At 71.8% G+C, this 162,394-nt stretch carries 156 protein-coding genes; 45 read left to right on the forward strand and 111 right to left on the reverse strand.

All coding sequences use genetic code 11. From position 1 onward, the window contains the following. Nucleotides 1-628: 628 nt before the first annotated feature. Complete coding sequence (gene tyrS / locus ACFVAJ_RS00005) at nt 629-1,930, reverse strand: tyrosine--tRNA ligase (RefSeq protein WP_376940716.1); 1,302 nt, start codon at nt 1,928-1,930, stop codon at nt 629-631. A 112-nt stretch (nt 1,931-2,042) separates the two neighbouring features. Between tyrS and ACFVAJ_RS00010 the strand changes: the two genes are divergently transcribed. Together ACFVAJ_RS00010 and ACFVAJ_RS00015 are read left to right on the forward strand one after the other, a co-directional pair. Further along, complete coding sequence (locus ACFVAJ_RS00010; RefSeq protein ID WP_376940717.1) at nt 2,043-2,663, forward strand: DNA-binding protein; 621 nt, start codon at nt 2,043-2,045, stop codon at nt 2,661-2,663. Next, entirely contained in the window at nt 2,660-3,265 is a 606-nt protein-coding gene (locus ACFVAJ_RS00015) for a hypothetical protein (protein ID WP_376940719.1), read from the forward strand. Before ACFVAJ_RS00010 ends, ACFVAJ_RS00015 begins: the two co-directional genes overlap by 4 nt. A 94-nt stretch (nt 3,266-3,359) precedes the next feature. On the opposite strand, the gene ACFVAJ_RS00020 is transcribed toward ACFVAJ_RS00015, so the two are convergent. The 17 genes from ACFVAJ_RS00020 to infC form a co-directional block, all read right to left on the reverse strand. Then, nucleotides 3,360-3,968 (reverse strand): DNA-3-methyladenine glycosylase, encoded by a 609-nt coding sequence (locus tag ACFVAJ_RS00020; protein WP_376942424.1) that lies wholly within the window; start codon nt 3,966-3,968, stop codon nt 3,360-3,362. 5 nt (nt 3,969-3,973) lie between these two features. Next, nucleotides 3,974-5,404, reverse strand: a complete 1,431-nt coding sequence (gene argH / locus ACFVAJ_RS00025; RefSeq protein WP_376940721.1) for an argininosuccinate lyase — start codon at nt 5,402-5,404, stop codon at nt 3,974-3,976. After that, nucleotides 5,404-6,333: an ornithine carbamoyltransferase gene (gene argF / locus ACFVAJ_RS00030; protein ID WP_376940723.1), complete on the reverse strand. Its 930-nt coding sequence runs from the start codon at nt 6,331-6,333 to the stop codon at nt 5,404-5,406. The genes argH and argF overlap by 1 nt, the downstream gene beginning before the upstream one ends. 24 nt (nt 6,334-6,357) lie before the next feature. Further along, nucleotides 6,358-7,509: an acetylornithine transaminase gene (locus ACFVAJ_RS00035; protein WP_376942426.1), complete on the reverse strand. Its 1,152-nt coding sequence runs from the start codon at nt 7,507-7,509 to the stop codon at nt 6,358-6,360. Nucleotides 7,510-7,541: 32 nt separating this feature from the next. Next, nucleotides 7,542-8,471, reverse strand: a complete 930-nt coding sequence (gene argB, locus ACFVAJ_RS00040; protein ID WP_376940726.1) for an acetylglutamate kinase — start codon at nt 8,469-8,471, stop codon at nt 7,542-7,544. 2 nt (nt 8,472-8,473) lie between these two features. Beyond that, nucleotides 8,474-9,631 carry a bifunctional glutamate N-acetyltransferase/amino-acid acetyltransferase ArgJ gene (argJ, locus tag ACFVAJ_RS00045; RefSeq protein WP_376940727.1) on the reverse strand — a complete coding sequence of 386 codons (1,158 nt, stop codon included), beginning with the start codon at nt 9,629-9,631 and terminating at the stop codon, nt 8,474-8,476. Then, on the reverse strand, nt 9,628-10,671 hold the full coding sequence (argC, locus tag ACFVAJ_RS00050) for an N-acetyl-gamma-glutamyl-phosphate reductase (RefSeq protein ID WP_376940729.1): 1,044 nt from the start codon (nt 10,669-10,671) through the stop codon (nt 9,628-9,630). Before argC ends, argJ begins: the two co-directional genes overlap by 4 nt. Before the next feature lie 300 nt (nt 10,672-10,971). Further along, nucleotides 10,972-13,497, reverse strand: a complete 2,526-nt coding sequence (gene pheT, locus ACFVAJ_RS00055) for a phenylalanine--tRNA ligase subunit beta (RefSeq protein WP_376940731.1) — start codon at nt 13,495-13,497, stop codon at nt 10,972-10,974. A 3-nt stretch (nt 13,498-13,500) separates the two neighbouring features. Further along, a complete protein-coding gene (gene pheS, locus ACFVAJ_RS00060; RefSeq protein ID WP_376940733.1) occupies nt 13,501-14,541 on the reverse strand; it encodes a phenylalanine--tRNA ligase subunit alpha in 1,041 nt (346 codons plus the stop codon). Nucleotides 14,542-14,589: 48 nt separating this feature from the next. After that, complete coding sequence (locus ACFVAJ_RS00065) at nt 14,590-15,519, reverse strand: amino acid ABC transporter permease (protein WP_376940735.1); 930 nt, start codon at nt 15,517-15,519, stop codon at nt 14,590-14,592. Next, a complete protein-coding gene (locus ACFVAJ_RS00070; RefSeq protein WP_376940737.1) occupies nt 15,516-16,166 on the reverse strand; it encodes an amino acid ABC transporter permease in 651 nt (216 codons plus the stop codon). The genes ACFVAJ_RS00065 and ACFVAJ_RS00070 overlap by 4 nt, the downstream gene beginning before the upstream one ends. A gap of 69 nt (nt 16,167-16,235) precedes the next feature. Beyond that, nucleotides 16,236-17,099, reverse strand: coding sequence for a glutamate ABC transporter substrate-binding protein (locus tag ACFVAJ_RS00075; RefSeq protein ID WP_376940739.1), 864 nt, complete (start codon nt 17,097-17,099; stop codon nt 16,236-16,238). 64 nt (nt 17,100-17,163) lie between these two features. Continuing rightward, nucleotides 17,164-17,952, reverse strand: coding sequence for an amino acid ABC transporter ATP-binding protein (locus tag ACFVAJ_RS00080; protein WP_376940741.1), 789 nt, complete (start codon nt 17,950-17,952; stop codon nt 17,164-17,166). A 91-nt stretch (nt 17,953-18,043) separates the two neighbouring features. Then, nucleotides 18,044-18,844 (reverse strand): TrmH family RNA methyltransferase, encoded by an 801-nt coding sequence (locus ACFVAJ_RS00085; RefSeq protein WP_376940743.1) that lies wholly within the window; start codon nt 18,842-18,844, stop codon nt 18,044-18,046. Nucleotides 18,845-19,025: 181 nt separating this feature from the next. Then, entirely contained in the window at nt 19,026-19,412 is a 387-nt protein-coding gene (gene rplT, locus ACFVAJ_RS00090; protein ID WP_157422736.1) for a 50S ribosomal protein L20, read from the reverse strand. A gap of 33 nt (nt 19,413-19,445) precedes the next feature. Further along, a complete protein-coding gene (gene rpmI, locus ACFVAJ_RS00095) occupies nt 19,446-19,640 on the reverse strand; it encodes a 50S ribosomal protein L35 (protein ID WP_376940746.1) in 195 nt (64 codons plus the stop codon). 54 nt (nt 19,641-19,694) lie between these two features. Continuing rightward, nucleotides 19,695-20,315 carry a translation initiation factor IF-3 gene (gene infC / locus ACFVAJ_RS00100; RefSeq protein ID WP_376942428.1) on the reverse strand — a complete coding sequence of 207 codons (621 nt, stop codon included), beginning with the start codon at nt 20,313-20,315 and terminating at the stop codon, nt 19,695-19,697. A 249-nt stretch (nt 20,316-20,564) separates the two neighbouring features. On the opposite strand from infC, the gene ACFVAJ_RS00105 reads away from it, so the two are divergent. Then, nucleotides 20,565-20,963 carry a DUF1844 domain-containing protein gene (locus tag ACFVAJ_RS00105; protein ID WP_376940748.1) on the forward strand — a complete coding sequence of 133 codons (399 nt, stop codon included), beginning with the start codon at nt 20,565-20,567 and terminating at the stop codon, nt 20,961-20,963. Between the two features lie 30 nt (nt 20,964-20,993). Here ACFVAJ_RS00105 and ACFVAJ_RS00110 read toward each other — a convergent pair whose 3' ends face one another. From ACFVAJ_RS00110 to ACFVAJ_RS00150, 9 genes are all read right to left on the reverse strand, one after another. Beyond that, complete coding sequence (locus tag ACFVAJ_RS00110) at nt 20,994-21,788, reverse strand: DNA-formamidopyrimidine glycosylase family protein (RefSeq protein WP_376940750.1); 795 nt, start codon at nt 21,786-21,788, stop codon at nt 20,994-20,996. Continuing rightward, nucleotides 21,775-26,406 carry an ATP-dependent helicase gene (locus ACFVAJ_RS00115; protein ID WP_376940753.1) on the reverse strand — a complete coding sequence of 1,544 codons (4,632 nt, stop codon included), beginning with the start codon at nt 26,404-26,406 and terminating at the stop codon, nt 21,775-21,777. The genes ACFVAJ_RS00110 and ACFVAJ_RS00115 overlap by 14 nt, the downstream gene beginning before the upstream one ends. 67 nt (nt 26,407-26,473) lie before the next feature. Beyond that, complete coding sequence (locus ACFVAJ_RS00120) at nt 26,474-27,889, reverse strand: pyridoxal phosphate-dependent decarboxylase family protein (protein ID WP_376940755.1); 1,416 nt, start codon at nt 27,887-27,889, stop codon at nt 26,474-26,476. Between the two features lie 109 nt (nt 27,890-27,998). Then, a complete protein-coding gene (locus tag ACFVAJ_RS00125; RefSeq protein ID WP_376940757.1) occupies nt 27,999-28,826 on the reverse strand; it encodes an SseB family protein in 828 nt (275 codons plus the stop codon). Then, nucleotides 28,810-29,556 (reverse strand): bifunctional 1-(5-phosphoribosyl)-5-((5-phosphoribosylamino)methylideneamino)imidazole-4-carboxamide isomerase/phosphoribosylanthranilate isomerase PriA, encoded by a 747-nt coding sequence (gene priA / locus ACFVAJ_RS00130; protein WP_376940760.1) that lies wholly within the window; start codon nt 29,554-29,556, stop codon nt 28,810-28,812. The genes ACFVAJ_RS00125 and priA overlap by 17 nt, the downstream gene beginning before the upstream one ends. 114 nt (nt 29,557-29,670) lie before the next feature. Beyond that, nucleotides 29,671-30,309: an imidazole glycerol phosphate synthase subunit HisH gene (gene hisH, locus ACFVAJ_RS00135; protein ID WP_376940761.1), complete on the reverse strand. Its 639-nt coding sequence runs from the start codon at nt 30,307-30,309 to the stop codon at nt 29,671-29,673. Beyond that, nucleotides 30,306-30,920: an imidazoleglycerol-phosphate dehydratase HisB gene (hisB, locus tag ACFVAJ_RS00140; RefSeq protein WP_376940763.1), complete on the reverse strand. Its 615-nt coding sequence runs from the start codon at nt 30,918-30,920 to the stop codon at nt 30,306-30,308. Before hisB ends, hisH begins: the two co-directional genes overlap by 4 nt. Beyond that, nucleotides 30,917-32,029 (reverse strand): histidinol-phosphate transaminase, encoded by a 1,113-nt coding sequence (locus tag ACFVAJ_RS00145; protein ID WP_376940764.1) that lies wholly within the window; start codon nt 32,027-32,029, stop codon nt 30,917-30,919. Before ACFVAJ_RS00145 ends, hisB begins: the two co-directional genes overlap by 4 nt. A gap of 67 nt (nt 32,030-32,096) precedes the next feature. Continuing rightward, on the reverse strand, nt 32,097-32,519 hold the full coding sequence (locus ACFVAJ_RS00150; RefSeq protein ID WP_376940765.1) for a LysM peptidoglycan-binding domain-containing protein: 423 nt from the start codon (nt 32,517-32,519) through the stop codon (nt 32,097-32,099). A 256-nt stretch (nt 32,520-32,775) separates the two neighbouring features. Here ACFVAJ_RS00150 and lexA point away from each other — a divergent pair, with 256 nt between their 5' ends. Beyond that, nucleotides 32,776-33,459 carry a transcriptional repressor LexA gene (lexA, locus tag ACFVAJ_RS00155; RefSeq protein ID WP_376940766.1) on the forward strand — a complete coding sequence of 228 codons (684 nt, stop codon included), beginning with the start codon at nt 32,776-32,778 and terminating at the stop codon, nt 33,457-33,459. A gap of 111 nt (nt 33,460-33,570) precedes the next feature. On the opposite strand, the gene metE is transcribed toward lexA, so the two are convergent. The 3 genes from metE to hflX all read right to left on the reverse strand — a co-directional run bounded on the left by metE (nt 33,571) and on the right by hflX (nt 38,679). Next, nucleotides 33,571-35,925, reverse strand: a complete 2,355-nt coding sequence (gene metE, locus ACFVAJ_RS00160; protein WP_376940767.1) for a 5-methyltetrahydropteroyltriglutamate--homocysteine S-methyltransferase — start codon at nt 35,923-35,925, stop codon at nt 33,571-33,573. Next, nucleotides 35,922-36,911 carry a methylenetetrahydrofolate reductase gene (locus ACFVAJ_RS00165; RefSeq protein ID WP_376940768.1) on the reverse strand — a complete coding sequence of 330 codons (990 nt, stop codon included), beginning with the start codon at nt 36,909-36,911 and terminating at the stop codon, nt 35,922-35,924. Before ACFVAJ_RS00165 ends, metE begins: the two co-directional genes overlap by 4 nt. A 241-nt stretch (nt 36,912-37,152) precedes the next feature. Continuing rightward, nucleotides 37,153-38,679 (reverse strand): GTPase HflX, encoded by a 1,527-nt coding sequence (gene hflX / locus ACFVAJ_RS00170; protein ID WP_376940769.1) that lies wholly within the window; start codon nt 38,677-38,679, stop codon nt 37,153-37,155. A gap of 42 nt (nt 38,680-38,721) precedes the next feature. On the opposite strand from hflX, the gene ACFVAJ_RS00175 reads away from it, so the two are divergent. After that, nucleotides 38,722-39,339, forward strand: a complete 618-nt coding sequence (locus tag ACFVAJ_RS00175; protein ID WP_376940770.1) for a class I SAM-dependent methyltransferase — start codon at nt 38,722-38,724, stop codon at nt 39,337-39,339. Between the two features lie 45 nt (nt 39,340-39,384). On the opposite strand, the gene dapF is transcribed toward ACFVAJ_RS00175, so the two are convergent. From dapF to ACFVAJ_RS00260, 17 genes are all read right to left on the reverse strand, one after another. Next, a complete protein-coding gene (dapF, locus tag ACFVAJ_RS00180) occupies nt 39,385-40,266 on the reverse strand; it encodes a diaminopimelate epimerase (protein WP_376940771.1) in 882 nt (293 codons plus the stop codon). A gap of 5 nt (nt 40,267-40,271) precedes the next feature. Beyond that, nucleotides 40,272-41,192, reverse strand: a complete 921-nt coding sequence (gene miaA / locus ACFVAJ_RS00185) for a tRNA (adenosine(37)-N6)-dimethylallyltransferase MiaA (protein ID WP_376940772.1) — start codon at nt 41,190-41,192, stop codon at nt 40,272-40,274. Between the two features lies 1 nt (nt 41,193). Further along, the gene (gene miaB / locus ACFVAJ_RS00190) at nt 41,194-42,792 is read right to left on the reverse strand and encodes a tRNA (N6-isopentenyl adenosine(37)-C2)-methylthiotransferase MiaB (RefSeq protein WP_376940773.1); all 1,599 of its coding nucleotides are present in this window, start codon (nt 42,790-42,792) and stop codon (nt 41,194-41,196) included. Nucleotides 42,793-42,804: 12 nt separating this feature from the next. Further along, nucleotides 42,805-43,590, reverse strand: a complete 786-nt coding sequence (locus ACFVAJ_RS00195) for a regulatory protein RecX (protein WP_376940774.1) — start codon at nt 43,588-43,590, stop codon at nt 42,805-42,807. A gap of 38 nt (nt 43,591-43,628) precedes the next feature. Beyond that, nucleotides 43,629-44,696, reverse strand: coding sequence for a recombinase RecA (gene recA / locus ACFVAJ_RS00200; protein WP_376940775.1), 1,068 nt, complete (start codon nt 44,694-44,696; stop codon nt 43,629-43,631). A gap of 310 nt (nt 44,697-45,006) precedes the next feature. After that, a complete protein-coding gene (locus tag ACFVAJ_RS00205; protein WP_376940776.1) occupies nt 45,007-45,252 on the reverse strand; it encodes a DUF3046 domain-containing protein in 246 nt (81 codons plus the stop codon). Between the two features lie 73 nt (nt 45,253-45,325). Continuing rightward, on the reverse strand, nt 45,326-45,634 hold the full coding sequence (locus ACFVAJ_RS00210) for a helix-turn-helix domain-containing protein (RefSeq protein WP_130351053.1): 309 nt from the start codon (nt 45,632-45,634) through the stop codon (nt 45,326-45,328). Nucleotides 45,635-45,910: 276 nt separating this feature from the next. Next, nucleotides 45,911-46,414 carry a CinA family protein gene (locus ACFVAJ_RS00215; RefSeq protein WP_376942430.1) on the reverse strand — a complete coding sequence of 168 codons (504 nt, stop codon included), beginning with the start codon at nt 46,412-46,414 and terminating at the stop codon, nt 45,911-45,913. 35 nt (nt 46,415-46,449) lie between these two features. Next, nucleotides 46,450-47,052, reverse strand: coding sequence for a CDP-diacylglycerol--glycerol-3-phosphate 3-phosphatidyltransferase (gene pgsA, locus ACFVAJ_RS00220; protein WP_376940778.1), 603 nt, complete (start codon nt 47,050-47,052; stop codon nt 46,450-46,452). A 24-nt stretch (nt 47,053-47,076) separates the two neighbouring features. Further along, nucleotides 47,077-50,004: a DNA translocase FtsK 4TM domain-containing protein gene (locus ACFVAJ_RS00225; RefSeq protein ID WP_376940779.1), complete on the reverse strand. Its 2,928-nt coding sequence runs from the start codon at nt 50,002-50,004 to the stop codon at nt 47,077-47,079. 79 nt (nt 50,005-50,083) lie between these two features. Beyond that, complete coding sequence (locus ACFVAJ_RS00230; RefSeq protein ID WP_376940780.1) at nt 50,084-51,721, reverse strand: collagen-binding domain-containing protein; 1,638 nt, start codon at nt 51,719-51,721, stop codon at nt 50,084-50,086. Between the two features lie 151 nt (nt 51,722-51,872). Next, on the reverse strand, nt 51,873-52,364 hold the full coding sequence (locus ACFVAJ_RS00235; protein WP_376940782.1) for a GNAT family N-acetyltransferase: 492 nt from the start codon (nt 52,362-52,364) through the stop codon (nt 51,873-51,875). Nucleotides 52,365-52,472: 108 nt separating this feature from the next. After that, on the reverse strand, nt 52,473-54,149 hold the full coding sequence (locus tag ACFVAJ_RS00240; RefSeq protein ID WP_157422705.1) for a ribonuclease J: 1,677 nt from the start codon (nt 54,147-54,149) through the stop codon (nt 52,473-52,475). A gap of 86 nt (nt 54,150-54,235) precedes the next feature. Further along, nucleotides 54,236-55,210, reverse strand: coding sequence for a 4-hydroxy-tetrahydrodipicolinate synthase (dapA, locus tag ACFVAJ_RS00245; RefSeq protein ID WP_376940784.1), 975 nt, complete (start codon nt 55,208-55,210; stop codon nt 54,236-54,238). 270 nt (nt 55,211-55,480) lie between these two features. Then, on the reverse strand, nt 55,481-56,350 hold the full coding sequence (locus ACFVAJ_RS00250) for a type IV toxin-antitoxin system AbiEi family antitoxin domain-containing protein (RefSeq protein WP_376940785.1): 870 nt from the start codon (nt 56,348-56,350) through the stop codon (nt 55,481-55,483). A gap of 337 nt (nt 56,351-56,687) precedes the next feature. Next, complete coding sequence (locus ACFVAJ_RS00255) at nt 56,688-57,248, reverse strand: dihydrofolate reductase (RefSeq protein WP_376940786.1); 561 nt, start codon at nt 57,246-57,248, stop codon at nt 56,688-56,690. After that, on the reverse strand, nt 57,245-58,054 hold the full coding sequence (locus ACFVAJ_RS00260; RefSeq protein ID WP_376940787.1) for a thymidylate synthase: 810 nt from the start codon (nt 58,052-58,054) through the stop codon (nt 57,245-57,247). The genes ACFVAJ_RS00255 and ACFVAJ_RS00260 overlap by 4 nt, the downstream gene beginning before the upstream one ends. A 91-nt stretch (nt 58,055-58,145) precedes the next feature. Here ACFVAJ_RS00260 and ACFVAJ_RS00265 point away from each other — a divergent pair, with 91 nt between their 5' ends. From ACFVAJ_RS00265 to ACFVAJ_RS00280, 4 genes are all read left to right on the forward strand, one after another. Then, entirely contained in the window at nt 58,146-58,592 is a 447-nt protein-coding gene (locus ACFVAJ_RS00265) for a TlpA family protein disulfide reductase (protein WP_376940788.1), read from the forward strand. Next, nucleotides 58,576-59,061: a DUF4395 domain-containing protein gene (locus tag ACFVAJ_RS00270; protein WP_376940789.1), complete on the forward strand. Its 486-nt coding sequence runs from the start codon at nt 58,576-58,578 to the stop codon at nt 59,059-59,061. Before ACFVAJ_RS00265 ends, ACFVAJ_RS00270 begins: the two co-directional genes overlap by 17 nt. A gap of 111 nt (nt 59,062-59,172) precedes the next feature. After that, a complete protein-coding gene (locus ACFVAJ_RS00275) occupies nt 59,173-59,598 on the forward strand; it encodes an OsmC family peroxiredoxin (RefSeq protein ID WP_157422698.1) in 426 nt (141 codons plus the stop codon). 3 nt (nt 59,599-59,601) lie between these two features. Further along, a complete protein-coding gene (locus ACFVAJ_RS00280) occupies nt 59,602-60,507 on the forward strand; it encodes a TIGR01777 family oxidoreductase (protein ID WP_376940790.1) in 906 nt (301 codons plus the stop codon). On the opposite strand, the gene ACFVAJ_RS00285 is transcribed toward ACFVAJ_RS00280, so the two are convergent. Continuing rightward, nucleotides 60,479-60,919, reverse strand: coding sequence for a hypothetical protein (locus tag ACFVAJ_RS00285; RefSeq protein ID WP_376940792.1), 441 nt, complete (start codon nt 60,917-60,919; stop codon nt 60,479-60,481). The two genes, ACFVAJ_RS00280 and ACFVAJ_RS00285, sit on opposite strands and share 29 nt — an antisense overlap. Then, on the reverse strand, nt 60,916-61,668 hold the full coding sequence (gene dapB / locus ACFVAJ_RS00290; protein ID WP_376940793.1) for a 4-hydroxy-tetrahydrodipicolinate reductase: 753 nt from the start codon (nt 61,666-61,668) through the stop codon (nt 60,916-60,918). The genes ACFVAJ_RS00285 and dapB overlap by 4 nt, the downstream gene beginning before the upstream one ends. 36 nt (nt 61,669-61,704) lie before the next feature. Between dapB and ACFVAJ_RS00295 the strand changes: the two genes are divergently transcribed. Next, nucleotides 61,705-62,190, forward strand: a complete 486-nt coding sequence (locus tag ACFVAJ_RS00295; RefSeq protein ID WP_376940794.1) for a GNAT family N-acetyltransferase — start codon at nt 61,705-61,707, stop codon at nt 62,188-62,190. Nucleotides 62,191-62,242: 52 nt separating this feature from the next. On the opposite strand, the gene ACFVAJ_RS00300 is transcribed toward ACFVAJ_RS00295, so the two are convergent. The 9 genes from ACFVAJ_RS00300 to ACFVAJ_RS00340 form a co-directional block, all read right to left on the reverse strand. Continuing rightward, nucleotides 62,243-62,812, reverse strand: a complete 570-nt coding sequence (locus ACFVAJ_RS00300) for a hypothetical protein (protein ID WP_376940795.1) — start codon at nt 62,810-62,812, stop codon at nt 62,243-62,245. 143 nt (nt 62,813-62,955) lie between these two features. Then, entirely contained in the window at nt 62,956-63,558 is a 603-nt protein-coding gene (locus ACFVAJ_RS00305; RefSeq protein ID WP_376940797.1) for a histidine phosphatase family protein, read from the reverse strand. A gap of 29 nt (nt 63,559-63,587) precedes the next feature. Next, nucleotides 63,588-64,973, reverse strand: coding sequence for a M16 family metallopeptidase (locus ACFVAJ_RS00310; RefSeq protein ID WP_376940799.1), 1,386 nt, complete (start codon nt 64,971-64,973; stop codon nt 63,588-63,590). A gap of 44 nt (nt 64,974-65,017) precedes the next feature. Further along, entirely contained in the window at nt 65,018-66,124 is a 1,107-nt protein-coding gene (locus ACFVAJ_RS00315; RefSeq protein ID WP_376940800.1) for an aldo/keto reductase, read from the reverse strand. A 137-nt stretch (nt 66,125-66,261) separates the two neighbouring features. After that, nucleotides 66,262-67,074, reverse strand: a complete 813-nt coding sequence (locus ACFVAJ_RS00320) for an HpcH/HpaI aldolase/citrate lyase family protein (protein WP_376940801.1) — start codon at nt 67,072-67,074, stop codon at nt 66,262-66,264. Further along, entirely contained in the window at nt 67,074-67,658 is a 585-nt protein-coding gene (locus ACFVAJ_RS00325; RefSeq protein ID WP_376940802.1) for a MaoC family dehydratase, read from the reverse strand. The genes ACFVAJ_RS00320 and ACFVAJ_RS00325 overlap by 1 nt, the downstream gene beginning before the upstream one ends. 50 nt (nt 67,659-67,708) lie before the next feature. After that, nucleotides 67,709-68,875, reverse strand: a complete 1,167-nt coding sequence (locus ACFVAJ_RS00330) for an acyl-CoA dehydrogenase family protein (RefSeq protein WP_376940803.1) — start codon at nt 68,873-68,875, stop codon at nt 67,709-67,711. Between the two features lie 11 nt (nt 68,876-68,886). Beyond that, nucleotides 68,887-70,920 carry an acetyl/propionyl/methylcrotonyl-CoA carboxylase subunit alpha gene (locus tag ACFVAJ_RS00335; protein ID WP_376940804.1) on the reverse strand — a complete coding sequence of 678 codons (2,034 nt, stop codon included), beginning with the start codon at nt 70,918-70,920 and terminating at the stop codon, nt 68,887-68,889. 100 nt (nt 70,921-71,020) lie between these two features. Continuing rightward, complete coding sequence (locus ACFVAJ_RS00340) at nt 71,021-71,644, reverse strand: TetR/AcrR family transcriptional regulator (RefSeq protein WP_376940805.1); 624 nt, start codon at nt 71,642-71,644, stop codon at nt 71,021-71,023. Between the two features lie 106 nt (nt 71,645-71,750). Between ACFVAJ_RS00340 and ACFVAJ_RS00345 the strand changes: the two genes are divergently transcribed. Continuing rightward, the gene (locus ACFVAJ_RS00345) at nt 71,751-72,476 is read left to right on the forward strand and encodes an MBL fold metallo-hydrolase (RefSeq protein WP_376940806.1); all 726 of its coding nucleotides are present in this window, start codon (nt 71,751-71,753) and stop codon (nt 72,474-72,476) included. Nucleotides 72,477-72,503: 27 nt separating this feature from the next. On the opposite strand, the gene ACFVAJ_RS00350 is transcribed toward ACFVAJ_RS00345, so the two are convergent. Beyond that, on the reverse strand, nt 72,504-74,111 hold the full coding sequence (locus tag ACFVAJ_RS00350; protein WP_376940807.1) for a carboxyl transferase domain-containing protein: 1,608 nt from the start codon (nt 74,109-74,111) through the stop codon (nt 72,504-72,506). Between the two features lie 118 nt (nt 74,112-74,229). On the opposite strand from ACFVAJ_RS00350, the gene ACFVAJ_RS00355 reads away from it, so the two are divergent. Together ACFVAJ_RS00355 and ACFVAJ_RS00360 are read left to right on the forward strand one after the other, a co-directional pair. After that, a complete protein-coding gene (locus ACFVAJ_RS00355) occupies nt 74,230-74,856 on the forward strand; it encodes a TetR/AcrR family transcriptional regulator (RefSeq protein ID WP_376940808.1) in 627 nt (208 codons plus the stop codon). After that, on the forward strand, nt 74,835-75,317 hold the full coding sequence (locus tag ACFVAJ_RS00360) for a GNAT family N-acetyltransferase (protein WP_376940810.1): 483 nt from the start codon (nt 74,835-74,837) through the stop codon (nt 75,315-75,317). The genes ACFVAJ_RS00355 and ACFVAJ_RS00360 overlap by 22 nt, the downstream gene beginning before the upstream one ends. 120 nt (nt 75,318-75,437) lie before the next feature. On the opposite strand, the gene ACFVAJ_RS00365 is transcribed toward ACFVAJ_RS00360, so the two are convergent. From ACFVAJ_RS00365 to pdhA, 4 genes are all read right to left on the reverse strand, one after another. After that, nucleotides 75,438-75,749, reverse strand: a complete 312-nt coding sequence (locus ACFVAJ_RS00365) for a 4a-hydroxytetrahydrobiopterin dehydratase (protein WP_376940811.1) — start codon at nt 75,747-75,749, stop codon at nt 75,438-75,440. A 92-nt stretch (nt 75,750-75,841) separates the two neighbouring features. Further along, entirely contained in the window at nt 75,842-77,263 is a 1,422-nt protein-coding gene (locus ACFVAJ_RS00370; protein WP_376942432.1) for a dihydrolipoamide acetyltransferase family protein, read from the reverse strand. A gap of 5 nt (nt 77,264-77,268) precedes the next feature. Further along, entirely contained in the window at nt 77,269-78,279 is a 1,011-nt protein-coding gene (locus ACFVAJ_RS00375) for an alpha-ketoacid dehydrogenase subunit beta (RefSeq protein WP_376940812.1), read from the reverse strand. After that, on the reverse strand, nt 78,276-79,439 hold the full coding sequence (gene pdhA / locus ACFVAJ_RS00380) for a pyruvate dehydrogenase (acetyl-transferring) E1 component subunit alpha (protein ID WP_376940814.1): 1,164 nt from the start codon (nt 79,437-79,439) through the stop codon (nt 78,276-78,278). Before pdhA ends, ACFVAJ_RS00375 begins: the two co-directional genes overlap by 4 nt. Before the next feature lie 165 nt (nt 79,440-79,604). Between pdhA and ACFVAJ_RS00385 the strand changes: the two genes are divergently transcribed. From ACFVAJ_RS00385 to ACFVAJ_RS00395, 3 genes are all read left to right on the forward strand, one after another. Next, nucleotides 79,605-80,063, forward strand: coding sequence for an Lrp/AsnC family transcriptional regulator (locus ACFVAJ_RS00385; protein WP_376940815.1), 459 nt, complete (start codon nt 79,605-79,607; stop codon nt 80,061-80,063). Nucleotides 80,064-80,138: 75 nt separating this feature from the next. After that, complete coding sequence (locus ACFVAJ_RS00390) at nt 80,139-80,795, forward strand: ArsR/SmtB family transcription factor (protein WP_376940817.1); 657 nt, start codon at nt 80,139-80,141, stop codon at nt 80,793-80,795. Beyond that, the gene (locus ACFVAJ_RS00395; RefSeq protein WP_376940818.1) at nt 80,795-81,019 is read left to right on the forward strand and encodes a hypothetical protein; all 225 of its coding nucleotides are present in this window, start codon (nt 80,795-80,797) and stop codon (nt 81,017-81,019) included. Before ACFVAJ_RS00390 ends, ACFVAJ_RS00395 begins: the two co-directional genes overlap by 1 nt. Nucleotides 81,020-81,184: 165 nt before the next feature. On the opposite strand, the gene ACFVAJ_RS00400 is transcribed toward ACFVAJ_RS00395, so the two are convergent. Next, nucleotides 81,185-83,467: a polyribonucleotide nucleotidyltransferase gene (locus ACFVAJ_RS00400; RefSeq protein ID WP_376940819.1), complete on the reverse strand. Its 2,283-nt coding sequence runs from the start codon at nt 83,465-83,467 to the stop codon at nt 81,185-81,187. Between the two features lie 312 nt (nt 83,468-83,779). Between ACFVAJ_RS00400 and ACFVAJ_RS00405 the strand changes: the two genes are divergently transcribed. Then, the gene (locus tag ACFVAJ_RS00405) at nt 83,780-83,971 is read left to right on the forward strand and encodes a DUF5302 domain-containing protein (RefSeq protein WP_376940820.1); all 192 of its coding nucleotides are present in this window, start codon (nt 83,780-83,782) and stop codon (nt 83,969-83,971) included. 2 nt (nt 83,972-83,973) lie between these two features. Here ACFVAJ_RS00405 and ACFVAJ_RS00410 read toward each other — a convergent pair whose 3' ends face one another. Continuing rightward, complete coding sequence (locus ACFVAJ_RS00410; RefSeq protein ID WP_376940821.1) at nt 83,974-86,031, reverse strand: glycosyltransferase; 2,058 nt, start codon at nt 86,029-86,031, stop codon at nt 83,974-83,976. Nucleotides 86,032-86,209: 178 nt separating this feature from the next. Between ACFVAJ_RS00410 and ACFVAJ_RS00415 the strand changes: the two genes are divergently transcribed. Together ACFVAJ_RS00415 and ACFVAJ_RS00420 are read left to right on the forward strand one after the other, a co-directional pair. Further along, nucleotides 86,210-86,416 carry a dodecin family protein gene (locus ACFVAJ_RS00415; protein ID WP_376940822.1) on the forward strand — a complete coding sequence of 69 codons (207 nt, stop codon included), beginning with the start codon at nt 86,210-86,212 and terminating at the stop codon, nt 86,414-86,416. A 226-nt stretch (nt 86,417-86,642) separates the two neighbouring features. Further along, nucleotides 86,643-90,521: a DUF3376 domain-containing protein gene (locus ACFVAJ_RS00420; protein ID WP_376940823.1), complete on the forward strand. Its 3,879-nt coding sequence runs from the start codon at nt 86,643-86,645 to the stop codon at nt 90,519-90,521. 58 nt (nt 90,522-90,579) lie between these two features. Here ACFVAJ_RS00420 and ACFVAJ_RS00425 read toward each other — a convergent pair whose 3' ends face one another. Together ACFVAJ_RS00425 and ACFVAJ_RS00430 are read right to left on the reverse strand one after the other, a co-directional pair. Continuing rightward, nucleotides 90,580-91,212, reverse strand: a complete 633-nt coding sequence (locus tag ACFVAJ_RS00425) for an FMN reductase (protein ID WP_376940825.1) — start codon at nt 91,210-91,212, stop codon at nt 90,580-90,582. Continuing rightward, nucleotides 91,209-92,435 (reverse strand): LLM class flavin-dependent oxidoreductase, encoded by a 1,227-nt coding sequence (locus tag ACFVAJ_RS00430; protein ID WP_376940826.1) that lies wholly within the window; start codon nt 92,433-92,435, stop codon nt 91,209-91,211. The genes ACFVAJ_RS00425 and ACFVAJ_RS00430 overlap by 4 nt, the downstream gene beginning before the upstream one ends. Before the next feature lie 143 nt (nt 92,436-92,578). Between ACFVAJ_RS00430 and ACFVAJ_RS00435 the strand changes: the two genes are divergently transcribed. Beyond that, nucleotides 92,579-93,385, forward strand: a complete 807-nt coding sequence (locus tag ACFVAJ_RS00435) for a glycosyltransferase family 2 protein (protein ID WP_376940828.1) — start codon at nt 92,579-92,581, stop codon at nt 93,383-93,385. A 56-nt stretch (nt 93,386-93,441) separates the two neighbouring features. Here ACFVAJ_RS00435 and ACFVAJ_RS00440 read toward each other — a convergent pair whose 3' ends face one another. Continuing rightward, nucleotides 93,442-94,341, reverse strand: a complete 900-nt coding sequence (locus tag ACFVAJ_RS00440; protein ID WP_376940829.1) for an alpha/beta fold hydrolase — start codon at nt 94,339-94,341, stop codon at nt 93,442-93,444. Between the two features lie 120 nt (nt 94,342-94,461). Further along, nucleotides 94,462-96,027, reverse strand: coding sequence for a M28 family metallopeptidase (locus tag ACFVAJ_RS00445; protein ID WP_376940830.1), 1,566 nt, complete (start codon nt 96,025-96,027; stop codon nt 94,462-94,464). Between the two features lie 257 nt (nt 96,028-96,284). Here ACFVAJ_RS00445 and trxA point away from each other — a divergent pair, with 257 nt between their 5' ends. Continuing rightward, on the forward strand, nt 96,285-96,683 hold the full coding sequence (gene trxA, locus ACFVAJ_RS00450; protein ID WP_376940832.1) for a thioredoxin: 399 nt from the start codon (nt 96,285-96,287) through the stop codon (nt 96,681-96,683). Nucleotides 96,684-96,698: 15 nt separating this feature from the next. On the opposite strand, the gene ACFVAJ_RS00455 is transcribed toward trxA, so the two are convergent. Genes ACFVAJ_RS00455 through ACFVAJ_RS00465 form a run of 3 tightly spaced genes read right to left on the reverse strand, consistent with a single transcriptional unit; the run spans nt 96,699 to nt 99,256 of the window. Continuing rightward, on the reverse strand, nt 96,699-97,319 hold the full coding sequence (locus tag ACFVAJ_RS00455) for a hypothetical protein (protein ID WP_376940833.1): 621 nt from the start codon (nt 97,317-97,319) through the stop codon (nt 96,699-96,701). A gap of 38 nt (nt 97,320-97,357) precedes the next feature. After that, nucleotides 97,358-98,245, reverse strand: coding sequence for an LLM class flavin-dependent oxidoreductase (locus ACFVAJ_RS00460; protein ID WP_376940834.1), 888 nt, complete (start codon nt 98,243-98,245; stop codon nt 97,358-97,360). A 9-nt stretch (nt 98,246-98,254) separates the two neighbouring features. Continuing rightward, entirely contained in the window at nt 98,255-99,256 is a 1,002-nt protein-coding gene (locus ACFVAJ_RS00465; RefSeq protein WP_376940835.1) for a DMT family transporter, read from the reverse strand. 78 nt (nt 99,257-99,334) lie between these two features. Between ACFVAJ_RS00465 and ACFVAJ_RS00470 the strand changes: the two genes are divergently transcribed. Then, the gene (locus ACFVAJ_RS00470) at nt 99,335-99,880 is read left to right on the forward strand and encodes a CGNR zinc finger domain-containing protein (RefSeq protein WP_376940836.1); all 546 of its coding nucleotides are present in this window, start codon (nt 99,335-99,337) and stop codon (nt 99,878-99,880) included. Between the two features lie 130 nt (nt 99,881-100,010). Here ACFVAJ_RS00470 and rpsO read toward each other — a convergent pair whose 3' ends face one another. Beyond that, entirely contained in the window at nt 100,011-100,280 is a 270-nt protein-coding gene (gene rpsO / locus ACFVAJ_RS00475) for a 30S ribosomal protein S15 (RefSeq protein ID WP_022890935.1), read from the reverse strand. Between the two features lie 203 nt (nt 100,281-100,483). Between rpsO and ACFVAJ_RS00480 the strand changes: the two genes are divergently transcribed. The 3 genes from ACFVAJ_RS00480 (at nt 100,484) to ACFVAJ_RS00490 (ending at nt 102,716) form a co-directional block, all read left to right on the forward strand. Next, complete coding sequence (locus ACFVAJ_RS00480; RefSeq protein ID WP_376942434.1) at nt 100,484-101,593, forward strand: NAD(P)-binding domain-containing protein; 1,110 nt, start codon at nt 100,484-100,486, stop codon at nt 101,591-101,593. 122 nt (nt 101,594-101,715) lie between these two features. Further along, on the forward strand, nt 101,716-102,171 hold the full coding sequence (locus ACFVAJ_RS00485) for a CHRD domain-containing protein (RefSeq protein WP_376940837.1): 456 nt from the start codon (nt 101,716-101,718) through the stop codon (nt 102,169-102,171). A 47-nt stretch (nt 102,172-102,218) separates the two neighbouring features. After that, nucleotides 102,219-102,716 carry a hypothetical protein gene (locus ACFVAJ_RS00490; RefSeq protein WP_376940839.1) on the forward strand — a complete coding sequence of 166 codons (498 nt, stop codon included), beginning with the start codon at nt 102,219-102,221 and terminating at the stop codon, nt 102,714-102,716. A gap of 187 nt (nt 102,717-102,903) precedes the next feature. Here ACFVAJ_RS00490 and ACFVAJ_RS00495 read toward each other — a convergent pair whose 3' ends face one another. Then, on the reverse strand, nt 102,904-103,533 hold the full coding sequence (locus ACFVAJ_RS00495; protein ID WP_376940840.1) for a TetR family transcriptional regulator: 630 nt from the start codon (nt 103,531-103,533) through the stop codon (nt 102,904-102,906). 130 nt (nt 103,534-103,663) lie between these two features. On the opposite strand from ACFVAJ_RS00495, the gene ACFVAJ_RS00500 reads away from it, so the two are divergent. From ACFVAJ_RS00500 to ACFVAJ_RS00510, 3 genes are all read left to right on the forward strand, one after another. Further along, nucleotides 103,664-104,425, forward strand: coding sequence for an SDR family NAD(P)-dependent oxidoreductase (locus tag ACFVAJ_RS00500; protein ID WP_376940841.1), 762 nt, complete (start codon nt 103,664-103,666; stop codon nt 104,423-104,425). 117 nt (nt 104,426-104,542) lie between these two features. Beyond that, a complete protein-coding gene (locus tag ACFVAJ_RS00505; RefSeq protein ID WP_376940842.1) occupies nt 104,543-104,920 on the forward strand; it encodes a DUF488 domain-containing protein in 378 nt (125 codons plus the stop codon). A gap of 103 nt (nt 104,921-105,023) precedes the next feature. Continuing rightward, nucleotides 105,024-105,938, forward strand: coding sequence for a hypothetical protein (locus ACFVAJ_RS00510; protein WP_376940843.1), 915 nt, complete (start codon nt 105,024-105,026; stop codon nt 105,936-105,938). A 17-nt stretch (nt 105,939-105,955) separates the two neighbouring features. Here ACFVAJ_RS00510 and ACFVAJ_RS00515 read toward each other — a convergent pair whose 3' ends face one another. Together ACFVAJ_RS00515 and ACFVAJ_RS00520 are read right to left on the reverse strand one after the other, a co-directional pair. Then, a complete protein-coding gene (locus tag ACFVAJ_RS00515; protein WP_376942436.1) occupies nt 105,956-106,768 on the reverse strand; it encodes a CPBP family intramembrane glutamic endopeptidase in 813 nt (270 codons plus the stop codon). Between the two features lie 82 nt (nt 106,769-106,850). Continuing rightward, nucleotides 106,851-107,741, reverse strand: coding sequence for a hypothetical protein (locus tag ACFVAJ_RS00520; RefSeq protein ID WP_376940844.1), 891 nt, complete (start codon nt 107,739-107,741; stop codon nt 106,851-106,853). A gap of 96 nt (nt 107,742-107,837) precedes the next feature. Here ACFVAJ_RS00520 and ACFVAJ_RS00525 point away from each other — a divergent pair, with 96 nt between their 5' ends. Both ACFVAJ_RS00525 and ACFVAJ_RS00530 read left to right on the forward strand, forming a co-directional pair. After that, a complete protein-coding gene (locus ACFVAJ_RS00525) occupies nt 107,838-108,926 on the forward strand; it encodes a M4 family metallopeptidase (RefSeq protein ID WP_376940846.1) in 1,089 nt (362 codons plus the stop codon). A gap of 11 nt (nt 108,927-108,937) precedes the next feature. Beyond that, nucleotides 108,938-109,249, forward strand: a complete 312-nt coding sequence (locus ACFVAJ_RS00530; RefSeq protein WP_376940847.1) for a protealysin inhibitor emfourin — start codon at nt 108,938-108,940, stop codon at nt 109,247-109,249. Here the strand turns inward: ACFVAJ_RS00530 and ACFVAJ_RS00535 are convergent. The 4 genes from ACFVAJ_RS00535 to ACFVAJ_RS00550 all read right to left on the reverse strand — a co-directional run bounded on the left by ACFVAJ_RS00535 (nt 109,149) and on the right by ACFVAJ_RS00550 (nt 113,058). Next, nucleotides 109,149-109,844: a lysoplasmalogenase gene (locus ACFVAJ_RS00535; RefSeq protein ID WP_376940848.1), complete on the reverse strand. Its 696-nt coding sequence runs from the start codon at nt 109,842-109,844 to the stop codon at nt 109,149-109,151. The genes ACFVAJ_RS00530 and ACFVAJ_RS00535 overlap by 101 nt on opposite strands. A 73-nt stretch (nt 109,845-109,917) precedes the next feature. Then, complete coding sequence (locus ACFVAJ_RS00540) at nt 109,918-110,289, reverse strand: FKBP-type peptidyl-prolyl cis-trans isomerase (protein WP_157422654.1); 372 nt, start codon at nt 110,287-110,289, stop codon at nt 109,918-109,920. Nucleotides 110,290-110,469: 180 nt separating this feature from the next. Further along, the gene (locus ACFVAJ_RS00545; protein ID WP_376940849.1) at nt 110,470-111,645 is read right to left on the reverse strand and encodes a PrsW family intramembrane metalloprotease; all 1,176 of its coding nucleotides are present in this window, start codon (nt 111,643-111,645) and stop codon (nt 110,470-110,472) included. Between the two features lie 9 nt (nt 111,646-111,654). Further along, nucleotides 111,655-113,058, reverse strand: a complete 1,404-nt coding sequence (locus tag ACFVAJ_RS00550) for an FAD-binding oxidoreductase (protein WP_376940850.1) — start codon at nt 113,056-113,058, stop codon at nt 111,655-111,657. Nucleotides 113,059-113,132: 74 nt separating this feature from the next. On the opposite strand from ACFVAJ_RS00550, the gene ACFVAJ_RS00555 reads away from it, so the two are divergent. Next, nucleotides 113,133-114,695, forward strand: a complete 1,563-nt coding sequence (locus tag ACFVAJ_RS00555; RefSeq protein WP_376940851.1) for a DNA-3-methyladenine glycosylase 2 family protein — start codon at nt 113,133-113,135, stop codon at nt 114,693-114,695. A 31-nt stretch (nt 114,696-114,726) separates the two neighbouring features. Further along, complete coding sequence (locus tag ACFVAJ_RS00560) at nt 114,727-115,398, forward strand: FadR/GntR family transcriptional regulator (protein WP_376940852.1); 672 nt, start codon at nt 114,727-114,729, stop codon at nt 115,396-115,398. A gap of 89 nt (nt 115,399-115,487) precedes the next feature. Here ACFVAJ_RS00560 and ACFVAJ_RS00565 read toward each other — a convergent pair whose 3' ends face one another. From ACFVAJ_RS00565 to ACFVAJ_RS00595, 7 genes are all read right to left on the reverse strand, one after another. Then, complete coding sequence (locus ACFVAJ_RS00565) at nt 115,488-116,477, reverse strand: ABC transporter substrate-binding protein (protein ID WP_376940853.1); 990 nt, start codon at nt 116,475-116,477, stop codon at nt 115,488-115,490. A gap of 114 nt (nt 116,478-116,591) precedes the next feature. Beyond that, entirely contained in the window at nt 116,592-117,641 is a 1,050-nt protein-coding gene (locus ACFVAJ_RS00570; RefSeq protein ID WP_376940854.1) for an ABC transporter permease, read from the reverse strand. Beyond that, nucleotides 117,638-119,164, reverse strand: coding sequence for a sugar ABC transporter ATP-binding protein (locus ACFVAJ_RS00575; protein ID WP_376940856.1), 1,527 nt, complete (start codon nt 119,162-119,164; stop codon nt 117,638-117,640). Before ACFVAJ_RS00575 ends, ACFVAJ_RS00570 begins: the two co-directional genes overlap by 4 nt. Continuing rightward, nucleotides 119,161-119,601, reverse strand: a complete 441-nt coding sequence (locus ACFVAJ_RS00580) for an RbsD/FucU family protein (RefSeq protein ID WP_376940858.1) — start codon at nt 119,599-119,601, stop codon at nt 119,161-119,163. The genes ACFVAJ_RS00575 and ACFVAJ_RS00580 overlap by 4 nt, the downstream gene beginning before the upstream one ends. A 111-nt stretch (nt 119,602-119,712) precedes the next feature. Beyond that, nucleotides 119,713-120,558, reverse strand: coding sequence for an amidohydrolase family protein (locus ACFVAJ_RS00585; RefSeq protein ID WP_376940859.1), 846 nt, complete (start codon nt 120,556-120,558; stop codon nt 119,713-119,715). After that, a complete protein-coding gene (locus ACFVAJ_RS00590) occupies nt 120,555-121,529 on the reverse strand; it encodes an aldo/keto reductase (RefSeq protein ID WP_376940860.1) in 975 nt (324 codons plus the stop codon). The genes ACFVAJ_RS00585 and ACFVAJ_RS00590 overlap by 4 nt, the downstream gene beginning before the upstream one ends. Next, nucleotides 121,526-122,830 (reverse strand): L-fuconate dehydratase, encoded by a 1,305-nt coding sequence (locus ACFVAJ_RS00595; protein ID WP_376940861.1) that lies wholly within the window; start codon nt 122,828-122,830, stop codon nt 121,526-121,528. Before ACFVAJ_RS00595 ends, ACFVAJ_RS00590 begins: the two co-directional genes overlap by 4 nt. 148 nt (nt 122,831-122,978) lie before the next feature. Here ACFVAJ_RS00595 and ACFVAJ_RS00600 point away from each other — a divergent pair, with 148 nt between their 5' ends. The 3 genes from ACFVAJ_RS00600 (at nt 122,979) to ACFVAJ_RS00610 (ending at nt 125,672) form a co-directional block, all read left to right on the forward strand. Continuing rightward, nucleotides 122,979-123,827, forward strand: a complete 849-nt coding sequence (locus ACFVAJ_RS00600; protein WP_376940862.1) for a fumarylacetoacetate hydrolase family protein — start codon at nt 122,979-122,981, stop codon at nt 123,825-123,827. A 22-nt stretch (nt 123,828-123,849) separates the two neighbouring features. Next, nucleotides 123,850-124,623 (forward strand): SDR family NAD(P)-dependent oxidoreductase, encoded by a 774-nt coding sequence (locus ACFVAJ_RS00605; RefSeq protein WP_376940863.1) that lies wholly within the window; start codon nt 123,850-123,852, stop codon nt 124,621-124,623. Nucleotides 124,624-124,796: 173 nt separating this feature from the next. Beyond that, the gene (locus ACFVAJ_RS00610; RefSeq protein ID WP_376940864.1) at nt 124,797-125,672 is read left to right on the forward strand and encodes a fumarylacetoacetate hydrolase family protein; all 876 of its coding nucleotides are present in this window, start codon (nt 124,797-124,799) and stop codon (nt 125,670-125,672) included. A 46-nt stretch (nt 125,673-125,718) separates the two neighbouring features. Here the strand turns inward: ACFVAJ_RS00610 and ACFVAJ_RS00615 are convergent, their stop codons facing one another. Beyond that, nucleotides 125,719-127,182 carry an aspartate ammonia-lyase gene (locus tag ACFVAJ_RS00615; protein ID WP_376940865.1) on the reverse strand — a complete coding sequence of 488 codons (1,464 nt, stop codon included), beginning with the start codon at nt 127,180-127,182 and terminating at the stop codon, nt 125,719-125,721. Nucleotides 127,183-127,485: 303 nt separating this feature from the next. Continuing rightward, the gene (locus ACFVAJ_RS00620) at nt 127,486-129,048 is read right to left on the reverse strand and encodes an amino acid permease (protein ID WP_376940866.1); all 1,563 of its coding nucleotides are present in this window, start codon (nt 129,046-129,048) and stop codon (nt 127,486-127,488) included. A gap of 224 nt (nt 129,049-129,272) precedes the next feature. On the opposite strand from ACFVAJ_RS00620, the gene ACFVAJ_RS00625 reads away from it, so the two are divergent. From ACFVAJ_RS00625 to ACFVAJ_RS00645, 5 genes are read left to right on the forward strand one after another with little or no spacing between them, the layout of a single operon-like run. Next, nucleotides 129,273-130,640, forward strand: coding sequence for a glutamine synthetase family protein (locus ACFVAJ_RS00625; protein WP_376940867.1), 1,368 nt, complete (start codon nt 129,273-129,275; stop codon nt 130,638-130,640). A gap of 28 nt (nt 130,641-130,668) precedes the next feature. Continuing rightward, entirely contained in the window at nt 130,669-131,451 is a 783-nt protein-coding gene (locus ACFVAJ_RS00630) for a gamma-glutamyl-gamma-aminobutyrate hydrolase family protein (protein ID WP_376942438.1), read from the forward strand. Next, nucleotides 131,448-132,803 (forward strand): aldehyde dehydrogenase family protein, encoded by a 1,356-nt coding sequence (locus ACFVAJ_RS00635; protein WP_376940868.1) that lies wholly within the window; start codon nt 131,448-131,450, stop codon nt 132,801-132,803. The genes ACFVAJ_RS00630 and ACFVAJ_RS00635 overlap by 4 nt, the downstream gene beginning before the upstream one ends. A gap of 24 nt (nt 132,804-132,827) precedes the next feature. Further along, complete coding sequence (locus tag ACFVAJ_RS00640) at nt 132,828-133,619, forward strand: 3-oxoacyl-ACP reductase (protein WP_376940869.1); 792 nt, start codon at nt 132,828-132,830, stop codon at nt 133,617-133,619. A gap of 9 nt (nt 133,620-133,628) precedes the next feature. Continuing rightward, entirely contained in the window at nt 133,629-134,399 is a 771-nt protein-coding gene (locus ACFVAJ_RS00645; RefSeq protein WP_376940870.1) for a FadR/GntR family transcriptional regulator, read from the forward strand. 61 nt (nt 134,400-134,460) lie between these two features. Here the strand turns inward: ACFVAJ_RS00645 and ACFVAJ_RS00650 are convergent, their stop codons facing one another. Next, nucleotides 134,461-134,778: a hypothetical protein gene (locus tag ACFVAJ_RS00650; protein WP_376940871.1), complete on the reverse strand. Its 318-nt coding sequence runs from the start codon at nt 134,776-134,778 to the stop codon at nt 134,461-134,463. A gap of 137 nt (nt 134,779-134,915) precedes the next feature. Between ACFVAJ_RS00650 and ACFVAJ_RS00655 the strand changes: the two genes are divergently transcribed. Further along, nucleotides 134,916-136,202, forward strand: coding sequence for a uracil-xanthine permease family protein (locus tag ACFVAJ_RS00655; protein ID WP_376940872.1), 1,287 nt, complete (start codon nt 134,916-134,918; stop codon nt 136,200-136,202). Nucleotides 136,203-136,471: 269 nt separating this feature from the next. Here the strand turns inward: ACFVAJ_RS00655 and ACFVAJ_RS00660 are convergent, their stop codons facing one another. From ACFVAJ_RS00660 to ACFVAJ_RS00690, 7 genes are all read right to left on the reverse strand, one after another. Then, nucleotides 136,472-137,899 carry an NCS2 family permease gene (locus ACFVAJ_RS00660; RefSeq protein ID WP_376940873.1) on the reverse strand — a complete coding sequence of 476 codons (1,428 nt, stop codon included), beginning with the start codon at nt 137,897-137,899 and terminating at the stop codon, nt 136,472-136,474. A gap of 109 nt (nt 137,900-138,008) precedes the next feature. Further along, on the reverse strand, nt 138,009-138,353 hold the full coding sequence (locus ACFVAJ_RS00665; protein WP_376940874.1) for a peptidase: 345 nt from the start codon (nt 138,351-138,353) through the stop codon (nt 138,009-138,011). Then, nucleotides 138,350-139,528: an anion permease gene (locus tag ACFVAJ_RS00670; RefSeq protein ID WP_376940876.1), complete on the reverse strand. Its 1,179-nt coding sequence runs from the start codon at nt 139,526-139,528 to the stop codon at nt 138,350-138,352. Before ACFVAJ_RS00670 ends, ACFVAJ_RS00665 begins: the two co-directional genes overlap by 4 nt. 57 nt (nt 139,529-139,585) lie before the next feature. After that, a complete protein-coding gene (locus ACFVAJ_RS00675; RefSeq protein WP_376940877.1) occupies nt 139,586-140,062 on the reverse strand; it encodes an 8-oxo-dGTP diphosphatase in 477 nt (158 codons plus the stop codon). A gap of 2 nt (nt 140,063-140,064) precedes the next feature. Beyond that, the gene (locus ACFVAJ_RS00680; protein ID WP_376940878.1) at nt 140,065-141,096 is read right to left on the reverse strand and encodes a 6-phosphofructokinase; all 1,032 of its coding nucleotides are present in this window, start codon (nt 141,094-141,096) and stop codon (nt 140,065-140,067) included. A gap of 193 nt (nt 141,097-141,289) precedes the next feature. Beyond that, nucleotides 141,290-143,413 carry a DEAD/DEAH box helicase gene (locus ACFVAJ_RS00685; protein ID WP_376940879.1) on the reverse strand — a complete coding sequence of 708 codons (2,124 nt, stop codon included), beginning with the start codon at nt 143,411-143,413 and terminating at the stop codon, nt 141,290-141,292. 216 nt (nt 143,414-143,629) lie between these two features. Continuing rightward, on the reverse strand, nt 143,630-144,361 hold the full coding sequence (locus ACFVAJ_RS00690) for a ZIP family metal transporter (RefSeq protein ID WP_376940880.1): 732 nt from the start codon (nt 144,359-144,361) through the stop codon (nt 143,630-143,632). A gap of 57 nt (nt 144,362-144,418) precedes the next feature. Here ACFVAJ_RS00690 and ACFVAJ_RS00695 point away from each other — a divergent pair, with 57 nt between their 5' ends. Next, nucleotides 144,419-144,634 carry a hypothetical protein gene (locus ACFVAJ_RS00695; RefSeq protein WP_376940882.1) on the forward strand — a complete coding sequence of 72 codons (216 nt, stop codon included), beginning with the start codon at nt 144,419-144,421 and terminating at the stop codon, nt 144,632-144,634. A gap of 41 nt (nt 144,635-144,675) precedes the next feature. Here the strand turns inward: ACFVAJ_RS00695 and ACFVAJ_RS00700 are convergent, their stop codons facing one another. Further along, nucleotides 144,676-146,574, reverse strand: a complete 1,899-nt coding sequence (locus tag ACFVAJ_RS00700; protein WP_376940884.1) for a DUF2207 family protein — start codon at nt 146,572-146,574, stop codon at nt 144,676-144,678. A 48-nt stretch (nt 146,575-146,622) separates the two neighbouring features. Continuing rightward, a complete protein-coding gene (locus ACFVAJ_RS00705; protein ID WP_376940885.1) occupies nt 146,623-148,947 on the reverse strand; it encodes a heavy metal translocating P-type ATPase in 2,325 nt (774 codons plus the stop codon). 54 nt (nt 148,948-149,001) lie between these two features. Here ACFVAJ_RS00705 and ACFVAJ_RS00710 point away from each other — a divergent pair, with 54 nt between their 5' ends. Continuing rightward, entirely contained in the window at nt 149,002-149,280 is a 279-nt protein-coding gene (locus ACFVAJ_RS00710) for a metal-sensitive transcriptional regulator (protein ID WP_157422625.1), read from the forward strand. A 10-nt stretch (nt 149,281-149,290) separates the two neighbouring features. Here ACFVAJ_RS00710 and ACFVAJ_RS00715 read toward each other — a convergent pair whose 3' ends face one another. The 6 genes from ACFVAJ_RS00715 to ACFVAJ_RS00740 all read right to left on the reverse strand — a co-directional run bounded on the left by ACFVAJ_RS00715 (nt 149,291) and on the right by ACFVAJ_RS00740 (nt 155,091). Next, on the reverse strand, nt 149,291-150,271 hold the full coding sequence (locus tag ACFVAJ_RS00715; protein WP_376940886.1) for a glycerophosphodiester phosphodiesterase: 981 nt from the start codon (nt 150,269-150,271) through the stop codon (nt 149,291-149,293). Between the two features lie 130 nt (nt 150,272-150,401). After that, nucleotides 150,402-150,641, reverse strand: a complete 240-nt coding sequence (locus ACFVAJ_RS00720) for a hypothetical protein (protein WP_376940887.1) — start codon at nt 150,639-150,641, stop codon at nt 150,402-150,404. An 8-nt stretch (nt 150,642-150,649) separates the two neighbouring features. Further along, nucleotides 150,650-151,510, reverse strand: a complete 861-nt coding sequence (locus ACFVAJ_RS00725; protein WP_376940888.1) for an aldehyde dehydrogenase family protein — start codon at nt 151,508-151,510, stop codon at nt 150,650-150,652. Beyond that, nucleotides 151,507-153,072: an aldehyde dehydrogenase family protein gene (locus ACFVAJ_RS00730; protein WP_376940889.1), complete on the reverse strand. Its 1,566-nt coding sequence runs from the start codon at nt 153,070-153,072 to the stop codon at nt 151,507-151,509. Before ACFVAJ_RS00730 ends, ACFVAJ_RS00725 begins: the two co-directional genes overlap by 4 nt. A gap of 11 nt (nt 153,073-153,083) precedes the next feature. Then, nucleotides 153,084-154,106: a deoxyribose-phosphate aldolase gene (gene deoC / locus ACFVAJ_RS00735; protein WP_376940890.1), complete on the reverse strand. Its 1,023-nt coding sequence runs from the start codon at nt 154,104-154,106 to the stop codon at nt 153,084-153,086. Nucleotides 154,107-154,146: 40 nt separating this feature from the next. Next, on the reverse strand, nt 154,147-155,091 hold the full coding sequence (locus ACFVAJ_RS00740) for a sugar-binding transcriptional regulator (protein ID WP_376940891.1): 945 nt from the start codon (nt 155,089-155,091) through the stop codon (nt 154,147-154,149). A gap of 119 nt (nt 155,092-155,210) precedes the next feature. Between ACFVAJ_RS00740 and ACFVAJ_RS00745 the strand changes: the two genes are divergently transcribed. Beyond that, complete coding sequence (locus ACFVAJ_RS00745; protein WP_376940892.1) at nt 155,211-156,149, forward strand: ROK family protein; 939 nt, start codon at nt 155,211-155,213, stop codon at nt 156,147-156,149. Nucleotides 156,150-156,188: 39 nt separating this feature from the next. Here ACFVAJ_RS00745 and ACFVAJ_RS00750 read toward each other — a convergent pair whose 3' ends face one another. The 5 genes from ACFVAJ_RS00750 to truB are packed head-to-tail and all read right to left on the reverse strand — an operon-like array spanning nt 156,189 to nt 160,136. Next, nucleotides 156,189-157,418 (reverse strand): CynX/NimT family MFS transporter, encoded by a 1,230-nt coding sequence (locus ACFVAJ_RS00750; RefSeq protein WP_376940893.1) that lies wholly within the window; start codon nt 157,416-157,418, stop codon nt 156,189-156,191. 36 nt (nt 157,419-157,454) lie between these two features. After that, the gene (locus tag ACFVAJ_RS00755) at nt 157,455-158,387 is read right to left on the reverse strand and encodes a bifunctional riboflavin kinase/FAD synthetase (RefSeq protein WP_376942440.1); all 933 of its coding nucleotides are present in this window, start codon (nt 158,385-158,387) and stop codon (nt 157,455-157,457) included. After that, nucleotides 158,384-158,821 (reverse strand): hypothetical protein, encoded by a 438-nt coding sequence (locus ACFVAJ_RS00760; protein WP_376940894.1) that lies wholly within the window; start codon nt 158,819-158,821, stop codon nt 158,384-158,386. Before ACFVAJ_RS00760 ends, ACFVAJ_RS00755 begins: the two co-directional genes overlap by 4 nt. A 29-nt stretch (nt 158,822-158,850) precedes the next feature. Beyond that, nucleotides 158,851-159,219, reverse strand: a complete 369-nt coding sequence (locus ACFVAJ_RS00765) for a hypothetical protein (protein ID WP_376940896.1) — start codon at nt 159,217-159,219, stop codon at nt 158,851-158,853. Continuing rightward, entirely contained in the window at nt 159,216-160,136 is a 921-nt protein-coding gene (gene truB / locus ACFVAJ_RS00770; protein WP_376940897.1) for a tRNA pseudouridine(55) synthase TruB, read from the reverse strand. The genes ACFVAJ_RS00765 and truB overlap by 4 nt, the downstream gene beginning before the upstream one ends. A 66-nt stretch (nt 160,137-160,202) precedes the next feature. Here truB and ACFVAJ_RS00775 point away from each other — a divergent pair, with 66 nt between their 5' ends. Further along, nucleotides 160,203-161,198 carry a ketopantoate reductase family protein gene (locus tag ACFVAJ_RS00775; RefSeq protein ID WP_376940898.1) on the forward strand — a complete coding sequence of 332 codons (996 nt, stop codon included), beginning with the start codon at nt 160,203-160,205 and terminating at the stop codon, nt 161,196-161,198. A gap of 145 nt (nt 161,199-161,343) precedes the next feature. Here the strand turns inward: ACFVAJ_RS00775 and ACFVAJ_RS00780 are convergent. Beyond that, the coding region (locus ACFVAJ_RS00780; protein ID WP_376940899.1) for a hypothetical protein at nt 161,344-162,394 on the reverse strand (1,051 nt) is incomplete at its 5' end.

Consider the following 162,394-nt stretch of genomic DNA (forward strand, 5'->3'; position numbering starts at 1 on the left):
AAAGGAATCCCGTCATCCGAAGATGACCGGGGTTCAATAAATTGGCATTGAACATAGTGCACGCTGTTGAGTTCTCAAGGAACGGACGCACCCGAGTCAGACACCCGAACCGAAGCCGGGCCCGCCCTCAGGGCAACCTGTAAAACATACCACCGAACCAGCCAGCCGTAAACACGACCAACCACAGCTCCGAAGAGCCAGGATCAACACTGGAAGGGGTTTCTCATCCTAGACTTGAAATCACCGAGTCGCAATGCTGCGCCTTCGAGGTTATTTGGCTAGAACCACCACCGCTGGACCCGGGTCACACTCGCGTGTTCTCCGGCCGCCGCGGCGACAAGAGAAGAATTTACGCGACCACCCCGCCCCTCACAAATCCACTCTGCATCCCGGGCGTGTCGCGCCCGGTCATCGACCCTCCCGACGTGAACGATTCCCCGATCAAGTCGGGGAAAACTCGGAAGCGCCCGGCGTTCACGCGAAGGCGCGGCCGTCCGACCAGACGACACTCCCCCGTCGCGCCAGCGCTCCGTCCGCCGGTTCATCGGCCGGCGCGAGACGATGCGAAGGGCCCCGGTCGATCACGGCGTGATCGGCCGGGGCCCGGAGAACTCTGCGAAGCCGACTGCTACTCGACGAAGATGCCGGCGAGCGTCTTCTTGCCGCGACGGAGCACGGCCATACCGCCCCGCTCGACGAAGCCGTCGAGCGTCGCCGCCTGGTCGTCGACCTTGCGGTTGTTGACCGAGACGCCGCCCTGGGCGATCGCGCGACGCCCCTCGCTCAGGCTCGACACGAGCTTCGTGTCGGCGAGGAGCTGTGCGATCGGCGCATCGGGCGCCGTCGTCGTGTTCGGCAGCTCGCGCAGGGCCGACTCGAAGACGTCGGCATCGAGCTCGGTGATCTCACCCTGACCGAACAGCGCCTGCGATGCGGCGATGACCGCAGCCGTGGCATCCGCGCCGTGCACCATCGTGGTGACCTCGGTCGCGAGGACCCGCTGCGCCTCGCGCCGGAAGGGCTCGCTCGCGACGAGCGCCTCGAGCTCCTCGATGCGCTCGCGCCCGAGGAAGGTGAAGACCTTGAGGCGCGTGACCACATCGGCGTCGTCGGTGTTGAGCCAGAACTGGTAGAAGCGGTAGGGGCTGCACATCGCCGCGTCGAGCCAGACCGCGTTGCCCTCGCTCTTGCCGAACTTCGTGCCGTCGCTGTTCGTGATGAGCGGCGTGCCGATCGCGTGCACGCTCGCGCCCTCGACGCGGTGGATCAGGTCGGTGCCGCTCGTGAGGTTGCCCCACTGGTCGCTGCCGCCCGTCTGCAGCACGCAGCCGTACTGCCGGAAGAGCTCGAGGTAGTCGAAACCCTGCAGGATCTGGTAGCTGAACTCGGTGTAGCTGATGCCGGAGTCGGAGTTCAGTCGCGAGGCGACCGCGTCCTTCTTGAGCATCGTGCCGACGCGGTAGTGCTTGCCGATCTCGCGGAGGAAGTCGATGGCGCTGAGGCCGGCCGTCCAGTCGAGGTTGTTCACGAGGCGCACGGCGTTGTCGCCCTCCTGGGAGAGGAAGCGCGTGACCTGGCCCTGGAGGTAGCCGACCCACTCGGAGACGGTCTCCTTCGTGTTCAGCGTGCGCTCGGCGGTCGGGCGGGGGTCGCCGATGAGGCCGGTGGAGCCGCCGACGAGTCCGAGCGGCTTGTGCCCCGCGAGCTGCAGCCGGCGCATGGTGAGCAGCTGCACGAGGTTGCCGAGGTGCAGACTCGGTGCCGTCGGGTCGAACCCGCAGTAATACGTGATCGGCTCGCCCGCGAGGAGCTCTTTGAGCGCGGCCTGGTCGGTCGACACGTGCACGAGGCCGCGCCAGACGAGCTCCTCCCAGACGTCGTCGAATGAGGCGTCGTTCTGCTGGGTGGAGAGGATCACTGGGTCTGACACCACGTCAGATTATCAGCGGGCGGGTGATGAGCGTTCCACCCCTAACCGGCCGATGTTTAATGCTGTATGCTTATCTACTATCAGATAAAGGCTACAAGGTGAAGGAGGCGCCATGATCGTCATCACCGCCGACCAGGTGTCGAGCCGCACCCGCGCCGATCTCGCCGGCTCCGAGCGCGACCGGATCCAGCGGGCGCACGGCGATCGACTCCTCCTGCCCGTCGCGCGCAACGCAGGCGACGAGATCCAGCTCCTCACGAGCGACGCGCGCACCGCCGTCGACGTCGCCCTCGAGCTCACGAGGCACGGCGAGTGGAGTGTCGGCATCGGATGCGGCGCCGTGCGCGAACCCCTGCCCGACGACATCAGGGAGGCGAGCGGCGAGGCGTTCTTCGCCGCACGCGATGCCGTCGAACGTGCCAAGAAGAGCACGCCACGGCTCGCGGTCGAAGCGCCGGGCTCGGCCCTCGAGGGCGACGCGGCCCACCTCGAGGCGCTCTTCAAGCTCGCCCTCATCCTCCGCGAGCGCCGCTCCGACCACGGGTGGGAGGTGTACGACCGCATCGTCGGCGGCGCGCTCCAGTCCGACATCGCCGACGAACTCGGTGTGAGCGCCCCGGCGATCAGTTCGCGCATGAAATCGGCGAACATCCGCGCCGAGCTCGACGCGGTCCCCGCGCTCGCTAGGCTGCTTGAGACTCTGGATGCCTCGACGGGAGCCCGCCACCCATGAATCTCTTCGTCATCGCCGACGCGATCACCTGGTCCGCGCTCATGCTCGCCCTCGTCGCGGCCGCAGTGCTCTCGATCCTCGCGTCAGTGCGGCCCCGTCGCAGCTTCGTCTGGTTCGCGACGGGCGCGCTCGGCATCGCGATCCTCGCCGCCGCATCGACGCAGGGGCCCGCGCCGATCGGCGTCGCTCCCCTCGTCGTCGTGCTCGGGCTCGCGGTGGCCGTGTTCGGCGGCAGCGCCGCGGCCGGCACCGCCCTCGACCTGGCGATGGGCGGCGCCGTCTCCCCCGGCCTCCACGGCGGCATCATCGTGACCGACCGGCGCGTCGACGCCGACCTCGCCGCGGGCGTGCACGCCGTCGAGCGACGCCGGGAGGTGCTGCGCGGCGGGCTCACGATCGGCGTGCTCGAACGCGTCGCCTCGGCCGGCGCGATCATCGCCGGATTCCCCGAGGCGCTCGCGATCGTCGTCGCCATCAAGGGCGTCGGCCGATTCACCGAGCTCGAGGCGCCCGAGGCGCGCGAGCGGTTCATCATCGGCACGTTCGCAAGCCTCATCTGGGCGTGCGCCGCAGCGCTCGTCGTGCACTTCGCGATCCGCTGAGCCGAGCCGTTCGCGTCCTCCGCGCACGAAGTTTCCCGCCGCTCGCGCGACGTGCGCGTGCGCCTTCGCCTGCGCCGTCCCCGATTCACAGCGGCTACTCGGCGGCGAGCCGGTGCCGCCGATACGGTGAGACACCCTCGTCGCCGGGCAGCCAGACCCGCCACGGGTACGCCGCACCGCCGCCGTCGCCGCTCACGCCCGTGCGCGGCCCTGCCGCGTGGTGCAGCGGCGCCTCGAGGACCTGCAGCGAGAACGGCGGCGCCAGCAGATCGCTGCCGCCGGCGTCGAGCGGCACCCCGAGTGCGCGCGACAACCGGCCGGGGCCGCGAGCGAGGTCGCGGTCGGGGACGCCAGGGCGGCGGTGCCGCGCGAGCTCGAGGCCCCGCACGACCGTGGCGCCGCGCATCAGCACCCCCGCCGAGGTGCCGGCCGGTCGCGCCACGATGTTCAGGCAGACGTGCATGCCGTAGCTGAAGTAGGCGTAGAGGTGCCCCGGCTCGCCGAACATGACCGCGTTCCGCGGCGTGCGTCCGCGGAACGCGTGCGATCCCGGGTCTTCTCCGACCCCGCGATAGGCCTCGAGCTCGGACAGGCGGATCGCCACCTCGCCGTCGGGCGCGGCGTAGCTCAGCACGGCACCGAGCAGGAGCGGCGCGAGCCGCACCGGATCCTGCTCGAAGAACGCCCGCTCAGGCGTCACCAGTGCGGTCAGGCCGCCCCCTCGGGCAGGCCGGCCACGAGATGCCGCACCCGATCGGCCAGGCGCGCGAACTGCTCGTCGACCCTGACGGGGGCGGTGCCCCCGATGCCGTCGCGGCTCGCCACCGAACCCTCGATCGTCAGCACCTCGCGCACCTCGGGCGAGAGGTGCGGCGAGATCGCGGCGAGCGCGGCGTCGTCGACGGCGTCGAGCTCGAGCGAGTGCTCCTCGGCGTAGCGCACCAGGGCGCCCGTGATCTCGTGCGCGTCCCGGAACGGGACGTGCCGCTTGACCAGCCACTCGGCGACGTCGGTCGCGAGAGAGAAGCCGGCGGGCGCGAGCTCCGCCATCCGGTCGGTGTGGAAGGTGAGGGTCGCCACCATGCCGGTGAACGCGGGCAGCAGCACCTCGAGCGTCTCGACCGAGTCGAAGACGGGCTCCTTGTCCTCCTGGAGGTCGCGGTTGTACGCGAGCGGGAGCGCCTTCAGCGTGGCGAGGAGGCCGGTGAGGTTGCCGATGAGGCGACCCGACTTGCCGCGCGCGAGCTCGGCGATGTCGGGGTTCTTCTTCTGCGGCATGATCGACGATCCCGTCGAGTAGCCGTCGTCGAGCGTGACGAAGCCGAACTCGCGGGTGTTCCAGAGGATGATCTCCTCCGAGATGCGGGAGAGGTCGATGCCGATCATCGTCGTGACGAAGGCGAACTCCGCGACGACGTCGCGACTCGCCGTGCCGTCGATGGAGTTCTCGGCCGGCGCGGCGAGGCCGAGGTCGCGGGCGACGGACGCGGCATCGAGGCCGAGCGTCGAGCCCGCCAGCGCTCCCCCGCCGTAGGGCGAGACGTCGGCGCGCTTCGTCCAGTCGACGAGGCGTTCGAGGTCGCGGCTGAGCGCCCACGCGTGGGCGAGCAGGTGGTGCGCGAGCAGCACGGGCTGCGCGTGCTGCAGGTGCGTGCGCCCCGGCATGATGGCCCCGCGCTGGGCCTCGGCCTGCGCGGCGAGCGCGTCGATCAGGTGCACCAGCTGCTGCCCGATGACGGCGGCGTGGTCCTTCAGGTAGAGGCGCACGAGCGTCGCGATCTGGTCGTTGCGGCTGCGGCCTGCGCGTAGCTTGCCGCCGAGCTCGGGCCCCACGATGCCGATGAGGGCGGCCTCGAGCGCCCCGTGGACGTCTTCGTCGCTCTCGGCCGCGACGATCTCGCCCGAGAGCACCTGCGCCTCGAGGGTGTCGAGGCCCGCGAGCATCGAGGCGAGCTCGTCGTCGGCGAGGTAGCCGGCCGCGGCGAGCGCGCGCGCGTGCGCCCGAGAACCGGCGAGGTCGTAGCTCGCGAGCTGCCAGTCGAAGTGCGTCGACTTCGAGAGCCGCGCGAGTTCGGGCGACGGACCGCTCGCGAATCTGGCCCCCCAGAGCGAGCCTTCATTGGTGCCGTGCTCGGCCATCATGCGTCCTTCCGGTTCAAGAGCCAGGTCAGCAGCGCCTTCTGCGCGTGCAGGCGGTTCTCCGCTTCGTCCCAGACGACCGACTGCGGGCCGTCGATGACCTCGGCGTCGACCTCGACGCCGCGGTACGCGGGAAGGCAGTGCAGGAAGATCGCGTCATCGGATGCCTCCGCCATGAGCGACTCCGTGACCCGGTAGTCGCCGAAGGTCGCGAGGCGCTCGGCCTTCTCGGCCTCCTGGCCCATCGACACCCAGGTGTCGGTGACGATCACGTCGGCGCCCGACGCCGCGGCAGCCGCGTCGGTGGTGACGAGCACCGACCCTCCGGTGGAGGCGGCGATCCGCTCGGCATCGGCCACGAGGTCGGCGCGCGGCGCGTAATCGGCCGGGGCGGCGATGCGCACGTGCATGCCGGCGGTCGCACCGCCGAGCAGGTACGAGTGCGCCATGTTGTTCGCGCCATCGCCGAAGTACGACATCGTGAGCCCGGCGAGCTCGCCCTTCCGCTCTCGCACGGTCTGCAGGTCGGCGAGGATCTGGCACGGGTGGAAGTCGTCGGAGAGCGCGTTGACGACGGGCACCGTGGTGCCGGCCGCCATCTCCTCGAGGCCCGACTGGGCGTAGGTGCGCCAGACGACCGCGGCGACCATGCGCTCGAGCACGCGGGCGGTGTCGGCCACCGACTCCTTGCCGCCGAGCTGGCTCTCGTTCGAGGCGATCACGAGCGGCACGCCGCCGAGGTCCGCGATGCCGACCGAGAACGAGACGCGGGTGCGGGTGGAGGTCTTGTCGAAGATCACGGCGATGGTCTGCGGGCCCTCGAGCGGGCGCTCGGCGAAGCGGTCGGCCTTGAGGCGGGCGGCCAGCTCGAGCACCTCGGCCTGTTCGGCGGGGCTCAGGTCGTCGTCACGGAGGAAGTGGCGGGTCATGGGGTCCGTTTCGTGTGGGGAGGTTCAGGAGGCGGCGACGGCGTCGAGCGCGGCCCTGAAGCGCTCGACGAACTCGTCGATCTCGGCGTCGCCGATGATGAGCGGCGGCGCCATGCGGATGGTGGCGTCGTTCGCGGCGTTCACGATGAGCCCGGCGTCCATCGCCGCGGCGACCAGCGGGCCCGCGACGGGCTCGGTGAGCCCGATGCCGATGAGGAGGCCGCGTCCGCGGACTCCGGCGATGAGCGGCGAGTCGAGGCCGAGGATGCGTTCGCGGAGCTGCTCGCCGCGCTTCGCCGCATTCTCGACGAGGCCCGCGGTCTCGATCTCGCCGAGCACCGCGTTCGCGACGGCCGTCGCGAGCGGGTTGCCCCCGAAAGTCGAGCCGTGCTGTCCCTTCGTGTAGAGCGTCGACGCGTGACCGTAGGTCACGAGGCCGCCGATCGGGAAGCCGCCGCCGACGCCCTTGGCGAAGGTGATCGCGTCGGGCGTGATGCCCGCGTGCTGGAATCCGAACCAGGCGCCGGTGCGCCCGGCGCCGGTCTGGATCTCGTCGACGATGAGCAGCGCCCCGTGGCGGTGCGTCAGCTCGCGCGCGGCCTCGAGGAAGCCCTCGGGCAGTTCGACGACGCCTGCCTCGCCCTGGATCGGCTCGACGATGAGCGCCGCGACCGCGTCGTCGAGCTCGGCCTCCAGTGCGTCGATCGTCGCCGGGATGTGTTCGACGCCGCCCGGCAGCGGCAGGAACGGGTCGCGCATGTGCGCCTTGCCGGTGAGAGCGAGCGACCCCATCGTGCGCCCGTGGAAGGCGTCGACGAGCGCGAGCACGCGCGTGCGCGCGCCGCCCGAGTTGTTCAGGCGGGCGAGCTTGAACGCGGCCTCGTTGGCCTCCGCACCGGAGTTGCCGAACCATACCCGACCGTCGTCGCCCGCCCCGGCGAGCCGGGTGATGCGCTCGGCGAGCTCGAGCGTCGGCTCGGTCGTGAAGTAGTTCGAGACGTGCGCGAGGGTCGCGGCCTGGCGGGACACCGCGTCGACGAAGGCCGGATGCGCGTGGCCGAGCGCGTTGACCGCGATGCCGGCGAGGAAGTCGAGGTACGGCTTGCCCGAGTCATCCCACACGCGCGCGCCCTCGCCGCGCTCGAGCTTCGCGAGCGGCATGCCGATCGAGCGCATGATGCGGGTGTCGAACCGCTGCTGCCAGTCGTTCACTCGGCGCCTCCGGCGTTCTGGGGCACGACCTCGGTGCCGATTCCGGACTGGGTGAAGACCTCGAGCAGGATCGAGTGCGGAATGCGACCGTCGATGATCGCCGCCTTCGCGACGCCGCCCTCGACGGCGTCGAGGCAGGCCCGCATCTTCGGGATCATGCCCGACTCGAGGGAGGGCAGGAGGGACGTGAGCTCGGGCACCTCGATGACCGAGACGAGCGAGTCGCGGTTCGGCCAGTCGCGGTAGAGTCCGGCGACGTCGGTGAGGATCACGAGCTTCGCGGCACCGAGCGCGACGGCGAGCGCCGCGGCCGCCGAGTCGGCGTTCACGTTGAGCGACTGCCCCGGCGTGTCGGCATCGGGCGCGATCGAGGAGACGACGGGGATGCGGCCCGCGTCGAGCTGCGCCTGCACGGCTTCGGGGTCGACCGCCACGACATCGCCGACGAGGCCGAGGTCGATCTCCACGCCGTCGACGACGGCGCCGCGACGACGGCCGGTGAACAGCCCCGCGTCCTCTCCTGAGAGCCCGGCCGCGAGCGGCCCGTGCCCGTTGATGAGCGAGACGAGCTCGCGGTTCACCTGCCCGGAGAGCACCATGCGCACGACGTCCATTGCCTCGGGCGTCGTCACGCGGTACCCGCCGCGGAACTCGCTCTCGATGCCGAGCCGCTCGAGCATCGACGAGATCTGCGGGCCGCCCCCGTGCACGACGACCGGCTTGATGCCGGCGTAGCGGAGGTAGACCATGTCCTCGGCGAAGGCACGCTGCAGCTCGGGGCTGACCATGGCGTTGCCGCCGAACTTCACGACGATCGTCTCGCCGTGGAACCGCTGCAGCCACGGCAGCGACTCGATGAGCACCCGCGCCTTCTCGGCGGCGAGGTCGGCGCTGGAGCCCGCGGCATCCGTTTCGAAGTCGCTCATGCTCAGCTCGCGTACGCGCTGTTCTCATGCACGTAGTCGTGCGTGAGGTCGTTCGTCAGGATGGTCGCGGTCGCCTCGCCGGCGTGCAGTTCGATGAGCACGTGGGTCGCGCGCGGCGTCAGGTCGACCTCGTCGCGCGGGCGGTCGGGCCGCCCCGCGTGGCAGACGCGCACCCCGTTCATCGACACGTCGACGAGGTAGGGGTCGAAGGGCGCCTGCGTGGTGCCGATCGCGGCGAGCACCCGGCCCCAGTTGGGATCGTTGCCGAAGATCGCGGCCTTGAAGAGGTTGTTGCGGGCGACGGAACGGCCGACCTCGACGGCGTCGTCCTCGGTCTCGGCGCCGCGCACCTCGATCGTGATGTCGTGGCTCGCGCCCTCGGCGTCGGCCTGCAGCTGCGCGGCGAGGTCGACGCAGGCCGCGGTGAGCGCCTCGGTGAACGCCGCCTCGTCGGGCACGACGCCCGAGGCGCCGCTCGCGAGGAGCGTCACCTGGTCGTTCGTCGACATGCAGCCGTCGGAGTCGAGCCGGTCGAAGCTCACCCGGGTGGCCTGCCGCAGCGCGCGGTCGAGGGCGGATGCCTCGAGCTCGGCGTCGGTCGTGATGACCACGAGCATCGTGGCGAGACCGGGTGCGAGCATGCCCGCGCCCTTCGCGATGCCGCCGATACGCCACCCCGCACCCTCGACGACGACCGTCTTCGGCGTCGTGTCGGTCGTCATGATGGCGCGCGCCGCGTCGGCGCCCGCCTGGGCCTCGGCCGAGAGGCGGTTCGCGGCGCTCAGCACGCCCTCTTCGAGCACCTCGCCGTCGAGCTGGTCGCCGATGAGTCCCGTCGAGCAGACGAGGACGTCGCCGGCCGAGACCTCGAGCGCCGACGCGGCCGCCTCGGCGGTGCGGTGCGTGACCTGGAAGCCCTCGGGCCCGGTGAAGCAGTTGGCGCCGCCGGAGTTGAGCACGATCGCGGCGACCTGCCCGTCGGCGATGACCTGCCGCGACCAGATGATCGGGTTCGCCTGCGCGCGGTTCGAGGTGAACACCGCGGCCGCCTGCTGCGACGGTCCGCGGTTCACGATGAGGGCGAGGTCGAGCGCCCCGGTGCGCTTGATGCCGGCGGCGATGCCGGCGGCTTCGAATCCGGCGGGGGCGGTGACGGTCACGGGGCGACTCCGTTCACGGGGAGGCCGGTCGACTCGGTGAGTCCGAGCGCGAGGTTCGCCGACTGGATGGCGGCACCCGCGGTGCCCTTGACGAGGTTGTCGACCGCCGTGATGACGACGACACGACCCGCGCGCTCGTCGACCGCGAGGCCCATGAGCGCGGTGTTGGCGCCGAGCACGTCGGCGGTGCGCGGGAACTGCCCGTCGGGCAGCAGCTGCACGAAGCGCTCCCCCGCGTAGGCGTCCTCCCAGGCGGCGCGGACCGTCTTCGCATCGGTGCCCGGCATGATGCGCGCGGTCGAGGTCGCGAGGATGCCGCGCGACATCGGGACGATCACCGGCGTGAACGAGATGGTCGGGTCGGCGGCGCCGGCCCAGCGGAGGGCCTGCTGGATCTCGGGGATGTGCCGGTGCACCCCGCCCACCGAGTACGGGTTCGCCGAACCCAGGATCTCGGAACCGAGCAGGTGCGCCTTCAGGCTCTTGCCCGCACCCGACGGCCCGACGGCGAGCACCGAGACGAGGTCGCGGTCCTCGATGACGCCGGCGCGGATGCCCGGCGCGAGCGACAGCGCGACGGTCGAGGCGTTGCAGCCCGGGGCGGCGATGCGGCGCGACTTCGCCAGCCGGTCGCGCTGAGTGCTCGAGAGCCGCGGAAGCTCGGGCACCCCGTACGTCCATGCGGGGTGGAAGTCGCCGCCGTAGAACGCGTCCCAGTCGGCGGCGCGCTCGAGCCGGTGATCGGCGCCGCAGTCGATGACGAGCGTCTCGGGCGGGAGCTCGGCCGCGACCGCGCCCGAGGCGCCGTGCGGGAGCGCCAGGAAGACGACGTCGTGGCCGGCGAGCGTCGCGGCGGTCGTCTCCTGCAGCGTGAGGTGCGTGTAGGTGCGCAGATGCGGCTGCACCGCGACGAGCGGCTGGCCGGCGTTGGAGTGCGCGGTCACGGTGCGGACCTCGAACTCGGGATGATCGGCGAGGAGCCGCAGGATCTCTCCTCCGGCATAGCCGGACGCGCCGGAAACGGCGACGGAGTACGTCATGAATCCACCTTAGGGTCTGTCTGGTCGGGGCGATGTTCCGGCGACGCCCCGCGACAGGCCGCTACGCCTGTGCAGGGGTCGCCGAGATTCGGCGGCCGCCACGGCGTCGGCTGCGCACGACCGAGACACGCGAGACGCGTGCGGCGGTGGCGAACCGGGTGATGGACATGGATCGACCATATCCGCGGGGCGACGCGAGGCGCAAACCGGCGGTCGGCGTGCGTCGGAATGCGACGACGGCGCCGCGGAGTGCGCGGCGCCGTCGTCGGCGTTCGGGTGATCGGGCCGGGCCCGACCCGCTCAGTCGCGGATCGCCGCCCCGGTGCGCTCGGCCGCGAGCGCCGCGCCGGCGAGCTTCGCCTCGCTGGCCTCGGCTGCGGTGAGCGTGCGGTCGGGCGCGCGGAAGCGAAGTGCGAAGGTCAGGCTCTTCGAGCCCTCGGGCAGGCCCTGTCCGCGGTAGTCGTCGACGAGCCCGAGGTGCTCGAGCAGTTCGCCCGCGCCCTCGCGCACGGCTGCGGCGACCTCGGCGGCCGGCACGGCGGCGTCGACGAGGACCGAGAGGTCCTGCGTCGCCGCGGGGAAGGTGCCGATCGGCGACGCCTCGACCGCGGGGTCGGCAGCAGCGATGACGGCGTCGAGGTCGAGCTCGGCGACCGCGACCACGCGCGGCAGGTCGTTCTCCTCGGCGATCGCGGGGAGCAGTTCGCCCGCGAAGCCGACGACGCGGCCGCTCACGCGGAGCTCTGCGGTGCGGCCCGGGTGCAGCGCCTGGTGCGCACCCTGCACGATCTCGAGCTCGGCGCCCGTCGCGAGCGCGACCCGGCGCACCGCGTCGAGCGCGTCGACGATGCCGACCGGTTCGGCCGCTTGGCCCGGCTGCTTCACGATGCGCTCGCCCACGAGCAGCACGCCGAGGTGGCGCGGCTGCGGCGGAATGCCGGCATCGAGGGCGGCGAGGGTCTCGTCGCTCGGCTTCGCGTCGCCGACCGGCAGCTCGGCCGAGCCGTAGGCGCGCCCCACCTCGGGAAGGAAGACGAGCCCGAGCTCGAACAGGTCGAGGTCGACGAGCCCGCGCGAGCGGTTGCGCTTGGCCGCGGCCATGAGGCCGGGCAGGAGCGAGCGGCGCAGGTACGGCGTCGACTGGTCGAGGGCGTTCGCGAGGCGCACGGATGCCACGGGCGAGCCGTCGGCGCTGCCGAAGCGCGCGTTCTCGGCCTCGGTCGCGAACGGGAAGCTCAGCACCTCGGTCGACCCCGCGCCCGCGAGCACGTCGGCGGTCTGCCGGCGGAGGCGCTGCGAACGGGTGAGACCGCGCCCGGGAGGCGCGACCGGCAGCACCGACGGGATGCGGTGGTAGCCGACGAGTCGGGCGACCTCTTCGGCGAGCTCCTCACGACCAGTGAGGTCGGGGCGCCACGCCGGGGGCACGACCGAGAAGCCGCCGTCGACGCGACTGAGCACCCCGCCGATCTCGGCGAGCGCGTCGTGGACCTCGTCGTTCGTGTACTCGACGCCGATGAGCTGCGAGACGAAGCCGTCGGGCAGCACGATGGCGTCGCGCTCGGGCGTGGTCTGGATGAGCGAACCGCCCGCGTCGGCCGTGCCGCCGGCCAGGTCGACCATCAGCTGGGCGACACGTGCGACCGCGACGGCGCCGATGGTCGGGTCGATGCCGCGCTCGTAGCGCTTCGCCGCCTCGCTCGGCAGCTTGTGCCGACGGGCCGTGCGTGCGATCGAGATCGGATCCCAGTGGGCGGCCTCGATGAGCACGTTCTGCGTGGCGTCGCCCATCTCGGTCTCGGCGCCGCCCATGACGCCCGCGAGGCCGATGGGGCCGCGGTCGTCGGTCACGACGATGTCTTCCGCGTGGAGCGTGCGCTCCTTGCCGTCGAGCGTGGTGAAACGCTCGCCCTGCTCGGCACGGCGCACGACGATGCCGCCGCGCAGCGCGTCGAGGTCGTAGCCGTGGATCGGCTGGCCGAGCTCGAGCATGACGTAGTTCGTGATGTCGACGAGCACCGAGATCGAGCGGATGCCCGCGAGCTTCAGCCGCGCGATCATCCACGCGGGGGTCGGCTTCGAGGCGTCGAGGCCGCGCACGATGCGGGTCGCGAACGCGTTCGAGGCGAGCCTGCCGCGCAGCGGCGCCCGGTCGTCGATAACGACGGAGAAGCCGTCGTCGGAGACGTCCGTCGCGGGCGTCTGCAGGGCCGGGTCGCGGAACACCGCGCCCGTCGCGTGCGCGTACTCGCGCGCCACGCCGCGGATCGAGAAGGCGTAGCCGCGGTCGGGGGTGACGTTGATCTCGATCGCGGCGTCGTCGAGACCGAGGAGGCCGATCGCGTCGCTGCCGACCGGCGCGTCGATGCCGAGGGTCGACAGGCGCAGGATGCCGTCGTGCTCGTCGCCGAGGCCGAGCTCGCGCGCCGAGGCGATCATGCCGTCGGAGACGTGCCCGTAGGTCCTGCGCGCGGCGATCGGGAACGGCCCGGGCAGCACGGCGCCCGGGAGCGTCACCACCACCTTGTCGCCGACGAAGAAGTTGCGGGCGCCGCAGACGATGCCGTGCACGGCGTCGCCGCCGTCGGCCGCCGTCTCACCGTCGGGCGCGACGCGCACCTGGCACCAGCGGATCGTCTTGCCGTTGGTCTGGGGCTCCTCGACGAACTCGAGCACCTCGCCCACGACGATCGGGCCCTGGAGCTCGAAGGTGTGCACGTCCTCTTCTTCGAGGCCGACCTTCACGAGGGCGGCATGGACGTCTTCGGGCGTCGTGCCCGGCACGAGCTCGACGTACTCGGCGAGCCAACTCAGGGGTACTCGCATGGGTCAGACCACCATTCCGAACTGCTGGGAGAACCGCACGTCTCCCTCGACCATCTCGCGCATGTCCTGCACGTCGTTGCGGAGCATGAGGCCGCGCTCGACCCCCATGCCGAAGGCGAAGCCCGTGTACACCTCGGGGTCGATGCCCGCCGCGCGCAGCACGTTCGGGTGCATCATGCCGCAGCCGCCCCACTCGATCCAGCGCGCGCCGCCCTTGAAGGTCGGGTGCCAGAAGTCGAGCTCGGCGCTCGGCTCGGTGAACGGGAAGAAGCTCGGGCGCAGGCGGATCTTCGCCTCGTCTCCGAAGATCGCCTTCACGAAGTGGTCGAGCGTGCCCTTGAGGTGCGCCATCGTGAGGCCCTTGTCGACCGCGACGCCCTCGAACTGCATGAACACCGGCAGGTGGGTCGCATCGAACTCGTCGGTGCGGTACACGCGCCCAGGGGCGAGCACGTACAGCGGCAGCTCGCGGTCGAGCATCGAGCGGATCTGCACGGGGCTCGTGTGCGTGCGCATCACGAGGTGCGCCTCGGGCGGGTCGACGAAGAAGGTGTCCTGCATCGCGCGCGCCGGGTGATCGGCGTCGAAGTTCAGCGCGTCGAAGTTGAACCACTCGCTCTCGACCTCGGGGCCTTCGGCGATCTCCCACCCCATGCCGGTGAAGACGTCGCACACCCGGTCCTGCAGCAGGGCGAGCGGATGCCTCGCGCCCGCCGTGATGCGCGACGGCAGGGCCGTGACGTCGACCGCTTCGGCGGCGAGCTGCGCAGACGCCTCGGCCTCGACGATCTCGGCCTCGCGGGCGGCGAAGGCCTGGTTGACGCGGCCTCGTGCGCCGCCGACGAGCTTGCCGAGGGCGGCCTTCTGGTCGTTGGGCACGTTGCGCAGTTCGGCGTTCAGCAGCGCGAGCGCCGACTTCTCGCCGGTGTGCTCGGTGCGAACGGTCTTCAACGCGGCGGAGTCGCCGGCCGACGCGATCGCCGCGAGGGCTGCGTCGACCGCGGATGCGACCGCGGATTCGGTGATTTCGAGGGGCTCGGACACGAAGAACGAGTCTAGCGGCGTACGACGTGCGATTCGTCGAGCCCCGGCTCAGGGTCGGGCTGCCGACTCCGCCTCACGGGCGGCCGCGTTCGCGTCGGCGACGAGCAGCGCCTGGCTCGGGTCTTCGGGCGCGGGCCCGACCTTGCCCGGGTGATACCGGCGGTCGCCGCGACGGCCGAGCCAGCGTGCGAACCACGACAGCGAGAGGTTCATCGCGAGGTACAGGACGAACGCGACGCACCACAGCGTGAACAGGTACCGGTTGCCGTAGAAGCTGCCGAGGTTGTTCAGCGTGACGCGGAGGAGTTCCTGATAGCCGACGATGTAACCGAGCGAGGTGTCCTTCAGCAGCACCACGAGCTGCGCCACGATGATCGGCAGCATCTGACGGAACGCCTGCGGGAACTCGACGAGCATCTTCGACTGCAGCGGCCGCATGCCGACGCTGAGCGCCGCCTCGCGCTGACCTCTCGGCAGGGCGACGAGTCCGGCGCGCAGCGCCTCGCCGATGAGCGCGCCGTTGTAGACGGCGAGCGCTGCGACGACGGCCCAGTACTGCCCCGTGCCGGCGACGAGCAGGATGAAGAGCATCATCAGCAGCACGGGCATGCCGCGGAAGAACTCGATCAGCACCGCGGTCGGGATGCGGATCCATCCGATCGGCGAGCTGCGCAGGAGCGAGAGCACGACGCCCAGCGCGACGGCGAGCACGGCCGCGACGACCGCGGCCCGCAGTGTGTTCCAGACGCCGGTGAAGATGACGAACGACCAGAATTCGGGGTCGGCGACGATGTCCCACCGCGACGGGTCGAACATGCCGGGGAGGATGATCCCGCCGGACTCGCGCGGTGCGTTCAGCACCATGATGCCCCAGGCGACGGCGCCCAGCAGGAGCACCCCGCTCACCCACGAGAGGATGGCCGACAGCCGCCGCGCCTTGGGGCCGGGCGCGTCGAAGAGGACACCGGCTCCGCTCATCGCTGCACCACCCATTTCCGCTCGAGCTGGGTCGCGAGGAGGCCGAGCGGCACGGTCACGACGAGGTAGAAGAAGGCGACCCCGATGAGGATCGGGATGACCGCGTTACCGTGGGCGTTGGCGAGCGTGCGCCCGCTCGCGAACAGCTCGGCGACGAAGCCGACGCCGCCGACCACCGACGTGTTCTTCGCGAGCGCGATGAAGACGTTGATGAGCGGTGGGATCGTCATGCGGAACGCCTGCGGGAAGATCACGAGCGCCACCGACTGGCTGAAGCCGAGCCCGAGGCTGCGCGCGGCCTCGGCCTGGCCGATCGGCACGCCGTTGATGCCCGAGCGGAGCGCCTCCGCGACGAAGGGCGAGGTGTACACCGCGAGGGCGGCGAACCCGGAGATGATGAACGGCACGCGCGCACCGAGCAACGGCACGATCACCACCGCGAAGAGCACGACGAGCGTGAGCGGAGTGTTACGGACGATCTCGGTGTAGACGGTGGCGATGCCGCGGAGCGTCGCGATCGGCGAGATGCGCATCGCCGCGATGATCGTGCCCAGGACGAGCGCACCGAGGCCGCTCACGCCGAGCAGCAGCAGCGTCACGCCGAAGCCCTGGAGATAGAGGTCGAGATTCGCGATGACGACGTCCACGCGGGTCCTCTCGGGTTGCGGGTCGGGCGGGATGGTCCGGGCCCCGCGAACGGGGCCCGGACGTCGGGATCAGTAGCGATCGACCGCCGGCGGCTCGACGAACGGCAGGATCTTGCCCGCCGTCGAGTTCCAGGCTTCTTCGTACGTCCCGTCCTCGTACGACTCCTCCAGCACGTCGTTGATCCACATGCGGAAGTCGGTGTCGTCGAGCGCGAGGCCGATGCCGTACGGCTCCTCGGTGAAAGGCTCACCGACGATCTTGAACTCGCCCTCGTTCTGGTCGGCGAGACCCGCGAGGATCACGTTGTCGGTCGACACCGCGACGACCTGGCCGTTGCGAAGCGGCTCGAGGCAGTTCGAGTACGTGTCGGTCTCGAGCACCTCGGCGCCGAGTTCCTTGAGGTTCGCGGCCGGCGTCGAGCCGGTCACGGAGCAGACCGGCTGCCCGACGAGGTCCTCTTCGGAGGCGATGTCCTCGTTGTCGGCCAGCACGAGGATCGACTGACCGGCCAGGTAGTACGGACCGGCGAAGGACACGACCTGCTTGCGCTCGTCGTTGATCGTGTACGTCGCGATGACGATGTCGACCTGGCCGTTCTCGATGAACGGCTCGCGGTTGGCCGAGACGGTCTCGACCCACTCGATGCTGTCGGGCTCGATGCCGAGCTTGCCCGCGATGATCTTGCCGATTTCGACATCGAATCCCTCGGGGTCCCCGGACGGACCGACCAAACCGAAGAGCGGCTGGTCGAACTTGGTGCCGATCGTGATCGTGCCCGCCTCGGCGAGCTCGGCCATGGTCGTGCCCTCCTCGAACTCGGGAGTCTCCTCGACGGTGGGCTCGGCGTCGCCGCCGCCGTCCCCGGCACAGCCGGCGAACAGGAGCGCGGACGCCGCAGCTGCGGCGACCAGGGCGATTCTGCTGCGTTTCATGTCCCTGCCTCTTCTCTTTCCGTTGGGTCCTCGCCGCTCGTGGCAGCGGAGGTCTTTGGGGTCGTCAGTGCTCGAGGATCTTCGAGAGGAAGTCCTTCGCGCGATCGGACTGCGGGTTATCGAAGAACTCGGCCGGGGTCGCCTCTTCGACGATCTTGCCGTCGGCCATGAAGAGCACCCGGTCGGCCGCCTTGCGGGCGAAGCCCATTTCGTGGGTGACGACGATCATCGTCATGCCGTCCTTCGCGAGGCCGACCATGACGTCGAGCACCTCGTTGATCATCTCGGGGTCGAGCGCGCTCGTCGGCTCGTCCATGAGGATGAGCTTGGGGTTCATCGCGAGCGAGCGGGCGATCGCGACGCGCTGCTGCTGACCGCCCGAGAGCTGCGCCGGCAGCTTCTTCGCCTGGTTCGCCACCCCGACCCGGTCGAGCAGCTCCATCGCCTTCGCCTCGGCGTCTTTGCGGGACATCTTCTTCACCCTGATCGGCGCGAGGGTGATGTTCTCGAGCACCGTCTTGTGCGCGAAGAGATTGAACGACTGAAAGACCATGCCGACGTCGGCCCGCAGTTTCGCGAGCGCCGCGCCCTCTTCGGGCAGCTGCTCGCCGTCGATCGAGATCGAGCCCGAGTCGATGGTCTCGAGCCGGTTGATCGCCCGGCACAGCGTCGACTTGCCCGAGCCGGAGGGCCCGATCACGACGACGACTTCGCCGCGGTTCACGACCGTGTTGATGTCGTTCAGCACGTGCAGCTCGCCGAAGTGCTTGTCGACGTGGTCGACCACGACGAGCGGCTCGCCGCGTCGGACGCTGATGTTCGAGGTCGGCGGCGCGGGCTGGGTGGGCTCCATACCCCCAAAACTAGGGAGGCTTCGGCCCTTGCCGCCACTGTTCGACGACGCGGTTACCGTTTCGTGACCCGCGGGGCGGACGGTCCGCCCGTCAGCTGCGCTGTGCGAACGCGCTCTCGTAGAGGCACACCGACGCGGCCGTCGCGAGGTTCATCGATTCGGCCTTACCGTAGATCGGCACGATGACGACGCGGTCGACGAGGGCGAGCTGCTCGTCGGGAAGGCCTCGGGCCTCGTTGCCGAACAGCCAGGCGGTCGGGTTGGCGAGCACGCCGTCGTTGCGCACCGTGAGCAGGTCTTCGCCCTTGACGTCGGCGGCGAGCACCGTGAGGCCCGCGGCGCGGGCGCGCGACAGCACGTCGTCGAGGTCGGCGCCCACAGCGACCGGCAGATGGAAGATCGAGCCCGTCGATGAGCGGACGACCTTCGGGTTATAGAGGTCGACGGCACGCCCCGTGAGGATGACCGCGTCGGCTCCGGCGGCGTCGGCGGCCCGCACGATCGTGCCGAGATTGCCCGGGTCGCGCACCTCCTCGAGGATCGCGATGAGCCGCGGCCCCGCCGCGAAGACGTCTTTCACGGCGGTCGGGAACTGCCGGCACACGGCGACGAAGCCCTGCGGCGTGACCGTGTCGGCCATCGACGCCAGCACCTCCTCGGTCACGAACTCGACCTCCACCGCGGCGCGCACGGCGTCCTCGGCGATGTCGGTGTAGCGCTCGAGCGCGGTCGGGGTCGCGTAGAGCTCGACGACCAGTTCGGGCCGGAACTCGAGCGCCTCGGAGACCGCCTGCGGCCCTTCGAGCAGGAACAGCCCGCTCTCGGCGCGTGCGGCCTTCTTCGCGAGTTTCGCGACGGCACGGACGCGCGGAGAGCGGGGGTTCTCGAGCATGATCACAGTCTATTCAAGGGGATGCCGCGGTCGGGGCATCCTCGGAGCACTCGCGCGGCGGCATGCGAAACGGCCCGGCCGCTCTGCTGATGCAGAGCGCCGGGCCGTTCGAGGAGAAGTCGACGCTTACGCGGCGGTCTTCGGGGCCGAGGTGTCTGGCCCTGTCGACGCAGCCGCCTTCTTAAGCGGCGGTCTTCGGGGCCGAGGTGTCGGCGGGGAGCGCCTTCTTGGCCGACTCGACGAGCGCGGCGAAGGTCGCCGGCTCGTTGACCGCGAGCTCCGCGAGGATGCGGCGGTCGACCTCGATGCCCGCAAGGCCGAGGCCCTGGATCAGGCGGTTGTAGGTGAGGCCGTTCTGACGCGAAGCCGCGTTGATCCGCTGGATCCAGAGACGACGGAAGTCGCCCTTCTTCTTGCGGCGGTCGTTGTACGAGTAGACGAGGGAGTGGGTGACCTGCTCCTTCGCCTTGCGGTACAGGCGCGAACGCTGACCGCGGTAGCCCTCGGCACGCTCGAGGATGACGCGACGCTTCTTGTGCGCATTGACTGCGCGCTTGACTCTAGCCATTGTGCTGTTTCTTCCTTACGGGATTCTCGCGGCTCAGTGGCCGAGAAGCTTCTGGATCTTCTTCGCGTCGGCGGGCGAAACGACCTGGTCCTGGTTCAGGCGCATCTTGCGCTTCGAGGCCTTGACCTCGAGGTTGTGGCGCATACCGGCCTGCTGCTTCTTGATCTTGCCGCTGCCGGTGATCTTGAAGCGCTTCTTGGACCCGGAGTGGGTCTTCTGCTTCGGCATCTCGTGTTTCTCCTTGGTTCTGCCGCCATGCGGGTGACGGACGTGGGTGTTGGCCTACGCCTCGGTGGGCTCGGCCGTCTGCGCGTCGGCGTCGTCCGCGGCATCCGCCGTCGGTCGCACCTTCGCTGCAGCACGCTGTGCATTCGCCTCGGCCTTGGCCTCGGACTTGTTCTTCAGGGGCGCGATGACCATGACCATGTTGCGGCCGTCGATCGTCGGGTTGTGCTCGACCGTGCCGAACTCAACCACGTCTTCGGCGAAGCGCTGGAGGAGGCGGACACCCATCTCGGGGCGCGACTGCTCGCGTCCGCGGAAGAGGATCATCGCCTTGACCTTGTCGCCGGCCTTCAGGAAGCCGATGGCGCGCTTCATCTTGGTCTCGTAGTCGTGCTTGTCGATCTTGAGACGGAACCGGACCTCTTTGAGGATGGTGTTCGCCTGGTTGCGCCGGGCCTCTTTCGCCTTCTGCGCAGCCTCGTACTTGTACTTGCCGTAGTCCATGATCTTGGCGACCGGCGGCTTGGAGTTCGGTGCGACCTCGACGAGGTCGAGGTCGGCCTCCTGCGCGAGCCGCAGGGCCACCTCGATCTTCACGACGCCGACCTGCTCTCCGCCGGGGCCCACGAGGCGGACCTCGGGAACGCGGATGCGGTCATTGGTACGGGGATCGCTGATGCGTGTACTCCTCTACTCAAGCTGTCTGTGCGCCGAAGGAGGAGAATTCACGTATTTCGCGCGGAATCTCACCGCGACTCATACGGCACCCTGTCTACTCCCCCGCGGCGGTTCTGGCGAACCTTCGCGTGAGAGCGGAGTGCAATCGACCCGGTAACCTTGATGAAGCGGTATGCGCGGGTGGGAGAATCTCCACTTTCGTACCGGGGGAAAGCCCCGGAGCCCGAAGCAGTCTAGCAGAGGAAGTCTGTGTCACATAGTTCGCCCACCACTCCGGGTTCCGACGAGTCCACCCACCGCTACGAGGAGGCCGTCAACGAGTCGGTCGACGGCGCCCTGCGCGACATCGCCGAGGTGCCCGCCGTCGAGATCATCACGACCGCGGCCGTGCACCTCATGAGTGCCGCCGCCGTGAAGCTCGGCCTCGCCGACAACCCCGACGAGCAGCTCGACCTCGACGAGGCGCGCAAGCTCATCAACGCCCTCGCCGGGCTCATCACCGCCGGAGCGCCGGAGATCAGCGACATGCACGCGCGCTCGCTCCGCGACGGGCTGCGCTCGCTCCAGCTCGCGTTCCGCGAGGCCTCGTCGATCCCCGACCCGATCGGGCAGGGCCCCGGCGAGAAGTGGACCGGCCCCGTCAGCTGACGCGCGCAGGCGTGCGGTCCGGCTCCAATCTCACCGCTGGCAGCTCGGGCACCGGAAGGTGACCCGCTCCTGCGGATCTTCACCGGCGCGCGCCTCGCGGCCGAGCGCGCCGCGTTCGATCGTCGTGCCGCAGCGCAGGCACGGCGCGCCCGCGCGTCCGTAGACCCAGAGTCGTCGGCCGCGACGGTCGACCCCCGTGGTCACGCGCGCCGGGCGATCGCGGTTCGCCACGATCAGCCGGTGGGCGAGCGCCACGACCGCAGCCAGATCAGGCACCTCGCCGACGGGGCGATCGGGGCGGATGCCCCGGAGGAAGCACAGCTCGTTGACGTAGACGTTGCCGAGCCCGGCGAGGTTGCGCTGGTCGAGGAGCGCGACCGCGATCGGGGTCGACGGGCTCGCAGCGAGGCGGCGGACGGCCTCCTCCGCATCCCAGTCGGGGCCGAGGAGATCGGGACCCAGGTACCCGAGCGCCTGCTCGTCGTCGGCACGCGCCAGCACCTCGACGAGTCCGAGTTCGAAGCCGATCGCGACCGAGCGGCCGGTCTCGAGCACGACCCGCGCCAGGTGCGCGGGCTTCGGCCAGCGCTCTCCGGGCGCGAGCACGCGCCACTCCCCCTCCATCTTGAGATGCGAGTGCACCGTACGCGTCGGCGTGCGGATGAGCAGGTGCTTGCCGCGCGCGAGCACCTCGTCGACGCGTTCGCCAGCGAGGTCCACCGTCGCGAACGCGGGCACGCGGAAGTCGGTGCGGGTGAGCACCTCGCCCGCGAGGGCCGACCTCAGTCGCGCCGCGGCCTGGTGGACGCTGTCACCTTCTGGCATCGAGTCGCACTCCGCGCGGGGTCTCGCTGAATCCGGCCGCACCGAGCGCCCGGCCGAACGGCGTCCCGAGCACGAACGCCCCGTTGACCGACTCGACGGCGAGGCGCCGCACCCGACCGGCGACGACCGTCGCGGCGAGGGTCTGCGCGGCGAGGGCGAGCCGCCGATCGTCGTCGCGGTAGACGAGCACCGTCTTGCCGCCGCGTTCGACGTACGCGATGAGCTCGCCGTCGACGAGCACCACCATCGCCCCCGCCTTGCGCGCCGCCCGGTGCGAGCTCTCACCGGGCGGGTCGGGCCACGGAAGCGCGGCGCCGTAGGCGTTCGCCGGGTCGGTCGCGGCGAGCACGAGCGCGGGGCCGTGCTCGCGCCTGCCACGCGCCTGCGGCGACTCGGCGGGCACCGGGCCGGCCGCGAACTCCGCCGCGGTCGCGGGTCGAGGCGTGCCGGCGACGTCGTCGGACTCGCCCGCGGAGTCGACGAGCGCCCGCAGCCGATCGACCGCGCCGGGCGCGGCGAACTGGGCCGCACCGAGTCGCTCGACGAAGTATCCGCGCCTGGCGCGCCCCGACTCCTCGAAGCCGCGCAAGGTCTTGTAGACGAGCGCGAAGCCGCCGAGCACGCCCTCGGCCACCGCCGTGCCGCGGGTGACGACGCCGTAGCGGTCGAGCAGCGTCTCGCCGAGCGCGTGCCCTCGGCGGGTGGCGTCGGTCTCGGCGACCGGGAGGATCGACCAGCGCCCGGCGACCGAGGGCGGGCCGGTACGGCTCGGCATGACCGCCCGCGGCAGGCTGCGCCCGCGGAGGGCTCGCGCGCGGGCGCTCGGGCGCTGCGGCTTGTGCGCGCTGCGACCGCCGCCGACGAGCGCGCGCAGCGGGGCCGCGGTGTCGTTCGTCACGAGCCCCGACCAGACGAGCGACCAGAGTGCGGCGACGAGGGCGGCGTCGTCGGGCGGCGCCTCGAACGACCCCGCGGCGCCCACGGCGTCGGCGAGCTGCCGGAAGAAGAACCCGCCGCCCGAGCCGAGTGCGAGGAGCACCTCGCGCTCGAGCGGCTCGAGGTCGACCTCGGGCGCCCAGGGCAGCGTGAGCGGCGCCGACTCAGCGAGGTGGAGGCTCACCCAGCCGTCGTCGCCCGAGAGCGCACCCGACCCGGCCCAGAGCACCTCGCCCGAGCTCATGAGCTCGTCGAGCATCGCGGGCGAGTAGTCGGCGACGCGCGCCGGCAGCGCGAGCGACTCCCACGCCGAGGCCGGCAGCCGGGCACCTTCGAGCTGCTCGATCGCCGAGAGCACGCCGTCGATGCCGCGGACGCCGGTGCCGACCCGCTGCCACACCGGCAGGAACCTGGCCAGGGCGAGCTGCGGCGCGGGCTCGATCTCGTGCCGCAGGGCGGCGAGCGAGCGGCGGCGGAGCCGACGCAGCACCTCGGCGTCGCACCACTCGGTCGAGGTGCCGTGCGGACGGAACTCGCCCTCGACGACCCGCCGGTCGTCGGCGAGGCGACGCAGGGCCCCCCGCGCGACCGCCACGCCGACGCCGAAGCGCACGGCGACGTCGTCGACCGTGAACGGACCGTGGCTGCGGGCGTAGCGACTCACGAGGTCGCCGAGCGGGTCGGCGACGTGCGCCTCGAACGCGGCCGCGACGCCGGGCGGCACGGGCACCCCGAGCGCGTCGCGCAGGCGCCCGACGTCTTCGACCGCGGCGAGCTGCTCACGACCGGCGAAGCCGACGCGAACCGCCCGACGGGCGGCGAGGAGCGCGGCGATCGCCGCCCCCGCGTCGGTCTCGGCGTCGGCCCGGGCGCCGATCTCGTCGGGCGTCAGCGGGCCGAGCGTGCGCAGCAGGTCGGCGACGCCCTCGACGCCGCGGGCACGCCGCTCGGGCGCGAGACGCTGGAGCTCGGCCTCGACCTCGTCGATGACGGCCGGGTCGAGGAGCTCGCGCAGCTCGACCCGGCCGAGCAGCTCGCCGAGGAGCGCCTGGTCGATCGCGAGCGCCGCGGCCCGGCGCTCGGCGAGCGGTGCGTCGCCCTCGTACATGAAGGCGCCGACGTACCCGAACAGGAGTGCGCTCGCGAACGGGCTCGGCGAGTCGGTCGTGGTCTCGACGACTCGGATCTTGCGGGAGGCGATCTCGCCGGCGACGGCGACGAGCGCGGGCACGTCGTACACGTCTTGCAGGACCTCGCGCAGCGTCTCGAGGATGATCGGGAAGGTCGGGTAGTCGCTCGCGACCTCGAGGAGCTGCGCGGACTTCTGCCGCTGCTGCCAGAGGGGCGAGCGCTGCCCAGGCCGGTAGTGCGGCAGCAGCAGCGCGCGCGCCGCGCACTCGCGGAACCGGCTCGCGAACAGGGCGGAGCCGCCGACCTCCTCGGTCACGAGCGGCTCGAGTTCGGCGGCGTCGAAGACGAACAGCTCGGCGCCGGGCGCGTCGCCGCCGGTGTCGGGGATGCGCACGATGATGCCATCGTCGGCCGCGATCGCCGCGCCGTCGACGCCGTGCCGTTCGCGGACGCGGGTGCCGACGGCGAGCGCCCATGGCGCGTGCACCGGCATGCCGTAGGGCGAATGCAGGATGACGCGCCAGTCGCCGAGCTCGTCGCGCGAGCGTTCGACGACGAGGGTGCGGTCGCTCGGCACCGCGCCGGTCGCGGCGCGCTGGTCGGCGAGGAACCCAAGCAGGTTCGCGGAGGCGTTCGCGTCGAGCCCGGCGGCGGCGACGCGCGCCAGGGCGTCGGGCTCGTCGGCCGAGGAGAGCTCGCGCATGAAGCCGCCGAGCGCCCGCCCGAGCTCGGCCGGACGACCGATGGCGTCGCCCTTCCAGAACGGGACGCGACCCGGCTGGCCGAAGGCCGGCACCACGTTGACGCGGTCGAAGGTGATCTCCTGGATGCGCCAGCTCGTCGCGCCGAGCGCGAAGACGTCGCCGACCCGCGACTCGTAGACCATCTCCTCGTCGAGCTCGCCGACCCTGCGGCCGGTGGCGTCGTCGCCGACGAGGAACACGCCGAACATGCCCCGGTCGGGAATCGTGCCGCCGCTCGTCACCGCGAGCCGCTGCGCGCCGGGCCGCCCCGTGATCGTGCCGCCCTCGCGATCCCAGACGACGCGCGGCCGCAACTCGCCGAATCGATCGGAGGGGTACCGGCCGGCGAGCAGGTCGAGGGTCGCCTCGTACGCCGAGCGCGGCAGGTTCTGGAACGGCGCGCTGCGGCGCACGGTCTCGAACCACGACTCGACGTCGAGCTCGTCGACGGCCGCGGCGGCGATCGTCTGCTGGGCGAGGATGTCGAGCGGGTTCGCCGGCACCCGCAGCGTCTCGATCTGCCCGGCGAGCATGCGCTCGCTGGCGACGGCCGTGTGCACGAGGTCGGCACGATGCTTCGGGAACATGATGCCCCGCGAGACCTCGCCGACCTGGTGGCCCGCACGGCCGAGCCGTTGCAGCCCGCTCGCGACCGACGGCGGCGACTCGACCTGCACGACGAGGTCGACGGCACCCATGTCGATGCCGAGCTCGAGGCTCGACGTGGCGACGACGCAGCGCAGCCGGCCCGACTTCAGGTCGTCCTCGATCTCGGCGCGCTGTTCCTTGCTGACCGAGCCGTGGTGGGCGCGGGCGACGACCGGAGGTGCGCCGGAGGTCTGCCCCGACTGCGCCATGAGCGCGGCGGGCGGCCCGCTCGCGGCCGCGGCGGCGACGAGTGCGGCCTGCTCGTCGGCCTCGAGCGCGAGCTCGTTGAGCCGCGCCGTCAGCCGCTCGGCGAGGCGACGCGAGTTCGCGAAGACGATCGACGAGCGGTGCGCGAGCACCCGGTCGAGGATCGCCTGCTCGACGTGCGGCCAGATCGACCCCGTCGCGTCGTCGCTCGCGGGCAGGCGCGACATGTCTTCGACGGGCACCTCGACCCGCAGTTCGAAGCGCTTCTCGCTCGGTGGGGCGACCACCGTCACGGGGGCGGCGGCGGAGAGGAATCGGGCGACCTCGTCGAGCGGGCGCACGGTCGCCGAGAGCCCGATGCGCTGCGCGGGCTTCGCGAGCAGCGCGTCGAGCCGTTCGAGCGTGACCGCGAGGTGCGCGCCGCGCTTGGTGCCGGCGACGGCGTGGATCTCGTCGACGATGACCGTCTCGACGCCGCGCAGCGTCTCGCGCGCCTGCGAGGTGAGCATGAGGTAGAGCGACTCGGGCGTCGTGATGAGGATCTCGGGCGGCCTCGCGACGAGCGCGCGACGCTCGGAGGCAGGCGTGTCGCCCGAACGCACGCCGACCGAGACCTCGGGCACCTCGAGGCCGTGGGTTGCGGCGGTGCGCGCGATGCCGACGAGCGGCGCCCTGAGGTTGCGCTCGACGTCGACGCCGAGCGCCTTGAGGGGCGAGAGGTACACGACCCGGGTGCCCGCGGTCGCCGGGTCGGGCGCCTCGTGGTGCAGCCGGTCGATCGCCCAGAGGAACGCCGCGAGCGTCTTGCCCGAGCCCGTCGGCGCGACCACGAGCGCGTGCTCGCCCCGCGAGATCGCCTGCCACGCGCCGCGCTGCACCGCCGTGGGTTCGGTGAAGGACTCGGTGAACCACGCCCTGGTCGCGGGTGAGAACTCCGCGAGCGCCTCGGTCATGCCTCCATTCAAGCGGATGCCACCGACGCGGGCGCCGATGCCCTCGGGCTCGCGCGCCGGCAACCGCTCAGCGGCCCTCGCCCGCGGCGAGCGCGCGAGCGACGGCGTCGACCGTGCGGCGCACCTCCGCGGCATCCGTGCGCCAATTGCTGACCGAGAAGCGCACCACCGCGCGGTCGTGCCAGCGCGAGGTCATCGCGAGCACGTCGCCCTCCGCCCAGAGCCGTTCGCTGAGGGCCTCGGTCGCGTCGTCGTCGGCGAGCGCGATGCACAGCTGTGTGAAGACGACCTCGTTCAGCACCTCGACGCCGGGCAGGCGCCCGATGCCGTCGGCGAGTCCTCGCGCGGCGGCGGCCAGGCCGTCGACGAGCTCGGCGACGCCCGAGCGACCGAGTGCGCGCAGCACCGCCCAGACCGGCACGCCGCGCGCCCGTCGTGAGAGCTCGGGCACCTTCTCGTGCGGGTCCGCGCCGACCTCGGTCGCCTGCAGGTAGCTCGCGTGCATGCTGAGCGCGCGATGCATGGCGCGGCCGTCGCGCACGATCGCGAGCCCCGAGTCGTAGGGCACGTTGAGCGTCTTGTGCGCGTCGGTCGACCACGAATCGGCGTCGGCCATGCCCGCGGTCAGGTGGCGCAGGTTCGGCGACGCCGCGGCCCAGAGGCCGAAGGCACCGTCGACATGCACCCACGCGCCCGCCTCATGGGCCGCGGCGATCGCGCCCCCGAAGTCGTCGAAGGCGCCCGAGTGGATGTTGCCGGCCTGCAGCAGCACGATCGCGGGCCCCTCCCCTGCGGCGAGCGTGTCGCGCAGCGCATCGACCCGGATGCGGCCCTGCTCGTCGGACGGCATGACGATCGGCGCCCCGAGCCCGAGGTATCGTGCGGCGAGGTCGACCGTGCCGTGCCGTTCCTCGCCGACGATGAAGCGGATGCGCGGGGCGCCCGCGAGCCCGGCCTCCTCGACGTCCCAGCCCACGCGGGTGAGCACCTCGTCGCGGGCCGCCGCCATGCAGGTGAACTGGGCCATCGTCGCGCCCGTGGTGAAGCCGACCTCGCTGCCCGCAGGCAGCCCCAGCAGATCGACGAGCCACGCGCCCGCGAGCTCCTCCGCGGCGACCGCGGCAGGGGTGATGGTGCGCAGCCCGGTGTTCTGGTCCCAGCTCGAGACGAGCCAGTCGGCGGCGAGCGCCGCGGGGTGGGTGCCGCCGATCACCCAGCCGTAGAAGCGCGGCGACCCGATCGCGATGAGCCCGGGCTCCGCCGCGGCGGCGAGGTGGTCGATCACCGCGGCTGCGGGTTCGCCGTCGTCGGGGAGGTCGCGGCCGAGCCGGTCGAGCATCTCCTCGGTCGTCGCGCCGGGCGGCACCCTCCGCTCGCGGACGCCGTCGAGCCAGGCCCGGGCGTGCACCCCGGCCCGCTCGAGCGCCGCGTCGTAGCCCGCGTCGCCGTCGTCTCGTCGTTCCGCATCGGGATGCTCGGTCATGGCCGCACCTGGATTCCGCGCCGTCGCGCCTCTCCGATCATGCTCCCGGTCGGGTCGACGGTCAACCACCCGAACGAGTCACCGGGCGGGCCGCCGCACGGTCACCGGTTCAGGCGTCGGATACCCCGGCCACGAGCTTCACGGCGAGCGAGTCGACGCCCGTGGCGATCGCCTCGTCGGCCGCCCAGCGGTGCGCGAGCCGCGTCGTCGTCGCATCGAGCGCCTCGCGGGTGAGCCCAGCGACGAGCTCGAGCCGCACGACGAGCTCGGGGCCGGCGAGCCTCGCCTCGGGGTCGCCGGGGAGGAGCGTGATGCCGAGCACCGAGAGCTCGCGCTCCGCGGCGCGCAGGAAAGCCTCGCGCACCTCGTCGGACTCGAACGGCGGCCGCCACGGCAGCGACTGGGCGACCGCCCACACCGCCGGCCGGCGCAGCACGAACTCGCCGGGCGAACCGGGGTCGAGCACGACGAGCTCGGTGCCGTCGTCGGCGGCCGCGAGGGCGACCCGGACGCCGTCGGCGGGCACCGGTCGCGCGACCGGGTTCCACCGCGACATCGCCTCGACCGAGGAGAACACCGGCAGCACCGCGCGCCCGTCGGGGCCGGCGACGGTGACGATCGAGAGCTCCTGGCTCTTGTCGACCGCGAGGCCGTGCGCGCCCGTCTCGGTGCCGCCGTCGCCGAGTTCGGCGAGCAGCGGGATCAGCAGGCGCGACTCGGCGAACGCCGCGACGACCTCGGACTGCCCGCCCTCCCCCGCACGGAACCGCGCGATCGCCTCGGCGAGCTCGGCGGGGGCGCTGCCGTCGTCGGCCGCGTGCGGGTTCGCTTCGAACGACCGCCCGGCCCAGGGCACGCCGGCGGAGTCCGCGGCGGACGGCGGGGTCGCCGGGGCATCCCCGTGCTCGCCCGCCGGACGGTCAGCGTGAGGCGACATCCAGCGCCTCGGCCAGCGTGAACGCGCCGGCGTAGAGGGCCTTGCCGACGATGGTGCCCTCCAGGCCGAGCGGCACGAGTTCGCGCAGGGCGACGATGTCGTCGAGGCTCGAGATGCCTCCCGAGGCGACCACCGGGCGCTCGGTGCGCTCCATGACCTGGCGAAGCAGCTCGATGTTGGGGCCCTGGAGGGTGCCGTCCTTCGTGACGTCGGTGACGACGTAGCGGGCGGCGCCGGCCTCCTCGAGGCGGTCCATGACCTGCCAGAGGTCGCCGCCGTCCTTCGTCCAGCCACGGGCGGCGAGCGTCGTGCCGCGCACGTCGAGGCCGACCGCGATCGCCTCGCCGTACTGGGCGATGACCGAGGCGGCCCACTCGGGGTTCTCGAGCGCCGCCGTGCCGAGGTTGATGCGCTTCGCCCCGATCTCGAGCGCGTGCTCGAGCGACTCGTCGTCGCGGATGCCGCCCGAGAGCTCGACGTTCACGCCGCGGACCTGACGGATGACCTTCTTCAGGATGCCGCCGTTCGACCCACGGCCGAAGGCCGCGTCGAGGTCGACGAGATGGATCCACTCGGCGCCCTGGTCGGCCCAGTCGACGGCCGCGTCGACCGGGTCGCCGTAGCTCGTCTCGGTGCCGGCTTCGCCCTTCGTCAGGCGGACGGCCTTGCCACCGGCGACATCGACTGCCGGAAGCAGCACGAGACCGGGGGTCTTGTTGAACTCACTCATCACTGTCCTCGTTCGCGGGATGCCGCCGTGGATCGACGGTCGGCACAGTCACAGAATCTTAGTCGCCCGGGGCTCGAGCGGCCTGACCGTGACACGCACGGTCTCGGGCGGGCGTCAGCCGAGGGTGCCGATCCAGTTCGACAGCAGCCGGATGCCGGCATCGGCGGACTTCTCGGGGTGGAACTGGGTCGCCGAGAGCGGGCCGTTCTCGACCGCGGCGAGGAAGGACCCGCCGTGCTCGGCCCACGTCAGCTTCGGGCCGGGGAACGGCGGGATCACGTCGAGGTGCCACTCCTGCGCGGCGAAGGAGTGCACGAAGTAGAAGCGCTCGTCCTCGATGCCGTCGAACAGCACAGAGCCCGCGTCGGGGGTCACCGTGTTCCAGCCCATGTGCGGCAGCACCGCGGCGGGAAGCTCGGTGACCGAGCCCGGCCACTCGCCGAGCCCCTCGGTGTCGACCCCGCGCTCCACGCCGTGCTCGAAGAGCACCTGCATGCCGACGCAGATGCCGAGCACCGGGCGCCCGCCCGCGAGCCGCCGGTCGATGATCTCGTCGCCGCGCACCGCGCGCAGCTGCTCCATCACGGCCTTGAACGCGCCGACGCCCGGCACGAGCAGGCCGTCGGCCTCGCTCGCCGCCCGGCGGTCGGCCGTGACCTCGACCTCGGCGCCCGCGGCCTCGAGTGCCTTCGCAGCCGAGTGCACGTTGCCCGAGCCGTAGTCGAGCACGACGACGCGGCGGGTGGGGCTCACAGCGCGCCCTTCGTCGACGGGATGCCGGTGACCAGCGGATCGAACGCCTTCGCCTGCCGGAACGCCCGAGCGAAGGCCTTGAACTCGGCCTCGGCGATGTGGTGGGGGTCGCGACCGCCCAGCACGTTGACGTGCACGGTGAGCCCCGCGTTGAAGGTGATCGCCTCGAAGACGTGCCGCACCATCGAGCCGGTGAAGTGGCCGCCGATGAGGTGGAACTCGAAGCCCGCGGGCTCGCCCGTGTGCACGAGGTACGGACGCCCCGAGATGTCGACGACGGCCTGCGCGAGCGCCTCGTCGAGCGGCACGAGGGCGTCGCCGTACCGCGAGATGCCGCGCTTGTCGCCGAGCGCCTGCCGGATCGCCTGCCCGAGCACGATGCCCGTGTCCTCCACGGTGTGGTGCACGTCGATGTGGACGTCGCCCGCGGCGCGCACGGTGAGGTCGGTGAGCGAGTGCTTCGCGAACGCCGTCAGCAGGTGGTCGTAGAACGGCACGCCCGTCTCGATGTCGCTCGCACCGGTGCCGTCGAGGTCGATCGAGAGGTCGATGCTCGACTCGCTGGTCTCGCGCTGCACGCGTACCGCGCGGTTGTGGGTCTGGCCGCTCATGCGTCGATCCTATTCTTGGCGGCGCCCGCCGCGTTCGGGGCGAACACGGCGATCGCCTCGAGGAAGGCGGTCGTCTCGGCCTCGGTGCCCGCGGTCACGCGCAGGTGCCCGGGAATGCCCAGTTCGCGAATGAGGATGCCACGCGCCAGGAGCGCCTCGAAGACCGCGTGCGGGTCGTCGACGCCCCCGAAGAGCACGAAGTTCGACCCGCTGCGGTGCGGAGCGAAGCCGAGCCGCGCGAGCTCCGTGGAGATGCGCTCGCGCTGCCCGCGGATCTCGTCGACCATCGCGAGCATCTCGTCGGAGTGGGCGAGCGCGCCGAGCGCAGCCGCCTGGGTGAGCGCGGAGAGGTGGTACGGCAGCCGGACGAGGCGCAGCGCGTCGATCGTCGTGGGATCGCCGGCGAGGTAGCCGACCCGGGCGCCGGCGAAGGCGAAGGCCTTGCTCATGGTGCGCGAGACGACGAGGCGCGGCCGGCCCTCGAGCAGGGTCAGCGCGCTCGGCGTGCCGGGCTCGGCGAACTCGAAGTACGCCTCGTCGACGATGACGATGCCGCGGGCGGCGTCGGCGACCGCGCGGATCGTGTCGAGGTCGAGCGGGGTGCCCGTCGGGTTGTTCGGGGCGCAGAGCAGCACCAGGTCGGGGTCGTGCTCGCGGACGGCGGCGACCGCGGTCTCGGGGCTGAGCTCGAACTCCTCGTCGCGGGGTGCGGCGACCCATTCGGTGCCGGTGCCCGAGGCGAGCAGCCCGTACATCGAATACGTCGGGTCGAAGCCGAGCGCCCGGCGCCCGGGGCCGCCGAAGGCCTGGAGCAGGTGCTGGAGCACCTCGTTCGACCCGTTCGCGGCCCAGATGTGCTCGGGGGCGAGCCCGTGGCCGAGGTAGCGGGCGAGCGCCTCGCGCAGCTCGGTGAACTCGCGGTCGGGGTAGCGGTTCAGCCGGAGGATCGCGGCGGCGACGCGGGCCACGATGTCGTGGGCGACGTCTTCGGGGATGGGATGCGTGTTCTCGTTGACGTTGAGCGCCACGGGGACGGACTTCTGCGGGGCGCCGTACGGCGAACGCCCGCGGAGGTCGTCGCGGATGGGGAGATCATCGAGACTCGTCACCGAACCATGCTAGCCACGCGCAGCACGGCGTCCCCTCCGTGAGACCCCGTGTGACCGGGCGTGCCCGCTACTCGGCCGCCGGGACGGCGAGCTGCTGGCCGGGCACGATCGTGGCCTCGTCGAGGCCGTTGATGCGCAGGATCTCGGCGATCGTGTCGCGCGGGTCGGCGGTGGGCGCGATCGACTCGGCGATCTCCCAGAGGGACGCACCGACCTCGACGGTGACGTACTCGAGCGCGGCCCCTGCGCCGGCGCCCGAGACGTCGGCCGCGGCGCCGCCGCCCCCGAGCACGATGACGAACGCCCAGACGATGAGCGGGAGCGCTGCGAGCGTCGTGAAGACCACACGGCCCCGCCGGGTCAGTCGCAGGCGGGTGCGGACCGCCACCGGCTCGCCTGCGCCAGCACGCGCGAGACGGTCGGGCTCGTGGAACGGCACCGGGCGGGACTGCACCGGGGCGTACCCGCCGGTCATGATCGCTGCGCTCATCTCACACCTCCTGAGTGAATCGCATCCGGCCCTCGGCCGGGAGGGCCGAATGCGAATCTATGTTCCGAATATATCTTCGAATGTTTTCGAAGGCAAGCACCCGAACACCGATTCCCCGTGCACGAATACCACGACACACTCGAACGAATGTTTGCCGCACCCCTGCGAGGCGGATACAGTTTCGAATGTCTGGACACAGTGCAACAGACACCACCGACATCCGATCGCGAGGCGATCGCAACGAGGGGCGGAGACCGTGAGCGACAACGACGTGCGTGACATCGGAAGGGCGCGTCGACGCAAGAGCCTGAGCGCCAAGCAGCTCGCCATCCTCGAGGTCGTGCAGCGCTCGGTCGCGAGCCGCGGCTATCCGCCGAGCATGCGCGAGATCGGCGACGCCGTCGGGCTCTCCTCCCTGTCGAGCGTCACGCACCAGCTCAACCAGCTCGAGCTCGCCGGCTACCTGCGCCGCGACCCCAACCGCCCCCGCGCACTCGAGATCCTCATCGAGGTGCCCGGACTCGAGGAGCGCGCTCCCGCCGCGGGCGACGCGGCCCCCGTCGGCGACGCCGCGATGGTGCCGCTCGTCGGCCGCATCGCCGCCGGTGTGCCGATCACCGCCGAGCAGCAGGTCGAAGAGGTCTTCCCGCTCCCCCGGCAGCTCGTCGGCAAGGGCGAGCTGTTCATCCTCAAGGTCGTCGGCGACTCGATGATCGACGCCGCCATCTGCGACGGTGACTGGGTGGTCGTGCGCTCGCAGCGCACCGCCGAGAACGGCGAGATCGTCGCGGCCATGCTCGACGGCGAGGCGACGGTCAAGGTCTTCCGACAGCGCGACGGCCACACGTGGCTGCTCCCCCGCAACAGCGCGTTCGAACCGATTGTGGGCGACCACGCCGAGGTGCTCGGCAAGGTCGTCTCGGTGCTGCGCGCGGTCTGACCCGGAGTCGAGCCGACCCGGCCGCGCGAGCGGCCGCACCTCCACCGCGAGACAGCGAAAGGGGCGGATGCCGCGCAGCACGCGGCATCCGCCCCTTCTCGTCTCGTCGGGCTAGCCCGCGAGCGCCGGCTCGGTGCGCGCCTCGAGCTCGGCACGCACGGCGCGCGTCGCCTCGAGGATGTTCTCGAGCGAGGCGACCGTCTCGTCGTAGCCGCGGGTCTTCAGGCCGCAGTCGGGGTTCACCCAGAGCCGCGACGCCGGGATCTCGGCGACCGCGCGCTCGAGGAGCGCCTGCACCTCGGCCGTCGACGGCACGCGCGGCGAGTGGATGTCGTAGACGCCCGGGCCGATGCCGTGGTCGAATCCGCTCGTCGAGAGGTCGTCGACGACCTCCATGCGACTGCGCGCCGCCTCGATCGAGGTCACGTCGGCGTCGAGGTTCTTGATCGCGTCGATGACCACGCCGAACTCCGAGTAGCAGAGGTGCGTGTGCACCTGCGTCGCCGCCGCCGCGCCCGCCGTCGCGAGCTTGAACGAGCCGACCGACCAGTCGAGGTACGCCGGCTGGTCGGCGAGCTTCAGCGGCAGCAGCTCGCGGAGCGCGGGCTCGTCGACCTGGATCACCTTGATGCCGGCGCCCTCGAGGTCGGCGATCTCGTCGCGCAGGGCGAGGGCGACCTGGCGCGCGGTGTCGCCGAGGGGTTGGTCGTCACGCACGAACGACCAGGCGAGGATCGTCACCGGGCCCGTGAGCATGCCCTTGACGGGCTTCTCGGTCAGCGACTGCGCGTACGACGACCACTCGACCGTCATCGGGGCCGGCCGCGAGACATCCCCCCAGAGGATCGAGGGGCGCGTGCAGCGCGAGCCGTACGACTGCACCCAGCCGTGCTCGGTGACGGCGAAGCCGTCGAGCAGCTCGGCGAAGTACTGCACCATGTCGTTGCGCTCGGGCTCGCCGTGCACGAGCACGTCGAGGCCGATCTCCTCCTGCAGGCGCACGACCCGCTCGATCTCCTCGCGCATGAGCTGCGCGTAGCCGTCGGCGTCGAGCTCGCCCTTGCCGAGCCGCGCGCGGGCGCGACGGATGTCGCTCGTCTGCGGGAACGAGCCGATCGTCGTGGTCGGCAGCTCGGGCAGCTCGAGCTCGGCCTGCGCGGCGACGCGGGCGGCGTAGTCGCCGCGGTCGAAGTCGCCGCTCACGAGGGCGGAGAGCCGCTCGCGCACTGCGGGCACGCGCACGCCGGGTGCGCCGCTGCGGTCGGCCAGGGCGGCGGATGCCCCGTCGAGCTCGGCGGCGATCGCGTCGCGGCCCTCGGCGAGCCCGCGTGCGAGGGTCGCGACCTGCGCGACCTTCTGGTCGGCGAAGGCGAGCCATGAGACGAGTCGGGCGTCGAGCGCCTGCTCGTCCTCGACGTCGTGCGGCACGTGCAGCAGCGAGGTCGAGGTCGACACGGCGACGCTTCCCGAGAGGTGCTGCACTGCGGCGATGCGGTCGAACGCCGCGGCGAGGTCGCCCCGCCAGATGTTGTGCCCGTCGACGACGCCCGCGACGAGCGTCTTCGCGGCGAGCGCCTCGGCCGTGACGGGGTCGAGGCCCTCGGGCAGCGCACCGCGCACGAGGTCGAGCGAGATCGCCTCGACCGGGCTCGCGGCGAGCACCGGCAGCGCGTCGTCGAGCGAGCCGTAGGGCGCAGCGACGAAGATCGCCGGACGCTCGTCCTGCGCGCCGAGCGCGTCGTAGGCCGCGGCGGCCGACTCGAGCACGCGGGCCCGCGGCTCGTCGATCGACTCGCTCACGAGCGCCGGCTCGTCGAGCTGCACCCACTCGGCACCCGCGCGGGCGAGCTCGGCGAGGAGCTCGGCGTACACCGGCACGAGCTCGTCGAGGCGGTCGATCGGGCGGAAGCCCTCGGGCGCGTCGTCGGCGGCCTTCGCGAGGAGGAGGAAGGTGACCGGGCCGACGATGACCGGACGGGTGAGGAACCCCTGCGCCTTCGCCTCGGCGAACTCGGCGAGGATGCGCTCGGCGTGCAGCGCGAACGAGGTCTCGGGGCCGATCTCGGGCACGAGGTAGTGGTAGTTCGAGTCGAACCACTTCGTCATCTCGAGCGGGGCGTCGTCGCCGACCCCTCGGGCGATCGTGAAGTAGGCGCCGAGGTCGACGCTGCCGTCCTCGCCGAGGAACCGGGCGAAGCGCGTGGGCACGGCGCCGACGGCGACGGCGGCGTCGAGCACCTGGTCGTAGAACGAGAACGACTCGGGGATGGCCGAGCCGGTGCGGTCGAGACCCTGCGCGGCGAGACGCTCGCGGGTCGCGGCGCGGAGCTCGGCGGCGCGAGCCTCGAGCTCCTCCGCGTCGATCGTGCCGGCCCAGAAGGCCTCGACGGCGCGCTTGAGCTCACGGCGACGGCCGATCCGGGGGTAGCCCAGGATGGTGCCGGTGGGGAAGGCGGGTGCGGTCATCGTGCGGTGTTCCTCTCATTGACGAGCTGTGCTGGGACTCCGAGTCCGAGCCGGGCGAGCACGCCCAGCACGGCCTCGTGACGATTGAAGGTGTAGAGGTGCAGGCCGGGCGCGCCGCCCGCGAGCACCCCGGCGGCGAGCTTCGCGGCGTACGCGACGCCGAGCTCGGCCTGGGCCTCGGGATCGGGTTCGATCTCGAGGTCGATGGCGAGCTCGGCCGGGGCCTCGACCCCGGTGAGCTCGGCGAGCCGGGCGAGCCGCGCCGGCGTCGTGACGGGCATGATGCCCGGCAGGATCGGGATGGTGACGCCCGCCGCGCGAGCGCGGTCGACGTAGCCGAGGTAGTCGTCGGCGTGCCAGAACAGCTGGGTGATGGCGAGGGTCGCCCCCGCGATCTCCTTCGCGAGCAGGGCGTCGACGTCCTGATGGGCGCTCCGGGAACGCGGATGCCCCGTGGGGAACGCCGCGACCGCGACGCGCTCGGGCCGGGGCCGCTCGCGGATGCGCGACGCGCCCGGGACGCCGGGCACGCCGACCTGGGCGAAGGGCTCCCGCTCCTCCTGAACCCGGTGGATGAGCTGCACGAGTTCGGCCGCGCTGCCGAGGTCGCCGATGCCGGCATCGGGGCCGGCGCCCTCCGGCGGGTCGCCGCGCAGTGCGAGGAAGCTCGTCACCCCGGCGTCGAGGAACTCGCGTACCAGCCGGTTCGCCTCCGCGTGCGAGGAGCCGACGCAGGTGAGGTGCGCCATCGGCTCCACCGCGGTGTGCTCGAGCATGTAGCGGAGCACCGTCAGCGAGCGGTCGCGCGACGAGCCGCCCGCGCCGAACGTCACCGAGATGAACGCGGGGTCGGCCTCTGCGAGCCGGTCGATCGTCCGGCCGAGGGCGAGCGCCGCGGCATCCGATCGAGGGGGGAACAACTCGAACGACACCGGCGGGCGCGGTCGACAGTCCGCATCCCGGAGGTCGGAACCGGTGGCTGCCATGGGACTCCTGCGTGGCGCAGCCGATGCGGCGGAAGCGCGGCAGGCCGCGTCCCCCGGCCGGAATCGGCGGGTGGGTCTCGCGGGCGGGTGCCGGGCTCGGCGGTCGCTCCTGGTGCCCGGCATCCGGCCGTGCACCGACGATCAGGAGCGACGATACGCGCCGATCACCCCCGCCGCCCCTCTATGACGCGAGGTGACGCGAGGTGTCGCGGAGTGACCTGAACCGCCGGTCGGGAGCGCCTCAGGCGTCGACGGGAGCCCGGAAATCGGCCAGCTGTGCGGAGAGTTCGGGCGACACGAGCGCGCGCACGTGCGTGCCGGCCTCGAGGTAGTCGACCGAGAGCACACGGCCGGTCTCGTGCAGCGTCGACACGACATCGCCCCGGTCGTAGGGCACGACGAGGTCGATCTCGACCGCCGGGTCGGGCAGCATGCGCGTGATCGCCGCGAGCACCTCGTCGATGCCCTCGCCCGTGCGCGCCGAGGCGAACACGGCGCCGGGTTCGAGCCCGCGCAGCACCAGACGGTCTTCGGGCGTCACGAGGTCGGCCTTGTTGAAGACGATCAGCTCGGGGATGTCGCGTGCCCCGACCTCGCCGATGACGTCGCGCACCGTGGCGATCTGACCGGCCGGGTCGGGGTGCGCCGCGTCGACGACGTGCACGATGAGATCGGAGTCGCCGACCTCCTCGAGCGTCGAGCGGAACGCCTCGACGAGCTGGTGCGGGAGGTTGCGCACGAAGCCGACCGTGTCGGCGAGCGTGTAGACCCGGCCGTCGGCGGTCGTGTTGCGGCGCACCGTGGCGTCGAGCGTCGCGAACAGCGCGTTCTCGACGAGGAGGCCCGCGCCCGTGATGCGGTTCAGCAGGCTCGACTTGCCGGCGTTCGTGTACCCGGCGATGGCGACCGAGGGGATGGCGTTGCGCCGTCGGTTCGCGCGCTTCGCGTCGCGGGCGGGCTTCATGCCCGCGATCTGCTTGCGCAGCTTCGCCATGCGCGAGTGGATGCGACGACGGTCGAGCTCGATCTTCGTCTCACCGGGACCACGCGAACCCATTCCCGCACCGCCGCTGCCGACCTGGCCACCGGCCTGGCGCGACATCGACTCGCCCCAGCCGCGCAGGCGCGGGAGGAGGTACTCGAGCTGCGCGAGCTCGACCTGCGCCTTGCCCTCGCGGCTCTTCGCGTGCTGGCTGAAGATGTCGAGGATGACGGCCGTGCGGTCGATCACCTTCACCTTGACCGCGTCCTCCAGCGCACGCCGCTGGCTCGGCGCGAGCTCGGTGTCGGCGACGACCGTGTCGGCGCCGAGCGAGGCGACGATGTGGCGCAGCTCCTCGACCTTGCCGCGACCGAGGTAGGTGCTCGGGTCGGGGTGCGGGCGCCGCTGCAGGACGCCGTCGAGCACCCGCGCGCCCGCCGTCTCGGCGAGTGCAGACAGCTCGCGCATCGAGTTCTCGGCGTCGTCGAGCGAGCCCTGCGAGTAGACGCCGATGAGCACGACGTTCTCGAGCCGGAGCTGCCGGTACTCGACCTCGGTGACGTCCTCGAGCTCGGTCGAGAGGCCCGCGACGCGTCGGAGCGCCGCGCGCTCCTCTCGGTCGAACTGCTCGCCGTCGGTCTCGGCGCCGGCTGCGGCGTCGGAACCGTGCTCCATGAGGGCCTCGGCGGCACCCGAGCCGAACCGGGTCAGCCCGGCCTTCGTCTCAGCGCCGCGCAGCACCCGCTCGACGGCGTCGTCCGCGGTGTTCTGTTCGGCGTCATTCATCACGTTCAAGCCTAGTTCCAATCGCTGCGATAGGTTCCCTGTATGGGTTCAGACCACTATTTCTCCGCGTCTCCGTCGAGCAGTTCGCGCACCCGCTCCATCCGCGCGACCCTCGCCGGCCGCGAGGTCGAACTCACGACCGCCGGCGGCGTCTTCAGCCCCGAGCACCTCGACCAGGGCACTCGCGTGCTCCTCGACCAGGTGCCCGCTCCCCCGGCATCAGGCGACCTGCTCGACCTCGGGTGCGGTTGGGGCCCGATCGCGCTCTCGCTCGCGCTCCAGTCGCCGGATGCCACGGTGTGGGCCGTCGACGTCAACGAACGCGCGCTCGAACTCACGCGGCAGAACGCCGCACGACTCGGTCTGCACAATGTCAACGCCGTCCTGCCCGACGATGTTCCCGATGCGGTCCGATTCGCCGCGATCTGGTCGAACCCGCCGATCCGCGTCGGCAAGGCCGAGCTGCACGCACTCCTCGAGCGGTGGCTGCCCCGCCTCGACGACGACGTCGAGGCGGTCGCCTGGCTCGTCGTCGCGAAGCACCTCGGCGCGGAGTCGCTGCAGCGCTGGATCGGCGAGGAGCTCGGACTCGACGTCGACCGCGCCGCGAACGCGAAGGGCTTCCGCGTGCTGCGGGTCGCGCACGCGGCATCCGCCTGACCGACGCGGGACCGAGGGCGCCGCGAGGTCGGCGGCCGAGCCCGCTCAGGCGAGCGTCAGCACGCCGTCGAAGACGAGTTCGGCCGGGCCCGCGAGGGCCACGTGCTCGCCGTCGGCGGCCGCGAACATGCGCACGCCGACCACCCCGCCCGGCACCTGCACCCGCCAGTCGTTCGGCGCTGAGGCGCCCGCCCAGTGCCGCACCGCCAGCGCCGAGGCGACGGCGCCCGTGCCGCACGAGAGCGTCTCGCCCGAGCCGCGCTCGTGCACCCGCATGCGGATACGGCCGACCCCGTCCTCGACGAGCGGTTCGGCCGGCACGACGAACTCGACGTTCGCGCCCGCCTCGGGTTCGGGGTCGAGGATCGGCGAGTACGCGAGGTCGAGGCCCTCGAGCTCGTCGTCGTCGGCGAGGGCGACGACCACGTGCGGGTTGCCCACGTCGATGCCGAGGCCGGGCCTGGCCACCGGGAGCTGCTTGGCGCGCACCAGCGGCTCGCCGCCGGCGAGTCGCCACGGGCCGAGGTCGACCTGGAAGCCGGTCGCCGTGCGCGTCACGAGCCGCACCCCGGCACGGGTGCCGATCGCGAGTTCGGCGCCGGGGTGCAGCTCGGCGAGCCCCTGGTCGAGCAGGTACCGCACGAAGACGCGGATGCCGTTGCCGCACATCTCGGAGACCGTGCCGTCGGCGTTCCAGTAGTCCATGAACCAGACCGCGCGCGGATCGGCCGCGAGCGCCGCCGCACCGTCGTCGAGGTTCTGCGAGCGCACGGCACGGATCACCCCGTCGGCACCGACGCCGAAATGGCGATCGCAGACGGCAGCGATCTGCGTCGGCGTCAGCGCGTTCTCACCCTCGGGATCACTGAAGAGCACGAAGTCGTTGCCCGTGCCCTGGCCCTTGGTGAATCGCAGATCGAACGGCATGCGACTCAGTCTAGGGCGGCCTGACGGGCCAGTTCGGCGCCCCGGGCCACGACGTCGTCGGCGTCGATCTCGACCGCGTCGCGGTAGCGCTTGAACCACCCCACCTGGCGCCGCGCGTAGGTGCGGGTGAGCTGCTGCGTCTCCGCCACGGCCTCGGCACGCGGCATCCGGCCCTGCAGCTCGGCGAGCGCCTGCGCGTAGCCGATGGCCTTGCGCGCGGTGACCCCGCGCTCGAGGCCCAGCGGCACGAGCCCGCGCACCTCGTCGACGATGCCCTGCCGCCACATCCCGTGCACGCGATCGTCGAGCCGCTCGACGAGCACACCGCGATCGGCGCGCAGGTGCACGATGCGGTGCTCGCGCCACGGCACCGGCTCGTCGGGGAGACGCGCGGCCGCAGCCTCGCCGGTGACCTCGATCACCTCGAGCGCGCGCACCACGCGGCGGCCGTTCTGCGGGTCGACCTTCGCCGCCGTCTCGGCGTCGATGCCGCGCAAGCGCGCGTGCAGCATTCCCGGCCCGTGCTCGGCGAGCTCGGCCTCGAGCCGGGCCCGCACCTCGGGGTCGGTTCCCGGGAAGCGGAAGTCGTGGATCACGGACGAGACGTACAGTCCCGAACCGCCGACGAGGAGGGCGACGCCGCCCCGGGCGATGATCTCGTCGATGCGCGCCCGAGCGCGGGCCTGGTACTCGGCGACGGACGCCTCGTCGGTCACGTCGAGCACGTCGAGCAGGTGATGCGGCACACCGCGTCGCTCGTCGAGCGAGAGCTTCGCGGTGCCGATGTCCATGCCGCGGTAGAGCTGCATGGCGTCGGCGTTGACGACCTCGGCCGTGCGCCCGGTGCGGTCGAGCGCGTCGGCGAGGTCGAGTGCGAAGGCCGACTTGCCGGTGCCGGTCGCGCCGACGACGGCGATGAGGCTCACGTCAGCGCTGACCGTCGGTGGGGTCGTAGATCGGCATCGTGCCGACGCCCGGCGACACGAGCGGCTCGCCGCCGCGCACGCGCAACGACGGAAGGCCGAGCGAGACCCGGCCCGGCGTCGACGAACCCTCGCCGGCGCCCGCAGCCGGCACGCCGCAGCTCTCGGCCTGCGCACGATCCCACGCGTCGCCCGCGCGGGTGCGCCGCACCCTCAGCGGCGCGTCGTCGGTGGAGTCGGCGATGAGGTGGAACGGCGCGGCCTGCGTGATGACGACCGACACGACGTCGCCCGGGCGCGGCAGTTCGGAGCCCGCGGGCACCTCGAAATGCACGAGGCGGCTGTCTTCGGCGCGGCCGCTGAGACGGTGCGTCTCGGCGTCCTTCTTGCCCTCGCCGTTGGCGACGAGCACCTCGACGGCGTGGCCTGAGAGCTTCTGATTCTCTTCCCAGGAGATGCGCTCCTGCAGGGCGATGAGCCGCTCGTAGCGCTCCTGCACGACCTCCTTCGGCACCTGGTCCTCCATCGTCGCCGCTGGGGTGCCCGGGCGGATCGAGTACTGGAAGGTGAACGCCGAGGCGAACCGAGCCGCCTCGACGACCCGCATGGTCTCGAGGAAGTCCTCCTCAGTCTCGCCCGGGAAACCGACGATGATGTCGGTCGAGATCGCCGCGTTCGGGATCTTCGCGCGCACGCGGTCGAGGATGCCGAGGAACCTCTCGGAGCGGTACGAACGGCGCATCGCCTTGAGGATGCGGTCGGAACCCGACTGGAGCGGCATGTGCAGCTGCGGCATCACGTTGGGCGTCTCGGCCATCGCGTCGATCACGTCGTCGGTGAACGCCGCGGGGTGCGGGCTCGTGAAGCGGATGCGCTCGAGGCCCTCGATCTGACCGGCCGCGCGCAGCAGCTTGCCGAACGCCTGGCGGTCGCCGAACTCGACGCCGTAGGAGTTCACGTTCTGACCGAGCAGGGTCACCTCGATCGCGCCGTCGTCGACGAGCGCCTGGATCTCCGCGAGGATCTCGCCCGGGCGGCGGTCCTTCTCCTTGCCGCGGAGCGCCGGCACGATGCAGAAGGTGCAGGTGTTGTTGCAGCCGACCGAGATCGAGACCCAGCCGCTGTAGCTCGAGTCGCGCTTCGTCGGCAGCGTCGAGGGGAACACCTCGAGGGCGTCGAGGATCTCGAGCTGCGCCTCGTCGTTGTGGCGCGCCCGCTCGAGGAGGCTCGGCAGCGCGCCCATGTTGTGCGTGCCGAACACGACGTCGACCCAGGGCGCCTTCTCGAGGATGAGGTTCTTGTCCTTCTGGGCGAGGCAGCCGCCGACGGCGATCTGCATGCCCGCGTGGCGACGCTTGACCCCCGCGAGATGGCCGAGGTTGCCGTAGAGCTTGTTGTCGGCGTTCTCGCGCACGGCGCAGGTGTTGATGACCACGATGTCGGGTTCGCTGCCGTCGGCCGGCACGTAGCCCGCCGCCTCGAGCGAGCCGCTGAGGCGCTCGGAGTCGTGGACGTTCATCTGGCACCCGAAGGTGCGGACCTCGTAGGTGCGCGGCGCAGGCGTCGTCGCCCCGGCGCGGACGACCTCGTGAATGGTGCTCATGATCGCACCAGTTTACGAGCCCTCGCCGGACAGTGCCGCCGTCACCGCCTCGCGCACGATGTCGCCGGGATACCCTCGGCGCTGGAGGAACGCCGAGAGGCGGCGCTCGGCCGTCTGGCGGTCGAGGCCGCGGAGCTGACGTGCCCGGCGCTCGGCGACGACGCGGGCGTTCTCGAGTTCGGTCTCGGGGTCGAGGTCTTCGACGGCGGCCCGCGCGACCGACTGGTCGACGCCGCGACGCCCGAGCTCCTGCAGGAGTGCGCCGCTGCCTTTGCCTCGCCGCACGCCCTGGCTGTGCACCAGCTGCTCGGCGAGCCGCGCGTCGTCGAGGTAGCCGAGCCGCTCGTAGCGCTCGATCCACTCCTCGACCTCGGACTCGTCGAGCCCGTGTTCGGCGAGCACCGAACGCACCTCGGAGACCGAGAGCGCGGAGCGGCTCAGCCGCGAGACGACGAGCCGGTCGATGCGCGCGTCGCGCTCGACGCCCGACTCGTCGGGTTCACCGTCGGGGGCGCTGCCGAAGCGGGAACCACGGGCGGCTCGCGACCGTTTCGAGCCCGTGTCGCGAGCAGCGACCGGCTCACTCGGCTCCTCTTCGCCGAACCAGCGGTCGGGAACCTCGTTGCCTGCGGCGTGCTCGGCGAACGCCTCGGATGCCCGGCGAGGCCGGCGCGCCGGTGCAGATCGACGCGCCGTACCCGCCTCACCGGGACGTTCTTCGGCCGGGGGCGCGGCGTCATGCCGCACCCACGGCAGGTAGGTGACCGGGGCGAGGTGCTCGGCCGACGGGTCGTGCATATCGCTCCCCTCCCCGGTCATCTGGTGCTGCTCGCCGCTCAGGCGCCCTTGCGCTTCGCGGTGATCGACTCGACGTTCGCCGGCGCCGTGGTCGCGGCCGCGGCACCCGCCTGGCCGATGCCGAGCTTGACGAGGATCTTCTGCTCGATGTCGGCGGCGATGTCGGGGTTCTGCAGCAGGAAGTTGCGGGCGTTCTCCTTGCCCTGACCGAGCTGGTCGCCGTCGTAGGTATACCAGGCGCCCGACTTCTTGACGATGCCCTGGTCGACGCCGTAGTCGATGAGGCTGCCCTCGCGGGAGATGCCGACCCCGTAGAGGATGTCGAACTCGGCCTGCTTGAAGGGCGGCGCCATCTTGTTCTTGACGATCTTCACGCGGGTGCGGTTGCCGACCGCCTCGGTGCCGTCTTTCAGGGTCTCGATGCGGCGGATGTCGAGGCGGACCGAGGCGTAGAACTTCAGCGCCTTGCCGCCGGCGGTCGTCTCGGGGCTGCCGAAGAACACGCCGATCTTCTCGCGGAGCTGGTTGATGAAGATCATCGTGGTGTTCGTCTGGTTGAGCCCACCGGTCAGCTTGCGCAGCGCCTGCGACATGAGTCGGGCCTGGAGGCCGACGTGCGAGTCGCCCATCTCGCCCTCGATCTCGGCGCGGGGCACGAGCGCCGCGACGGAGTCGATGACGATGAGATCGATCGAGCCGGAGCGCACGAGCATGTCGGCGATCTCGAGCGCCTGCTCACCCGTGTCGGGCTGCGAGACGAGCAGCGCGTCGATGTCGACGCCCAGCTTCTTCGCGTACTCGGGGTCGAGCGCGTGCTCGGCGTCGACGAAGGCGGCGATGCCGCCGGCGCGCTGGGCGTTGGCGATCGCGTGCAGCGTGAGCGTCGTCTTGCCCGAGGACTCGGGGCCGTAGATCTCGACGATGCGGCCGCGCGGGAGACCACCGACGCCGAGAGCGACGTCGAGGGCGATCGAACCGGTGGGGATGACCTCGACGGGCGCGCGGTCTTCGCTGCCGAGGCGCATGACCGACCCCTTGCCGAACTGGCGGTCGATCTGCGCGAGTGCGGCTTCGAGTGACTTCTCGCGGTCTGCGGGTGATGCCATGATGTGGGCTCCTTCGATGCTCGTGTGCTGCTGCCTCTAGGCTGTCGTTCCACGTTGCGGGCCCCGGCTGACCGGTGCTGACCCGCGGCGTCTCGCGACAAGGCGTTTGCGGTGTGTTCCGACGCTTCGACCGTATGGTCGACCACCGACATCCGAGGCCCTCTCGGGCCGGCATGTGGAGGGATGCGTCGTTCCTCCTGCTGTTGAGGAGCCTAACGCAGAACCCGAACGGATGTTCGAACCGACACTCCGCGTGTCGAACGCGTCTTCGGAACGGGATGCACGAACAACGCCGACGGCGCGGGCGGCGTCAGCGCCCCGAAGCGCCCCGCGCCTCCCCCGGCATCGGGCGCCCTGCGCCGTGCCGGTGCGACTCGGGGACATCCGTCGCCTCGCAGAGCGCGAGCCAGACCTCGCGCGGCCGCACGCCCGCGGCGAGCGCTTCGTTCGCCGTGCGCCCGCCGAGCGAGGCGAGCACGAGGTCGTTCACGACGACCCCGCCGTACCCCGCGCCGAACTCGGCGTCGACGGCGATCTGGAATTCGCTGAGCTTCACGGAACCTCCCGGACATGGCTTCGGCCGGTCCGAAGACCGGCCGAAGCACGAGAAAACGATCGGGTCGCCGTGCTCAGCGGACCATCATGTCGGCGTCGAACTCGGCGACGAGCTCGTCGGGCAGGCTGTCGGGGACCACGGAGAGCCCCTCGAGCACCGCGATGCGGTCGCCGACCTCGTGCATGATCACCGAGATGGGCGTGTCGAGCGCCTCGGCGACCGAGGCGAGGATCTCGGAGGAGGCCTCTTTCTGACCCCGCTCGACCTCGCTCAGGTAGCCCAGGGCCACGCTCGCCTTGGACGCGACCTGCCGGAGCGTTCGCCCCTTCTGCAGGCGGAAGTCCCTCAACACGTCGCCGATCTCCTGTCGAACCAGAACCATCGGGGAACCTCCTTCTACACTGCCTTCGACTCCGCCGGAGCCGGAAACGGGAGCGTCAGTCTACCTGATGCTCGTGGCTTCCAATCTAGCGTCGCACACTGGGGCTTTCGTGTGAACCTGCCACATGTAACAGGGTGTTCACGAAGACTATTCCGCTATCTCCGTTCTTCCTCCCAAGCGGGCAGCGCGGCGGTGATCGGGTCGCCTCCGGATGCCTCGAAGCGCGCCTTTCGGCGCTTCAGCGCCCCGAACAGCGCTCTCGGCTGCCACGACCGATCAGTCGGCGCCGAGGCGGCGGAGCGCGTGCTCGACGAGCGCCAGCACCGTCGCCCGGCGGATCTCGGCACGGTCGCCCGAGAGCGCGAGCTCGGTCGCCTCGGCCTCGTCGCCGTCGCCGAACGACAGGCCCAGGTACACCGTGCCGGGCGGGCGGCCGCCCTGCCAGTCGGGACCCGCGACCCCCGTCGTCGCGAGGCCGAGGTCGGCCGGGCGCCCGTCGATCGCGAGCGCCGTCCGCACGCCGCGCGCCATCTGGCGGGCGACCTCGGGGTGCACCGGGCCCTCGCGATCGAGCAGCACGTCGTCGACCCCGAGCAGCGAGCGCTTCACGGCGGTGTCGTAGGCCACGACGCCGCCGGAGACCACTGCCGAGGCGCCCGGCACCGAGGTGAGCTCGGCCGTGGCGAGCCCGCCCGTGAGCGACTCGGCGACGGCGACGCGCAGGCCTCGCCGGGTGAGCAGCTCGATGAGCGACTTGGTCGACGCCTCGACGGGAGGCATCCGGTCGCCCGCGTCGGCGTTCACGACGACGCTCCTCAGCTCGCGGCGCCCGCGCCCCGCGCGAGGCGCACCGCGTCGCGGACGTAGAGCAGGCCCGACCAGAGCGTGAGCACGAGCGCGAGGCCCATGACCGCCCAGTTCACCCACAGGATCCAGTCGCCGACGATCGTCCACAGCGGCACGAGCGCGAGCGAGATCGCCACCGCCTGCACGACGGTCTTGAGCTTGCCGCCCGAGGAGGCCGGCACGACGTTGCCCCGACGCAGCTCGACGAGGCGCCACACCGTGATGCCGACCTCGCGCACGATGATGAGGATCGTCACCCACCACCACAGTTCGCCGAGGATCGAGAGGCACACGAGGGCACCGCTCGTCAGGAGCTTGTCGGCGATCGGGTCGAGGATCTTGCCGAGGTCGGTGATCAGCCCGCGCGAACGGGCGATGTGCCCGTCGATGCCGTCGGTCGCGATCGCGACGATGAACAGCGCCGCCGCCCACCAGCGCAGCGGGCCGTCGGCGCCGTCATCGGCGAGGAGCAGCCAGAAGAAGACGGGCGCGGCGAGGATGCGCACGACGGTGATGGCGTTGGGGAGATTCCAGTTCGCCGATCGCCCGGGGGTGCCGGCGGAGGAGGTCATACGCCCAAGGATAGCGGCCGCCGATCAGTCGCGACCGGTGAGCCCCCACGCGTCCTCGTCGCCGTCGGCCTCGACCTCGGGCAGGCCCTCCATCTGGCGGGCGAGCGGGTCGTCGTAGCGCGCATCGGGTGCGTCGTACGCCTCGGTCGGGGCGGGCGCGCCGCCGAGCGGGCCCTGGGTCGACTGGCCGGCCCCGGACGCCTGCGGCGCAGCAGCGCCCGCTCCGCCCCCGGCACCGCCCGCGGGCTCCTCGCCGCGGAGACGCGCCAGCACGCCCGGCAGCTGCTCGGCCGTCACGAGCACATCGCGCGCCTTCGATCCTTCCGAGGGTCCGACGATCTCGCGCGACTCGAGCAGGTCCATCAGGCGCCCGGCCTTGGCGAAGCCGACGCGGAGCTTGCGCTGCAGCATCGAGGTCGAGCCGAACTGGGTCGACACCACGAGCTCGGCCGCGGCGAGCAGCAGCTCGAGGTCGTCGCCGATGTCGGAGTCGATCTCCTTGCGTTCGACGGCGGCCGCGACATCCTGCCGGTACTCGGGGCGCGCCTGGCGCGTGACGTGCGTGACGACCTTCTCGATCTCGGCCTCGGTGACCCAGGCGCCCTGCACGCGCAGCGGCTTCGACGCCCCCATCGGCAGGAAGAGGGCGTCGCCCTGGCCGATCAGCTTGTCGGCGCCCGGCTGGTCGAGGATGACCCGGGAGTCGGTGACGCTCGTCACTGCGAACGCGAGCCGCGACGGCACGTTGGCCTTGATGAGGCCGGTGACGACGTCGACCGAGGGTCGCTGCGTCGCGAGCACGAGGTGGATGCCCGAGGCGCGCGCGAGCTGCGTGATGCGCACGATCGAGTCCTCGACGTCGCGCGGGGCGACCATCATGAGGTCGGCGAGCTCGTCGACGACGACCAGCAGGTACGGGTACGGCTTGAGGCGGCGCTCGCTGCCGGCGGGCAGGATGATCTCGTCGTTCACGACGGCCTTGTTGAAGTCGTCGATGTGGCGGAACCCGAACGACGCGAGGTCGTCGTACCGCATGTCCATCTCCTTCACGACCCACTGCAGCGCCTCGGCCGCCTTCTTCGGGTTCGTGATGATGGGCGTGATCAGGTGCGGCACCCCGGCGTACGGTGCCAGCTCGACGCGCTTCGGGTCGATGAGCACCATGCGCACGTCGGAGGGCTTCGCCCGCATCAGCAGGCTCGTGATCATGGAGTTCACGAAGCTCGACTTGCCCGAGCCGGTGGAGCCGGCGACGAGGAGGTGCGGCATCTTCGCGAGGTTCGCGACGACGTAGCCGCCGCCCACGTCCTTTCCGACGCCGATCGTCATCGGGTGCTTCGCACCCACGGAGGCCTGCGAGCGCAGGACGTCGCCGAGCGTCACGGTCTCGCGGTCGGCGTTCGGGATCTCGACGCCGATCGCGCTCTTGCCCGGGATGGGCGAGAGGATGCGCACCTCGTTCGAGGCGACGGCGTACGAGAGGTTCTTCGAGAGCGCGGTGACGCGTTCGACCTTCACGCCCGGGCCGAGCTCGATCTCGTACTGCGTGACGGTCGGGCCGCGCGAGAAGCCCGTGACCTTCGCGTCCACCGAGAACTGCTCGAGCACCCCGGTGATCTGGCGCACGACCTCGTCGTTCGCCTGCGAGCGCGTCTTCGCGGGCGGACCCGCCGCGAGCGTCGACGCCGACGGGAGGAAGTACGGGCGCTCGGGTGCGTCGTCGCCGATGCCGTCGAACTCGGATGCCTCGGCGCCGGCGCCGCCTGCCGCGCCGCCCTGATCGTCGCCGAAGTCGGCGGCCGCGTCGTAGAGGGGCACCACCTGCGTCGCGCCGGCATCGTCGCCGCGGAGCCCGCGACCCGCCTGCGGCGCCTCGCCCGTGAACTGCTGCAGCGCCGACTCGGCGCGCTCGAGGTCGCCGAGCACCTCGGAGCCGTACTCCCCCGCGACCGCACCGCCGCCGGCGCCCTCGATGGGGCTGTCGAAGCTGCCCGCCGCCGATCCCTGGCCGAACACCTCGGTGAGGCCCTCCACACCGGGCGCCTCGAACTCGGGGTCCTCCTCGCGGTTGGAGGCGTTGCGCCGCCACCACGGCAGGAGCCCGGCCGGCTCGGCCTCGTCGTCGCCATCGCCGTCGATGCCGTCGAGTTCGGTCTGCACGCTCTTGCGCCGTTCGCGCCGCGAGGGCTTCGGCTCCGCCTGGGGCTGCTCCGCCTCCTCGGGCGCCCCGAACAGCCAGGCGTACAGCTCGCGGAACCGCGCCGGAATGCGGTTCGGCGGCGTCTTGGTGATGATGAGGAGCGCCAGCAGCACGAGGAGGATCACGACGATCGTCGCACCCACCTCGGTGAGGAGCAGGATGAGCGGGGTGGCCAGCATCCACCCGAGGATGCCGCCGGCGCGCGCGAGCACGGCCATGCCCTCGCTCGGCGCCGGCTGCCCGCCGAAGATGTGGCAGAGCGCGGAGACGCTCACGAGCAGGATGCCGAGCCCGATGCCGATGCGCGTGTTGTCGTGCACCGAACTCGGGTGCCGGAACAGCCAGACGGCGAAGATCAGCATGATGACCGGGAGCGCGAACGCGACCCGGCCGAACAGTCCGCCGAAGCTCCACGAGTCGAGGGTCTGCGCGACCGGCTCGTTGATGAAGAACCACTCGACGACGGCACCGGCGATCGCGAGCACCACGATGAAGAACGGCAGGCCGTCGCGGCGCTCCTCTTTGCTGAGCGTCTCGGGGCCGAGCGCGCGTGCCGCGCCGCCCGAGAGATGGGCGAGGCCCATCCACGCCTTCACCAGGAGGTTCGGACCCGCCTGCTGCCCCGCCGCGGGCTTCTTCGCCGCGGCTCCCCGCGTCGACTGCGCGGGCAGCTTCTTGGTCGGGGCCGTGCGCGAGCCACTGCCGCGGGAAGTGCCCGAGGCGCGCCCGTTCGACTTGGTGCTCGTAGCCATGGGGTCAACGTTACGGCCGACAGCCGACCCTCGCCCGCATCACCGGGCGAGTGTCTGCGATCCGCTGTCCGCTCGGGCGTCAGCCGCGCTCGACGCGGCGACGCCGGGCCGCGGCGGCGAGGAGCACCCCGAGCAGCAGGGCTCCGCCCCCGAGCACGGACCACACCCCGGTCTCGATACCCGACTCCGCGAGTTCGCCTCCGCCACCTGCCGGGGGCGCCGGCGTCTCCGGCGGGGTCGTCGGCGGCGTGGTCGGCGCGTTCGCGAAGTTGTCGAGCTCGATCGAGACCATCGAACTCTCACCGACCGTGAACGAGACCGTTCCATCGGCGTCGGGCTCGAGGACGACGCCGTCGACCGTCCAGGTCGGCGTGCCCCAGACGACCCCGTCGATGTCGGGGTATTCGACCTCGGTCAGCGCGATGACGGTGCCCGGCGGCAGGTCGGCGATGACCACCGTCTGACCGAACGGGATCACGAGCGAACCCGCGTCGACGCCGTCTCGGACGTAGTCGACGACGAACACCGTGCCATCGGGCACGAGACCGGCTGCCGCACCGCTCAACGTCTTCTCGATCGTGAACGTGCTGCTTCCGGGTGTCGTGGCGCACGGCACCTCGCCCTTGAAGAAGTACGCGTGGGTCTCGCCGCTGCCGAGGCTCGTCGCGAGATCGTCGGAGATCACCTGGCCGTCGAGCGGCGATCCGCCCACGGTGAGATCGACGTTCGGCGCGTAGATCGAACCGTCGATGCGTCCCTCGCCGACGGCGGACTCGATCGTCACGGCGCCGGTCACCGCGCTCAGGTCGTAGAAGATGTAGTTCTTCGTCGCGCCCTCAGCTCCGAACGGCGCCTTGATCACGGTGGTTCCCGCAGGAACCCGGACGATCAGCGGGTTGGTCGGACCGAGTTGCACGAACGGCTCGAACTGGACCTGGATGGCGCCGCGATCCTCGTACGTCACGACGTTGGGCCGATCGGTCGCGACCCCGGTGAGCACGAGCCGCCCGCCCGACTCCTCGAGGATCGTCGGGAACGCGGCGAGTCCGTTCGCCGGGTCGGCGACGTCGGCGAGGCACTGGGCGGCCTCGTCGTACGTCCAGGTCATGTCGGCCTCGACGTAGTCGGCCACCGCCGGCAGCTCCGTCGTGATGGCGGCCTCGGACTCGGCCGCCGAGACGAAGGGGAGCGCCGCCACGTCGATGAGGGGCGGATCGTCCGCTCCGGCCGCGGACAGCCGGTAGCGGGTGAACCCGCCGCGCTCGAAATAGCCGAACGCCGGATCGCCGTCGACGACCTTGAGGATGCCGTCACGGGCGGGGTCTCCCCCGCTTCCGGCGTTCGAGATCTGGACTCGGCCGTCCGACGACGCGTCGTAGGAGCCGATCAGCAGCCGGGTCGGGTCGCCGTCCACCGTCGGGATCTCGTAGTCGGCCGTGCCGGCCGTGAAGTGGATGACCGGGTAGGTGCTGCCCGCGCGCACGCTGAACGTGCCGCCCACGGCGACCGCTCCCTCGGTCTCACTGCCGCCGAGATCCGCGTCGCCGCGCGCGTAGATCGAATAGCCGCCCGCCGCGACGAACGGGTTGAACGACTCGGGCGTCGCGGCGTGCGCCGTCGAGACCTCGCCGAAGCCCACGGCCGCGGGTGCGGCCAGGACGACGCCGAGTGCGGCGATCGTCGCGACGAGGCGACCGCTTCGGCTGTTGCGTGACATGCATCTCCCCCCAGAGCGCGCGCACGACCCGGCCACTCCCAGTGGTCGTCGTTCGGGAAACCTCGGGTTCGACGAGCGTCGGTGCGCGACTCCCATCGTATCCGCGTGCTCGACGAACAACCGGAGCGACGCAGCAACTCGCCCGTTCAGCTCAGGCGAGCGTGCGCACCATGGTGTCGCGCCCGCCGACCGTCTCGACGACGGCGAACCCCTCCGAGCGGTAGAGCACCCCGGCGAAGTTGCCGTGCTCGACGGAGAGCGTCAGCCTCGCGAACCCGGCCGAGCGCGCGGCATCCGCGAGCCCCTGCAGCAGCGCCCGCCCGACGCCCTGCGCCCGCCACAACGGGCGCACCCCGATGATCAGCTCGGGCACGCCGGTCGCCACGAAGCCGTGTGCGCGCTGCTCGACCGAGAACAGGCGGTACCAGGCCGCGCCGACCGGGCGTCCGCCCTCGTCGACGGCGACCACGCCGCGATCGGCGGGCCGCTGCCAGCCGGCGATGTAGCCGCGCGAGATCGGGTCGGCGAGCACGTCGGGCCGCGGCCGCGTCGCGCCCTGCCGCCAGTTCGCCGCCTCGACGACCATGTCGGCGAGGAACGCCCCGTCGGAGGGGGCGGCTGGGCGCAGCGTGAACGTCGACATGCGGCGGATGCTACGACCGAGGTGTTTCGTCCGTGTTTCGCGTGACGCGGAGCGACACCCGATCACGGACCCGCCCGCAGGCGGGGCCCGTGACCGCGGGCGACTCGCCTACGCCTCGATGACGAGCGGCACGAGCATCGGGCGACGGCGCAGGCGCCGGTTCACCCACGTGCCGAGCGTGCGACGCACGAGCTGCTGCAGGGCGTGCGAATCGCGCACCCCGTTCTGCGCGGCGTCGGCGAGGGCCGCCACGATCTTCGGCTTGACGTCCTCGAACACGGCGTCGTCCTCGGCGAAGCCGCGGGCGTGGATCTCGGGGCCCGAGATGACGCGCCCGGTCGTGGCATCCACGACGACGATGACCGAGATGAAGCCCTCTTCGCCGAGGATGCGGCGATCCTTGAGGTCGGCGTCGGTGATCTCGCCGACCGTCGACCCGTCGACGTAGACGAAGCCGAGGTCGAGCTGGCCGGCCTCGCGCACGACGCCGTCGGTCATGTCGTAGACCGTGCCGTTCTCGCCGATGAAGACGTTCTCGGCCGGAATGCCGGTGTCGCGGGCGAGCTTCGCGTTCGCCTGCAGGTGACGGTACTCGCCGTGGATCGGCAGCACATTCGCCGGCTTCAGGATGTTGTAGCAGTAGAGCAGCTCGCCCGCCGCGGCGTGGCCCGAGACGTGCACCTTCGCGTTGGCCTTGTGCACGACGTTCGCGCCGAGCTTCGTCAGCCCGTCGATGACGCGGTAGACCGCGTTCTCGTTGCCCGGGATGAGGCTCGAGGCGAGGATCACCGTGTCGCCCTCGCTGATCTCGATCTGGTGGTCGCGGTTCGCCATGCGGCTGAGCACCGCCATCGGCTCGCCCTGCGAGCCCGTCGACATGTAGACGATCTTGTCGTCGGGGATGTCGCCGGCCTTCTTGTAGTCGACGAGCACGCCCGCCGGCACGTTGAGGTAGCCGAGGTCGGCGGCGATCGTCATGTTGCGCACCATGCTGCGGCCGAGGAGGGCCACGCGACGCCCGTTCGCGTGGGCAGCGTCGAGCACCTGCTGCACGCGGTGCACGTGGCTCGAGAAGCTCGCCACGACGACCTTCTTCGTCGCCCGCGAGATCACCTGGTCGAGCACGGGGCCGATCTCGCGCTCGAGCGGCGTGAAGCCCGGGACATCCGCGTTCGTGGAGTCGACCATGAACAGGTCGACGCCCTCTTCACCGAGCCGCGCGAACTCGCGCAGGTCGGTGAGGCGGCCGTCGAGCGGCAGCTGGTCCATCTTGAAGTCGCCCGTCGCGAGCACCGTGCCCGCGTCGGTGATGATCGCGACGGCGAGCGCATCGGGGATCGAGTGGTTCACCGCGACGAACTCGAGGTCGAACGGGCCGAGCTCCTCGTGCTGCCCCTCCTTCACCGTGTGGGTGTAGGGCGCGATGCGGTGCTCCTTGAGCTTCGCCTCGACGAGCGCGAGCGTCAGCTGGGAGCCGATCAGGGGGATGTCGCGGCGGAGCTTCAGGAGGTAGGGCACCGCGCCGATGTGGTCCTCGTGGCCGTGGGTCAGCACGACGCCGACGATGTCGTCGATGCGGTCGCGGAGGAATCCGAAGTCGGGCAGGATCAGGTCGACGCCCGGCTGGTGCTCTTCGGGGAAGAGCACGCCGCAGTCGACGATGAGGATCTTGCCGTCGATCTCGTAGCTCGTCATATTGCGGCCGACCTCTCCGAGGCCGCCGATCGGGATGATGCGGAGCGTCCCTGCTGCGAGCGGAGCGGGATCGATGACGGTGTCGGGCACAGTGCCCTCCTTACGTTGCGGTGTTCAGTTCGGTGCGACGCTCACGGCGCCGCGGATGTCTCGTGGTGAGGTGGACCGCCCCCCGCTCAGCGGGTGGTGCCGGCCACCTTCGGCAGGGCGCCGCCGGCGGCGGCGTTGCGGTCGGGTCGGAAGTTGTGGAAGTCGACGCCCGGGATGCCGCTCACGAGGTCGATCTCGTCCTCGATGAGCGCGGCCTCCCACTCTTCGGGACCGACGAGGGGCAGGCGCACCCGCGGGCTCGAGATGCGTCCGAGGCCGTGCAGGATGTACTTCGCCGCGACCGTGCCCGGCACGTGCGTCATGACGGCGCGCACGAGCGGCTCGAGCTGCTGGTGCGCCTCGGTGGCCGCCTTCAGGTCGCCGCGGTTCACCGCGTCGACGATCGTGCGGTACGGCGCCGGGGCGATGTTCGCCGTGACGCCGATGAGCCCCGTCGCGCCGATCGCGAGGTGCGGCAGCACGTTCGCGTCGTCGCCCGAGAAGTACATGAGGTCGGTCTGGTTCAGCACCCTGCTGACCTCGGAGAAGTCGCCCTTGGCGTCTTTCACGGCGAGGATGTTCGGGTGCTTCGCGAGCCGCAGGATCGTCTCGTACTTGATCGGCACACCGGTGCGGCCGGGGATGTCGTAGAGGATCACCGGCAGGTCGGTCGCGTCGGCGACCATCCTGAAGTGGGTCAGGATGCCGGCCTGGGTCGGCTTGTTGTAGTACGGCGTGACGATCATGATGCCGTCGGCGCCGGCCTGCTCGGAGTGCTTGTAGAGCTCGATCGCGTGGGCGGTCTCGTTCGAGCCGCCGCCCGTGATGATCTTCGCGCGCCCCGCCGCGACGTCTTTTCCGACCTCGACGAGCCGGATCTTCTCGGGGTCGGTGAGGGTCGACGTCTCACCGGTGGTGCCGGTGACGACGATGCCGTCGGCACCGCCCTCGATGAGGTGATCGATGTGCTTCTCGACCCCGGGCCAATCGACCTCGCCGTCCGCCGTGAACGGCGTGACGAGCGCGACGAGCACTTGTCCGAAGGGGTTCTCTTGAGTCACGCCCACCAGCGTATCGGTTCGAGCGGATGCCTCGGGGCGGGGTTGCGCGCGGTGTCGCCGTGCAGCGCTGCGATCCGGCACCTGCCCGGCGCCACACGCCGCGCCGTGCGTCGAGTTGCAGGACCGGACTGGCGACACGCCGTTGTCGGGGCCGCTTCGCGCCGGATGCTCCTGCGACTCGTCAACTCACCCGCATCGTCCACGGCGCACCGTGGCGTGTCGAAGGATCAGGCCTGCGACACGCCCGGATACGGCCGACGGGGAACCAGCTCAACCGACGACTCGTCGAGCACGTCGCCGACGAGCCCGGTCGACCGCAGCGAGAATCGCCGCCTCGACGAGCGGCCAGTCGTACACCACGAGCGCGTAGTCGAAACGCAATGTCTCGAGCCCGTGCGCCGAAGCGACCGCATCGCGCACGAGGTCCTTGTGCCGTGAGCCCGGCGAATCCGCGTGGCCGGGCACGCCGTCGACCTCGATGACGATGAGGTCATCGAGGACGAAGTCGACGCGCCCGACTCCGGGAATGCGAACCTGGGACGCAGGATCAAGGCCGGACGGTCGAAGCCGGAGTCGGAGCAACGACTCGAGACCGCTGTCGGCGTCCCATCGTGCGAAGTCGACGAGATGACGATGCCGAATCTGCAGCCGCCCCCGAAGCCGCTGCAACTCGGATCTCGACAACCGACGTTCGCGCATCGCGGATTCGAGTGCGACGAAGAAATGCTCGGCGCCCTGACACTGGAGCACCTGCACGAGCGCATCACCGATCGAGGCCATGCCGCCGCGGTTCGTGCTCGCGGTCCAGTGGATGGCGCACTCGCAGTCATCGTGCGGCCGGCGGCGCCCAGTCGGGGGCATCGACACGTGGACGCGATCGTCGCGATCGATGAGCCAGAGTCCTTCGGCCTGCAGCCGGCTGACGCACCCCAGCGTGCCGCCGTGGAGCACCGCGGTGATGACGTCGGCACCGGTGTCGGGAGTCGCGTACACCCCTTCGCGCACGCGCCGCACTTCGCCCGCGTCGAGTGCTGCTCGGAGGGAGTGTCGATCGACGCCGACGCGGGCGAGCTCAGCGGTGCGTGCAACTCCGCCGAGGCTTTCGCACCACCGGCGAACCTCGACCGTGTGAGTGCGCATGCCACGATCCTGCCGACCGCGGCTGCGACTGTCCCCGCGTTCGGGTGGATGGTGCGGAACGCGTGCGAGAGCGGGCTGTGGAGGAACCGTGACCGACGGCACCTTCGCCGAGTCGAAGGAGCCGATCGAGGAAACGCGCCCGCCCGGCGGCGCGTCGCCCGTACGGTCCCGCGACTCGCTCCTCGCTCCCCGAGCAGTGTGGCGAGTCGCAGGACGCGATCAGGGAGGCTGCCCGTTCCATCGGCGTGTTGCGCGTATCGTCCTGCAACTCGCTCCGCCCCTCACCACTGAGCGTGTCGGGGGGGGCGTGTCGCGCCAAGGGTCCCCGCCCGATCGGTCAGGCGCGGCGGTAGGTGAGGAAGCGGTAACGGACGCCGGTGCGGGAGGTGTGCATGCCGTCGGCCGGGTCGGCGGCCACGAGCGAGAAGCCGGCCGGCACGGCCGGGGCCAGCACGTCACCGGGCTCGGGCGAGAAGCCGTCGGGGTGCTCCAGTTCGGTCACCTCGAGACGGACGGCACGGTCGATCGCCTCGGCGAACAGCTGCCCGCCGCCGATGACCCAGACGTCGCCCGCACCCGCGGCGAGCGCGAGCGCCTCGTCGAGCGAGCCCGCACGTTCTGCGCCATCGTCGGCCCAGTCGTGCTGCCGGGTGACGACGATGTTGCGGCGCCCGGGCAACGGCCGGTACCTGGGCGACAGCGAGTCCCAGGTCTTGCGTCCCATGATCACGGGTGCGCCGAGGGTCACCGCCTTGAAGTGCGCCAGGTCTTCGGGCACGTGCCAGGGCATGCCGCCGTCGCGGCCGATGACCCCGCCCTCGGCCTCTGCCCACACCAGCCCGATGCGCAGCGACGCCGAGGCGTCCGAGCGGGTCGGCGCCGAGGCATCCGCGCTCATACGGCGACGGCGGCGCGGATCGCCGGGTGGTGCTCGTAGCCCTCGACCACGAAGTCGTCGTACTCGTAGTCGAAGATCGACGCGGGCGTGCGCGTGAGTCGCAGGGTCGGCGGCGCATACGGAGCTCTCGTGAGCTGCTCGCGCACCTGCTCGACGTGGTTGTCGTAGATGTGGCAGTCGCCGCCCGTCCAGACGAAGTCGCCGACCCCGAGGCCCGTCTGCGCGGCGACCATGTGGGTGAGCAGCGCGTAGGAGGCGATGTTGAACGGCACGCCGAGGAAGAGGTCGGCGCTGCGCTGGTACAGCTGGCACGAAAGCTTGCCGTCGGCGACGTAGAACTGGAACAGCGCGTGGCAGGGGGCGAGGGCCATGTCGGGGATGTCGGCGGGGTTCCACGCCGAGACGATCAGCCGGCGCGAGTCGGGGTTCTCGCGGATCTGCGCGACGACGTCGGCGATCTGGTCGATGACCTCGCCCGAGGGCGTCGGCCACGAGCGCCACTGCACCCCGTAGACCGGGCCGAGCTCGCCCTGCGCGTCGGCCCACTCGTCCCAGATGGTGACGCCGTGCTCGCGCAGCCAGCCGACGTTCGACGAGCCCTGCAGGAACCAGAGGAGCTCGTACGCGATCGACTTGAAGTGCACGCGCTTCGTCGTGACGAGGGGGAACCCCTCGGCGAGGTCGAACCGCAGCTGGCGCCCGAAGACGCTGCGCGTGCCGGTGCCGGTGCGGTCGGTCTTCGGCGTGCCGTGCTCGAGCACGTCGCGCAGGAGGTCTTCGTACGGGGTCGTGATCGTCTCGGCCATCGCATCAAGGCTAACCCCGAGGATGCTCCGCGGTGCCGTCATCCGCCGTCACAGTCGCCGTGTCATGGTCGGCGCTGCCTACGCTCTGACCATGGACCTTCTGCCCGCGCTCGCGATCGGCGCCGCGCTCGTCGCCGTGGCGACGGTCACGGGCCTCGTCTGGCGCGCGGCACAGGGTCGCGCGGTGCGCGGCTCGGGCGCGCGGGTGCGCCCCGGCGAGATCGGGGTGGCGGTGGGCGGCTTCGGCGAGCAGGCGACGCTCGTGCAGTTCTCGACCGAGTTCTGCAGCCGCTGCCCGGCGACGGCGCGCCTGCTCGGCGCGATCGCCGACGACGAGCCCGGCACCCGTCACGTCGAGATCGACCTCACCCATCGGGCCGACCTCGCCGCGCGGTTCCGGATCAGCCAGACCCCCACGACGCTGCTCCTCGACGCCGACGGCGTCGAGCGCGCCCGCATCGGCGGGGCGCCGCGCGCCGAGGTGGTGCGCGCCCGACTCGACGACATCCTCGGGAGGAACCATGTCGGCATCCACTGACCGCACCGCCGAGCCGGCCACGGCCGAGCGCGGCATCGACCCCCGCGGTCCGCGCTTCGGGGCGGCGATCACCGCCACCCTGCTGCTCGTGACGGTCGTGCTCGCCGTCGCGGGCGCCGCGACGGCGGCCTTCTGGTTGCTCGTCGCACTCACGGCGCTCTTCGCGTGGGGGGCGTTCGCCGGCATCCGCCGCCATCCCTTCGGGCTCCTGTTCGCGAAGTTCGTGCGGCCGCGGCTCGCGCCGCCCGCCGAGCTCGAGGACCCTCGGCCCCCGACCTTCGCCCAGGGCGTCGGCTTCGCCGTGGCGGCGGCCGGCGTCATCCTCGCCCTCCTCGGCGTGCCCTACGCGGTGCCGATCGCGGCGGGTGCGGCGTTCATCGCGGCGTTCCTCAACGCCGCCTTCGACTTCTGCCTCGGCTGCCAGCTGTACCTCCTGCTGGTGCGGGCGCGGGTGATCCGCACGGCGTGAGCACGAGGCATCCGGCCATGCGCGAGCACGCCGCCACGACGGCGAATCCACTCGCCGCGGCGGACCACTGCCCCGGTAGGCTGAGGTTCCGGCTCGAAGTGGAGGAACCCGATGGCAATCACGAGTGAAGCGACGACCGTCTGGAAGGGCACGCTCTTCGAGGGCTCGGGCGAAGTCGGCCTCGACTCCTCGGGGCTCGCGAGCTTCCCCGTCAACTGGAAGGCCCGTTCCGAGGGCGTGGCGAACACGACGAACCCCGAAGAACTGCTCGCCGCGGCGCACTCCTCCTGCTTCTCGATGGCGCTCTCGCTCGCACTCGCCCAGGCCGGCAACCCCGCCGAGAGCATCCAGACGACGGCCGCGGTGACCTTCGAGGCCGGCAAGGGCGTGCTCGGCAGCCATCTGCTCGTGAGCGCCCGCGTGCCCGGCCTCAGCGAGGCCGAGTTCGAGGCCTTCGCGAACGACGCGAAGGCGGGCTGCCCGATCTCTCAGGCGCTCGCCGGCATCCCGATCACGATCGAAGCCGAACTCGCCTGAGCGATGCGCGTCCTGATCGCCGGCGCCTCGGGGTTCATCGGCGCGCCGCTCGTCGAGCGGCTGCGCGACGAGGGTCATGAGGTCGTCCGACTCGTGCGGCGGCGGGCGCAGGCCGACGACGAGGTGTCGTGGTCGCCGGCCGCGGGCATCATCGACTTCACGGTGATGGACCGCGTCGACGCCGTCGTGAACCTCGCGGGCGCCTCGCTCGCGCGACTGCCCTGGACGAAGGGCTACCGCGGCGAGATCCTCGACTCGCGCATCGGCGTCACCCGCACGCTCGCCGATGCGATGCGCAAGTCGCGCAACCCCCCGTCGGTGTTCCTCAGCGCCTCGGCGGTCGGCTACTACGGCGACCGGCCCGGTGAGCTGCTCACCGAGTACTCGAGCGCCGGCACCGGCTTCCTCGCCGAGGTCGTCGCCAAATGGGAGCAGGCGGCGATGCTCGCACCTGAGGAGACGCGCACGGTGAACGTGCGCACGGGCCTCGTGGTCGGGCAGGGCGGGGCGATGCAACGCGTCGGCACGCTGACGAAGATGGGCGTCTCAGGACGGCTCGGCACCGGCGGCCAGCACTGGCCGTGGGTCGCGCTCGACGACGAGGTGGGCGGGCTCGTGCACCTGCTCGACTCGAAGCTGTCGGGGCCGGTCAACTTCACGGGACCCACGCCCGCGACCGCCGACCGCGTGATGACGGCGATGGCCGAGCGCATGAAACGGCCCTACGCCTTCGCCGTGCCCGAGCGCATGCTCGAGCTCGCGCTCGGCCGCGCAGCCGACGAGCTGCTGCTCTCGAGCCAGAAGGTCAGGCCCCAGCGCCTCATCGACGACGGCTACCGCTTCACGCACCCGACCGTCGAGTCGGCGCTCGAGGCGATGCTCAGCGCGAAGCCCGATCGAGCTCGATAGCCTGCCGCACGGCCTGTCGCGCGCGGCGCCGGTCGCCGGCCGCGTCGTACACGAGCCCGAGTCGAAGCCAGGCGCGCCACGAGTCGGGTTCGGCCTCGGCATCGGCCTTGAAGCGGGCGAACTCGGCGCCGGCTGCGGCGCGGTCGGGGCGGCCGCTCGGCAGCACGGGAAGCCCGAGCTCGAGCCCGCCCTCGGCCTCGAGCCGCTTCATCAGCGCCTGCGAGCGGATGCCGAACGCGAGCTCGCGCCACAGCGCCCACACGGCGATGAGGGGGAGCACGATGAGCGCGACGCCCATCGCGACGGCGACCGGGTCGCCGGTCGTGATGAACTGCACGGCGCGCCAGCCGACGAGGGCGAGGTAGAGCGCGAGCAGGGCGGCCATGAGCAGCGCGCCCGCCTTGATCGTCATCGGATCGCGCCGGGCAGGCCGAGGTCGAGCAGGGCGTCGAGGCCGACGGTGACCCCGGATGCCTCGGGCGCGCGCCGCAGCGCGAGCAGGATGCCGGACTCGTACGAGCTCGGCGAGAGCGTTGAGTGCGTGAACGAGAGCGTCTCGCCGTCGCCGCCCATGATGACCCGCTGCTCGGCGAGCACGCCCGACATGCGGAGGCTGTGCACGGGCACGCCCGAGACGAGCTGACCCCGGGCGCGCTGGTCGGCGTGGGGCGCCGCGACCGGACCGGCCGCGCCACGGCCCTCGCCGATGAGCTCGGCCGTGCGCACCGCGGTGCCCGAGGGCGAGTCGACCTTGCCCGCGTGGTGGACCTCGATGATCTCGATCGAGTCGAAATAGGGGGCGGCGAGCGCCGAGAACGCGGTCGCCAGCACGCTGCCGATCGAGAAGTTCGGCACGAAGAGCACGCCGCGCGCGTCGTCGCGGGCGCGCACCGAACGGGCGATCTCGGCGATCCGATCGCTCGACCACCCCGAGGTGCCGACGACGATCGGGATGCCGGCCTCCACCGCGAACTCGACGATCGACTGGCTCGCAGCCGGATGCGTCACGTCGAACGCGACATCGGCGCCGAGCATCTCGTCGAGGCTCGAACGGGAGTCGAGCGCGGCGTGCAGTTCGAAGTCGTCAGCCGCCTCGATGAGTCGGATCGCCAGCTGCCCCATCTTGCCCGTGGCTCCGGCCACGGCGACCTTGATCGTCACCGGGCCAGCCTAGCAAGCGGCCAATATGCTCGAGGCATGCTGCGATTCCGCGACGCCGCCGTCACCGACCACGACGCCCACGCCCTGCTCGAGGCCTACTTCGCCGAGCGTGCGCTCGGCTTCCCCGCCGAACAGGGCGAGTACCGGCCGACATTTCCGGATGCCGCGCAGTTCACGCCGCCCGCCGGGGTGTTCGTCGTCGTGGTGGACGACGAGCAGGGCGGCGAGCTCGTCGGCTGCGGCGGCGTGCGGCGCATCCAGCGGCGCCCCGAGACCTACGAGGTGCGCTTCGAGGTGAAGCACCTGTGGCTGGCCCCGGCGGCGCGCGGCCGCGGCGAGGGACGCAGGCTGCTCGAGGAGCTCGAGCGGCGTGCGGTCGAGTTCGGCGCGCAGGAGCTCGTGCTCGACACGAACGCGAACCTCGAGGCCGCGGGCGGCCTCTACCGCTCGGCGGGGTACTCCCCCATCGAGCCGTACAACGCCAACCCGAACGCGACCGACTGGTTCGGCAAGCGGGTCTGAGGCGCGGCTCCAGCCCGTACCGATGATCGCGTCGCGCTACCGCCGCGGTGCGTCAGATCACGTCCTCTTCGGGAGATATGAGCGATGAGTCGCGGCTCTTTTCGCCCTGCTCCCCCAATCGATGCGGAACGACCCCTGCTTGCGTGTATCTGGACCATCCGTCGCCATCGGGCGCGTCCCATTGGAAGCTTCGGCCCGCGCGATTCAGCCGATCGTGCTCATCGGTGGTGACCCAGCACTTCTTCAGAAGAGTGTCGAAGATCGCGAGCAGATGAGCCGGAGATGTAGCTGGGCCACCCGCGATCGGGGCATTCCCCGAGTTCGAGCGCGGGTCCGCCTGACCAGGATCGACAATCTCGATCACGATCCGCTTCATCGGGATGACGTGCTCGACTATTCGCTGATTGCGCTCGAGTCGCATCGCATCATCCGTCGCGAACGCGACGTCATGGGCCTTGTCCAGCCCCTGCAGCATCTGACGAAGTCGATTTGGGTAGCCGTTCGATCCCTTCGACCACAACCGACCGCCGCTTGCGAGGAACGGACGGACCTCGCCTTCAATGAATGCGAACGCTTCGTTGGCGATCCGAAGACGGCGCTCATCGTCGCTCAGGCTGCTCATTGCACAATCCTCGCACCGCGCGGAGACGTGACGCAGAAACGATTCGAGCCGTGCGAGCACCAACCCGAACTCGGCCGACTCGTTCGGCAGCAGGCCCCAGGACCGAGCCCCGACGCGCCGCGCTGTACGACCGCCGGGGCGACTCAGATCGCGAACGGCTCGGGCAGCCCCGAGCGCAGCTCGGGCGGCAGGTGTGCGAGGTCGTTGTGCACGACCAGGTTCCACGGGCGGCCCGACTTCTGGGTGAGCACCGTCAGCCCGCAGTTCGCCTGGTTGATCGACACCCAGCGCCAGTCGGGTGCGCCGAGCGCCTCGCGCACGAGCCAGCCGATGACGAAGTTGTGGGTGATCAGCAGTTCGTGCCGGTCCTCGCGGTGCGAACGGAGGAACTCCGCGACGGCGTCGGCCATCTGCGCGCTGCCGGCCTCGATCTCCTCCTCGGTGACCGAGCCGAAGAACGGGTCGTAGACCTTCGGCGTCTCGGGGGCGGGGCCCGACGGGATGCAGTCGAACAGCAGCGCCGAGGGCTCGGGGTCGAGCGCCGGCATCTTCGAGGCGATGATCTCGGCCGTCTCGGTCGCGCGCTGCAGCGGCGAATGCAGGGCGCGATCGAAGGGGACGCCGCCGAGGCGTTCCGCGAGGAGTTCGGCCTGGCGGCGGCCGCGGGGCGACAGCGGCCCGTCGGGAAGGCCGTGCTCGGCGTCGATCTGCTCGCCATGTCGCACGAGGTAGAGGTGATGGGCCACGGGCTTGCTCCTGTAGGGGGTTGCGTCGCTCAGGCGACGTCGGTGCTCGGCGCGAGCTGATCGGCTGCGCCGGTGAACGCCGATTCGTCGATCGCGCCGACGGCGACGAGCGAGAACGGCTGGGCGGCGAGGTCGCTCGCGAGCGCCTGCACGTCGTCGGCGGTGACGCGTGCAACGCGCCGGAGCGCCTCATCGAGGTCGACGAATTCGCCGAGGGTGAGCTCGGAACGCCCGAGCCTCGACATGCGGGTGTCGGAGTCTTCGAGCGCGAGGGCCGAGGCCCCGGCGAGCTGGCCGCCGGCGCGCTGCAGCTCATCGGCCGTCACGCCGTCGCGGGCGAGACGTTCGAGCTCCGCGCGCATGAGCTCGGCGACGGTGCCGGCCTTGGCCGGCGCGCAGCCCGCGTACATGCCGAAGAGACCGGCGTCGGAGTAAGCCGGGGCGAACGAGTAGACGGAGTACGCGAGGCCGCGCCGCTCGCGGATCTGCTGGAACAGGCGGGACGACATGCCCGAGCCGAAGATCGCGTTGAGGACGCTCATGGTCACCCGGCGTTCGTCGGTCGCGACGAGCGCGGGTGCGCCGAGCAGCAGGTTCACCTGCTCGGTGGGGCGTTCGACGACCGTGAGCGGCTGCCCGGGTGCGAGTGCCGCGGGCAGGATCGCCCGACGCGCGACGGGTTCGCCCGGCTCGCTGAGGTCCCAGCCGCCGGCGGTGAGGGCGCGGCCGAGCTCGGCGATGAGCTGGTCGTGGTCGACCGCGCCGGCGACGCTCACCACGAGGTCTTGCGGGCGGTAGTTGGCCCGGTAGTGCTCGGCGACCGCGCCGCGGGTGGCGGCCTGGATGGTGCCGGTGTTGCCGCCGATCGGACGGCCCAGCGGGTGGGCGCCGAGCACGGCCTGGAAGAAGCGCTCGTTCGCGACGTCGGCAGGGTCGTCGCCCGCCATCGACAGCTCCTCGAGGATCACGCCGCGTTCGGTCTCGAACTCGTCTGGGTCGAGGAGCGAGGAGGTGAACATGTCGGCGAGCACGTTGATCGCCATCGGCAGGTCGCGGTCCTGCACCTTGGCGTAGTAGCAGGTGTACTCCTTCGCGGTGAGCGCGTTGTGCTCGCCGCCGACCGCGTCGAAGGAGATCGCGATGTCGAGCGCGGTGCGGCTCGGAGTGCCCTTGAAGAGGAGATGCTCGAGGAAGTGCGTCGATCCGAGGCTCGCGGGGCCCGAGGCATCCGCATGCTGCTCGTCGCGCGAGCCGACGGCGACCCAGAAGCCGATCGTGGCGCTGCGGCTGCCGGGCACCTGCTCGCTGAGCACGCGCACCCCCGACGGGAGCACCGAACGCCGCACGCGCGAACCCCCCGTCGCCTCGAAGGAGAGCTCGGCCTGGCCGAGAGGGAGGTCGACGGCGCCGTTCATCCTGAACAGCCTATGTCACTCCCCCGCCGAATGCGGGGTCGGGTTCACGACGAGGCGCGATCGAGTTCGACGAGCTCGGAACGGGTGAGCTCGACCGCCGCCGCGGCGAGCAGCGCGTCGACCTGTTCGGGCCTCGTCGCACTCGCGACGGGCGCCGCCACCGTCGGCTTCGCGAGCAGCCAGGCGAGGGCGATCGTCGCGGGCTGCACGCCCCGCGCGAAGGCCACGGCGTCGAGCGCGGCGAGCACCCGGTGGCCGCGGCGTCCGAGGTGGCGCGCCTGGCGCGCCCCGCGGGCGTCGTGCCTGACGTCGGCGCGCCGGCGCACCTGGCCGCCGAGGAAGCCGTTCGCGAGCGCGAAGTACGGGAGCACCGCGAGGCCCTGCGCATGGGCGACGAGTTCGGGTGCGCCCTCGAAGGGACGCCGCTCCATGAGGTTGTAGCGGGTCGTGAGCGTCGTGAAGCGCGGCAGTCCGTTGGCGGCGAGCACGCGGGCCTCGATGAGGCGCTCGGGGCCGAAGTCGGAGGCGCCGATCGCGCCGACCTTGCCAGCTGCGATGAGGGCGTCGACGGCACCGAGGCTCTCCTCCAGGGGCACCTCGGGGTCTTCGCCGTGGAAGTGCACGAGGTCGAGGCGCTCGACACCCAGCCGCATGAGCGACGCGTCGACCGCGTCGTTGATCTGCGCGGGCGCGAGGCCCGCGGCGTCGGGGTGACGACCGATCTTCGTCATGACGCGAACACGGTCGCGAGTCCCGCGCGAGTCCATCCACATGCCGATGATCGACTCGCTGCGGCCGGCCGCGTAGCTGTCGGCCGTGTCGATGAGCGAGCCGCCGACGGCGACGAAGCGATCCAGCACCGCGAAGGCCTGCTCGGCGCCGAGGGTCCACCCGAAGGTGCTCGCGCCCAGCACGACCGGATGCGCCGTGAGTCCGGTGTCGCCGATCGCGACCCTGGCGGGCACCGTGATCGGTCCCGACAGCGGGTTGGAGGCGATCGTCTCGACGCGCGAGCGTGCGACGTCGCCGCTCATGCTCGCGCCGGATGCCCCCGTGCCCGCCTCGCTCGCGAACTCGTCGATCTCGAGCTCCGCGACCGCTGCCCCCGCAACGCTCGCCGAACCCGGCCGGTAGCTGTGTCGTCTCGCCACGCGTCCCCTCCTCCCCAGGATTGGCTTCGAGGATACGCACGCGTTTCCCCGTTTCGGGGGCAGACGGCGCAACAACCGGTGAACCGTTATCGAATCGTTTGAGTTCGGCCCGGAATCATCCCCTCATCGGGGGTCGGTCACGCTCGCCGCAGGACCGCCTCGGCCTGCGCGAGCAGCGGGGCGTCGACCATCGCGCCGCGGAACGCGAAGACGCCCCGCTCGCTCCGCGCCGCCTCGAGGACCGCGCGCGCCCATTCGATCCGCTCGGGGCTCGGACGGTACGCCCCCCGCACGACCTCGACCTGCGCGGGGTGGATGCACGCGGTGGCGGCGAACCCGACCGCCGTGGCGTCCTCGGCCTCCTCGCGGAGGCCGTCGACGTCGGCGAGATCGAGGTGCACCGCGTCGATCGCGGCGATGCCGTGCGCCCCGGCTGCGAGCAGCACGCGCGAACGCGCATACCGGGCGACCTCGCGGTACGACCCGTCGGCCGCCCGGCTCGACGACCCGCCGAGCGAGGCGACGAGGTCCTCGGCGCCCCACATGAGCGCCGACACGTTCGGGATGGCGGCGATCTCGGGGGCGGCGAGCACTCCCCTGGCCGTCTCGCAGAGCGCGATCACCTCGAACTCGGCGAGGTCGACGAGATCGGCGGTGCCCTCGCACTTCGCGAGCATCACCGTGCGGTAGTCGGTCGCGGCGAGCGCGGCGAGGTCGTCGGCGAAGGCGTCGCCGCCCGACGGGTTCACCCGCACGATCACCCGATCCGGGTCGAGCGGCGTCGAGACGAGCGCGAGCCTCGCCGCATGCTTCGCGTCGGGGGCGACCGCGTCCTCGAGGTCGAGGATCACGGCGTCGGCCCGGTCGAGGGCCTTCGCGTAGCGTTCGGGGCGATCGGCCGGGCAGAAGAGGATCGCGGGCCCGAACCGGAAGACCGGATGCGTCGACATCATTCCTCCTCGTCGCGGTCGCCCTGCGAGGCGCCCCGCCGCGACCCGCGACCCGTCGCCGACGCCGCTGCCGCCTGCCGCTCCCCCGCCTCGCGCATCCACATGAGGACGGAGCGGCGGGCGCGGGCGACCTCGACGCCGTGCTGGTTGCGGCCCACATGCTGGAGCGTGACGATGCCCTGCCCAGGCCGCGAGGCCGATTCGCGCACCTCGACCACCACGGTCTCGCTGTAGAGCGTGTCGCCGTGGTAGAGCGGCGCCGGGAAGGCGACCTCGGTGAAGCCGAGGTTTGCGACGATCGTGCCCTGCGTGAGCTGCGCGACCGAGGCGCCGACGATCGTCGCGAGCGTGAACATCGAGTTCACGAGTCGCTCGCCGAACGGCTGCGTCTCGGACCAGGCGGCGTCGAGATGCAGGGACTGCGTGTTCATCGTGAGCGTCGTGAACAGCACGTTGTCGGCCTCGGTCACGGTGCGACCCGGTCGATGCAGGTACCGGGTGCCCGGCTCGAACTCCTCGAACCAGAGCCCGCGCTGCAGCACCTCGCGGTGCACCTCGGGCAGCTCGGTCGACTCGACGGCCATCAGCCGCTCCCTCCCGCCGCGGGGCGCGCCCGTGGCATCCTGTTCGAACGCTACCCCGCGAGCCCCAGCTCGCGCGCGATGACCATGAGCTGCACCTCGTTCGTGCCCTCGCCGATCTCGAGGATCTTCGAGTCGCGGTAGTGACGTGCGACGAGCGTCTCGTTCATGAAGCCCATGCCGCCGAAGATCTGCGTCGCGTCGCGCGAGTTCGCCATGGCGGCGTCGCTCGCGACGAGCTTCGCGATCGCGGCCTCCTTCTTGAAGGGCAGGCCGGCGTCGGCGCGGCGCGCCGCATCGTGCCAGGCGAGGCGCGCCGTGTGCACGCGGGCCTGCATCTGCGCGATCGTGAACGCGATGTACTGGTGCGACGCGATCGGCACGCCGAACACGTTGCGGGTCTTCGCGTAGGCGATCGACTCGTCGAGGCAGCCCTGGGCGGCGCCCGTCGCGAGCGCCGCGATCGCGATGCGGCCCTCGTCGAGCGCCTGCAGGAAGTTCGCGAAGCCACGGCCCCGCTCGCCGAGGAGGTTCGCCGCGGGCACGCGCACGTCGTCGAAGGTGAGCGGGTGGGTGTCGCTCGCCCGCCAGCCCGCCTTGTCGTAGCCGGGGGCGACGGTGAACCCGGGCGTCCCGTTCGGCACGATGATGGTCGAGAGCTCCTTCGACACCGAGCCGTCGGAGCGGGTTCGCTCGCCGGTCACCGCGGTGACCGTGACGAAGCTCGTGATCGGCGTGCCCGAGTTGGTGATGAACTGCTTCGAGCCGTTGACGACCCACTCGTCGCCGTCGAGCACGGCCGTCGTGCGGGTGGCGCCGGCGTCGGAGCCGGCCTCGGGCTCGGTCAGTCCGAAGCCCGCGAGCGCGCGCCCCGCGACGAGGTCGGGCAGGAGCTCGGCCTTCTGCTCCTCGGTGCCGTGGCGGAAGATCGGCATCGCGCCGAGGCCGACGCCGGCCTCGAGGGTGATGGCGATCGACTGGTCGACGCGGGCGAGCGCCTCGATCGCGAGGCACAGTGCGAGATAGTCGCCGCCCTGGCCGCCGACCTCCTCAGGGAACGGCAGGCCGAAGAGCCCGAGCTCGCCCATCTGCGCGACGACGTCCATCGAGAGCGTGTGGGTGCGGTCGGCCTCGTACGATTGCGGCGCGACGACGGTGTCGGCGAACTCGCAGACCATGTCGTACAGCTGCTGTTCCTCGGCGCTCAGCTCGGTGCTCACGGTCGTGCTCCTCATTTCTGGTGGGGTGCGGTCGGGAGCGCGCCTTCGTGGGGCGCGCCCGATGCCACGGGGGTCTGTCGGTTCGTCTCGGCCGGTGCTCCGGCGTCGGCTGCTGCGTCAGGGCCGGATGCCTCGTGCACGGCCTCGACGCGGGCGACGGGCTGGTCGCGCGACACCTGCGCGCCCATCGCGACCGCGAGCCTCACGATGCCGGCGACTGGGGCCGTCACACGGTGCTCCATCTTCATCGCCTCGATCGCGACGACGGGGTCGCCCGGCTCGACCCGGTCGCCGTCGGCGACGAGCACCGCGGTCACGGTGCCGGGCATGGGGGCGCGCAGTTCGGGGTCGGCGAGACCGCCGCGCTCGATCATCGCGAGGCGGGCGTCGAGGGCGGCGCGGCGATCGGCGGCGGGCACCCGCCAGGTGCCGAGCGGGCCGTGCAGCCAGAGCGCGCCGTCGGCGTCGGTCGCGACGACGTCCGCGTGCGCATCGCCGTCGCCGTCGACGGAGCCGCCGGCCGGTCGCCCTCCCACGGCCCAGCCGCGCGCCGTCTGCCACGCGTGGCCGCCGTCGGCCCGTGCCGCCGCGACGGACGCCGCGGCGCGCACGCCTTCGGCCGCCGCGAGCACCGCGGCGGGGACCTCGTCGGACTCGGGTTCGGGCATCCGGTCGATGAGTCCGGTGTCGAGGTCGCCGCGCTGCACCGCGGGTTCGGCGAGGAGGCGCCGCAGGAATGCGAGGTTCGTGTCGATTCCGAGCACGACCGTCTCGGCGAGCGCGGCGTCGAGCCGGGCGAGCGCTTCGGCGCGGTCGGCCCCGTGCGCGATCACCTTCGCGATCATCGGGTCGTAGTCGGCGGTGACCTGCTGGCCCGAGCGGATGCCGCCGTCGACGCGGACCCCGTCGCCGCCGGGCTCGCGCCAGACGAGCACCTCGCCGGTCGACGGGAGGAAGCCGCGCTCGGGGCTCTCGGCGTAGACGCGCGCCTCGATCGCGTGGCCGGTGAGCCGCACCTCGCCCTGTCGGATCGCGAGCGGCTGGCCCGCGGCGACGCGCAGCTGCTGCTCGACGAGGTCGATGCCGGTGACGAGCTCGGTGACGGGGTGCTCGACCTGGAGCCGGGTGTTCATCTCGATGAAGAAGAACTCCTCGGGCGCCGCGTCGGACACGAGGAACTCGACCGTGCCGGCCCCGCGGTAGTCGACGCTGCGTGCGGCGTCGCACGCCGCCTGCCCGATGCGGGCGCGCGTCGCGTCGTCGAGGAGGGGCGAGGGCGCCTCCTCGATGACCTTCTGGTGCCGGCGCTGCAGCGAGCACTCGCGTTCGCCGAGGTGGATGACCTCGCCGAACTCGTCAGCGAGCACCTGCACCTCGATGTGGCGGGGGCGTTCGATGAGCCGCTCGAGCAGCAGCGTGTCGTCGCCGAACGCGGCGAGGGCGACGCGCCGGGCGGCGGGGATCGCGGCGGCGAGCTCGCGCCCGTCGCGGGCGATCTGCATGCCCTTGCCGCCGCCGCCGGCGCTCGGCTTCACGAGCAGCGGGTAGCCGATCGATTCGCCCGCCGCGGCGAGCGCGGCGTCGTCGAGCGTCGGGTCGGCGATGCCGGGCACGGTCGGCACGCCGGATGCATCGACGTGCACCTTCGCCCGGATCTTGTCGCCCATGACGTCGAGCGCCTCGACTCCCGGCCCGACGAAGACGATGCCGGCGTCGCGGCACGCGGCGGCGAAGCCCGCGTGCTCGGAGAGGAATCCGTAGCCGGGGTGGATCGCCTGGGCGCCGCGCTCGCGGGCCGCGGCGATGATGCGCGCCGGGTCGAGGTAGCTCTCGGCGGCTGCGGCCGGCCCGATGCGCACGGCCTCGTCGGCGAGTCGCACGTGGGGGGCGTCGGCGTCGGCGTCGGAGAAGACGGCGATCGAGCGGATGCCGAGGCGGCGCAGCGTGCGGATGACCCGCACGGCGATCTCGCCGCGGTTGGCGACGAGCACCCGGTCGAAGGGGCGCGGCGGTCGTGTTCCGATGACGGCGTCACCCGTGCCCATCCGCGCCTCCCTGCGCTCGAGGTGCGCGCAGATCAGTTAGCGCACACTAACTGGATTCGATGTTAGTGGTCGCTAACTGAAATCGCAAGGGGCGGAGCCCTCAGCGCGACGCCGACGCGAGCGCCGCACTGATGCGCTCGACGCCGAACTCGAACGCCCGGTCGACGTCGCCGCCGAGCCGGAACGCGCCCGCGAGCTCCATGCTGATGAAGCCCGTCACCCAGGCGGTGAGGGTGCGGGCGGCGTCGAGCGCGTGATCGGGCCCGGCGAGCTCGGCGGCGGCGACGAGCAGCGGCGCGCTCGCCTCGCGGAGCACCTCCACCTCGAGACCCGAATCGTCGCCCGACGCGAAGACGAGCCGGTACGCCGCCGGCCGCTCGTGCGCGAACGTCCGCAGGACGCGGGCGAGCCGGGCGACGTCCGCGATCGCCGCATCCCGCTCCCCAGCCGGACCCGCGCCGGGTCCGCCCGGCTCACCCGGTTCGCCCGGCTCACCCGCTTCGCCCGGCGCATCCAGTCGCGCACCGAGCTCGGCGACCGTCGAGGCGGCGATCGAGCGCACGAGTTCTCCCCGGTTGCGCACGCGCTTGTAGAGCGACGGCGCCTTGACGCCGACGCGGTCGGCGACGGCCTGCATGGTGAGCCCGCCGAGCCCGTCGGACTCGAGGATCTCGCGCCCTGCGGCGAGGATGGCGTCGAGCGAGGTGCGTTCGGGTGTCGGCATCGTGCACTCCTTCCGAGAGATTCCCACTCTAGGCTATTGCGCATAGCCATGATGGCTATGTAGCATAGCCATCATCACCGACCACCCGCATCCCCGAGGACACGACATGCAGCTCGCTCCCCACCTCCACCGCATCGGCAACGACCTCGTCGCCGTGCACCTCGTCGACACCCCCGAGGGCGTCACCCTCATCGACGCGGGCCTCGCGGGCCAGTGGCCCGAGCTGCTCGCCGAGCTCGCGGCCATGGGGCGCAGCATCGACGACGTCCGCGGCGTGGTGCTGACCCACGGCGACACCGACCACATCGGCTTCGCCGAGCGACTGCGCCGCGAGCACGGCGTCCCCATCCATGTGCACGAGGCCGACGCGGCCCGCGCACGGGGCGAGCAGTCCACGAAGCCCGAGTGGGGGCACATGAAGCTCGGCGCCACCGCGAAGTTCCTCTGGTACGCCGCACGCAAGGGCGGCCTGCGCACCGCTCACCCGACCGAGGTCGAGACCTTCCGCGACGGCGAGGTGCTCGACCTGCCCGGCGCGCCGCGCGTCATCGCGATGCCGGGGCACTCCCCCGGCAGCGTCGCCGTCCACGTTCCCGCCGTTGACGCGGTCTTCGTCGGCGATGCGCTGACGACGCGGCACGTGCTGACCGGCGCGCACGGCCCGCAGCCCGCGCCGTTCACCGACGACCCCGCCGAGGCGCTCGCCTCGCTGCACCACCTCGACGGCATCGAGGCGACATGGGTGATCCCCGGGCACGGCGCCCCATGGCGCGGCGGGGTCTCCGAGATCATCGACGCGATCGAGACCGCCGCCGAGTCATCCGGTCGCTGAACCGGGCCGCGAGACGCGCGGCGCGCACTACATCCGGAAGAGCCCGAACCGCGGCTCGGGCAGCGGCGTGCGGCTCGCGAGCTCGAGCGCGAGGCCGAGCACGGTGCGCGTGTCCTCGGGCGCGATGATGCCGTCGTCCCAGAGCCGCGCGGTCGAGTGATAGGGGCTCCCCTGGTCTTCGTACTGCGCGCGGATCGGATCCTTGAAGGCCCGCTCCGCGTCGTCCGACCAGGTCTCGCCCTTCACCGCGAGCTGGTCGCGCTTGACCGTCGCGAGCACGGAGGCCGCCTGCTCCCCGCCCATGACGGAGATGCGGGCGTTCGGCCACATCCAGAGGAATCGCGGCGAGTACGCGCGGCCGCACATCGAGTAGTTGCCGGCGCCGAACGACCCGCCGATGACGACGGTGAGCTTCGGCACCCGCGTCGTCGCGACGGCGGTGACCATCTTCGCGCCGTGCTTGGCGATGCCGCCCGCCTCGGCGTCTCGGCCGACCATGAAGCCCGAGATGTTCTGCAGGAACAGCAGCGGGATGCCGCGCTGGTCGCAGAGCTCGATGAAGTGCGCGCCCTTCATCGCCGACTCGCTGAACAGCACGCCGTTGTTCGCGACGATGCCGACCGGGTGGCCGTCGAGGTGCGCGAACCCGGTGATCAGGGTGTCGCCGTAGTCGGGCTTGAACTCGGCGAACTCGCTGGCGTCGACGAGCCGCGCGATGACCTCGCGCACATCGTAGGGCTGCTGCACGTCGACCGGCACGGCCGCGGTGAGGCCTGCCGGGTCGACGGCGGGCTCGCGCGGCTCGCGCACCGCCCAGGCGCGCGGCGCCTGCGCGGGCAGCGTCGCGACCATGTCGCGCACGAGCTCGAGGGCATGCTCGTCGTCTTCGGCGAGGTGGTCGACGACGCCCGAGGTGCGCGAGTGCAGCTCGCCGCCGCCGAGCTCCTCGGGGGTCACGACCTCGCCGATCGCGGCCTTCACGAGGGGCGGGCCGCCGAGGAAGATGGTGCCCTGGTTGCGCACGATCACGGTCTCGTCGCTCATCGCCGGCACGTAGGCGCCGCCGGCGGTGCACGAGCCGAGCACGGCCGCGAGCTGCGGGATGCGCATCGACGAGAGCTGCGCCTGGTTGTAGAAGATGCGGCCGAAGTGGTCGCGGTCGGGGAACACCTCGTCCTGCAGCGGAAGGAACGCGCCGCCCGAGTCGACGAGGTAGACGCACGGCAGCCGGTGCTCCTTCGCCACCTCCTGCGCCCGGAGGTGCTTCTTCACCGTCATCGGGTAATAGGTGCCGCCCTTCACCGTCGGGTCGTTGCAGACGACCATGACGGGGCGGCCGTGCACGAGGCCGATGCCCGTGATGATGCCGGCGCCGGGCGAGTCGTCGCCGTAGAGGCCGTCGGCGGCGAGGGGCGCGAGCTCGAGGAACGGGCTGCCCTCGTCGAGCAGGCGCGCGACGCGGTCGCGCGGCAGCAGCTTGCCGCGTGCGACGTGACGCGCCCTGGATGCCTCGGGCCCGCCCTGCGCGGCGGCGGCGAGCCGCGCCCGCAGCTCGGTCGCCAGCTCGGCGTGCGCCGCGGCGTTCGCCCGGCCGGTATCGCCCTCGGGGTCGATCTGCGTGTGCAGGATGCCCATGCGCTCAGCTCGTCTCGCTCGGTCCGTCGTCGTCGACGGCGCGCCCCCTTGCCGCGGGCACCTGGTTTCGGTTAGTGTGCACTAACTCGATTCCCGATGTTAGCGAGCGTTAACCGAGATGGCAAGCAGCCCCGCCCCCGCGCCCGACGCGCCGACCGTGCTCACCGAGCGCGGCCGCCAGAAGGCCGACCGTCGCGCCGCGATCCTCGCCGCCGCGGCGACCCTCTTCGCCGAGCGCGGCTACGCGGGCGTCACGATCGAAGACCTCGGCACCGCGGTCGGCGTCTCGGGGCCGGCCGTCTACCGCCACTTCCCCGGCAAGGCCGCCGTGCTCGCGGCGATCCTCGAGGGCGCGAGCCGGGCCCTCCTCGACGGGGCCGAGCGGGTGCTCGACGAGGCGTCCGACCCCGAACGCTCGCTGCGCGCGCTCATCGCGCACCACGTCGACTTCGCGCTCGGCGACGCCGACGTCATCCTCGTGCAGGATCGCGAACTCGAACAGCTCGACGCGGGCGCACGCCACGATGTGCGCCTCCTCCAGCGCCGCTACGTCGAACGCTGGGTCGACGTGCTCTCCCGACTCCGGCCCGATCGGGCCGAGGCGGAGCTCAGGGTCAGGGCACACGCCGCCTTCGGCCTCCTGAACTCCACTCCGCACAGCGCCCGCATCCCCGGGCGCCGACCGGCCGACGGCACCGTCCGCGGCATCCTGGAGGAGATGGCATGGGCGAGCCTCATGTCGTGACGCTGCGCGCGACCCGCGACGGTGATCTCGATGCACTGTTCCTGATCGAGCAGGACCCGGTCTCGGTCCGGATGGCGGCCTTCACGCCGCCCGATCCGAGCGACCGCGCGATGTTCGACGCGCACTGGCGCCGGCTCCTCGACGACCCCGGCGTCGACGCCCGGACCGTGCGCGCCGACGGCGAGATCGTGGGCAGCGTGGCGCGCTGGTACGACGAGGGCACCCCCGAGATCACGTACTGGATCGACCGCGCGCAGTGGGGCCGCGGCATCGCCACCCGCGCCGTGCACCTCTTCCTCGACGCCCTCGCCGAACGCCCGGTGCGCGCCCGCGTCGCCGCCGACAACGCCGGGTCGATCGCGGTGCTCGAGAAGCTCGGCTTCGAGCAGGTCGGCACCGAGCGCGGCTATGCGAACGCCCGCGAGGCCGAGATCGAGGAGCGGGTCTACCGCCTGTCGTGAGCGGTGCCCGCGTCGGCGATGCGGATGCCTCGAGGCTGGCGCCGCCCCGGGTCGACGGGCCGCTCGTCGGTGGACTGTCATCGCCGGGCCGCTCGGTCCCGGACCGCTCTGCGCCTGACGTCAGTTGCCCGGCTCCGCGCCCGCCGCGCGGGCGAGTTCGTCGATGCGCCGCGCGAGCGCGAGGTCGCGCGCGGTCACGCCGCCGACGTCGTGCGAGCTCAGCTCGAAGGCGATGCGCCCCCAGCCGAGCCGCACGTCGGGGTGGTGGCCGGCCGCCTCGGCCTCGACCGCGACGGCGTCGAGCAGCCGCACCGACGCGGCGAAATCGGCCGTCGTGTAGGCGCAGTCGAGCCGGTCGCCGACGTGCACGAAGGCGGTGCCGACCAGTTCGCCGGCGGTCTCGGCGGGGGTGAGGACTCGACGGGGATCCATGCCGCCCATCTTCCTCCGTCGGCGCGGGATCGGCACCCCCTGCGCGCGACGATGCTCCTCGCCGGACCGACGGCCCGGCGAGGAGCACGCGATCACATCATGGTCAGCGCACGGCCCGGTTCGCGCAGGATCGCACCGATGTCGGCGAGGAAGCGGGACCCCTGCTCGCCGTCGACCAGGCGGTGGTCGAACGACAGGCTCAGCGTCATGACCTCGCGGAGGGCGATCTCGCCGCGGAACTCCCACGGCTGCCGGCGCACGGCGCCCATCGCGAGGATCGCCGCCTCCCCCGGGTTCAGGATCGGCGTGCCCGCATCGATGCCGAAGACGCCGATGTTCGTGATCGAGATGGTTCCGCCCGCGAGCGACGACGGGCTCGTGCGGCCCGAGCGCGCGGTCTCGGCGAGCGCGGTGATCGCGTCGGCGAGCTCGAGCAGGGTGAGCCCGTCGGCGCCGGGGATGTTCGGCACGACGAGTCCGCGCTCGGTCGCCGCGGCGATGCCGAGGTTGACCCCTGCGAACTGCACGATCTCCTGTGCGTCCTCGTCCCACCGGGCGTTCACCTCGGGGGTGCGGCGGGCTGCGATGCAGAGGGCCTTCGCGACGACGGCGAGCGGGGTCACGCGGTGCGCGGCGAGCGCGCGGTCCTCGCGGAGGCCGCGCACGAGCTCCATCGTCTCGGTGACGTCGATCGTCAGGAACTCGGTCACGTGCGGGGCGGTGAAGGCGCTGCGCACCATGGCCGCAGCCGTGTGCTTGCGCACGCCCTTGATCGGGATGCGGGTCTCGGCGGGCCGGGATCCGGTCTGGGCCGCCGGCGCCTCGGCGACGGCATCGCCGGACGCGATCGTCGGGCTCGTGACCGACGAGGATGCCGCGTGCTCGACGTCGTCGCGCGTGATCAGGCCGCGCGGGCCGGTGCCCGCGATGCGCTCGAGGTCGAGGCCGAGGTCGCGTGCGAGCTTGCGCACGGGCGGCGTCGACCGCGGGCGCTCGGCGCCGACGGCGGGTTCGAGGTCGGGACGGGGCGCCTCGGCTACCGACGCGGCCGGCACCTCGGGCACCAGCTCGGCGGCGAGCGCTGCGGCGCGGCGCGTGCGGCGCTTCGGCCCGCCTTCGTCGCGTGCGCCGTAGCCCACGAGGTTCGGACCGGGAGCAGCCTCGTGCCCGCCCGCAGGCGCGGCCTCGTCCGCCGCGCTCGTCCCGTCGCTCGCCGCGGCCGAGGGAGCCGGCGCCGCCGCGACCGACCCCGGGGTATCCGCCTCGCCCGTCGGTTCACCCGTGTCGCAGGAGAACAGCGGCGCACCGACGTCGATCGTCTCGCCCTCCGCGGCGTGCAGCGCCGTGATGACGCCGGCGAACGGCGAGGGCAGTTCGACGACCGCCTTCGCGGTCTCGATGTCGGCGACGATCTGGTTGAGCTCGACGCGGTCGCCGACGGCGACGCGCCAGGCGACGATCTCGGACTCGGTGAGCCCCTCGCCGAGGTCGGGCAGCGGGAAGTCACGGATCATCGTGGTCACGCCTCCACCCCGCTCAGCGAGTTCGGCCGGCCGAGCGCGCGATCGACCCCGTCGAGGATGCGGTCGAGGTCGGGCAGGTGGTGCCGCTCGAGCTTCGCCGGCGGGTACGGGATGTCGTGGCCGGTGACGCGCACCGGCGCCGCCTCCAGGAACTCGAAGCAGCGCTCGGTGATCGACGCGGCGATCTCGGCACCCATGCCGCCCTGCTGGCCCGCCTCGTGCGCGATCACGAGCCGGCCGGTGCGCCGCACCGATGCCTCGATCGGCGCGTAGTCGATCGGCGCGAGCGAGCGCAGGTCGATCACCTCGAGGGAGATGCCGTCCTCCGCGGCCGCGGTCGCGGCATCCCTCGCGGTCTGCACGAGCGCCCCGTAGGTCACGAGCGTGACGTCGCTGCCGCGCGCGAGCGTCGCGGCGACGCCCATCGGCGGTGCGTCGGCGAGGCTGGCCGACTCGTCGACCTCTCCCTTCACGTGGTAGCGGCGCTTCGGCTCGAAGAACAGCACCGGGTCGTCGCTCGCGATCGCCTGCCGCAGCATGACGTACGCGTCGGCGGGGTTCGAGCAGGCGACGACGCGGAGGCCCGCGGTGTGCGCGAAGTACGCCTCGGGCGACTCCGAGTGGTGCTCGGCCGCGCCGATGCCGCCGCCGAAGGGCACGCGGATCGTGATGGGCATCTTCACCGTGCCGCGCGAGCGGTAGTGCAGCTTCGCGACCTGGGCGACGATCTGGTCGAACCCGGGGTAGATGAATCCGTCGAACTGGATCTCGACGACGGGTCGGAACCCCCGGTACGCGAGGCCCACGGCGGTGCCGATGAGCCCGGCCTCGGAGAGGGGCGAGTCGACGACGCGGTGCCCGCCGAACTCGGCCTTCAGCCCGTCGGTCACGCGGAACACGCCGCCGAGCGTGCCGATGTCCTCACCCATCAGGACGACCTTGTCGTCGTCGGCGAGGGCGCGCCGGAGACCGGCGTTCAGGGCCTTCGCGAGCGTCAGCTGCGTCATCGCACGCCTCCTTCGGTACGACCGGATGCCTCGGGCCCGGCGCTGTCGCCCGGTTCGTCGAACATCTCGAGGTACCGCGCGTAGTTCGCGCGCTGGCGCTCGAGGTGGCTGTTCGGCTCGGCGTAGACGTGGTCGAACACGCTGAGCGGCTCGGGGTCGCCGAGGGTCGTGATCGCGGCGCGCAGTTCGGCCGCGACGCGGTCGGCCTCGGCGATCGCCTCGCGCTCGAGCCCGGCGATGTCGACGCCCGAGCCGTCGAGGTAGGCGAGCACTCGCGCGATGGGGTCGCGCTCGCGCCACTCGGCGAGCTCGGCATCGCCGCGGTACCGCTTCGGGTCGTCGGCGGTGGTATGCGGTCCCATGCGGTAGGTGACGGCCTCGATGAAGCTCGGACCCTCGCCGCGGCGGGCGCGATCGAGGGCGAAGCGGGTCGCCGCGAGCACGGCGAGCACGTCATTGCCATCGACGCGGAGGCCCGGCATGCCGAAGCCGTCGGCACGGCGCGCGATCGCCTGCTTGGACTGGAGTCCGACCGGCTCGGAGATCGCCCACTGGTTGTTCTGGCAGAAGAAGACGACCGGGGCGTCGAAGCTCGAGGCGAAGACGAGCGCCTCGTTGACGTCGCCCTCGCTGGTCGCGCCGTCGCCGAAGTAGGCGATCGAGGCGGCATCCGAGCCCTCCCAGCGGAGGCCCATGGCGTACCCCGTGGCGTGCAGGGCCTGCGCGCCGATGATGATCTGCGGCACGGCCATGTTGTGCTCGTACGGGTTCCAGCCCGAGGCCGCGGTGCCGCGCCAGACGCTCAGCAGCTGGGCGGGAGCGACCTTGCGGTGCCACGCGAGCGCGTGCTCGCGGTAGCTCGAGAAGACGAAGTCGTCGTCGCGGAGCGCGTGGGCCGAGCCGATCTGGGCGGCTTCCTGGCCCGCGAGCGGCGGCCACAGGCCGAGTTCGCCCTGGCGCTGCAGCGCGGTGGCCTCGGTGTCGATGCGGCGCACCACGACCATGTCGCGGTAGAGACGGCCGAGCACCTCGAGGTCGACGTCGGCGACCCAGCGGTCGTACTCGGCGTTGCGCACGCGCTCACCCGTCGGGGTGATCAGCTGCACGAAGGGGTCGGGGCGTGTCAGGAGGCCGGTGGCGTCTCGGTCGGATGGGGTCATCGTCGATCCTCGCTCTCAGCGGGCCCGCTTCGTGGGCAGCCCGCACCGGCGACTCTGCCGGATACCGTGAGCGTACGTCGATCGGTCACACAGCTCAAGCAAGCGTGAACGCATTGAGCATGTTGCCAAGTTGACGCACCTCGGCCGGTGCTATCGTGTGGCGTTATGACCGGTTACGACGCCGTCGACCGAGCGCTGCTCGCGGCCCTCTCCCCCGACCCCCGCGCGACGGTGGTCGCCCTGGCCGATCGGCTCGGCCTCTCGCGCAACACGGTGCAGGCGAGGATGGCCCGGCTCGAGTCCTCCGGCGCCTTCCTCTCGTTCGAACGCAGCATCGACCCGACGCCGCTCGGCTACCCGATCGAGGCGTTCATCGCGGTCCATGTGCGGCAGAAGCTCCTCGGCGAGGTCGTCGACGAGATCGCCGCCATTCCCGAGGTCATCCAGGCGCATGGATTGTCGGGCTCGATCGACCTGCTCGTACGGGTGGTGTGCCGCGACGCGCACGACCTGTTCCGCATCGACGGCGAGATCCTCGCGATCGACGGCGTCGAGCGCACCGAGACCTCCCTCGCGATGGGCGAGCTGATCCCCTATCGGCTGGGGCCCCTGCTCGACCGCTGAGCACCCGACGGGGTGCAAAGAACCCGTTGCAAACAAATCCTTGCAAAGATCTCTTTGCAACGCTATCTTTGCAACATGACCGAAACGCCCGAGAACTTCGCAGACCAGCCCAGCAGCACCCAGCACCCGGGCATCGACCACGTACTCTCGACGAAGGCGCTGAAGTCGCTCGCCCATCCGCTCCGGGTGCGCATCTACGACGAGCTCTCCGCCTACGGGCCGCTCACCGCCAGCGGGCTCGCCGAGCGGCTCGACGAGTCGAGCGGCTCGATGAGCTATCACCTGCGCGAGCTCGAACGATCGGGCCTCGTGCGTGAGAACACCTCGCGCGGCAAGGGCCGTGAGCGCTGGTGGGAGCGGGTGCCCGGCTCGGTCACCGTGCCCGATGTCCGCAAGCTGCCGGCCGGCAGCGCCGAACGACTCGCGGCGAAGCTGGTGGAGGACGAGTGGTACCGGGCGCGCGAGCAGAACGCCCGCGACTTCCTGAGGGAGGGCGACCAGGTGTTCGGACCCGAGTGGCTCGACGTCGCGACGAGCGACACCATCAACCTCCGCCTGACCCCCGAGCAGCTCCACGCGCTCGTCGCCGACGTCGACGTGGTCTTCCAGAAGTACGGCGCGCTCTACAAGCACACCCCGTCGCCGGGCTCTCGCCCGGTGCAGATCCACTTCACCGCCTTCCCGCTCGTCCGCGGGGAGGTCACCGACGATCCGACTCCGAAGGAGCGATGATGACGACCAACACCGCACTCTCGCCGCTCGCCCCCGGCGCGGGCCCGCTCGCCGCACTCGCCGTGCGCGGCGGCCTCGGCCTCGCGGGCTGGGGCCTGAGGCTCGCGAGCCGCCGCAACGACCGCGCCCGCCAGCTCGGCCGGCTCGAGGCGCGAGCCGCCGCCCGGCAGGCGCTCGCCGAGCGCGACGCACTCACGGCGCGGGCGACCACGCGGCTGCTCTGACCCGCTGCTTCTGCAGGAGATCGGGCCCCATCCCCGGCTCTCAACCGGTCTCAGTGCAGTTCTCCTGCAGCAGCAGCAGCAGCAGCAGCCGCGCCGGCCGCGAACGACAGATGCCCCGCCCGAGTGTCTCGGGCGGGGCATCCGCGTACTGCTGAAGGGGGTCGACTAGTCGTCGGCGCCTTCGGCGGGAGCCTCGGCGTGCTCACCGGTCGCGCCGCGACCCTCGGAGTCCGCGTCCTCGGCGAGGACCGGGGCGAGCGAGAGCTTGCCGCGGTCGTCGATCTTCGTGATCTCGACGAGGATCTTCTGGCCGACGCCGAGCACGTCTTCGACGTTCTCGACGCGCTTGCCGCCGGCGAGCTTGCGCACCTCCGAGATGTGGAGGAGGCCGTCCTTGCCGGGCAGCAGCGAGATGAACGCGCCGAAGGCGGCGATCTTCACGACCGTGCCGAGGAACTGCTCGCCGACCTCGGGGTTCGTCGGGTTGGCGATCGCGTTGACCTGGGCACGGGCGGCCTCGGCCGACGGGCCGTCGACGGCGCCGATGTAGACGGTGCCGTCCTCCTCGATGGAGATGTCGGCGCCGGTCTCGTCCTGGATGGCGTTGATCGTCTTGCCCTTGGGGCCGATCAGCTCGCCGATCTTGTCGACGGGGATCTGCACGCTGATGACGCGCGGCGCGGTCGGCGCCATCTCGTCGGGCGCGTCGATCGCGGCGTTCAGCACGGCGAGGATCGTCGTGCGGGCGTCCTTCGCCTGCGTCAGCGCGCCGGCGAGCACCGAGGCGGGGATGCCGTCGAGCTTCGTGTCGAGCTGGATCGCGGTGACGAACTCGCTGGTGCCGGCGACCTTGAAGTCCATGTCGCCGAGCGCGTCTTCGGCACCGAGGATGTCGGTGAGCGCCGCGTAGCGGGTCTCGCCGTTCACGGTGTCGGAGATGAGGCCCATCGCGATGCCCGCGACGGGGGCGCGCAGCGGCACACCCGCGTTGAGCAGCGACAGCGTCGAGGCGCAGACCGAGCCCATCGAGGTCGAGCCGTTCGAGCCGAGCGCCTCGGAGACCTGGCGGATGGCGTAGGGGAACTCTTCACGAGTGGGCAGCACGGGCACGAGCGCACGCTCGGCGAGCGCGCCGTGGCCGATCTCGCGGCGCTTGGGCGAACCCACACGACCCGTCTCACCCGTCGAGTAGGGCGGGAAGTTGTAGTTGTGCATGTAGCGCTTCTTGGTGACCGGGCTCAGCGAGTCGATCTGCTGCTCGAGCTTCAGCATGTTCAGCGTGGTGACGCCCAGGATCTGGGTCTCGCCGCGCTGGAAGATGGCCGAACCGTGCACGCGGGGCACGACCTGCACCTCGGCGTCGAGCGGACGGATGTCGGCGAGGCCGCGGCCGTCGATGCGGACGCCCTCCTCGAGGACGCGCGTGCGCATGACCTTCTTCGTGACCGACTTGTACGCGGCCGACACCTCGGCGTTGGCCGACTCGGGCAGCTCGCCCGCCTCGACCTTGGCCGCGATGTGCTCCTTGGTGCGGGCCTTGAGGGCGTCGTCGGCGTCCTGACGCTCGACCTTGCCGGCGATCTGGTAGACGTCCTTGAGCTCGGCGGCGGCGAAGGCCTCGACGGCCTCCTTGACCTCGGGCTGGTACGGCGGGAACGTCGGGTAGTCGGCGACGGGCTTCGCCGCCGTCTTCGCGACCTGGACCTGCGCCTCGACGAGCTGCTTGATGAAGGGCTTCGACGACTCGATGCCCTGCGCGATGACCTCTTCGTTCGGCTTGACGGCGCCGGCCTGGATCAGGTTCCACGCGTTGTCGGTCGCCTCGGCCTCGATCATCATGATCGCGACGTCCTGCGAGCCGTCGGCCTCGGTCACGACGCGACCGGCGACGACCATGCTGAACACGGCGTCCTCGAGCTGCGAGTGCTTCGGGAAGGCGACCCACTGGCCGTCGATGAGCGCGACGCGGACACCGGCGACGGGGCCGGAGAACGGCAGGCCCGAGAGCTGGGTCGAGAGCGAGGCGGCGTTGATGGCCAGCACGTCGTAGAGCTCGTCGGGCTCGATGGCGAGCACCGTGACGACGACCTGCACCTCGTTGCGGAGACCCTCGACGAACGAGGGGCGCAGGGGGCGGTCGATGAGACGGCAGGTGAGGATCGCCTCGGTCGAGGGGCGGCCCTCGCGACGGAAGAACGAGCCCGGGATGCGACCCGCGGCGTACATGCGCTCTTCGACGTCGATCGTCAGCGGGAAGAAGTCGAAGTGCTCCTTCGGCTGCTTCGAGACGGAGGTCGCCGAGAGCAGCATGGTCTCTTCGTCGATGTAGGCGACCGCCGAGCCCTGCGCCTGCTGCGCGAGGCGGCCGGTCTCGAAGCGGATGGTACGCGTGCCGAACTTGCCATTGTCGATGACGGTCTCGGCGAACGTGATTTCAGGACCTTCCAAGAGGCCTCTCCTTTGTTTACCGTCGCACCCCGTGTGGGCACGACTCGTACGAAGGAGCAGGAACAGGCATTACGAATCGCAAGAGCTTGCGTTCACGCTGGCCACCAGTAGAAGTCCACCAAACGAGTTGGTGATCCACCACAGGGGACCAGCTTCCTGCCGGCCTGCTCCAATGATCGCCCGCACGAATGCACGGGCAACCGCTCCCAATGCTAGCAGAGGGCCCGTTTTCGGGCCGTGAACTGCGGATGTCCCGCCCGTGACGCGTCGGCGCGGCGCGCGCCGCGAGGCATCCGTGCCAGACTCGGGAGCATGACTTCCGACGAGCAGACGACACCCAGCGCCTCCGAGGAGACCAAGCGCAAGTTCCGTGAGGCGCTCGAGCGCAAGAACAACGCGTCGAAGCGGCGCGAGGGCGAGGCGCACCTCGACGGCTCGGGTGCCGCGAACCACACGCACGGCCCGGTCGACCACAAGCGCGAGTTCCGCCGCAAGAGCGGCTGAGCTCACCCCGCGCGTCGCGACGACGCCGACGGACGCCGCCCGGCCGGCGCCGGCAGGGCGACGGGTTCGAGCGTCCCGCGCTTGGCGACCAGTCCGTCGCCGGCCGCGCGACCCCGCATCCGGCGGAGCGCCCAGGGCACCGCGTGGCGGCGCAGCCAGGCGAGGTCGCCGAGTTCCACCGGATCGCCCGCATCGTCGTGGAGCGCCACTTCGAGGGCCCCGAGCGCGTCGGCGTCGGGGATGCCGAGCGCCCTCGCCGCGGCGTAGGCGAGCCCGCGGTGTCCCGCTGAGTTGAGGTGCACGCGATCCTCCGCCCATCGGTCGAGCCCCGTGAGCTCCGGTTCTGCGGCGACCTCGACCAGGCGCGCGCCGTGCGTCGCCGCGATCCCGCCGAGCACGGCGTTGAACCGGGCGAACCGCGCGACGAACGGCCTCGCCTCGCGTCGTGCGGGCAGGAACGGCGTGACGAGCAGCACCTCGCAGCCCGTCGCGCGCACGCGCCCGACGGCGTCGCCGAGCTCGCGCGCGAGGTGCTCGGGTCGGGCCCGGCGGCCGACGAGGTCGTTGCCGCCGACGAGGACCGAGACGAAGTCGGCGCCGAGCTCGAGCGCCCGCGGCAGCTGCACGTCGACGACGTCGCGCACCCTGCGGCTGCGCACGGCGAGGTTCGCATACTCGATCGGCTCGCCCTGCGAGGCCGCGAGCGCGAGCAGCATCGCGAGCCGGTCGGCCCACCCGCGGTACTCGCCGTCGGCCGTGCGCGAGGTGTCGCAGAGCCCCTCGGTGAGCGAATCGCCGACGGCGACGTAGCGGCGCGGGCGCAGGGGCGCGGCCGGCGGCCTCGGTCCGATCGGCGCGACCGATGCGTCGGGCCGACGGGATGCCCCGCGCCCGACCCGCTCCCCCACGGCGCCCCCGACGCGCGCCGGACGGGGATCGCGCATCGCGCGGCGGAGCCCCGCGGCATCCTCGTAGTGCCCGATGAGCTCGTCGCCGAGCCGATCCCAGCCGCGCCCGAGCACCGATTCGCGGGCGCGCAGCGCGAAGGCGCGACGCTTCGCGGCGTCACCGACGAGATCTTGCACCCGCGACCGCATCTCGGCGAGGTCACCGGGGCGGTAGAGCCAACCGCTGCGGCTCTGCTCGACCAAGTCGAGCGGACCGCCGCGCCCCGTCGCGACGACCGGCACGCCGCTCGCGAGCGCCTCCTGCACAGTCTGGCAGAAGGTCTCGTGCTCGCCCGGGTGCACGAAGAGGTCGAAGCCCGCCATCGCCGCGGCGAGCTCGTCGCCGCCGAGGAAGCCGGTGAACAGGGCTTCGGGAAGCCGTCGCTCGAGTGCCGCCCGCGCGGGCCCGTCGCCGACGATCACGAGGCGGACGCCCGGCATCCCGGCGAGCGCGGCGAGGTCGTCGACCTGCTTCTCGGCGGCGAGCCGGCCCACGTACCCGACGATCGTCTCGCCGCCGGGCGCGACCCGACGCCGCCACGCCTCGTCGCGGCGGGAGGGGGCGAAGCGATCGGTGTCGACGCCGCGACGCCAGAGCCTGAGCCGCTCGACGCCGAGCGAGTCGAGCCGTTCGATCGCCGAGCTCGAGGGGGCGAGCGTGAGCGTCGCCCGGCGGTGCAGCCTCGCCAGGTGGCGGGTCAGCGCGGGCTCGGCCGCGGGCACGCCGTAGCGCTCGGCGTACGCGGGCACGTCGGTCTGGTACACCGCGACCGACGGCGCACCCGCCGCCTCGGCCGCGAGCACGCCGCGCCAGCCGAGCACGAACGGCGAGGCGAGGTGCACGACGTCGGCCCGGTGCTCGCGCACGATCGCGGCGAGTCTCGCGGCGCCCGTGAGCGTCACCCGCACCTCGGGGTAGCTCGGCAGCGGCACCGAGGGCAGGAGGATCGTGCGCGCGCCGCCGGCGAGCGAGCGGTCGACCGGGCCCGAGCGCGGTGCGACGACGAGGGCCTCGTGCCCGCGCCGTTCGAGATGGCGCAGCACCTGCAGCAGTGAGTGCGTCACGCCGTTCATGTGCGGGAGGAACGATTCTGCGAGGAGGACGACCTTCACGCTTCCAGCGTGCGGCCCGAGCCGACTCGGAGTGAGCCGGAACCGGCCCGCGCGCGAAGGATTCACCCGCCCGTCGACGTGCGTTCGCCTGGACGGGACCTGCGGTCAACCACTCGCGCTCGTGGGAGCCCGGGCGGATGATGGAGGGAAGGCACCATCGGATTCGAGGAGGAACACCATGACTTCCGTCGCACGTGTCACCACCATCACCGTCCGTTCGGAGACGAGCTTCGACGACGCCGTCGCCGCAGGCGTCGCCCGCGCGTCGGAGACGCTCCGGAACGTGAGCGGCGCCTGGGTCAAGGAGCAGAAGGTCGAGGCCACCGACGGGCGGATCACGGGGTGGTCGGTCACGCTCGAGGTGACCTTCGTGCTCGACGACTGAATCGCCGGACGGCCCGCACGGGCCATCGACGGCTGGAGGAGCCATCCACTCCCCCGGCTGTCGTCCGCGCCGTCGCGCCGACGGGGCGCACGGGAACCCGTCGGCGCCTCTGCCGGATCGGGGTCGGCCCGCGCTCCCCGCTCAGTGGCTCCACTGACGCGAGCACCCACGCCGTCCAATAATCTATCGAGGAATCCTCAGGTAATGCTGCCGAGAGGGGACCGACATGGACGAGCCGAATTCCGAACCCGGCTACATCGAACTCCGACTCGAACAGGGCGACGCCAGATCCGAGTTCCGTCCCGTGAGACTCGCCACCACCGACGGCTCCGATGCCTGCGCCGACCACGGACTGGCGCCCTGGCACGGCCGGAGCCTGCGCATCGCGCTCGCGATGAAGGGCGGGCTCAGTCTCGCCGTGTGGATCGGCGGGGCGATCGCGGAACTCGACCTGCTCCGTCGCATCCGCATCTACCGCGACGGCGATCGCGCGCGAGCGCTCCTGTATCACATCGGGCATCACGCGGATGTGATGGGCGGGTCGGCGCCCATGATCGACCGGGCCGAGCACTACGCCCGCTACCTCGCCAGTCGCGGATACGATCGCGTCGAGTTCGACGTGCTCGCCGGAGCGAGCGCAGGCGGCCTCAACGGGGTGCTCTACGCCACCTCGCAGCGCGCCGGGGTCGGCTTCGACACGATCCTCGACACCTGGCTGTCGACGGGTTCGGCCTGGGGGCTGCTGCAGACCGGGCGACCGAAGGCGTTCGACTCGGTCATGCGCGGCGACACCTACTTCTGGCCCGAGGTGGCCACGGCGATCGACACGATCGCGCGGACCAAGCAGTCCTGCGAACAGCTGCGGGCGCGGCAGGTCGTGATCGACCTCTCCGCCACGCTCATCGACGCGGTCGACAGCTCAGACCGGACGACGAGCGAAGGCCGCGCGCAGTTCAGGTTCGTGGGCGACGACGCCGACCGCGGGATCGACGGGCGCTCGGTTCCCGATCGACGCACGGGTGACGGCCGGTACGCGGCGGATGTCGCGCGCATCGCCTACGCGGCACGGTCGACCTCGTCGTTCCCGGCGATGTTCGAACCCGCGCTCATCTATTCCGGATCCAACCCGCTCGAGAACGAGCACGGCTGGGAGCAGCCCATCCAGGCCGGCGGAGTCCGCGCGATCGACACGCCCGACATGCGAATGGTCTTCAACGCGCATCGCGCCGACGCGATCTCGCATCCGTTCCGCGTCGTCGACGGCGGCCTCCTCGACAACATTCCGATCGACCGTGCGCTGAACGCCGTCCGCGACCTGCCGGCCGAGGAGCACATCAACCGCGCGATCATCTACCTCGACCCGTCGCCGAAGGAGACCGACGGACTCTTCCGCCGACCGACCGCCTACGAGTCGGCCCGCCCGGCACTCACGTACCGGGTGGGTCGTGCAGCCGGGCGGTTCGCTCCCGAGTTGCGGACGACCCGGACCGACGTCGCGTCCCGGCTCGTCGCGACGGGCCTCGCGTCGTTCCGCAAGCGTGCCGTGCGCGAATCCCGGGACGCGGAGATCGAGGAGGTCGACTCGGTGCGCGCGGCGATCTCGGTCGTGAAGGCGCGCAACGAGCTGCTCGCCGTCCGCATGGACGGTTCGGCGCCCAGCGGACGGAAGCGGGCCGATGCGATACGCGCCTACGCCTACTACCGCACGACGAGCGACCTGGAGCTGCTCACCCCGGCGTTGATGCATCCGGGCGAATGGATGCTGGGCACCGACCTGCCAATGCGCCCCGACCTCACCGCCGTCAACCGGGTCGGCATGGTGCACGTGGAGACCGCGTTCCGGATCGCCGCCGAGGACATCCAGAACGAGGCGCGCGAGGACTCCGCCCGCCACGGCTCGGTCCTCGCGGGCCGGCAGTCGCTCGTCGACGCCTGCCTCACCGCATTGAGCTGGATCCGCGCGATCGAGCACACGGCGTTCCAGGAGGGGGTGCTCGAACTGCTCGACGACGAGGTCGACCGGGAGTTCGGGCGCGCGGCGCGGCGCACCCTGCGCGCGAGGCTCAACCGCCTCGTGTTCGAGGCGCGCCTGAACCGGGATCGTGCCATCCTCTCGACGCTGCGGTCATTGCAGAACCTCCTCCAGGGCAGAACGCTCTCAGCCGACGGCGCCGCCCAGCTCGGGCGGGCCTGGCTCCGGTACGACACCGAGCCGTCCGGAGAGCTCAGCGACATCTGGAACGGACTGGATGCGATCGTCGACGAACTGTTCGAGCTCTCAGCCCACGTCGACCGGATGCAGGCGACGACCGAGCGCTGGCAGCGCACGCCCTGGTCGCAGCTGCGTCGGGGGCCCGCGTCGCAGGGCTTCGCGAGCCAGCTGCCGCTCATCTTCGGCGGCAACGGCATCCCCCAGCCGATCTCCTCCGTGCGGTTCCACCGGATCGGCTCCGACGTGCAACCCGCCTCCGCGACCCAGTACCGCAAGCTCATGGAGGACCAGCTGCTCCGCGGCTACCGCGGCGCCCTGAGCCGCCCCGTCGACGAACTCGACGCCGTCACCGTGCACAACTACCTCGAGGAGGGCTGCCTCAGGTCCAACGCGAAGCTCGCGGGCCTCCGCGCGGCCAACCTCGCGGGTTTCCTCAGCAGCGACTGGCGCGTGAACGACTGGTGGTGGGGCCGACTCGACGCCGCGGCCGGCATCGTCGAGTTCTTCGACGCGATGCCCGCGGCGCCCGGCAAACGTCGATCGGTCGCCGGCGAGCAACCGCCCCCGGCACCGGTCCGCCCCGCCGCCGAGGTGCTCGGCGACGTCCACGACGCGCTGCTCGATCAGCTCGCCCGCGCGAAGGACTCGCCGCTTCCGCCGGCGCCCGCCGACCGGCCGCACCACGACCGCATACAGGCAGCCGACCGGCCGCCCACGCCGCGGGCGCTGCGCGAGCGGATGGTCCGCGGAACACAGGGCCTCGAGTCGCTCTCGGACGCCTACCGCACCGCGATCGTCTCGCGCACCGTGCGCGCGGTCTCGTCGGCAATGGCTCGCGGAAGCGGTCGCGCCTCCCTCGCCCGGATGGCCCACTGGGTGTTCCGGCCGCTCGGGGCGATCGGCCCTGCCGTCGCCTCACGCCCGCGGCTCACCCTGCTCTTCGCGTTCCTCGTGTGCGGTGCGCTGCTCATCTGGCCGTCGCCCGCCTGGGAGCTGCCCGAGCCGCTGGAGATGGCCGACTCCGTCACCTTCGCCTCGACGCTCGTCGTCTCCGCAGTCGTCGTCGTGGCGTGGCTGCGACTCGCCGCGGCGATCCGTTCGAGGCGACGACGGCTGCGCCGCATCCTCGAGCACACCACGACCAAGATCCGGACCCGGGCCGTTATCGCGGCCGCGGAGCGCCGGGCACGCACCGGTCGCGTAGTCCTCGACCTGCTCACGATCGCGACGGGCGCGGCGGTCATCTGGGTCGACCTCGTCTACGGGATCGGGACGGTGCTGTTCTGGGCGGCGCTCGTCACCTTCCTCGGCGTCTCCGCTGCGGCGATCCACGCAGCGCAGACGGTGCCGCAGACCCTCGCGATCTCTCGGCGGGGCACGATCGCGGCGGCCGTCGGCGCCGTGGTCGCGGTCGCCCTCACGATCGGCATCCGGGCGTTCCCGTTCCCGGAGCCGTCAGGGCGCTGGGACCAGGCCGGGTGGCACGCACTCGGCGCCGCCCTCATCGGCACTGCGGTCGCCCTGACGATGCTCGTCGGCTGCTACGCCCGCCGGTGGCTCCTCGTGCTCCCGGTCGCGCTCGTCGCCCTCGCTGCGGCGATCGCCTCAGCGGGCGCCACGATCGCGTTCTCGTACGCGGAGTTCACCACGCCGGTCGAACAGATCACCGAGGCCCTCCTCGTCGGATGGATCGCCGGCACCGTGCTGTGGTGGGCGCCGTGGTGGCGCGGCTACGGCACCGGACCGCAGGACGCGCCGTCCGATGCCGTCGTCGACCTCGACTGGCCGGCGGTGGTCGCCGCGCCGCGAACCGCAGCAGGGACGGAAGCGGCTCAGCGGCGCCGGCCCGAACGCCGCCGTCAAGCGTCCCGTGCGGCGGCGCCCGCGACCTGACCTCGACGGGATGCCGCGTCGCGACGTGCTCGCGACGCGGCATCCCGGTCTTCGGCGGTCACTCCCCCGCGAGGCCCCCGATGAGGTGGCCCATGGGCCGGTCGAGCCGGAAGGGGTCGTTCACGAGCTGCGAACGGTCGGTGCGCTCGACGAGCTCGGCGAACTCCTTCGCCCCGCGGTAGATGCGGTCGGGCAGCGAGCGGACCCCGTCGCCTTCCGCGCCGCCCCAGTCGCCGGTCGCGGCGAAGACGCCGGTCGTCACCGGGATGGCGTGCAGGTAGGTGAACAGCGGCCGCATCGCGTAGTCGATCGCGAGCGAGTGGCGCGGCGTGCCGCCCGTCGCCCCGAGCAGCACCGGCAGGTCGGTGAGCGCCTGCGGGTCGATCACGTCCACGAACGACTTGAACAGGCCCGCATAGCTCGTCGTGAAGATCGGCGTGACGGCGATGAGCCCGTCGGCCGTGCCGACGGCGTCGAGCGCGGCCTCGAGCTTCGGCGGGGCGAAGCCGAGCAGCAGGTGGTTCGTGATGTCGTGCGCGAGCTCGCGCAGCTCGAAGGTCTGCACCTCGGCCTGCGTGCCGCGCTCGGCGAGCACCGAGACCGCGTCGGCCGCGAGGCGGTCGGCGAGCTGGCGCGTCGAACTCGGCGTCGAGAGCCCCGCCGAGACGACGACGATCTTCTTCGCGGTCATCGGGTCGCCCCCTGACGGGTCGCGGCCGGGCCGAAGGCCGAGCCGCCCGGCTTCGCCGCGGCGTCGACGGCCGCGGTGTCCTGGTAGGGCGAGCCCACGGTGAGGTTGTCGCCGCGGTTTGCGTTCGGCGTGGCCTGGCGGGGAGCCTCGTCGCCGTACTTCGCGGCGACGAGCGAGGCGTGGGTCGGGGCATCCGGAACCTCGGCCGAGCGGCCCTTCTCGAACTCCTCGCGGAGCACGGCGACGACCTCGCCGAGCAGGTCGAGCTGCTCGAGCACCGTCTGCAGCGGCAGGCCCGCGTGGTCGAGGAGGAAGAGCTGGCGCTGGTAGTCGCCGACGTAGTCGCGGAAGCCGAGGGTCTTGTCGATGACCTCCTGCGGGCTGCCCACGGTGAGCGGCGTCTGCTGCGTGAACTCCTCGAGGCTCGGGCCGTGGCCGTAGACCGGCGCGTTGTCGAAGTAGGGGCGGAAGTCGCGCACCGCGTCCTGCGAGTTGCGGCGCATGAACACCTGTCCGCCGAGGCCGACGATCGCCTGCGCGGCCGTGCCGTGGCCGTGGTGCTCGAAGCGCTGGCGGTACAGCGCGATCATGCGCTGCGTGTGCGAGGCGGGCCAGAAGATGTGGTTCGCGAAGAAGCCGTCGCCGTAGAACGCCGCCTGCTCGGCGACCTCGGGCGTACGGATCGAGCCGTGCCACACGAACGGCGGCACGCCGTCGAGCGGGCGCGGCGTCGAGGTGAAGCCCTGCAGCGGCGTGCGGAACTTGCCCGACCAGTCGACGACGTCCTCGCGCCAGAGCCGGTGGAGCAGCTCGTAGTTCTCGACGGCGAGCGGCAGGCCCTGGCGGATGTCCTTGCCGAACCACGGGTAGACGGGGCCGGTGTTGCCGCGGCCGAGCATGAGGTCGGCGCGGCCGTCCGAGACGTGCTGCAGCATCGCGTAGTCCTCGGCGATCTTCACCGGGTCGTTCGTGGTGATGAGCGTCGTGGCGGTCGAGAGCTGCAGGGTCGAGGTCTGGCCGGCGATGTAGGCGAGGGTCGTGGTCGGCGACGACGACCAGAACGGCGGGTTGTGGTGCTCGCCGAGGGCGAAGACGTCGAGGCCGACCTCTTCGGCGTGCTTGGCGATCGTCACCGTCGCCTTGATGCGCTCGGCCTCGGTCGGCGTGCGCCCGGTGGTCGGGTCCTGCGTGATGTCGCTGACGGTGAAAATACCGAACTGCATGATGCTGCTCCTGAGCTCATCCGATGATTGGTCGAGTCTATGCGTTTGCATATATCCCGTCCAACCGAGGCCCTCCCCACGATATTCCCCACCCGCCAGTCCCCACCCGCCCGCACGCGCGGCGCGACGATACACTCGCCCCGATGAGCACGATCTCGGTCGTCATACCGTGTCTCGACGACGCGGAATTCCTCGTCGCGTGCCTCGACGCGGTGGTCGGCCAGTCACGCCCCGCCGACGAGATCATCGTCGTCGACAACGGCTCGGCCGACGACACGGTCGCCGTGGCCCGCGCAGCGGGGGCCCGGGTACTCCTCGAGCCTCGACGCGGCATCTGGCCCGCGACCGCGACCGGCTTCGACGCGGCGAGGGGCGAGATCCTCGCCCGGCTCGACGCCGACTCCGTGCCCGCCGCCGACTGGCTCGAGGAGATCGAGCGGCGCATGACCGCCCAGGACCGCCCGGCGGTCGTCACGAACGGGGGCCACTTCTACGGACGCAACGCCGCCGTCCGCTGGATCGCGCGGAACCTGTACATCGGCGGCTACTTCACCGTCATCGGGGGCCTGCTCGGCCATCCGCCGATCTTCGGCTCGAACTACGCCATGCGGGCCGACGCCTGGCGACGCCTCAGGCACCTCGTGCACCGCGACCGCGCCGACGTGCACGACGACCTCGACCTCGCGTGGTGGATGCAGCCCGGCATGACCGTCGTCCGCGACCGCCGGCTCGTCGTCGGCGTCTCGGCGCGGCCGTTCGACACCGCGGCCGGCCTCTGGCGACGGGTGCGCATGGCGTTCCACACCATGTCGATCGAGTCGCGCGAGTGGCCGCCGCTCACCCGCCGCGCCGAGCGACGTCGGGCGCCCGCCTGGATCTGGGAGGCCTCCGAGCTCGAGGGGGTCGTGCCCGAGCGCGATGCCGACGGCGACGACGCGCTGCTCGCCTGACGCGCCGATGAATGAAGGTGCCTCGTCGCCGGCGCCGCAGCACGGTCTCCGCGTGCTCACTCGGCGATCGAGCGACTCGACTCGAAGAGCGCGAGCATGTCGCGCACCAACTGGTGCGGCGCGGTCTCGCAGGGGCTGTGCCCCGTGGGGTAGCTCACGAGTCGGGCGCCGAGCTCGCGCGCCGAGCGCTCGTGCAGCGCACGCGGCCACAGGTCGTGCTCGCCGACCGCGACGAGTTTCGGCACCGGCGTCGCCGCGAGCTCGGCCCGCACGTCGGGCGTCGCCATCATCAGTGCGATGATGTCGTCGACGCTCTCGCGCCTGGTGAGTGCGAAGCGCTCGCGCACGAAGGCGAGACGGCCCGGCGGCACCCGGTTGAGGTTGTTGCGGATGCCCCACAGCATGAGCCCGGCACCCTGTCGCGCCGTCGTGAAACCGCTCAGCAGGCCGATCCGCTTGACGCCGCCGAAGGCCTGCCCGGGCTCGGGCGGTGAGCTCAGCAGGGTCAGGCTCGCGAACCGGTCGGGGCGCTCGAGCAGCGCGAGCCCCGCGAGCGTTCCCGCGAAGCTGTAGCCGAGCACGTGCGCCGCGCCAGCACCGTCGTCGAGCACCGCGATCAGGTCGTCGAGGAAGAGCCGCTGGTCGTAGCGCTCACGCGGAGGCACGAGATTCCACGGACCCGCCTCGTGCGACTCGTACTGGCCCGCGAGGTCGAACGCCTCGACCCGGTACCCGGCGTCGGCGAGCAGCGGCATCATCAGGACGAAGTCCTCCTTGGACCCCGTCGCTCCAGGCACGAGCACGACGCGCGGCCCGTCGGCCGGCCCGAGCGCGATGCGGGCGAGCGGGCCGCTCGGCGCCGCGAACGTCGTGCGCTCTGTGCCCGCCGGGAGCACCCGCCAGTCGCGGTCGGGCAGCGCCTCGTCGAGTGCTCTCGCCCCGTCGATCGCCGTCACGACCCTCACGATAGCGGCAGGCGTGCGCCCGGCGACGATGACCTTCCGATCGCCCGTCGAACGACGCGACGAGGGCGGGGGCGCCGATCCGGCACCCCCGCCCCGTGGTTCTCCTCGGGGTTACCCGACGTCGCCGTGCGAGTGGCCGCCGTCGCTGCCGACAGTGCCCTCGGGGCCGGCCGGGGCCGGGAGGACGAGCCCGCCCGGCACCTTCTTGCCGACCACGCCGTTGACCGACTCGGTCGAGTAGGAGTAGGCGAGCACCGTGAGCGCGATCGCGTCGATGTTCACGTCGAGCGCGTGCTCGTTCACGTTGTCGATCGTGTCGCACGCCTGGTGGTAGCACTGGTCGAACGACTCGCCGGCCGTCCCGCCCCAGATCGCCTGCTGCTCGGCGCTCTTCACGACCTCGGCGCCCGTGAACAGGCCGCCTGCGGGGATGTCGTTGAGGATGAACGCCTCGTAGTCGCTGCGGCCGCTGAACTCCGCGTCGTCGTACGGCTCGCCGACGCTCGTGAAGTAGCTCTCGAACAGCTTCTCGATCGCGACCGAGCCCTCGGGCACCGTCACCGGCGCCGGGAAGCCCGACTCGTCGCCGTCGTACACCATGAACATGTAGTTCGGCGAGGCGACCATGTCGAAGTTCAGGTACAGCGCGATGCGGTCCTTCTCGGCTTGGCTGAGCCCGTCGACGTAGGCGGCGGATCCGAGCAGGCCGTCCTCCTCGGCGCCCCACCATGCGAGGCGCACGGTGTTCTGGGGCTTCACCTTCGACATCTGCTCGGCGAGCTCGAGCAGCGACGCCGAGCCGCTGCCGTTGTCGTTGATGCCGGGACCCTCCTGCACGGAGTCGAGGTGCGCACCGGCCATCACGACGTTCGCGTCGTTCGCGCCGGGGAGCTCCGCGATCACGTTCTTCTGCGGGCGGGGGTCGGGCGCGGGCACGAAGACGTGCGCCCTCGAGCCCGGCTGGGCGAGCGCCTCGCCCTGGGCGAAGCTCGCTCCGACGACCGGGATGCCGTGCGAGACGGGCGTGCCGTCCGTTCGCGACGACGCGTCCGCGACGATCAGGCCCTCACGGTCGGGCGTGTTGCCCTGGTTGAAGATGATGACGCCGACGGCGCCGGCCTGCTCGGCGAAGAACGCCTTGTCGCCGAAGTTGCACGTGCCGCGCTGCACGAGCGCGATGGATCCGGCGGGGAACCCGGCGAAGTCGGCTGCCTCGCAACCGCTCGTCGAGGCGCGCGGCGGCGTGAGGTTGATGTCGACCGGGACCACGTTCGCGGTCACGTCGCCGTTGCCGCTGCCGCTGAACGCGCCGGTCGGGTACTCCGCGTTCACCGGGGTGAGCTGCGTCAGCGTCGACGCCCCGATGAAGTCGTAGTCGAACTCGTCGATCGAGACGTTCCACCCTGCGGCCTCGAGGGTCTCGACGACGTAGTCGACGCTGGCCTCGTAGCCGGGGAGCCCTGCGGCGCGGTTGCCGCCGTTCTCGTCGGCGATCTCCTGGAGCGCCTCGAGGTGCTCCATCGCCCCGTCGGCGTCGACGCACTCGACGAGCTTCGCGATCGTGTTGTTGTTGCGGTTGTCGCACTTCGCGGCCGGTGCGGCGGTGGCCGCTCCGACCGGGACGAGCGCGACCGCGAACGCGGCGACCGTCGCGATCGCCAGTCCGCGGGATGTCACAGGTGACCTCATTGTCTTCCTCCAACCGGCACCCTGTTTGGGCGCCACGGCTGGGAGCCTATGAGGATCGCTCGCACAAGTGAAGACCTTGCGCGACACTCGACGGTATGCGCAGCATTTCTGCGTGCGCCGGACGCTCTGGGTGCGGCTCCTGCCGTCCGGCGCGGCTTTCGGTCACGGCGGACGGGCGGCCGGCGTCGAGGTCGCTGCCAGCGAACATCGGGCGGGCTCCCAGCGGCGTCGCCTAGTCTGGACGAATGGCTACCGTCGCGCTGACCCTGGAGACCTTCGAGAAGACGATCCTCGAGGGGGGCACCGTCTTCGTCGACTTCTGGGCCGAGTGGTGCGGCCCCTGCCGCCAGTTCGCACCGAACTACGAGGCCGCCTCCGAGGCGAACCCCGATCTCACCTTCGCGAAGGTCGACACTGAAGACCAGCAGCAGCTCGCGGCCGCGATGAACATCACCTCGATCCCGACGATCATGGCCTTCAAGGACGGCATCGGCGTGTTCGCGCAGGCGGGCGCACTCCCCCGACCGATGCTCGACGAGCTCGTCTCGCAGGTCCGCGCCCTCGACATGGACGAGGTGCGCGCGCAGCTCGCCGCGCAGGAGGCGCAGGACGCCGACGAGGCGCAGCAGGCCGCCGGCGTCTGAACCGGACGGGCGGCGTCAGGCCGCCCCGACCCCGCCCGCTCCGAGCGACTCGAGACCCCCGAGGTCGAGCTCGACCCCGTGCGGGCGTGCATCGCCCGTGATGCGCGCCGGGACCCGGACGTAGCGCCCCTCGACGGCGAGCGCGTCGAGGAGCTCGCGCCACGTGGCATCCACCGCATCGCCGAGGAACCCGGCGTGCCTCGGCGTGCCGCCGCCGACGAGCTGCACCCCGATGCGGTAGCGCATCGACAGCCACCGGCTCGCGCGCGGCACGAGCACGGCGTGCTGGTCGGCGCCGCCGTGCAGCAGCGCGAGGTCGATCGCCGGCTGGTGCCGGTGCGTGTCGGCGACCGGCGCGACCTGCCGCACCGCGCGCTCGAGGTGCGGTGCCTCGACGATCTCGAGCCCGTCGAGCGACCGGAGGTCGCCCCACTGGTCGGGGTCGGTGCGACGACGCCCGCGCACGAGGCCGACGACGAGCCACGCGATCGCGGCGACGAGCAGCACGTTGAACGGCCAGAACACCCAGGCCGGCGATTCAGGTCGCACGCCGCCCGTCGCGATGAGCAGCACGAGCACGACGAGGTACGGCAGCGGCTCCCATGCGAGGAGCGGCTTCCGGCGGGGCGCAGACATCTGTTCAGGCTATCGCGGCGGATGCCCCGACGCCGCCGTCAGCGCAGGGCGTCGAGCCGCGCGGCGACCTCGTCGAGCACGCGCTCGTCGCCCGCATAGATGCCCTCGGGGCGTGGCCAGTGCGCGACGACGTCGGTGAAGCCGAGCTCGCGTGCGCGGCCCACCGCGTCCTCGAAGGCGTCGACGCTCGCGAGGCTCGTGCGCACCTCGGAGTCGAGCGAGAGGGTGCGTGCGAGGTCGCCGGGGGCCCGGCCCGCCGCCGCGCAGGCGTCGTCGAGGCGCGCCGAGAGCGCGGCGACCTGCCGCCACCACGCGTCGGTGCCGTCGTCGTCGCCGCCCGTCGTGATCCACCCCTCGGCGAGCTCGGCGACGAGGGCGAGCCCTCGCGGGCCGTTCGCCGCGAGGTGGAACGGCGTGCGCGGCCGCTGTGCCGGCTCGCCCACCATGCGGGCGCCGTCGGCGCCGAACCACTCGCCGTCGAACGAGATGCCGCCCGCGCCCGGCTCCTCGTAGCGCAGCAGGGTGTCGAGCTCGCGCGCGAACTCCTCGAAGCGGTCGGCCCGCTGCCTGGCGGTGAGCTGCGGCTGCCGCAGCACGGTCGAGTCGAAGCCGGTGCCGCCCGAGCCGACCCCGAGCAGCACCCGGCCGCCGGAGATCTGGTCGAGCGTCGCGACGTCCTTCGCGAACGGCACGGGATGCCGGTAGTTCGGGTGCGAGACGAAGGTGCCGAGGCCGATGCGCTCGGTGACCATCGCGGCCGCCGTGAGCGTCGGAACGGTCGCGTGCCACCGCTCGCCCGCGAGGCTGCGCCAGGCGAGGTGGTCGTAGGTCCAGGCGTGGTCGAAGCCGTACTCCTCGGCTCCGCGCCAGTACCGCGCGGCCTCGGGCCAGTCGAACTGGGGCAGGATGACGATGCCGAATCGCATGCCGTCAGCCTAGGCCGCGCGCTCGGGATCGGGCACGACGACGGGAGTCGACGCCGTCACGGGCACCGGTTCGGCGCCGAGCTCGACGGCGGGCGCGCCCGCCGGATCGGCACGCTCGAGCTTCACGCAGACGATGCCGCCGAGGATGAGCAGGCCGCCGAGGATCTGCAGCGGGCCCAGCACCTCACCGAGCAGGATCCACCCGGCGATCGCCGCGAACACGACCTCGGAGAGCCCGAGGAACGACGACAGTCGCGCACCGAGCATGCGGATCGAGGCGATGCCGGCCGTGTAGGCGAAGGCCGTGGAGACGACGCCGACGGCGAGGAGCGGCACGAACCACGGGACCTCCGCCCCCAGGAAGGCGACGTCGCCGAACACGACGTGCATCGGCAGCAGGCCGGTGAGCCCGGCGAGGCCGAGCGCGAGGGCGCCGACGACGAAGCCGGCCGCGATGAGCGTCACGGGGGGCAGTTGATCGGCGGCCGATTCGCCGACCGCGTAGTAGACGCAGACGCCGATCATGGCGAGGGCGGCGAAGGCGAGACCGAGCACGTCGAGCCCGCCCCCGCCGGGGCCGATCACGAGCACGAGACCGGCGAGGGCGAGCACCGATCCGCCGAGCACGACCGGCTGCGGCAGCCGGCGCGTGCGCACCCAGGCGAGGAGCACGAGCGCGATCGGGGCGAGGTACTCGATGAGCAGCGTCATCGACACCGGGATGCGCTGGAGCGAGGCGTAGAAGAAGAACTGCACGCCGGCGACGGCGACGGTGCCGTAGAGGAGGATCGTCCACTTGGCACGCCACAGCCGGCGGAAGTCGCCCTTCAGCGCGAGGAGGCCGGGGACGGCCAGCAGCACGGCCGCGATCGAGATGCGCGCGAGCACCGCGGCGCCGGGCGACCAGCCGCTCTCGAGCAGTGGCTTCACGAAGACGCCGCCGATGCCGAAGGCGAGGCCGGCCGCGAGCCCGATCGCGATGCCGGTCAGTCCGCCCCGTCGTGCCGTCATGGTCGCCCCACCTCTTCCTCGTCATGAGTGAAAACCGTTATGCTCGTGACAGTACATCCCGACCACGTCAGGAGTCAAATGATTTTCACCGATGACACGGTGGCAGCGCTCGAGTTCATGGCGGCACTGGCCGACACGGTGCCCGAGGCATCCGAATCGGGCGACGACGAGCTCGCGACGATCGCGCAGCTCGAGGGCATGATCGACACCTGGAGGTACTCGGGCCGCCGCGACGGCGACGACGCCGAACTCGCCGAGGTGCGCGCCGCACGCACGCGCCTCCGCACCGTGTGGGCGCTGCCCCGCGACGAGCTCGCCGGCGCCGTCAACGACATCCTCGACGAGGCGAACGCCCTCCCCCACCTGGTGCGGCACGACGACGCCGACTGGCACATCCACGCCACCTCGCCCGACGCGCCGCTCGCCGAGCGCATGCTCGTCGAGGCCGCGATGGCGCTCGTCGACGTGGTGCGCGCCGACGAGACCCGGCGCCTGCGCGAGTGCGACGCCGACGACTGCGAGGGCGTCTACGTCGACCTCTCGAAGAACGCCTCGCGCCGCTACTGCAGCACCCGCTGCGGCAACCGCATGGCGGCCCGAGCGCATCGCGCCCGCGCGAGCTGAGCGCAGCGCGCGCCACACGACCTCGCGCGCACCACGAGGCATCCCGGACATGACGAAGGCCCCCACCGGATCGGCGGGAGCCTTCGCAAGAAGTTCGCGGTGTCTTCGAGAGCCGCGCGAGGAACTGCGCTTAGCGGCGCAGCCCGAGACGCTCGATGAGCGAGCGGTAGCGCGCGATGTCGACATCGGCGAGGTAGCCGAGGAGACGACGACGCTGACCGACGAGGAGCAGCAGGCCACGACGCGAGTGGTGGTCGTGCTTGTGCGCCTTCAGGTGCTCGGTGAGGTCCTTGATCCGCTTCGTGAGGAGCGCGATCTGGACCTCGGGGGATCCAGTGTCACCGGGGTGCGTCGCGTACTCTTCGATGATCGCCTTCTTGACGTCTGCTTCGAGTGCCATAGATGGGATCCCCTTTCTCCTTGTTGCGCGCTGCCCGGGGCCGAATGCCTGGGCTCTCTTGATGCGCGGCCGATTCACGGCAACCTGAATACTCTACCAGAGCGGATGCCTCGGGGCCGACCACGCGGTGAAACGCAGCCCTCGCCCAGGGCGCCTGCCGCAGGCGCCGGAATAGCGCACGCCACCGTGAGGTTCGCATGCATATGAATGCAATCGAGGTGGACGTCGCCGTCATCGGCGCCGGCCAGGCGGGACTCTCCGCGGCGTACCACCTGCAGCGCCGGGGCTTCACGCCCGTCACCCGCGATCCCGGCGCGGCCCAGACGTTCGTGGTGCTCGACGCGAACGCGGCGCCGGGCGGCGCCTGGCAGCACCGTTGGGAATCGCTCCGCATGGCGACCGTGAACGGCATCCACGAGCTGCCCGGGTTCCCGGTGCCGCCGGCTGACCCCTCGACGCCGAGCCGCGACGCCCTGCCGCCGTACTTCGCCGACTACGAGCGTCGCTTCGCGCTCGAGGTGCAGCGGCCGGTCCGCGTCCGCGCGGTGCGCCGTGCCGATGACGACCCCGATGGGCGCCTGCTCGTCGAGACCGACCGCGGCACGTGGGCGGCCCGCCACGTCATCAACGCCACCGGCACGTGGACCCGGCCGTTCCGCCCGTACCACCCCGGCTTGGAGAGGTTCCGCGGGCGCCAGCTGCACGTCGCCGACTACGTATCGGCCGATGAGCTCGCCGGTGAGCGGGTGATCATCGTCGGCGCGGGCATCTCTGCAGTGCAGCTGCTCGATGAGATCTCGCACGTCGCCGAGACCGTCTGGATGACCCGCCGCGAGCCCGAGTGGATCGAGGAGGAGTTCGACCTGGCGACCCGCAGCGCGGCGATCGCCGGCGTCGAGGCACGGGTGCGGCAAGGGCTCCCGCCCGGCAGCGTGATCTCCGTCACGGGGATGCACTGGACGCCGTGGGCGCGGGCCGCCCAGGCCCGGGGCGTGCTGGTGCGCCATCCGATGTTCGCCTCGATCGAGGAGCGCGGCGTGCGCATGCCCGACGGCTCGTTCATCGAGGCCGACGTGATCCTGTGGGCGACGGGGTTCCGACCGGCGCTCGACCACCTCGCGCCGCTGAAGCTGCGGACGCCGGAGGGCGGCTTCCGCGTGGCCGAGACGCGCTCGCTCGACGAGCCGCGGTTGTTCCTGATCGGCTACGGCCCGTCGCAGTCGACCGTGGGTGCGAACCGCGCCGGACGGGCCGCGGTGCAGCAGATCGTCGCCGAACGCACGGCGCGCGCGGCCGCCGCTCCTGCCGCGTAGCACGCTGCGGTGGCTCGCCGCCCACGGGGCATCCGTCGAAGCGTGATCGGCACCCTTGTGGCCTCCCGGGCGTCGGCGTAGCGTGCCGAATGTCCAGGCCGGATGGCCCGAGGAAGAGGGACATGATGATGATCACGAAGAAGCGCGCGCGAACCGCCGCGCTGACGCTCGCTGCCGTCGCCGCACTCACCTTCGCCGGCGCCGGCGCCGCCCAAGCCGCTCCGGCTGTTCCGCTCAACGGCGGGCAGGAGGCGCCGACGCCGAACAATTTCGGCGCGCACGGCTCGTTCAGCTACGAGATCGACGACGACCTCAACCAGTTCTGCTACACCCTCGTCGTGAAGGGACTGTCCGCACCGGCGACGGCCGCCCACGTGCACGTCGCCCCGCGCAACACCCCTGGTCCGGTCGTCATCCCGCTCGGCGTTCCGAGTGCGACCGACTTCTCGGTCAGTGGCTGCACGACCGTCGCCGATGAGGCCCTGCTCGATGCGATCGCCGCGAACCCGAGCGCCTACTACGTCAACGTGCACAACGCGAACAACATGCCTGGAGAGATCCGCGGACAACTGAAGTAGCGCCGGTCGCGAGACGGCAGCCCGCCGTTCGGCGGTCGGAGTCACGAGTGACCCGGGAGGTCGCGACGATGAGCGCCGAACCACGAACCGTCGACCGCACCGGATATCCGCCACCCGCGCTCACGGTCGCGGTGCTCGCGGTCATCGCCGTTGCACTCGCCGTGCTGGCGGCGCTGGCGCTCGGCGACACCGCCGCGCGCGCATCCGCTTCGTACACGCCGCTCGAGGCGACCGTCGTCGACGAGCGCATCGAGGAGCAGACGTTCGCCGTCCGCACCGGGAGTCGGACCGCGACGTTCCGCGTCGTGAGCGTGGAACTGCCCGACGGAGCCCGCGCCGATGTCCGAAGCGACGACCTCGCAGTCGGCGCCTCCGCGACGGTCTATCTCAGCGCAACGGGCGCGGTGTTCGAGCATCCACCCGAGCCGCCGGGCGCGTTCGAGTGGACCCTGTGCGCGGCGGCCGTGGCAGCCGCCGTCGTGCTCGCCGGCCTGGCGGTGCGGAGCGCGCTGCGGCTGCGGTCGCGGCCGCGCCGCCCGTCGTGATCGAGGCTGCGGTCCACGACCGACGGCATCCGCGATCAGGCGCTTCGCAGCGACTCGACCGGATCGGCGGCGATCTCGATCGACCGCAGCACGGCCACGAGCTCGTCGGTGCCCGCATCGCCGGCCCCCGCCTCCGATCGCACGTCGTCGCGCAAGGTCGGGTGATGGGCCGGCTGAACATCACCCCTCACTCGAACTCCCCCTCGAGCAGCGAGAGCGCCGCGTCGACCGCCTCGGCCGGCGTGCCCGTGCCGCTCCGCGCCCACCAGCGCATCGCGCTGAAGCCGGTCGTCACGTAGAGGTCGGCGAGGAGGTGCGCCCGGAGCGACCCCGGTTCGCCGAGGTGGGGCTCGAGCAGCTCGTGCACGGCGCCGAACTTCGCGAGCCCGTGCGCGAGCACCGCGGGGTGCGCGTCGATGATGCGCAGCCGCTGCCGGGTCACGCCCAGGAGTTCGGGCGGGAACTCGGCCATGGCGACATACGCGCGGTGCAGCTCGGCGATCGGCGTCGGGGTCGCGGCCGAGGCCGAGGCCGAGGAGCCCGCGCGGCTCCGGGCCGCGACGAGCGAGGCCTCGAACCGCGCGGTGGCCTCCTCGAATCCGCCCCAGACGAGGTCGGGCTTCGACGGGTAGTAGCGGAACAACGTGCGGCGGCTCACCCCGGCGGCCTCGGCGACCTCGGCCATCGTCACCTCGTCGAAGCCGCGCTCGTCGAAGAGCGCGAGCGCGATCGCCGCGAGCTGGTCGGGGTCGACCTCGACCGGCCGCCCGCGCGGCGCGCGGGCGGCGCCGGGCGCGGCCGGGGCATCCGTGGTCATGCTGCCATTCTCATGGGAACATTTTATGGCACCGAGTGTTATAACTGGTGCAACGGTCGAAAACCGGCCGGCGAAACACCGCGACGCCGCGTACGCCACGACGCCGCACTCATCCCCCTGAGGAGCAGCAATGAACACCGTCATCACCCCCGGACGCTTCGACGGCAAGACCGCGATCGTGACCGGCGCCGGCTCGGGCATCGGCCTCGCGACCACCGTGCGGCTCGCCGCCGAGGGCGCGCGCGTCATCGCCGCCGACGTCTCGAAGGAGCGGCTCGACGCCCTCGTCGCCGAGCACCCCGAGCTCGACATCGTGGCGGTCGCGGGCGACATCACCGTCGAGGAGAACGTGCAGGCGCTCGTCGCCGCCGCGGGCGAGAAGGTCGACGTGCTCGCGAACGTCGCCGGCATCATGGACGCGTTCCTGCCGGCCGCCGAGGTCGACGACGCCACCTGGGAGCGGGTCATGAACGTCAACGTCACCGCCGTCATGCGCCTCACGCGCGCCGTGCTGCCGAAGATGCTCGAGCAGGGCTCGGGCTCGATCGTCAACGTCACGAGCGAGGCGGGCCTCCGCGGCGCCTCGGCCGGTGCGGCCTACACGACCTCGAAGCACGCCGTCGTCGGCTTCACGAAGAACACCTCGGTCATGTACTCGGGCTCGGGCATCCGCGTGAACGCCGTCGCCCCCGGCGGCGTGAAGACGAACATCGAGGCGCCCTTCAAGTCGGAGCACGCAGGCAAGGTGCTCGGCCCGGTGCTCGGCGCCCTCGCGCTCGTGCCCGCCGAGCCCGAGCAGCTCGCCGCGGCCATCACCTGGCTGCTCTCCGACGACTCGGCGAACGTCTCGGGCGTCGTGCTCGCCTCGGACGGCGGGTGGTCGGCGATCTGACCGTCGCCGTCACGACGGCGACCTGAACGTCGCCGCCTCAGAACGGATGCCCCGTGCGAGTTCCCCGCGCACGGGGCATCCGTTGTCTCATCGCCCGTCGCCCGCGAGACTGGAGCCATGGTCTTCGTCATCAAGCGCGTATACGAGCCCGCCGAGCCGGGCGACGGGTTCCGGGTGCTCGTCGACCGCTTGTGGCCGCGGGGCGTGAGCAAGGAGCGCGCCGAGCTCGACCTGTGGGACAAGGACGTCGCCCCGTCCCCCGAGCTGCGCACCGAGTGGCATCATGCCGCCGACCGGCTCGGCGACTTCGAACACTTCGCCGAGCGCTACCGCGCCGAGCTCGACGAGAGCCCGGCCGCCGAGGCGCTCCTCGCGCTGGGGCGGGAGCACGAGCACGTGACGCTCCTCTACGGCGCCCGCGACGAGCACACCAACCACGCCGCCGTGCTGCTCGCGTGGCTCGGCGAGCACGGGGCATCCGTCGCGACCGACTGACCCGGTCGAGGTCGGGCGGGATGTCACGGCGCCCCCGCCGCCCGTTCGCCTCGTAGGCTGACGGGGCGGCGAGGTGCCGCGACCCGAGCAGCGAGAGGCCGCCGTGAACCCTGACGACGACCGCACGACCGAGGCGCCCGGCGAGCCCGCGTCGGCATCCGCCTTCGTCTCGCCGTACGGGCCCGCCGCTCCCGAGCCGCTCGACGAACCGGTGGCCGCACCGAACGGCATCCCGCCGCTGCACGAAGCGGCCGCCCCGGTCGCTCCGGCGCACGCCGCTGCGCCGCCGCACCGCCGCCGCTCCCGCCCCGGGCTCCTCGCCGCCGGCATCCTCGCCGTCGCGGGCACCGTCGTCATCGGCGGGATGGCGTGGGCCGCCGCGACGCAACCCCGCGAGCCGAGCTACGACGACCCGCTCGACGAGCACGCGGTCGACTCGGCATCGCCGATCGAGCTCGGCGAGGAGCGTTCGGGCCACGGCGACGCGGTCCTCGCGATCGAGCTCCCCGAGCCCGAGCAGCGTTGGATCGCAACCCTCGCCCACGACGGCGACGCCCTCGAGCTCGACGCCTTCTCGACGGACGGCGACTACCTCTCGTCCGTCGCCTACACCTGGTCGGCGACGGGCCGCGACTACGAGGGCGTGCTGCTCGGACCCGAATGGCTGGCCGGGACGAAGCTGCTCCTCGGCATCGAGACCGACGGCGACTGGACGTTGCAGATCGAGCCGCTCGAGGCCGCGCCCGAGCTCACCGGCACCGTGCACGGCGACTTCGACGCGGTCTACCGCTGGAGCGGCCCGGCCGCGACCGCGCGGATCGACGTCGACGGCACGTACCCGCCGACGATCACGGCCGACTGCGAGACGAACGGGCGCTCGGAATGGGACACCGAGCGCGACGCCTTCGACCTGCCCGACCGCGAGTGCGTGGTCACCGTCGAGTACGCCGACGGCGACCGGTGGACCATGTCGGTCGACCCCGCACCGTCGGTCGACCCCGCACCGTCGGTCGAGTAGCGAAGCGCATCGAGACCCTACGGCTGCGGCGCGAAGGGGAAGATCGCGGGCCACCCCGTGTGCGCGTACACGATGACGGCGAACACGACCGCGTCGAAGAGCATGTGCACGGTGAAGACGTAGCCGAGCGACTTCGTGAGCTTGAAGGTGTAGCCCTGGATGAGCGCGAACGGGATCGTCAGCAGCGGACCCCACGACTGGTAGCCGAGCTCCCAGAGGAACGACACGAACACGATCGACTGCAGGAGGTTCGCCTGCCAGCTCGGGAAGTGCCGGCGCAGCAGCACGAACACCGTGCAGATGAAGAACAGCTCGTCCCAGGTGCCGACGGCGGCGACGCCGACGAACAGGCGCGCGATCGTGTCTGGCTCGGTGACCGTCGGCCAGTTCAGGTAGGCGCCCGAGCTGATGAAGTAGAAGGGCAGGATGAGCCAGCCCGCGAGCGTCACGAAGATCAGGTAGAGCCACTGCGTGCGGTTCCACCGCCGGCCTGTGCGCCACGGGAAGCGGATCGTGCGCTCGCGGTACAGGAACCGCGAGATGAGGAAGGGCACCAGCACGGCGAGCCCCAGCACGACCGCGAAGCGCAGCATGCCGGCGTCGCTGAGGTCGGCCCTCAGCGAGACCGTCGAGATGATGACCTGCCCCACGGCGATGAGCGCGAGGTCGGCGAGGAGGCGCTCGGTGCGCCCCGATCGGTCGCAGAGCCAGGCCGCGACGAGCCCCGCCGCGAGCATCGAGTAGCCGACGACCGGCACCATGAATCCGAAGAGGGCCACCGCGGCCCCGCAGACGAGGAGCGCCGGCAGGAGCGCGATCGGGTGCGTCATCGGCGTCGACGGTTCGAGGGATGCCTCGGCGCCCGCGCCGGGCGCGTGACCGTCGTCCATTCGCGGCACCGGCATTCGGGGCCTACTCGTCGTCGCCGAGTTCGCCGAGGCGGGCGGCCCGCACCCAGCGCGCGAGGAACAGCGCGCCGGCCTCGTCGTGGATCAGCTCACCCGCGGTGAGCACCGGGTACCCGGTCGCCGGGATGCCCTCGGCCGGCCGCACGTCGACGTGGCGCACCCGCTCGCCGCGCTCGTGCAGCCAGTCGGCCATGCGGTAGTCGCCGCGCGAGTCGCCCATCGTGCGCCAGTGCTGCGGGCGGATGCCCCGTGCCTCGAGCAGTTCGACGGCCCGCGCCGCGCCGAGGTCCTTGCCGAGCCTGACCGACTCGACGTCGGTCGAGATGATCGTCGGATCGATGCGCCAGTGCACGCGCCCCGTGTCATCGGGCCGCTCATCGCCCTCGCGCACGGTGCCGAACCCCCGCGCGGTGAGCGATTCGTGCGCGTGGGCGTCGAATCGAGGCTGCGCCTCGAGGTACGCGTCGGATGCCACGTGCACGTGCTGCTCGACGGAGACCATGGCCCGCTTCGTGTCGTCGAAGAACGCGAACTCGTCGAAGTGCGACTCGACGTAGGCGCGCATGTCGGCGGCGAAGTCGGCGGGCATCGCGAGGTCGAGGTCGACGAACACCTCGCCGAGTCCGCCAACGCCGATCTCGGCCCAGACCGCCCCCTTCTCGCAGATCGCCCAGACCGGCGCGCCGGGCTCGAGCGCCGCCGCGAGGAGCGGCGGCACGACCTCGGCGGCGATGAACGCGTCGGAGCGGCCCGTGTTGAAGATCACCGGGTTGCCGGCGTTCGCGAGCATCGCGAGATCGCGGGCGATCGACGGGATCGCGATCGACCGGGTGACCGGGCTCGCGATGGGTCCGTCGACGTCGAGCAGGAGCGCGAGGAAGGGAACGGCGGTCACGCGAACAGCCTATCCGGGCGGACCGGGCGCGCTCCCGGTCCTCCGGGCGCGCGAGCAGGACCTCGACGTTGTCGGCGGCGGATGCCACCATGAGGCATGCGACAGATCGTCCCTCCCTACCTGCTCGATCGCATCGCCGACGCGGGCGCCGATCGCTTCCCGCTCGCCGCCGACGCGGCCCGGCGCTCGCTGCTGCACGACGCGCCCCGTCGAGCGCTCCGCGGCGCACCGCCGGTCATGCCGCCGCTGCACGACGAGGACGACCTGCCCGCGGTGCTGCCCGACGCCCCGTCGATGCCCGACCGCCGCATCTCCGACGCCGGGGGCCGCGAGACGCTGCCGGGGCGCCTCGTGCGCCGCGAGGGCGAGCCCGCGACCGGCGACGCCTCGGTCGACGACGCGTACGACGGCCTCGGCGACACCCACCGGCTCTTCGACCGGGTCTTCGGCCGCGACTCGATCGACGGCTCCGGCATGCCGCTCGAGGCGACCGTGCACTTCGGCCGCCACTACGACAACGCCTTCTGGGACGGCGAGCGCATGGTCTTCGGCGACGGCGACGGCGAGGTGTTCCGCGGCTTCACCGACTCGCTGAGCGTCATCGGCCACGAACTCGCCCACGGCGTCACCGAGCACACCGCCGGGCTGCGCTACCAGGGGCAGTCCGGCGCGCTCAACGAGCACGTCTCCGACGCGTTCGGCGCGCTCGTCGAGCAGTACGCGCTCGGCCAGGACGCGGGCGCCGCCACCTGGCTCATCGGCGAGGGCATCTTCACCGAGGAGGTCGAGGGGCGGGCGCTTCGCTCCATGCTCGAGCCCGGCACGGCCTACGACGACGACGTGCTCGGCCGCGACCCGCAGCCCGCGCACATGCGCGACTACATCGACACCGACGACGACAACGGCGGCGTGCACCTGAACTCCGGCATCCCGAACCGGGCCTTCGCCCTCGCCGCCCGCGAGCTCGACGGCTTCGCCTGGGAGCACGTGGGGCGCATCTGGTACGACACGCTCACCTCGGGGCGGCTCGGCCGCGACGCCACCTTCGCCGAGTTCGCGGCCGAGACCGTGCGGAGCGCCGAGTCTCGGTTCGGCGTCGGTTCGCGCGAGGCCCGCGCCGTGCTGCACGGGTGGCAGAGCGTCGGCGTGCTCGACGCACAGGCGGAGGGCGGCGCAGCGGAGTAGCATCCAGCACGATGGATGTCATCGTGCAGCGCAGCGGCGGCCTCGCCGGCACGCGCCTCACCTGGGAGGTGCGGGTCGACGAGCAACCCGACCCCGACGAGTGGTACATCCTCATCGACGAGATCCCCTGGGACGAGCCCATGCCGGTGCCGCCCGAGCCCGACCGGTTCGTCTACCGGATCCGCTGCGAACCGAACGAGGCGACCCTCGCGGAGCGGCAGCTCACCGGGCCGTGGCGTCAGCTCGTCGATCGAGTGCAGGAGACGACGGATCCGAAGCGGAGCGATCCGTACGGAGCCTCGCGACGACCCCCCACGCGATGAGGCCCTGCGCGGCGAGGTAGGTCGACATCACCACGAAGTCGTGCGCGGCGAACTCGTACCCCGGCAGGAACCGGCCGAGCGCGAGCACCGAGTCGGAGACGACGAAGAACGCACCGCCGAGGGTGACCCATCCGCCCTGCATCGACGCGGTCGTCGCCATCAGGCCGATCGCGACCGCGTAGAGCACGATCGGCACCGCAAGCATGCCGGCGTGCGGCAGCAGCACGACGAGCATGACGACCACCCACGCCCAGTAGACGGTCGACCAGGCCGGCGGACGGCGGCGCGCCCGCGGCAGCCGCAGGAACAGCACGATGTAGACGACGTGCGCGAGGAGGAACGACGCCAGCCCGGCCGCGAACCACCCGTCGCCGGGGAAGGTGAGGAGGACGTCGCCGCCCCACGAGAAGGCGATGCCGCCGAGGAGGAGGAGCGGGGCCGCAGCGCGCAACCGGGGCACGAGGATGAGGACCGCGAGGGCGAGGAGCGGCATCAGCAGCGACTTCGTCGCCGTCACGCTCCAGGCCGGGCCGACGTACTGCAGCACGAGGTGGAGCGCGGAGACCAGGAGGTAGGGGGCGAAGGCGGGCAGCACCCCCGAATCGTAGCCCACGCACGACGGAGGCCGGCAGGCTCGCGCCCACCGGCCTCCGGTGAATCGGGGTGGGTCAGCTGACGCCGAGCAGGTCGATCACGAAGATCAGGGTCTTGCCCGAGAGCTGGTGCCCGCCGCCCGCGGGGCCGTAGGCCTTGTGCGGGGGGACGGTGAGCTTGCGACGGCCGCCGACCTTCATGCCGGGGATGCCCTCCTGCCAACCGGAGATGAGCGCCGCGAGCGGGAAGTTGATGGACTGGCCGCGACCCCACGAGGAGTCGAACTCCTCGCCGCTGTCGTACTCGACGCCGAGGTAGTGCACGTCGACCGTCGAGCCGGCGGTCGCCTCGGCGCCGTCGCCCACGACGATGTCCTCGATGATGAGGTCTGCGGGAGCCGGGCCCTCGGGGGCGTCGATCTCGGGCTTGCTGTTCGTATCGGTCATGCGTCAAGCCAAACAGGTTCGCGGCGCCCTCGCAATCGCGGACAACCGTCCACCCCCCTCTTGCGCTGACTGCGAACACGTTGCACTCTGGAATCCGAGAACTCGTCGCCCCGTAGAGATGTCGGCAGTGCCACACCACAGGGCGGCGAGTTTCTTCGTGCCGGCGCCGACCGGCCGCGATCAGCGCAGCAGCGCCTGCCGTCCGGCCACGATCGAGGCCAGCAGCGCCTGCTCGTCGGCCGCCGCGACCGCTCCGCCCTGCCCCGTCGCGATGCGCTGGCGGGCGAAGGCGAGGTGCGTGGCATCCGCGATGAGCCGCTTCATCGTCGTGGTGCGCGGCGGCGTCTGCGCACGCGCCCACGCCTTCGCCTGCCGACGACCCGCCGGGGTCGCGAGGAGCTCGACCTCGGCGTGGCTGAACCAGCCGACGCCCGCGTACTCGGCCAGTCGACGACGGGTGACCCGCACCTCCTGACGGCGGAGGTACAGGGTGAGGAGGACGGCCGCGACGAAGATCGGCACCTGCACGGTGACGTAGAGCCCGATCGCGTCGTCGCCGAACGCGAGCGAGCCGTTCCAGAGGGCGTGCAGGGCGATCGCACCCGCCAGCCCGAGGAAGAACCAGCCGATGACCCCCGCTCCCCCGCCGCGCCGAGCGCCGATGCCGATGCAGAGGCCGGCGCACGCGGTGAACAGCACGTGCGCGAAGGGCGAGAAGATGCCGCGCACCACGAAGGTCGCGCCGAGGCTCTCGGCGCCGCCCTCGATGAGGGCCGATCCGAAGTAGATGATGTTCTCGGTGAAGGCGAAGCCGGCCGCGACCACCGCCGCGTACACGAGGCCGTCGAGCGGGCCGTCGAACTGCCAGCGGGCGAAGGCGAAGACGAGCAGCACGCCGAGGCCCTTCGCGAGCTCCTCGACGATGGGGGCCTGCACGACGGTGCGCACGACCTCGTCGGCCGCGCCGCCCGGTTGCGCGTAGGCCACCGCGAGCTCGACGCCGAGGTCGACGATGAGCGCGATCGCGACGGAGACCGCGGCGCCCCAGAGGAAGGCGAACCAGAGCGCACCGCGCGGCTCGGGCTCCCAGCGGTCGACCCACCGCACCGCGAGCAGGACACCGGCGAGCGGCACGAGGGCGAGCAGCGAGCCGATCGCGAGCACCGAGGCGCCGAGCGCGAGCGCGAGGTACGCGACCACGAGGAGGCCGACGAGCCCGCCGATCACGATGCCGATGATCGCGAACACGCTGCCGCTGCCGCTGCGGCCCCGCACCGGCTCGGCCCACGCGGGCGCCGCGGCGACGGGCTGCGGCGCGACGGGGTACGGGGACGGCCCAGGGGCGAGGTGGCTCACGCGTGCAGCCTAGCGAGCGGTCGGCGCGGATGCCTCGAACATGACCCCCGGGTTCAGGATGCCCGTCGGGTCGAAGACCGCCTTGACGCCGCGCTGCAGCTCGAAGACGTCGTCGCCGAGCTCCTCGGCGAGCCAACGCCGCTTGAGCACCCCGACGCCGTGCTCGCCCGTGAGCGTGCCCCCGAGGGCGACCGCTGCGCGGAACATCTCGTCGGCGGCCTGCCAGATGTGCGCGGGCACCTCGTCGCCCGTGAACACGAAGTTCGGGTGCAGGTTGCCGTCGCCCGCGTGGGCGATCGTCGGGATCTCGACGCCGTGCCGGGCCGCGATCTCGTCGATGGCGCGGAACATCTCGGGCAGCTTCGAGCGCGGCACCGCCACGTCCTCGATGAGCACCTGCCCGCTCGCGGCGAGCGCCGGGTGCATCGCCCGCCGGAGGTCGAGGAGGCGCTCGCCGGTCGCCGCATCGGTCGAGAGGGTGACCCGGCCCCCGGCCTCGGCGAAGAGCTCGGCGACGCGCGCAGCCTCGGCGGCGGCGCCGGCGTCGTCGGTCTGCGCGATGAGGAACGTCTCGCCGGGCAGCACCTGCTCGAGCGGCGTGCCGGCGAGCGCCTCGTCGCCGAGGAACGCGGCGACCCGGGCGACGACGCCGGCGTCCATGAGCTCGAGGATGGCGGGCCGGATACGGTCGGCGGTGACGGCGGCGCACGCGGCGGCGGCGGCGGTCACGTCGGCGAAGGCGGCCGCGACGGTGACGGTGGTGCCCGACGTGATCGGGCGCACGCGCACGGTCGCCTCGACGATGATGCCGAGCGTGCCCTCGGAGCCGGTGAAGAGCGCCGTGAGGTCGTAGCCGGTCACCCCCTTGACCGTGCGGTGGCCCAGGCGGATGAGCCGGCCGTCGGCGAGCACGACCGCGACGCCGAGCACGGCCTCGCGGGTCACGCCGTACTTCGCGCAGAGGAGGCCGCCGGCGTTCGTCGCGATGTTGCCGCCGACCGAGGCGATCGCCCGGCTGGCGGGGTCTGGCGCGAACCAGAGGCCGAGCGGCTCGAGCGCGTCGTTGAGGTCGCCGTTCACGACGCCGGGCTCGACGACCGCGAGCTCGTCGGCCTCGGAGATCTCGAGGATGCGGTCCATGCGCGAGAGGTCGAGCACGATCGCGCCCGGGCTCGCGATCGCCCCGCCCGCGAGGCCCGTGCCCGCGCCGCGGGGCACGACGGGGGTGCCGCTCGCGTGCGCGATCCGCATGACCTGCTGCACCTCGTCGACCGATGCGGCGTGCACCACCGCGAGCGGGGGCGTGGCGCTCCGCCACCCCGAGCGGTCTTCGCGGGTCGCCTCGAGGGTGTCGGGGTCGAGTGAGACGGATGCCCCGAGGGCTTCTTGCAGCTGGGCGACGACGTGCGACATCCCTCCACCCTAGCCACGCGGGCCGAGTCCGATTTCCGCCAGTCGATGTCGGCGGGGCGTGCGAGGCTGGGGTCATGCCCGCCGAAGCCCTCCGCACCGATCCGCTCGCCGACCCCGTCTTCGCCGAACGCTATCGGGCCATGCGGGCGCGCGACGCCCGGTTCGACGGCCAGTTCATCACGGGGGTCCATTCGACCGGCATCTACTGCCGCCCGAGCTGCCCCGCCGTCTCGCCGAAGGCGCAGAACGTGAGCTTCTACCTCACCGCCGCCGCCGCGCACGAGGCGGGCCTTCGCGCCTGCAAGCGATGCCTGCCCGACGCGGTGCCCGGCTCCCCCGAGTGGGACCTGCGCGACGACCTCGCCGCCCGTGCGATGCGGCTCATCGCCGACGGCGTCGTCGAGCGCGAGGGCGTGCCGGGCCTCGCGGCCCACCTCGGCTACACGACCCGGCACCTCACCCGCGTGCTCACCGCCGAGCTCGGCGCGGGTCCGCTCGCGCTCGCCAGGGCCCACCGCGCCCAGACCGCGCGCGCGCTGCTCACCTCGACGTCGATGCCCGCGGCCGACGTCGCGTTCGCCTCTGGCTTCGGCAGCATCCGCCAGTTCAACGACACCATCCGCGAGGTGTACGAGCGAAGCCCCCTCGAGCTCCGCGCCGCGGCGCGCCTCGGCGAGCGGCGCGAACGCGCCGGCGACGGGGTGGTGCGCCTGCGCCTTCCCGCCCGCGCCCCGTTCGACGCATCGGGCGTCTTCGGTTGGCTCGCGGCCCGCGCGGTCGACGGCGTCGAGTCGGCCGGCCCCGAGCACTACGCCCGCACGCTGCGTCTGCCGGCCGGTCCCGCCGTCGTCGCGTTCTCGCCGAGCAACGACGTCCGCTCCCCCGCGATCGAGGTCGAGGCCCGGCTCACGACCCTCGCCGACCTGCCGCCGCTCGTCGCCCGCGTGCGGCGGCTGTTCGACCTCGACGCCGACGCGGTCGCGATCGACGAGATGCTCGCCGCCGACCCTGCGCTCGCCGCCTCGGTCGCGGCGACCCCGGGCATCCGCGTGCCGGGCGCCCTCGACCCCCACGAACTGGTGTTCCGGGCGCTCATCGGCCAGCAGATCTCGGTGAAGGCGGCGCGCACCGCGCTCACCCGCCTCGCAGCCGACCTCGGCGAACCGCTGACGATCAGCGGCGAGCCTGGCGGCGATGCGCCGGCCGTCGGCGACGTGGCCGGCCGCGAGCGCCGCGCCGACCGGCTCGTGCGACTGTTCCCGACCGCCGCCGCGATCGCCGCCCGCGGCGGCGAGGTGCTTCGCGGCCCGGCCGCCCGCATCCGCACCATCGTCGACGTCGCCGAGCGTCTCGCCTCGGGCGAGCTCGTCGTCTCGGCCGATCGCGATCGCGGCGAACTGGCGCGCGAGCTCGTCCTCATCCCCGGCATCGGCCCGTGGACGGCCGGCTACGTCGCCATGCGGGTCACCCGCGCCCCCGACGTGCTGCTCACGAGCGATCTCGCGCTGCGAGCGGGCGCGGGGCGACTCGGCCTGCCCGCCACCGCGCCGGCACTCGACGAGCTCGGCGCACGGTGGGCGCCGTGGCGCAGCTACGCGTCGATGCACCTGTGGCGCGCCGCCGCCGCAGAGATCTGATGTCTCCGCCTCGGCGCGATACGATGCGGGCATGGCCGTCACCGACGAAGCGATCCTGCGCATCAAAGAGATGATCCTCTCGGGCGAACTGGCGCCGGGCGACCGGCTCCCGCCCGAGAAGGAGCTGAGCGAGCGGCTCGGCCTCTCGCGCTCCTCGCTGCGCGAGGCGGTGAAGGCGCTCGAGGTCATCCGAGTGCTCGACGTGCGACGCGGCGACGGCACCTACGTCACGAGTCTCGAGCCGAGACTGCTGCTCGAGGCGATGTCGTTCGTCGTCGACCTGCACGACGACCACTCGATCCTCGAGATCTTCGCCGTCCGCCGCATCCTCGAGCCGGCCGCCGCGTCGCTCGCGGCGCGCCACGCGGGCGAGGCCGAGCTCGAACGCCTCCGCGAGTCGGTCGCGGGCGTCGACCACGCCGCCGACGTCGAGAGCCTCGTCGACCACGACCTCGAATTCCACCGCGGCATCGCGGACGCCACCGGCAACGGGTACCTCGCGAGCCTCATCGACTCGCTCTCGAGCCACACGGTGCGTGCGCGCATCTGGCGCGGCATCACCCAGGAGAGTGCCGTCGAACGCACCCTCCAGGAGCATCACGCCATCCTCGACGCGATCGCCGCAGGCGACGCCGAGCTCGCGTCGGCGCTCACCGTCGTGCACGTCAGCGGCGTCGAGCAGTGGCTCCGTTCGGCGCTCTGAACCGCTGAGCGCACCCCGCCCGTGGTGCCGCCGGACGGGCACGACGAAGGGGCGCCGGCCGAAGCCGACGCCCCCGAGTCATCCGACCGTCACTCGTAGAGGACGGCCTGGATCTCCTCGTCGTCGATGTTCGTCGCGTCGTACCAGTAGAAGCCGGTGTCGATCGTCTTCGGCAGCTCCTTGCCGTCGATCGCCTCGACCGCGGCCTTGACCGTCTCGTAGCCGATGCCGATCGGGTTCTGCGTGATCGCGCCGGTCATGAGTCCGTCGCGGATCGCGTCCATCTGGGCCTTGCCCGAGTCGAAGCCGACGACGGCGAGCGTCGAGGCATCGATGCCGAGCTCCTTGACGGCCTGCACGACGCCGATCGCCGAGCCCTCGTTCGAGCCGTAGATGCCCTTGAGGTCGGGGTGCGCCGCGATGATCGCCTTCGCGAGGTCGGCCGACTTCGCCTGGTCGCCGCCGCCGTACTGGATGTCGACGATCTCGATGTTCGGCTCGTTCTCCTCCATGTAGTCGACGAAGCCGTCGCGACGCTGCTGGCCGGTCACCGAGGTCTGGTCGTGCACGACGAGGGCGACCTTGCCCTCGTGGCCGACGGCGTCGGCCATGTGCTTCGCGGCCTCGGCGGCCGCGGCGAGGTTGTCGGTCGCCGCGGTGGTCAGCGGGATGTCGCTGTCGACGCCGGAGTCGAACGCGATCACCGGGATGTTCGCGTCCTTCGCCTGCTGCAGCAGCGGGCCCGCGGCCTGGCTGTCGAGCGCGGCGAAGCCGATCGCGGCCGGGCTCTTGTCGAGCGCGGTCTGCAGCATCTGGATCTGCTGGTCGACGTCGGCCTCGGTGTCGGGGCCCTCGAAGGTGATCTCGACGTCGAACTCCTCGGCCGCCTGCTCGGCGCCCGTCTTCACGGCCTGCCAGAACTGGTGCTGGAATCCCTTCGAGACGAGTGCGACGTACGGCTTGTCGCCGCTCGCGTCGCCGCCCGAGCCCTGGTCTCCGCCGTCGCTGGCGCAGCCGGCGAGGATGAGGGCGGCGGCGACGGCGCCGACGACGGCGCCCATCGTGCGCTTCTTGAACATGCTCACTCCTTGGTGTTGTTGGTGCGGTGGTACTGGTTGGGGACGGGGTGGTGCTGGGTCGATGTGGTGCTGGGTCGGTGCAGAGGGGGTGCGGATGCCGCGCCGGAACCCCGCTCAGCCGCGGCGGCGCCGGAGCATGTCGAGGTAGACGGCGACCAGGATGACGACGCCGACCGCGACGGACTGCCACTCCTGCGGGACCGAGATGATGCGCAGGCCGTTCGTGAGCACGGCCATGATGAGCGCGCCGATGACGGTGCCCACGATCGAGCCCTTGCCGCCCTGGAGCGAGGTGCCGCCGATCACGACCGCGGCGATCGCCTCGAGTTCGAGGCCCATGCCGCCGGTCGGCTGGGCCGACGAGAGCCGGGAGGCGCTGAGCACGCCCGCGAGGCCGACGAAGAGCCCGGCGAGGGTGTAGATCGTGATCTTCCAGCGACGGACGTTCACGCCGGAGAGCGCGGTGGCCGCCTCGTTCGAGCCGATCGAGAAGGTGTAGCGGCCGAGGATCGTCTTCGAGAGCAGCACGGCGGCGACGATGATCATGACGATGAAGATCGCCACCCCGAGCGGGAACCGCATGCCGGGGATGATCGAGAGGTTCATGATCGACTGGAAGTCGGGCGTCTCGGTGAAATAGATCGGCTTCGTGCCCGAGATCACGAGCGAGAGGCCCGCGGCGATCAGCATCATGCCCAGGGTGGCGATGAACGGCGGGATGCCGAGCACCGAGACGTTCACCCCGTTGATGAGGCCGATGAGCGCGCCGAAGAGGATCGTCGCGGTCACCCCGAGCCAGAGCGGCCAGCCCAGGTAGGTGAGGAAGACGCCCGCCATGACCCCGCAGAGCACCATGCCCGTGCCGATCGAGAGGTCGATGCCGCCCGTGATGATCACGAAGGTGGTGCCGAGTGCGAGGATGCCGGTCACGGTCGCCGCCGTCAGGATGGAGACGAGGTTGTTCGCGGTGAAGAAGTGGGGGCTCGCGAACGAGAACACCGCCACGATGACGATGAGGCTCGCGAAGGCGAGCAACTGCTGCAGCGATCCGCGCAGCCAGGCGAAGCGGGGCTTGCCGGCCTCGATCGCGGCGTAGGCGCTCGTCGACGGCGTCGTCGCGGCGTCGGGGCTGCCGGATTCCGGCTTCGTCGTGGTCGGGCTCATCGTGCGATCGTTCCTTCGCTTGAGAATCGGGTTGCGTAGTCCATGAGGTTCTCCTGGGTGGCCTCGGCGTTGTCGAGCACGGCGGTGAGCCGCCCCTCGGCCATGACGGCGATGCGGTCGGAGAGTCGCAGCACCTCGGGCAGTTCGGACGAGATCATGACGATCGCCTTGCCCTCGTCGGCGAGCCGACGGAGGAGCGCGTAGATCTCCTCCTTCGCGCCGACGTCGATGCCGCGGGTCGGCTCGTCGAAGATGAGGACGTCGCAGTCCTTCACGAGCCACTTCGCGATGACGACCTTCTGCTGGTTGCCGCCGGAGAGGTTGCGCACGAGCTGCGCCGTCGAGGGCGTCTTGATGCGGAGCTTCTCGACGTACTCGCGGCCCGTCGCCTCGATGCGCCCGTCGCGCACGAACCCGGCTCGGGAGGCGTAGTCGCGCAGGGAGGAGAGCACGATGTTCTCGCGCACGCTTCGCTCGAGCAGCACGCCGAGCTGCTTGCGGTCCTCGGAGAGGTAGCCGATGCCGAGCGCGGCCGCCTCGGCGGGGCTCGAGATCGAGACGGCGCGCCCGCGCACGAGCACCTCGCCCGACTCGCGCCGGTCGGCGCCGACGATCGCGCGGGCGACCTCGGTGCGGCCGGCGCCCATGAGACCGGCGAAGCCGAGGATCTCGCCGGGGTGGACGTCGAAGCTCACGTCGCGCAGCAGGTGCCGGGTCGTGAGGCCTCGGACCGAGAGCACCGGCTCGCCCGCGGGCTGCCGCGGGGCGGGGCGCTGCTCGCCCGAGATCTCGCGGCCGACCATGAGCGAGATGATCTCGCTCGGTGCGGTCTCGGCGGTGACCCGGGTGCCGACGTACCGGCCGTCGCGCAGCACGCTGATGCGGTCGGAGATGCGGGCGAGCTCCTCCATGCGGTGGGAGATGTAGATGACGCCGGTCTCGGGGGTGCGGAACCGCTCGATCAGCTCGAACAGCACGTCGACCTCGGCGTCGTTCAGCGCGGCCGTCGGTTCGTCCATGATCAGCACCTTGGCGTCGAAGGACAGCGCCTTCGCGATCTCGACCATCTGCTGTCGGGCGACCGTCAGCTGCTCGACGCGCTCGGCCGGGTCGAGCGCGAGGCCGAGGCGGTCGAAGAGCTCCTGCGCCCGACGGTTGAGCGCCCGGTCGTCGAGGAACAGGCCGGCCTGGCGATGTTCGCGGCCGATGAAGATGTTCTGCGCGACCGTGAGGTCGGGCATCAGGTTGAACTCCTGGTGGATGATCGAGATGCCGAGCTCCTGCGCGTGGCGCGGCCCCTCGATCGACAGCTCGCTCCCGTTGAGCCGGAAGGTGCCCGCGTCGGGCGTGTAGATGCCGGCCAGCAGCTTCATGAGCGTCGACTTGCCGGCGCCGTTCTCACCGACGAGCGCGAGCACCTCGCCGTGGCGCAGCTCGAGCTGCACGTCGTCGAGCGCCTGGACGCCCGGGAATCCCTTGCTGACGCCCTCGACCTGGAGGAGCGCCGGGGTGCCGGCGGTCACTGGGCCGCCTCGCGGGACTCGGAGGCGCTCACGACGCCCTTGCGGAGGATCACGTTGCCGTAGGGGCGCAGCTCCCCGCTCCTGACGATCAGCCGGGCGCCGCTCGCGCGGTCGTAGAACGCGAACCGCTCGAGCTCCTCGACCCGATCTGCCGGCACTGCGGACGCGGCGACGAGCTCGTGCTGGACGGGCGGCCGCTCGCCGCCCTCGGCGGTCATGAGCAGCACCGAGGCGCCTTCGTAGAGGTCGGCGGGCACGACGGTGCGGATGGCCTCGACGATGCTCGCGGCGGCGAGGCCCGGAAGCTCGATCACGGTCGCCCCGAACCGGTGCGCCGGGAAGTTCGCATCGGCGACGACGAGTTCGTCGCCGTGCCCGAGCCGATCGAGCGCGGCGAGCAGTTCGCCGTGGAGTATCGGGTGGATGCCGGTGAGCACGTGGTGCCTCTCTTCCTTGAGATGTGAATGAGTGTACTACTCATCCGATGTTTCAGCCCTTGTCAGGCGCGATGGTGACGGTTCTGGCGGAATGTGCGCCGATACATCTGATTATTCAAGGCGATACACCCGCTCCGCGGTGCCGCCGAGTACCGCGTCGCGCTCGGCGGGGTCGAGATCGTCGAGGCACTCGCGCATGACGCGCCAGGTGGGCTGATAGCCCCCGTGCGGCACCGTCATCGGCCAGTCGCCACCGTACATCACCCGATCCGGCGTGAATCGCTCGATCGTCAGCTCCCAGAGCGGGCGCACCGTGGCGGGTCCGAACGGGACGCCGGGCAGGTGGAGCCCCGAGAACTTCACGACCGTGTTCGGCAGTGCGGCGACCGCGGTGAACTCGCGCTCCCACGCCGCGAAGTCGCCGCCGCCGACGGGCGGCTTGGCGAGGTGGTCGATCACGACCGTCAGCTCGGGCAGCGCCTCGGCGAGCCGCCGAGCAGCGCCGAGATGACGCGGCCAGGCATCGGGGACGTCGAACGCGAGGCCCCGGGCGGCGACCTCGGCGAGCGACGCGCGTACCGCCGGCAGCTCGAGGAACTCGTCGCGCGGATCGTCGTGCACGAGGTGGCGGATGCCGCGGAGGCGGCGTTCGCCCGCGAGCGCGTCGAGCGCGGCGAACGCCGATCGGGTGTCGTCGAGCGGCACCCAGCCGACGACGCCCAGCACCCAGTCGTTGCTGGCGGCGACGTCGAGCATGAACCGGGTGTCGGTCGCGGAGTCCTCGGCCTGCACGAGGATCGCCCCGTCGATGCCGGCCGCGTCGAGTTCGGCGCGCGCCTCGTCGGGCCCGAAGTCGGCGTACAGCGGACCGAGCCCCGGCGTGATCCACCCGTACTCGCTCACCGCGCGGTCCCAGAGATGCAGGTGCGCGTCGATCGTGCGGGGCCGGCCGGTCACGGGAGGAGCCCCTGTTCGGCGAGCCTCGTCCAGAACGCCTCGGGCAGGGGCTCGGCCATGCGGGCGAGATTCTGCTCGACGCTCGTCGCGCGCGCCGAGCCCACGACGACCGAACGCACCGCGGGGTGGCGCAGCGGGTACTGGATCGCGGCGACCGGCAGTTCGACGCCCTCGGCCGCGCAGGCCTCGGCGAGGCGCCGGGCGCGGGCGAGCACGTCGGCCGGGACCGCCGTGTAGTCGTAGCGCGCCCCCGCGTCGGGCGAGGCGGTCGCGAGCAGGCCCGAGTTGAAGACGCCGACCGCGACGACGCCGACGCCACGCTCCTCGCACAACGGCAGCAGCTCGTCGAGCGCCGGCTGCTCGAGGAGGGTGTAGCGGCCCGCGATCATGACGAGGTCGAGGTCGCCCTCGCGGACGGCGCGCGCCGCGGCATCCGCGCTGTTCGCGCCGATGCCGATGGCGCCGACGACGCCCTCGTCGCGCAGCTTCGCGAGCGCGGGGAGGCCCTCGGCGAGGCCCCGGTCGAGGTCGTACACGTCGGGGTCGTGGAGGTAGGCGATGTCGACACGATCGAGTCCGAGCCGGTCGAGCGAGTCCTCGAGGCTCCGGCGCACGCCGGCCTCGCTCGGGTCGAAGCGGCGCACCAGGCGGTTCGGCACGGCGTACTCGAAGGCGAGGTCGTCGCCGCCCGAGTAGTCGGGGTTCGGCTCGAGGACCCGGCCCACCTTGGTCGACACGAGGTACTCCTCGCGGGGACGGCTGCGGAGGAACTCGCCCAGGCGTCGCTCGGAGAGCCCGAGCCCGTAGTGGGGCGCGGTGTCGTAGTAGCGGATGCCTCCGGCCCACGCCGCCTCGAGTGCCGCCTCGGCGTTGGCGTCGCCGACCTCGCGGTAGAGATTGCCGATGGATGCGGCGCCGAAGCCGAGCCGGCCGAGTTCGGCCGACCCGACGGCGCGAGCGGCGGCACTCACGCCGGCACCTCGGTCACGTGCGCGCCGCGCCAGGTGTAGCGCTCGATCGAGGCCTCGTGCATCTCGGTGCCCGCGCCGGGCGCGGTCGGCGTGAGGTAGCGGCCGCGCTCGACGACGGCCGGGGTGACGAAGTGCTCATGGAGGTGGTCGACGAACTCGATCATGCGTCCGTCCATCGTGCCCGACAGGGCGACGAAGTCGAACATCGAGAGGTGCTGCACCGCTTCGCAGAGGCCGACGCCGCCCGCGTGGGGGCAGACGGGCACGCCGTACTTGGCCGCCAGCAGCAGGTTGGCGAGGTTCTCGTTGACGCCGCCGACGCGCGCGGCGTCGATCTGCATGACCGCCATCCCGCCGGCCTGCAGGAGCTGCTTGAACACGATGCGATTCTGCACGTGCTCACCCGTCGCGACGCGCACGGGCGCGACGCCGCGGGCGATCGACGCGTGGCCGAGGATGTCGTCGGGGCTCGTGGGCTCCTCGATCCAGGCGAGGTCGAACCCGGCGAGCGCGCGCACCCAGTCGATCGCCTCGTCGACGCCCCAGCGCTGGTTCGCGTCGATCGCGATCGGGAAGCCGGCCCCGACGGCTGCGCGGGCGATGCCGAGCCGGCGCACGTCGTCGTCGAGCGAGGCGCCGACCTTGAGCTTGATCTGCGGGTAGCCGTCGGCCACGGCCTCGCGGCAGAGGCGTTCGAGCTTCTCATCGGAGTAGCCGAGCCAGCCCGGCGTCGTCGTGTAGGCGGGGTAGCCGACCTCGAGCAGCTTCGCGGTGCGCTCGGCGCGACCCGGCTCGGCGGCGCGGAAGAGCTCGAGCGCCTCTGCCGGCGTCACGGCGTCGGAGATGTAGCGGAAGTCGACGAGCGAGACGAGCTCCTCGGGGCTGAGGCCCGCGAGCAGCTGCCAGAGGGGCAGCCCGGCGCGCTTGGCCTTGAGGTCCCACAGGGCGTTCAGCGCCGCGCCGATCGCCATGTGCATGACGCCCTTCTCGGGGCCGAGCCAGCGCAGCTGCGAGTCGTGCGCGAGCAGGCGCCACGTCGCACCCATGTCGTCGAGGAGCTCCTCGACGTCGCGGCCGAGGAGGTGCCCGCGGAGTGCGTCGAGTGCGGCGACCTGCACGTCGTTGCCCCGGCCGATGGTGAACACGAAGGCGTGCCCGGCGAGCTCGTCGGCGGCGTCCGTGCGGATCACGAGGTACGCGGCCGAGTAGTCGGGGTCGGGGTTCATCGCATCCGACCCGTCGAGTTCGAGGGAGGTCGGGAATCGGATGTCCCGGGTATCAACGCTGACGATCGTGCTCATGACGTCCTTTCGTGGGGCGTGATGAGCATAAACATCGGATGTCTCGGCTGTCAACCTCCGACAGATGTGCAAGAATCTCCGTAAATCCGGCCTGCCCCCAGTGGATACTTCCGATGTTCACGCAGTGCCGCGAGCGGAAGGACCAGCGATGAGATTCGCCCGGCTCGGCGACCCCGGCTCCGAGATCCCCGTACTCCTCGACGACGGCCGCGCACTCGACCTCCGGGGCGTGACCCGCGACATCGACGCGGCGTTCCTCGGCGGCGACGGACGTGAGCAGGTGCAAGCAGCCCTCGAAGCCGGCACCCTCCCCGAGCTGCCGGGCAGCGCGGAACTGCGCATCGGCGCCCCCATCGCGCGTCCCGGCGCCGTGTACTGCATCGGCATGAACTACGCCGCGCACGCCGCGGAGTCCGGCTCCGCGCCGCCCGAGCACCTCGTGATGTTCATGAAGTCGCCGAACACGGTCGTCGGTCCGAACGACGATGTGGCGATCCCCCGCGGCAGCACGAAGACCGACTGGGAGGTCGAGCTCGGCATCGTGATCGGCCGCCGCGCGAGCGCGCTCGACTCCCCCGCCGACGCCCGTGCGCACATCGCCGGCTTCGTCACCGCCAACGACCTCTCGGAGCGCGACTGGCAGCTCGCCGTCTCGGGCGGCCAGTGGTCGAAGGGCAAGAGCGCACCGGGCTTCTGCCCGACCGGACCCTGGCTCGCGACACCCGACGAGCTCGACGCCGACGACGTGCGGCTGCGCAGCTTCGTCAACGGCGACCCCCGGCAGGACTCGCGCACCGCCGACCTCATCTTCGGCATCGACACGATCGTGTGGCAGCTGAGCCAGTACCTCGCCCTCGATCCCGGCGACCTCGTGCTCACGGGCACGCCCGAGGGTGTCGCCCTCTCGGGGCGCTTCCCCTACCTCGGCGCGGGCGACGTCGTCGAGATCGAGATCGACGGGCTCGGCCGCCAGCGCCAGCGCTACGTCGATGCCTGAACGCACGAGCGAGAGGAACACCATGAGCCAGGACCACACCAGGACCGCCGAGTTCGACGGCCTCGTCGCCGTCGTCACGGGCGGCGCGTCGGGCATCGGCGCCGCGATCGCCGCCCGGCTCCGCCGCGGCGGCGCACGCGTCGCCGTCTTCGACCTCGCGCCCGACGCCGCCCAGCACGCCGACCTGGCGGTGGCGGTCGACATCGCCGACGACGCGAGCGTTCGCGCCGGCGTCGACCGGGTCGTCGCGGAGTTCGGCCGGCTCGACATCGTCGTGAACAACGCCGGCATCGGCGCCCAGGGCGACGTCACGGCCAACGACGACGAGGAGTGGCGTCGCGTGCTCGACGTCAACGTGCTCGGCACCGTGCGCGTGGCGCGCGCGGCACTGCCCCACCTGCGGGTCTCCCCCGCCGCGGCGATCGTGAACACCTCCTCGATCGCCGCGACCGCGGGCCTGCCCCAGCGGGCGCTCTACAGCGCGAGCAAGGGCGCGATCTCGGCCCTGACCCGTGCCATGGCGGCCGACCACCTGCGCGAGCGCATCCGCGTGAACGCCGTGAACCCGGGCACCGCCGACACGCCCTGGGTCGGACGGCTGCTCGACTCGGCCGACGACCCCGTCGCCGAGCGCGCCGCGCTCGAGGCGCGCCAGCCGCACGGCCGCCTCGTCGATCCCGACGAGGTCGCCGGCGCGGTCGCCTACCTCGCGAGCCCGGCCTCCGGCTCGACGACGGGCGTCTCGCTCGCAGTCGACGGCGGCATGCAGGAGTTGCGGCTGCGCCCGGCGCAGTGACCGCCGCGCGCGGCCGGCCGGGGCATCCCGCCGGCCGCGCGGGTGTGCGCCGTCAGCCGGGGCCGGGCGTAGTCGGCCCACCGCACCGGGTTGTCGACACCACGGCGTATGCGAACGCATTCGTTGTACATGCCGCACAGAGCCGGGTCGGATGCGCCCGATAGCCTAGACAGGTGAAGTTCGCGCACCTGAGAGCCGAAGGCCAATCGACCCCTCGACTCGCAGTGGTGGTCGCAGAGGCTGCACTGTTCCTCGACGAGATCATGCCCGTCGCGCCGCGCGACCTCCAGGACCTCATCGAGCAGGGCCCCGAGGGCCTTGCCGCGGTGCGCGAGGCCGTCGACCGGGGGCTCGCCGCCGGCGCCGAACTCTCCCCGGTCTCCGAACTCCGGCACTCCTCCGCGGTGCTCCGCCCCGCACAGGTCATCGCGATCGGTGCGAACTACGCCGCGCACGCCTCCGAGCTGAAGCTCCGCTCCGAGACGGCGATGACGATCTTCTCGCTCTGGCCGAACTCGCTCACGGCGCACGGCGCCACCACGACCTGGCCGGGCGACCTCGCCACGCAGGTCGACTACGAGGCCGAACTCGGGGTCATCATCGGCAAGCCCGCCCGCGGCGTGCACGCCCGCGACGCCCTCGACTACGTGTGGGGCTACACCGTCGTCAACGACATCACCGCACGCGACATCCAGTTCAGCGAGGCGCAGTGGTCGCGCTGCAAGTCGTTCGACGGCTTCACCCCGACGGGCCCCGTCGTCGTCACCGCCGACGAGATCCCCGACCCGCAGGATCTCTGGCTCACCACCAACCTCGACGGCCGCATCCTCCAGGATGCGTCGACGAACGAGATGGTGCGCAGCGTCGCCGACATCATCGAGTACCTGTCGCGCTCGGCGACCGTGCCCGCCGGCACCCTCATCTCGACGGGCAGCCCCGGCGGCGCCGGCTACTCGCGCAACCCGCAGGTCTTCCTCCGCGACGGCTCCACCGTCACCGTCACCATCGAGGGCATCGGCTCGCTCACCACGCACTGCCGCGTGATCTGAGCCCGCCCCGGGGCGCCGCGAGCGGCGGCACCCCGAGGCATCCGCCCTACTCGTGCGGTTCGGAGTGCAGCTGCTGCACCGGGATCACGGTCGTGATCGGCCGGATGCCCGACAGCTTCGAGGGCTGCAGCTGCGCCATGACCTCGTCGCGGCTCATCAGCCCCGCCTCGACGACGAGGTCGGCGACCGGACGGCCTGTCGCGAGCGCCAGCTTCGCGAGCTTCGCAGCCTCGGTGTAGCCGATGAACGGGATGAGCGCGGTGATCACGCCGACGCTCGACGCGACCATCTGCTCGAGCCTGTCGGTGTTCGCGGTGATGCCGTCGACGCAGTTGACGCGCAGGGTCCAGCAGGCCTGGCGCATCCACGTGATCGACTGCAGCAGCGAGTGCGCGATGACCGGCTCGAAGGCGTTGAGCTGCAGCTGGCCGCTCTCGGCGGCCATCATGACCGTGACGTCGGCGCCGGCGACCGCGTAGGCGACCTGGCTGACGGCCTCGGGGATCACGGGGTTCACCTTGCCGGGCATGATCGACGAGCCCGCCTGCATCGGCGGCAGGTTGATCTCGCCGAGGCCCGCCTGCGGACCCGAGGAGAGCAGGCGAAGGTCGTTGCAGATCTTCGAGAGCTTGATCGCGCTGCGCTTGAGCGCGCTCGAGAAGGTCATGAACACGCCCGTGTCGCTCGTCGCCTCGATGAGGTCGGGCGCGGTCTCGAGGCGCAGCTCGGTGATGGCGCTCAGGTGCTCGACGACGGATGCCGCGTAACCGGGATCGGCCGTGATGCCGGTGCCGATCGCCGTCGCCCCGAGGTTGACCTCGCCGAGCAGCTTGATCGTCTCGCGCAGCCGGTCGATGTCCTCGCCGAGCGTCGTCGCGTAGCCGTGGAATTCCTGGCCGAGGGTCATCGGCACGGCGTCCTGCAGCTGGGTGCGCCCCACCTTCAGCACCTCGTGGAACTCGCGGCCCTTGCGGCTGAACGCGATGCGGAGCTGGTCGAGCTCCACCAGCATGGTGCGCAGCGAGAACGCCATCGCGACCTTCACCGCGGTCGGGTAGGTGTCGTTCGTCGACTGGCTGCGGTTCACGTCGTCGATCGGGTGGATGACGTCGTAGCGGCCCTTGGGGTACCCGGCGATCTCGAGCGAGAGGTTCGCGATGACCTCGTTCGCGTTCATGTTCGTCGAGGTGCCCGCGCCGCCCTGGATCACGCCGACGACGAACTGCTCGTGGAGCTCGCCGTCGATGATGCGCTGGCAGGCCTCGTCGATCCACGCCGCCTTCTTCGGTGCGAGCACCCCGACGTCTCGGTTCGCCCGCGCGGCGGCCTGCTTCACCGAGGCGAGGGCGACCACGAGCTCGGGGTAGACCGAGATGGGTCGCTTCGAGATCGGGAAGTTCTCGAGCGCCCGCTTCGTGTGCACGCCCCAGTAGGCGTCGGCGGGCACCTCGACCGAGCCGAGTGAGTCGGTCTCGGTCCGGGTCGCCGGGGTGGTCTCGGGCACCTGCATGTCGTTCCTCCAGGGAGCCGTGCGGCGCGTCGTCGTTCGGACGCTCCGGAACCGGCCCCATCGCCTCATTCGCGCGGGATCGCCGCGCGGTCGTCGCTTCGAGCCTATCCCGCGGGACGAGGTCGGGCATGCCCGCGGCGCGGCCGGGACGTCCTGACCGTGCGTCCGCGCAGGACGCACTGCGCGGACGGGGACGCCGACGATCGACGGGCCGGGCGACCGCGGCCGCAGCAAGGGCCCGACGAACGCACGGAACGGCGGCGGGCGCCCCCACGCCCGCCGCCGCCCGGTCCTGGTCGCGCCTCAGACGCGATCGGCCTCGTCGACCCCGTCGGAGGCGAGCAGCTCGCTCTCGACGTCGCCGCCGTACCCCTCGGCCTGCGGGTCGCCGTGGAGGCCGCCCGAGACGGCGTACTCCTCCTCCGGAGACAGGATGAGCCGGTGCCGACCCCACAGGGCGAAGATGGCGAGCATCACGGCGTAGACCACGAAGATCGCGATGATGGCGGGCACGAAGGTCGGGTTGAGGAGGAACCCGAGGAAGATGAGCGCGGCGATCACCGCGGCCACGACGGCACCTCCCACGCCCCACGGGCTGCGGTACGGCCGCTTGGCGTTCGGGTACTTGCGGCGGAGGATCACGAACGCGACCATCTGCAGCAGGTAGGCGAGCACCGCACCCCACACCGCGATGTTCAGCACGATCGCGCCGGCGACCGCGCCCGCGCCCTTCTCGTCGATCTGCGCGAGCACGTCGAGCACGAGGAGGGCCACGAAGCCGATGACGGCACCCGCGACGAGCGCGACCCACGGCGTCTGCCGCTTGCCCGTGAGCGAGAGGAACTTCGGGTAGTACCCCGCCCGCGAGAGCGAGTACATGTTGCGACCGTAGGCGAACATGATGCCCTGGAGCGAGGCGAGGAGCCCAATCAGGGCGAAGAGCGCGAGCACCGCGGCGAGTTCATCGCCGACGATCGCCCGGAACCCGTCGAGCAGCGGCTCCCCCGCGGTGCCTGTCGCCTCGGCGCCGACGACACCGGTGTTGAGGAAGAGCACCAGCAGCCCGGTCACGATGAGGGTGGCGCGCGCGATGAGTCCGGCCTTCGGGATGTCGCGCACCGGGTCCTTCGACTCCTCGGCCGCGAGCGGCAGCTCCTCGATGCCGAGGAAGAACCACATCGCGAACGGCAGCGCGAAGAGGATGGGCAGCACGCCGTGCGGCAGGAACGCGGTCTGGCCGGCGTCGGGTGCGATGTCGAAGAGCTTGTCCCATGAGAACTGGCCGGAGAAGATCGCCATCGCGCTGAACACGAGCAGGATCGCGATCGAGATGATCGAGACGACGATCGCGAACTTGAACGAGATGTTCGCACCGGCGGCGTTGATGCCGATGAAGACGACGTAGAGGATGATCCACCACAGCCACTGCGGCATCGAGAAGCCGAGCAGCTCGCTCGTGATGGCGTCGGCGTACGACCCCGAGAAGAACACGATGACCGCGGTCGTCGCGACGTACTCGATCGTCTCGGCGAGGCCGGTCACGAATCCGCCCCACGGCCCCATCGCGGCGCGCGAGAAGGAGTAGGCGCCGCCGGTGTGCGGCATCGCCGAGCTCATCTCGCCGATGGAGAAGATCAGGCCGTAGTACATGACGACGAGCACCGCGAAGGCGATCAGCATGCCGCCGAATCCGGCGAAGTCGATGCCGAAGTTCCAGCCCGAGAAGTCGCCCGAGATCACGGCCGCGACGGCGAGGCCCCACAGCCCCCAGACGCCGGCGGTGCGCGTGAGCTTGCGTTTCTCGAAGTATCCCGACTCGGCGGTCGTGTACTTCACGCCCGAGACCTTCAGGGTGTCTTTCGCCATCACAGGGCTCCCTTGCTCTCATCGCGCACGCAGGGGGCGGGCGCGGGATGCGATGCGTTGGTGAGGACTCTACGACTCCCAATGGTCGCTCGTACAGACCTTTTTCGACAGATCTTCATGAGATGCACGCAGATTTGCGGGGACCCGACGAACCCAAGCGGCGCATCGGTGTGATGTAATGGTCGGCACAAGCGACCATTCACCGACTCGATGCGGAGCCACGGATGACGACACCGACCGGATACCTGAGCCTCGACGAGCTGCGGGGGGCGATCGCGGAGGGCGCGGTCGACACCGTGATCGTCGCGTTCACCGACATGCAGGGCCGGCTGGTCGGCAAGCGCGTGTCGGCGAGGCTCTTCCTCGAGGACGTCGCCGAGCACGGGGCCGAGGCCTGCAACTACCTCCTCGCGGTCGACGTCGAGATGAACACGGTCGACGGCTATGCGATGTCGAGCTGGGAGCGCGGCTACGGCGACATGGTGCTCGTACCCGACTTCGCGACGCTGCGCGCGGCGCCCTGGCTCGAGGCCACCGCCCTCGTCACCGCTGACCTGCGCTGGCTCGACGGCTCCCCGGTCGAGGCATCGCCCCGGCGCATCCTGCAGCGCCAGCTCGAGCGCCTCGCCGAGCGCGGACTCACCGCCTTCGTCGGCACCGAGCTCGAGTTCATCGTGTTCGACGACGGGTACCGCGCGGCCTGGCAGAAGGGCTACCGCGACCTGACCCCGGCGAGCGACTACAACATCGACTACGCGCTGCTCGCCTCCACCCGCATGGAACCGCTGCTCCGCGACATCCGCAACGCCATGGACGGCGCGGGCATGTACTGCGAGGGCGTGAAGGGCGAGTGCAACCTCGGCCAGCAGGAGATCGCGTTCCGCTACACCGATGCGCTCGCCACCTGCGACAACCACTCGGTCTACAAGAACGCGGCGAAGGAGATCGCCGACCGGCACGGCAAGTCGCTCACCTTCATGGCGAAGTTCAACGAGCGCGAGGGCAACAGCTGCCACATCCACATCAGCCTGCGCGGCGACGGCGGCGAGGCCGTGTTCGCCGACGCCGCCGAGCCGCACGGCATGTCGAAGCTGTTCCGCCACTTCCTCGCCGGGCAGCTCGCCGTCATGCGCGAGCTCACGCTGTTCTCCGCCCCGAACATCAACTCGTACAAGCGCTACGTCGCCGGCAGCTTCGCGCCCACGGCGATCGCCTGGGGACTCGACAACCGCACCTGCGCGCTGCGCGTCGTCGGTCACGGGCACGGCATGCGCGTCGAGAACCGGGTGCCGGGCGGCGACGTCAACCAGTACCTCGCGGTCGCCGCGCTCATCGCGGCCGGGCTGCACGGCATCGAGAACGAGCTGGAGCCCGCCGAGCTCTTCGCCGGCAACGCGTACGAGAGCGACGTCGAGCGGGTGCCCGCGACGCTCCGCGACGCCGCCGAGCTCTTCGCCGGCTCGACCGTCGCGCTCGAGGCGTTCGGCGAAGAGGTGGTCGCGCACTACCTCAACAACGCGAAGGTCGAGCTCGCGGCGTACGACGCCGCTGTCACCGATTGGGAGCGGGTCCGTGGCTTCGAACGGCTCTGAACTGCGTACCGACGGGGCCGGGGGGAATCTGGGGGGCGGTACGGATGCCGCGGCGGCGACGCCGGTCGCGGCATCCGCACCGGTGATCGGGGTCACCACGTACCTCGAGCAGGCGCAGACCGGCGTGTGGGACGTGCCCGCCTCGTTCCTCCCGAAGGTCTACCTCGATGCGGTCACCGACGCCGGCGGCATCGTCGTGCTGCTCCCGCCCCAGCCCGCCTCCCCCGAGATCGCCCGCCGGGTGCTGTCGACCCTCGACGGCCTCATCGTCTCGGGCGGCGCCGATGTCGACCCCGCCCGCTACGGGCAGGCTCCGCACCCCCGCACGGGCGCCCCGCGCCGCGACCGCGACGCCTGGGAGGACGCGCTGCTCACTGCCGCGATCGAGGCCGAGCTGCCGTTCCTCGGCATCTGCCGCGGCGCCCAGATGCTCAACGTCGCCCTCGGCGGCACCCTCGTGCAGCACCTGCCCGACGTCGTCGGCAGCGAGGCGTACCAGCCGGGGCCGGCCGTCTTCGGCGAGGCCACCGTCGCCGTCGACGCGGGCAGCCGCCTCGCCGCGACCCTCGGCGAGGCCTCGGAGGCGCTGCCGGTGCATCTCTACCACCACCAGGCCCTCGACGAGCTGGCCCCCGGGCTCACCGTCACGGCACGCACCGGCGACGGCGTCATCGAAGCCGTCGAGCTCGACGCGGTGCCGTTCGGGATCGGCGTGCAGTGGCATCCCGAGGAGAACACGGCGGACCGCCGCCTGTTCGCCGGACTCGTCGAAGCCGCCCGCGACCACCGCACGAAGAGGATCGAAGCATGACGCACACCATCGTGAACCCGGCCGACGGATCGATCGTCACGTCCGTGACCGCCTCGAGCCTCGAGGAGACCGACCTGGCGATCGCCCGCGCGGCCCGCGCGCAGCGCGGCTGGGCGGCGCTCGCCCCGGCCGACCGCGCCCGGGCGCTGCGCCGCTTCGCCGTGGCCGTCGACTTGGCCGTCGAGGAGCTCGCGGCGCTCGAGGTGCAGAACTCGGGGCATCCGATCTCGCAGGCCCGGTGGGAGGCGGGTCACGTGCGCGATGTGCTCGAGTACTACTCGGCGGCGCCCGAGCGGCTCTTCGGCCGGCAGATCCCGGTCGCGGGCGGGCTCGACGTGACCTTCCAGGAGCCGCTCGGCGTCGTGGGCGTGATCACGCCGTGGAACTTCCCGATGACGATCGCCGCGTGGGGCTTCGCCCCGGCCCTCGCCGCCGGCAACGCGGTCGTGCTGAAGCCCGCCGAGTGGACGCCGCTCACGAGCCTCCGCCTCGCCGAGCTCGGGCTCGAGTCGGGACTGCCCGAGGGGCTGTTCCAGGTGGTCCCGGGCCGAGGCTCGGTCGTCGGCGAGCGCTTCGTCACGAACGAGACCGTGCGAAAGGTCGTGTTCACCGGCTCGACCGAGGTCGGCAAGCGCATCATGGCGGGCTGCGCGGATCAGGTGAAGCGGGTGACCCTCGAACTCGGCGGCAAGAGCGCGAACATCGTGTTCGCCGACGCCGACCTCGAGAAGGCGGCCGCGACGGCGCCCTCAGGCGTGTTCGAGAACGCCGGGCAGGACTGCTGCGCCCGCAGCCGCATCCTCGTCGAGCGCAGCGTCTACGAGCGCTTCATGGAGCTCCTCGAACCGGCGGTGCAGGGCGTCCGGGTCGGCGACCCCGCCGACGAGTCGACCGAGATGGGGCCCCTCGTCGCCGCCGCGCACCTCGAGCGGGTCCGCTCCTTCGTGCCCGACGACGCCGACGTCGCCTTCCGCGGCAGCGCCCCCGACGGCGCCGGATTCTGGTTCCCGCCGACGGTGCTCACCCCCGCGCGCGACGCCCGTGCGGCCCGCGAGGAGATCTTCGGCCCGGTCGTCTCGGTGTTCCCCTTCGACGACGAGGCCGACGCGATCGGCTTCGCGAACGCGGGCGAGTACGGGCTCTCGGGGTCGATCTGGACCCGCGACATCAGTCGGGGCATCCGCGTCGCCCGAGCCGTCGAGTCGGGCAACCTCTCGGTCAACTCGCACTCCTCGGTGCGGTACTCGACGCCCTTCGGCGGCTTCAAGCAGTCGGGACTCGGCCGGGAGCTCGGCCCCGACGCGCCCCTCGCCTTCACCGAGACCAAGAACGTCTTCATCGCCGTCGACTGACGGCCCGACCCGACAGGAACAGCCATGCCAGAACTCCCCCGCATCGACCTCACCCAGCGCCTCGCCGGTCGCGTCGCCGTCATCACCGGCGGCGCCTCGGGCATCGGCCTCGCGACCGCGAAGCGGTTCGCCGCCGAGGGCGCGACGGTCGTCATCGGCGACATGGATGCCACGGCCGGCCCCGCCGCGGCCGAGCTCGTCGGCGGCCTCTTCGTGCAGGTCGACGTCACCGACGAGGACCAGGTGAACCACCTCTTCGACGAAGCCGCCCGGGTGTACGGATCGGTCGACATCGCGTTCAACAACGCGGGCATCTCACCGCCCGACGACGACTCGATCGAGACGACCGAGCTCCCGGCCTGGCAGAAGGTGCAGGACGTGAACCTGAAGTCGGTGTACCTTTGCTCACGTGCGGCGCTCCGGCACATGGTCGCGCAGGGGGGCGGCTCGATCATCAACACGGCCTCGTTCGTCGCCGTGCTCGGCTCGGCGACCTCGCAGATCTCGTACACGGCCTCGAAGGGCGGCGTGCTCGCGATGAGCCGCGAGCTCGGCGTGCAGTTCGCCCGGCAGGGCGTGCGCGTGAACGCCCTCTGCCCGGGCCCGGTCAACACGCCGCTGCTCCAGGAGCTCTTCGCGAAGGACCCCGAGCGCGCGCAGCGCCGGCTCGTGCACATCCCCGTCGGCCGATTCGCCGAGCCCGAAGAGCTGGCGGCGGCGGTCGCCTTCCTCGCGAGCGACGACGCCTCGTTCATCACCGGCTCGACCTTCCTCGTCGACGGCGGCATCAGCTCCGCCTACGTCACTCCGCTCTAGGCTCGAAGCATGGACGAGACGGCGGGCGGCCCGGCGGGCGACGAGGCGGTTCCCACCGAGGTGCTGCGGGCGAGCCTGCTGTTCACGCCCGCGCGCCCGGCGAACGCCTTCGAGGAGACGGTGCAGCGCCTGCTGCAGTCGATCCGGCTCGGCCTCATCGGGCCGGGCGAGCGTCTGCCGGCCGAGCGCGAGCTCGCGGCGATGCTCGAGGTGAGCCGCGACACGCTGCGCGAGGCGATCGGCTCACTCGCCGAAGCGGGCTGGGTGGTGTCGCGTCGCGGGCGCTACGGCGGCACCTTCGTCTCCGACGAGCTGCCCGCCCCGCTTCCGGCGAGTCCGAGCACCGCCGGCGACCCGCAGGTCGCCGCCGCGCACCTCGAGGACATGCTCGCCCTGCGCGCGGTGATCGAGGTCGGCGCGACCCGACGCGCGGCCGAGAGCGAGTTGTCGGCCAACGACCGCGAACGGCTCTGGCAGGCCTACGAGGAGTGCCGCACGGCCACCGGCGAGCAGTACCGCATGGCGGACTCCCGCCTGCACCTGCTCATCGCCGAGGTGCTCGGCGCACCGAGCGTGATCCCGCTGGTGGCCGATGTGCGCATGCGGGTCAACGAGCTCCTCGACGGCATCCCGCTGCTCGCGCCGAACATCGCGCACTCGAACGAGCAGCACCGCGCGATCGTCGGGGCCATCCTTCGCGGAAGCCCCGACGACGCGGCGGGTGCGATGGCCGAGCACCTCGACGGCACCGAGGCGCTGCTGCGCGGATTCTTCGCGTGAGCTCGGGAACCGAGCTCGGGGTCCGAGCTCGGCTCGGACCCCGATCGTCGCGGTGCAGCGCTCAGAGGAAGGCGAACGGCAGCATGACGAGGCCGAAGACCGCCGCCCCGATGCCGACGAGCACGGCGCCCGCGAGCATGACCGCGTTGAGCACGATGCCCCAGATCGCCATCGTGCGCGCGGCGGGCTCGCGCTTGAGCGCCATGATGCCGAGCACGAGGCCCGCGATCGGCACGACGAAGCTGTAGCCCGCCACGATCGAGACGAGGCCGAGCACGAGGCTCGAGATGCTGAAGCCGCGCGACTCCGCGAGCGGCGCGGCAGCGGGGTGCGGCTCCGCGTACGGCGCCTGGGTTGCGGTGTCGGTGACGGTGGTCATGAGATGCTCTCCTGTTCGTGGTGGCCCGTTGGTGGGCATGACTCCACGCTACGGACGCGGCGCGGCCTCCGACATGGGGCTATCCCCCCGGTACGATCTGATGGATCCCCACCCTCGACTCCCCTGAACGGAGCAGCATGACTCTGCCCTGGACCCTGCACGGCGACGGCAAGAACGTCAACCCGGGCGAGGTCGTCGCCCCCGGCGAACGCCTCAGCTGGCCCCGCACGATCGGCCTCGGCGCCCAGCACGTCGTCGCCATGTTCGGCGCGACCTTCCTGGTGCCGATCCTCACGGGCTTCCCGCCCGCGACGACGCTGTTCTTCTCGGGCCTCGGCACGATCCTCTTCCTCGTGATCACGAAGAACCGGGTGCCGAGCTACCTCGGCTCTTCCTTCGCGTTCATCGCCCCGATCAGCGCCGCGATGGGTGCGAAGGGCATCGCCGACCCCATGGGCGCCGCGCTCTTCGGCATCGTCGTCGTCGGCGTGCTGCTCGCCCTCGTGGGCCTCCTCGTGCAGTGGGTCGGCACCCGATGGATCGACGCGCTCATGCCGCCCGTCGTCGCCGGTGCGATCGTGGCCCTCATCGGCTTCAACCTCGCCCCCGCCGCGAAGAACAACTTCATGCTCGCCCCGCTGACCGCCCTCATCACGCTCGCCGCCGTGATCATCGCGAGCGTCGCATTCCGCGGCATCCTCGGGCGCATGTCGATCCTCGTCGGCGTCGTCATCGGCTACATCGCGGCCGCGATCCAGGGCGAGATCGACTTCGCGCGCATCGAGGACGCCGCGTGGATCGGCCTGCCGACCTTCCACCTCGCGGCGAACCCGTTCGCGGATTCCGCCATCTGGGGCTTCCTCCCCGCGTTCCTGCCGGTCGTGCTCGTGCTCATCGCCGAGAACGTCGGACACATCAAGGGCGTCGCCCAGATGACCGACCCCTCGGTCAACAAGTCGACCGGCCGCGCGCTCTTCGCCGACGGCCTCGCCACGACCGTCGCCGGCCTCTTCGGCGGTTCGGGCACGACGACGTACGGCGAGAACATCGGCGTCATGGCCGCGACGCGCGTCTACTCGACCGCCGCGTACTGGGTCGCGGGCATCGTCGCCGTGCTGCTCGGCCTCTCGCCGAAGTTCGGCGAGGTCATCAACACGATCCCCGCCGGGGTGCTCGGCGGCGTCACCACGGCGCTGTACGGCCTCATCGGCATCATCGGCGTCAAGATCTGGCTCGACAACAAGGTCGACTTCTCGAAGCCCGTGAACCAGTTCACGGCCGCGACGGCCCTCATCATCGGCATTGCCGACTTCACCTTCGCGATCGGCGGCGTCTCGTTCAACGGCATCGCGCTCGGCACGATCGCCGCCATCGTGATCTACCACGTCATGAACGGCATCGCGAAGGCGCGCGGCACGAACTGACGCCTCCACGAGAACGACGGATGCCCCGGGCCGCTGCGGCCCGGGGCATCCGTCGTCTGCGGCGGTCTCGTCGCCCGCACAGGCACGACGTCCTCGGGGAGCCGACGCCCGGTCGACGCTCAGCTCAGGATCAGCGCGCCGGTGGGCCCGCGTCCGGCGCCGAGCACCGGCTCATCCGGGATTGCGCGATCAGCCGGGCACGATGCGCCGACAACAGACGGATGCCCCGGGCTGCGGTGCAGCCCGGGGCATCCGTCATTCACCGGAGATCAGGCGAAGAGCGCCTCGATCGGTCCGCGCGCGAAGTACAGCACGAAGCCGGCGGCGACGATCCACAGCAGCGGGTGGATGGTCTTGGCCCTGCCGGACAGCGCGTTCACGACGACCCAGCTGACGAAGCCCGCGCCGATGCCGTTCGCGATCGAGTAGGTCATCGGCATCACCGTGATGGTGAGGAACACGGGCAGCAGCACGCGGTAGTCGCTGAAGTCGATGTGCTTGATCTGCGAGAGCATCATCGCACCGACGAGCACCAGGGCCGCGCCGGCGATCGCGCCGGGCACGAGCGAGGTCAGCGGCGTGAAGAACATCGCGAGCAGGAACAGGCCGCCGGTGATGACCGTGGCGAAGCCCGTTCGGGCGCCCTCGCCGATGCCGGCGCCGGACTCGACGAACACCGTCGCCGACGACGACGAGGTGCCGCCGCCCACGATCGCGCCGACGCCCTCGACGACCAGCGCCGACTTGATGCGGGGGAAGTCGCCCTTCTCGTCGGCGAGGTCCGCCTCCTTCGCGAGGCCGGTCATCGTGCCCATCGCGTCGAAGAAGTTCGAGAAGACGAGGGTGAAGACGATCATGACGAGCGCCAGGGCGCCGACCTTGGAGAGGTCGAAGCCGAAGTCGACGGCGCCGATGAGGCTCAGGTCGGGCAGGCTCACGATGCCGCCCGCGAAGCCGAAGTCGAGCCCGAACGGCCAGATGAGGTTGACGACCGCGGCGAGCACGGTGCCGCCGACGAGGGCGATGAGGATCGCGCCCTTCACGCGCAGCGCGATCAGGACGCCGCCCGCGAGCAGGGTGATGATGAAGAGCAGGGTGGGCAGGCTCGCGACGGAGCCGCCGATGCCGAGGTCGACCGGCGGCGACGGGTTGCCCGTGGCCGTGACGAAGCCCGCGTTGACGAAGCCGATGAACGCGATGAACAGGCCGATGCCGACGGTGATCGCGAGCTTCAGCTGAACCGGCACGGCGTCGAAGATCATCTTCCGGAGGCCCGTGGCCGCGAGCAGCACGATGACGATTCCGTTGATGACGACGAGCGCCATCGCCTCGGGCCACGTGACCGAGCCGACGACCGAGAACGCGATGAACGCGTTGATGCCGAGACCGGCCGCGAACGCGAACGGCAGGCGCGTGACGACGCCGAAGAGCACCGTCATGACGCCGGCGGTCAGCGCGGTGGCCGCGGCGACCGCGGCGCCGTTCAGCGTGTTGCCGTCGACGTCGGGCGTGGACAGGATGATCGGGTTGAGGATGACGATGTAGGCCATCGTCACGAAGGTGACGATGCCGCCGCGCACCTCGGTGGCGTAGTTGGAGCCGCGCTTCGTGATCTCGAAGAAGCGGTCGACGGCGCCGGCCTGCTTCTGCTCGGTCGGGTCGGCCGGGTCGGTCGTCGGGGTGGTTGCAGTGGTCATCCGGGAACCTTCGATGAGGGACGCACGCGGGGGCGGGCGACGGGTGGACTGTCGAATATGGAGTTGAAGGCGCTTCGGGGCGCGCCCGCTCAGCCTGGCGCGGGGGCGGTCAGCTGAAGATCTTGATCAGGTGGTCGCCGACGATCAGGTAGATGCCGATGAGCACGGCGACGCCGCTCACGCCGAAGCAGGCCCAGGCGCCGACGAGCGCGGCGCGCTTCTGGCCGTCGGTGAGCGGGCTCTTCTTCGCGGCCTTCTTCGCGCGCTTCTCGGCCTGCTTGATCTCGGCGGGCGTCACGATGGTGATCGCGTCGGTGAACTCGGCCGGCGTCACGATCGGGGTGCGCCCCGAGACGGTGAGCAGGCGGATCCCGAGCGAGTAGGCGGAGACCACGGTGACGGTGCCGATGAGCGCCGACACGAACACGAGGAGGAATGCGAGCCAGTCGATCACGACGAGACCTTCTTCTTCGGCTTGGGGTTGCGCTTGATCTTCACGGCACGGCCCGAGTGGGCGACCTCGCTGACCACGTTGTGGTGCGAGACCTCGCTGCGGCGCGACCACAGGAAGATGCCGACGATCACGCCGACGCCGACGACCGTGTCGATGATGATGCCGACGACGCCCATGTGGGCGACGAGCGCGGCGAGCGCGCCGACGGCGCCCGCGGCGGGCAGGGTGAGCAGCCAGCCGACACCGATGCGCCCGGCGGTGCGCCAGCGCACCTTCGAGCCGCGGCGGCCGAGACCCGAGCCGATGACCGAGCCCGAGGCGACCTGCGTCGTCGACAGCGCGAAGCCGACGTGGCTCGACGCGAGGATCGTCGCGGCCGTCGCGGTCTCGGCGGCGAAGCCCTGTGCCGGCTTGACGTCGGTGAGGCCCGTGCCGAGCGTCTTGATAATGCGCCAGCCGCCCATGTAGGTGCCGAGCGCGATCGCGACCGCACAGGTCACGATCACCCACCAGTACACGTCGCTGCCGGCGGGCTGCAGGCCCGCGGCGACGAGCGTGAGCGTGATGACGCCCATCGTCTTCTGCGCGTCGTTCGTGCCGTGCGCGAGCGCGACGAGCGAGGAGGAGAAGATCTGCGCGTGGCGGAAGCCGTCTCGGCCGTCGGGCTTGCCGTCGTAGCGGCGCGTGATCGCGTAGGCGAGCTTCGTCGCGGCGTACGCGATGAGGCCGGCGGTGAGCGGCGCGAGGATCGCCGGCAGGATGACCTTCGACATGACGACGGAGAAGTCGATCGCGCTCACGCCGAAGCCGACGAGCGTGGCGCCGATGAGGCCGCCGAACAGCGCGTGGCTCGACGAGGAGGGCAGGCCGAGCAGCCACGTGATCATGTTCCACACGATCGCGCCGATGAGGCCGGCGAAGATCAGCTCGGGCGTGATCAGCACGCCGCCGTCGCCCTCCTTGATGATGCCGCCCGAGATCGTCTTCGCCACCTCGGTCGAGAGGAAGGCGCCGATGAGGTTCAGGAGGGCTGCGAGCCCGACCGCGGTCTTCGGCTTCAGGGCACCGGTCGCGATGGGCGTGGCCATCGCATTCGCCGTGTCGTGGAAGCCGTTCGTGAAGTCGAAGAAGAGCGCCAGCGCGATGACCAGCACGACGATGAGGGTGAGATCCACCGGCGTCTTTCTTGCGAGAGGGAAGAGTTCACCTGGATTTCAGGAACCCCGACGATCCTACGCGACCGATGAGCGCTCCGTCACCACCGTGGCGAGATCCTCGCCGAACACGAAGGTACGACGCACCGTTCCGCCCGCGAGCACGCCGGGAAGCCACCGCTTGGCGTCGTCCCACATCTCCTCGTAGGGCACCTCCGCGAGCGCGAACCACTCGGGGTCGAGCTCGTCGGATGCCACGGGGTCGCCCGCGAAGCGCCGGCCGACGAACACGCTCGACTCCTGGCTCCACGACTCGCGGAACGGGAAGTGGTAGCTCAGCAGACCGCGCGCCTCGAGGTCGCCTGCGGCCACGACGAGACCCGATTCCTCGAAGACCTCGCGCACCGCGGCATCCACCGCCTGTTCGCCCGGTTCGAGCTTGCCGCCGAGCCCGACGTAGTACCCCTCGCCCAGGCCGTGCTTCTTGCGCCCGAGGAGCACCTCGGTGACCCCGTCGCGTTCGCGCAGGAGGTAGCAGACGCAGACCTGGTACATGTTCAGCCGAAGAGGACGCGCGCCTCGTCGTATCGCGACTGCGGCACGCTGTTGAGCGTGCCGACGGCCTCGGCGATCGACACCGTCTTGATGTCGGTGCCGCGGAGCGTGACCATCGACCCCCACGCGTGGTCGTAGACGGCGTCGATCGCGGCCATGCCGAGGCGGGTGGCGAGCACGCGGTCGTACGCCGAGGGCGCGCCGCCGCGCTGGATGTGGCCGAGCACCGTCGCACGCGACTCGATGCCCGTGCGCTCCTCGATCATCGGGGCGAGGATGTCGGCGATGCCGCCGAGGCGGGGGCGGTTGAACGCGTCGAGGCCCTTGTGCGAGTGCGCCTCGTCCATGCCCTCGAGCGTGAAGCCCTCGGCGACGACGACGAGCGGGGCGCGGCCTCGGTCGCGCACCGACTCGACCCACTCGCAGATCTGCTCGATCGACTGCGGCTGCTCGGGGATGAGGATCGCGTGCGCTCCCCCGGCCATGCCCGAGTGCAGGGCGATCCAGCCGACGTGGCGGCCCATGACCTCGAGCACCATGCAGCGGCCGTGCGAGTCGGCGGTCGTGCGCAGGCGGTCGATGGCCTCGGTCGCGATCTCGACGGCGGTGTCGAAGCCGAAGGAGTAGTCGGTGGCCGCGAGGTCGTTGTCGATCGTCTTCGGCACGCCGACGACGTTGATGCCGCCCTCGTCGTGCAGACGGCGCGCGGCGGTGAGCGTGCCCTCGCCGCCGATCGCCATGATCGCGTCGATGCCGTGCTTGTCGAGCATGCGCTGGATGTTCTCGGGACCGCCGCCCTCGCCCTCGAAGGGGTTGGTGCGGCTCGAACCCAGGATCGTGCCGCCCTGCTTGGCGAGGCCTCGCACGTCGTGACGCACGATCGGAACGATGTCCTCTTCGACGACGCCGCGCCAGCCGTTGCGGAACCCGACGAACTCCGTGTCGTACGAGATGACGCCTCGGAGGACGGCACCGCGGATGACGGCGTTGAGGCCGGGGCAGTCGCCACCAGAGGTGAGCATTCCGATCTTCATGACGCGTGAGACTCCTTGCAGGTGGGAAATCGTCGCTGGAGCCGCTTCATCGGGGCACGACTTCGGGAAGTCTAGCGAACCTCGACTCTCGTGCGGCCGCTCGGACGGGGCCTCGAATCAAGCTCGCCAGAAGCCGCAAGCTTCGCGCCAGCCGTGGGCGTCAGGGCCCGATCGATCCGCCGAGCGGCTGCGGCTACAGTGCCCCGTCGAGCGCCTGCCGCAGCAGGTGCTGCAGCGCGTCGAGCTGCACCGAGTCGGCCGAGCCCGGCTCGACGTCCTGGCCGTCGAGGGCACGGGCGGCGAGGCCCTGCTTCGAGTCGATGAGCTCGGCGATGCGGGCATCGATCGTGTGCGCGGCGATGATGCGCCACGCGGTGACCGGCTCCTCCTGGCCGATGCGGTGCACGCGGTCGATCGCCTGCGTCTGCTCGGCGGCCGTCCAGCTGAGCTCGGCGAGCACGACGTTCGACGCGGCCTGCAGGTTCACGCCGACGCCGGCCGCGGTGAGCGAGCAGACCGCCACCGAGACCTCGGGGTCCTTGTTGAACGCGTCGATCGCCGCCTGGCGTGCGAGGGCCGTCTGGTCGCCGCGCAGCGACACCGTCCGCAGCTCGCGCGCGGCGAAGGCCGCCTCGGCCTGGTCCATGACGTCGATGTGCTTCGCGAAGAACACGACCTTGCCCACCGAGCGGGCGAGCTGGGCCGCGTAGTCGGCCGCGAGCCCGGCCTTCGCCTGGCCGATGCGGCGCACCATCGTGAAGACGTTCTCGCCCGACTTCGACGACTTCGACTCCTCGAGCTCGGCGCTCGCGACGGCCCTGATGATCTGGTCGCGGGTGTCTTCGTCGAGGTCGCCGACCTTGAGGTGGCGCGCCTCGACGAGCGCGCGGAAGCGCGACGCGAGCCGGTTGCCGAGCTCGCGCTCGGCGGCCCGCACCGAGCGGCCGAGCTCGTCGTCGAGCTCGACGGGGAGGTCGGCGATGCGCTTCGCCGGCAGGTCGGCCGCGACATCCACTTTGCGACGACGCACGATGCCGAGGTCGATGACGGTGCGCCGCGCCTCGGAGTAGAAGCCGGGCTCGGCGGGGGTGAGCCCCGTCTCCTCGAGCTTCGCGAGCAGCTCGGCCGAGGGCTTGTCGCCGTCGATCCAGCCGAGGAACTTCCAGATGGCGCGGAAGTCGTCGACGTCGTTGATGAGCGGGGTGCCCGTGAGCGCGAGCAGCAGCGGGTTGCCGCCGGGGGTCGACTTGCGGATGCGCTCGGCGAGGGCGAGCACGTTCTTCGACCGCTGCGACTGGAGGTTCTTGATGAAGTGCGCCTCGTCGACGACCATGCCGCGGAAGCCGAGCGTCGACAGCCACGCCATGTGCCGGTCGAGCACGTCGTAGTTCACGATGACGACGTCGGCGAAGGCGTCGAGGGTGTCGCCGTCGCCGTGGATCACGGTGGCGCGGCGGTGCGGGGTCCACCGTTCGACCTCGCGCGCCCAGTTCATCTTCACGACGTTCGGCACGACCGCGAGCAGCGGGTACGCGTTCGCGACGGATGCCGCGAGCACCGACTGCGCCGTCTTGCCGAGGCCCGGCTCGTCGGCGAGCAGGAACGCGCGGTGGCCCTCGCGGGCGCTCTCGATGAAGCGCGCCTGGTGCTTCATGAGCTCGAGGCCGCGCGGCGAGAGCCGGTCGGCCTTCGGCGCCTCGGGCAGCTCCATCGAGGCGGCCTGGCCGCCGGAGCCCTGCTCGAACGACTTGAAGAGGGGGCCGAGCAGCTCCCAGTTCGCGAGCCGGCGCACGGGCACGAGGGGCGCGGCGGGCTTCGAGAAGTCGGGCGCGAGGAAGGGGTTCGCGAGCTGGCGCGACTTCACCGACGCGGGGATCACCTGGTTCTCGGAGACCTCGATCTTCGCCTCGGGCTCGCGGGTGATGATGAGCTCGTCGGGGCTGAGCTCGGCGCCCGACTCGAGCAGCCAGTCGCGGCGGAACCGCTGCGCGACGGTCGAGATCGAGGCATCCGGTTCGAGCAGCTGGATGAGGCTGGTGTCGCGGGCGGCGGTCTTCGCGAGGATCTGCGCGATGCCGTCGAGGCGCTTCAGGAGCTCGCCGCGCGCGGCGTCGCCGATCTCGGCGTCGGCCTTGACCCGCGCCCGCTCCTCGCGCATGAGCAGCGCGATGACCTGGAACTTGGTGCGGTTCGTCGGGCCGAGCTTGCCCTTCTGCGCCTTCTGCTCGACCTCTCGCACCTTGCGGGCGAGGATCGGGATGATGGGTGCTTCATCGTCGCGCGAACGCGTACGCTGCCGCTGCCTCGTCTGGGCCATGGTCCTCCCGTTTCCTTCGTGCCGTGCCCGGCACGCCCCCTCGGCACCACGCGGTGGTCGAGCCCGCACGTCGCGGCTCGGATGCCGCGCGGCGCGGTACGCCGAATCCCGAACCGAGCAGCGGCGAGCGGGGCTCGCACGGTCGGCCGAAGAACGGATTCGTCGGGCGCTCCCCCTATTCTAGCGGGCGGGAGGCCCGTGCCGTGAAACGTCTCGTCATCCGACGACGTGCACCGCGTAGCTGAGCAGGAACCCCGCGGTCGCGAGGAGCCCGGTGAACGCGTGCGCGGTGCGGAACGCCTCGGGGATCATCGTGTCGCAGATCATCGCGAGGATCGCCCCGGCGGCGATGGCCGTGATGAAGGCCGTGAGCTCCCCCGGTGCGTCGTCGAGCAGCACGTACCCGGCGAGCGACGCGAGCGCGCTCGCGAGCGCGATGCCCGCCCACAGCACGAAGACGTAGGTGCGCGAACGCCCGCTCTCCTTCAGCGAGGCCGTCGACGACAGGCCCTCGGGGATGTTCGAGATCAGGATGGCGACGAAGACCGGCACGCTCACTCCCCCGCCGCCGACCATGCTGAGCCCGAGCACCGCCGATTCGGGGATGCCGTCGAGGAGCGCGCCGACGGCGATGCCCGTGCCGGTGCCGGGGTCCTGCCCGGTGCCGCGCGGATTGCGCTGGTCGAAGCGGTCGAGCAGCTGGTTCGCGAAGACGTAGACGATCGCCCCCGCGGCGAACCCGCCGACGGTCGGCCAGAAGCCGCCCTCCTGCTGCGCCTCGAGCACGAGGTCGAAGGCGAGCGCCGACACGAGCACGCCCGACCCGAACGCCATGATCGACGCCACGACGCGGGTCGGCACCTTCACGTACCAGGCGATCACGGCGCCGAGGAGGAGCGCGCCGCCTGCGAGGAGGCCGGCGACTCCGGCGAGGATCCAGTCGGGCATGCTGCGAGCCTAGGGCCGGGGCTACCCGATCGGCGCCGACGCGCCTACCCTTGAGCTATGGACGAGCTCGCGGGGGCGGGCGCGGAGTTCGCGCCCGAGGACGACGATTTCACGGTCTCGCAGGACACCGAGTTCGATGAGGCCGACGAGGCGCACGACGACGACGAGCGCTCGCTCGACGACGTGCTCGACGACGAGGTCGAGGGGCTCGACGCCGAGCGTCGGGTCGACCTCAGCGACGAACGGGCCGCCGCAGCGGGCGAGGCCGAGTAGCGACGTCGCGGCGCGACGGCGCCGTTTCGGGTGCGCCCTCCTCAGACGCCGCCGCCACCGCCGCCACCGCCGCCACCGCCCGACGACCCGCCGCCGCTCGAGCCGCTCGACGACGAGCTGGCGCTCGACCCCGACCACGAGCTGTTCGAGGAGCTCGAGAACGACGCGACGCCCGCCGAGAAGTAGGCCGCGTTGAAGCCGCTGCTGCCCGCGTACCAGTCGGGCTGGCGGCCGAGCTGCTCGTACAGCACGGCCAGTTCGCGACTCCAGTCGCGTTCGAAGCCGAACAGCACGGCGTAGGGCAGCAGCCGCTCGTTGAGCTTCAGCACCTGGCCGAGGTCGTTCGTGTCGACCCGGAGGGCGCCGCTCGGGCTCTGGAGCACCCGGATGCGGTCCGCCTCGGCGAGGCGGATGTAGACCCGCAGCCCCTCGAGGTGGTCGTGCAGCTCGCGCCCGCGCTCGGTGAGCGGCCGGACGGACACGACGAGCCCGATCGCGAGCACTGCCGCGAGGATCGCCACGATGAAGCAGAGCGCCGGCCAGGGGCCGCCCATCACCGAGGTCAGCGCGACGACGCCGAGCACGAAGCTCGCGACGGCCGCGAGGCCGGCGCCGACCGCGATCCCGACGCGGAGCCCGACGTCGGGGCTGCGCCGGAGCCCCGAGGCCACGACCCCGCTCGACACCCGCTGCCGGATCGCGAGCAGCCGTTTGCCGAGCGCCGTGTCGCTCGACTTCATCTCGCGCACGGCGCCCGGCCGCGGCGGGCTGCCGAACAGCGCCTCGACGACGGCCCGGGCGTGCTCGTCGCCCGCCGGCCCGCCGCCCGTGAACTCGGCGGCGTAGCGACGCGACCCCGTCTCGACGATGCGGAGCTCGCCGGCGACGGCGCGTTCGAGCACGGTCGCGGTGACCCCCTTCGACATGCTCCCCACGAGCTCTGCGGCGACGAACGCCGAGACGCCCGTCGGGGGCTCGTACTGCGCGATGATCGTGCCGCGCCCCGGATGGTTGCGCCAGCGGCCGAGCCTGAAGGCGAGCGCGACGGCCGCGATCACCGCGGCGACCACCGCCGCGACCGCGCTGCCGATCGCCGCGGGCGACGACCAGAATGCGTCGTCGCGCGGCACGACGGTGCCCGGTTCGAACGCGACCGCGAAGCTGAGGTTCTCGTAGGGCCCGACCTCCGCGGCCTCGGCCTCGACGACCGCCCCGCCGTCGACGGCCTGGCTCGTCATCGCGTCGCACGGCTCGGTCGACCCCGACCACCCGCGGTAGCAGGCCATGTCGCCGGTCATCGCCTCGGCGAGCTCGGCCGAGAGGCGCAGTTCGCTGCGCACGACGCCGAAGGGCTGCGCCCAGCCGGTGCCGTTGACGTCCCAGTAGATCTCGTCGATCGCCGCGTCGTCGGGCACATGGGTGACGTTGTGCATGCGGTAGTGGAACACGTACGTCTGCTCGCCGTGCACGAAGTCGTCGGCACGACTCGTGACGAGCAGGAACTCGTCGTCCTCGTCGGCCTCGGTCTCGAACGGGCGGGGCGCGCCCGAGGCATCCGTCACCGATTCGACGACGAGGTCGACCGGGTGCCCGTCGTAGTGGAGCGGGATGGCCCGCCGGATGCCGCGATTCTGGTCGATCTCGGGGAACACGGCGACGAGGGTCTCGGTGACCTCCATCACCGAGCGGCCCTCGTCGTCGAGCGAGAGCTCGTAGACCGCGTCGAAGGAGTCGAACACGAAGGCGTTCGTGTCGGGCTCGTCGGCGAGGAGTGCGACGGCCGGCGGCGCGGCCTCCGCGACCGGCGAGGATGCCGCGCGCTCCCCCGCGACCGCCGGCGACGCGCCGACGGCGCCGGCCAGGAGCAGGGCGAGCGATGCGGCCGAGAACGCGGCGGCGAGTCGCGCGGCGAGGGCGCGGCGGGCGGGGCGACGGGGCATGCCCCAACGCTAGCCGCCGTCGCGCCCCCGCGTCGGACGGTTCGCCGGTCAGGCCCGACGCAGCCGCAGGCTGTTCAGCACGACGAAGATGCTCGAGAACGCCATCGCCGCACCTGCGATCATCGGGTTGAGGAACCCGGCCGCGGCGAGCGGGATCGCGGCGACGTTGTACGCGAACGCCCAGAAGAGGTTGCCGCGGATCGTGCCGAGCGTCGCCCGGGCGAGCGAGATCGCGTCGGGGATCGCACCGGGCTCGTCGCGCGTGAGGGCGAGGTCGCTCGCACTCGCGGCCGCGTCGGTGCCGCCGCCCATCGCGATGCCGAGGTCGGCCGCGGCGAGCGCCGCGGCGTCGTTCACCCCGTCGCCGACCATCGCGGTCTTGCGTCCGGCGGCCTGCAGTTCGGTGACGGCGGCGAGCTTGCCCTCGGGGCTGACCTCGGCGTGCACTCGTTCGATGCCGAGCTCGGCGGCGACGCGTTCGGCCGGGCGGCGGGCGTCGCCGGTGAGCAGGATCGGCTCGAGCCCCTGGGCGCGCAGCCGGGCGACCGCCTCGCGCGCGCCCGGGCGGATCGAGTCGCCCACCTCGAGGAGGGCGCGCACCTCGCCGTCCCAGCCGACGGCGACCGCGGTCGCGTCGGAGGCCGCGACCCGCTCGGCGAGCGCAGCCGGCATGGTCATGCCGAGCCCCTCGAGGAAGGCGGGGCGACCGACCGCGGCGCGGGCGCCGTCGACGGTCGCGGTGACGCCGAGCCCCGCGTGGGCGCGGAACTCCTGCGCCTCGGGCACGGTCACCCCGCGCTCGGCGGCGCCGTCGACGACGGCCCGTGCGATGGGATGCTCCGAGCGGCGCTCGAGCGCGGCGGCGACGCCGAGCGCGACGACAGTCTCGGTGCCGGCCGTCGGGGTGACCTCGGCGAGGCGCATGCGGCCCGTCGTCAGCGTGCCGGTCTTGTCGAGCAGGATCGTGTCGATGCCGGCGGTGCGGTCGAGCGTCTCGGGCCCCGTGATCAGGATGCCGCGCTCGGCGCCGCGGCCCGTGCCGACGAGGATCGCCATCGGGGTCGCGAGCCCGAGGGCGCACGGGCAGGCGATCACGAGCACCGCGACGGCGGCGGTGACGGCCTGCTCGACGGGGCTGCCGGTCGCGATCCAGACGATCGCGGTGCCGACGGCGATCGCGATGACGATCGGCACGAACACGGCCGAGATGCGGTCGGCGAGCCGCTGCGCCCGCGACTTGCCGAGCTGGGCGTCCTCCACGAGGCGGGCGATCTGGGCGAGCCTCGTGTCGGCGCCGACCCGGGTCGCGGTGACGACGATGCTGCCGCCGTGCACGATGGTCGCCGCGGTGACGGCGGCGCCGGCGGCGACGTCGACGGGCGCGGGCTCGCCGGTCAGCATCGACTCGTCGAGGCTCGCCTCGCCGTCGGCGACCACGCCGTCGGCCGCGATGCGCTCACCGGGTCGCACCACGAAGCGGTCGCCGGGGCGCAGCGAACTGATCGGCACGCGCACCTCGGCCTCGACCGCGTCGCCCGCGCCACGCAGCACCGAGACCTCGCGGGGCGCGAGCTCGAGCAGGGTGCGCAGCGACCGGCCCGCGCGCCGCTTCGACTTCGCCTCGAGCACGCGCCCGAGCAGCAGGATCGTGATGACCCCCGCCGCGACCTCGAGGTAGATATCGCCGCCGGGGGTGCCGCGCACGCCGAACGACCACTCGTGCGTCATGCCGGGCATGCCGGCGTGCCCGAAGAACAGCGACCACAGCGACCACGCGAACGCGGTGAGGGTGCCGAGCGACACGAGCGTGTCCATCGTGAGGGCGCCGTGGCGCAGGTTCTGCCAGGCCGCCCGGTGGAACGGCCAGCCGCCCCACACGACGACCGGCGCGGCGAGCGTGAGCGAGAGCCACTGCCAGTACGTGAACTGGAAGGCCGGGATCATGGCGATCACCACCACCGGCAGGGTGAGCACCGCCGACACGATGAGCCGGGTCATGAGCGGGTCGGATGCCTCGCGGCCGCCGCCGGCCGCACTCTCGGCGCCGGCCCGTGACGAGTCGTCGGCATTCGCGCGCGACACGCCGGTTTCGGCGCCCGCGGCGACGCCGACGAACGGCACGGGCGCCGCGGCATCCGGCTGCACGACGGGGGTGGCGGTGTAGCCGGCCTGACCGACCGCGTCGACGAGCGCGTCGATCGAGGTGGTCTGCGGGAAGGTGACCCGCGCCCGCTCGGTCGCGAGATTGACCGCCGCCTCGACGCCGTCGAGTCGGCCGAGCCGCTTCTCGACGCGGCCGACGCAGCTCGCGCACGTCATGCCCTCGATGGCGAGATCGATCGTGCGGACCGGTGGCGTGTCGAGCGTCGTCATGCGTTCGAGAGTACCCCCTAGGGGTATTCGGCGCAAACGGGGTATCCTGTGAGGGTGATCGAGGACATCAAGAAGCGCGCACTGCACCGCACGAAGATCATCGAGGGCCAGCTGCGCGGCATCGAGAAGATGATCGAGAATGAGGACTACTGCGTCGACATCATCACCTTGTCGCTCGCCGTGCAGAAGTCGCTCGGTTCGCTGAACAAGCTCCTCGTCGAGAACCACCTGCGCACGCACGTCTCGCACATGTACGAGCAGGGCGGCGAGCAGCGCGACGAGGCGGTCGCCGAACTGGTGCGCATCTTCGAGCTCTCGAACAACCGCAGCTGACCCGCGTCGCTCAGGTTCCCGGCGAGGTCACCGCGAGCCAGGCGTCGAGTTCGCTCGGCTCGTCGGTGATGATGCCGTCGACGCCGAGAGCGTTCACCGTCTCCCAGTGCTCGTCGGTGTTGAGCGTGTAGCAGAGCACCGCGATGCCGGCCTCGTGCGCGAGGACCAGCGCACCGGGCTGCGCGGTCACCGAGTCGACGGTGGTACCGAAGCCGATGAGCCCGAGCCGCTCGGCGAGCGGCACCGGATCCGCCGGCAGCTCGCGGATGAGCATGATGCGCGGCAGGGTCGGCGCGACGGCCCGCAACGAGTCGAGCGTCTCGAGGCTGAAGCTCTGCAGCACGATCCGACCGCGGAGGCCATGCCGTTCGACGAGGTCCGTCACGAGGCGCACCTCGTCTCGGGTCCAGTCGGCCTTCAGCTCCACGAGCGCGCGGGCGTCGTCGCGCTCGGCCAGGGCGACGAGGAACGCCTCGAGCGTCGGGATCGGCGTGCCCGCGAACTCCGGCGCGTACCAGGCGCCGGCATCGAGCCGCTCGAGCTCGTCGAGGTCGAGTTCGCCGACGGTGCGCGGATCTCCGGTGACCCGCTCGAGCGTGACGTCGTGGAAGAGCACCGGCACGCCGTCGCGCGTGAGCTGCACGTCGGTCTCGACGAACGCCAGTTCGTCCATCGCGAGCTCGAGCGAGGGCATGGTGTTCTCGGGCGCCGTCGCACGGTCGCCTCGGTGCCCGACGGTGAAGGCCGGCTCACCGGGAGCGCGGAGCGCACCGAACACGTCGATCGCGTAGACGGTCGGCGGCGACTGCGCGATGAACAGCACTGCGGCGAGGATCGCGACCGCGATCGCGGCGAGCGTCGCACGAACGGTTCGGCGGGGCGGGCTCGCGAGCGCACGGGACAGGCTGGGACGGACGGGGGTCGTGGCTGCGGCGGCACTCGGCCACCGCCGCACGGTCTCGGGTTCGACCATGCGGAAGGCGTGCTTCACGGGTTCGGGCCTTTCCACCGAACGGGCCACTCTGCCCGCGCGGTGCACGCTACTCTAGCAACACCGTTACCGTTTCGTTACCGAAATTCTCGAAGATTTCCACCGCCGTCCGGTCGGCGGGCACCCGTGGTCAGCGCCGCTCGTTGCCGCGCCGGTAGTTGCCCGTCGCCCGCGCGAGCAGATGCTGCGCCTGCTCCTCGTCGGCCCTCTGCAACGCGGCACCGAGCCGCATCGCCTCGCGGCCGCCGACCGTCGTCACGACCCGGCCGCCGCGCGACACGAGCACCGCACCGTCCTTCGCGATGCGGTAGTCGAAGGGGTCGGTGGCGAGCCGCCCGCGTTCGTCGGATGCGCCGTTGCGTCCCGCCACCATCGCCCCTACCGCAGGCTCTTCGTGTGCCAGACGGTCTTCGTCTCGGTGAAGGCCGAGATGCGCCCGAGCGCCGGCGCCGCGGCATCGGGACCGTTCTCGGGGCGCAGCACCCGCTTCAGCGTGTCGGCCGCGTCGACCTCGAGCGAGATCCAGTCGAGCGCGCCCGCGCCGACCAGGTCGATCGCGTTCACGTCGGCGTGGCTCGCGAGCCAGGGGGCGATCTCGGCCGGCGAACCCGTCAGCACGTTCACGACACCGCCCGGCACGTCGCTCGTCGCGAGCACCTCGGCGAGGCTGATCGCCGACAGCGGGAAGCGCTCGCTCGCCACGACGACGACCGAGTTTCCGGCGACGAGCGCCGGGGCGACCGCCGAGACGAAGCCGAGGAGGGACGTGTCCTGCGGGGCCACGATCGCGACCACGCCCGTCGGCTCGGGCACCGAGATGTTGAAGTACGGGCCCGCCACCGGGTTCGCGTTGCCCGCGACCTGGGCGAACTTGTCGGCCCATCCGGCGTACCAGACCCACCGGTCGATCGACTCGTCGACCTGCGCGGCCGCGACGGCGCGCGAGACGCCCTCGGACTCCTCGATCTCGGCGATGAACTGCGCCCGGCGCCCCTCGAGGAGTTCGGCGATGCGGTACAGCACCTGGCCGCGGTTGTACGCGGTCGCCCCCGCCCAGCCCGAGACCGCGGCGCGCGCGGCGACGACCGCGTCGCGCGCGTCCTTGCGGGAGGCCAGTGCGGCGTTCGCGAGGAAGCGACCGTCGGGCGCCGACACCTCGTAGGTGCGCCCCGACTCGCTGCGCGGGAACTTGCCGCCGATGTAGAGCTTGTACGTCTTCGGCACGGCGAGGCGGGTCATCGCTTCGATCCCTTCGTGGTGGCCTTCTGCGTTCGGCGGGTGCGCTTGGCGGCCGGCTCGGACGCCGAGGCATCCGCCGTGATCGCCGACTTCGCAGCGGAGCGCGTGACCGCCGCCTGCCCGATGGGCGCCGGCGCGAGGTAGGCGGCGAGCCCGTGGCGGCCGCCCTCGCGGCCGTAGCCCGACTCCTTGTAGCCGCCGAACGGCGAGCTGGGGTCGAAGCGGTTGAAGGTGTTCGCCCAGATCACACCGGCGCGCAGCTGGTCGGCGACGGCGAGGATGCGGCTGCCCTTGTCGGTCCAGATGCCCGCCGAGAGGCCGTACGGCGTGTTGTTCGCCTTCGCGATCGCCTCTTGCGGGGTGCGGAAGGTCAGCACCGAGAGCACCGGTCCGAAGATCTCCTCGCGGGCGATGCGGCTCGAGGTCTGCACGCCGGTGAAGATCGTCGGGGCGTACCAGAAGCCGTTCTCGGGGATCTCGCACGGCGCGCTCCACCGCTCGGCGCCCTCGGCGACGCCCGCATCGCTGAGCTCGCGGATGCGGTCGAGCTGCTCGCGCGAGTTGATGGCGCCGATGTCGGTGTTCTTGTCGAGCGGGTCGCCGAGGCGCAGCGTCGAGAGGCGCGTCTTCAGCCGCTCGACGACCTCGTCGTGGATGTTCTCCTGCACGAGCAGGCGGCTGCCGGCGCAGCACACGTGGCCCTGGTTGAAGAAGATGCCGTTGACGATGCCCTCGATCGCCTGGTCGACGGGCGCGTCGTCGAACACGATGTTCGCCGCCTTGCCGCCGAGCTCGAGCGTGGCCCGCTTGTCGGTGCCGGCGATCTGCTTCGCGATCGCACGGCCCACGGCGGTCGAGCCCGTGAAGGCGACCTTGTCGACGCCCTCGTGCGAGACGAGGGCGGCCCCCGTGTCGCCCGCGCCCGTGATGATGTTCACGACGCCCGGGGGCAGTTCGGCCTGCTGCAGGATCTCGGCGAAGATGAGCGCCGTGAGCGGCGTCGTCTCGGCGGGCTTCAGCACGACGGTGTTGCCGGCGGCGAGCGCGGGCGCGATCTTCCACGCGAGCATGAGCAGCGGGAAGTTCCACGGGATGACCTGCGCGGCCACGCCGAGCGAACGCGGGTCGGCACCGAGGCCCGCGTGGTCGAGCTTGTCGGCCCAGCCCGCGTAGTAGAAGAACCACGCCGCGACGAGCGGCACGTCGACGTCGCGCGACTCCTTGATCGGCTTGCCGTTGTCGAGCGACTCGGCGACCGCGAGCTCGCGGGCGCGCTCCTGCACGAGACGCGCGATCCGGAAGAGGTACTTGCCGCGGTCGCGGCCGCTCATCTTCGACCACACGCGGTCGTAGGCGCGCCGGGCCGCGGCGACCGCGTCGGCCACGTCGGCCTCGTTCGCGTTCGCGATCGTCGCGATGCGCTCTTCACTGGCGGGCGAGATGGTCTGGAAGGGGGTGCCTCGGCCGTCGACGAACTCGCCGTCGATGAAGAGGCCGTAGCTGTCGCGGAGCGAGAGGATCGCCCGCGATTCGGGGGCGGGTGCGTAGTCGAGGAAGCTCATGTCCAGTCCAGTCAGTCGATCGTCACGTAGTCGGCGCCCGAGTAGTGGCCGCTCTTCAGCTTCTGCCGCTGCAGCAGCACGTCGTTGAGGAGGCTCGACGCGCCGAAGCGGAACAGGTGGGGCACCAGCCACTCCTCGCCGACGGTCTCGGCGACGGTGACGAGGTACTTGATCGCGTCCTTCGAGGAGCGGATGCCGCCCGCCGGCTTCACGCCGACCTTGTGCCCCGTCAGGCGGTGCCAGTCGCGCACGACCTCGAGCATCAGCAGCGTCACGGGCAGGGTCGCGGCCGGCGACACCTTGCCGGTCGAGGTCTTGATGAAGTCGCCGCCCGCGAGGATCGAGAGCCACGAGGCGCGGCGCACGTTGTCGTACGTCACGAGCTCGCCGGTCTCGAGGATGACCTTGAGGCTCGCGCTCGTGCCGTCGGGCCGGCGGCAGGCCTCCTTCACGGCGACGATCTGGTCGAAGACCTCGCCGTAGCGTCCGGCGAGGAACGCGCCGCGGTCGATGACCATGTCGATCTCGTCGGCGCCCGCGGCGACCGCCTCGGCCGTGTCGGCGAGCTTGATCGCGAGCGAGGAGCGACCGCTCGGGAACGCGGTGGCGACCGCCGCGACCGAGATCAGGCCGTCGTCGGGGTCGCCGTGCGCGGCGCCAAGCGCCTCGACGGCGAACGGCACCATGTCGCCGTAGACGCACACGGCGGCGACGCGCGGCGTCGCCGGGTCGGACGCGTCGGGGGTGAGCGCCTTCGCGACGAGCGAGCGCACCTTGCCCGGAGTGTCGGCGCCCTCGAGCGTCGTGAGGTCGATGAGCTCGATGATGCGGTCGAGCGCCCAGGCCTTCGACGTCGTCTTGATCGAACGGGTGCCGAGGGACGCGGCGCGCTGCTCGAGGCCGACGGCGTCGACCCCGGGGATGCCGTGGAGGTAGCGACCGAGCGTCTGGTCGTCGGGCTCGCCGCCGAGCACGGCGAGCGCGCGCTCCCGCGCGGTGGCGAGGGCAGTGCCGGCGTTGACCGGTGCTGACATGAGTGGACCTGGCTTTCGTGTGGTGGACGACGGCGCTGGATCAGCCGTCGAGGAGGTGGAGGGCGGTGGACTCGTCGGTGACGAGCACCGTGCAGAGCCGGCTGCGCACGACCGCATCGGCCACGGCGTGCTTGGCGGGGCCCGCGACGACGGCGATCGAGAGCGGCGAGCTGCGGATCTCGTCGAGAGTGAGCCCGACGGTGCGGGCATCGAGGGCGGGGTCGACGATGTTGCCGTCGGAGTCGATGTACCGGCCGACGACGTCGCCGACGGCGCCCTTGGCCACGAGGAGGTCGACGTCGCCGGGGGCGAGATAGCCGCTCTCGACGTGGACCGAGCTGTGGTCGGCGGCGCCGGCGCTGAACAGGTAGGCGTCGGCCGAGCGGGCCAGCTCGATGACGCCGGCGACGACGCGGTCGGACTCGATCGCATGCTTCGTCTCGAGTCGCTCGAGGATCGCTGGGCTCGGCAGGAGGGTCGCCTGGCCGCCGCCCTTCTGCGAGATCGCGACGGCGGTGGCCGCGGCGGTGCCCGCCCGTCGGTTGAGGCTCACGCCGCCGTTGATCTGCACGACGTTGACGCCGGTCGCCCAGCCGTTGCGCAGGTGCTGGGAGATCTCGAAGAGCGTGCGACCCCAGCTCACGCCGAGCGTGCGGGGCACGGGGCGGAGCGCCGTCAGGTAGTCGGCGGCGGCCTGCGCGGTGCGCGCCTGGAGCTCTTCGGTCGAGGCGACGCCGGCGGAGGAGACGACGATGGCGTCGGTGAGCCCGCGCTCCTCGCGGAGGCGTCGCTCGATCGGCAGCCGACGGGCCCGTGGGTGCAGGATCTCGATGCGGATGAACCCGCGGTGCTTCGCCTGCGCGAGCAGGCGCCCCACCTTCCACCGGGTGAGATTCAGCGCCTGGCCGATCTCGTCCTGGGTCTTGTTCTCCTCGTAGTAGAGCTCGGCCGCCCTGATGGAGAGGAGTTCGTCGATCTCGTCCATGCGCCTCCGTCCGCCTCGACTTCCAGCGTAGGCAGCCGCGTGCGCATCGGCAACACTCGCAGGGGATCCTGCTCATATGAGCAGGTCGACGGCGGATGCTGCGCGCCTATGCTGGTGCAATGCCCACGCCCCTCGCGCTCGCCGTCGACTTCGGCGGCACCAAGGTCGAAGCCGCACTCGTCGACGAGCACGGCGCCCTCCTCACCGGCTCCCGTCACCGCCGGCCGACCGGTGCGACCGCGACCGCCGACGAACTCGACCGGTCCGTGCGCGAGGTCGTCGAGGCCGCCAGGGCCGCGCTCCCGGCCGACGCCGAGCTCGTCGGCGCGGGCATCGGCTCGGCCGGCCCGATCGAGGTCGCCACGGGGCGCGTCTCCCCGCTCAACGTCCCCGCCTGGCGCGGCCACCCCCTTCGCGACCGGCTCACCGAGATCCTGCCCGACACCCCCGTGGTGCTCCGGATCGACGGCCTCTGCATCGCGCTCGCCGAGCACTGGGTCGGTGCCGGTGCGGGCGCCCGCCACGAGAATCTCCTCGGCATGGTCGTCTCGACCGGCGTCGGGGGCGGGCTCGTGATCGGTGGCCGCGCCGTCGCGAGCCCCACCGGCAACGGCGGGCACATCGGCCACGTCGAGGTCGGCGGGTTCGACGACCTCTGCAGCTGCGGCGGCCGCGGCTGCCTCGAGGCGATCGCGTCCGGTCCGCGCACCGTCGCGTGGGCCCGCACCCGGGGCTTCACCGGCACCACGGGCGAAGACCTCGCCCGTGCCCACGCGGCAGGCGACTCCGTCGCGCTCGCGGCGGTCGAGCGCTCGGGCACCGCGATCGGCCACGCCATCGCCTCGGCGACGAACCTGCTCGACCTCGACCTCGTCGCGATCGGCGGCGGGTTCTCCCGGGTCTCCCCCGTGCTCCTCGACCACGCCCGCGCCGCCGTCGCCGAGCGCACCGGCTTCGCCTTCGCGACGCGCGTCGAGATCGTCCCCTCCGCCCTCTCCGATGAGGGGCCGCTGATCGGCGCCGCTGCGCTCGTGCACCGGCCCGATCTCATCGTCTGACCGCGCCCGGCGCGACGGCGGCGCCTCAGCGCGGCCCGTTCAGCGCCCCCGGCGGTCGTCCTCGACGAACCGCGGCCTCGCCACGACGATCCCCGCGACCGCCGCGGGCAGTGCCGAGACGAGCAACAGCACGAGCGGCAGCGTCCAGCCTCCGCTCGCTTGGTGCAGGAGGCCGACGACGAGCGGGCCGACGGCGACGATCAGGTAGCCGACCGACTGCACGAACCCCGACAGCGCGACCGCCCCGGCGTGGGTGCGCGAGCGCAGGTTGATGAGCACGAGCGTGAGGGGGAAGATCATCGGGCCCGTGCCGATCAGCACGACCCAGAGCCAGGTCGCGGTCGACGGGGCGACCAGCAGCCCGAGATAGCCCACGACGAACGACGCGACCGAGACGCCGACGAGCAACCGGATCCGCCCGTACCGCGCGGCGATGATCGGCACGACGAGCCCTGCGGGAAGGCCCATCGCCGCGTACAGCGCGAGCAGCGCCCCCGCCTCGGCCGGCGTCGTCCCGGCGATGTCGTGCAGCATCTGCGGCAGCCAGGCGAACGCGGCGTAGGCGTTGAAGCCCGAGACCGTGAACACCACGGTGAGCGCCCATGCGAGCGGCGAGCGCGCAAGCTGCGCGAACCCGCCCGGGCCCGCCTCCTCGGGCTCGATCGCGGGCGCGGCGGCCTGCTGCGGCCGCTTCGACCGCACGAGCAGCGCGATCCACGGCACGAGCGACAGCGCCGCCACGACCGCCCACTCGCCGAGCGAGGCGCGCCACCCCGAGGCCTCCGCGACCGGCACCGCGACGAGCGGCGGGATGAACGTGCTCACCGACATCGCGGTCACGTAGATCGTCGTCATGAGCCCGATGCGGTCGGGGAAGTACCGCTTCACGAGCGGCGGCAGCAGCACGTTGCCCACGCCGATCGCGGCGAAGGCGAGCGCACTCGCCAGCACGAGGGCGACCGCCGAGCCGGCGAGTCCGCGCCAGGCGAGGCCCACGCCGAGCACCACGAGTGCACCGACGAGCATCGGCTCGAGCCCGATCCTCCTCGCCAGCCGCGGCGTCGCGATGCCGAACACGGCGTAGCAGAGCGGCGGCAGCATGCCGAGGAGGCCGACGACCGCCGGCCCGAGCGCGATGTCCTCCTGCAGTCGCGCGAGGATCGGCGAGAGCGAGGCGACCGCGGTCCGCAGGTTGAACGCGACGAGCACGATGCCGACGAGCGCGAGCGATCGGCCCGCCCACAACGGTCGAGGCGGCAGTCGGGTCACTCCCACGAGTCTAGGTCGGCCCGCGGGACGCGCCGCTCAGAGGCCGAGGATGCCCCGGGTGCGCTCGACGTCGTCGCGGATCGTGTCGATGAGCGCGGGGATCGACGTGAAGGCGACCATGCCGCGGATGCGGTCGACGAACTCGACGTCGACGACGTGGTCGTAGAGGTCGAGCTCGCGGTCGAGCACGTAGGCCTCGACCTGCTTCTTCGGCACGCCCTCGAAGGTCGGGTTGTCGCCGACCGAGATCGCCGCCGGGTATCGCGTGCCCGCGTCGGTGAGCCAGCCCGCGTACACGCCGTCGGCCGGGATCAGCCCCTCGGATTCGGGCGTCAGGTTCGCGGTCGGGAACCCGAGCTCGCGCCCGCGCGCCGCACCGTGCACGACGATGCCCGACACGGTCGGCGTGTGGCCGAGCAGTTCGGTGGCGCGCCGCACGTCGCCGTCGGCGAGGAGCTCGCGCACCCAGGTCGACGACACCCGCCGCTCCCCCTCGGGGGCGACGTCGTCGACCACCTCGACGGTGAAGCCGAAGCGCGCGCCGAGGTCGATGAGCAGCGGCACGTCCCCGGCGCCGCGGGCGCCGTAGCGGAAGTCGCCGCCGACGAGCACGGCCTTCGCCTGCAGCGTGTCGACGAGCACCCGCTCGACGAACTCCGTCGCCGGCACCGAGGCGAGCGCTCGATCGAACGGCAGCAGCACCGTGGCATCCAGCCCCGTCGTCGCGAGCAGCTCGAGCTTCTGGCGCACGCTCACGAGCGACTCGGGGCACTTCTCGGGCGCGAGCAGCGCGAGCGGATTGCGGTCGAACGTCACGACCGTCGTCGCGAGATGCTCGGCCTCGGCGATCCCGCGGAGGCGGGCGATGACCTCGCGGTGCCCGCGGTGCACGCCGTCGAACTTGCCGATCGTGACCGCCGAGGGGCCGAAGCCCTCGGGAACGGCGCCGAGCCCCTTGTACGTCTTCACTCGGCGCCCGCCGTCGGCCGGTGCGTCGCGAGCCACCACATGCCGAGCACGGGCAGCACGAGCGGGATGAAGAGGTACCCGCGGCCGAACCACGACCACACCGTGTCGTGCGGGAACAGCGCCGGGTCGACGATGCTCAGCGTGCCCACGACGATCACGCCGGTGAACTCGAACGCGATCGTCGCCCAGGCGACGCGGTACCAGACCACTCCGGGCCGCACGAGCGCGATCGTCGCGACGACGTAGACGGCGGCGGCGAGCGCCGACAGCGCGTACGCGAGCGGCGCCTCGTCGTACTTCGAGACGATCTGCACGAAGGAGCGCCCGAGGGCCGCGAGGGCCAGCACGCCGTAGACGGCGACCAGTACGCGCCCGATGCCGCTCATCTTCGTCGGCGTACGGGTCTCCGCCGGGGCGCTCTGCAGGCTTTCCATGTCGTTCGATTCTCTCAGAAGTGCGGCGCTCAGACCGACTGCACGGTCCAGATCTGCAGCATCCGGTACACCATCACGCCGACCGAGAGCGCGGCGACGCCGAGCACGACGGTCGACCAGCGGTTGCGTTCGAGCAGCGCCCAAAACGCGGCGGCGGGCGGCAGCAGGGCCGCCGAGACGAGGTACACCCAGAACTCGAGCGCGCTGCCCGTCGGCGAGTTGCCGAGCGCGGGCGCGGCGATCGCGACCACGATCTGCACGAGGATGAGGAGCTCGACGACGGCGAGCGCCCCGAGCGTGAGATCGCTCGGCACGCGGCCGGCGAAGCCGAGCACGAGGCAGAGCAGGCCGGCCGCGACGGCGACCGCGAGCTGCACCCAGGCGAACCACTCGATCATGCGCCGACCTCCTGCGGGAACCCCGTGACGACCTTCCACTGCCCTCCGCGACGCTCGACGATCGCGATGAGGCGTTCGCCGGGCGCGACGGCCGCGAACGGCTCGCCGCGGCGATCGGCGGATGCCTCGTCGCCGGCGCCGCTCACGGGCACCCGCTTGCCGTGCCCGAGGTCGACCGCCTCCGCCTCCGAGAACTCGACGACCGTCAGCGCCCGTCGCGCTGCGGCGGTCGGGCTCATCATGGCGGACGCGACGTCGAAGCCCTCGAGCGCTGCGGCCTCGTCGACGCCGAAGCGGCCGATGCGGCTGCGACGGAGGGCCGTCAGATGACCGCCAGTGCCGAGCGCCGCACCGAGGTCGCGGGCGAGGGCCCGGATGTACGTGCCCGACGAGCACTCGACGCGCACGTCGAGGTCGAGGCATCCCTCGCCGGGCCGCACCGCGAGCAGCTCGTAGGCCGAGACGGTGACCCGGCGGGGCGCGATCTCGACGGCTTCGCCGTCGCGCACCCGCTGGTACGCCCGCTTGCCGTCGATCTTCACCGCGCTCACCGCGCTCGGCACCTGCTCGATCTCGCCCGTGAAGGCGAGCATGGCCTCGCGCAGCGACGACTCAGTCTGGGCGAGCGCGGCCGCCGTCATCTCGGCCGTGGCGGGCAGCACTTCGCCCTCGGCGTCGTCGGTCGTGGTGCCCCACCCGAGCCGGATCGTCGCGAAGTACTCCTTGTCGAGCCCGACGAGGTAGTGCAGGAGACGCGTGGCGTTGCCGACGCCGAGCACGAGCAGCCCCGTCGCCATCGGATCGAGCGTGCCGGCATGGCCGATCTTGCGCGTCCCGGCGAGGCGCCGCATGCGGGCGACGACGTCGTGGCTCGTGATCCCCTGCGGCTTGTCGACGAGGAGGATGCCGCTGTTCACGGGGTACAGGCTAACAGTCGCCGGAGCTCGAACCGGTGCCGCCCGACGCGGCCCTACGCTGGAGCGGTGAGGATCGGCATCATCGGCGCAGGAGCGCTGGGCGGAACGTTCGCGGCGCTGCTGGCGCGCGCGGGGCACGAGATCGAGGTGACCGCGCGCGGCGCGGGACTCGAGGCGATCAAGGCGGACGGGATCCGCCTGAGCGGCGGCTACGGCGATGCCCACGCCCGGGTCGCGGCGGGCGAGCTGCTCACCGTCCGCCCCGAGCTCGCGCTCGTCTGCACGAAGGCGCAGGACGCCGAGGCGGCGCTCACCGCGAACGCCGCACTCCTCGACGGGGTGCCGCTCGTCATCGTGCAGAATGGGCTCGACGGCGTCGCCACGGCCGAACGGCTCCTGCCGGGGTCGAGCGCCGTCGGACTGCTCTCGATCATCGCCGCGAACTACACGGAGCCCGGTGTCGTGCGGGTGACGACTCCCGCGACGAGCTACCTCGGCCGCGGCGACGGCGCGCCTGACGCCGAGTCGGTCCGCCTCGCGGCGATCCTCTCCGAGGCGGTGCCCGTCGTCGCGATCTCCGGGTTCCGCGGCGCCCAGTGGACGAAGCTCATCGTGAACATGCTGAACGCCGTGCCCGCGATCGTCGGCATGAGCGTGCAGGACGTCATCGGCGACCGACGGCTGCGTCGCATCGTGGCGGCGTCGATGCGCGAGGCCGTGCGCACCGGCATCGCGCGCGGGGTGCGATTCGGTGCGCTGCAGGGTCTCGGCGACCGTCGGCTGCGGCTCTTCGCGCGGCTTCCGCTCGCACTCGGTCAGGCACTCCCCTGGCTCATGGGCGTGCGGATGGGACGGGTGCCGAACCTCGGCTCGACGCAGCAGAGCCTGCGCCGCGGCCAGCCCACGGAGGTCGACTTCCTGAACGGCGCCGTCGTGCGCGAGGCCGCGCTCGCGGGCCTCGACGCCCCGGTCAGTCGCGCGCTCACCGCGCTCGTGCACGAGGTCGAGGCGAGCGGTGCCCCGTTGCCGCCCGAGCGGGTGCTCACGGCCGTTCGCGTCTGAGTCGGATGCCTCGCGCCCGCGCCGCCCGCGCGAGGCGGGCGCCGTCGCGGCGCGCTCTTCGTCGCCCGCACCCGGTCAACGCGGCGACACGACGGCGCCGACGACGAAGGGGGCCCGGCGAACCGGACCCCCTTCGTGTGCTGCGTCAGGACTGCTTGCGACGCAGGCGTGCGATCACGAGGAACGCGATGCCTGCGAGGACCACGACGCCCGCGACGATCGCGATCGTCGTGCCGGCGAAGCCGGTGTCCGCGAGGCCGTCACCGGCCGGTGCCGCGCCGTTGCCGCCGGGCTCGCCCGGGGTCTCGGGCGCGGGCGGCGCCGCGATGCAGTCGGGCGTGGCCGGCGGGTAGCTCAGCGCGACCGAGAGCTCGGGGTTCACGATGAACGTCGCGCTCGTGAGGTCGCGGGTCCAGGCGAAGTTGTCGTCGGTCTGGACCCACGTGCCGTCGCCGAGCTGCTTCCAGCCCGGCCATCCGGTCGCGTTGCCCTCGTCGTCGACGGAGGCGCCGGGCCAGAGGACGCGGTCTTCGAGCACGCCCTCGTCGTTGAGCGTGCCGAGCGCGATCGTCTCGGTGTGCTCGCCGTCGCTCAGCACGAGCGAGACCTCGCGGCTGGTCGCCTGGTCGTCGGGGTCCGTCAGCGTGACCTTGTACGAGATCCACGGTGCGTCCGCTTCGCAGACGCCGGTCGCGACCGAGCCGTCGAGCACCGGCGCGATGCAGGGCTCGTCATCGAGGGTCCACGGGCCGAACACGACCTCCGTCTTGCCGCCCTCGAACACGTAGCCCTTCGCGGGCTTCGCGGTCAGCGTGAGCTTGCCGTCGGCGACCGACTCCGTCCACACGACGCCCGGGAGCGTCTCGTCGTAGGCGACCGACTCGTTGTCGACGCCGCACGCGTCGGCGAAGGAGGCCTGGGTCGGCACCGGGATCAGGACGTCGCACGGCGTCTGGTTGAGCGCCCACGGGCCGAAGACGACCTCGGACTCGCCGTTCTCGAAGGCGTAGCCCTCTGCCGGCTTCGCGGTCAGGGTGATCTCGCCGTCGACGAGCGACTCCGACCACACGACGCCGGTGAGCTCCTTGTCGTAGCTCAGCACGTAGTTGTCGACACCGCACTCATCCGCGAACGTGGCGACCGGGGCGGCGATCTTCTCGTCGCAGGGCGTCTGGTTGAGCGTCCACGGGCCGTAC

The organism is Agromyces sp. NPDC057679 (assembly GCF_042799635.1).
Lineage (GTDB): Bacteria > Actinomycetota > Actinomycetes > Actinomycetales > Microbacteriaceae > Agromyces.

Coding starts and splice junctions, on each gene's coding strand:
- ACFVAJ_RS00010 (WP_376940717.1), top strand. CDS start 2,043: ATGATCGTCATCACCGCCGACCAGGTGTCGAGCCGCACCCGCGCCGAT.
- ACFVAJ_RS00015 (WP_376940719.1), top strand. CDS start 2,660: ATGAATCTCTTCGTCATCGCCGACGCGATCACCTGGTCCGCGCTCATG.
- argH (WP_376940721.1), bottom strand. CDS start 5,404: ATGGCCGAGCACGGCACCAATGAAGGCTCGCTCTGGGGGGCCAGATTC.
- argF (WP_376940723.1), bottom strand. CDS start 6,333: ATGACCCGCCACTTCCTCCGTGACGACGACCTGAGCCCCGCCGAACAG.
- ACFVAJ_RS00035 (WP_376942426.1), bottom strand. CDS start 7,509: ATGCGCTCGATCGGCATGCCGCTCGCGAAGCTCGAGCGCGGCGAGGGC.
- argB (WP_376940726.1), bottom strand. CDS start 8,471: ATGAGCGACTTCGAAACGGATGCCGCGGGCTCCAGCGCCGACCTCGCC.
- argC (WP_376940729.1), bottom strand. CDS start 10,671: ATGACGTACTCCGTCGCCGTTTCCGGCGCGTCCGGCTATGCCGGAGGA.
- pheT (WP_376940731.1), bottom strand. CDS start 13,497: ATGCGAGTACCCCTGAGTTGGCTCGCCGAGTACGTCGAGCTCGTGCCG.
- ACFVAJ_RS00065 (WP_376940735.1), bottom strand. CDS start 15,519: ATGAGCGGAGCCGGTGTCCTCTTCGACGCGCCCGGCCCCAAGGCGCGG.
- ACFVAJ_RS00075 (WP_376940739.1), bottom strand. CDS start 17,099: ATGAAACGCAGCAGAATCGCCCTGGTCGCCGCAGCTGCGGCGTCCGCG.
- ACFVAJ_RS00080 (WP_376940741.1), bottom strand. CDS start 17,952: ATGGAGCCCACCCAGCCCGCGCCGCCGACCTCGAACATCAGCGTCCGA.
- ACFVAJ_RS00085 (WP_376940743.1), bottom strand. CDS start 18,844: ATGCTCGAGAACCCCCGCTCTCCGCGCGTCCGTGCCGTCGCGAAACTC.
- rplT (WP_157422736.1), bottom strand. CDS start 19,412: ATGGCTAGAGTCAAGCGCGCAGTCAATGCGCACAAGAAGCGTCGCGTC.
- rpmI (WP_376940746.1), bottom strand. CDS start 19,640: ATGCCGAAGCAGAAGACCCACTCCGGGTCCAAGAAGCGCTTCAAGATC.
- ACFVAJ_RS00110 (WP_376940750.1), bottom strand. CDS start 21,788: ATGCCAGAAGGTGACAGCGTCCACCAGGCCGCGGCGCGACTGAGGTCG.
- ACFVAJ_RS00115 (WP_376940753.1), bottom strand. CDS start 26,406: ATGACCGAGGCGCTCGCGGAGTTCTCACCCGCGACCAGGGCGTGGTTC.
- ACFVAJ_RS00120 (WP_376940755.1), bottom strand. CDS start 27,889: ATGACCGAGCATCCCGATGCGGAACGACGAGACGACGGCGACGCGGGC.
- ACFVAJ_RS00125 (WP_376940757.1), bottom strand. CDS start 28,826: ATGTCGCCTCACGCTGACCGTCCGGCGGGCGAGCACGGGGATGCCCCG.
- priA (WP_376940760.1), bottom strand. CDS start 29,556: ATGAGTGAGTTCAACAAGACCCCCGGTCTCGTGCTGCTTCCGGCAGTC.
- hisB (WP_376940763.1), bottom strand. CDS start 30,920: ATGAGCGGCCAGACCCACAACCGCGCGGTACGCGTGCAGCGCGAGACC.
- ACFVAJ_RS00150 (WP_376940765.1), bottom strand. CDS start 32,519: ATGAGCGCAGCGATCATGACCGGCGGGTACGCCCCGGTGCAGTCCCGC.
- metE (WP_376940767.1), bottom strand. CDS start 35,925: ATGACCGCACCCGCCTTCCCCACCGGCACCATCCTGGGCTACCCCCGG.
- ACFVAJ_RS00165 (WP_376940768.1), bottom strand. CDS start 36,911: ATGGCAGCCACCGGTTCCGACCTCCGGGATGCGGACTGTCGACCGCGC.
- hflX (WP_376940769.1), bottom strand. CDS start 38,679: ATGAATGACGCCGAACAGAACACCGCGGACGACGCCGTCGAGCGGGTG.
- ACFVAJ_RS00175 (WP_376940770.1), top strand. CDS start 38,722: ATGGGTTCAGACCACTATTTCTCCGCGTCTCCGTCGAGCAGTTCGCGC.
- dapF (WP_376940771.1), bottom strand. CDS start 40,266: ATGCCGTTCGATCTGCGATTCACCAAGGGCCAGGGCACGGGCAACGAC.
- miaB (WP_376940773.1), bottom strand. CDS start 42,792: ATGAGCACCATTCACGAGGTCGTCCGCGCCGGGGCGACGACGCCTGCG.
- ACFVAJ_RS00195 (WP_376940774.1), bottom strand. CDS start 43,590: ATGCACGACCCGTCGGCCGAGCACCTCGCCCCGGTCACCTACCTGCCG.
- recA (WP_376940775.1), bottom strand. CDS start 44,696: ATGGCATCACCCGCAGACCGCGAGAAGTCACTCGAAGCCGCACTCGCG.
- ACFVAJ_RS00210 (WP_130351053.1), bottom strand. CDS start 45,634: ATGGTTCTGGTTCGACAGGAGATCGGCGACGTGTTGAGGGACTTCCGC.
- ACFVAJ_RS00215 (WP_376942430.1), bottom strand. CDS start 46,414: ATGCCTCCCGTCGAGGCGTCGACCAAGTCGCTCATCGAGCTGCTCACC.
- pgsA (WP_376940778.1), bottom strand. CDS start 47,052: ATGACCTCCTCCGCCGGCACCCCCGGGCGATCGGCGAACTGGAATCTC.
- ACFVAJ_RS00225 (WP_376940779.1), bottom strand. CDS start 50,004: ATGGCTACGAGCACCAAGTCGAACGGGCGCGCCTCGGGCACTTCCCGC.
- ACFVAJ_RS00230 (WP_376940780.1), bottom strand. CDS start 51,721: ATGTCACGCAACAGCCGAAGCGGTCGCCTCGTCGCGACGATCGCCGCA.
- ACFVAJ_RS00235 (WP_376940782.1), bottom strand. CDS start 52,364: ATGTCGACGTTCACGCTGCGCCCAGCCGCCCCCTCCGACGGGGCGTTC.
- ACFVAJ_RS00250 (WP_376940785.1), bottom strand. CDS start 56,350: ATGCGCACTCACACGGTCGAGGTTCGCCGGTGGTGCGAAAGCCTCGGC.
- ACFVAJ_RS00255 (WP_376940786.1), bottom strand. CDS start 57,248: ATGAGCGCGGATGCCTCGGCGCCGACCCGCTCGGACGCCTCGGCGTCG.
- ACFVAJ_RS00260 (WP_376940787.1), bottom strand. CDS start 58,054: ATGGCCGAGACGATCACGACCCCGTACGAAGACCTCCTGCGCGACGTG.
- ACFVAJ_RS00265 (WP_376940788.1), top strand. CDS start 58,146: ATGGACCTTCTGCCCGCGCTCGCGATCGGCGCCGCGCTCGTCGCCGTG.
- ACFVAJ_RS00270 (WP_376940789.1), top strand. CDS start 58,576: ATGTCGGCATCCACTGACCGCACCGCCGAGCCGGCCACGGCCGAGCGC.
- ACFVAJ_RS00275 (WP_157422698.1), top strand. CDS start 59,173: ATGGCAATCACGAGTGAAGCGACGACCGTCTGGAAGGGCACGCTCTTC.
- ACFVAJ_RS00280 (WP_376940790.1), top strand. CDS start 59,602: ATGCGCGTCCTGATCGCCGGCGCCTCGGGGTTCATCGGCGCGCCGCTC.
- ACFVAJ_RS00285 (WP_376940792.1), bottom strand. CDS start 60,919: ATGACGATCAAGGCGGGCGCGCTGCTCATGGCCGCCCTGCTCGCGCTC.
- ACFVAJ_RS00295 (WP_376940794.1), top strand. CDS start 61,705: ATGCTGCGATTCCGCGACGCCGCCGTCACCGACCACGACGCCCACGCC.
- ACFVAJ_RS00300 (WP_376940795.1), bottom strand. CDS start 62,812: ATGAGCAGCCTGAGCGACGATGAGCGCCGTCTTCGGATCGCCAACGAA.
- ACFVAJ_RS00310 (WP_376940799.1), bottom strand. CDS start 64,973: ATGAACGGCGCCGTCGACCTCCCTCTCGGCCAGGCCGAGCTCTCCTTC.
- ACFVAJ_RS00320 (WP_376940801.1), bottom strand. CDS start 67,074: ATGTCGACGCATCCGGTCTTCCGGTTCGGGCCCGCGATCCTCTTCTGC.
- ACFVAJ_RS00325 (WP_376940802.1), bottom strand. CDS start 67,658: ATGGCCGTCGAGTCGACCGAGCTGCCCGAGGTGCACCGCGAGGTGCTG.
- ACFVAJ_RS00335 (WP_376940804.1), bottom strand. CDS start 70,920: ATGGGCACGGGTGACGCCGTCATCGGAACACGACCGCCGCGCCCCTTC.
- ACFVAJ_RS00340 (WP_376940805.1), bottom strand. CDS start 71,644: ATGCCGACACCCGAACGCACCTCGCTCGACGCCATCCTCGCCGCAGGG.
- ACFVAJ_RS00345 (WP_376940806.1), top strand. CDS start 71,751: ATGCAGCTCGCTCCCCACCTCCACCGCATCGGCAACGACCTCGTCGCC.
- ACFVAJ_RS00350 (WP_376940807.1), bottom strand. CDS start 74,111: ATGGGCATCCTGCACACGCAGATCGACCCCGAGGGCGATACCGGCCGG.
- ACFVAJ_RS00355 (WP_376940808.1), top strand. CDS start 74,230: ATGGCAAGCAGCCCCGCCCCCGCGCCCGACGCGCCGACCGTGCTCACC.
- ACFVAJ_RS00360 (WP_376940810.1), top strand. CDS start 74,835: ATGGGCGAGCCTCATGTCGTGACGCTGCGCGCGACCCGCGACGGTGAT.
- ACFVAJ_RS00365 (WP_376940811.1), bottom strand. CDS start 75,749: ATGGATCCCCGTCGAGTCCTCACCCCCGCCGAGACCGCCGGCGAACTG.
- ACFVAJ_RS00370 (WP_376942432.1), bottom strand. CDS start 77,263: ATGATCCGTGACTTCCCGCTGCCCGACCTCGGCGAGGGGCTCACCGAG.
- ACFVAJ_RS00375 (WP_376940812.1), bottom strand. CDS start 78,279: ATGACGCAGCTGACGCTCGCGAAGGCCCTGAACGCCGGTCTCCGGCGC.
- pdhA (WP_376940814.1), bottom strand. CDS start 79,439: ATGACCCCATCCGACCGAGACGCCACCGGCCTCCTGACACGCCCCGAC.
- ACFVAJ_RS00385 (WP_376940815.1), top strand. CDS start 79,605: ATGACCGGTTACGACGCCGTCGACCGAGCGCTGCTCGCGGCCCTCTCC.
- ACFVAJ_RS00390 (WP_376940817.1), top strand. CDS start 80,139: ATGACCGAAACGCCCGAGAACTTCGCAGACCAGCCCAGCAGCACCCAG.
- ACFVAJ_RS00395 (WP_376940818.1), top strand. CDS start 80,795: ATGACGACCAACACCGCACTCTCGCCGCTCGCCCCCGGCGCGGGCCCG.
- ACFVAJ_RS00405 (WP_376940820.1), top strand. CDS start 83,780: ATGACTTCCGACGAGCAGACGACACCCAGCGCCTCCGAGGAGACCAAG.
- ACFVAJ_RS00415 (WP_376940822.1), top strand. CDS start 86,210: ATGACTTCCGTCGCACGTGTCACCACCATCACCGTCCGTTCGGAGACG.
- ACFVAJ_RS00420 (WP_376940823.1), top strand. CDS start 86,643: ATGGACGAGCCGAATTCCGAACCCGGCTACATCGAACTCCGACTCGAA.
- ACFVAJ_RS00425 (WP_376940825.1), bottom strand. CDS start 91,212: ATGACCGCGAAGAAGATCGTCGTCGTCTCGGCGGGGCTCTCGACGCCG.
- ACFVAJ_RS00430 (WP_376940826.1), bottom strand. CDS start 92,435: ATGCAGTTCGGTATTTTCACCGTCAGCGACATCACGCAGGACCCGACC.
- ACFVAJ_RS00435 (WP_376940828.1), top strand. CDS start 92,579: ATGAGCACGATCTCGGTCGTCATACCGTGTCTCGACGACGCGGAATTC.
- trxA (WP_376940832.1), top strand. CDS start 96,285: ATGGCTACCGTCGCGCTGACCCTGGAGACCTTCGAGAAGACGATCCTC.
- ACFVAJ_RS00455 (WP_376940833.1), bottom strand. CDS start 97,319: ATGTCTGCGCCCCGCCGGAAGCCGCTCCTCGCATGGGAGCCGCTGCCG.
- ACFVAJ_RS00460 (WP_376940834.1), bottom strand. CDS start 98,245: ATGCGATTCGGCATCGTCATCCTGCCCCAGTTCGACTGGCCCGAGGCC.
- ACFVAJ_RS00465 (WP_376940835.1), bottom strand. CDS start 99,256: ATGACGGCACGACGGGGCGGACTGACCGGCATCGCGATCGGGCTCGCG.
- ACFVAJ_RS00470 (WP_376940836.1), top strand. CDS start 99,335: ATGATTTTCACCGATGACACGGTGGCAGCGCTCGAGTTCATGGCGGCA.
- rpsO (WP_022890935.1), bottom strand. CDS start 100,280: ATGGCACTCGAAGCAGACGTCAAGAAGGCGATCATCGAAGAGTACGCG.
- ACFVAJ_RS00480 (WP_376942434.1), top strand. CDS start 100,484: ATGAATGCAATCGAGGTGGACGTCGCCGTCATCGGCGCCGGCCAGGCG.
- ACFVAJ_RS00485 (WP_376940837.1), top strand. CDS start 101,716: ATGATGATGATCACGAAGAAGCGCGCGCGAACCGCCGCGCTGACGCTC.
- ACFVAJ_RS00495 (WP_376940840.1), bottom strand. CDS start 103,533: ATGACCACGGATGCCCCGGCCGCGCCCGGCGCCGCCCGCGCGCCGCGC.
- ACFVAJ_RS00500 (WP_376940841.1), top strand. CDS start 103,664: ATGAACACCGTCATCACCCCCGGACGCTTCGACGGCAAGACCGCGATC.
- ACFVAJ_RS00505 (WP_376940842.1), top strand. CDS start 104,543: ATGGTCTTCGTCATCAAGCGCGTATACGAGCCCGCCGAGCCGGGCGAC.
- ACFVAJ_RS00515 (WP_376942436.1), bottom strand. CDS start 106,768: ATGACGCACCCGATCGCGCTCCTGCCGGCGCTCCTCGTCTGCGGGGCC.
- ACFVAJ_RS00525 (WP_376940846.1), top strand. CDS start 107,838: ATGCGACAGATCGTCCCTCCCTACCTGCTCGATCGCATCGCCGACGCG.
- ACFVAJ_RS00530 (WP_376940847.1), top strand. CDS start 108,938: ATGGATGTCATCGTGCAGCGCAGCGGCGGCCTCGCCGGCACGCGCCTC.
- ACFVAJ_RS00540 (WP_157422654.1), bottom strand. CDS start 110,289: ATGACCGATACGAACAGCAAGCCCGAGATCGACGCCCCCGAGGGCCCG.
- ACFVAJ_RS00550 (WP_376940850.1), bottom strand. CDS start 113,058: ATGTCGCACGTCGTCGCCCAGCTGCAAGAAGCCCTCGGGGCATCCGTC.
- ACFVAJ_RS00555 (WP_376940851.1), top strand. CDS start 113,133: ATGCCCGCCGAAGCCCTCCGCACCGATCCGCTCGCCGACCCCGTCTTC.
- ACFVAJ_RS00560 (WP_376940852.1), top strand. CDS start 114,727: ATGGCCGTCACCGACGAAGCGATCCTGCGCATCAAAGAGATGATCCTC.
- ACFVAJ_RS00565 (WP_376940853.1), bottom strand. CDS start 116,477: ATGTTCAAGAAGCGCACGATGGGCGCCGTCGTCGGCGCCGTCGCCGCC.
- ACFVAJ_RS00570 (WP_376940854.1), bottom strand. CDS start 117,641: ATGAGCCCGACCACGACGAAGCCGGAATCCGGCAGCCCCGACGCCGCG.
- ACFVAJ_RS00595 (WP_376940861.1), bottom strand. CDS start 122,830: ATGAGCACGATCGTCAGCGTTGATACCCGGGACATCCGATTCCCGACC.
- ACFVAJ_RS00600 (WP_376940862.1), top strand. CDS start 122,979: ATGAGATTCGCCCGGCTCGGCGACCCCGGCTCCGAGATCCCCGTACTC.
- ACFVAJ_RS00605 (WP_376940863.1), top strand. CDS start 123,850: ATGAGCCAGGACCACACCAGGACCGCCGAGTTCGACGGCCTCGTCGCC.
- ACFVAJ_RS00615 (WP_376940865.1), bottom strand. CDS start 127,182: ATGCAGGTGCCCGAGACCACCCCGGCGACCCGGACCGAGACCGACTCA.
- ACFVAJ_RS00620 (WP_376940866.1), bottom strand. CDS start 129,048: ATGGCGAAAGACACCCTGAAGGTCTCGGGCGTGAAGTACACGACCGCC.
- ACFVAJ_RS00625 (WP_376940867.1), top strand. CDS start 129,273: ATGACGACACCGACCGGATACCTGAGCCTCGACGAGCTGCGGGGGGCG.
- ACFVAJ_RS00635 (WP_376940868.1), top strand. CDS start 131,448: ATGACGCACACCATCGTGAACCCGGCCGACGGATCGATCGTCACGTCC.
- ACFVAJ_RS00640 (WP_376940869.1), top strand. CDS start 132,828: ATGCCAGAACTCCCCCGCATCGACCTCACCCAGCGCCTCGCCGGTCGC.
- ACFVAJ_RS00645 (WP_376940870.1), top strand. CDS start 133,629: ATGGACGAGACGGCGGGCGGCCCGGCGGGCGACGAGGCGGTTCCCACC.
- ACFVAJ_RS00650 (WP_376940871.1), bottom strand. CDS start 134,778: ATGACCACCGTCACCGACACCGCAACCCAGGCGCCGTACGCGGAGCCG.
- ACFVAJ_RS00655 (WP_376940872.1), top strand. CDS start 134,916: ATGACTCTGCCCTGGACCCTGCACGGCGACGGCAAGAACGTCAACCCG.
- ACFVAJ_RS00660 (WP_376940873.1), bottom strand. CDS start 137,899: ATGACCACTGCAACCACCCCGACGACCGACCCGGCCGACCCGACCGAG.
- ACFVAJ_RS00675 (WP_376940877.1), bottom strand. CDS start 140,062: ATGTACCAGGTCTGCGTCTGCTACCTCCTGCGCGAACGCGACGGGGTC.
- ACFVAJ_RS00680 (WP_376940878.1), bottom strand. CDS start 141,096: ATGAAGATCGGAATGCTCACCTCTGGTGGCGACTGCCCCGGCCTCAAC.
- ACFVAJ_RS00685 (WP_376940879.1), bottom strand. CDS start 143,413: ATGGCCCAGACGAGGCAGCGGCAGCGTACGCGTTCGCGCGACGATGAA.
- ACFVAJ_RS00690 (WP_376940880.1), bottom strand. CDS start 144,361: ATGCCCGACTGGATCCTCGCCGGAGTCGCCGGCCTCCTCGCAGGCGGC.
- ACFVAJ_RS00695 (WP_376940882.1), top strand. CDS start 144,419: ATGGACGAGCTCGCGGGGGCGGGCGCGGAGTTCGCGCCCGAGGACGAC.
- ACFVAJ_RS00700 (WP_376940884.1), bottom strand. CDS start 146,574: ATGCCCCGTCGCCCCGCCCGCCGCGCCCTCGCCGCGCGACTCGCCGCC.
- ACFVAJ_RS00705 (WP_376940885.1), bottom strand. CDS start 148,947: ATGACGACGCTCGACACGCCACCGGTCCGCACGATCGATCTCGCCATC.
- ACFVAJ_RS00725 (WP_376940888.1), bottom strand. CDS start 151,510: ATGACCCGCCTCGCCGTGCCGAAGACGTACAAGCTCTACATCGGCGGC.
- ACFVAJ_RS00730 (WP_376940889.1), bottom strand. CDS start 153,072: ATGAGCTTCCTCGACTACGCACCCGCCCCCGAATCGCGGGCGATCCTC.
- deoC (WP_376940890.1), bottom strand. CDS start 154,106: ATGTCAGCACCGGTCAACGCCGGCACTGCCCTCGCCACCGCGCGGGAG.
- ACFVAJ_RS00740 (WP_376940891.1), bottom strand. CDS start 155,091: ATGGACGAGATCGACGAACTCCTCTCCATCAGGGCGGCCGAGCTCTAC.
- ACFVAJ_RS00745 (WP_376940892.1), top strand. CDS start 155,211: ATGCCCACGCCCCTCGCGCTCGCCGTCGACTTCGGCGGCACCAAGGTC.
- ACFVAJ_RS00760 (WP_376940894.1), bottom strand. CDS start 158,821: ATGGAAAGCCTGCAGAGCGCCCCGGCGGAGACCCGTACGCCGACGAAG.
- ACFVAJ_RS00765 (WP_376940896.1), bottom strand. CDS start 159,219: ATGATCGAGTGGTTCGCCTGGGTGCAGCTCGCGGTCGCCGTCGCGGCC.